This window comes from Chryseobacterium culicis (genome assembly GCF_002979755.1).
Classification (GTDB): Bacteria; Bacteroidota; Bacteroidia; order Flavobacteriales; family Weeksellaceae; genus Chryseobacterium; species Chryseobacterium culicis_A.
This window is the reverse complement of sequence record NZ_PCPP01000002.1, coordinates 1-230,686: the sequence shown is the minus strand read 5'-3', so window position 1 is coordinate 230,686 and position 230,686 is coordinate 1. Positions and strand designations below refer to the sequence as shown.

Here is a 230,686-nt window from a genome sequence, read left to right as displayed (position 1 = left end):
ATAAGGAGTATCAGGGCTAAGATTGGTGTAATCTTTTTGTAAAGGGTGATAATTATTACTATACACTAGTGTCCCTGTTGAATTATTACGTAGTCTAATATCATACCATAATCCTGTCCCAGAGGCTTGGTTCCATTCTAATCTCACCGAAGTATCTGTTAAATTTGAATATTTCAGCATAGTAGGTGGTGGTAAATTGCAATCATTAGAGCCTGAGCCTGAATTACCATCATAATACATTTCAACTTTATCTATATCCACATATTCTCTAAAATTTAGAGTTGTATTCAAATTGGATGTAATCCACAGATATTTATAAGACTTATTAGGAATTATTTGTCCTTGCTCTTTAGATTTTACTTGACAAGTATATGTATCCTGCAAAACCTCCCCATTATTAAAAGTAAGAATTTTCATCTTTTCTGATACACTCGGGAATGTTTCTTCATCACAATTATTATTGGATTTTTCAGTCATACCATTGGCAAGATATACATCAAAATTAATGGCTCTATTAGGGTTATTAGGTAAAGAATAACGATAGGAAACAATTATTTTATATTTTTTAGAAGTATCAATATTGATCCCTATATTATTTAAATCAATAAATACTCCCTCTGATTTTCTAGTTGTAATATTATCATTTTTACTATATAATCGAACCACTTTATTACCACAGCTTAAATCTATAACATTCGGACTTCCATGACTGGGTTTCCACTGATTATTATAGTTTCCCATTAAGTTATTGCATTGAGAAGAAGCAAATGGGATTGGCGTAAAAGCTGGAAGGGCTTGAGACTTGGCAAAATAAAAGAATAAAAAAAGTAGAATTACGAATAATTTTTGCAACTGCATTTAGGTTATGTTTTTTGCAAAATTAATGTTTTCTTCTTTCATAGATAATAAATGCAATGATCTCTTTATTGTAAAATGTCATATCCTTTTCTTAACTCTTTAGTCTTCAAATATTTTCTTAATTCCTCAATATTTTAATACATTTGTTTAAAACATATCTCAGATGAATTTCGAGCAGATCAACTTACACCTTGAGGCTTACAAAGAACACAACCAGATTCTGGATGCAGCAAAATATCTGCTTCATTCCTTTGATCTGGAACATGAAAACTTTGCGGGGTTCGGATTCAGGGAAGAGCTCTCTCCTACTTCGATGCTTCTTACAGCAGAAGGAGAGCTCGGAGGCCCTCAGACCGTAATGATCCCACGAAATTTATTTGATTTTGATCTGAACCTTGTCCTGAATATGGTTGCCCATGAAATGCTTCATGTAAGGCAGAAGGCTCCCGGACAGGTTATTGAAGACAAAAATGAAAGAGAATTTCAGGCCTATTATGAGATGCTTTTTCACAAAGTTTTTCCGCAGATCCCTGAAGTTTCGGATTTTCATAAAAAATTCTTCGGCGGGAAAGCGTTGGAATATTATAAAAGAATGGGTGAAGGCTCATTCTTACAGCAAAAATATGCAGAACAGAAAACAGAAGTAGAACATCTAATTAACAAATTACCATGACAGTAAAACCAGATATCACCTGGGCAGATTTTGAAAAAATAGACATCAGATGTGGAACCATCATCTCTGTGAATGATTTTGAAAAAGCAAGAAACCCATCTTATCAGCTGGAAATAGATTTCGGAGATTTAGGAATTAGAAAATCATCTGCACAAATTACCTCTCTTTACGAAAAAGAAGAACTTGTGGGAAAACAGATTTTAGCAGTGGTCAATTTTCCTAAAAAGCAGATTGCCAACTTCTTCAGTGAATGCCTTGTATTAGGATTATATGGTGAGGACAAAAAAGATGTCACTCTTTTAGCACCTTCATTACCCACAAAAAATGGAATGCAGGTAGGATAGACACCCAACAAAAACACATATGATACAGAACATACCCTTAGAAAGAGTTTTATTTCTTGATATTGAGACCGTTCCACAAGCCGGTTCCTGGAACGAATTATCCGAAACCGATCAATATCTGTGGGATAAAAAAACAAGATTTCAGAGAAAAGACGATGTCTCTGCAGAAGAATTCTATGACCGGGCCGGTATTATGGCCGAGTTTGGAAAAATCATCTGCATTACCATCGGGATGGTGGAAAAGAATGAAACGTTAAAAATAAAAAGTTTTTCCGGGCATGATGAAAAGAAAATGCTTCAGGAATTTGGAGAAATCTTCAACAGTCCAAGGCTTTACAATGTCATTCTTTGTGCGCATAACGGAAAGGAATTTGATTTTCCATGGATTGCCAGACGATATCTTATCAATGGAATTCTCCCTCCTGCTCCGTTTCAGATGTTTGGAAAGAAACCCTGGGAGGTTCCTCACATAGACACTATGGAACTGTGGAAGTTCGGGGATTATAAGAGTTTTGTATCGTTGGAATTGCTGGCGCATGTCTTTGGAATTCCCACTCCGAAAGATGATATTGACGGCTCAATGGTTTCATCAATTTACTACATAGAAAAAGACTTGCAGAGAATTGTTGACTATTGTGAAAAAGATGTCTTAACTTTGGCAAATATTTTCCGGCGTATGCGTCAGGAAGATTTGTTGAAAAGGAATATCAATCTAGATTAAAAAATGAAATTTACAGACGATCAAATTGCTGACATTGGTGAGGAAATCATTGGTGTGCTAAAAACCGTATATGACCCCGAAATTCCGGTAGATATTTACGAATTAGGACTGATTTATGATGTCCAGATCTCCGATGATGCTGACGTAAAAATTATAATGACACTTACTACTCCCAACTGTCCCGTGGCAGAAACACTTCCTCAGGAAGTAAAAGATAAAGTGGCTGAAGTAGAGAACGTAAAAAGTGTAGATTTAGAGCTTACTTTCGAACCAAGCTGGAATAAGGATATGATGAGCGAAGAGGCGAAGTTTGAGCTGGGAATGCTTTAAAAATTACCTTTAACAATATAAAACCCCGAAGAATTATTTTCGGGGTTTTTGTTTTTTTAGATATCTTTTGCAATTTCTTTTCCTTCTCTCCTGCTCCATTCGCTCCATGAACCTACATACAGATCCGGGATGGGAAATCCGGCATAATCCAGCGCTAAAATAGTATGACAGGCAGTCACTCCCGACCCACAGTGAATAATCAAATGATCAGGCTTATTTTGTAATAACTTACTGTATTTTTCTTTTAAGATTTCCGGACTTAGAAAGTTTCCGTTTTCATCCAGATTTTCAGAAAAAGGAATATTGATTGCTCCCGGAATATGCCCCGCAACCAGATCAATAGGTTCAGATTCACCTTTATAACGATAGGCATCTCTCACATCAACAACTGTAGAAGAATCGCTTTTCAATTCATTTTCAACCACTTCCAAACTCGAAACAGGAAAACCCCAGTTGTCTTTTTTAATTAAAGCAGCTTTATCAAATGTTTCTTCTCCTGAAGAAAACTCCAGTCCATTTTTCTCTGCAGCCTGCATTCCGCCATCAAGAACCTGAACATTTTCCAATCCAAAAGATCTTAACATCCACCAGGATCTTGCCGCAGCATTGGAAGCATTTTTATCGTCATATACAACGACGTGAGAATTTGCAGCAATTCCAAGATTTGAAAGGGTTTCCGCAAACTTTTCTACGGAAGGAAGCGGATGTCTTCCACCAAAAGCCGCATTTTCTCCTATCTCAGCCAGATCTTTATCAAGATCAATAAATCTTGCTCCGCGAATATGCTTTTCAAGGTAATTTTGCTTTACCTCTTTTCCAGTTCTTGCATCAAGAATGATGAGATTTTCTGTTGGAATATTCTTTAATTCGGAAGGGGAAATTATTGGAGACATTTTGTTGGTTTTGGGGTTAAATCTAAATTTATAGTGAATATAATCCATTATATTTGAACACATTAACAAAACAAATAGTTCAGTCGTATTTTGTCATTCTGTAGGAATCCAAATTATCTTTTCAATAACGAAAATGAGATTCCTACGGAATGACAAATTTAGGATCATACCATCCAAAGATCTATATAAATTGTTAGATCTGTGAAATTTATGATGTATTCTTTTTAAAAATGAAAAATATCCTTCGCTTTATTATAAGAACTTTCAAAGTTCAGGAGATTCAATTTATGTGGGGCTTTTTCAACACTCATAAAATTGATTACCTGCTCTGTAGGCATATTTCCTACAAGATCATCTTTTGCCATAGGACATCCTCCGATTCCTTTGATGGCGCTGTCAAATCTTCTGCAGCCTTGATCATAAGCAGCCTTTAATTTCGAATAAGAATCTTCATAACGGTTATGAAAATGTCCTCCGAAGTTGATTCCAGGATATTTTGAAGGTATTTTTTCAAACAAAAGGGCAATGGTTTCCGGAGTTGCTACCCCTGTAGTATCAGATAATAAGATATCTTTCACTCCGATATCAGAGAATCGCTGTGCCCACTGGTCAACATCTTCCCATTTCCACATTTCACCGTATGGATTTCCAAAAGCCATGGAGAAATAGATATTCAGCTGTTTTCCTTCACTTTTTACCAGATCAAGCATTTTAATAATTTCATCAAAAGCTTCTTCCTGACTTTTATTGGTATTTCTGTGCTGAAAAGTTTCGGAAATAGAAAAAGGGAAGCCCAGAATATCTACTGACTGGTGTTTCAATGCTTTTTCGGCACCTCTGTAATTACCGATGATTGCAGAAACTTTAGTCTTGGAACGTGATTTATCAATATTTTTTGCCACCTCATCAGAGTCAGCCATCTGTGGAATTGCTTTTGGAGAAACAAAACTCAGACAATCCAATACATCAAAGCCAACATCCATCAAGGAGTTGATATAATCTATTTTTTTATCGGTAGGGATAAATTCTCCCCATCCCTGCATGGCATCTCTAGGACATTCGGTAAGAAACATTTTTACTTTTTGATTTTCTCAAATATAATAAAACTAAACTACTTAGTATACTGTACATACAAAGCTAACATTATTTTGATTTTCAAAGATTTATATCTGATTTATAATTTCAATAACTGATATTAAATCGCAAATAACGTATTCTCAGCATCAAATTTGCTAACTTTGTTAAAATTTATGATATCTGATGAGTACAATAGAATTCAACCCATTGTGGAAAGAAAAATTACTGAACCGTTTTCTTAGCTATGTAAAAATATATTCAACCAGTGATGCAGAAAGTGAAACGACACCTTCTACTCCTCGCCAGTGGGATATTGCCAACTATATTACTGAAGAACTGAAGACCATCGGTCTGGAAGATGTTTCTATAGACGAGCATGGTTATATTATGGGCTATGTTCCTTCTAACCTTGAAAACGATGACAGACCTACCATCGGGTTTATTTCACATTATGATACTTCACCAGATTTCAGCGGAGAGAATGTAAAGCCTCAGGTTTGGGAAAACTATGACGGAAATGATCTTCTTTTGAACCAGGCTACAGGATTCACCCTATCTCCTTCAAGATTTGAAAGCTTAAAAAAATATATCGGTCAAACCTTAATTACTACGGACGGAACTACTCTTCTTGGAGCCGATGATAAAGCAGGTTGTGCAGAGATTGTAACAGCTGCAGAATATCTTATTGCTCATCCTGAGATTAAACATGGAAGAATTGCAGTAGGATTTACTCCTGATGAAGAAATCGGAAGAGGTGCTCATAAATTTGATGTGGCTAAATTCGGTGCAGAATGGGCTTACACAATGGATGGCGGAGAAGTGGGAGAACTTGAATATGAGAACTTTAACGCTGCCGGAGCAGTAGTAAAAATCCATGGATTAAGTGTTCACCCTGGTTATGCTTACGGAAAAATGATCAATGCTGCTCTTTTAGCCGCTGAATTTGCTCAAATGCTTCCTGCTAACGAAACTCCTTCAACCACAAAAGGGTTTGACGGATTTTACCATTTAATGGATATCACTGCTGATATTTCTGAAGCAAAACTTCAATACATCATCCGTGATCATGATGCTGATAAATTTGAAGCGAGAAAGAAATTCATGGAGGAAAAAGTAGCAGAATTCAATCAAAAACATGGTGAAGGAACTGCTGAAGTGGAAATCAAAGAGCAATACAGAAATATGAAGCAGCAGTTTGAAGGTAAAATGCACATTGTAGACCTTGCTGCCAAAGCAATGACCGAAGCGGGTATCGAACCTAAAATCAAAGCGATCAGAGGAGGTACAGACGGTGCACAGCTTTCTTATATGGGACTTCCATGCCCGAATATCTTTGCGGGAGGAATCAACTTCCACGGTCCATATGAGTATGTAGCTTTGGAAAGTATGGAAAAAGCAACCGGAGTAATTATTAATATTGTAAAAGCTTAATAAATCATGAAAAAGGTCTTAGCATCAGCTTTCATTTTCACTTTTATTTTAGGCAGTGCCCAGGTTTCTGAATTTGAAAGGGCAGATTCACGCTATGAAAGGAAGAAAACGGCTCTGTATAATAAATATCCTAAGCCTAATGATTTGAGAACCAAGAAAGAGTGGCTTTTGACAGAGGATAAAATAACCGCATACAAGACTGCTTTGGATAAAGCTTCCCTTGAGGATCAAAAAATGATCACTGCAGATCCTCCTACAAAAGCAAAAGTCAGTAAAGAAGCTGAATACGATAAAGGAAAAGCCGCTTTTCAAAAGCTTTTATATGAAGCCGTAGATCTTGTCTTTTTAAACTTTTCTTCAGATTCTTATAAAGCAACATTAAACTTTGTAGTAGATTCTAAAGGGAATGCCCTTAATCCTAATGTAAAAGGAAATAATGAGGATGTCAATGCTTTTATTGAAGCCGCTTTTTACCGGATTAAAGATAAAGGTAAATGGAAGCCGGCAGAAGATAAAGGAAAGCCCGTCTCCTCAAGTGTTTCTATTCCATTAGTATTGAGTTTTAAAAAATAATATACAAAAACCCGCTATTCTGATAGCGGGTTTTTATTTTTCATATAATAGAAACATAATCAAAAATCATTATGCTGTTGATGTTAATTTAACACAATTTTTTTGTACGTTTTAAATAATTCACCTAATTTTGATTAAACCTTAAAATCACTTTATATGAAAATGAAATCTAACCACTTCAAAATTGGCAGAAAATTTCACTTTACTTTTCTTTTATCTATTTTCTGTTTGTTTATTTTAACGTCTTGTTCTCAGGATGATCCGGCGGATCTTCCTGCGGAAAAAACTACAGAGCCTGCTCCTATGAAGACTTTGGGAAACCTTACTTTACAGAAGAATGTTATTATTCTTAATGATGAGTCAGTAAATGCAATTTCCACTCATAATAATGGAGAAATTACGTTTAGCCGCATGACTCCGCAAACTGACAGTATTTCTATAGGAACTGTTATTGTAGGGACTAAGATAGAAGGCGATCAGGTGAACACCATTCTTTCAAAAGTAAGCGCTGTTTCAAAATTGGATAACCAATTTAAAGTACAGACTTCCAGTGCGAAACTTGAAGAGTTCATCTACAGCGGAACATTAAGCGGAGTGTATGATCCATCAGGGAAAGCTCCTGTTAATATTGATGGCAGAATGGTAAATTACATTCCTGTAGAAGGTATGGTTTCTGAGCAAATCAACCAAAGAATACATTCTATCGAAGCGAAAAACCTTCAAAATCAGAAATTAATTACCTTCAACCGTTATAATTTCAATAAAACGTTTTCATTTCCTTTATCTTCAGCAGGAACATCCAGTGTGAATGTAAAAGGAGGATTTACGCCAAAGATTGATTACAATATCACATTCTCATGGGGGCATTTGTCCAACTTCTATGTTAACCTCATCATGGATGATATCAAACTTCAGAGCTCTGCTAGTATTGTAGGAAGCCTGGGCTACACCGCAAGCACTACAGACTATCTGAATATTCCTATCGTTCCTATCGTTCTGGGACCTACCGGACTGATCTTAAGCCCAACCCTTTCTGCGGGCCCATTCCTGGGAGTACAGGCTACAGGAAAAGTACAGGCTCAACTTTTGGATCTTGAGGGAAATGCTAACTTCTTAGTAAGCAAAAATCCAGAGATTAACATTAATCTTCAAAAGAAATCAGAACCTGCCATCACTGTTGCAGAGGGAAATTTATCTGCTGAAGGTGGTTTAGAAGCAAAAGGAGCTGTAGGGCTGATGTTTCTTACCATTCCTATTGCCAACTCAGGGGTGAAAGGAAGAGCTTCTGCCCTTTCCTCTTTAGGATTAACATTTGTTCCTGCAAGAAAAGGAGTGATTTCTGTAAAAGGTAAAATCCAGGCTGATATGTTCTATGGTTTTGGAATTGCTCCTTTAAGATATGAAGGAACCATTCCTCTTTTTACAAAAGAACGTATGCTGTATCAGAAGGAATTCAGTTTTTAAGACACACATTCTATCGATCATAAGGAAGCCACTCTTGCAGTGGCTTTTCTTCTTATAAAGCAGCTGCACATAATTCATTTACAATTAATTAAGACAATTTTATTATATTTACCAAGATGTACAATTTTAAACTATAACATTTAATACCTAATTAAATCATGAAAACAATGAAAAAACTTTTAAGAAAAGACTTATCTACAATTCTAGGCAGCGGAATAGATGGCTGTCATATGGGAGGCAACTCTTATAATTGTCAGGACGACTGCCAATGCGCATGGGGATATGCCTGTGAAATGTATGAAGACGGAAATCCGGGACAATGCATCGCCGTAGGAGGCGGTGGAAATCCTGGTGGCGGCGGATGTCTGCCTCCGAACGACTGTACAGAGCAACCTTATTAATTATTAAAATGAGATTATATAACCCACTACTGCAATGGTAATGGGTTATCTTTTTCACTCATTTACAATAGGTTATAACACAACCTATTTACTTTTTAATCATATTCTCTTTATTAAACCTTAAACTTTTAACACCTAATTACTCATGAAAAAAATGAAAAAACTTTTGAGAAAAGACTTATCTACAATTCTGGGCAGCGGCATCGGTGGCTGCCATATGGGAGGAGATTCCTATAATTGTCAGGATGACTGCCAGTGTGCCTGGGGAAATGTCTGCCAAATGTACGACGGAGGTGGTGAGGGCCAATGCGTCCGCGGAGGTAGCGGAAATCCAGGAGGCGGCTGTAATCCTCCTTCTAATTGTGAAGAACAGCCTTATTAGTAATAAAAAACCGGAAGTAGTAATGCTTCCGGTTTTATTTTTTTCATCTGGAAACAGATTTTTGTCAAAGCATCTCTGCCATTCATCAAATAAAATTTCATCTCCTACTTCATAATTGTTGTTTTGCAACAGATTATTAACAACACTTAATTTATGAAGCAGCAATTTTTAGCGCTGAGCTCCCTATTATTGTGCATCTCCTGCACCGTAGAAACTAAAGCACAGCAAACCCCAGCTTTTCACATCGGAGTAAAGGGAGGAGCAAATTTCACAAAAACGTCCACGGAATCTTCTTCTTTAGAAGGGAAATACGGATTCGGTTATCAGGCAGGAGTAATGACGAGAATGGACCTCGGAAAACTATATGTACAGGGAGAGGCTCTTTTCAACAAAAGAAAAACAACTTACGAATCCCAAGACGGAAGCTCTTCAAAACTTTCATGGAACGCTATTGATATTCCTGTAGTAGTGGGATATAAGTTTATTAAAAATGATGATTTTAATGTAAGGATATTTGCCGGAGGCGTATACAGCTATGCCTTCAACAATAATGTATCTACTTCCCAGGCTCTGCTGGAGGGCTTTAAAAAGTTTGACAAGTCCAATATTGGAGTCACAGGAGGTTTAGGATTAGATTATAAGAATTTCACAGTAGATTTGAGGTATGAGACCAGTCTTTCAAGTATCAGTAAAGAATTTAAGTCCAAACCCCACAGTTTTTCCCTGGGAATAGGTTATTTCTTATTCTAAAAACTTAAATTATCTTTACCGTTAGAAACTGTTTTCCCTGCAGTTTCTAATTTTGCATTTATTTACTTGATCTTCACCATGATACATTTCGTTGTTTTCAGAAAGCATATTTTCGTTATCCTATTCTGGCTCGTCTTTGCGGTTGCCATCTGGATTAATTTCCAGGCGACATCTGACAATATTACCGCTGTTTTTCAGACCATTGTATTAAGCATAACTTCATTTTTTTTCACTCATTTTCTAACAACAAAGCTCCTTCCAAAAGCGCTGCGTTCTAAAAAGATGAGCGTATTTCTGATTCAGGCAACGGTTATTATTTTTGCACTAAGTTTTATCTATTCTCTTATATTCACTTATATTGAAGGAAGTAACAAAACTGTTCTCCCTCCCAATTTCTCAGACCACGCTCCTCTTCTATGGAAAGGTTTTTATCTCGCGCTGCCTGCTTCTTTTCTGATTAACGGTGCTGCCTGTGGAGTCAAATTTTATCAGGAACACGGAAAAATAGAACGTGATCATATTCTTCTTCAGCAGGCTCATCTGGAAAACCAGCTCAAATTGCTTCAGGATCAGATTAATCCACATGTGGTCTTTAATATTCTGAATCACATTCATATTCTGATGAGAAATGACATCAAACTTGCTGATTATCTATTGCTTAAATTTTCTGATATTTTGCGTTATCAGCTATATCACTGTAATCAGAATCTGGTTCCTCTGGACAAAGATATTGAACATGTTCAGAACCTTGTAGAAGTGGAGAAATTAAGATGGGGCAACGAACTGGATGTCAATACCTCTTGGGAATTAAGCCATAAAAACTTGTTTATAGCACCTCTTCTTCTGGTTCCTTTTATTGAAAATGCTTTTAAATATGTCTGCAGGCTTCCCGGCCACAAAGGATACATTATGATTTCATGCAGGGAAAAAGACAATACGCTTTCTTTTTATATTGAAAACTCCTACTCAGAGATGATAAGCCATAAAAAGAAGGATGGTGTGGGAGGAATAGGTCTTGAAAATGTAAAAAAACGCCTGAAGCTGCAATATCCTGATGCTCATGATTTAAACATAGAATCAGATCATCATGTTTTCAAAATATCTTTAACCTTACAACTTTCTGACCGCCATGAGTAATACGATTCCCAAAATGAAATGTCTGATTATAGATGATGAGCCACTGGCAAGATTTCACCTCAAAGAACTGGCTGATCAGATTGATTTTTTATCGGTGGAAGGAACCTGTGCTACAGCTCTGGAAGCTGATACCAAAGTAAAGGAAACAGAAATTGATCTTCTATTCCTGGATATCAACATGCCTTACCTCACTGGTCTGGAATTTTTGGAACAGCTTGAAAACCCTCCTTTATGCATTCTTACTACAGCGTATTCTGAATATGCGCTGGAAGGATTCCGTCTGCAGGTAGTGGATTATCTTTTAAAACCCATTGCTTTCAACCGTTTTTATCAGGCAGTAAATAAGGCACAGCAACAGTTTATCATCAGTGAAAAGCTGAAAAAGAATACTCCTCTGGATGATCCTTTTCTGTATGTGAGGCAGTCTGATAGTTTCATTAAGGTTTCGTGGGTAGATATTCTGTACATTGAAAGTATGCAGAATTATACCAAGCTTCATTTTAAAAATAAATCACTGATTATCCATCAAACGATGAAAGCTATTGAAGAATCTCTCCCCTCAGACCATTTTTTCAGGATTCATAAATCCTACCTCATCAATATTACCCATATTGACATGATTTCAGGAGGACGCCTTTTCATTAATAAAATTGAGCTTCCTATATCCCGTACCCGAAAGGAAGAATTACTGAATCAGGTGGTTTATAAGAAATTAATAAGTAAATAGCTGGAAGCTGGGAGTTATCAAATTCCCCGCCTCCGGCATTTTTTTATGGAAGATTCCAGCGTAATGATACTGCAGCGTAAAATGTGCTTGAAAATCTCGGATCAGCTATTTTTTTGTCTCTGAAAATGCTGCTGATTTTCCGGTCATTTTCACTAAAGCTTCTCAATATCGCTGTTCCTCCCGTAAGACGTACAGTGAGCTTGTCATTAATTTTTAATTCCGGTCTGAGTCCTGCGGTGATCTGCTGGTAACCTAATAACATCGATTTTCCGTTTATACTTCTCTCTGCGGTCATTCCATTCAGTTCTACAACAGCTTTTAAAGCAAATTTATCGGAGAAAAGATATCCGGCTTCCATTCCTTCCGGGAAGTTAATCTTGAATTTAATCTTTCCGTTGGTTTTCCAGTCGAAATAGATCCATGGTAAAATCATAGGGACACCAAAAGCAGTGGTAAGCACCGGTCCGGCTCCTAACGAAAGGTTAGGATTAAAATGCCTGATAAATAAAACTCCTCCCTGTCCCAGCACATCATCGAAATCTATTTTTTCAAGGTCTGTATATACGCCTACAGATGCCGTCATCATCATACTCCATTTTTTGCCCAAAGGTCTCAGATGCTGTATTCCGACCTGTGCGTTCAGCATCTGATCCGGAAATAATGCAGTTTCGTAATTTTTATGGGCCATCTTTGCATAAGATCCACTGAGCAGCATAGACCATGCTCTTATTTTCCCATTGGAATCTTTTTTTACTGATAACGGAATACTGAGGTTCAGATCTACTCTTTTAAAATCACTTTTAGAATTGGTTTTTGCGCTGTCTTCCGGACGGATATAGCTGGAAGCAGGAATGTATTCGGTTTTAAGCTCTGCAGAGATGCCGGACTGTGCATTTACCCAATATCCCAATGGCAATATACAGCATAGAGCTGTCGAAAGGGTTCTTTTCATATTTTAAATTTTATGCAAAGAGAACCCTTTGACTATTTTTTACAAAAATTACTTGATTAAGTGTCTGAATTGTATGACAACAGGATCAAATAAGGGGATTAATTTTCGGATTGGGTAACTATTGGAACGGTCACTTTTTGAGTCTTAAAAATTCGATACCCGAACCATACAGCAATTAATGCCATTGCGGAACGTGTTACTACCATCGGAATGATAGAATCGGCCTCTAAAAACCCTATTAATCCTGATATTAAAAAGGTAACCATCAGCTGCATAAAACCCAATAATGCTGCCGCTGTTCCTCTTCCCTCTTTAAATGGAGATAAAGCATGAGCAGAAGTGATGGGAAACAGAATACCAATAGCTAATAATGACAGATACAACATTGCAATTTCCAGGGCCACAGAAAGGTTTTCTGCCGCAATGAGAATATGCAATGTACAAACTATCAGCAATACAATGGTAGCAGAAAATAAAAGGGTTGAATTGCTTATTCTTTTGATCAGCTTAGGTGTAATATAAGCTGCTGTTATCAATGCCAATGAATTAAAAGCGAATATAAAACTAAATGTACTGCTTGAAAAACCGTGTATCTCCATAAATAGAAACGGCGCATTTGAAATGTAAATAATCAAGGATGCAAAAGCAATACTTCCTACCATGGTACTGTTGATAAAATCTCTGTTTGAAATGATCATTTTCAACTGCTCTTTTAATCCTTTTTCATTCAACATTTCATCATCAGAAAGATGAATTCTGGTATTGGTTTCCGGCACATATTTGTACACCATGAAGAAGGTAATCAGCCCCATGATACATAAAAAGGCAAACGAACTGTTCCAGCCCCAGAATTTAAGGAATACACTTCCCAATAACGGGGCTACAATGGGTGCAATTCCGCTGATCTGCGACTGTTGTGAAAAGATAGTGACTGCTTTATTTTTATCATAGAGATCAATAATGATGGCTCTTCCGATCACAATCCCTGCGCTACCTCCGAATGCCTGCAGAAAACGCATGGCCCATAACACATAAATATCCGATGTAAAATAAATGGCTGTTGCTCCTATAATAAAAAGCAAAAGTCCGCAGTATAACATCGGTTTTCGTCCTTTTTTATCAGATAAAGGTCCCCATAGCAGCTGTCCGAAAGCAAATCCGGCAAAGAACACAGAAATGGATACCTGAATATGCCCAATATCGGTATTAAAAATCTTCGCCATACTTGGAAAAGCAGGAAGATAAAGATCTATACTTAGCGATTCTAACGTGTTGAGTAGTGCAAGAATAAACACTACAATATTCAAATTCTTCTTCATAAATAACAATAAGCCTTCGCAGGCGTTTTTTTCAGCTGCAAAATTGCTGTAAAAAGTATCGTTTCTCAATAAAAGAACTGAAGGAAGAATAGCACAAACTGAGGATTGCACTATGCATCAATGCATGAATTATTTATTTACAATAAAAAACAAAGGAACATTCTGAGGATTAGCCTTTTCCATCCCTGAACCCATCAGGATTCTGCCGGGTATGTTTTTTAAAAAAACGGGAAAAGTAAGAAGCATCACCAAAACCTAATTTAAAAGCAATCTCTTTTACCGTTAAAGCTCCAAAACTAAGCTCTCTTTTGGCTTCCAGAATAAGTCTTTGGGCAATCATTTTTTTTACCGTTGTTCCCCGGGAAATCCGGACAATATCATTAAGGTGATGGGCGCTTATTTTGAGCTGCTCAGCATAAAAATCAGTGTTTTTCTGAGTGATGTAGTGTTCTTCTATCAGTGCTACCAGTTGCTGAATCCTCGGTTTATCATCTTCCTCGGTATTCTGCATCGTAATCTGATCCGTAATAATGAGACAGAAAGCTCTCAGATAGGCTTTTAAAATTTCCACACGTCCGGAGCCAAGATACTCCTGTTTGATCATGGAAATCAGCATATTTCCGGTTTCACTGCTTTCTTCATCTAAAAAGAAAGGTCTGGCTCCGTTTGCCAGAACCACTTCAGTATCGCAGGCTTCTTTGAAAATTTCTTTGCTGATAGCCAAGACAGATCCTTTTTCCTTGCGGAGTTTCATATTAAAAACCTGTCCGGGAACAATAATACAGATCTGGTTGTTTTTCACAGGATAACTCTCAAAATCCAACTCAAGACTGCTGTCTGTATGAACTTCTTTAAACCAGATAATTTCAAAAAAATTATGCCGATGAATATCCTCGAAGTTTTCCGGATGTCCATTTTCTAAGGTGTTGACCTGAAATTCTTCAGACACCAGGTTATGAACAGGAATATTTTTTTCAGATGAATTCATTGCTAATGTATTTGATCAAATAAAGCAAAAACCGCAGCAAAAAGTACTACGGTTTTCTTACAATATTTAAAATTAAATATAATTTTTCGGTTTTGGTATGTTATTTAACTAAAAACAAAATAATAAATTACACTCCAGACTGTTACAAAAAACAAGACAAAAACGAAAGACTCTTTCAGGTTCTGATTTCTTTTTTTTATGTAGTGTTTGTACAGGGTAACTATTATGAATGTTATAATTACTAAACATGGTAATACGGTAAAGGTATACATCTTATTGGTTTAAAAAAGCATCCCATCCCTGAGCTGTAAGAGCCACAAGCTGGTTTGAACCTCTTGCTACCATAAAATTTCCTTCTTCTTTTTCTACTGCATGTCCTATAATGGTAAAATCCGGGTGATTTTTAATTTTATCAAAATCTCCTGAAGAAATTGTGAAAAGCAATTCATAATCTTCACCACCGCTTAAAGCAGTCATCACCGGATTCAAGTTCATTTCATCCGCCGTAGAGATGGTAAGACTGTCCATCGGAACTTTTTCCTCGTATAATCTGAACCCTACATTTGACTGATCTGAAAGGTGAAGGATTTCGGAAGCCAGACCGTCAGAAATATCAATCATAGAAGTTGGTTTAATATCCAGTTCTTCCAGAATCGTTTTAACGTCTGTTCTTGCTTCAGGCTTCAGCTGTCTTTCCAGGATATAGTCATAACCTTCCATTTCCGGCTGCATATTAGGATCTGCAAGGTAAACGGCATGTTCTCTTTCCAGAATCTGTAAGCCCATGTATGCTCCGCCCAAATCTCCTGTTACGACAAGAAGATCATTCGGTTTTGCACCGCTTCTCTTTACAATGTTTTCTTCATTTTCAATTCCTACTGCTGTAATGCTCATTACCAATCCGGAATTGGAACTTGTAGTATCTCCTCCGATAAGATCAACTTTGTATCTTGTACAAGCCGCCTGAATTCCGGCATAGATTTCTTCTAAAGCTTCTACCGGAAAACGGTTGGATACCGCAAGAGAAACCAATATCTGTGTAGGAGTTGCATTCATAGCAGCTATATCGCTAAGGTTCACCACCACAGCTTTATACCCTAAATGCTTTAAAGGAACATATCCTAAGTTGAAATGTACATCTTCTGCCAGCACATCTGTTGTAAGAACTACTCTTTTGTTATCAGGATTAATAACTGCTGCATCATCTCCTACCCCAAGCTCCGAAGATTCATTGGATAGCGGAAAATGCTCTGTCAAATGTTTAATAAGACCGAATTCTCCTAATTTTGAAATGGGCGTCAGCTCCTGTGATTTATCTTCAAACATAATTTCTGTTTATAAGTGATGATTGATAAATGATAAATGATAATTGATCTATCAAAAATACAATGCTTACATTGATATCATTGATCAACCATCATTCATCATTTATATATTAATTTCTGCCGGGTCAATATTATGTGGATGGAAAGGGAATTTTTTGAAATCTTCTTTCGATAGCACAATGGTCTCCGGGCTTTTATATTTATTCATTGCTTCCACTACATCATCCGGCGGAGTGGTCATTTTTCTAAGCATCATATCAATCCATACTCCTGTAGCTTCTGCAGTAGCACAGTGCATTCCGTCAGGTGTATAAAACTTGTGTACGAAACGGTAGATAGAAGAATCTTCTGCACATCCGTCTATTTCCACACTTACGATTACGATCTGATCTGCATAGATTTCTTTGAAGAAAGAATATCTTTCATGCAGGATTACCGGGCCGATTCCCCATCTGCTCAGTTGGGTAACTCCCATTTTCTCTTTAGTCATGAAAGCCATTCTGGCTTGTGCACAATATTGTACATATGATGAATTGGCTAAGTGCTTATTGGCATCAAGATCGCTCCATCTTACTTCAAATTTATGGTAGAAAATCATATGAAAATCGTTTTGGGTCTCATTAAAATTATAATCTTCAAAAATACTCAAATAAGATGGTTTATAAAAATTGTACTTTTGAAAAAATAATCTTCCGCATAGGATTACACATACATGAAACAGATCATTATTATCGGAGGCGGTGCTGCAGGCTTTTTCTGTGCATCTAATCTTGACGAAAAGAAATATACAATTACGATTTTAGAACAGAATTCGGATGTCCTTCAGAAAGTTAAAATTTCCGGAGGCGGACGCTGTAATGTAACCCACGCCTGTTTTGACCCGAGAGAACTGGTTCAGTTTTACCCCCGTGGAAATAAGGAATTGCTAAGTGTCTTTACTAAATTCCAGCCTGGCGACACGATGGAATGGTTTGACCAGCGTAATGTTCCGTTGAAAATTGAGAACGATAACAGAACTTTTCCTGAAAGCAATTCTTCCCAGACCATTATCAATACTTTTCTGAATGAAACGCAAAAGAAAAATGTATCGGTAAAAACAAAATGTACGGTAAAAGAGATTGAAAAACAGGATGAAAAGTATATTGTAAAAACCAATTCAGGGGATTTTGAAGCAGATTATATTGTATACGCTACAGGAAGTTCTCCAAAATCGTTGAAAATCATAGAAACGCTGGGCCATAAAATTATAGATCTTGTTCCTTCTCTTTTTACATTTAATATTAAAGATGAATTGCTGAAAGATCTTCCGGGAACAAGTTTTGAAAATGCCGGAATTTCAATTCCAAAGCTGAAAACTGAAGAGAGCGGGCCCTTGCTTATTACGCACTGGGGACTTTCAGGACCTGCAGTTTTGAAAATTTCAGCGTGGGAAGCCATAAGTCTTGCAAAACTTAAATATAACTTTGAAATTGAGGTCAATTTTATTTCCATAGAAATAGATGAAGCGGAAGAAATCTTCCATAATTTCAAACAAAGCAATCCTAAAAAAACCATTGGACAATCAAAGATCTTCGATATTACCAATCGATTCTGGCAGAAGATTTTAGAGATTTCAAAAGTTGACCTTAACAAACAGGTGGCTAATATTTCCGGAAAGGAAATGCAGAAAATTCTGGAAAATCTTTGCAGGAAAAAGTTTCAGGTAACTGGAAAATCAACATTTAAAGATGAATTTGTGACTGCCGGAGGTGTTGATTTAAAGGAAATTAACTTCAAAAACATGTCTTCAAAACTGCTTCCTAATTTTTATATTGCCGGTGAAGTTCTCAATATAGATGCAGTGACCGGAGGATTCAACTTCCAGGCTTGCTGGAGTGAGGGATGGCTTATCGCTCAGGATCTCAACAGCTTGTAAAAAAACATTATTTTTACTAAAAACTATACCCATGAAAAAAATTTTCGGTTTCGTTCTTCTGTTCTTCCTCTTTTTAGGATATAGTCAGGAAAAAACAATTGTTTCCGACTGGACTTCCTTCACGCAGGCCGTCAATGTAGAGAATAAACAAAACTGGAATTTCCGTGTCACGGCAAAAATCAGAAAAGAAAATCAGGATAATGGTTCCAATTGCGGACTATGGTGCAGAATTGACAATAAAGATCACTCGGTTGGCTTTTTTGAAAATCAATATTACGGAATCAAAGTAACCAATGAGTGGAAAACGTATGAAATAAAAGGGATGATCAATCCTTCTGCGCAGAGTATGAATATTGGGGCTTTTGCTCAAAACAATGGCGATTTTTATTTTGACGATTTTAAGTTGGAAATCAATGACGGAAAATCAAAAAAATGGATTGAAGTTCCGCTGGAAAACTCAGGTTTTGAAAAAGATATTACCGCATCTCATGGTTGGTTTGAAGGAATTCGTGCTCAAAAAGTAACGCATGTAAAGCATTTTACAATCGGAACCTCAGATTACAAACCCTTCAGTGGCAACAAGTCTTTGCTGATCAAAGGACATGATATTATCGGTACCATGCCTGATGGAAAATTTATGGATGTTAATGGCATCAAATTATACTATGAAGTCTATGGAGAAGGAGAACCTGTACTTATGCTTCATGGTAATGGGCAATCCATCAGCGCCTTTATGAACCAAAAAGATACGTTTGCTAAAAAATATAAGGTGATCATTGTAGATTGTCGCGAACGAGGAAGGTCTACTTATGACAAAACAAAAGAACTTACCTTTGATATTCAGACTGAGGATCTTAAGCAGTTTTTAGAGAAACTGAACATCAAAAAAACAAAGATTCTGGGCTGGAGTGATGGTGGGATTCTTGCTCTGTCCATGGCAATGAAATATCCTGAGATGGTAGATAAAATTGCCTGCTCGGGAGCGAATATTTTCCCGGAAGGAGTCAAAGATGATGAGTTAAAATCCATGAAAGAAATGCTTGCCAGCCTTACCAAAGAGAATAAAGACCATAAAAACGATGTCCTTATTGATCTTTTGAATCTGGATTTGAAGTATCCCAACTGGAAGTATGAAGATCTGAGTAAAATTCAGTGCCCATCATTGATTATTGCTGGTGATAAAGACTTGATAAAAACAGAACATACCGTGAAAATAGCGGAATCTATTCCGCACGGACAGCTGGCTATTGTCCCGAATGCAAGCCATTATGTTCCTGAAGAAAAACCGGAACTGTTCAATGAATTAGTCATTGATTTCTTTGAAAATAAATAACCTGAATACAAAACAAACCATGAAAAAAATATCAATACTGATTTTACTTTTAGGAGTTCAGTTTGCTTTTTCCCAAACGACACAAAAAGAAGAGCCAATAAGCCAACCTACAACTTCTGCTGAGAATAACAATATAGAAATACCAGCAGAATATCCGGGAGGAATGGATGCTCTTAGGAAATATATTCTCAATGAGTTCAATATCGCAAAAATAAAAAACTCCGGAGTGTTTACGTCAACCATTGAATTTGTTGTGAGTACTGATGGAAATATTGAATCTGTCTCATCATCCGGTAATGATAAGTACATGAATGAGGAAATGGAGCGTGTCATAAAATCCATAAAAACCAAATGGAAGCCTGCCCAGAATAAAGGAAAGACTGTAAGATCTTTTATTAAATTCCCTACCACCGTCAATATTCAGTAAAAGTTAAAACAGATAAAATGCTCTCTGCTAAAAGAAATAGTAATTCCTTCTTTAAAATCCTTCTCATCATAGGATTCGGGTATTTCTTTTGGCTGATGCTGAAAATCACCTTAGAATATATTCCTTTTAATCCTGAAGTCAGTTTTCTGATGATCAAACAGACGGAAGTTATAGAAAGACCGGAATATCTTGCATTTTTCTACACTCATGTGTATACAAGTATTTTTGTGCTTCTCTCAGGATTTCTGGCTATTCTCAGAAGGGATTTCGGAGTAAAAAATTTCCACCGGAATATGGGGAAAGTGTATATTTTTCTCATTCTGATGTTGGCGGCTCCTTCGGGAATTTATATGGGACTCTTTGCCAACGGAGGCTTTTTATCGAAGATTTCATTTGTTATTTTAGGCTTTTTATGGTGGTTTTCAACGTTGAGAGCCTATCAGCTGGCAAGACAAAAAAGGTTTAAAGAACACAAGCAATGGATGTGGCGGAGCTTTGCTTTTACATTATCTGCTATTACCCTGAGAATGTGGAAAGTAATTATTGTATATTTATTTCATCCCAATCCCATGGATGTCTATCAGGTCATTGCATGGCTGGGCTGGATTCCCAACATCCTTATTATTGAATATTTAATCACAAAAAAACTTATATGAAAATTGTAAATTATACCTTGATTGCTTTACTGGCAGTTTCTCTGGCAAGCTGTAAGAAAGAGGGAAAAACCACTGAATCAGGAAAAGATTCTCTGACCGCCAAAAAGGACTCTGCAGTAGTTCCTGAAGTACACAAAGAATATTACGGGATTTACACAGGTGAATTTGCCGGAATGGAAAAAGTTGTTGACCCAACAGACGGCTCAGAATATGATGTCAGTAACTACAAAAGAATTTCTTTAAAGATCAACAGAATCACCAAAGACAGCGTTTACGGACAAAGTATTGTTAATGGTAATCAGCGCCCGTTTAAAGGTGTTTTCAATGAAGCTACCACATCTTTTGTGCTGGATGAACCCGGCAACGACAAAACAGATGGAAGGTTTGAGGTAAAACTGAAGGGAGACAGCTTAACCGGAAAGTGGAACGCTTTTGATAAAACTTCCGTAAAAGCTCCTTTAAAAACACTTAAACTGATTAAAAAAGAGTTTGTTTACAATCCCAACTTTATGCTGGATAAGGATTCTGATCTGGTAGACTGGTCAAATTCTAAAGAGTTTACCGAAAAGTATACGGATGAAGAAACCGGGAAAACAGAAAGCTATAAAACCACTAAAAACCGCTTCGCTTCTGAAGCCATCTTCAAACTGAATGCATCCAAGCAGAAACTAACGGAAAAAGATCTTAAAAACTTAAGAAAACTGGATCTAGAGATCATCAAGAACTCTGTATTTGCAAGACACGGCTACTCTTTCAAAAAAGAAACCTACAGAAACTTCTTTGAACAAACGGATTGGTACATCCCAGTTGCAAGCAATGTAGATCATGATCTTTCCCCTCTGGAAAAAGAAAATGTGGCTTTACTAAACCGCTTTACCAAATATGCGGAGGATAAATATGACAGTTTTGGAAGATAGGTAGTAGGTTGCAGGAATTAGGGATTAGGGGTTGAGGTTAAGCCTTCATTGTTTGTAATCTTTACTAAAACATAGAGAATCAGACATCCTACAGTATAACACAGATTATCAATCCAGGAAAAAGAATTTCCGATAACAATATACATCAGGCTTCCAGGACGGAAGCCTAGTTTTTCTGCAATATTGAAATACTGGGCAAATTCTACCAGAAATGAAAAAATCAGAATTCCCAGAATCAGTTTCTGATCATTTATTTTCACAAAGCTTTTCACGAAAGTAAAAAGGAGCATCACCACAATAACATCTCCAAGATAAGCTCTTATAAAGAAAATATCACTGAGTTTGGTGGCAATCAATACCTCCACAAGAAAAATAAATACGGTCAGAAGAAGATACTTCAGGCTGAATTGGAATTTCATTTCAAATTAAATTTAAGGCATAAAAAATCGGTATTCCAGGAACACCGATCTTATGTATGTGAGCAAATATATTATTTCTTTACTTTAATGGTACACCCAATGGCAACAGTTTTTGTCATTTTTATTGGTTGTCCTTTTATCAGAGCATTTACGGCATCCTGAGCATAATATTCGGATACATCATTCGGGTTATCATAATTATTGTCGATAGCACCAATGTATTTTACAATATTCTTTCCGTTCTCTTTTTTCAGTACAAAAACATGGGGCGTTTTTGTAGCACCGTATTGCGGATAGATTTTCTGTCCTTCATCTACCAGATAAGGAAAAGTAAATCCTTTCTGCTTTGCTCTTTCAATCATCTGCTGATAACCGTCTTCCGGCTGTACATTTGGATCATTCGGATTGATCGCAATTACAGGATATCCCTGATCCTTGTACTTTTTATCCAATTCAATAATTCTGTCTTCGTATTTCTTTGCGTAGGGACAATGGTTGCAGGTAAACACCACAATAAATCCTTTGGCGTTTTTAAAATCGCTCAGGGAAACCATCTTTCCATCAATATTTTTAAGCTTAAAATCTGCAGCTTCATCCCCTACTTCATAGCCTTTTACAGAAATGGTCTCGTTCTGATTTTTATTTTTATCGTGATCTGTTGTTGTAAAGCTCAGTAATCCCATCCCAACGATGAATGCGGTCATTAAAATTTTCAGGTTTTTCATAGTAGATTATTTATTGTAGATTTTCTTTAATTGTTTTTTCAAGGTCTTCCTTGCTCATTTCCCCATCATTAAAATGAAATTTAGCTCCATTTTTATAGAACACGGTCACCGGAATATTCCCATCCCAGTCTTTTTCAAATCTAGGAATCCAGGTATTCATTCTTTTGATATCATCCAGAAGGAGTACCTCAGCCGTAAGGTTTTTATTTTTAATGAATTTCAAGACTCTTTCTTTATCAGCCAGCCTGTCCAGTGACACCAAAATCATTTTAAACTTCTGGTTATCTGCATATTTAGAATTGATTTCCATAAAGTGAGGAAGTTCTTTTACACAAGGTCCACAGGTGGTTGACCAGAAATTAACAACCAGCAATTTATCTTTTTCCTGCTGAATCCGCTTCTCCAGTTCTTCATATTTTATCACAGAAACTTCAGTCTGTTGGGCTTTAAAAACCGTACAGAAGATAAATACTGTAACGATCATGATTAAATTCTTCATATTCAAAATTAACAAATGCATTCTTTCTCAATGAAAATCAACCTGTTAAAATTTGTTAATAATTTCATTCATCCCATGAAATTTCTTCACCAATGATTGAATTAATAAAAATAAAATGTAAATTAGCTCAGAATCAAAACTAAATTATCATGAAAAAATCAAACATTCAGAAAAGAAAACTGACAAAAAATGAGTTAAAACAAATCAATGGAGGAAGAGGAACACTTTGCCCGGGAACTTGTTTTTGCAATATTGATGGTGAAATGACTATAGGTGCATGTGACACCAAGGGAAGATGCTGTTAATCCATTACAGCTTTTTATATAATATACATGAAGATTGAGGGGTTACCTCAATCTTTTTTAATGAAATAATTTTCCACCCATAAAAAAGTTAACAATTTGAATGACAATATTTTGAACGTAATAAAATAACTTGTAAATTAGCTTTTACCAAATTCAAATTATTATGAAAAATTCAAAAAATCAAAAAAGAAAGCTTAGCAAGAATGAGCTAAAAGAGATCAGTGGGGGTGCTAGCAGACCCATCTGCCCAAGAGTAATAAGCTGTACAGATCCTCATACAGGAGAAGAACAATACGGAGTTCCGGGTATGCAGGACGGATTTTGCTGTTAACTAAGTTTATCCTATTTAAACAAGGGAAGATGACAAATTCAACCGATCAAAAAAGAAGACTTTCCAAAGCAGAGCTAAAGGAAGTCAACGGAAGCGCAGGTGCCTGTGCAGAAGGACTATGTAAATTAAGAGGAGTAAACCACTTTCTGATCATTGGTCCAAGAGGAAAAGACGGCTATTGCTGCTAATTAAACTTTCACTTTATTTACAAAAAAATGATTGGATTACCCTCCAATCATTTTTTTTATGGCATTCAGCTTCATTAAAGCTTCAATGGGTGTCAAAGTATTGATATCTATTTTCGTAAGCTCCTCACGGATATTCTCCAGAACAGGATCATCCAGCTGGAAGAAAGAAAGCTGCATATTCTCTTCTGTCACCCTTTTGATGCTTTCGGAAGTATCTCCGCTACCCTGCGTTCTGCTTGCTTCAAGTGTTTTCAGTATTTCATTCGCTCTGTTTACCACTTTCGCAGGCATACCGGCCAGCTTTGCCACATGGATACCGAAACTGTGCTCACTTCCTCCCGGAACAAGCTTTCTCAGGAAAATGATGTTTCCTTTATTTTCCTGAATGGAAACGTGGAAGTTTTTTACCCTTTCAAAGTTAACAGTCATTTCATTCAACTCATGATAATGGGTAGCAAATAAAGTCTTCGCCTGCGTTGGATGCTGATGAAGATATTCAGCAATAGCCCATGCAATAGAAACCCCGTCATAAGTGGACGTTCCACGCCCGATTTCATCCAATAAAATCAGGCTTCGTTCTGAAATATTATTCAAAATATTGGCTGCTTCATTCATTTCTACCATGAAAGTAGATTCTCCGGCAGAAATATTATCTGTAGCTCCTACCCTTGTAAAGATCTTATCCAGCAATCCGATTTCAGCATGTTTTGCAGGGACAAAACTTCCAATCTGAGCCAAGAGACACACAATAGCTGTCTGGCGCAAAATTGCCGATTTACCGGCCATGTTCGGTCCTGTTACCATGATAATCTGCTGGGAATCTTTATCCAGAAAGATATCATTCGGGATATATTTTTCTCCTAACGGAAGAGCATTTTCAATGATTGGATGCCTGGCTTCTTTTAAATCAATCGCATAGCCGTCATTTAAAACAGGCTTTGTATAACTCTCAGAAACAGCCAGTTCAGATAATCCGGCAGCCACATCAAGCTGGGCAATTATATTGGAATTTCCTTGAATATGATCAATATAAACCATTGTTTCCGCACATACATTCCTGTATAGCGAAGTTTCCAGAACACCAATTTTCTCTTCGGCTCCCAGAATCTGGTTTTCGTATTCCTTTAATTCTTCGGTAATATATCTTTCGGCATTCACCAGGGTCTGCTTTCTTACCCAATCGTCCGGAACTTTATCTTTATGTGTATTTCGAACTTCAATATAGTATCCGAAAACGTTGTTAAAATCAATTTTAAGACTGGTAATACCCGTTCTTTCAATCTCTCTCTGGCACATATCATCCAGAAATCCGCGGCCTTTGCTTTGTAAATTTCTTAATCTGTCCAACTCTTCGGAAACACCTTCTTTAATGACATTTCCTTTGGCAATATTTACCGGAAGCTCTTCATTAAGGTAATTTTGCAGGAATTTAATAAGCTCCTCCAGATCAAATAAAGGTTCTAACCATGCCAGCACATCGGCATGAGGATGCAATAAAGCTTTGATTGTATGGATATTAATCAAACTTTGTCGCAGATATCCCAATTCTTTAGGAGAAATTTTCTCTGCAGCGAGTTTTCCCATTAATCGGTCAAGATCGGAAATTGATTTCAGAAGTTGGCAGATTTCGTATTTAAGAGGATCATTTTCGTTTAAAAAATCAATCAGAGAAAGCCTTCTCATGATCTCGTCCACTGATTTTAAAGGAAGGATGATTCTTCTTCTCAACAATCTTCCTCCCATCGGAGTAGATGTTTTATCAATGATATCCAGTAATGATTTTCCCTGTGGATTACTTGGATAAACAATTTCCAGGTTTCTCAGGGTAAAATTATCCATCATCAGATACTCTTCCTGAGGAATGACCTGCAGTTTTGTAATATGGGCAAGCAGGTTATGATGAGTATCTTCTACCAGATACGCGAAAATAGCACCTGCTGCTGTAATGGCTAATGGAAGACTTTCCACTCCAAATCCTTTTAAAGAACTGGTTTTAAAGTGATTTGTTAACTTCTCATAGGCAAAATTGTATTGAAAAGCCCAGTCTTCAAGCTTAAAGGCGTTTTTATTTTTTATCTGCTCCGGAATCTGTGTACTTCTCTGGAAGATAATCTCGCTGGGATCAAAAGTATTGATAATATGCAAAAGCTTTTCCAGGTTTCCTTCACTTACCAGAAACTCTCCTGTGGAGATATCTACCAGGGCAATTCCATATTTCTCTTTTTCTTTGTGCAATGAAAGAAGGAAATTATTTTTTTTGGAGTTTAATACCTGATCATTGAAAGTAACTCCGGGAGTAACCAACTCAGTTACCCCTCTTTTTACAATCCCTTTCACCATTTTAGGATCCTCCAGCTGATCACAGATTGCCACTCTCATTCCTGCTCTTACCAGTTTTGGAAGATAAGAATCTACAGAGTGATGCGGAAATCCGGCCAGCTCTATATGCCCATCGCCATTGGCTCTTTTGGTAAGGACAATTCCCAGAATCTGAGAAGTTCTGACAGCATCCTGCCCAAAAGTTTCATAAAAATCCCCAACCCTGAATAATAATAGCGCATCAGGATATTTACCCTTGATGGTATTGTACTGCGTCATTAACGGAGTTTCTTTCTTCGCTGCTTTTGCCATAGTAAAAAATGAGCCCCAAATTTAAAAAAATAAATTCAGGGTAAGAGAATTGTTTAGCGGTTAATCTTCCCTACTTTTCTTTATCAGTAATTAATCGTACTTTTCACCCATCAAATCACATTATTTATGGAATTTCCTGTCTTAGAGACTGAAAGACTTATTTTACGTCAGCTTACTTTTAATGATACCCAGGATCTGTTTGAGTATTTTTCTCTGGATGAAGTGATGGAATATTACGATCTGGAGACCTTCAAAACAGAAGAAGATTCCCGACGCATTATTCAGCATTTTAACGGTGAATTCGAAAAAGGAAAAGGGTTCAGATGGGCTTTGGAGCTGAAATCCAATGGAAAAGTTATTGGTACCTGCGGCTATCATAATTGGTACAGGGAACACTTTAGAGCGGAAATTGGTTATGAGCTTAATCCTAAATTCTGGCAGCAGTCTTATATGAAAGAGGCTATTCTCCCTATTCTGACTTTTGGATTTGAAACCATGAGGCTTCATCGGGTAGATGCTTTCATTGATCCTTCCAATATTTCTTCTGAGAAACTTTTAACATCAATCAATTTCAGCAAAGAAGGAACCTTGAAAGATTATTTTTTTGAAAAAGGAAAATTCGTAGACGCAACAATCTTCGGTCTGATTAATAAATAAGCGGGAAGCACGAAGATGGGAGATGGAAGTTTCTATGGGTCGTGGAATGGCTGGCTATCTTTTAATAAAAAGGTATTTAAGTTGTACTAAGCTGTAAAGAGTCTTCCAGCTTCCAGCCTCCCTCTTCCTTTCCTCTTTATTTTCCTGCTTTCAGGTGTTTTCCCAGTGCTTCCGAACTCTTTTTATAAGCCCATTTCTGTTTATAGCTCACCCATTTAGCCTTGAAAATTTTTCGCATAAGTTTATCTGTGTACCTCATAATGAAAACATGATACATCATATTGGCAAATACATTCGGCTTATTGGGAAGTGCCCGTAATGAAAGTGAAAAACCTGGCTCCAGATATCTGTTGAAATGCCAGAAAGCACCCGGAATAAAGAGGGCATCGCCATGTTCCATAAATATTTCGTATCCTTTTGCATATTTCAGCGCCGGAAACTTTTCATAATCCGGGTTTTCATAATCCACATCATAAATGGTATGAACGGATAAAGGAACTTTATATAAAAACGGAGACTGTTTCTGATCAAACAACAGGATTCTTTTCTTTCCTTCGAAATGGATATGCATAAAATCCCCCAGATCAACATCATAATGCATTAAAACATGGGCTTCACTTCCTCCGAAAAATAAAGTCGGAAGTCTTTTAAAAAACTTTATTCCAAGATCCGGATAGGTAAAGTTTTTCAGCAGCTCAGGAAGCCTGTCTGTGATGATATAGAAAAAGATCCGCAGATCTGAAGGTTTGCTTTTTATCGTATCAATATACTCCTTCATTTTCATATGGGTAACCGGAGCATCAGAGCTTTTCGCGGCATCAGCCGGTTTATTGTCATATAAAGGAACTTCCTGGTCTCCTGCCTTTTCTTTAATATACGCAAGGTTCCATTTGTCAAAAGCATCCCATCTGCTGGCAAAATTCTTGATCAAAAGAGGTTTCTGCTTTTTAAAATAATTCTTCTGAAAATCTTCTTTACTGATATCATTTACAATATCTACGTTTTCGAGGATCATGTACTTTGTATTTAATGCGAAATAAAAATAGTATTTTTTTGAAACCTGAGAAAATTAAGATTAAAAGAGCTGGAAGCTGGAAGAGGGATGCTGGAAGTTAAGACTTGTCTGCAAACGTCTATACATCATTCTATAAAAATCTTTTTATGGAAAACTTAGAACTCTTCTTCGGCTTCAATAACTTCCAGCTTCCAGCTTCAGACTTCCTTACTTTATTAGCAGAGCTCAGATGAAAAATTTATATTTGTGGTAATAAGCGAGTTTATGAGAGTCTACAATACCAAACATTTCATTAAAATCCTTTTCAGTTTACACAAAAGTGATACATTAAAAATCCTTTTTCCAAGTATGATTCTTGTAGGACTGTACTCCTGGGGAATTCAGTATTTAGAAGTTGAATATCTACACCTTACTACAAAATCCGGAGTCAGTAATGTAGGTATGATTCATTCTCTGCTAGGATTTGTTCTTTCTCTTTTACTGGTTTTCAGGACTAATACCGCTTATGACCGATGGTGGGAAGGGCGAAAACTTTGGGGAAAACTGGTCAATGACACCAGAAATCTTGCCATAAAAATCAATACTATTCTAGGTGATAACCGCCAGGATGCTGAGCAGATTGCAAGATATTTAAAATACTTTCCTCACTTTTTAGCCAAACATCTTTCTAAAGAATCTACGAGGCTGGCATTGGATGAAGATTATTCTGAAATTGAAAATTCTTTGAAAAATCATGGACCAAGCGAAATAGTGATTCTGCTTAGCCATAAACTGAACCAATTAAAAAAAGAAGGGAAAGTTTCAGAAGTTGAAATGCTGTACTTAGATACCCAACTTTCAGGGTTTCTGGATGTATGCGGAGGCTGCGAAAGAATCAAAAATACTCCGATTCCTTATTCATACTCTTCTTTTATCAAGAAATTCATCATTCTGTATGTTTTTGCTTTACCTATTGCATACGTTATTACAATAGGTCTTTTTATGATCCCTCTGACGGTTTTTGTATATTATGTTTTGATGAGCCTGGAGCTTATTGCCGAAGAGATTGAAGATCCTTTTAATAATGACGAAAATGATATTCCGATGGAGACTATAGCCCAGAATATTGAGAAGAATGTACATCAGATTATGAACAGAAAATAAAAAATCAAGCTTTTAAAGCTTGATTTCTTTCAGTTCGCCGTCCTGTTTTATTTCTACAAATTTGCTTTCCCTGTTGGCAGCAGAATATCCGTAAAAAAAGGTACTGTATATGGGAGTAGAATACAGATAAGCTCCATATCCGTTATAAGCATCTGAAGTTCCGGTCTGTTGCTGATAACTTGCCGATGCAGTAAAATTGACAATGGTTTCAAGATAATATTTACCGGGTTTCAGCTTTTCAAATTTAAACCTGCCGTGATCATCTGTTAAAGCTTCTACTCTGTATTTAAAAGCCTCTTCAGACATATATACTGTTGTTTTTTTATTTTCATATTTCTTTCTCATATCATAAAATTCCTCGAAATAAGGAGTTACAGGAAAAAGCATGACAACAGTTCCTTTGGGTGCATAATGTTTTTCTCCAAGCAATGGTTTGATCCCCCAATTGTTTTTTTGTTTTGTGGAAGCTACTCCTTCAATGGTAGAATTTCCGAATCCAAGCATTTCTCTGGCCAGTTTTTTATCAAAAAAAGCTTGAGGATAATAGGTATTCTGTGCTTCGAAGTACATAAATCCCCATAATAATATGAATAAGGTGAATAATTTTTTCATAGTATATTTTTGAGTCAAATATAAGTATTTTACTATTTTTGAAATAAAAATAGCTATGAAGTACATGTTTCTATTGTTTTTTTCCACTTCTGTCATGATCATGGCTCAGAAACCTTGTGGATATAAAGACGGATTGCAGGAAGGATCCTGTAAAGAATTCTATGAGAACGGACAGGTAAAAAATGTAGTGGAATGGAAAAAAGGGAAACTGGACGGCGATGCCATTTTTTATTATGATAATGGAAAAGTACAATCACAGGGAGAATATAAAAAAGGATTCAAAGTAAAAGAATGGTCATATTTTGACAAGAGCGGAGTTCTTACCTCCAAAGAGGCATTCAGAAATGGAGATAAGAATATTTATGATAACAGTCTTACGGCTACTTTTTATTCTCCTGCCGGTAAAATCATTGAAATCTCCAATTATAAATTTAATAAATTACAGGGGGAAAGCAAGACCTTCCATGAAGACGGAAAATCGATAAAAGATATTGGCCAGTACGATAACGGACTTGCTACCGGAAAATGGAAAGTATTTTATCCCTCAGGAAAATTACAGCGTGAAACAGAGCTTGCCAATGATAAAAGAAACGGCAACAGAGTTCATTACCGTGAAGACGGAAGCATAGAAAAAACAGAGGTCTATCAAGACGGAAAATTAATCTCAACAAAATAATACAATTGGTACAGAAACTAAAACTGGAAGAACTTAACAGAATAGATGTAGAAACATTTAAGAAGGTTGAAAAAATTCCGTTGGTCATCATTTTAGATAATATCAGAAGCATGCACAATGTAGGTGCAGCCTTCAGAACCGCAGATGCCTTTTTAATTGAAAAAATCATTCTTTGCGGAATTACTCCACAGCCACCCCACCGTGAGATTCATAAAGCGGCATTGGGAGCAACGGAGAGTGTGGACTGGTCTCATGAAGCAGAAACCAATACAGCCATTGCTGATTTGAAAAGTAAGGGTTACGAAATCATCGGAATTGAGCAAACAACCGACAGCCAGCTTATTACTGATTTCACCATTGACAGATCGAAAAAATATGCATTGATTTTAGGAAATGAAGTGGAAGGCATCAGTGATGAAGTTCTTCCTAATATTGATGTATTTTTAGAAATTCCACAGCTCGGAACCAAGCATTCTCTTAATGTAAGTGTATGCGCCGGAATTGTGATGTGGGAATTTGCAAAAGCATTAAAATAAAAAAACTGCATATGTCCTTAGTAGACAGTGCAGTTTGAAATAAATCTAATAAAAAGTAAAAATGAAAGGCGACAAAGGTACTTTATTTTTTTTTACAAACAAATTTTGACGGCATTTTTTTTGTTTCACCTTAAAAAAAGTCGGGGTTTCAGAAAAAGTTTCATTTAATTTTTTATAAATTAGCACAATGTTTATCAAGGACTATATCTCAAAAGACTTTCCGTGTTTTAGCCTGTCTGACTCCATAGAGTCGGCCAGAAATACGCTAGAAGATTTTGGATATTCCCATATTTTCATCAAAAAATCCCATCACTTCTACGGAGCTATTGCTATGGATTTTCTATATGAGGAAGATGGTGGAACATTGAAGGACCTGGAACATCAGATTGAGCGGTTTGCAATTCTGGAAGACAGTAATGTGATGGATAGTATCCGTCTGTTTTACACTTTCAGCTGCAATGTGATTCCGGTGATCAATAAAAATGAAAAATATCTGGGATATATCACTTCTGAAGATGTCTTTCAGGACTTTTCCCGTTATCCGCTGTTTTCAGAAACAGGAGCCATTCTCACCGTAGAAACTTCTGCCAGAAAATATTCAATGACGGAAATTGCCAATATCATAGAAAGTAACAATGCAAAATTTTATGGAGGATTTATAAGCTTTACTTCTGATGAAGTGATCCAAATAACCATAAAGATAAGCAATGAAAATCTGGCCTCGATAGACTCTACTTTTGATCGGTACGACTACAGAATTGTTGAAAAATATTATTCTGATGAGAAATCCGATCTGTTTAAAGACCGATTTGGTTTTTTACAAAAATTCATAGAAATATAACATGAAGGCAGCCATATATTCTCAGAAAAAAGATCTTGATACTTTTTTATATTTAAGCAAGTTTATCTCTGAACTTGAAGCCAGAGGTGTAAAATCTGTTCTGTATGATGAAATGGCGGAAGCACTCCAGTTTTCAAAAATATTCGAAACATTCAACTGTAAGCAGGATCTTTTGGATAAAGAGGTGGATCTCTTCTTCACTTTTGGAGGAGACGGAACCATCGTAAACTCTTTAACCTTCATTGAGGATCTTGAAATTCCCGTTGTAGGAGTCAATACAGGAAGACTTGGATTCTTAGCTTTCTTCACTAAAGAAGAAGCCTTTAAAGAATTGGATTCCATCTTAAAAGGAAATGTAAAAACAAGCCGCCGCTCAGTAATTGAGGTAGTTTCTCCAAAACTTGAGGGAGCTTTTCCTTATGCCCTGAACGACGTTACCGTTTCCCGAAAAGAAACGACATCCATGATTACCGTAGATTCTTATATCAACGATGAATTTCTGAATGTCTTCTGGGGTGATGGGGTGATCATTTCAACGCCTACAGGTTCTACCGCCTATTCTTTGAGCTGTGGTGGACCGATCATTTCTCCTAATAACGAAAATTTTGTCATTACACCCATCGCTCCTCACAATCTGAATGTGAGACCTTTAGTGGTGAATGATAAAGTGGAAATAAAATTCAGGGTGGAAAGCCGTGTACCTCAATACTCACTTTCCTTAGATTCCCGACTGATACACATAGAAACCGACAAGGAAATCATCATCAAAAAGGCAAAATTCCAGCTTCTTCTGGTACAGCCCAACAGTTTAAGTTTCTACGAAACCATCCGTCAGAAGCTCCTTTGGGGCAGAGATAAAAGAAACTAGTAATTTCTTAAAAATGATTACCTTTACACGAAATTAAAACACCTAATAAATTTATAATAAAAAGTAAAACATGAGCAGAATTTTTCCGGCAGGAGTTGCCACAGGTCAGTTAGTTACTGATATCTTTCAGTATGCTAAAGAAAACAAATTTGCATTGCCTGCAGTAAACGTAATTGGATCAAGCAACGTTAATGCTGTGATGGAAACTGCAGCGAAATTGAACTCTCCTGTAATTATTCAGTTTTCAAATGGTGGAGCTGCATTCAACGCAGGGAAAGGATTAAACAACGACGGACAAAAAGCTGCTATCTTAGGATCTATCGCTGGAGCAAAACATATCCACACTCTTGCTGAAGCTTATGGAGCAACGGTAATTCTACACACAGACCACTGTGCAAAGAAATTACTTCCTTGGATCGACGGATTAATGGATGCTAACGAAGATTTCTTCAAGCAGACAGGAAAATCTCTTTACTCTTCTCACATGCTGGATCTTTCTGAAGAATCTTTAGAAGAAAACCTTGAGATTTCAGCTCAATATTTCGAAAGAATGGCTAAACTTCAGATGACGCTTGAAGTAGAAATCGGAGTAACTGGTGGTGAAGAAGATGGTGTTGACAACTCAGACGTTGATAACTCTAAATTATATACTCAGCCTGAAGATATAGCGTATACTTATGAAAAATTAAAAGCTATTTCTGATAACTTCACAATCGCTGCTGCATTTGGTAACGTACACGGAGTTTACAAGCCAGGAAACGTAGTTCTTACTCCAAAAATCCTTGACAATTCTCAGAAATATGTTCAGGAGAAATTCGGAACAGCGGCTAAACCTATCAACTTTGTATTCCACGGAGGTTCAGGATCTACTTTAGAAGAGATCAGAGAAGCTATCGACTACGGAGTAATTAAAATGAATATCGACACTGACCTTCAGTTTGCATACACAGAAGGAGTGAGAGATTATATGGTGAACAATATTGACTATTTAAGAGCTCAAATCGGAAACCCTGAAGGAGAAGAAAAGCCTAACAAGAAATTCTATGACCCAAGAGTTTGGGTAAGAAAAGGTGAGGAAACATTCTCTACAAGATTGGTGAAAGCATTTGAAGATTTAAATAACGTAGATACTTTAAAATAAGAACTGTAAATTTGTACCAATGTAAAAAGTATTCATAAGAAATGCATTTACATTGGTACATTTTACATTTATACCTTAATACAAACAAAAATGGCATTCGACTGGTTTAAAAGAAAAGCAAAAAACATTACCACTTCTACTGATGAGAAAAAGGACGTTCCCAAAGGCCTTTGGCATCAGACTCCATCCGGAAAAGTAGTGGAACATGATGAACTAAAGAGAAATAACTATGTTTCTCCTGAAGACGGATTTCATGTAAGAATAGGAAGTGCAGAATTTTTTGACATCCTTTTTGACGGTGGTAAATTTACCGAACTGGATGCCAATGTTGAAAGTATTGATATCTTAAACTTCAAAGATACAAAGCCTTACAAAGACCGTTTGAAAGAAGTAAAAGCTAAAACCAAGCTTACAGATTCCATCAGAAATGCGGTAGGAACTGTAAAAGGAACTGAAATGGTAGTTTCTTGTATGGATTTTGCTTTCATCGGTGGATCTTTGGGTTCTGTAATGGGAGAAAAGATCAGAAGAGCAGTAGATTACTGTATCAAGCATAAACTTCCGTATATGATTATCTGTCAGTCCGGAGGAGCAAGAATGCAGGAAGCCACTTACTCTTTGATGCAGCTGGCAAAAGTTCAGGCTAAATTGGCTCAGCTTTCTGAAGCTGGACTTTTATACATCGCCTACCTTTGTGACCCTACATTCGGAGGAATTACCGCTTCTTTCGCAATGACTGCTGATATCATTATGGCAGAACCGGGAGCATTAATCGGTTTCGCCGGACCAAGAGTGATCCGTGAAACAATCGGTAGAGACTTACCGGAAGGATTCCAGACATCAGAATTCCTACAGGAAAAAGGATTTGTGGATTTCATCGTAAAAAGAACTGAAATTCAGGATACTGTTGCAAAAACAGTGAATTTATTAGCTGTAAAAGCATAGTATCTGTAACAAAAACAATACAATCTCTCTCTAATTAGGGAGAGATTTTTATTTATGAGGACTTTTAAGATATTTTTCAATACCATCAGAAGTATGAGTTTTAAAAAGATTATGCGTCTTTTATCACTGATCCTTCCCCATCCTCTTTTTGCCTTGCTAAGTTTCCATGCTACTGTGAAGGCTTTTACCATCGCACAGAAAAAGTTCCCTGAAACAGCCTCCAATAACGGAATTGGAAATGCTTTCAGACACGCACTGTGGTGCTGCTTCATTATGATGTACTGCTGCAAAATTTCTTCTCCTAAAAAGGCGCTTGATTTTTGCAAAAGAATAACAGATATGCATGAAGAATTATTCCCGAATGAGCCTTTGGAAACCAAAATGGATCTTCATAACAACAAAATCGGAATGGATTATTTCATGGAAATTCTTCCGGGTATTCACCGCCAGTTTTTTGAAAAGAGCTTTTTTGTAGACGCATTGGTCAAAAAAATGAATGATGCCAAAGTACTAAAGAAACTGGACGATCATTTTGAAGGACATCTTGTCTATTTGGAAGAGTAAATAATTCATTTCATTTTAAACGCTAGGGATCGCAAGGAAATATATAATTTTAATGTATATTTCGGTCGCAAGGGCATTTCATTCAGCAATGTCTCTGTTTCTCTGCTTAGTGCTAACGCCTTTGCGAACGAAAAAAATCAAACTTCATTATTAGAAACCTTAGCGTACCCTGCGTTAAAATAGGTTTAAGGTCTGAAACCATCATTAGCTCAATTTCACAGCAGAATAACAAAAGACTTTAGTTATTTTTGTGGTTTAAAGTATTTTCGATAAGTTTAAACAATTAAATCAATCAGATGGTTCTCAGCAGAATTTGGTCGGCTTTCATTATCATTGCCATTGCCATTGCCAGTATAAAATATATCTCGTCAGGAAACTACAAAACCATTTTCAATGATATGGTGGTAGGAAAAGGAGGTGATACGGTGAAGATTGCATCTCAGCCCATGAACAGCCTCTCTCCTATTGTCAGAGATAGCCTGATGAAAAAAAATGATTTTGCAGACAGCAGAATTCATTATAAAACAGATTCTTTAAAGCAAAATGTAAACGTTTATCGTGTTCAGGAAGCTGACGGAGTGATTGGAACATCAGAAACTGCAGTAAAGATCTGCCTGGGTCTTATCGGGATCATGACTTTATTTATGGGGTTCATGAGTATTGCTGAAAAGGCAGGTGGAATTAACCTTTTGAGCCGTCTGATTCAGCCATTTTTCTCAAAACTTTTTCCGGAGATTCCGAAAAACCACCCCGCATTTGGCCATATGCTGATGAACTTCAGTGCCAATCTTTTGGGATTGGATAATGCCGCGACTCCGTTTGGATTAAAAGCCATGGAAAGCCTCCAGACTTTAAATCCTAATAAAGAAACAGCAAGTAATTCGCAAATTATGTTTCTGTGTCTTCATGCGGGTGGAATGACTTTGATTCCCGTCTCGATTATCGCTATCAGGGCATCTATGGGATCAAAAACACCTACAGATATTTTCCTGCCATGCATGATTGCTACTTTTGCGGCAACTTTGGCAGCGATGATTATTGTATCCCTTTATCAGAAAATTAATCTGCTCCGTCCTGTAGTCATTGCTTATGTAGGAGGAATTTCAGCAGTGATTGCTCTATTGGTATTATATCTTGTACAATTGAGTAAAGATGAACTGGATGACTTCAGTAAAGTATTAAGCAATGGGTTAATTCTTTTTATTTTCCTTGCGATAGTCCTTGGTGCCGTTTACAAGAAAATCAACGTTTTTGATGCCTTTATTGAAGGAGCAAAAGAAGGATTCACCACCTGTGTTAAGATTATTCCTTATCTGGTTGGAATGCTGATTGCGATTTCTTTATTAAGAACTTCCGGTGTTTTCGATGTCATTATTGACGGAATGAAATGGGTAGCCAACGTTGCCCATATGGATCCAAGATTCGTGGATGGACTTCCAACCGCTTTAATCAAACCTTTATCCGGTTCCGGAGCCAGAGGAATGATGGTGGATACTATGGCCACATTTGGGGCGGATAGTTTCCAGGGAAAATTAGCTGCTGTACTTCAGGGAAGTTCAGATACGACATTTTACGTGATCGCAGTATATTTTGGTGCCGTAGCCGTTAAGAACACAAGATATACAGTAATTGCTATGCTTCTGGCCGATTTGGTGGGTGTTATCACAGCAATTGCATTAGCTTATCTATTCTTTGCTTAATAAAAATGTTGCTGGTTGGGTAGTTGCTAGTTTTTTACCGTTAAAAATGTATTAATGAGTTACGAAAAACTTGATATTTATAATATTGCTTTTGAGTTGTTTATTGAAACCCATAAGTTGTCGCTCAAACTACCTAACTATGAATTATACGAATTGGGTAGTCAATTGAGACGATCAGCTGATTCAATTGTTACAAATATTGCAGAGGGATATGGAAGAAACAGTTACAAAGGTGATTTCATTAGGTTTCTCACTTACTCTCAGGCAAGTTGTGACGAAACAATTTGTCATCTATCGAAAATAACCAGACTTTATCCGGAATTACAATCAGACTTTAAAGAAAAATCAGAACAATACAAACTCTTAGGAGGAAAAATCAATAACTTTATAAAATACGTACAGTTAAACTGGAGAACCTAACCCAAACTAGCAACTAGCAACTAGCAACTAGCAACAAAACTACCCATTATGATTACAGATAAAGAATTTACTCTAAGACTCATCCGTCAATTAACCCAGGCACTGGAAAAACTGATTCTGGATAAACCTGAAGAAAGTTTAATGCAGAAAGAACTGGATTTTGATACGCTGATGAGAGATATCTTCAAAATGAGCTTCACGGAAGTTTCTTCGAAAACAAAAGAAGAAATGATTGCTATCGTTAACGAAAGACAGGAAAGAGATCACAAAGATTATTATGAAATGCTGGGAAATCTTTTCTACTTTAACAGCAGATACGATCAGAATAAAGATTTTCAGGATAAAGCAAAGACATTCTATGAGCTGTATCTTCAGACCAGCGGTATTTTTGCCCTCCCGATTATCAACAGAATAAACGAATTAAAAAAAGCACTTGAATAAAGTGCTTTTGTATTTTTAGAATGTAATTTTATACGTTCCGGTAGAGGATGTACTGGCTTTCTCTGCTTTTACATATTTCTTCACCCAGGACACTGATGTAGATGCCACACAAGGATCTGAGACACCTCCTGATCTTCTGGCAGAGACCACATTTCCTGCTTTATCTACAGTATAAGCAATCGTAATTGATCCACTTGCTGTACAGCTGTGAGAGGGTTGTGCACCGCCTCTTCCCATGGTTCCCGGGATATAGCCTATCAGCTTTCTGTCTATTCCTACTTTACTATCCCCATTTCCATCGCCTCCCAAAGGATCTCCTGCATTTCCAATTCCGTCACCTGTTCCCTGGCTTCCTGCTTTTGTTCCTCTTCCTTTAATCAGGTTTCCAATCGCTGCATTTCCCTTTCCATCTCCATTCCCTGTTTTTGAATTGGCTGTGGCAGCACCTGCTTTTTTAGTATTTTTAGAAGCACTCGTACTGGTGGCTTCTTTTTTCTCAGCTTTTTTTGATTCTTCCTTCTTAGGAACTGTTGCTTTTGAATTATTTCCTGTAATAACCTTCTCCTTAACGTCTGCTTTCTTGGGCTCAGGAGTGGGCTCCGGCTTTACAACAGTCTTTGTTTCCGGCACAGGTGTTTCTGCAGGTTCCAGAGTTACTTCTTCTGTTGCTGCAGCAAGGCTTCCAGGTTGTTCTGCAGGCTCTTCAATTCCTTTTCCGTTTCTGTTGTCTCCAAAGTTGACCAACATAGTAGTAACCATTTCAGGCTCTTTGTCCAACTCAGGTTTTAATTTATACAAAAAAACAAAAAGCAAAATAGCAGCCCAGATAAGAATAGAAAGCAGGGCGCTTTTTACTCTATCTTTATTTTCTTCATTTCGGTTTGCTGTATAGCTTTTCATCTTAAAACGTAATTGTTTCCGGAAACCCGGATCTGTTATTTATCTTTAACGGTTGCAATTGCAATGTTAAATTTATGTTTTTCAGCAACTTCCATCACAAAAACAACATCTTTATGCAGCGTGTTTTCATCCGCTCTGATCGTAAACGATTTATTGGTCTGGTTGGCTAGCTTATCTACAATAATCTTCTCCAGTTCCCCTTTATTCACAGGATTATCATCTACAAAGAATGAACCATCCGGTTTAATACTTACCGTTAAAGGATTGGGTATATTGTCTTCAACAGCTCCGGCTTTCGGCAGATTGACATCAATTGCGCTTTGATTAGCCGCAGAAGAGGTAATCATAAAGAAAATCAACATCAACAGGATAACGTCTGTCATCGCTGCTAAACTGAATTCCGGATTCGCTTTATTTCTTCTCTGAATTTTCATCGTAAGAAAATTTATAAAGGTTTATTGATAAGGTCTAAGAATTCTCCTGACATATTCTGAGCTTTCAACACAAACTTATCAATTCTTGTTAAAAGGATATTATAACAGAAGTTAGCCGGAATAGCAACTGCCAAACCTACAGCCGTTTGTCCCAAAGCGGTATAAATACCTTCTGAAAGTGTTTTCGGTGAGAAAGATCCTGTTGCATGAGATAAGTTGAAGAAGGCAATAATCATCCCGATTACCGTACCTAATAGTCCCAACATGGGGGCAATACTCGGTACTACAGCCAAAAGGTTCAGGTTTTTCTCCATATTAGCCACCTCTACCTGAGCTTGTGCTTCCATAGCACTTACAATATCAGAAACAGGACGTCCCAATCTTGAAATTCCTTTTTCTAAAATTCTTCCTTCCGGAGAGTTTTGGGTTTTGCAGTAATCTGCAGCGGCCTCTATTTTTCCAGCTTTAATAAAGTCTTCAATATTGTTCATGAAGTTGGAATCTGTTTTTGAAGTTAACCTTTTAATAAAGAAAAATCTCTCAAAAAACAGGTATAGAGAAAATATTCCCAACAGTAATACAGTGACCATCACTATTTTAGCGAAAGCTCCTCCATGGAACATAATTTTCCAGAATGAGAACTCTAAGTTGTCTGCAGCAACTGCAGGAGTGGCGATTTGTGCAAATAAGATCTGAGAAAGTTCCGTTAACAGCATTAAATGTGAATTTATTAAATTTTCAACGACAAATGTAGGAGAATATTATGAATTGAACTCTTAAAAATTGCTTAAAAACAACTTAAATTTTGTTACAATTTTATAAACAGCAAATTTCTTTCCAAAAATAATTTTGAAAAGAAATTCGGTGTCAAAAAGTATAGAAGCTGTTGCTAGTCTTCGTCTACCTCAATATCGTCTTGGCTGAACTCGCATTTTAATCTAAATGGAATTGGAGTATCTGACCCGGTATAGAAATCATCAATGGTTCCTTTCCAGATGACCTGAAGCTCCCCTTCTTCATTTCTCTCAAAAAGAAGCTCATTATCATAGATATAGGCCTCTTCATCATCGAAAAGATCTACTTCTGTGTAGGTTTCCTCATCAGAGTCATTGATTTTGATTGTTTTCCCTTCGATCTCCGCCGATTCAATAGGAAAATCGAAAACTTCAAGTGAAAGCTGCGGAAAATTGTACTGTAGTGAATCATCATCCACGTGATCCAAACTATCATCTGTAATCACTTCAACCTCTAAAAAATGTTGCTGGTTGCTGTAAACGGCCTTACAATAAGTATTTCTGATATTGTATTTTAGCGTTTCCTCCGGATGGTAAATTTTTAAAATCCCTTTCATTTTTTCTTAAAAAAGAACTGTAATAATATGATTGTTAAACGTTTTAGACAAAGATAAAAAATTGATTCAAAGTTAAAAGGATTTTGAAAATAATTTTTTAAAATCAATACACACCATAAGTCTGCATATCCCAATAATACTTACTTTTGCTTTCATAAAGATTCTGAAAATGAAAAACATTTTATCAAAAAGTATTCTGGGATTAGGATTGATCATCGGTCTTGCTTCCTGCAAAAAATCGGACTCTCCTCTTACGAAAGTGACTCCCAGCAACCTGGATTCTATCGCTTCAAACTATTATGAGCAGTATCTTAAGCTATACCCTTTAGATGCTACAGCACAGGGAGATACAAGATATAATGACCAGCTTCCTATTAACATTGATAAAGATTTTATCTCAGGAGAAATAGCATTCTACAATTCTGTGCAGAAACAGCTGGAACATGTAGATTATAAAACTCTTTCTGATGAAGATAAAGTAGTGTATGATGTATTGGATTATACTTTAAAAGATAAAACAGAAGCTTATGCCTATCATCCGGAATATATTCCTTTTACTCAATTTGGAGGACTTCCGCTAACTTTCCCTCTGTATGGAAGCGGACAGGGTAACCAGCCTTTTAAAACAGAAAAGGACTACAGTGACTGGCTGAAAAGAATGGAAAAATTCCCGGAATGGATGAATGCCGCAACAGACAACTTCCGTGAGGGAATCAACAATAAGATTGTATTGCCTAAAAAACTGGTTGTCAAAATGATTCCTCAGATGAAGGCCGAAGAAATTATAACGTCTGATATGGAAAGGAATATTTTCTACGGACCTATTAAAAATTTCCCTAAAAGTTTCACCCAGGCTCAAAAAGATAAATTCTCAGCACTTTATAAAGATGCTATTTCGAAAAAAATTATTCCTGCTTATACTAAAATGGGAATCTTTTTAGAAAAAGAATATCTTCCAAAAGCAAGAGATACGGACGGTTACAACAGCCTTCCTAATGGAAATGAGATCTACAACTATTATGTAAAAAGCTGGACAACCACCAAAAAATCTCCCGAAGAGATCAATAAAATCGGACTTCAGCAGGTAGCAATGCTTCGTGCAGAAATGGAAAAAGTAAAGCAACAGGTAGGTTTCACCGGAACTCTGGAAGAATTTATCTCCTTTGTAAAAACGGATCCAAAGGCAATGACTTATAAAACATCTAAGGAAGTTTTACAGGCATTCAACGGAATCTTAACGAAAATCACTCCGAAATTGAAAACAATGTTTAATGTAACCCCTAAAACAAAGTTTGAGATCAGACAGACGGAGAAATTCAGAGAAGCAAGTGCGAGCGCAGAATATATGCCGGGAACTCCAGATGGAAAAAGGGCAGGAATTTTTTATGTTCCGCTTCCGGATCCTACTAAATTCAATGTTACTTCAGGAATGGAATCTCTTTTCCTTCACGAGGCTATTCCGGGACATCACTATCAGGTTTCTTTACAGCAAGAGAACACAAAGCTTCCTAAATTCATGAGATTTGGATGGTTTGGCGCTTATGGTGAAGGATGGGCACATTATTGTGAGACATTAGGCCCTGAGTTCGGTTTATACACAGATCCTTACCAGAAAATGGGATACCTGAGCGATCAGATGCTGAGAGCAGTACGACTGGTAGTAGATACAGGACTTCATACCGGAAAAATGTCACGTGAAGAGGCAATTAAATACTTCTTAAGCAACATTTCTTACGACGAGGGATCTGCTACAGCAGAAGTAGAAAGATATATGGCAATGCCCGGGCAGGCTTTAGGCTACAAAATAGGTTCTTTAAGAATCCGTGAGCTAAGAGAAAAGTATCAGAAAGACCTTGGAAAAAAATTCAATCTGGCGAGCTTCCATGATGAAGTATTAAGCCAGGGATGCCTTCCTCTGGATGTTCTGAATAGAAAAATGGAGCTTTGGGCTCAAAAACAAAAATAACATCTTTGCTCATAAAGATTGTAAGGGTGCTGCACAAAAACAGCACCCTTTTCGTTTTTAATCACTCTATTCAGTAAATTTGAATAAAAAAATAAAGCCTCAATGATCACAGAAAGCATCAGATCTCTTTTCAACAGAGATTTAAATAAATTAAAAACAGAGATAGAAGCCTATCAAAATGAAGAAAATCTTTGGAAGATTGATAAAAACATTTCCAATTCTGCGGGTAACCTAACCCTTCATTTGGTCGGAAATATTAATCATTTTATAGGAGCCCAGCTAGGAAATACGGGATATATAAGACACCGTGAGCTAGAATTCTCCTTAAAAGACATTCCAAAAGCTGAACTTATCGAAAAGATTGAAGCAACGATCACTATGATAGATACGGTTTTGCCTCAATTACCAGAAGAAGATCTAAAAAAAGAATACCCTCTTGTTGTTTTTGAAAGCGCCATGACCACAGATTACTTTCTTATTCATCTGGTCGCTCATCTGGATTATCATTTGGGGCAGATCAATTACCATAGAAGGTTATTGGACATTTAATCCATCAATAAAAATAACGCAACGATCACAAAGTAATTGTTGCGTTTTCTTTTTCGTTCGCAAGGACGTTTCACTCAGCTAGGGAAATATTGCCTTTGCTAAACGAAGTGCCTTTGCGAACTATTTCAATGTAATTTTTTATAAAACTCTTGCGAGCATAGCGCTAAAATCAATGAATTATTTCTCAAACATCATTTTCGTAATAAAATCCTTCTCTCCTTTTCCTCTTGCCGGAGAATATTCTCTTCCATAGAAAATGATCTGAAGATGAAGCTTATTCCACACGTCTTCAGGGAATAAATTTTTGGCATCACGCTCTGTTTCCACTACATTTTTTCCGGAGGTAAGCTTCCACTGGGTCATGAGACGATGAATGTGGGTATCTACAGGGAAGGCAGGAAATCCAAATCCCTGGCTCATTACCACTGAAGCAGTCTTATGTCCTACTCCCGGAAGTGCTTCCAGTTCTTCATAAGTTTGAGGAACAATACCGTTATGCCTTTCCAACAGAAGTTCTGCCATTTTTTTCAGATTTTTAGCCTTTGTATTGGACAATCCTATTTCTTTGATGAGTTCTTTGATTTCAAATTCTTCCAGCTTGGCCATTCTTTGAGGCGTTCCTGCAACGGCAAAAAGATCTGGTGTAACCTGGTTGACTTTTTTATCCGTAGTCTGTGCAGAAAGTGCTACAGCAACCATCAATGTATAGGGATCCGTGTGATCTAACGGAATAGGTGTGGTGGGATATAATTTATCCAGTTCTATCTGAACGAGCTCAGCTCTTTGTTTTTTTGTCATGTAAGCCTTAAATTTGAACAAAATTAAATCATTATGCTGAAAGTTGGAGATAAATTACCTGAATTTGAAGGATTCAATCAAGACGGAGAAACAGTAACCTCATCAAAATTAGTTGGAAAAAAACTGGTAGTTTTCTTCTATCCGCAAGCCAATACGCCGACCTGTACAGTGGAAGCCTGCAACCTGAGTGATAATTATACAAAGCTTGAAAAAGCTGGATTTCAACTATTGGGAATAAGTGGTGATACTGTAAAGAAGCAGAAGAATTTCCATAGTAAATTTGCTTTCCCTTATGATCTTATTGCTGATGAAAACCGTGATATCATCGAAAAATTTGGGGTATGGCAGGAGAAAAAAACGTTCGGAAAAACGTATATGGGAATTGTAAGAACCACTTTTATTTTTGATGAAAATGGGGTTTGTACAAGAGTGATTGAAAAAGTGACCTCAAAGACTGCTGCTGAGCAGATTCTGGAAGGATAATTCTTTTTTGAAACACAAATATCACAAATACTTTCACAAATAACACGATTTATATCACTGTGTTATTTGTGAAAGTATTTTTTTTTGCTTTTATTATTCCGTTTCGTAATAATTTAACTCTTCTGTTTCACCGGGAAGTGTAACGTGCTTTTTGAATTTTAATCCTAATTTTTCGATCAGTTTTTGGGAAGAAACATTATCTTTTGAAATGATTGCAGATATTTTCGTTAAGCCAAAATCATCCATCCCAATAGACTTTACCTTATGAGCGGCTTCAAAAGCATATCCTTTGCCTTCAAATTCTTCCAATAGAGAATATCCGATATCTACAATATCAAGTCCTTCTCTTTCAAAGATTCCTACTGCTCCTACTTTTTCATTTCCGTCTTTGGTTACTAAAAGATAGTTTCCGAATCCCAGTCTTTCAATCTGGGGAGCAAATCTGTTTAGGATATAGTTTTCGGCATCTTCAATGGAATTAACATTACGGTTGCCGATATGTTGAATAAATTTGGGTCTGTTATAAAGTTCAAAGACAAAATCTTTGTCTTCACGAGACATTGGGCGAAGGATTAATCGTTCAGTCTCATAGGTATTATTTGCGCTTGGGTGTTTTTTTGAGCTCATCTTTCTTTGGTTCTTCTTTTTTTTCGATTTTTAAAAGTCTCGGGTTATTAGCACATTTTTTATTATAAAGTTCAATATAAGTTCCATTGTCCTTTACATTGCTTACAGCTCCTGTGGATTTATTTACTGTTACCGTATAATGTGTTTTCTGATAAGGACATTCCTTTGAGGTCAGTTTTCCAAGATCAAGATAATAATTCGATTGATCTTCATGATAGTTGCCTGCAAGGTCCTTGAACTCTTCATCTACCATATATCCGTCAGCAGCTAATACCACTGCCGCTTCCTGAGCGTTATCAATTCTGTCTACAAACTTCTTAAGATCCTCAAGATTGGTCACATAATTTACTTTACCTCCTTCGGCATAAGCAATATAGTAAAAGCTGTCTTCACTAGGAAAAAGATTGAATCCTGAGAATTGAGGAGTATAATTTACCTTACCCGAAATCTTTATTTCCTCACCTTTCCCATAGCTGTTGTATATCAGCACCCATGAACCTACCTTATTACCTGGGTTGATCTGCTGTAAAACGGCAGGAATGCTTGAAAATTTTTTCTTCTCCTGAGAAAATCCTAAGACTCCCAAAAGTAAAAATGTAAGAATTGTAAATCGGGTTGCAGTTTTAATCATAATTTAAAAATCAGCAGAAAATATACCAAATATTACATAAATTTCTCGCCTTTCTTAAAGTTTTTTAAGTCAAGGACATAATCTTTAATAAGCTGATCATTATCTCGCGGGCAGATAAGAAGCGCTTTATCTGTATCTACAACAATGTAGTTTTCAAGGCCATCAATAATCACTGCCTTGTTATTATTCTTTAAACGGATGATATTTCCTTTTGAGTTGTAAGAAAGTAAATGCTTCAGTTTCACGGCATTTCCGTTCTTATCTTTTTCCGTATTTTCATATACAGAGGTCCACGTACCAAGATCACTCCATCCTAAATCTGAAGGAATTACGTAAACATTCTTTGCCTTTTCTAAAATCCCATTATCAATGGAGATCTTCTGAACCTTTGGATAAATGGTTTCAATACAGCTGTTTTCTTTTTCTGAATTGTATTCACAAGCCATAAAATGCTGCATCATCTCAGGCAGATAAAGATCAAAAGCGTGGTGAATACTTTTCACATTCCATACAAAAATCCCTGCATTCCAAAGGAAATCACCACTTTCCAAGAAGCTTTGGGCAATTTCAAGGATAGGTTTTTCTGTGAACGTTTTCACTTTGAAATATTCAGATCCCTTTTTTTCTACAAACTGAATATAGCCATAGCCGGTATCAGGCCTTGTGGGCGTAATACCTAATGTTACAAGATAATCATGCTTTGAAGCAACCTCAAATGCCAGTTCCACTTTTTCCAGAAAAACATCCTCTTTAAGAATCAGGTGGTCTGCCGGTAATACAATCATCGTTGCATCCGGATTGATCTCAGCAATCTTATTGGCCATATACAGATTACAGGCTGCTGTATTCTTCATAAGCGGCTCCCCCACAATATTCTCTTCAGGAATCTCCGGAAGCTGCTGATGAGAAACAGAAACATACTCTTTATTCGTAATTACGAATATCTGTTCTTTAGGAATTACCTTGCTGATTCGGTCATAGGTTTGCTGAATCATGGTGCGCCCTGTTCCTAAAATATCCTGAAACTGTTTTGGAAATTTCTGCGTACTCATAGGCCAGAACCGACTCCCGATTCCACCCGCCATTATAACACAGTATCTATCTGATTTTAACATTCTTAGCTACATTTTTCTACCCTCGCTAAAGGCTTGAAAGAATACTTCCTTCCGGTAGCCAGGTTCTTACAAAGATAGTTTTTTTTAACCAGACCTTCCAATAAATACTTTTCGTTGCGATAGATAAAAAATTCTCCCTTTTGAAGTTGTTCAATAAAATGAAGAGTATCATCCTGTTTCTCAGTATGGAAATATCTTACCAGATCAGGACTTGCCATAAAATTGGCTTTGGGTGATTTTGAAAATTTTATGATGATGGGTTTTAGTTCTTCATCATAAATTTCAAGGCTTTCCATAAGCATATTTCTGAAAGTTTCTTTCCATTCGTTACCATGTGGAGAAATTTTACGGCCATACTTTTCGAAAGCAATCAAATGTGCCAGCTCATGAGTCAGCACAAAGAAAAAAAGCTGTGGGGTAAGTGTAGAATTTACCGTAATTTCATGAGAATTATCCGGAAGTTTTCTGTAATCTCCCAGTTTTGAATTTCGGTTTCTCGTAACCTTTATATGTATATAATAATCTGAAAACCAGATTTTTAAATATTCAAGTGTATTTTGAGGTAAATATTTTTCTAATGATTGAATTGGCATTTTACAAACTTAATGGAATTCCTGCATAGAAATTCAATAGTTTAAGACTAAAAAGATAATTATATTTTGCCTGCGCTACTGATCCCTGTGCATTTGCATAATTATTTCTCGCCACATTTACATCATAAATGGTGGTTCTTCCTGCGGTATAACTTTTATCCGCAAAATCAAGTGCCAGTTTGGAACTTTTTTCTGCTTCTACTGCAGCCAGATAGGTTTCATAGTTGGCATCAGCATCAAACTGAGCCTTCTGTACATTCTGTCTTACCGTCTGTTTCTGCTGTTCTAAGGTATTCTTGGCTATACTTTCGTTTATTTTAGACTGTTCTACCTGTAATTTTGTTTTCCCTTTATTGAAGATAGGAATATTTAGTGACAATCCTACATTTTGTCCAAACTGATCTTTATATTGTTCAAAAAAATTCCCCTGCACAGTACCTGGCATAGGATCAAATTGTCTGTTATAGAAAGTGTTAAGACCAGCGCTCGCTGTTAATGTAGGCCAGAATGCTGTTTTGCTTACCTCAGTTTGTGCTTCGGCAGATCTTATTCTGCTTTCCGCTGCTTTTATCTGAGGTTGTATCTCATACGCGGTTGCCAATACCTCATCTACATTAGCAAGCTGTAAATCAAGCTTTTCTGAAATATTTACGTCTTCCACATCAAAACCTTTATAATCTGACAGTTGTAAAAGCTGAACGATAGCAAACAAAGCACGGCCAACATTCACTTCTGCTGTTTTAAGGTTTTGTTTTTCTCGTGCCAATGCTGCTTCTGCCTCTGCTAGAACTGTCTGTGCCGTTGTTCCAACCTGAGTTGTAATTTTAGCTCTGTCAAACTGTTTCTGAGCATTTCCCACAGCACTCTGAGAGATTTTAACAATCTCTTTATTCAACAATACAGTCAGATATTGTTGAGCGATCTGAAGAGAAATATCATTTTTAATGGTTTCAATATCAAATTGGCTTGCTTCAACATCAAACTGAGCTTTTCGGACATTCTTCTCTAATCTCCCATTATTATAGAGCAAAATATCGGCACCCAGACCAACACTGTTATTGAATCTATCGTTTCTAAAGCTTCCGGCTCCTAATGATCCTTGCCCGAAACTCACCCCAGTCGTCATACTCCCTGTTACTGAAGGTAAATATTCTTTTTGAGCTGCTTTAAGATTATATTCCTGGTTTTGTTTGTTATACTGATTTTGGATAACCTGAAGATTATGCTCCACTGCATAGCTTACACATTCTTTTAAGGACCATTTCTTCTGAGCGCTTAAACCCAGATAACCTAATCCAAAAACGATGATCCAAACTTTTTTCATATGTATATGTTTATTTGTTTTTAATGGTCATATGGAATCTTGTTATCTTCATCAGTCTTGTAACTGGTAAATCACAGCGATTTCATATTAAGATTTTTCAATATTAGACGAATTAAATATAAAAAAGTTACAGATTGAAAAATTATATTTTATTTTAAAAAAACTTTTGGGAATTTTGCACCATGACAAATGAACAATATCAGGAAGCTATCGACTGGCTTTTCGTACAGATGCCCAACTATCAGATAGATGGGCAGAAGGCTTATAAACCCGGATTAGACAACATTACAAAGCTGTGTGCTTTCTTTGGAAATCCCCAGGATAAGATCAAATGCATCCATATTGGAGGTACGAACGGAAAAGGTTCTTCAAGCAATATGCTTGCATCTGTACTTCAGGAAGCCGGTTATAAAACAGGATTATACAACTCTCCGCACCTCATAGACTTTACAGAGCGAATTAAAGTGAATGGAAAGAACTGTAATAAAGAATTTGTCTTTGAGTTTATTCAAAAGCTGAAAACACTACCGGAAGATATTCGTCCTTCATTTTTTGAGTTCACCACAATTATGGCTTTTGAATACTTTTATCAGCAGAAAGTAGATTTTGCAATTATTGAAGTCGGATTGGGCGGAAGACTGGATTCTACAAATATTATTAAGCCCTTGATTTCTGCGATCACGAATGTTCAGCTGGATCATCAGAATATTCTTGGAGACACCATTGAAGAAATTGCCATGGAGAAAGCCGGAATTATTAAAAACAATATTCCTGTTATTTCAGGTGATGAAAATGAGGCAGTGAAAAATATCATCAGAGAGAAAGCAGTGAAAGAAAACGCTCCATTTATAGATGCTACTCTTATTGGTACTACTCTGGAATCGGATTTAAAGGGAAATTATCAGCAAAAGAATATCAGAGTTGTCCTGGCTGCAGTAGAAGAATTAAGGAAACTTAATGTACATATATCAGAAGAATCTCTTGAAAACGGTCTGCTTCATGTCCATCAGAATACAGGATTTATTGGCCGCTGGTTTGAATTTTCAAAAAAACCGCTTACAATTTGTGATACGGGACACAATCAGGCAGGTTTGGAGTATGTTTTTTCACAATTAAATTCAATTAACAGACATAAGCATGTCATTTTGGGGTTTGTGAATGACAAAAAAATAGATGATGTGATGAAATTACTTCCTGAAAATTCTGAGTTCTATTTTGCAAAACCATCCATCAACAGAGGGAGACATCCGGAAGATTATGAAAATCTGCTTCAGGAGGCGAAAATTTTTTATAAAATTTTTGATTCCGTACAGGAAGCGTATCTGTCTGCAAAAGAACAATGTACAAATGAAGAAATGATTTTTATTGGCGGAAGTAACTTTGTAGTGGGAGATTTTTTAGAAAAAAATTTGGAGATTAAGGAATAAGTCGTATATTTGCACCACTCTAAACAAGAGAACAAGTCTAGAGGGTTCTTAGCTCAGTTGGTTCAGAGCATCTGGTTTACACCCAGAGGGTCGGGGGTTCGAATCCCTCAGGACCCACAGAAAAGGAAACGAAACCTTTCAAAAAAATTCGGGTTCTTAGCTCAGTTGGTTCAGAGCATCTGGTTTACACCCAGAGGGTCGGGGGTTCGAATCCCTCAGGACCCACAAAAAATCTCTCAGATTTCTGGGAGATTTTTTTATTTATACTTAAGCATCTCCTCCACTTTTCCTTATATTTATTTACCTTTGCCTGCATTTGAATTCCGCCTGACGTGAAGGAACTCCATATCATATCATTCAATTATCCCTACCCTCCTTCTTACGGTGGTATTATTGATGTATATTACAAGATCAGGGCTTTATCGGATTTAGGAATAAAAATCCACCTTCACTGTTTTGTAGATCAGATTCCTTTAAAGGTCGATACAGAAGTTAAAGAGATTACGGAACATGTATTTTTTTACAAAAAGAAAAAGAATCCGTTCCTTTATTTCTCTAGAATTCCTTTTGCAGCTTCCATAAGAGATTCTGAAGCTCTCTTTAAAAATCTTGAAAAGATCAAAGCTCCTATATTGTTTGAGGGCTTGCAGACCACTCATATTATAAGACAGCTAAAGGATAAAGAACATCAACTTTACCTTCGCCATCACAACAACGAAACAGAATATTATAAAGGGCTTTCTCTCTCTGAAAAAAACATCTTTAAAAAGATTATTTACAGCATTGAATCTTTGAAATATAAAGGATATCAGAAAAAGCTTTTAAAGAAATTTGAAACTGTATTCTGTCTGTCAGAAAAGGAATATAACGAGGTAAAAGCATATTCAGAAAATGCTCAGCTGATTCACCTATTCCACGGGAATCAATCGGTAAAGCAACTGGATAAAAGAGGGAAATATTTTCTTTTTCATGGAGATCTCACCACTTCGGATAACAAAAGAGCGCTGATAGAGACTATTGATCTGTTTAAAACGCTCCCACAATACAAATTAATGGTTGCCTCCGACCGTGCCAGTGAAGATATTAAAAAGAGAATTTCAGCAGTTGAGAACATCAGCCTCACTCCTATTCAAACGACAGAAAATCTTCATCAGCTTCTGGAAAACGCTCAGGCCAATATTCTGATTTCTTATCAGAATTCAGGAACAAAAGTGAAGCTGTTTAATACGCTTTACAACAGCCGTTTTGTCATTATTAACGGAAATATCACAGACGACCCTGTTTTGATGAATTTATGCCTGTTTGGAAGCAATATGAACGAAATTCGCCAACAAATTATCTCCTCTGCTGAAAAAGATTATCTTAACACGGAAAAGAGAAAGGAAATCTTGGAAGAAACCCACTCTGATAAAGCTAAAGCTGAAGAGATTATAAAGATTATTTTTAAAAATTAACCCGGTCTACCACTTTCTGGATATCAAACTCCTCAAGACAAGCCCAGTCGCCTCTGTAACATTCTTTATCTCCAAAAACGGAACATGGCCTGCAGCTAAGGTCTTTTACCTGAACAACATCTTCTTCACTTTGTCCGAACCCTAAAAATCCGGCATAAGGATGAGTAGCTCCCCAAATAGACACACATCTGGTTCCTACAAGGCTTGCAAGATGCATATTTGCAGAATCCATGGAAATCATTAATTCCAGCTGAGAAATTTGATTGAGTTCTTCCGTAAGATTTAATTTTCCGGAGAGGTTTTTGGTATTAGGAATCTCACGTTCCCATTTTTCCAGAGTTTCTGTCTCCTTTTTACCACCTCCAAAGAAATATATGGTGTGTTTCTGAGCAAGAATTCTGACCAGTTCATAGGACTTCTCCAACGGTAACATTTTCCCTTTATGCTGTGCAAAAGGAGCAAAGCCGATTCCTGACTTGTGTACAGAAAAAGGTCTTAATGTATGAGAAAGTTCAACTTTGAAACCCATTTCACGAAAAACATCAGCGTAGCGCTCCACTGTTTTTTTCAGTTGCACTTTTTCCAGGTTCCAGACATCTGTAAGATGCTCTTTCTCCTCTTTACCTTTGTTTATTTTAAAAACCTTAAGTCCTTTTCTTCTGTATATCCTGTCTAAAATCTTCGTTCGGATTACATCATGAAGGTTAGCAATACAATCCGGATTAAATTCACGGATCAGTTCATTGCTAAGTTTCCTCAATCCAAAAAGACCTTTGTAATCATCCAGATCAATTCCCTTAAAAGTTACATTAGGAACTCCTGCAAAAAGAGCCTCAAAATTTTTTCTGGAAACCATAATAATTTCCACACCGGGGTTCTGCTCCAAAAATTCTCTGAAAACAGGCACAGTCATCGCAACATCTCCAAATGCGGAAAAACGATATGCTAAAATTCTGGTCACGGCTATGATTTCAGTTGATAAGCAACTGCATAAAACTTGATCTGCTTGGTCATCGCCATCAGTCCGTTGGCTCTGGACGGCGAAAGAAACTCCTGCAGTCCTATTTCTGCAATAAAATCGAAATCAGAATCTAAAATTTCCTGAGTGGAATGCCCACTGTAAATACTTACCAAAAGAGAAACGATACCTTTGGGTAAAATACCATCAGAATCCGCATTAAAGAAAAGTTTTCCTTCTTTAAATTCAGCATCGATCCAAACTTTGCTCTGGCAGCCTTTAATCAGATTTTCTTCTGTTTTCCTATCTTCCGGTAAGCCTTTCAGTTCTTTTCCAAGATCGATGATATACTCATACTTCTGCTCCCAATCGTCAAGAAAAGCGAATTCGTCTATTATTTCCTGCTGTTTTTCTTTAATGGTCATTTTAAATCAAATTTCTTTTGCAAAGATAACCAATTTTGTAAAAATTATTTACTGGATGCTTTTTCAAAAAGTTGTAGAATTTTTGTTTCTTCATTTTCCCAGCAAAAAACATCTGCAGCCTTATTCAATTCATCCTGATAATACCGTCTTCCTCTTTGAAGAATAAGATTAATTGCTTTCTCAATGGTTTCAGGTTTGTGATCCGGAATAATCTCTCCCACATCAAATTGATTTTTTATCCTTTGCATCTCCGGGAAATTAATCATGACAAGCGGTACTCTCGACTGGATATAGTCACACACTTTATTAGGAAGTGAATAATAGTAGCTTACCCCATTGTTTTCCTCAAGGCTAAATCCCGCATCAGCAGTTTTGGTTATTTCCCTGAGATTTTCAGGTTTCAGTTTACCCAGAAAAAATACTTTATCCTGCAGCTTCTCCTGAATAACAAGCTCTTCGTATTCTTTTTTCTTCGGCCCGTCACCTGCAATTTTCAGAACAGCATCTTTAATATGATGCATGGCCACAATCATTTTTTCAATTCCTCTGGACTGATTGATGGCTCCCTGATATAAAATAATTTTAGGATGGTTGTCCGGAATTTCGGGAACAGAAAGGATTTTTCTGGGAATATTTCGGACTACTACCGGATTAACATTATATTGTTCATGAAACCATTCGGCGTAGCTTTCACTTTCTGTCATCATGAATTCCATGTGAGGAACCAGTTTTCTTTCAAGCACTCTCCAGAATTTCTGAGAAAATCGGTTTTGAACTGACGGCATTTCCGTGAAAATTTCATGACTGTCAAAGACGAGCGGAATGTTCAGTTTTTTGGCAATGAGATAATTTGGCAGAAGTGCATCTATATCATTGGCATGAAGGATGGTATCTTTGTCCGCTTTTTTTTTCAGTTCTTTATATAATTTCCAATTGAACTCAAAATAAGCGGTCTTCAGGCTTTTAGATTTCAGCTCAATTCTTGAAAAAGGATAAGGGCGCTCCATTTTTTCATTTCCACCCCAGTCATTACCGATCAGATCTATGGAATAACCTTTATCAAAAAGGGTTTTACACACTTTTTCTATCCGCTGGTCGGTATACAGATTACTAAAAGCCGACGTAATTATTTTTTTCCTCATCAACCTTTCTTTCCTAGTATTAAATGATAGATCTGAATGAAACAAATCAACCCGTTTGGAATGATAACCGGCCATAACGGCCCGCTAAAAAAGCCATAAATGACAAAACAAAAACAGCCAATCATGTTGACAATTCTAATTTTTCTTACATCTTTCAGTATGAAACTCAGCACGATAAAAACTGAAGCGGAATATCCGATGTAAGTAGTAATTTCAGGGGTCATGAGAGATTTTTAAGGATAACAAACTTAATCATTTTCAATAAGATAATAAAATTTTTTACTGCCATAAAGTCATTAATTGATTTTTGGTAAAATATTTGTAATTTAGATAATGAATAAAAGGTAATGTTGCCTTTGTTCTAATGAGATATATTATGGATTATAAGTTTTCACAAGGTTTGAGCCAGGTGTTCAAACAAAGCAAAAGCGAAGCTAAACGGCTGAAAAGTGAATTTCTTAATACAGAACATCTACTTTTAGGTATTATAAAAACGGAAAACTCTGCAAAAGAAATCCTTCAAAACCTTAATGCGGATTTAACACAAATCAGAAGAAAAATTGAAACTCTAAATACAGCAAGTCTTAATCCTATTTCTGAGGAGGTTACCAATATTTCTTTCACTAAGATGGCAGATCATGCTATTAAACGTGCAGAGTTAGAATGCCGACAATATAAAAGCAATGAAATTAATACCGTTCACCTGCTTTTAGGTATTCTTTATAAATATGAGGATCCTACTTCAAATATTCTGGGAGCTTATGACATCGACTACGAAGGAGTTTCAAGAGAATACCAGACTATGCTTAAAAATTCAGGGCAGTCACCACAAATGAGTGCTTACGATGATGATGATGAGAGAGAAGAATTTGAGCAAATGAGAAAGCCTACAGGAAATCTAGGTTCTGCAAAAAGTAAAACGCCTACATTGGATAACTTTGGTAGAGACCTTACTTCTTTGGCTAGAGATGGAAAACTGGACCCAGTGATCGGGCGTGAAAAAGAAATTGAGAGAGTTTCTCAGATCTTATCACGTAGAAAGAAAAACAACCCTCTTCTTATCGGGGAGCCGGGAGTTGGTAAATCGGCTATCGCTGAAGGTTTAGCCCTAAGAATTCAACAGAAAAAAGTGTCGAGAGTTCTTTACGGAAAACGTGTGATCACTTTAGACCTGGCAAGTTTAGTTGCCGGAACTAAATACCGTGGTCAGTTTGAAGAAAGAATGAAGGCCATCATGACGGAACTGGAGAAAAACAGAGATGTCATCCTATTTATTGATGAGCTTCATACCATTGTAGGAGCTGGAAGTTCTACGGGAAGTTTAGATGCTTCCAATATGTTCAAGCCGGCTTTAGCAAGAGGTGAAATTCAATGCATCGGGGCAACAACTCTGGATGAGTACCGTCAGTATATTGAAAAAGATGGAGCTTTAGAAAGAAGATTCCAGAAAGTAATGGTGGAGCCTACTTCTATTGATGAGACTGTTCAGATTTTGAATCAGATCAAAGATAAATATGAAGAACATCACAATGTAATCTATACTCCTGAAGCTATTTTGGCCTGTGTCAATTTGACCTCAAGATATATTACAGACCGTTTCTTACCAGATAAAGCTATTGATGCCATGGATGAAGCAGGATCTCGTGTTTATATCAAGAATATGAAAGTTCCTACTGAAATCATTGATTTTGAAAAGAAAATCGAAGACATCAAAGAACTGAAACAGAAAGCGGTAAAAGCACAGGATTACCTTGAAGCAAGAAAGCTGAAAGATGAAGAGGAACGTCTTCAAATGGAACTGAATGCTGCTCAGGAAAAATGGGATAAGGATGTAAAAGAGAAAAAAGAAACCGTAACGGAAGAAAATGTAGCGGAAGTAGTTTCTATGATGAGCGGTGTTCCGGTAACGAAAGTTGGTAAGAACGAGCTTGACAAACTTGCCCAAATGGATGAGAAACTGAACGGAAAAGTGATTGGTCAGGAAGATGCTGTGAAAAAAGTCGTGAAAGCTATTCAAAGAAACAGAGCTGGTCTTAAAGATCCTAACCGCCCAATCGGTACCTTTATTTTCCTTGGAACAACCGGAGTTGGTAAAACAGAGCTGGCTAAAGTAATGGCAAGAGAACTATTTGAATCAGATGAATCTCTGATCAGAATAGACATGAGTGAATACATGGAGAAATTTGCTGTTTCAAGATTGGTAGGTGCGCCTCCGGGATACGTAGGATATGAAGAAGGTGGCCAGCTGACAGAAGCAGTAAGAAGAAAACCTTATGCTGTGGTTCTTTTGGATGAGATTGAAAAAGCTCACCCTGATGTATTCAATATTCTGTTACAGATTTTGGATGAAGGACACGTTACTGACAGTTTAGGAAGAAAAATTGACTTTAGAAATACCATCATTATTCTTACCTCAAACATCGGAACCAGAGATCTTAAAGACTTTGGAGACGGTGTAGGATTTGGAACTTCTGCGAAGAAAACAACTTCAGATTCAAGAGCAAGAAGTACCATTGAAAGTGCCCTTAAAAAAGCATTTGCTCCAGAATTCTTAAACAGAATTGATGATATTGTAATCTTCAACTCCCTTGTACAGGATGATATCAAGAAAATTATTGATATTGAACTGAACAAACTGTATGGCAGACTTGAAAAATTAGGATATAAAGTTGATCTTACTGAAGAAGCGAAAGACTTTATTTCTGAAAAAGGATGGGATAAAGATTTTGGGGCAAGACCATTGAAACGTGCCATCCAGAAATATATTGAAGACTTATTGGCAGAAATGCTGGTAAACAAGCAATTGAATGAAGGAGAAACCGTAGTTCTTGACCTTAATGAAGCAAAAGACGGATTGATCGGAAAAACGCAGAAAGCTAAGAAATCCGCTGAAAAGTCTTCTCAATCTTAATTAAATAAGAAATTAAATTTCAATAAAAAATCCCAGGGAAATTTCCCTGGGATTTTTGTTTTTATAAGTTTTGGCTAAAGCCGAATGAATTTTGTTTTCTAATTAAACGGGCTAAAGTCCGTTTATATTGATAAATCGAACATTAAAGTCCCACCACAAAACCGATATTCGGGATCAGGCCACTGGAAAACACACTGGAATTCTGCTTCCAAAGCACATTATACATCAGCCCCAGCTGCATAAAGGAGTTGTTCCCGATTCTCTGCATATATCCTCCTCCAACATACAATGCATTTTCTTCTGTATTGTATTTATAATCATAGTACTTATCCTTGTAGTCAACAAAATAATGTTGATAGTTGGCTCCCACATAAAATGATCTGGCAAAATAATAATTGACAAAAGGACCTACTCCGAACATCGTTGATTTATAATAATCAGAAGTCTGCCACGAAACACTTCCAACAACTCCACCTTCAAGATCATTGGTAAGTCTGTAACCTACTCTGGGTGAAGCCGATAAATTAAAAGCACTATTGCTTCCGAAACCTACTCCAATTCCTCCTCCGAAAGTCCATTTACTGTTTTCCTGTACCGGTGCACCTACTGAAACCTGGGAAAATACTGATCCTGAACCTATCAGCATCATAGAAATAATAAACTTTTTCATATCTAGATATTTTTTATTTTGATGATTTTTTATCTTTCCATCACCTGTTATCAGTGAAGTAAGATGGTGATCACGATTAATATCGTTTTTATCAATGTTTAAAATTATGGTTTTTTTACGACTTTATTAATCGTATTTTTGCCGCATCAAACTAAGAACTCCCGTTAAGAGTTTCGTAAAATTGAAATACAATGAAAATAGTAGTAGGCCTCTCCGGAGGTGTAGATTCTAGTGTTACAGCTTATTTGCTGCAGCAGCAAGGCCATGAAGTAGTGGCTTTATTCATGAGAAACTGGAACGATGCTTCCGTAACATTAGAAGATGAATGTCCCTGGATTGAGGACAGTAATGATGCCCTTATGGTAGCCCAAAAGCTTGGAATTCCTTTCCAGGTGATAGATATGAGTGAACTGTACAAGGAGCGTATCGTTGACTATATGTTTGCCGAATACGAAAAAGGCAGAACTCCCAACCCTGATGTATTGTGTAACAGAGAAGTAAAATTCGATGTGTTTATGAAAACGGCAATGTCTTTGGGTGCAGATAAGGTTGCAACAGGACATTATGCCAGGGTAAATTCCACTTTTGATGAGAATGGCAAAGAAATCTTCCATCTTCTGGCTGGAAAAGATAATAATAAAGACCAGTCTTATTTCCTGTGTCAACTAAGTCAGGACCAGCTTTCAAAAGCGTTATTTCCTATTGGAGAACTTACAAAGCCTCAGGTAAGAGAAATTGCAAAAGAAATCGGGCTGGTAACAGCAGATAAAAAAGATTCTCAGGGACTATGTTTTATCGGAAAAGTAAGCCTTCCACAATTTTTGCAACAGCAATTAAAACCCAACGAAGGTGAAATTGTAGAAATTTTCAAAGATTCACCTCTTTTTTCTGAAGAAAAACCTGAATTCTTGTCTAAAGAAGAAGAACTTGAGTTTTTATCAAGAAAAATCAATTATAAAAAACCTGACGGAAAAGTAATCGGGAAACATCAGGGAGCCCAGTTTTTCACCATCGGACAAAGCCGTGGCCTTGGAATAGGCGGACACAAAGAAAGCTGTTTTATTATCTCCAGAGAGATGGAAAACAATATCATTTTCGTGGGAGAAGGAAGTCACTTCCCTGGTCTCCACAAAAAAGCACTGAAAATAGATAATTCTGAGCTGCACTGGGTTCGTGAAGATATGAAGCTTCAGAATGGAGAATCTATGGAAGTAATGGCCAGATTCCGATACAGACAGGCTTTACAGAAAGCAACGCTGTATCAGTTTGAAAATGCATTGTATATTGAGTTTGATGAACTTCAGTCTGCAATTGCTGAAGGACAGTTTGCTTCATGGTATATTGATGAGGAGCTTATCGGAAGTGGTGTGATTGCGTAGGGGATCCGAGGTTTGTGTTTTGGGATTATAGAATTATCGATTTGAAGGTTCTGGATTTTTTTTTAAATTTTTCTGTAACGTTTTCTAAGTTGTCTTACTTACTGAGTAAATAACAATAAAAAATATTACTATGAAAACATCTACAAAAAACCAGTATGCTTACGTAAACAATATCCTGATCGCTATTGTATCTGCAGTTTTTGGCTATAATTTCTATCAGGCAATTGTACATCCGGAAAACTCAAATATTGCGATCAGTCTTATTTTAGTAGTCCTGACTTCCGTTATGGTTCGAAAATATGGCTATCAGCCCGTGGAAAAAAAGAAAGATATTTAATATCAACAATACATAATAAAGCCCGGAACATTTTTGTTTCGGGTTTCTTTTTATACAGAAGCATTACTTCATCTTTTTATTGACATGATTCAACATAAAAATCAATGTAACAATAATTTCTGCTATTAAAATCATAACTAAAAATCCAATGGGTTTTTCCAACATCACTCCTCTTATCAGTTTGATGATTCCCAATAGGAAAATCAGTCCCGCAAAATAAAGGGTCGTTCTTGAAATCATTTCATTCAAAGAACGTAAACAGAAAACCGAAGCATAGAACCCAATAACCAGGATTAAATAGAAATTCAGAAAGTCTGGTCCTTTAAGAATAACCGGATTAAATGTCTGATGTACTCCTACAAGCCATACAACACTTATTACAACCGGAACCGTATGAATAATGATCTTTTTCATAATGATTAGTTTTTATCCTCCGCAGCCACCACATCCTCCACAACCCCCGCAGCCTCCGCCACAACCGCCACCTCCGCTGCAGCTTGAGCCACCGCAACTTCCTCCGTCATTGTTTGGTTTATCTTTTCTGTTAGGATCAGAGACTTCATTATTTCCTATGACAGATACGATTGTTCCCAGAATGAAAATAATTCCAAATACAACTCCTGTAACAAGAAATCCGGTAAATCCTTCTCCTTCCGTACAGGAGAATAAAAGCAGTAGAATAAAGATCGGAGCAAAAAAAGCCATCTTTTTTATCCAGGACCGCAGTCTGGATTTTTCTTTCAGTTCTTTCCAGATTTCTTCAGGGGCTTCCTGTTTAAATACTTCCCGGTAGTTTACCAATGTATCCTGAAACCAGTTCTGATGTTTTTCTTTCTCCCTGTTTCCTCCTCTGGAAGGATGATGATGAAGGGATCTTTTTAGAATATGGGGACAAAATTCCTCCCAATAATTCTGGGTGTAAATCAGATGCATATGCCATACTTTATCTACTATCTTGCTGGGAGAAGCTCCATGGGGAAGAATACAACAGAGATAAACAAACTTTTTATATTCTTCAATCGCCTTATGGGCAAAATCAAGGCTCCAGCGTTCTTCTTTTGCCAGTTTTTTTGAGAAGGGAAAATCAACGCCTCGAGCGTCCAGAGAAAACTCCTGTATCCGGTTCCAAAGGATTTCGTCTTTTAATACCATTTTTGTTTCCATTGTTTTGTTTTTTGTTTTCTATTCAAATATCAATGGATTTTAAAATATAAAAGTCTCTTAAAAGTCTTTTTTGGCTTGATAAAAATCTTAAATTAGTCTTATAAAATATATACCATGAAAAAGGAAGATATACTTCATCTTGAGAAACTTATGAATTTCTTAAGCCGACAGTTTTTAAAGAAAAACCATTGGGAAGATGTTACCAAAACGGAATGGTCTTATATAAGCGCAGAACTTAATGAACTGATTACCAATGATTATTCGGAAAAGAGCATTCAAAAAAAGCCTGATCTTCTGGGTACTAATTATCTCTATGAGCATCTGATTATCAATAAACTGAAGAAATTCAGACAGAATGAAAATGCGGTTCTGAGCAGACCCAATCTTGCTAAGCTCAGTCTTATTGTAAGGGTTCTTGGCTATTCGAACTATATAGATTTTATTAATTCCAATACAGAATCCTTCAATTTTAATGATCTGAAGATTGATATGAATAATGTTAATCTGAATACCGCTCTTTTAGACCGTTTGGTAGGCTGTTGGTATTCTTATAACAGAAATCTACCTGATAATCCTTTAATGGCAAAAGAAGACCGTATATGGCGCTCTGCGATGGAAATTTATAAGTCTGAAACCACCGGAGAATATTTTATTGAAAGAAGCGGTGGGGATCATCATAAGTATTTCGGTAAGGTAACGGCCTATTCGGATTATGTATTTATCATCATGAACAGCAATACCTTTATCCGCCAAAGGCATTTCATTTCAAGAATAAAGGATATTAAAGAAAAGCTTAAGAATCCGGACTATAAACTCCACGAAATCCACTTTATAAGCACCTGTATCAGTTTTAATCAGGAGCCGATTGCTTTGTTTGAAATCTTCAGAAAAGCCGACAGAAAAAACTTTATTTCGGATTCCATCAGTTTCCCTATTGATAGTGATGAGATTCCCGAATCTATTATTAAACAACTTGAAGACACAGAATCTAACAGAATTGATTACAGATAGTTACCCATTAAAAATTAATTGGGTTAATAGATCGAAAGAAAAAGATTATTTTTTTGAAAAAGCGTTGTAACGTTTTAAAAGTAGTCATACTTACTGGATAAATAACAATAAAAAATATCCTTATGAAAACAACAATTAAAAACCCATCTTCTTCTGCCAATAATGCCCTTATTTTCTTCGTATCAATGCTTGTAGGATATAACCTCTATCAGGAAATTTTTCATCCGGAAAAAGCAGATCTTATATTATGTATCCTTATGATAGCCCTCACCGCTGCTACCATAAAGCAATATGGAAATAAAGCCATGGGAAAAGAATAAGAGTAAACATCCTTATCAATCTATATATTACAATCCCGGAGCTGATTTGTTTCGGGTTTTATTTTATTTCTCCTATGCCCAGAATACATTTAACCACTAAAAACCAACAGATTACTGCAATAATTCTCTAACTTGATAGTTCTAATTACGAACCCCTCAATCGTCCCGCTATGGAATATTATGAATTGTATGAAGTTTTGAAGAGTCATTTTGATTCCGGAAAAGACATGATTGAACTCAAGGAACTGAATGTAACGATGGAATCAATTCATTTTGAATCTAAAGTTTCTGATCTGCTTTATGGCTCAGAAAACCAGCATTGCAGCAAACATCAACAGAAACTCAGTATTAATGAAAAAAACTACCTCTTATACGGCCATCCTGCTGTAGATATCAAGGATTTTGAGATTGAATGTAATAAAAAATTTGAGTATCATATTCTGAAAAGAGCCGACATTGAAATAACCGCCGGATGCATTTTTTTCTTCCATGGCCTGAACGAAAAGAAATGGGATAAATATCTGCCATGGGCTTATGAGCTTGCCCAAAGAACACAGAAAGCCATTATCCTGTTCCCGATTGCTTTTCATATGGATCGCGCAGAAGCGATCTGGAGTGAACGCCATCACATGATGGAAGTCGTTAATTTCAGGAAGAAAAAGTATCCTGAAAACATGAATTACTCTTATGTAAATGCAGCCATAAGTTCCCGGCTGGAAGCTCACCCTCAAAGAATTTTCTGGTCGGGACTTCAGACATATTCTGATATTACAGAGGTGGTAAAAGACATTAAAAGCGGTAAGATTAATAGCATTTCCCGAGAAGCAGATCTGGATTTATTCGGGTATTCTATAGGATCTTTTCTTTCGATGATTATCAAGATGGCAGATCCCCATCGCTATTTTACCCAATCTAAAGTTTTCTGTTTCTGTGGAGGAATGACCATCGACAGGATGTTTCCGATATCCAAATACATTATGGACACTCAGGCAACGGTTAAAATGCAATCGGTTTTCACAGAACTCCTGAGTTCGGATTTTAAGTCAGATTCCCGTCTGAAACATTATCAGACTGAAGCTTTACATCCACAGGAAAGCTGGTTCAAAAAAATGCTCCGTTACAATTATTTTCAAAAGGAAAGAGAGGAAAGAATTCAGGAAATTCAATCTCAGATCAAAGCATATGTATTGGAGAAAGACAGTGTTGCTCCGCCCATAGAAGCGTTAAATACGCTGCAGGGAGGTTACAGGAATATTAATGTTGATATTGAAATCCAGGATTTTCCGTTTGAATATTCCCATATGGTTCCTTTTCCTCTTGCCCATAAGCATAAAAAAGAGGTTACAGAAGCCTTTCATCAGTTTGTAAAATCTGCCAGCGATTTTTATAATAATTAGTTATTCCCTTCATTTTCAGGGATAAAAGATAGAAAGGAATAGTTTAAAGAATAATAATATAAGCTCCATGGTGTTTGTTTTTAAGTTAATCTTTAACTGACCAACCAGTCTTTAAAATCTTTCACACGGTCTCTGCTTACTGTAATTTCCTCTTCAGGCTGAAACTCCAGATCCACTTTATAGTAAGGTGAAGTATGAATGTTTTTGATATAATCTGAACTGATAATAAACTGTCGGTTCACACGGAAAAACTTCTTCTCATCCAGAACATCTTCCAGCTCATCAAGCGTAAAATCTGAGGGATAAGTACGATCCTCCGTCTGAAGATAAACGATTTTATTTTCACTGAAAAAACAGCTTATTTCATGAGTTTGTATAATTTTGAGGTTATATCCAATTTTAACCAAAACTCTCGATAGTGTAGATTTTTCTTTTCTGATCAGCTGCTTAATATCCTGAGAGCCATTGGTATCGTTAGCAGGAATGAACGACTTAAACTTTTCCACTGCACCTTCCAGATCTTCATCAAGAATAGGTTTTAAAAGATAATCAATACTGTTCAGCTTGAAGGCTTTCAGTGTGTACTGGTCAAAGGCTGTCGTATAAATAATGAAACCTTTGGTAGGTGCTTTTTCGAAGATATCAAAGGACAATCCGTCCCCTAAAACAATATCTGAAAAAATCAGCTGCGGATGCTCGTTTTCAGAAAACCAGGCCACTCCTTCTTCCACTGATTCTATTTTAGCAACTACTTCAATTTCAGGAAAAATACTCAGCATTCTCTCTAATTTCCTTGAAGCAGGTTTTTCATCTTCTATAATGACAGTTTTGATCATTGAGTTTTAATTTTGGTTTTCAGATTTTGGGAAATAAAGTTAGATAAAAGCAGACAGATTTTAATAGTTTATTGGCTTTTTCTCTTTTTTAAGCTCTTTTTCAATCATGTCTTTTTCCCATTCGGAATCAAAAAGAAACAGTTTTACCGCTTTTACAAGGATAATAAATCCCCAGATTGCAAGAATGGTATATCTGTCAAACAAATGAAATCTGATCATCTTTTCGCCAAAAATATCATCAGGAATGATAAGAACAGCAAATAGGGCAAATATAAAAATGCTTTTATAGAATTTTCTGATATTGTGGGTTCTGGTGTGGGCAGTTTCGTAATCCATGATGGTATAAGTTTTTTAGTTATTATTGTTTATAGTGTTTTTATTTTCTGCTTTTGATCCTTCTCCATCAGTTCTTTTATTTTTCGTTCTTCCCAGCTTTTACCAATTCCAAATACACTGATGGCATGAAATGCAATTCCTACTCCCCATCCCAGTGCAGGCCATAGAAACCATAAATATCCGGGTGCCGTTACAAGATTCAGTATGGCTAAAAAGGGAATAACAATACCATAAGAAGTAAGGTTTCCATAAAATTCTTTTAAGTCTTTTACTCTTCTTGATGCTTTTCTGTAAGCAATTGTTTCTTTGTCAGGTAAAATTTCCATAATGTTTGGTTTTAAAAGGTTGATTTTGTTTTTTCTTGATTCAAAGGTAGGTCAGGAAAAGGTCTCCAATCAATTTTATATTACCGAATGGTAGAATATGTTCTCCGAATGGTAAAATCCTGCCATTAATAGATAAACGGAATGAGTTTCTTAGTACTTTTTCGGTATTCTATGTATTCATCCCCGAACTGTTCTACGAGAGTCTGTTCTTCAATCTTTATCCTGTAAGCAAAGGCTAAAAAGGGAGGAACAAAAGCAAAAATCAATGAAAGCCAGTTATTTAAATACAGGCCAAGCCCAAGCGAGGTCAGCAGAGAAAAAGCATAGGAAGGATGTCTCAGGTATTTATAAAACCCTTCTTTTTTAATTTTATGATCCTGTCTTATGGTAACATCTACCGTAAAATATTTCCCCAATGATCTGATAATGATATATCTGACAAGAATCCCGATAAGAATGAGAAATTCGCCAACATACAGAATCCAGCTGCTTCCAACCATCGGAAAATGGGTGTTATAAGATATCATAATTGAGGTTACAATGGAAAAAGGAATAGCCAGCCATAGGATATTAAGAGTAGATTTATCTTTGTTCTTTTGATCTTCTTTGCCGGATTTGAGCATGTTTTTATAAAGGAATTCAGTGAGAAACCATGCAGCCATTAAAATATAGAAAAAAATTGATAAGATATTCATTTTTAGTAAGTTTTGTAAGGTTAAGCTTTTAGGCCAAAAGGCAAAGGATTATTTCTTGACGATTTTATTATTTTCCATTCTAATGATCTTTCTGTTTATCCATCAGTTCCTTAATCTTTTTGTCTTCCCATTTCCTGATAAAATTAACACGAGGAAGAAAAACGGTAACAGCATGCGCTGCAAGCCCTATTCCCCAGAAAGTAGCGGTAAAAAAGTTTTTAAACTGAAAATAACTTTCACCGGGTTTCAGATTCATACAATTGTACACAACAATCATTGCATTCACGGCAATATAAGCGAATAAATGCCCATAAAATCCTCTTAACCTTTCTACCTGTCTTCTGGCACGCTGGTATTCAATATCGTTTTCATCAAATGTTCCCATCTTTCTATTTTTTTTGTTTGTTCATAATTTCACGAATCTTTTTTTCCTGCCATGATTCTCCTACTCCAAACACCTGGAATGCGTGAGAAGCAACCCCTATTCCCCATCCCAGTACAGGAAACCAGAACCAATGATTTTTGCTGCTTGTAAAAAGATTAATAAAGATTAAAAACGAGCATACGGTGCAGTAAGAAATCAGATTCATATAAAAACTTTTAATCTCTTTCACTCTTTTTTGTGCCCGTTTGTAAGCAGCAGAATCATCTTCGGCTTTTGATGTGGAAACTTGTGGCTTAGCAATCAGCATTGGAAGTTTTACTTTAAAATGATCTTCAGATTTTTCTATGAAAACATTTCTCTCCGTAAGTAAGGAATAGCGCTGTACAATATTGGCAAGACCAATTCCTGAGCTCTCTTTGATCTGTTCTCTTATCTGCAGATTATTTTCAATACAAAGGGTCTTTCCGTCTGAAAAAATTCTGATGGTCAAAGGTTTTGATGATGTGGCAAAATTGTGCTTGATACAGTTTTCCAACAGTAACTGTAGCGCCAATGGAACTACATATTTCTGATAGTCTTCTTTGGGAACATCAAAAGTGAAATCTACACTGTCTTCAAACCTTGTTTTTAAAAGTTCACAATAGGTTTTGGCAAATTCTATTTCATCTTCTACTGTTACCAGCTCTTTATCTTTCTGTTCAAGTACATACCGGTAAATCTTTGACATAGAAGCAGTAAACTTTTGTGCCTGTCTTGGGTTTTCGTCAATCAGGGAGCTTAAAACATTCAAGGAATTAAAAAGAAAATGGGGATCCAGCTGGTTCTTTAAACTTTCAAACTGGGCATTTGCAGATTTGGCGATAAGCTTCTGTTCCACCACTTCTTTTCTGGAAGTCTTTTTCAGCTCTTCCATAAAACTTCTGGCATGAAGGAAAGCTGATATCAACAACGCAATATTGATGGTAAACCAATTAAGGAAATTATATTTTCCCAGGAAAAACTCTTCTGTAGTAGCCGTTTTTTGAATAAGTACAAAATTGACATAATTACAAAAATAGACCAGCACAAAATTGGCAACAATAATTGAAATAATACTGATAACCGCTCTTTTGGTTGTAGCCTCCGACCATGGGATTTTTTTATTCAGAAAGCTGTTCAGCATTCCGTTTCCTCCTCCCAATACAAAAGAATAAATAAAAGAGATAAGCAGGGTATATAAAAAGTTTTCAAGATTCTTTTCTTCTGTAAAGACAAAAAAGAAAAACATGGAGACTGCAAGTGATACCCAGAATAGTATGATAAAGTTTTTCCGTTTCATGATCTGTTTTCTTGACTTAAAATTAGTTTTTATTAAAGGTATCAAAAATTAATTGTTACCGAAGGGCTGATTTTCCTTTCCGAATGGTATAAAAAAACCTTCACGAATGAAGGTTAATGGATATAAATACAGTGAAAACTATTTTGCTTTTTCAACAGGTAAGCTTAAGAAATAATCTGCTTCTCCTTTTCCCCAGCTCGGATCTAAAGCCGTCTTTGGTTTGTATGCTTTAAATTTTGCCTGAGCATCTTTAAACATTTCCAATCCTTTGGTTTTGCTTCCTCCGTACTGTTCCGGTGTAAAATAGACATCTTCTGCCTTGATAAGAGCAATTCTCGGATTTGAAGGATCTAATTTCTCTGCAATGCTCATTTCCTCAGCAGCTCTGGCTCCATCGGTCATATAACGTTGTGCAGGATTCACCATCATTCTCAGGGAATAAGACATTTTTCTCAGTAAGTGTATTTCTGCATTATCAGTTCCGGCAAGATTCTGAGCCATAGAAAGGTGTTTTTCAGCCTGATCTGCGATACCATCCAATTCCTGCATTTTACCATCTCTCATCTGTGTTCTTCCTTTTTGGATATAAGAAAATGCGGCATAGTATGCCGGAAGCCATTTTGTGCTCTCTTTGCTTCCTATTCTCTGGAAATCATTGGCCAGGGTCTGGAAATCTTCAGAGGTTTTACAGGTCTCTATTCTTGCAATTTTTTCAGACATTATTTTGTCATAATCTGCCTGTGCAAAAGCTGTTAAGCTCACAAAAGCTAAAGCAAAACTTAAAAGGTATTTTTTCATGATATCAAATTTTAAAAGTGAGTTATGTTTGTGTGTCCTAAGATATGTTTTTATAAATTATTATTGATGGCATCATCTGTTTTGTCTACTCCAAAACTTATAAATGCTCCGATGAATACAAAAGTGTTGACTGGCGGAACGATAGCTGAGCTTCTGGATCCATTAGCAGAGAAATTGTAACCATATACATTTTTTGATCCTAAAATATTACTGATACTCAATACAAATACCGGAAATGCTTTTGCATCTTTTTTACCGATATTGGGAAGATAATTAATACTGAAATTCAAAGCATTGTAATCTTTTAATCTTCCTTCTGTTCGGGTATAATTAACGGTCTGTCCGTTTTCAAATTTGGAAGCGATATCGTAGTAAGGACGTCCTTTTGCATATGTATAAGATAAATTCACTCCCAGTTTCCATTCCGGAATAAATCTTTTAGCCACTGCCGAAAGGGTATGTTCAGCGGCAAAACTTGGCTGCAGGCTTACCGGATAATTAAGAAAATCTCTTTTTGAATCCAGGTATGAGTAACTGATCCAGTAATCAATATTTTCAAATGTTTTTTTATTATCTCTCCAGAAGAATTCCACTCCTTTTGCATATCCATATCCACTGTTGTTTAAAGCAGACTGAGTTTGCTGATTTTGCTCCTTATCCTGGTTAATATTAAATGTTTTGATCAACTGATCATATTTTTTGTAAAACGCTTCAAAACGTAGAGTTCTACCCTCTGAAGCTCTCTGAACCTGAAAAATATAATGTTGAGATTGCTGAAAGCCAAGATTTGCCGGACCATTTATGTACTTGCTTTCCGGGTTTTGGTAGAAAAGTCCGTACGCTAATGAGGTTGTCCAATCTTTTGCAAGGCGGTATGCGATCGCAAAACGAGGAGCAATATTGTTCTTTCCTAAAAATGAGGAATGCTCTGCTCTTACTCCTATCTTCGCTGACAATGCATTACTGAAACCAAGATCCGTTTCCACGAAGGCCGCAGAGATTAAATCTGTATAATGTTTCTGTACGGTTTCAAAATTCAGATTTTCATCGGTATTATTCAATTCAAATCCTCCTCTCACGGCACTGATTCTGTTGATTTTTCTTTCCAGAACAGCTTTGAAATTCAGATAATTTCCGTCAGTCAGAAGCTGGCTTCTGTTCGCTTCAATATCATTCGTTTCTGTAGAAAAATGAAGGTCAGATTTATTGTATGAATAAGAACCACCCACATTCAGAAGGTATTTTCCAAATTTCTGTTTAAATGACAGATTATGAAAAGTATTTTTCCCGTTCAGTTTTACCAGACTGAAATCGGATCCGGGCTCGAGGCTTTCTGACCTTACCCCCATTTTATTGGAATTAAACATTCCATAGTATTTAAAGAAACCTCCTGACTTTGTTTTAAACCTGAAATTCACATCTCCGTTAAGTCCTTGTGGTGCTTCAAAAAAATCTGTATTAAAATTAAATACCTTTTGCATCAGGCTTAAAAGAGAATATCCTGCCGTAGCCCCGTAGGAATAGTTTTTATTATTTCCCAGCTTTTGAAATCCGGCATTCAGGAAAATAGGTGAAACACCTAAACTGTAAGAACTCTCATCCGGAAGGTCAACACTTTCCAACATCAATGCTCCTGAAAGAGCCTGCCCATACAGTGCAGAATACCCACCACTTGAAAATATATTTCCTTTAAAAAGAGAAGTATTGAACTGATCTCTACCCGCGATCCCCGGAACAGAGTTCGAAAAATAATTGTTGATAAGACTACCTTCCATAAAAATTTTAGATTCCGTTCCTGTACCTCCACGGATAAACAGACCTTCCGTCCCTCCTACTTTCTGCACTCCCGGAAGATAGGTCAATGCTGAAGAAATCTGTCCGTCTGCTCCTGCCGTTGTATAAATATCAATGGGTGTAAGCAGCGCTGTTGCTCTTTTCTTATCGCTGGCTTCAATAGATCCGGCAGAAACCACTACTGCATCAATCTCACTGATCTGCTCTTTAAGATCAATATTCAACGAAACATCTTGGTTTTCAATAGAAATATCTCTTTCTACATTTTCATATTTCGGATGGGCAAACGTTATTTTGTGAGGTCCTTTTTCCGAAGTTTCAAAGGTAAAATTACCCTGAGCATCTGTGGTAGCACCGTCATAAGTATCTTTTAAAGTCACGTTTACTTCACTTACTCCTTTATTTTTGAAGGATACTTTTCCTGATATTTTCACCTGGGAATATCCCATAATGGAGGTGAGGAGGAGAATCAGAAACAGGATGTTTTGTCCTTGTGTTTTCATTTTTATTGTTTTCTGGATCAAAAATAGGATAAGAAATGCCCTTCTGTAAAAAAATTATTACTGAAAGGCATTCTTTTGCTTCCGAATGGTAATTAATGAACCGGGATGCAAAAATCCACGATCATCTTTCCTTCCGGATGTTCTTTAAAATTGGTGTGATAGATCTCATAGGGAAAGGTTCTTCGTGTAGAATAATTGTTCTCATTCATCCACAAAAACATAGAAACCCAGCATTGTTCAAAGTCATCCAAAGTAACTTCACCGCTTCCCACAATGTATTTTCCGCCATCTATCGTTTCGGGAAATACTTCGCCCTCCTGTTTTGAGAGTCTTTCATCCAAAAGCATACAGGCATGGATTCTGACTTTATCAAGAGGTGTTATTTTGCAGCTGTCATGATACACAGAAATCATTTTCACATTCTCCCGCGGAAAAAGGCTTTTCTTTTTTGCCCAGTCTATTAAGAGGTTGAAAGAAGGTTCTACATTGGCAATTCCAAGGCTCATCACGGATGCCAGATTCATTTCCGGCATTTCTTTTACTTCGATTTTTAAATTCATTTTAGTCCAGTTTAACAGGTTTTCAATGTTGCAAATGTATTGGCTGAAAACCGTATCCACTTGTCCGTTCTTGCTTTGTATTTGTAAAATCTTGTGAAACTTCTCCGGAGCTGATCTGCGAAATTCTGTGGGAGCCAGACCGTAATATTTTTTAAATGTCTTGCAAAAAACTGAATGATTAGAGAAACCCAGATCCCAATAGATATCTTTGATTTCCATATTTTTATGAACCGCCAGATGAAGGGCACTTTTTTCTATTTTCTTCCTGATAATGTAGCTCTGAAGGGTTTCCCCTGTAACCAGTTTAAATATCCTATGAAAATGAAACGGTGAATAGGCACTTACCTCTGAAACTTTTTCCAGAGACAGATCTGCATCAATATGGCTGTCAATATATTGAATTGTTTTTACAATCCGTATTTTATATTCTTCCACTTCAAAGTTGTTATTTCACAAAGATATTTTTCCATAGCGGAATTATGTTGTCTTTTATTGCTATTATCAGAACCCTGTTTCATTTTTTATAGTAAAATATCTTCTTCAATGTATTTAATAATTGGCATCACCTCTTTAATTTTCTGATCTGAGGAGGCAATACAGCTATGATACTCTTTATGAATGAAAATCTCTTTGGTAAAGAACTTTTCACCTACAATATGGCATTCATTATTTATTATTTCAAAAGAATCCAGAGGAAGAATCATTCCGGCTCCGTGGGCCTTTATTACGGCTTCTTTTCGCGTCCAATACATGAAAAATTGTTTCATCTTATCCTCAGAATTTTGGATTTCCTGAAGCTCTTTGTCGGTCATTTGAAATATAAAATCCTGATAGCTAATTTTCTGATCATTAAATTCAACATCTATTCCCAAGGAATATTCTGCAATAGCGCAGGTAACAAGATTTTTGGAATGGGATATATTAAAATGAAGATCATTTCCTTTTAAATAAGGTTTTTTATTCGTGAGAACATCTGTTTCAATATCAGAAATGTTATAATAAGTCTTTAATCCATATTCTAAAAGGACTTTTCCCAGTAAGGAAAGCTGAGCATCCTGCCATCTCCTGTATCTCAGAATATTCTGTTTACTTTCCTGAGAAAAAACAGGCAGATACCTGTCAAGAAGAGGCTGGTGATTTGCTTCACTAATGAATGTATACAGAATAATCATGCTCTATTTTTTCTTACCGCAGATACTGGATTAATAAGTTACTTTCTAAAGACTAAAAATAAGCTTTTTTTCGCCTCTTTTTAAAGAAGTTACCCTTCAGACAACCTTTCAGAATTTAAGGTTAAAACAAGCCGGATTGCAGTATCATTCAAACTAAGTTTTTCAAAAAAGAGTGAGATCATAAAGCCCTTTGGAAAATCTTTTTTAAATTTATCGTAAAATCACTATAAATCATTTAACAAATGAAAGTACAAACATTAGCATTATTGGCGGGATTTGCAGTTTTTGCCGTTTCGTGCGGAACAACAAAAACATACTCGGTAAATGCCAAAAGCGGAACACAGACAGGAGGAACAGCGAAGTTTACTCAAAATGGAAATGAAGTAACAATGAAGCTGGACATCACCAACCTTACTCCTGGAATCCATGCAGTACACATTCATGAAAAAGGAGACTGCTCTGCTGCAGACGGAACGTCTACCGGTGGCCACTGGAATCCTTCCAAGAATGATCATGGTAAATGGGGAGCTGAACACTTCCATATGGGAGATATAGGAAACCTGGTTGCTGATCAGAACGGAACTGCAACATTGACTTTCAAAACAGACAAATGGTGTCTGGGCTGTACAGATGAATCTAAAAACATCATCGGAAAAGGTCTTATTGTACACGCAGCAGCGGATGATTTCCATACTCAGCCTACCGGAAATGCCGGAGGAAGAGTGGGATGTGTAGAAATTAAGTAATCTACTGTACTCAATAAAAAAACCGCTAATTTTCATTAGCGGTTTTTTTATGTTTAGGATTTAGCTCCCATATCTGATACAATATTCATTGCTTCCTGCAGGTAAAGATCTTTTTTCAGATTCTTGATCCACATTTCAGATTTTTTCTTGAAAGCTTCATCTTTTTTCTCTCTTTCAATTTCACTTGGATACATCATGAACTGAAGTCCGTTTTCAAATTTTGTCAAAGCTTTGAACTTTTCAATCTGAGACTTTCTGTTCTTCATCAGCTCGTTGAACTTGGTGATATTCAAAGTGATATTTTCTTCTTTATCCAGTTTTTCTCTCCATTGAGCAGATTCTAATAACAACTGATAATTGCTGTTTTTAGCCATTCTGTCTGCACTTGCTTTTTCCAGCGCCTGAATATTGAAATAGTTCAGTTTCTCGAATTTTGTAGGTGGAATTTTATCCCATGCCAGCGCATAATCATCATATCGCTCTCCTACTTCTGCATAGGTAAAGAAGTCTTTCATCTGAATATCAGAAACAATTCCTTTTCTCTGTGTAGATTCTCCTGTAATTCTGTAGAATTTCTGAATCGTCAGCTTTAAAGATCCAAAATCATCTTCGGTATTCAGGAATCTGTTCAGATCAACAAAAGTCTGAACGGTACCTTTTCCGAAAGACTGCGGAGATCCTATGATCATTGCTCTTCCGTTATCCTGCATTACTCCTGCAAGGATTTCTGAAGCTGAAGCGGAAAGTTCATTTTGCATGATTACAAGCGGACCTGTCCAGATCGGAGTTTCATTTTTATTCTTAAGAGTCTGTATTTTCCCGTTTCCATCCTTCACCTGTACGTAAGGACCAGCTTCCATGAAAAGCCCCATAATATCCCCTACTTCAGTTAAAGAACCTCCACCATTATTTCTAAGGTCAAGAATGATTCCCTGAATGTTCTGTTCTTTAAGTTTAATGATTTCATTTTTGATGTCATCAGAAGCGTTTCTTCCTTTGGCATTTTCAAAATCAGCATTAAAACTTGGAAGGTTGATAAAACCATATTTTTTTCCATTTGGAGTATTCACTACGATACTTCTTGCGAAAGTATCTTCAATAGCTACTTCCTCACGGATCATGGTTACATCTTTAATCGTTCCGTCTTTCTTCTGAACCGTTAATGTTACGGGTGTTCCTTTCTCTCCTCTGATCAGTCTTACGGCTTCATCAGAAAGCATTCCTACAACATTTACAGCATCTTCTTTCGGTTTAGATTTTACTTTCAGGATTTTATCACCCTCAGAAAGCTGTTTAGATTTCCATGCCGGTGCTCCAATGGTAAGGGCTCCTAAATACAGGTTTCCTTTTTTCTCCTGAATCAGGGCTCCGATACCAATTACTTTTCCGGTAAACTGAGTATCAAAATCTTCTTTATCTTTTGGAGAATAATAGTTAGTGTGCGGATCGAATACCTCAGTATAAGCATTCATATACACCGTAAACCAATCCATTTTCTTTCTCTTTTTAAATCTTGTAAAGGTGTCTTTTACAAGGTCTTTTACTTCATCAGTCGCTTTTTTGATTTTTTCATCCTGAGTAAGAACTTTAAACTTGATAGTATCTTTCAGCTTGTACTTTTGAACAGAGTCTTTCTTTTCTTTCTGAGCTTCTTCTTTACTGTTCATCGACTCAACTTCCTGAAGGATGTTGTATTTGATGAATTTTTTCCACTCATTATACTGTTCCTGCTTATTGGCAGGTACTTTTTTTAGTTTTGGCTCAAGGGTAAGCGTTTCATCTTCCTGAAGATTAATAGGCTTACTGAAGATATCCTGTGTGATTTTATCAATCTCATCCACTCTTTGGTAGAGTCTGTCAATCGTAAGTTTGTAGAATGTCAGATCACCTTGCCCGATATAGTCATCAAGCTTTGTTTCATGCTTGCTGAATTCATCCATATCAGATTGCAGAAAATATCTTTTTGCTGGATCTACCAATTCGAAATAATGCTTATAAACGTCCTTCGAATAGGCATCATTGATAGACTTTGGACTATAATGCAGATAAGAAAGTGTGTTTTTTACGCTCACCATTATCGTCTGCATCTTTTCATCGTCATTCTTTGGCGAGTTGAAACAAAACATTAGACTGGTTAATGGAATAAGGAGTAAAAATTTATTCAGTTTGAAATTTTTCCACATAAACTGTCTTTATTTATTAATTTTTTTAAAATAAGTATAATAATTAGTAGCAGTAAGTTTGGTACTGTTACAAATGATCAAATTTAATACCTTATTTACAAATATCGTCAGTTTTGATCATTTTTATTTAAAGAGATTTGCAAATAATCAAAACAGTGTTAGCCATTTCCTATTATCAGGCTGTTTCATTCCCAAACGAAATAAAACATGTCTTTTTTTACAGGGTATTCCAAAATTTATTTTTTTTATCAAAAACAAAAAACAGATACCACAAAAATCAAATTTCAGCCATAAAGGCATAAAATATGCAGAGAATTAACCATACAAATTCAAAATATTAAGTCATGAAAAGTTTACTATGGTTAGTCGCAGTCATCTGCATCGTTGTTTGGCTACTGGGAATGTTAGGAATAGTTCCTGGAATGAGCACAGGTTATTTAATTCACGTTTTATTGGTTATTGCCATTATCGTTATTCTTTATAATATCATTTCTGGTAGAAAACCTCTCGACTAGTTTATTATTTTGTAAAACCACTTCAATTAAAACTGAAATGAAATTCATATTAAATTTACTTCATTTCAGTTTTATTTTTTGCGCTTTGTCCTTTTCCTTCTATGCTTAATTCTCTATTCTATAAGCCATAGTATGAGAATCTTACTTCTCTTTTTACAACAGCCAATCCCAATCTGGTATTTTATTGCGTCTGATTTTTACCTACATTTGATGTGTTGAAAATCTATCTGTTCAATTCTGAAAATGAACAGATTCACTCTATTTGAATAAAAAATTAAAGATAATTTATGGAAAGACCGCTTATTCTGGTTACTAATGATGATGGAATTACAGCTCCTGGTATCAGAAATCTTGTAAATTTTATGAATGAAATCGGAGAAGTAGTTGTTGTAGCCCCCAACTCTCCTCAAAGTGGAAAAGGCCACGCTATTACCATTAATTCTACCCTCAGCTACGAAGAAGTTACGCTGGAAGGCCCGCAGACAGATTTTTCCTGCAGCGGAACTCCGGTAGACTGTGTAAAAATGGCTCTTGATAAAATTCTAACGAGAAGACCTGACATTGTAGTTTCCGGAATCAATCACGGAGCAAATTCTTCTATCAATGTGATTTATTCGGGGACAATGTCTGCTGCTGTAGAAGCAGGTGTAGAAGGAATTCCTGCGATTGGATTTTCATTACTGGATTTCAGCTGGGAAGCTGATTTTAGCCAAGCTAAAGAATTTATTCAGAATATCGTAAGAAGAACCCTGGAAAATCCAATGCCAAAAGGAATTGTATTGAATGTCAATATTCCTAAGCTTTCGAAAGAAGAAATAAAAGGGGTAAAAGTATGTAAACAGGCTCATGCCAAATGGGAAGAAAGTTTTGATGAGAGAATCAATCCACATGGGAAAAAATATTACTGGCTAACAGGATATTTCAACAATATGGATGATTCTGAAGATGCTGATGAAACGGCATTGGCCAACGGATATATTTCTATTGTTCCGGTAAAGTTTGATCTTACAGCTTATGAATACATGAAAACATTAGAAGAAGTGATGACTTTTGAAGGGATAAAAGAAGCAAAATAATTCTGAGAATATCAGAGTCTTCTATTTAATCTACGCTAAAGCAAAGCTTTTAAATAATTAAAATACGGTTTGAAAAACTTATTTTCAAACCGTATTTTTTTTGTTTCATAAACTGGAAAATCCATCATCATAGAAACACTCTGTTCAAGATTATTTACTACCTTTATTCTGACAAATAATTACAAAATGCGTATAGAATATGACATAAAACTGGGTTTCAAGGATGTAATGTTCCGCCCTAAACGTTCTACTTTAAAATCCCGTTCAGAAGTTGATTTACAAAGAGAATTTACCTTTAAACATACGAAGAAAAAATGGACAGGAGTTCCTGTAATTGCAGCCAACATGGATACGGTAGGAACTTTTGAAATGGCCGTTGAGCTGGCAAAGGAAAAAATTATTACAGCGGTTCACAAGCATTATACTCCTGATGAATGGAGTCTGTTTCTGGAAAGCCAGCCTGAAAGTATTCATCAGTATATTGCTTTGAGTACAGGAACAGGAAAAGCAGATGAAGAAAAAATAAAACATATCCTCGAAAAGCATCCAAAAATTGAGTTTCTCTGCATAGATGTAGCCAATGGCTATTCCGAGCATTTCGTTGGATTTGTGAAGAAGGCAAGGGCTAATTTCCCGGATAAAATTATTATCGCAGGAAATGTGGTTACCGGAGAAATGGTGGAAGAACTTCTTTTAGTGGGTGCAGACATCATAAAAGTAGGTATTGGCCCTGGATCAGTGTGTACAACCAGAGTAAAAACAGGAGTAGGATATCCTCAGCTTTCGGCTATTATTGAGTGTTCTGATGCTGCTCATGGTTTGGGAGGTCATATCATTGCAGATGGAGGATGTAAAGTTCCTGGTGATGTAGCAAAGGCTTTCGGTGGCGGGGCAGATTTCGTAATGCTGGGCGGAATGTTTGCCGGTCACGACGAAAGCGGCGGAGAGATGATTGAAGAAAACGGTAAAAAATACCGTCTTTTCTATGGGATGAGTTCTAAAACCGCAATGGACAAGCATTCCGGAGGTGTAGCAGAATACCGTGCTTCTGAAGGGAAAACTGTAAAAGTGGCTTATAAAGGTCCGGTTTCAGAAACTGTAAAGGATATTTTAGGAGGAGTAAGATCCACGTGTACGTATGTAGGGGCTTCAAAGCTTAAAGAGCTTTCCAAGAGAACTACTTTTATCAGAGTTCAGGAACAGGAAAACCAGGTTTTTAAGGACTAGAAATAAAACAAAAGGCTTTAGAATATTATCTAAAGCCTTTATTTATTCTTTTGTTCGGATATATTTTTTATTGAAATATTTTTGAAGCTGGTCATTTACATAGGTTTCCTGCTCTTTTACAGAAGCCATTTCATCGATATATAAAATTCTCGGAACTTCTTTGATCTTATCTACCACCACAGAATCCTGTGAAGAATTTTTAATTATATCAACTCTTTCATTCATCTCTCTTTCATACTTCTTAAGATCTGTAGTAAAAAGCTCCATTATTATATTTTCACCATTAAAATCAATGTTAAAATAAGCATATTTCTCCGGGAAAATTTTAAGCTCAGGAAGAAACACAATACAGAGAGAAATCCACCAAACCTTTTTAATTTTTTCAAATCTAAAGAAGATAATCAGTGAAAAAGTAATTAAAAAATAGAAGAGAATGCTTTCAAACTGTCTTGCAATAGAAGTAAGAATATAGCTTGTAAATAATAAAGGAAGCAATGAAACCGACCAGAATAGACATGCTTTTTGAAATGTTATCTGAGTAGAGATTTTTTTAAGTTCTTCTTCAAAAACCTTTATAAATAATGGAAGTACCATCATCACTTTCAATCCTACATATATGGTATCAGCACCAAAAAGAGCAATCCTTTTCAGCCATATTACCATTCCTTTTTCCTCCTCTCCCATTCTGTTGAAATTTCCCGGGGCAAGAAAACATACAAGTAAAAATAAAGTTCCTAACAGCACCAAAAATAAATTTTCTCTATTGCGTTTCTGATAATAGGAGACTAGCAAAAGTCCTTCAAGAATTAATGCCAGGATTTCATTGGAACCCATCAGAATGATGATAAGAAAAACCGAAAGATAAAGCCATATTTTCCGTCCCGTATCTTCTCTTTTTTTAAAAATATAGAGTAAAATCCCTGATAAGATAACAGGAACGAAATATACATTGGATCCCGTGATCCAGAAATAGTGCTCCGGAAGACTTACCAGAAGCATTGTATAAAAGAAAAACAGAAGGAATCCTTTTTTAATGGACTCTTTCAAAGAATAGCCGAAATATTCTTTAAAGTTTAATGCTGAAACTCCAATAAAGGACAGCATTAAAAAAACAGGATATATTTTCGGAAGAATATTATTAGGGTCGTAAAAGACAGGGTTAAACATATTGATAGAATACCCGAAATACCTTCCGCCCCATTGTGTATAGGTATTTATAAAGCTTTTTAGCAGCCCAAATTTTCTGGTAGTATAGGACCAGAAATAATCATCGGTCTGATATACATTAAAAAAACTAATGTATGCCAGACCGACGCTTATTAAAACCGACAAGAATACTACTATATTCTGTACTTTTTTCATTTTCTAAGTTAACATTCCACCGTCAACATTTAATGTCTGTCCGGTAATGTATGCTGACATTTCGCTGCCTAAGAATACACATGCATTTGCGATATCTGCAGGCTGCCCTCCTCTCTTCATCGGAATTTCCTCTCTCCATCCCTGAACTGTTTTTTCATCCAGAACAGCAGTCATTTCCGTTTCAATAAATCCAGGAGCAATCGCATTACATCTGATATTTCTTGATCCTAATTCCAGTGCCACAGATTTTGTAAACCCGATTACCCCAGCTTTAGAAGCTGCATAGTTGGCTTGTCCGGCATTTCCTTTTACCCCTACTACAGAAGTCATATTGATGATAGATCCTGATCTAGCCTTCATCATCGGCTTGATTACCGCTTTTGTAAGGTTGAAAACTGAATCTAAGTTTACTTTGATTACTTTATCCCAATCTTCTTTGGACATTCTCAATAACAGGTTATCTTTTGTAATCCCTGCATTGTTTACCAAAATATCAATCTGCCCGAACTCCGCCATTACTTCTTCCACCAATTGCTGAGCAGCATCATAATCTGATGCGTCAGACTGATATCCCTTAATTTGGGTTACAGAACTTAAAGCTGCTTCTAATTCTTTTGCTTTGTCTACAGAGCCAGCGTAGGTAAATGCTACTTTTGCCCCTTGCTGAGCAAACATTTCAGCGATACCTTTACCGATTCCTCTTGTAGCTCCGGTAATTAGTGCTACTTTTCCTTCTAATATTTTCATATCTATTGACAATTATTTTCTTTTATAACTCGTTCAGCTTGTGACAGCTTCCTCTTCATGTTTCTACAATTCCTTTCTGGAATTAAACGGTTTGCAAAGATATTATAAAATGTTATTCAACCCATTTAAATTGTTAAAATACTGGATTTTTTTGAAGATTATTTGGATTTTCTTTAAAGCTGAACGGAATTATTTTTAAATCTGGTGAAATAAATAAAGTCCGTTTTTTTACTTTTATCCAATCTCAATACCTCTTTCTGCCAGAAATATTTATCATAAATAATTTCTTTCAGAGGCTCATTCTGAAAGTTTGAAACTCCGAATTTTCCTTCTTTTTTAACTACAATTTCATTTTCAGCGTTTCCAAATGTTATAATATCTTCGTAAACAAAAGGGACAATTTCGGCTCCTTTTCCATCCAGGATACCATAAAAATTTGCTGTATTTCTGCAAACCAAAGGTTTTGAATACTGATTAAGAGGATTAAAATATTCAAAATCCTCATTTTTTATCTGGCTGATATTTTTCAATTCCATCAAGGATTGTCCTGTCACAGAAAATTTATAATACTTTTCTTCCTTTCCAATAATAAGATTATCAGGATAAAAACCAAAAATCTGAACGCCATCTCCTACAATATTTTTAAGGTCTTTATCGAGAAATTTCTCTTCATTTCCTTTTTTAAGGTAGATAAAGTCTTTTCCGGAAATGGTAAAACTTCTGATAAAATCATATTCCTGAGGAAGAATAATATTTCCTTCCAGATCTATAATGCCGGATTTCCTGGTCTTATCATTGTAAACACTGAAATAATTGCTCAATAAAGGATTTAAATACTTAAAAGTCTGTGCATACAGTTTTTGGTCTTTCTTATTGAAAACTGTGGTTTTACCATTTTTTGTAAGATAGATATATTCCTTTTTTCCAAAATATTCCGGGGTGATATCATTATATATTTCTTCGGCAATTGTATTTCCATCAGTATCAATCAAACCATATTTTCCTGTAGCTTTATTTTGACTAATCAGATAAGGATAGGCATTGATATTGATGATCTGTTTAGAAAACTTATGCAAAGTCTGTCCATTAATTCCAATGATTTCGTTTTCATTGTCTTCATTAATGATCAGTGCTCTGCCCTCTTCAAAACTATAATCTTCTTTAAATTCACGGGTGCTGAGCTGCTTTCCTTTAAAGTCATACAGCAGCCATTTTTTATCTTTTGAAACCAAAAGTCTGTTCTTCCCTGAAAAACGGATCTTTTCAGAATAAGGAATGATTTCCTTTCCGTTAAAATCATAGACGGCTTCTCCATTCTTTTTTGATGAAATGATACAATCTTCACTCCACCAGGGTGTATTAAACTCCTGATCATTCAAAGGGATAAGTTCATTCCCTTTTTCATCAATAATAGCCGATTTTCTGCTGTTCCCTTCATCAAAATACCGAATAAACCGGTTTTTAAAAACATGCAAAATACCTCCTTTGTAAGGAGACTCAAATGTAATCGTTCCCAAAGAGTCTACAATTCCCTGCTTCTTATAACCGGTATCATAGAATATTCCATACCCTTCCGAATAGGAACTGACCTCTTTTTCCGTCTTTTTAGACAGGATCACTTTCATATACTGATTAGTCTGTGCTGTACAGACTACAGAACATAATACAAAAACTAGTTTTTTCAAAGAAAATTAAATAGAATTATTGACAATAAGAACGATCTCTCCTTTTAAAGTTTTACTCTTGGAAAATTCAATTAATTCATTGATTGTCCCTCGTTTAGTTTCTTCAAATTTCTTAGAAATTTCACGGCTTAAACTTACTTTGGTTTCTTCCCCGAAGAATTCCTTGATCTGTTCAAGAGTTGTATTGATTTTATGAGGACTTTCGTAAAGTACGATGGTCTTTTTTTCTTCAGCAAGCTGCTTCAGTTTTGTTTGTCTTCCTTTTTTCTGGGGTAAAAAACCTGCAAATAAAAATTCGTTATTAGGAAGTCCTGAAACCACTAATGCCGGAATCAGAGCTGTTGCTCCCGGAAGGCAGATCATATCAATATTGTTGTCTGCCCCTGCTTTTGCCAGTAAATATCCAGGATCTGAAATACCTGGCGTTCCTGCATCGGTAATAATAGCGATATTCTGGCCGTTTTTAAGATCTGCAATCACTTTCTCCGTTGCCTGATGCTCATTATGTAAATGATAAGACTTTAAAGGCTTAGAGATTTCAAAATGTTTTAAAAGTATACCGGAAGTTCTGGTATCTTCACATAAAATATAATCTACTTCTTTCAGAACATTGACTGCCCTGAATGTCATATCTTCAAGATTCCCAACAGGTGTGGGAACAAAATATAGGATTCCGCTCAAAATTATAAGAATTTATTTTCTACCAATATCCAAAGTCTCTGTGCATATTCATCCACCTTATTCCATTTTCTTTCGTAATACAGATCACTAAGATATTCTTTGGCTTCTTCCAGTGTTTTGAATTGATTCAGCTGATATACTGTATCATTCAGATCCGTCTGGCTTCCTTCAAAAAGCATCTTCGTGAAGGCAATTCTGTCATTCAGATCCAGCTTAAATTCAGGCTTCAGCTTGTCTGCTTCCATGAAATGCGTTGGAATATTGGATTTCAGAATGCTTCCCGTGTCTTCTTTTACAACCGGAATCGTTTTTTCTTCCTTAGGAAGTTCCAGGTGATCGTCATCAAAAAGTGACTGAACAGCTTTCATTCCTTTGATATTGGCGAGTTTTATTTTTTTCTCCCGATGGTATTCTTCTAAATTTTCGAAGCTCTCATCAGAAGGATGTTTGTCTGTTTCTTCGGGAACAGGTTTATCAATTTCCACAATCTTTCTTCGGTCATAGACTTCAGCAAGGATGCTTTCTTCTTTGATTTCTTCCACTGAATGGTCATTTTTTATCTCACTCAGAATATTTTCCACATTAGAAGTTTCTGTCGCCATTTCCCCCTGTTCTATCGAAACGTTGGAAGCCACAAACTGCTCTTCGTTTTCTTCGATCAGTATTTCATCTTCCAGTGTTTCACTATCAAAAATACTTGGAATAGTTTCTGTGACTGAAGGTTTAGCATCATTTACCACAGCGAAATCAGTTTCTTTTTTTGATTCCTGTTCTGAGATTTCTTCCTCTTCATCTTCTATTTCATTAAGCTGATTATTGAAAACCACTTCTTCTTCCGTTACCTCATTATAAAACAAATCTTCATTAAGATCTTCATCTGAATCAGGCGTGGAATCTGCAAGAATTTTGTCTTCATCTACAAAGCTAAGAACAGCTCTCTGTTCTTCTGAAATTTCATTTTCATCAATTTCGTTCAGCTGGTTATTGAAAACCGCTTCTTCTTCCAGCGTTTCATGATCAGAAGTTTGTTCCTGATTATTTTCAGATTCTCTTTCAAAATTGTTCTCTTCCACAAAATTTACCATATTTTCATGGAATTCGTTTTCGACAATTTCGTTCAGCTGATTATTGAAAGTAGCTTCTTCTTCTAATCCGTCAGAAAAAACTTCATTTTCATCAATTTCATTCAGTTCATTATTGAAAATCGCTTCCTCTTCCGTCACTTCATTTCCGGTATCATGATGTTCTGTCTCTCCTGAAGCAAAAGAGATATACTGATTATCCGAATTCTGCCCCGGATTTTCGGCTATAAAGTATTCAATATTTTTTTCCAGCAATTTCAAAAAAGAAATCCTGTTAGCAAGCTCATCTACAAGATCTTGCTTAGAAAGTAATTCGTCTATATTACCTATTTTGTCCAGATTATCAATGATATTCATGGATTCAAAAAAAATCTTTTCCTTTAAATCTTGGATATTCTGCATAATAAGATTCTTATTAAAATTGCTTACTTTTGATGTTAAAAATATACGGCTAATTTAACAAATGTTTTTAGAAAATACAATTAATCATTCCAAACAAAGTGGTTGGATGGAAGTGATTTGTGGCTCTATGTTTTCCGGTAAAACCGAGGAACTTATCCGCAGATTGCGAAGAGCGGAAATGGCAGGACAGAATGTGGAAATTTTTAAACCCAAAATGGATATACGATATTCTGAGGAGGATGTAGTATCCCATAATCAGAATAAAATTCGTAGTACCGCAGTAGAAAATCCTAATGAAATTCTTCTGTTGGCTTCCAATTGTGATGTAGTAGCCATTGATGAAGCTCAGTTTTTTGATGAAAGCATTGTTGATGTTGCCAATCAGCTTGCCAATAGCGGTATCAGAGTGGTAATTGCAGGGCTGGATATGGACTTTTTAGGTCGTCCGTTCGGACCAATGCCTAATTTGATGGCAACTGCAGAGTACGTTACAAAAGTGCATGCTATTTGCAAAAGAACAGGTAATCTTGCCAATTATTCCATGAGAACTTCCCAGGGAAATGATCTGGTAGAATTGGGAGAAACTGAAAGTTATGAGGCTGTAAGCCGCCGTGTTTTTATAGACGAAGTGCTTTCAAAAAAGAAAATAAATGGGTAAAAGGCAAAATAGCTACCTTATAAAATAGCTGTTTGCATCAAACCATAAATATATTCACTTAATATAAAATGAGAAGCGAAAAAGCTCTATTGTAAAATATTAAAAAGGGAATGTGATGATATAATGGTCTTTATTCCTTTTTGCAGTTTCGCTCAAAATAAAGCAGAAAGGGTACCAATGAATTATACAGTACAACACATTGCAGAGATCACCAATGCACAGATCATTGGGGACAAAAATTTATTGATCAAAAATATAGCCTACGACAGCAGGATTATTTATTCTACTAAAAACACAGCCTTTATCGCGATCAATACCCCTAAAAATTCCGGGGAAAAATTTATTGAATCTGCTATAGACAGAGGTATCAATATCATCATTTCTGAACATCAGTATCCGGAGTTTGAAAATATAACCTGGATCATTGTTGAAAATTCCGTTGAGTTTCTTCAAAAATTAGCCAAATATCATTTCGAAAATTCTCAACTTCAATCCATCGGAATTACGGGAAGTAATGGTAAAACTATTTTAAAAGAATGGTTGTATCAATGTTTATGGAATGAATTTCCTACTGTAAAAAGTCCAAAAAGCTTTAATTCTCAGATTGGTCTTCCGTTGTCTCTTCTCCAGATCAACAGCTCCCATCAGCTGGGAATTTTTGAAGTGGGAATTTCAAAACCCCATGAAATGGAAAAGCTTGAAAATATTTTCCATCCTCAGATCGGATTGCTTACCCACATCGGAACGGCCCATGCTGCTAACTTTTCTTCCGAAGAAGAATTGATTGATGAAAAAATCACTCTTTTTAAAAATTCTGAAGTTGTTATTTATAATGGTGATAATTCTTTGGTTGATCAAAAAATTAAAAAATCCTATTCTGATAAAAAATTAATTTCTTACGGTTTTAAAAAAGAGAATCAGGTTTTCATCAAAAACAATATTTCCAAAGATGAAAACATTATTGTTGACTATTTTGGAGAAGAAATCAGTTTTCCTGCTCATCAGAGAGACGAAGCGACATTAACCAATGCTCTGGCGCTTATCACAGTCCTTAAGGAACTGAATATCGAAAATAAAAAGATCGTCGAAAAAATCAACCTTTTAAAAGCCGTTGAAATGAGGCTTGAAGCGATAGAAGGAATTAAAGGCAATATTGTCATCAACGATTCTTTTAATCTTGACCTCGATTCTTTGAAGACTGCCCTTCAGTTTTTGAATGAATATAATAAATCTAAAAAATCTCTGGTCTTAACTGATATTGTAGGAGTAAATTCCAACGCACAAGAATTATATGAAGAAGTTTCTGAACTGGTGAATGAGCAGCATTTTGATTCTGTCTTCTTAATTGGTGATGAAATTTCAAAGTTCAGTGAATTATTTAAAACTAAAACATATACTTTCATTGATACTAAGGAGCTCATTGAAAGTAAACATCTTACTGAATTAGAAAATCAGATTATTCTGCTGAAAGGAGCCAGAAAATTTGAGATCGAAAAACTTAAAGATATTCTCGAACTCAGAAAGCATGATACCGTATTGGAAGTAAACCTTAATGCTATACTTCATAATATTAATTATCATAAATCACTGCTGAAACCGGGAACTAAAATGATGGCCATGGTAAAAGCCAATGCCTATGGTCTGGGAAGCTATGAAGTATCAGAGTTTCTTCAGCATCACCATATCGATTATCTCGGTGTAGCGTATGTCGATGAAGGAGTTGAACTTCGTAAAAAAGGGATCACCACTCCTATTATTGTGATGAATCCAGAACAGCACAGCTATCAGACGATCATAGAATACAACCTGGAACCTGAAATTTATAGTTTCAGAGTACTGGAATTATTTTATGAAGCAGTTCAGAAATCAGGATACGACAAGAAATATCCTATTCATATCAAACTCGAAACCGGAATGCACCGTCTTGGTTTCAAAGATTTTGAGCTGAATCAGTTAAGCGAAACTTTAAGCCAGAAAAACGTAAAGGTACAAAGTATGTTCAGCCATTTATCATCTTCTGATATGCCTGAAGAAAAAGAATTTACCTTGAAACAGCTGGAGGTTTTCGATAAAAATTCCAGCTATCTTACGGAAAAGTTAGGCTACACTCCTATCCGTCATATTCTGAACTCGGCAGGTATTACAAGCTATAAAGATCATCAGCATGATATGGTAAGAATCGGTATCGGAATGCTGGGAGAATCTGCGGATCCTGAAATTCAGAAGCAACTACAGTCTGTGGTAAGTTTTAAAACCGTAATTTCACAGATATCAACTGTTGAAAACGGTGAATCTGTAGGTTACAGCAGAAGATATAAAGCAGATCATCCTACAAGAATAGCAACAATTCCGGTAGGATATGCTGATGGAATACCAAGGCTGATTGGAAATCAGGTAGGAAATGTAGGCGTTAATAAAACGCTGGCACCCATTGTCGGAAATATCTGTATGGATATGATGATGATCAATGTAGACCATATTCCCAATGTAAAAGAAGGCGATATGGTAACTGTTTTCAATGCCAAACCAAGTTTAAAAGAATTCGCAGGCTACTGCAAAACGATAACCTATGAAGTATTAACCTCCATTTCGCCCCGGGTGAAACGGATTTATATAAAAGATTAATTATGAAAAAACTCCTGATTCTGCTTTTCATATTCCCACTGTTATTGATCCATTCTCAGGTAAAAAAAGATTTGGTGATTCCGAAAAATCCAAAGATAGGGCTGTCACTCGCCGGTGGTGGAGCCAAGGGTTTTTCACATGTCGGAGTTCTTAAAGTATTAGATTCATTGGGAGTGAAGGTGGACTATATCTCCGGAACAAGTATGGGAGCCATAGTGGGAGGATTATATGCCGCCGGATATTCCGGTAAAGAAATAGAAAAAATCGTCATGGATACAGATTTCTATTCTTTAATCATGGATCCCAAATCAAGACAGGAAGCCAGCTTTTTTAATAAGTCTGTAGACAAATACCTTTTATCCATTCCGCTCAAAAACGGAAAAATTACACTTCCCTCTTCTATCAGTACCGGACAAAGAAATGTTTATCTTCTGAAAGAACTCTTTAAGAACGTTTCCAATATTGAGGATTTTTCCAAAATGCCAATTCCATTCATGTGTGTTGCAACCAATCTTGAAAGCGGCAATATGCAGATTTTTGAAAAAGGAGATCTTGTACAGTCTATCATGGCAAGTTCAGCATTTCCTTCTTTAATGGATCCGGTAAAAATTGGTGACAGCATTTATATTGACGGAGCAATGACGGTAAACTATCCTTCAAAGCCTTTAAAGGATAAAGGAATCGATATCGTAATTGGGGTGGATCTTAATCAGGATCTCTCAAAAAGAGAAGATTTAAACAATATTATAGCCATTCTAAACCAGGTCATTGATTTCGGAATAAAAAAAGATACCCGAAGACAATATAAATATACAGACATCAATATCAAGCCCAATCTGAAAGGAATGTCTGCCACCAGCTATGACGATAAAAAGAAAATTCTTGACAGTGGATATGTAGAAGGATTAAAATATTCTCAGGTATTAGACCAACTGCCCAAGCGTCCGTTTGACCGTCTCAGACAGCGTATAAACCCTATCTATTCCAATGTATACAAAATAGACAGCATTTCTATTGAAGGAAGTAAAATCTATGGTAAAAACTACACGCTGGGGAAAATGGGACTTCGTCTTCCCTCTTTACAAACTTATGGAAGTATTAATAAAATGATTGATAAATTGGTTGCTACAAACAACTACAAATTTATCAATTATGATATCGTTCAGGAAAATGACGCCAATTACCTGAAGCTTTACGTGACAGAAGATGATACCCGTCATTTTTTAAAATTTGGCCTCCATTATGATGAAGTCTTCAAGACCGGACTTCTCTTGAACTATTCAGCAAAGCGGCTTTTATTTAAAAATTCAAACCTCTCACTGGATGTTGTTGTAGGAGATCGTATGAGATATTATCTGAACTATTTTATTGATAACGGATATATTCCAGGGTTTGGTCTCTATTCATCAGGAATGAGCTTTGATATAAAGAATGTAGATAACTATGTAGTAGACCGCTGGGAATGGATCAGAAATGAAGCTTATATACAATCTGTATGGAAGGATAAGTTTGCCATTGGTGGTGGTATCAGTCATGACTATTTTAAAGCGGAAAACAGCAATGGAGATAACAGACGTTACAGCCGTTTTTTAAACCCTTATATCTTCATAAAAACCGATACCCAGGATGATAAGGAATTCCCTTCAAAAGGGGTTTATTTTGCAGCTGAAGGAAAGGTAGTTGATCTTTTAAAATCTGAAGTTGACAAAAGAATTATTCAGATTAAAGCAGATCTTAGACTCAATATTCCACTTAGCAAACAATTCAGTTATCGTCTGAATCTATTTGGCGGGGTTACTATCGGTGAAAACCTTCCTGCCTATTACCAGTTCAGATTAGGCGGAATATTTGAGCAGAATCTCATGAATTTTAAAAGCTTTGGAGGATTTTATTTCGCCCAGCTTTATACAAATAATGTAATACTGGCATCTAATGATATCCAGTTTAAATTTAATAAAAACTATTTTATCAGTGGAAACTTTACCTTTGCAAACTTATCAAACGATATCAAGTTTGAAGATGCTGTTAAAGTAAATTATAGCTCACTGGGAATAACGGCTGGTTACAAATCACCTTTCGGGCAGATCAAAGTAAACTTCAGCCACTCACTTAAAAATAACCAAAAAGGGATATTCAGTGTTATTTTAGGACACTGGTTTTAAAAAAAATGATACAATTCTTTTATGAAAACTTACCAGAGTCGGTAAGTACAGATTACAAAAAATGGCTGGAAGATCTTATTCTTTCAGAAGGAAAAAAACTAGGAGAAATCAATTACATTTTCTGTGATGATGAATATCTTCTTAAGATCAATCAGGATTATTTACAGCATGATTATTATACAGATATCATCACTTTTGATTATGTAAAAGGCAAGACAATAAGCGCTGAGATTTTCGTATCTTTGCAGCGCATTTCTGATAACGCCTCTACCCTTTCCCGAGATTATGAAGAAGAATTAAGAAGGGTTTTAGCCCACGGAATTTTACATCTGGCAGGCTACAAAGACAAGACGGAAGAGGAAGAAAAAGAGATGCGGAGAATGGAAGATCTGTACCTTGATAAATACAGGGATTTAAAGTTTTAAATTTGAACAATCACTTAAAGTCCCATATCTAAAGTACTCTATTCTAGCAACAATATACATTTACCTAGAGTGCATTCTCCAAAAATGTTTCACGTGAAACATTGATTATAAAGATAAGGTTTAAAGCTTAAAACAAGCGAGATAAAAATGATTTCAGAAATATATGATGTAATAGTAGTAGGTGCCGGACACGCAGGTTGTGAAGCAGCAGCAGCAGCAGCCAACCTCGGTTCAAAAACACTACTTGTTACAATGAATATGCAGACCATCGGACAGATGAGTTGCAACCCGGCAATGGGCGGAATCGCAAAAGGACAGATCGTAAGAGAGATTGATGCAATGGGAGGATATTCCGGAATTGTAGCAGACAAATCTGCTATTCAATTCAAGATGCTGAATCTTTCAAAAGGTCCTGCGATGTGGTCTCCGAGAACCCAAAATGACAGAATGCTTTTTGCCGAAGAATGGCGCTTAGCATTAGAGAATACTCCCAATCTTGATTTCTTTCAGGATATGGTAAAACAACTGATTGTTGAAAATAATAAAGTAGCAGGAGTTGTTACTTCTTTAGGAATTGAGATCAGAGCAAAATCTGTAGTCCTTACTAACGGAACTTTTCTTAACGGATTAATTCACGTTGGAGATAAACAATTAGGAGGAGGAAGAATGGGTGAACCAAGAGCATTTGGAATTACAGAACAATTGGTCACTTTAGGTTTTGAAGCAGGAAGAATGAAAACCGGTACTCCACCAAGAGTAGACGGAAGAAGTTTGGATTATTCAAAAATGGAAGAACAGAAAGGAGATGAAAATCCTCAAAAATTCAGCTACCTTGATACTCCGAAATTAACAAAACAATTAAGCTGCCATATCGTCTATACTAACGAAACAGTACACGATATTTTGAGAGAAGGTTTTGATAGAAGCCCAATGTTCAATGGTACCATTCAAAGTTTAGGTCCAAGATACTGCCCAAGTATTGAAGATAAAATCAATCGTTTTGCAGAAAGAAACAGACACCAGCTTTTCGTAGAACCGGAAGGATGGAAAACGGTAGAAATCTATGTAAACGGATTCAGCTCTTCTCTTCCGGAGGATGTACAGATCAAAGCAATGAAACATATTCCAGGATTTGAAAATGTAAAAGTTTTCCGTCCAGGTTATGCTATTGAATATGACTACTTCCCTCCTACCCAGTTGAAGCATACGCTGGAAACAAAATTAATTGACAATTTATATTTTGCAGGACAGATCAATGGAACAACAGGATATGAAGAAGCAGCAGGACAAGGGTTAATTGCCGGTATCAACGCACACAATAAAGTTCATGATAAAGGTGATTTTATTCTTAACAGAGACGAAGCTTATATCGGAGTATTAATTGATGATTTGATCACAAAAGGAACTGAGGAACCCTACAGAATGTTTACTTCACGCGCGGAATACAGACTCCTTTTAAGACAGGATAATGCAGATATCAGATTGACTGAAAAAGCATACCAATTAGGATTAGCAAAAGAAGACAGATTAAGACGTGTAGAAACTAAAATATCTGAAAGTCAAGCACTTGAAGAGTTTCTTCGCGAAACTTCTTTAAAACCTGGCGTTATCAACCCTATTCTTGAATCTATTGAGAGTAATCCGGTTGATCAGGCTTACAGAGCAGCACAGTTTCTTACCAGGCCTAATATAACTTTAGAAAAGCTGGATGAAATTGATTCTATTAAAGAAGTTTCTTCTCAATACAATGATGAAGTAAGGGAACAAGCAGAGATCAATATTAAGTACAAAGGATATATTGAGAAAGAAAAAGAGAACGTTGCAAAGTTAAACCGTTTGGAAAATATCAAAATACCTGAAGATTTTGATTATACAAAACTTTCCAGCCTTTCTGCAGAAGCAAAACAGAAGATGTCTAACGTACGTCCGAAGACCATTGCACAAGCAGGAAGAATAAGCGGTGTCTCACCAGCCGATATAAACGTTTTACTAGTCTATTTAGGACGTTAAAAAAGAAATGTTTCACGTGAAACATTAAAAAATATAAAACAAAAATTAAGGTATTTATGAGGTTCTACCAGCCTCTGAATATCTTAATTTTTTTATCATATAAAAGATATTTACTTCAATGAAAATAAAAGATCATTTTCTTTCACAGGAAATATTTGAAATTAAAGAAACAGATACAAAAGGAGTTTTCAAAACCACTCCTATCCCATCCAATATTTCCAGATATTATGAAAGTGAAGATTACATTTCTCATCATCAGGATTCCGGAAGTTTGAAAGAAAAATTGTATAAATTCCTTCAGTCTTTTAATCTTCAGTACAAAAAAAATATACTGATTGACAGAATAAAAAAAGGATCAAAAGTTCTTGATTATGGATGCGGTGCCGGAGAGTTTGTAAAATACATAGAGAATGATTTTGAAGTTTTTGGTTTTGAACCAGATTCTGATGCAAGAAAAGCAGCACTCAGTAAAATAACAAAAACTACAATTTTAGACGACATTCATAAAATTGAAGATAAAAGCTTAGATGCTATTACACTCTGGCATGTATTTGAACATATCGAAAACCAGGATGAAATGCTTTCTATTTTTCACAGCAAATTAAAAGAAAAAGGAATTCTTGTTATCGCAGTTCCCAATCCTACTTCTTATGATGCTATCCATTATAAAGAATATTGGGCAGCCTATGATGTCCCAAGACATATTTATCATTTTTCAAAAAACGGGATGGAAAATCTGATTTCCAAAAATCCAGACTGGAAAATGAGAAAGATCAAACCTTTGGTACTAGATTCCTACTACATCTCCATGTTGAGCGAAAAATACAAAAAATCACCTCTATTTTGGGCAAAAGCTGTGGTCTACGGAACGATTTCGAACGTAAAAGCATTATTTTCGAACGAATTTTCAAGTTTGATATACATTATCGAAAAAAGATAGAAAATCGATTTTAGAGCCATTTATGGCGGTCGATTTTCAGCATTTTCACTCTTTAAAATAAAAAACTCAGGATTTATTTCTCCTGAGTTTTCTTTTTATTATAAATTTTGCAGTTTATATTCTTTTAACTATTATCCAAAAAAATTAAATTTAAAATCCTCTTTCTTAATTATTTGAAATACTCCCCTACTCCATTTCATAAATGAAGAGAAAAAACAATCAATTCTTATTCTCTTTTTTAATTATAGCTTTCCTTGAAATTATTGACCAATTTTTTCAAATATACTCTCCAAAATGGTAATTAAGCAAAAAATGAGCTTTTGAAAAGTAAATTCACACACAGGGACTATAAATGCCTCTTTAAAATAAAAATAGATATAAGTGCTCGGAAAAATATAGTTTCTGGATTTTAGAAGCAATTATAGAGGTCAATTTTTAAGGATTTATTTGAAAAAAAGAAAATTCTAAATTCTCATATAATATTTTTTGGGTATGTTCGAACGCAAAATAAGTTCAGTTCAAAAAATAAAATCAAAAGAAAAATTAAAACCAGGAATTTACAACTCCCCTGCTCCATTCCATCTATACTTGTAAAAAATATAAATTATAAATTTCTTTAATCAGCGTATAGTTCAAAAAAAAATATACTACTAAAAATTCAACTCATAAAAATTTTAAAATTTGATTTCTGTTTTGATTTCAGCGTTCATTTTACATCATTAAATAAATAATTTCTAATCTTCAGCAATAATATCAGATAAAAACAACTATGAAATTCATATAATAATAGTTTAATTACTATAAATCAATTGAATACAATACTATCACTAATATGTGAAATAAATAATCTATGAATTTACTCATAAAATTACTCTAAAACCTATAATGGTTAACAAAATTTGAAAATCAAAAAGCCAATATTTATACAAAAATTAAATTTCAAAAAAATTTGAAGATTCCAAAGTCGAACCATTCAGATTAAATTTAAAAATATTATAGGTTATTCCATCGGTTTTAAGACTACTACATAAAGTGCTCTCTTACGTCTCAGAAATATTCTTAATTATCATTTCATTTATTCAATTAATTTCTTCCAAAACAAATGGGTGAATAATGAAAAAAAACATGCAATCAGCTCCAGGAAAAATTAAAATCTCATGGCAAAATTATAATCATTTAACACAAAAATAACGGGATAAAAAGGAGAAATAAATCTGTAAAATTGATCAATTCAAAAGTAATATTCTGAGTATAGAATATTTGAAAAAGCTAAGTATCTGGAAAAGAATTCAACTTAATCTAATATAACTATAAGTTATATCTAAATACTTGTGAAAACTACGATCAATAAAGGATTTTTATAAAGTTCCATAAAGAAAAAAAGCCTGCTAATATAATTAGCAGGCTTCGAAATATTGTAATTTTATTTCTATTAATTGTTGATTGCAGCTACCCCTGGTAACTCAAGTCCTTCAAGACTTTCAAGCATTGCTCCACCTCCTGTAGAAACATAACTTACCTGATCCGCATATCCGAATTGCTTCACAAAAGCGACACTGTCTCCTCCTCCTACTAGAGAGAAAGCTCCAAGTCTTGTTGCTTCAGCAATACTTTCACCTAAAGCTACTGTTCCACCAGCAAAATGAGACATTTCAAAAACTCCGATCGGTCCATTCCAAAGAATAGTTCTTGAATTTAATAAAACATCATTGAACTGATCTCTTGACTTATGACCCGCGTCAAGTCCCATCCATCCTTCAGGGATTGCATAAATATCAGCTTCTTTTCTCTCCACATCATTACTAAAACTTTCAGCGATGATGGCATCAGAAGGAAGATATACTTTTACTTTATGTTCTTTTGCTTTACCTAAAATCTCAAGTGCTAAAGGAAGCTTGTCTTCTTCTACAAGAGAATTCCCAATTTTTCCTCCAAGAGCCTTAATAAATGTAAATGCCATACCTCCTCCAATGATCAGATTATCGATTGCAGGAAGAATATTTTCTATAATGGTAATTTTAGTTGAAACTTTAGAACCTCCCAGAATTGCCGTAATAGGTCTTTCTCCACTCTTTAATACTTTATCGATTGCCTGAAGCTCCTTAGTCATTAGTAAACCGAAATACTTAGTTGATGGAAAATACTGAGCAATTACCGCGGTGGAAGCATGAGCTCTGTGTGCTGTACCAAACGCATCATTTACATAAGCATCTCCCAGCTTAGAAAGTTTCTCTGCAAAGGCAGCATCTCCTTTTTCTTCCTCATTATGAAAACGTACATTCTCCAATAGCAAGATCTCCCCTGGCTTCAGTTCTGCAGCAGCCTGTTCTGCCTTCTCTCCTATACACTCATCTACAAATTTCACTTCTTGTCCTAAAACAGAAGAAACTTCGCCCACAATATGTTTAAGAGAAAACTCATCTTTCACTTCCCCCTTAGGTCTTCCCAGGTGAGTAATTAAGATGACAGAACCACCATCATTAAGGATCTTCTCCACTGTTGGTTTCACAGCAACAATTCTTGTATTGTCTGTCACCTTCAGCTGATCGTCCTGTGGAACATTGAAGTCCACTCTTACCAGAGCTTTCTTATCTTTAAAATTGAAATCATTGATTGTTTTCATAAGTAGATTTATTTTTTTCTAAGTTCTATGAAACCCTTTGGCCAGATTCCGGTTTACTTTTCCGTAAATCCCGCAAAGACAATTTCCTAAATCTCATTGAATTTTCGTTTCACAAATGTAAGGTTTTAAACTTTTTCAACACTTTGATTAAAATAAAAGTTTTCAAAAACTTTCCCCGAACCCAATCACCCATTAATCAACAATTTTATCTCTTTTAAAAAAAAGAATAATGTAGTTGTTGTTGAGTGTTGTTAGTTTCGGGGATAAGTTTTAGCGTAATAATTGATAACATTCAACTTGTATTGAATTCATATTTAACTCACAATATAAATCCTTGTAAACCCGCTATTTCACATACTTATTAACAAATGTTGATAACTTTGATATGAAACGATTATTAGTTATTTTATTATGGAAAAACCTGGGGATAGCTGAAGAAAACATCTGGAAAGTTGTGGTAAAAATTTGCGGAAAGAATTTCTATTACGAAATAAATTGGTCTTTAAAAATAGAAAGTTGAAAAAAGTTTTCCACAGTTATTCACATACCTTTTCACAATTAACTCAGGGTTTACTAACACGAATTGTTATTATTCTTACCTTTGTAAGGAAATAGAATCTAATAAAGCTTAATAAGAGTATTATGAAAAGAAAAATTGCTATCGCAGCGGACCATGCAGGCTATGAATATAAGGAGATTGTTAAGAACTACCTTTCAGAACGTTTTGAAGTTCAGGATTTTGGAACGTTTTCCACAAACAGTGTGGATTATCCGGACTTTGTACACCCTGCTGCAACCTCTGTGGAAAACGGAGAAAATGAGCTGGGAATTTTGATCTGTGGAAGCGGAAACGGGGTTCAGATCACTGCGAACAAACATCAGAAAATAAGATGTGCATTATGCTGGATGCCGGAGATTGCAACACTGGCAAGACTCCATAATGATGCCAACATGATTTCTATGCCGGCAAGATTTATATCAAAAGAACTGGCGATTGAAATTGTAGATAAATTTCTCTCAACAGACTTTGAAGGTGGAAGACACCAGAACAGAGTTGACAAAATTGCAGTTTGCTAAATATAATAAGGCTTGTAAATCACATTACAAGCCTTATTTATTTTTTATTCGTACATTTGCAGTGTCCAATAGAAATTACACTCTATTATTCTCCAAAGCCTTTCTTATATTTGAAATATATTTAATAGAAGGTTTTTCTCTTTTCTTCTCCAGAATTGTATTAAATTTATACAAAACTAAAGCTCCCGTTGTAAGCGAAATTAAAAATGATTTCTGATAATTTGCGGAAAGAATCTAATGATGAAATTGAATGACCTTATACGAAGGAATGAATAAGGAAGATTTAGAAAAAGGTTTTATGTAAGATAAAACCAAAACAATGTAAAAAGAAAATTAACATGCCAAAAAAAAGAAAATATATAAGTCATAAAAATGATTTAAAATTGATGGAGATCGGAAGACTGATCCTCCGATTTATGAATGCAAATTCATCCAAAATTTATAATTACAAGCAAATCGCTGACGGAATAGATTATAAAAATCCAAGACAAAGAGAACTTGTCATCCAGGCTCTGCATAAACTTCAGGGATCTGAAAAGATCAAAGAAGTGGAAAAAGGAAAATATATTGTGAACCTGAAAATTGCAGGAACGCTTACTGGAATTATTGACTTCAACCAAAGTGGAAATGCTTATGTAAGTGTAGAAGGATTGGAAGATGATGTCTTCGTTCATGCCAAAAATGTGAAGGATGCCTTGCAGGGAGATAAGGTTCTTATTATAACTTATCATTATAAAGGAAAGAAACTTGAAGGCTCTGTTCTTGAAGTTTTAGAACGTAACAGAACAGAATTTGTAGGAACATTTCAGAAGGTATTGCATAAAGATTTTGGGTTTGTGGTTTGTGATAAAAAATCAATCAACACGGATATCTTTATTCCAAAGGGAAAATTCAGCACTGCTGAAGATGGTGATAAGGTCATTGTAAAAATGACAGAATGGAGACCAGGGGATAAAAATCCGGAAGGGGAAATCATTCAGGTTTTGGGTGCTCCGGGAGAACATGAAACGGAGATCCACTCTATTCTTGCAGAATATGGTCTGCCTTATGAATTTCCATCGGAAGTAGAAGCTGATGCAGATAAAATCGACAGAAGTATTACTGATGAAGAAGCTGCAAAACGATGGGATATGCGTAATATCTGTACATTTACGATTGACCCTAAAGATGCGAAGGACTTTGATGATGCTTTATCCATAAGAAAACTGGAAAATGGAAATTGGGAAATCGGAGTTCATATTGCAGATGTCTCTCATTATGTAGTTCCGGGAACAATTCTGGATGATGAAGCGTATCAGAGAGCAACCTCAGTATATCTTGTTGACAGGGTTGTCCCGATGCTTCCGGAAGTATTGAGTAATGATGTTTGTTCCCTTCGTCCACATGAGGATAAATATACTTTTTCAGCTGTTTTTGAACTGAATGACAATGCAGAAATTCAGAAACAGTGGTTTGGAAGAACAGTTATCCACTCAGACAGAAGGTTTACCTATGAAGAAGCTCAGGAAAGAATTGAATCCGGACAGGGAGATCTGGCTGAAGAGATCAATACGCTTGACAAACTGGCCAAAATTTTGCGTCATGAACGTATCAGAAAAGGTGCCATTACATTTGACAGAAGTGAAGTAAGATTTAATCTTGATGAAAATAATGAGCCCATTGGTGTTTACTTTAAAATCAGTAAAGATTCCAATCACCTGATCGAAGAATTCATGCTTTTAGCCAATAAAAAAGTGTCAGAATATGTTTCTTTGTCAAGAAAAGGGGAAATCACTAACAATACATTTATTTACAGAGTTCACGATGATCCGGATCCGGCAAAACTGGAATCTTTGAGGGATTTTGTTGCTACTTTCGGATATAAAATGGATCTGGCCAATACCAAAAAGGTGGCTGCATCTTTGAATAAGCTTCTTCACGATGTAAAAGGAAAAGGCGAAGAGAATATGATTGAAACGCTTGCAATGCGAAGCATGAGTAAAGCAGTATACTCTACAGAGCCTATTGGCCACTATGGTTTAGGTTTTGAGTATTATTCCCACTTCACCTCTCCTATCCGTCGTTATCCGGATTTACTTGCACACCGTCTTCTTCAGCATTATCTGGACGGAGGAAAATCTCCAAACAGAGGTGATCTTGAAGAAAAAGCAAAACACTGTAGTGCAATGGAAAGACTGGCTGCAGATGCGGAAAGAGATTCTATCAAATTCATGCAGGTGAAATTCATGGAAAAACATTTGGGAGAAACTTTCAAAGGAGTTATTTCCGGAGTGGCAGAATTCGGTTTCTGGGTTGAAATTCCTGAAAACGGTGCTGAAGGTTTGATCAAACTAAGAGATCTTGTAGATGATTCATACATGTATGATGCAAAAACACATGCTGTATATGGAATAAGACACGGGAAAAAATATCAGTTGGGTGATGAAGTTCAGATCAAGGTGGTAAAAGCTAACCTGATTCAGAAACAACTTGACTTTAAGATTGTAGACAATGACCAAGATAGATAAATCTATTGTCTTTAGTATCTTAAATGTAATATTATTGATAACAGTCCTTTTTAATACTGTTATCAATTTTTATCTTTTTGTACTGGTTATTGTCGTTCTTGTTATATTATGTAATATTTTAATTAAAAGAAATATTATCGATATCAATAAACAAGGGAGAAAATATTTTTTTGGAGTCACTTTTCCACAGATAATTAATGGATTCTTTTTGATCAATTATGTTACAGGAATGAATCCTACCAAAGAAACATACTGTTTCAGATCTATGGTTTCAGAGGTTGGAAGTGTGCGCAGCCATCAGAAAGGAAAGACAACTTACGTTTATTTGAGTGGAAACGCCTATGAATATTCATATATGACAAGAAGTTTTTGGATTGATTATAAAAGAATGCTGTTTAAAAATCAGGTTATTTATACCTTTGAACGAGGCATTTTTGGTCTTAAAATCAGAAAAGATTTCGAATTCGTTTTTAATGAAAATTGTCAGGATAAATAAAAATAAGACTACTCAACATAATCAGTAAAAACATAACAAGAAAGAGGTTGTTCCTATGAGGAATGATCTCTTTCTTGTTTATAATCAATGAAAAACAAGTTTAGTGAGCTGTTCCTACTGCGAATACTTCCCTATTCCTTCTTATTTCCTTTAAAATTTTACATTAAACTCTGATTAAAATCAAGTGGATATATCACAACTTTATTGAATAATTAAATCATAAAGTCTAACTTTGTATAAAACGAAATGAATTTTTTTTCATTTTAAAACACCACTTAATGCTAGAACTTGTACTATCTGCCATCATATTAGGATTTATGCTGAGCCTGGTTTTCATAGGACCTATATTTTTCCTGTTAATTGAAACCAGCTTTTCCAGAGGCCCCAGACATGCCTTATCACTGGATCTTGGCGTTATTACGGCAGATTTATTATGCATTGTAGCGGCGTACTATGCCAGTACAGATATTGTCACTTTAATTGATAAACATCCGGGATTTTATAGGATCACTTCTATTCTTATTTTTATCTACGGGATTGTGATGCTGGTCACCAAAACCAAAATGCATATGCCTGGTGAGGAAAGGATCATTGGCCAGAATTATATTAAAACATTTTTCAATGGCTTTTTCTTTAATCTTCTCAATGTTGGGGTCATCCTTTTCTGGCTGGTAACGGTAATTTCCGTAAGGAATCAATATCCGGACACCAGCAGTTTTATTTTATACATAGGCATAGTACTGGCCACATACCTTTCAATAGATCTTGCCAAGATATTTCTTGCCAAGCAATTTCACGATAAATTAACACAAAAACTAGCCAACCAAATCAGAAGAGTTGTTGGCTGTATTCTTATTGTATTCAGTTTCTTTATCTTCCTGCAAAGTTTCAAGAAGTTCAATCAGTTTGAAAGACAGCTGGAAGAAGCAGAGAAGAAAGAAGTAAAATATCAAAAAACAAAATGAAAAAAATGATCTTTCCTAAGTCTCTTAAAAAAGGAGACAAAATAGCTGTTATTTCCCCTGCAGGATCGGTAGATGCCTCTCAACTGGAAAAGGGAATAGAAATGATTAAAAGTAGAGGTTTTGAACCCATTCTCGGGGAGCATCTTTACACCAAATTTTCAAACGGATACAATTATGCCGGAACAGAAAAGGAAAGAATAAAAGATATCAACTGGGCTTTAAATGATATAGAAGTTAAAGCTGTATGGGCTTCCAGAGGAGGTTATGGCTGCCAGCATCTGATTCAGCATCTGAAACTGAAAAATTTCACAGAAAACCCGAAATGGTACATCGGATATTCCGATAACACAGTTATACAAAGTTATCTGTTGAAAAAAGGTTTTGCCTCCATTCACGGACAAACGATTAAAACTTCGAGTTTTGGAGTTACGGAAGAAAGCTATGACCTGATTTTTGATATCTTAAAAGGGAAAAAGCCAAAATATAGCCTTGAATCTCATCAATTCAATAAAGAAGGGAATATTGAAGGAGAATTGGTTGGAGGGAATTTAGCCCTTGTTTATGCCCTTTTAGGCACCAAATATTCCTTTGATTTTAAAGATAAAGTATTGTTTATTGAAGATATCGGAGAAAACTTTTATGCGCTTGACCGTATGATTATGACTCTGGAGCTGGCTGGAGTATTCAATAAAATCAAAGGACTCATCGTTGGCGGTATGACCAATATGGGAGATGAAAAGGAGAATAAAAGCTATGAGGAAAGCTTTGATGAATTTGCTTACAAGCTAATTTCTGAGAGAATATCAAAATATAAATTTCCTGTAGTGTTTGCCTTCCCGAATGGGCATATTAAAGACAACCGACCGCTTTTAATCGGTGGAAATGTTAAAATGAAGGTTGGCACTAAGGTCAAAGTAGAGTTTTAAATATCACCACTCTCCTATCTCCAAACTCTTAAACATAAAATATGGCTCATCATAACGATTTTGGAAAAATAGCAGAGGATCTTGCTGCTGATTATCTTCAGAAAAAGGGGTACAAAATCCTGGTCAGAAACTTCCGTTTTCAGAAAGCGGAGATTGATATTATTGCTGAAAAAGATAATGAGATTATTATTATCGAAGTGAAGGCAAGATCTACAGATATCTTTATGCTGCCCCATGAAGCTGTAACCAAAACGAAGATAAAATCTATTGTCTCGGCTGCCAATCATTATCTGGAAGAATTTAATAAAAATAATGAGGTAAGATTTGATATTATCTCTGTTCTCCCCGATGAAAACAAAAATTTAGTTATTGATCATATCACAGATGCTTTTCAGGCATTTGATGCAAATTAGTAAATCAAAATAACAATGTATGAAGGTCATACGATCTTGCTATTGGTAAAGAATTCCATTCATACATTTAATAAACAATTTTATGAAGACAATATTCATCACCGGAGCTACTTCCGGTATAGGAAAAGCCACTGCAGAACTTTTTGCAAAACAAGGGAACCGAATTATTATCTGTGGAAGAAGAAGTGAGGTGCTGGAATCTGTAAAAACAGAGCTTTCACAATATACCGAAATATTTAGTTTAATGTTTGATGTAAGAAATCTTGAAGAAGTTGAAACCGCAATTAATTCCCTTCCTGAAAACTGGAAAGATATTGATGTTCTGATTAATAATGCAGGGAATGCTCATGGATTAGATCCTTTGTCCGCTGGTAAAACAGATGACTGGGATTCTATGATTGATGGCAATGTAAAGGGATTGCTCTATGTTTCTAAAATGATTATTCCAATCATGAAAACTAAAAATTTAGGTCATATTGTAAATATCAGTTCTGTAGCAGCGAGACAGACTTATGCGAATGGAGTAGTGTACTGTGCAACGAAGAAAGCAGTGGACGTTATTTCTGAGGGGATGAGATTAGAACTTACTGAATTTGGGATCAAAGTAACGAACATCCAGCCGGGTGCTGTAGAAACTGATTTCTCTCTGATAAGATTCAAAGGAGATAGTGAAAAAGCTTCAACTGTATATGCGGGCTATGATGCTCTGAAAGCTGAAGATATTGCTGATGCAATTGCCTATTGTGTGAACGCTCCGAAGCATGTTACGGTTTCAGATATGACCATCTATCCAAGTGCTCAGGCAGAACCGAGAACGATTTATAGAAAATAGTCCAAAATAATGGAGTAAATTTGCGGAATATTAAAAGCGATTTTGCTCTTGCAATGTTGCAGCTTAGCTTAAAATAAAAAAATGAAAATTCTATATCTGGAAACATCGTCCAAAAACTGTTCAGTAGCTGTATCAGACCATGAGAAGCTCTTATGTCTTTGCGAAGAGGTTTCTGAAAACTATAAACAGTCTGAAAGTCTTCATACCTATGTCGAGTGGGCATTGGAAGGAGCGGGGATTTCACTTAAAGATATTGAAGCTGTCTCTTTAGGTAAAGGTCCAGGATCTTATACCGGTTTAAGAATTGGTGCTGCTTCTGCAAAAGGATTTTGCTATGGGCTCAAGGTTCCTCTGGTAGCTGTAAATTCTCTTGAAAGCATGATAGAGCCATTTTTAGGCGATAACTACGATTTGGTTGTGCCTTTGGTCGATGCAAGGAGAATGGAGGTTTATACGGCCGTTTATGATGGTAATACAGGGGAAGAATTATCTGAGACCGAAGCTAAGATTTTAGATGAAACTTCTTTTGAAGAATTAAAAGATAAAAAAGTATTGTTTGTAGGGGATGGTGCTAAAAAAGCAAAAGAAATACTGAATCTTCCGAATGCTGTTTTTAAAGAAGATGTTTATCCTTCCGCACAATATCTCATCAGGAAAACACTGGGAAAGATCGATAACAAAGAATTTGAAGATATGGCTTATTTCGAGCCTTTTTATCTCAAAGACTTTCATGGAGTAAAGAAAAAGAAAAGCGAAGAATAAATCTTCGCTTTTTTATTTTATTGAGGTCTTGGTGGCACCTTTGATCCCGATTTTGTTTCCGTGGATTTTTTAGGATTTTGCTGCTGGCCTGGGGTTAATTGCTGTGGGGCTGTATTCAGGTTCTGAGCATTATCCAGTTTCTGTACTTTTCCGTTGTTCATTTGTGGAATACCGGTATTTTGGGTACTTGGTTGTACAGGAGCTCCTGAAGGTTGCTGAGGAATTGAATTTCCTTTATTATCCGTTGCCTGGAAGCTCAAATCACTTTTCAGATAATTCAGCATTTCTTTAGCTCTTATTCCTTCAGATGTTTTAGAATAATTCAGGGCAATCTGCTCAAGCTGCAGAATCATTACTTCCTTTCCACTGGATTTTCCTGCGTTGAATGCATTTAAAAGGTAAAGCTTAGGAACCAGGGCATCTTTCGGAAACTTCTGGAGCGTTTGATCAATTACATCTTTACTTTCCGCAAATTTTTCTGATTCAAACAGTGCATATGCCTTTTTATATTCGTTTTCAACTTCTTCTGTTGATTTTATAAATGATTTATTCTTAGGATTCCTCGCAAACTCAGCATAAGAAGTATAGGGATAATCTGCTAATAGAATTTGTTTTGCTCTTTCAGAAGCCTGTGGATTTTTTTCATAATTCATGGCAAAAATTTCATACAAGGCCTGTAACATTACCTTTTCTTCCGGTTTTACATCTACAAGATCATAAAGCGTTTTCGTAGCTAGGGGAGTGTTGGTAAAATAGTTTTGATACATAATCCCCAGACCTAATGAAGCCGTATCTCTGTCCTTTTTTAACTGAGATAATTTACCCTGATCCGAAGGAATCTGTTCAATATAATATGCAGGCTCAAAACGTCTTGGATTAGGCGCTAAAGTAACTCCCAATGCTTCATTCTTCATATCTTCAATAGAGGCCATTTTCTTGGAAGAACGCCAGTTGTCAGCAAGAGCACGGTCTCCCCAGATTTGCTTAAATGAAGATGTTCCTTTGCTTACAGTCCCTGAATTACTGAAGTAAAAACCTTTTGTAGTTATTCCAAAATCCTCAAAAGAATTGGAACTATTGGCAAAAATAGAATTGGCACTGTAATCTCCGGTATCAAATCCTTTTCTTCTTTCCGCACGTCTTCTTTCCTGTTCCTCCTTTTCTTCTTTAACCTTTAATTTTGCAATATATTTTGTGAAATAATCTGTTTTCTGAGCATCACTCATCTTTGCCAGAGAAAGAATACTGTCATTCTTTTTGATCAGATAGTAGTTTCTGGAAATCTTTTTAATATATGCAGACTGATCTTTTAAAAGGATTTTAGATGGTTCATAAGTCATTACAGCCAGTGCAGAATCATAATAGCTTCCGGCTCCGATATAATCATTCTTATCAAGGTAGCTTTTTCCTATTTCATAATAAGCCAAACCACGGATCTGAGGGTCAGAAACCTTTTCAAAAAGAGATTTTCTGAAGAATTGCTGAGCTTCGTCTTTTTTTCCTGCTTTATTGGCCATTAAACCCAAAGCATAGTAAAATTCATTCTTTCTGGAGCCATACATTCCTTTTTTACTGATTCCTTCCAGATAATTTTTGGCACCGGCATAGTCGCCTTTGCCGTTAAAAGTTTTGGCAATAGCAATCTGGGATTTTACTTCAAATTCAAAATCACTAGCGTATTTATAAGCCGCTGTATAGCTTTCTCTTGCTTTATCATTTTGGTTAAGATTTTCCAGAACCTGACCTCTCAGATAAGCAATTCTGCTTTTCAGCTTTCTGTTGCTATTCAGTTCAAAAGCATCATCAAGTTCCTTGGCCGACTCTTCTTTTTTACCGGCCTCAAGAAGAGATTCAGAATAGTAAATGCTCAGCAGTTTTGCATAGCTCTTACTGATATCTTCTCCTTTCAGTTTGGCAAAAGTTTCATGTGCCCTGTGATAATCTTTGATTTTATCATAAGCCAGACCCTGATAAATTCTTGCCAATGCAATCCTTTTATCATCTTTCATATGAGTGAAAACATAATTGAGAGCATCCAGAGCTTCCAGAGATTTACCTCGATAAATTCTTGCCTGAGCGAGGATCATATAGGCATCGAAAATCTGCTTATTTTTCTCTTCACCATTTCTGGTTACAGAATATTTATTGATTGCTTTTAAAGCTTTAGCTTCCGCAATTTCCAGCGTTGTAGCTCCTTTACTCTGTTCTCCGTCAGGTCTTGAAGGTCCGTTTCCTGAAGGTCCTCCAGGGATATTCGGAACTCCAGAATTACTTCTTCCCGAAGGTCTGTTGGCTACTTCAGCCATCTTCATGGAATTTTCTGCAAAAGCTTCCGTTTGCCCAAGATCACTTCCCAAAGGCTGTTCTTCATAAGTCAGAATGGGAATGTAAGGAGCATAGAAATTGTCTTTATGTCCTTTGTCTCTGGTCGTAAATTCACTGTTTAACGCATCTTTTGCATTAAACAGAGTGTTGTAATATGTGGAAAACCCTTTTAATACTCTTGAACGCTGCTCTGGCTTTTTTGTTTTGGTAGCACAGGAAGCAACAAGGCATATCACTAAAAGGAATAATATATTCTTTTTCATTATTCAATATAACTCGCTAATCTACTTTTTATTATCAGCATTTGATGATTTTGTAAAAATAATAAAATTTTATAATGAATAATATTTATATTTCTTGCGAAAATATTTTATTTCTTCTTTAACTGACATTTGGATTTTCAAAAATCTCTTACATCAGAGCAGTTTCTTTCAATATTTTATAAACGAGATGAGTAGGAAGCCCCATAATTGTATAATAACTTCCTGTAAGGCTTGTGATCTTTGCCATTCCCAGCCATTCCTGGACACCATAACTGCCGGCTTTATCAAAAGGCTTATACTTCTGAATATAATAGTTTATTTCTTCATCCGAAAGCTCAGCCAGTGTAACATCTGCTACATCAGTTTCTGTAAAAGATGTATTGGCTGTTTTGATGGTAATTCCCGTATATACCTGATGAGTTCTTCCCGAAAGGCTTTGAAGCATTGCAAAGGCATCATCTTCATCTTTAGGTTTTCCAAGAATTTGATGGTCAATAGCGACTACCGTATCAGCAGTCAGAAGTACTTCATCTGCCTCCAGACTTCTGAAAGCTTCTGCTTTTAAGTCCGAAAGGTAAGCTGCAGCTTCCTCTATTTTGATGTTTTCAGGGATAATTTCCTCACAGTCTATTTTTACGACTTCAAATTCAAAACCAAGGCTGGAAAGAAGTTCTTTTCTTCTTGGTGATTGGGATGCTAAAAGTAATTTCATGCGAGTAGTTATACAGATTGGGTATTATCATCATGCCAGTTCCCCTGAACTTTCATCACTTGTTCAATCACATCACGTACTGCGCCGGTTCCTCCTTTTTTCGGGGAAATATAATCGGAAATTCCCTTTACTTCAGGAACTGCATTTTCAGGGCATGCCGCAATCGCTGAATTTTCCATGATATGAATGTCCGGAAGATCATCACCCATGGTCAGAATCTCTTCATTTTTTAGATTGTATTTCTTCTTAAAATCTTCAAAATCCTCCATTTTATTGTGAGATTTCGGATAGTAATCCTGAATACCCAGATAATTGATCCTGTGTTTTACCATTTCATCATTTCCTCCTGTGATAACACCGATCAGATAATTATTTTTTAATGCTTTCACTACTGCATATCCATCCAGTACATTCATTACTCTGCACATATTTCCTCCGGGAAGCAAGTAAACACTTCCGTCGGTGAAAACTCCGTCAACATCAAATACAAATGCTTTAATATCTTTTAATTTCTCTTTATAACTCATACATTTTCTGAATAGAATGATTCATTGTTTTATAAATTTCAAGACTTTCGTCTTTTAATAACTGTTCATGCAGCTGTAAAATTCTTACATCATTTCTCACTGCAGGTCCGGTTTGTGCCTGCTTAGGTTCAATTTCATGAATTTTCTGAACTGTTTCATCAATCAGCGGCAGGAAATAATCAAACGGAATATCCTGGGAATCTGAAATTTCTTTAGCTCTAGAAAAGAGATGATTCACAAAATTGCAGGCAAAAACAGCAGTCAGATGAATATATTTTCTTTTTTCGTGATTGCTTTCCATTACCTTTTCTGAAATCTTTGAGGCAAGGTCAAACAATATTTTTTGATCTTCTTCATTTTCTGCTTCTATGAAAAAAGGAATTTTTTCATACTCCAGCTCTTTGGATTTTGAAAAGGTCTGCAAAGGGTAGAAGCTTGCTTTACGGTACTCACCAGCCAGAACTTCTTTAGGAAGCGATCCCGATGTATGGGTAACCAGACAATTTTTTTTGGTAATGATTTTCGAAACTTCTTCTACAGAATGATCACTTACACAGAGAATATAAAGATCTGCCTCCTCCAGATGATCTGTGGAATACGGAATGTGTAATTCTTCAGAAATTTTACTTAATTCTTTTTCGTTCCTGCCAAAAATCTGGGCAATGGGAATGCTTTTCAAAGTAAATGCCTTTGCCATATGGTAGGCAACATTTCCGGAACCGATGATTACAATTTGCATATAACAAATATAAGATTTTAAGCTGATTCGGAAAAGGAAGATGGCCTCAGAAATCCTGTGCTTCAATATAGGCACGTTTATTGTGTAAGTGTCTCATATTATTTTAAATATTTAATTGAAAATTGAAGAATTAATTTAACTTTCAGTTATTTTTGTAATCCAAAACAATGTAAGGCATCTTATGAAGATTAAGGACGCGGAAATTATTTCGTTGATGCAGAATCCACGGACCCAGGATAAAGGTGTCCGTGCCTTGATGGATGCCTATCAAAGCAGATTGTACTGGCACATAAGAAGAATTATTGTGGACGGAGATCTTGCACAGGATACTTTGCAGGAAACTTTTATTAAAGCTTATCAGAATTTTCATCAGTTCAAAAATGATAGCCAGTTGTATACCTGGTTGTACAGAATCGCTACCAACGAAGCACTACAGCAGGTTAACAAAATGAAGAAAATGCAGAAAACTGATGAGGATCCGGAGTATCACATGCAGAATCTCGTTGCAGATAATACGGAAGGAGATGCTGAAGAAATACAGATTTTACTGCAGAACGCTATACAGAGTCTGCCTGAAAAGCAGAAACTGGTATTTATGATGCGGTATTATGATGATTTGCCCTATGAAGAAATATCAAAAATTGTAGATATGTCGGTAGGGACTTTGAAAACAAATTATCATTATGCCAAACAGAAAATAGAAGATTATATTAAAGAAAATTACGAAAAATAATTTTTGACCCAACAAAGATGAAAGAGTTCGACATAGAAAAATTAGAGCGTAAAAACATTTACACAGTTCCTGATAATATGTTTGAAAATATTCAGGAGAGCGTTATGAATGATATAAAGACAAGTAAAAAAGCACCTGTCTTTAAGCTGAACTGGATGTATGCAGCAGCGGCATCACTGGCTTTGATTTTTGGAGCAACTTATGTTTTTAATTCAGATAATAATTCCACTGAACAAACACTGAACACTAAAACAGCGTATGTTGCCAATAACGGAGAGCCAAAAACAGAAAGTGAGCTGGCTTATGAAACTTTAAAATCGGATTTAACTTCTGTTGAAAATAATAATCAAACAGTTGGAAATCAAAAGGATAATACTATTTACGCTTCGGAAAGGGTAAATGAAACAAAAAAAATAACAGAAACACCAAAACCGGTGAAAACTGTAAAGAAAAAAGAAGAAACACGAATGAATGAATATCTGGACTCGTTTTCTAATTCTGAAATTGCAGAGTTAGCAAGTAATTCGACTCAGGACGTTTATTTGGATATTTATAATTAAAAGAAAATGAAAAAGATATTATTGACGTTTTTGATTATCTACGGCTTTGGATTAAATGCCCAAAGAACGGATTATGATTGGAAAAAGATGGATCCTAAACAAAGGAAAGAAGTCATCAATAATCTTTCTCCGGAAGAGAGAAAAGATCTCCTTAAGAAATTCAGGAACAATATGATCATGGATAATCTGAATGTTGATCCAGATGATAAAGCCGAATTTACCCAATTATATAACGAATATCTGGATAGTCAGAAGCAGATAAAAAGCCAGTTTAATTCAAACTTTGATCCTGAAACGTTAACGGATGAGGAAGCAAAAGCTAAATTGCAGCAAAGTTTTGAAGTAGGTCAGAAGTTATTGGATAACAGAAAGAAATACGCAGATAAAATGCAGCAGGTAATTCCCTGTCAGAAAGTTCTGAAGTTGTTTCAATCTGAAAAAATGATGAAGGATAAAATGGATGAAAGAAAACCTCACGGTAATAATAACAATGCTTCGGGACCTAAACAAAACCCATAATAGTTTATTTTTTTAATGTTGGACGGCTCTCACAGATCTTTTTGTGAGAGCCGTTTGATTTTACTCTAATTTCCTATTTTTACCGTAAAGTTTATTTATGAAAAAAACACTTTTCTTTTTATTATTTTCGATAGTATTATTTGGACAGAAAACAGAAACGATTGATCTTTCAAAATCTATTAAAGACAGCAAAAACTCTATTAAAAGTCTTACGGTGATAGATCAGAGAGCAGATCAGGAAGTAGGAATGATCATGTATCATAAGGACGAGGTGAAAATTATTTTCGAAAATAATGCCAGCAAAGACATACAAGACTGGTTTTATAAATACAATCCGGTAAGAGGGAATAATGACATGGTTTTTGTGCTTGAAAATTTGAAAATTTCAGAAGACAGAAAAGAAAAGTATTCTATCGGAAAGCTTGAATTAAGAGCAAGCACATTTATTAAGAAAGAAGATGGCTATCATTTTATTGACAGAAAAGATACCATAACAACAGTTTCATCACGTATAACGCCCTATTTAGCTCAAAACCTGGCAAGAAAAGCGACTTTAATTCTTACTGATCTGTTTAAAGAATCTTATAAAGGAATGCCATGGGAGTTTAGTATTCAAGAAAATGATCTTCCTAACTATGCTTCTTTATTAAAAGAAAAACTTAGTATTCTGAAAGCAAACGAATTGAAAGAAGGAGTGTACAAAGATTATTACAGCTTTTTTACTCATACTCCTGAACCGGGATTTACTTTGCAGACTAATGATAAAGGATTTGTTACCAAGGCAGTAAAAGGAGAGGATAAAACGGGAATAAGACATTTTTATGCTTTTGTGCATAATGGGATAGCATACAAAAATATCCCTGTCGGTTATACGGAGATTTTCAAAGATGAGAATGGTGTTTTTATTGAAGTAACTAAAGCAGAATTATTTCCTGAAACCACTACAAGTGCTGTCACCATTGGTGTTGGAGCAGGTGGTTTGGTTGGTGGTGTCATTGGAGCAGTTATAGATGTCAGTTTCTCAAATAAGAAGAAGAATACTTTAGGTCCTAAAGTTTATCTTGATCCTTTTACAGGAAATTATTTGTTACCGGAAGACTTTGGTAAAACGAAATAATATTTGAAATAAGGGAAAATTTTAACTTCTATTCTTATTGTTATCTGTGTTTCAGTGAAAAGAAAGAATTAAGAATGAAAAATTCTCTTGCATTTTCTTATCTTTGCAAATTACAAGATTCTTAAATGAAAAACATACGAAATTTTTGCATAATCGCTCATATCGACCATGGTAAAAGTACCCTGGCAGACCGTCTATTGGAGTACACGAATACGGTTACCCAAAGAGAATTACAGTCTCAGACGCTTGATGATATGGATTTGGAGAAAGAACGTGGGATTACAATCAAGTCGCACGCCATCCAGATGGATTATGAGTATAAAGGAGAAAAATATATTTTAAACCTTATTGATACACCGGGACACGTAGACTTCTCTTATGAAGTATCCCGTTCTATTGCTGCCTGTGAAGGAGCTCTTCTTATCGTAGATGCTGCACAAAGTATTCAGGCACAAACCATCAGTAATCTGTACCTGGCACTGGAAAACGATTTGACGATCATTCCGATTTTGAATAAAATTGACCTTCCATCTGCCAACCCTGAAGAAGTAACCGATGAAATCATGAATCTGATCGGATGCGATTATGAAGATGTATTAAGAGTTTCAGGTAAAACAGGAGAAGGTGTTCACCATCTTTTAGAGCAGATCGTAGAAAGAATTCCGGCACCGGTTGGAAATCCTGACGGTCCGCTTCAGGCCTTGATCTTTGACTCTGTTTACAACCCTTTCAGAGGAATTGAAGCGTATTTCAAAGTTGTGAACGGAAGTATTACTAAAAATGAAAAGATCAAGTTCTTCGCTACCGGAAAAGAATATGGAGCTGATGAAGTAGGAACGTTGAAATTGAAGCAGGTTCCAAAGAAAACCATTCAGTGTGGAGATGTAGGATATCTGGTTTCCGGGATTAAAGATGCCCGTGAGGTAAAAGTAGGAGATACAATCACTTCTTTTGAAAACCCTGCTGATGGTCCTATCGATGGATTTGAGGAAGTAAAACCAATGGTATTTGCCGGGATTTACCCAATTGATTCTGAGGATTTTGAAGAGCTGAGATTCTCTCTTGAAAAACTAAGACTGAATGATGCTTCCCTGGTTTTCGAACCGGAAAGTTCTGCGGCTCTTGGTTTTGGTTTCCGTTGCGGATTCTTAGGAATGCTTCACATGGAAATTGTTCAGGAACGTCTTGACAGAGAGTTCAATATGAACGTGATTACAACGGTACCGAACGTTTCTTATTTTGGATATACTAAAAAAGAACCTGAAGTTCCGATTTTGATCAACAACCCATCTGAAATGATGGATCCTTCTACAATGGATAGAGTAGAAGAGCCTTTCATCAAAGCTTCTATCATTACAAAATCCGATTTCGTGGGAGCTGTTATGACTTTATGTATCGAAAAGAGAGGAGAAATTGTTAACCAAAGTTACTTAACATCAGAAAGAGTTGAATTAATTTTCAATATGCCTCTTGCTGAGGTGGTATTCGACTTCTATGACAGACTAAAATCAATCTCTAAAGGATATGCATCATTTGATTATCACCCGATCGGATTCAGAGCTTCCAAGCTTGTAAAAATGGATATCCTGATCAATGGGGATATGGTAGATGCTTTATCTTCATTGATTCACGATTCTAACGCTTATTATATTGGTAAAAGAATGTGTGAAAAGCTTCGTGAGCTGATTCCTAGACAGCAGTTTGATATTGCTGTTCAGGCTGCATTAGGGACGAAAGTAATTGCCAGAGAAACGATTAAAGCTTTAAGAAAAGACGTTACTGCAAAATGTTACGGAGGAGATATCTCCAGAAAACGTAAACTATTGGAGAAACAGAAAGAAGGGAAAAAGAAAATGAAGCAGATTGGTAGAGTAGAAGTACCACAATCGGCATTCATGGCTGTATTAAAACTGAATGATTAATTAATTCATTATAAAAATAAAAAACCGCTTCACACGAAGCGGTTTTTTTATGGATTTATTTCTTACGGGTATATTTTATTTCCATGGTCTTGTACTCTTTTCCTGTCTTGGAATCAGGACCATACATTTCCAGTTTTTGAGTATTATCATCCACAAATGTAAATACTTCTCTGAAATCGCAATCCTTTCCGGGTCTTGAAGGATCAGTCATTTTCCCTTTGAATTCGACTGATTTTGTGGAAGGATTCCAATCTCCTTCGCTATGCATAATTCCGGTTCCCATATTGTCTATCCAGGTACTGACAAACTTCTTTTTGGAATTGTCATATCCTACAATGCTCATTCCCTCAAAAGGCATTCCCATAAAGTCACCTTTGTGATTAGTCATTTGATAACGCCCGCCATACATCATTTTATTGGTAGCCTCGGATTTACTTACCATAGGTTTTGCTCCGTTTTCCATCCACATAGTAGTTTCTCCGACCCAGTTCCCATCAGATTTTGCAAGCATTTTTTGCATTTCTCCGGGAGTGGCATATTCCGTCCAGTTTTTCATAGCCGTTGCGGAATCTACAGGTTTCCATTCAGCGTTTGCTGCAGTAGAATCTGTTTTATCAGTAGTATTCGAAGCTGTTGTTTTTCCTTTCTCACATGCTGTTAATAAAAAAGCGACAGAAAGAATTGTTAATACATTTTTCATAATAATTTAGTTTTAAGATGGTTAGAATAATAACTTAAAGATAGGAACTTTTATTATAACCGAAATTATTTTTTAATTTGAGCATAAATCGTAACTTTGTGTATTCGTAACGCAAATCAATTTTATGGAGTCCCCAAAAAAATTACAGGATATAAAAGTGGCTGTAGACGCCGTTATTTTCGGATATTTTGATAAAAAAGATCTTCAGATCCTTCTGATTAAAAGAAATATAGAACCCTTTAAAGGAGGCTGGGCTTTACCGGGAGGACTTGTTCTGGATGATGAAAGTGTAGATGATGCGGTAAAAAGAGAATTGTATGAAGAAGCAGGCATAAAACCTGATTTTTTAGAACAACTCTACACATTTGGTAATCTGGGTCGTGATCCAAGGAACAGAGTGGTTTCTGTGGCATATCTGGGGCTTGTAAACCCATCTTACCATGAACTGTTTGCAGATTCTGATGCGGAAGATGCACAATGGTTCAGTATTAATAAACTTCCTTCTGTGGCTTTTGACCATAAAACAATCATTGAGACTGCTTTAAAAAGACTGCGTACAAAAATTCAATATCAACCCATCGGTTTCAATCTTCTCAATGAAGAATTTCCCTTTTCAGATCTTGAAAATCTTTATAAAACGATCGTCGGACAGGAAATTGACAGAAGAAACTTCCGTAAGAAAATCATGAGCTATGGCTTGCTAAACGAAACCAACAACGTGAAAAAAGAAGGCAGCGGCAGACCCGGAAAACTTTTTACTTTCAATAAAGAAAAGTATAAAGAGCTTGAAGAGCAGGGCTTTTATTTTGAAATTAAATAGCTATATCTCAACACAAATTTCACTAATAATGTGTCATTAATGTTCACAAATATTTAGAACAAAAAGTATTATAATATATTCAATAGGAACGGGCTTTAGCCCGTTTTTTTTATCATTCAATTCAATTGGCTTTAGCCGAAACGCATCAAATTGGTGTCATTTGTGATTAAAATTTGTGCTATTCATATTTATCGAAATTAAATTTTTGTCACTGTAAATCAATTAATTATATTTATTAGCGTAAAATTAACACAAATAAATTTGGTGCAAAGACTGATAATATTTTAAATTTGTGTAGAAATAACGCAATCATGAAATACACCATACAAAATATTACAGAACGATTTCAGAAGAAGGAAAGGATAAAATTTCTTTTTTTCTGGGGACATTCAGCAAAAGATATTATTACCAAATCATGTTTCAGTCAATGGTTTCCGGGAAGATTTGAAGAAAACGGGATCATTTATAAGACTGCAGAACATTATATGATGGCTGGAAAAGCCAGATTGTTTAATGATCCTGAAACGGAAGCGGAAATTTTAAAGTCGGATACTCCTAACCAGGCAAAAGCTCTGGGAAGAAAAGTAAAAAACTTTGATCCGAAACGTTGGGATGAGCATAAATATGAAATGGTAACACAAGGAAACCTTTTGAAGTTCTCTCAGAATCAGAAATTTAAAGATTTTCTTTTGTCAACAGGAGATAAAATTCTGGTAGAAGCAAGTCCCTATGACAGAATCTGGGGCATCGGAATGCTGGAAACAGATAGCAGAGCTGAGAATCCTTTATTATGGAACGGAGAAAACCTTTTAGGATTTGCTTTGATGGAAGTAAGAGATCAGTTAAGAAGGTAAAAACACACCCAACACCAACACAAAATAGGAATTATGGAAAAAACAGAACTACACCCGCAGATATTTCTGATAGAAGATTTTCTTTCTGAAACCGAATGTGATCAGTACATCAGTCTTTCACAGGAAAAGGTTTTTGAAGAAGCAAAGATCAATGTATTTGGACGCCAGCAAATGAATAAAGGAATCAGAAATAATGACCGATTGATGATTTTTGATACTGCAATGGCTCAAGATCTTTTTGACAAAGCCAGCCAGTTCTTACCTCAGAAATGTGATGGATATCAGCTTTTTAACTTTAATGAGATGCTCAGAGTTTATAAATATGCTCCCGGACAGCAATTCAAAATGCACAGAGACGGAAGCTATATCCGAAATGAGAAAGAGAAAAGCTTTTATACCTTTATGATCTATCTGAATGATAATTTTGAAGGTGGAGAAACAGAGTTTGAGAACCTATTTACAGTAGCTCCCAAAAAAGGAACTGCTCTTATCTTTCATCACCCTTTAAGACATGAAGGAAAGACTTTAATCAGCGGACTAAAATATGTGTTGAGAACAGATATCATGTACTCAAAAGTATAAATTATTCGTAAAAAAGTAAGGCATTGCTATGTCCTGTTTAATTAGCGTATTATTAACACAAATAAAAATATTTGATCATGGAAGATGAGTTAAAACCAAGATTTATCGAATCATTACAAAGAAATAATGATCAGATCAGAGAAGACCGTGCAAAGATCATTGGAGCAGATTCCGAATTGATCTACAGACGTCGGGTGGAAGATATCGAATTAAAAATCAAAAGACTTGAACGCGAACAGGAAGGGATTATTGATATCAGTCCTCTAGACAGAAACAGTCTGACTTTTGCGGATTTCAATCCCGAAGCATTCGTTCAGAAAGACATGGAATTATCATTAACAATCAGAAATCTGAATATTCAGCTTGAAGTAACCCAGAAGAGATTTGAATATTTATTTGGAAAAAATTATAATCATGGGAAGTACAAGATATGATTTAGACGCTCGTTATGACAGAGCAAGCAAAGCAGGTTACGGAACAAAATCCGCAGGGGAAATTTTCACCCAAAATGCCAAAAGAATGGCCCATGAATCTATGAATCCTCACGGAATTTCTTTCAGAGAATCCAGAGATTCAGAAGTTCATCCTCACTCAGTTCCGATTATTTTAGGATTAGATGTTACCGGAAGTATGGGACATATTCCCCATGAATTGATTAGAGAGGGATTACCCAAACTAATGGGCGGAATTATCCAGGGAGGAGTTCCTGATCCGGCTCTGTTATTTTTGGGAATTGGAGATCATGAATGCGATGGTTATCCGCTTCAGGCTGGGCAGTTTGAGTCAGGTGATGAAGAACTGGATATGTGGCTGACAAGAACTTATATAGAATCCGGAGGTGGCGGAAATGCCGGAGAAAGCTATCTTTTAGCGTGGTATTTTGCAGCATTCCACACCAGAACAGATGCTTTTGAAAAAAGAGGACAAAAAGGATTACTATTTACCATAGGCGATGAACCTTGCTTGAAAACACTTCCTGCCTCAGCCATCAGGGAAATTATGGGGAATGGACAGCAAACATATACCCATATTGAATTATTGGAAGAAGCAAAGAAAAAATATGAAGTATACCATATCAGTGTTTTGCATTCTGATCAGGCACTCAGAGCAGACCGAGGATGGAGAGAATTGTTAGGACAAAACTGTATATCCATTGAAGATCACAGAGAAATCCCTAATGTTATCAAAGGAATTATCTGCGATAAGTTTAAAAATAAAACCTTAGGAACAGCAGGTTTAGATCAGTTTCAGATGCTTTAGAACAAGGCATTGACATTTAAAATAAAAGGATATGAAAAAGGCGCAAATCGTAATAGGACTAGGTTTTGGTGATGAAGGGAAAGGAATTACCACAGATTTTCTGGCTTCTCAGAATCCTGCGGCTGTTGTGATCAGATTCTCAGGAGGTCAGCAGGCAGCACATACCGTAATGATGGATGAAAGAAAGCATGTACATTCCAGTTTTGCAAGTGGAGCACTCAGAGGGCTACCTTCTTACTTCACCGAGCACTGTACGATACACCCTGTTTTTTTGTTCAATGAAAAAGAAGAATTAAAAGCAAAGAATGGAAATATTGAACTGCATATTCATCCATTGGTAAAAGTAACCACTCCTTTTGATGTATGGCAGAACAGAACCAATACCAGAAATCTGGAACACGGAACCTGCGGAAAAGGAATAGGAGCAACCATGAAAAGACACGAAAGTCCTTATAAACTTTTTGCGATAGATCTTATTGGACCAAGAGAAATGCTGATGGAAAAACTAAAAGGGATCGCCTATTATTATGGCTTTGTCGAAGAGAATGAGATCAGAGAACTCTTGAACCCTTTCTTAGAGGCTATTGATGGGATGGATTGGAAAATAAATGATTATACCTGGCTGTCTTCATTTGATCACCTTATTTTTGAAGGAAGCCAGGGTATTTTACTCGATATGGATCATGGCGTTTTTCCCAATGTGACCTATGCTCATACCACTTCAAAAAATGCATACGAAATCTGCAGGCTTTTAAAAATTGAAGACATTGAAATGTATTATGTCACCAGAAGCTATGCAACCCGTCACGGAAACGGCTGGATGAGCAATGAAAAACAAATGAATCTGAAAAATAATGAAGAAGAAACCTGTACATTTAATGAATATCAGAAGGAATTAAGAACAGGAGAAATAGATTACAGCCTCTTGAATTATGCTTTGAAGTTAGATGGAGCTTATGTATTTCCGACTAAAAAGAACCTTGTGATTACCTGTTTAGATCAGATGGATGAGCAATTTAAGCAGGAAAACCTGGATATAGAATTTGATGCTGTCTACGGATCTTATTCTCCGTATTCAAAAGATTTTAAACAGATTTTTTAATTTCTAAAGAAGTAAGAAACAGAAGGATAAAAGCATTAATTTTATAGGTAATGACAGAATAGAAGAACGATTTAATGATTGAAAAATAATGACCATGAAAACAATTACATTATACAGACCAGTAGGAGAAAAAGAGATGATCTTAATTATAGAAAGTGGATTTAAAAAATTTCCTCCAAGATTGGATTGGCAGCCCATTTTCTATCCTGTACTTAATGAAGAGTATGCTTCTGAGATTGCTGAAAAATGGAATACCAGAGATGAAGCCGGAAACTATCTTGGTTTTGTAACCCAGTTTGATGTATTAGAAGAAGTAGCAGATCAATATCCTGCACAGAATGTAGGGGCAAGAAACCATAATGAACTTTGGGTTCCTTCAGAAGAACTGGAGAACTTTAATAAAGCTATTGTAGGCAACATTAAAATAACCAAAGTATTTATAGGAGATGATTTTGAAAAGACAGAAAATGCTGAACTGGAAGAGCTGATGATTAACATTAAAAACTAACCATGACAAATAAAGGAATGGCAAAAGATACCTTAGATATCCTGGCCAAAAAATATTATATCAACGAACACAACGAAAAAATAACTATAGAAAACGAACTGGAAATCAGCAAAAAAGAAACCGTTCTTTTCACTCCGGAGCAACTTTCTCAAATGAAAGATTCCCCGATGCTAGCGACCGGTTTTGAAACTCAATTTGAAACCTGGAAATCCAGTTCTTTAAAAGCAATACTACAATTAGCCGAAGAAGAAAATCAGGAAAAACTTATGTGCCTGAATTTTGCATCAGCAAAAAATCCCGGAGGTGGATTTATCAATGGAGCGGAAGCACAGGAAGAAAGTCTGGCAAGAACTTCCGGATTGTATGAAAGTCTCCTTCAGGCGTGGGATTATTATACGACTCACCGCGCGATGGAATCCTGTTTTTATACTGATACAATGATTTACAGTCCCAAAGTTCCGGTTTTCCGGAAAGATAAAGGAGAATTGCTTCCTAAGCCTGTGCTGTGTAACTTCATTACCTCTCCGGCAGTTAATGCAGGCGTGGTAAAACGTCAGGAACCGGAAAGAGAACATGAAATCCTTGAGGCAATAGATCTAAGAATGGATAAAATGCTTTCGCTTGCTTTACAACAAGGAAATGAAGTCTTGATTTTAGGTGCCTGGGGATGTGGTGTTTTCAAAAATGATCCAAAAGAAATTGCAGGATTATTCAGGAAGCATCTTCAGGGAAAATATAAAAATAAATTTAAAAGAGTGGTTTTTGCAGTGCTTAGCAGGAAAGAAAAAATGCTGAAACCATTCGAGGAGATACAATGAATATCAAACTAAAAAAATATAAAGAACAACTAGAGGATTGGCCTCAAGAAGGACATCACATCATGGCTCAGTATGATGATGAGAAAATTATAGTGTATCAATCCTATAGAAAAGAAATAGGAGAATTTGCTGTTAAAAACCAATTCTTTGGTGAAGGGTTCAGCCTCGAAAGAATGACCTGGATAAAACCTAATTTTCTTTGGATGATGTACCGCAATGGATGGGGTAGAAAAGAAGATCAGGAATATGTTTTGGCTATTCATTTGAAAAAAGATGCTTTCAGAAAATATCTGGAAAATGCAGTATATTCATCTTATAATGAAAAGAATGGAGTCTCCAAAGAGGAATGGCAGAATCAGGTGAAAGAATCCTCAGTGAGATTGCAATGGGATCCTGATCATGATCCTTTTGGAAATAAACAAGAAAGAAGAGCAATACAGATCGGTTTGAGGAATGAATTTACCAGATCTTTTGCTAAAGATGATATTCTTCTCATTGAAAATATTTCAGATTTTGTGAAAGATCAGTATCAGTTTGTCCTCAATGATGATTTGGATAATTTGATCATTCCTGAAGAAAAACCATTAGTATTTGATGATGAGGTGTTAAACAAAAAACTTAATTTAAGATGAAAATTGAATTAATAAAAGGAGATATCACGAAGATCAAATCCGATGCAATTGTTAATGCAGCCAATTCATCCTTACTTGGCGGAGGCGGAGTAGATGGAGCTATTCACAGAGCGGGAGGTATAGATATATTGGATGAATGCAGAAGGATCAGAAACAGACAAGGTAAATGCAATATCGGAGAAGCTGTCGTAACAACAGCAGGAAATCTTTCTGCAAAATATGTTATTCATACAGTAGGTCCGGTTTGGAATGGTCATGAAGAAAAAGAATCAAAACTTCTGGCAAACTGTTATCATAATTCCTTAAAATTAGCAGAAAGCCTTGATGTGAAAACCATTGCTTTTCCTAATATCAGTACTGGTGTTTACCGATTTCCAAAAGAACTGGCAGGAAAAATTGCTGTCGATGAGGTCAGAAACTTTAAGTCAGAGGTCATTGAGAAAGTTATTTTTGTTTGCTTTGATGATGAAAATGAATTGATTTACAAAAAACTATTAGATTAAACCCATGAAAAAACTAACCATATTAAGCGGCGCAGGAATCAGTGCCGAAAGCGGAATAAAAACCTTCAGAGACGGAGACGGTCTTTGGGAAAATCATAATGTAACAGATGTGGCAAGTCCGGAAGGATGGCGAAAAGACAGAGCTTTGGTGCTGGAATTTTACAACCAGAGAAGACGCCAGCTTCACGAAGTACAGCCCAACGAAGCCCATCACTTACTGGCAGAACTGGAAAAACATTTTGATGTTCAGATCATTACCCAAAATATTGATGATCTTCACGAAAGGGCAGGATCTACCAACATCCTTCACATCCACGGAGAATTGTTCAAATCATGCTCATGCAACAATAAAAGTCTGATTTATGAACAAAAAGAAGATATCAAAATTGGGGACAAAGCTGAAGATGGAGCACAATTAAGACCATTTATCGTTTGGTTCGGAGAAGATGTTCCTTTGTATCAGAACGCAAGAGAAATCGTGAAAGATTCAGATATTTTACTGGTTATCGGGACATCTTTACAGGTATATCCTGCAGCCGGACTGATTCATGACATCAAGGATGACTGCCTTTTAATTGTTATCAATCCCAATGAAACAGGATTTGGATATGGACAGAGAGCGGTTGTAATGAAAGAAACAGCAACCCAGGGAATGAAATTATTATTTGACAAACTGGTCAATCTTGCCTAATGAAAAATAAAGTAAAAGCCGGAATCATGGGCGTTTGCATCGGAGATGCGCTTGGTGTTCCGGTAGAGTTTAAAAAGAGAGAAGATTTAAAACGTTTTCCGGTAACAAAAATGCTGGAATACATGTCCTGGAATCAACCCAAGGGAACCTGGAGTGATGACAGTTCTCTTACACTTTGTCTTGCTGAAGAACTTACCAAAAGGTATGATCTGGAAAAGATAGGACAAAGCTTTGTAAAATGGAATAAATATGGCCATTGGACCGCTCATGGAAGGCTTTTCGATATCGGAGGAACTACAAGGCACGCTTTGGCAAGATTAATCAAGGGAGAAAGTGCCAGATTTTCAGGAAATATTTTTGAAGAGGACAATGGGAACGGTTCTCTGATGAGAATTCTTCCTCTTGCTTTTTATCTTGAAAATGAAGATGACATACAGAAACTCTATCTTACGGTAAAAGAAGTCTCAGCAATAACTCATGGTCATTTTCGTTCGGTTTTTGCTTGTTTCATCTATGTACTTTTTGTGATCGAATTATTAAAAGGTAAGGACAAAACAGAAGCATATAGCTATACACAAAAGACAGCGTTAAAATATGCTGATGAACAGGGTTTTAACCCAAAAGAAATTGAACTTTTTAATAGAGTTTTAATAAATGATATTTCCGGATATCCTGAAGATGAAATCAAAAGTGGAGGCTATGTTCTTCACAGCCTGGAAGCCTCACTATGGTGTTTTCTCAACTCAGAAAGCTATTCAGAAGCTGTTTTGAAAGCGGTAAACCTAGGAGAAGATACCGATACCACCGGAGCAATCACAGGAGGTATTGCAGGTATTTATTATGGATTTGAAAATATTCCGCAGGAATGGATTTCAGAGCTGGTGAGAAAGGATGATATTGAAAAATTGAGTGAGAAATTAAACCAAAAATTAATGAATTAAAACACAAACCATGAACGAAATAGAAAAGAAAAAAATAAGTAAATTTTTAAGCCTGATCCTACGTCATCAGCCAGAAAGCATAGGCCTTACGCTGGACGAAAACGGTTGGGCAGACATAGAAGAGCTGAGAGGAAAATCAGCCAAAAGACGAGTGTATTTCACTCCCGAAGAACTGGATGAGGTGGTAGAAACCAATAACAAAAAGCGTTTTGCTTTTAATGAAGATAAAACCATGATCAGAGCAAGTCAGGGGCATTCTATTGATATAGACCTGGCTTTGGAAACAAAACAGCCCCCTGAATTTCTTTATCATGGAACTGCTGAAGCCAATATCTCTTCCATTTTGGAAAAAGGAATTGAAAAAAGAACCCGTCAGCATGTACACTTAAGTGCTGATAAAGAGACTGCTACAAAGGTCGGAATGAGACACGGTAAACCTGTGATTCTTACCATCAGAACCGGAACAATGCATCAGGATGGATTATCTTTCTACCAGTCTGCAAACGGAGTCTGGCTTACAGACTTTGTAGATGCAAAATACATTTCGAAGTAAAATGAAAAAAACACTAGTAATAGGAGACATTCACGGAGGATTTAAAGCTTTACAGCAGGTTCTTGAAAGAGCAGAAGTGACATCGGATGATCAACTGATCTTCCTCGGAGATTATGTAGACGGATGGAGTGAATCTGCTCAAATTATACAGTTTTTAATAGAACTTTCCGAAAAACAGGAATGTATTTTCATCAAAGGAAATCATGATGCCTGGTGTGAAGATTGGCTGGAATCTGGGCAAAAACCTGATGTATGGCTCTTTAATGGAGGAAAAAATACCATTGAAAGTTATAAAAATTATCTCCCGGAAAACCTGGAGCAGCATCTGGAATTTTTTCAAAGGATGAAAAATTATCACATTGATAATCAGAACCGCCTGTTTATTCATGCCGGATATGCTTCTATGCACGGCCCTGAAAAAGAAGTCTATTCCAGCAATTACCGTTGGGACAGAACCCTATGGGAAACCGCCGTGGCAATGGATAAAAAACTGCAGAGAAATTCAGAATTATATCCTAAGAGACTGCTTTTGTACAAAGAAATATTTATCGGACATACTCCCACTATTGATATTGGAATGACAACGCCTGCCAACAAAGCCAATATCTGGAATATGGATACCGGAGCAGCCTATACCGGATCTTTATCTATCATGGATATTGATTCCAAACAATTCTGGCAAAGTGATCTGCTTCCCTCCTTATATCCTGAAGAAAATGGCAGAAATTGATACTATCGGAAACAAACCTCACAGGTTTTCAAAACCTGTGAGGTTTCTATTTTTAAAACATTTTACCCATCAACATATTCTCATTTCTCCCAAAAGATAACTACTTTTAAAGTCTGAAAATACGACTTCAATGAAACTGAAATATCTTTTATTCACCCTGAGTTCTACTTTATTTTTTGCTCAAAAATCATTTCAGACTCCTTTTGAAAAAGGAAATGGTAACCAGACTGTTACCTATGACGAAATGAATAATTACTATCAGGATCTGGCTAAAAACTTCAATACCATTCAGTACCTTAAAAAAGGAGAAGATGACAACGGAAAGCCAATTTATGTGGTGGTTTACAATCCTTTTCCTGAAAAAGATCTTGAAAAATTAAGAAAAGATAAAGCCATTCTTTTCGTCAACAACGGCATTCACCCGGGAGAACCGGACGGAATAGATGCTACCATGATGCTCATGAGAGATCTTGCAACCCAAAAGATCAAAACACCTCAGAACTTTATCATAGCTGCTATTTCTGCTTATAATGTGAGCGGAATGTTCAACAGAGGATCCTATTCCAGAGCCAACCAAAATGGTCCGGAACAGTATGGTTTCAGAGGAAATGCGAGGAATTATGACCTGAACAGAGATTTTATTAAAGCAGATTCTAAAAATGCCAGAAGCTTTCAGGAAATCTATCAATGGTTAAAACCAGATGTTTTTATCGATAACCATGTCAGCAACGGAGCAGATTATCAATATACATTCACCTATATTTCAACCTTTAAAGAACGCCTGGGAAATACCCTTGGAGCTTATTTCTATAATGATTATCAGGCTAAAAATCTTGAGAACATGAAAAAGCTTGGCTATGAAAGTACGCCTTATGTAAACATTCATGGAGATGTTCCCGAAGTTGGATTCGCTTCATTTGAAGATTCTCCGAGATATTCTACAGGATATACTTCCCTTTTCAATTCTTTAGGAACGGTCCCTGAAACTCATATGTTAAAACCTTATGACAAAAGAGTGGATGCTACTTACAAATATATGTGGGTCAACCTTCAGAATTTAGATAAAGATTATCACAAAATAAAACAGCTCCGTATTGAAAACCTGAAACAATATCAGGCTGGGAAACAGTATGGCATCCGTTGGAAAATAGATTCCACCAAGTTTTCTACCATGGATTTTAAAGGCTATGAAGGAAGATACAAACCCAGTGAGGTTTCCGGGAAACCAAGACTGTATTATGACAGAAACAAGCCGTTTACAAAGAACATAAAACTCTTTACTACAGCTGTTCCAACGGGATATATTACTATTCCAAAATATTATGTAATTCCGCAGTCACAGTATCGAGTTATTGAAGAATTTAAAAGAAATAATATTCAGATGAAACCGATTCAGAAAGACAGTACTTTGGCGGTTGAGTCCTATAAAATTAAAGATTTTAAAACCGTTAAAAACCCTTATGAAGGACATTATCTGCATTTTGAAACGACTGTCGACAAGTCCAATAAAAGTATGATGTTTTCAGCCGGAGATTATCTGGTTTCTACCAATCAGTCTGGGGTAAAATATATCATAGAAACCCTCGAGCCTGAAGCACTGGATTCATTCTTCAACTGGAATTTCTTCGATGGGATTTTAGCACAGAAAGAATACTATTCCGCTTACATTTTCGAAGATACCGCTGCTGAATTGCTTAAAAAAGATAAAAAACTGAAAGAAGCCTTTGAATCGGCCAAAACATTGGATAAAAAACTATCTGAAGATGGAACCGCACAATTGGATTGGATTTACAGACATTCCCCTTATTTTGAAGAAAAAACATTTAGACAGTATCCTGTTTATAGAGTCTTGTAAAGTATTGATAATAAGTTGTTAAACTAAAAAAAAGACGTTTCAAACGAAACGTCTTTTTAATTATCTTGGTAAGCCTCTTTTCAAAGCCATTTCTGCTCTTTTAATTGCCATTTTCTCTTTCCAGTCCATGTAGCTCTTTTTGAAATTGGACTTCATAATGTCGTCAAACTTACGCTGTACTGTAAGATTCCATAAAGAATGAGCCTTTACTGCCCATGATTTGTCCCAAGCCCTTAAAGAAATAGAGAAACTTCCATCCAGATATTTCATCCAGTGCCACCATCCTGTAGGCATGAACAGTGTATCTCCATGTTCAAGGTAACATTCAATTCCTTCTACACCATCCAGTGCCGGGAATTTTGTAAAGTCTGGGTTTTCAATATCATAATCTTCAAGCGCATAGGTTGCATAAGGAATCTGATAAAGTCTTTCTCTCCATTTATAATCAAAAAGAAGAATATGCTTTCTTCCATTGAAGTGGGTATGGAAAATATGAGCCATATCAATATCAAAGTGAAGGAACGTTACAGATCCTTTACCACCAAAGAACATATTAGGATACTTATCAAGGAAACCTCCCATGAGTTCTTTAGGAGAAATATAATCTTCCAAAAGTTTAGGAGCAAATTTTATAGGATCAAAAAGGAATATTCTGAGATCAGTAGGCTCTCGCTGGATGAGATCTATATAATCTCCAAATTTCATTTTTGCGGCTGAAGAATTGATGGGAGCAGAAGGATCTGCCTTTGAGCTGTCATATAGCGGAACCTCTACATCTCCTACAACTTCCTTCATATATTCCATCGTCCATTTTTGATAAGCAGGCCATTTTTTTGCCATATTCTTGATGACAACGGGCCTTCTTGGCTTCAGATATTTTTCGTAGAATTCTTCTTTCGAAATGTCATCTACAACATCTATAGGCTTTAAAATTATTCCCATTTTGTAAATTTTATGTTACAAAATTATTAAATATATGTTGATGTACTAGTCTTTAATTTTTTTTTAATCTATGATTCAAATCAGATTTTCCTATGTAAAATAATAATCCCCGATAAAATTTTCACTTCTCGTAATAATTGTCCTTTTTCTATTAAATAAGCCCATAGGTATCAGGCTTTTGTTACTAATTTTTCAATAGTAAATAATCTGATTTTTTTATTGAATTTGTATACTCAATATTATTTTTCAAAAATATTTTAAGAGAGATACTATGAATTGTAAACTACATTAAAATTGATTCAAAAAGAACCTACTTTAAAAATATTTCAAAGGGTAAAAAAATATCACTATGTTTGTAGTGATAGGAATTTAACTTTTTCCTGTAAAATTCATCTTTATAAAAAGTGTAACAAAAAACTACAATGGTTAACTAATTGAGCAAATAATAAGTATGAAAAAAAATATTTCTTTATTTCTGATGCTTTTCTTTACTGTGCTTACGTTTGCACAGAAAACGGTTTCGGGAAAGATTACTGATGATGATGGGGTAGCCATACCAAGCGCCAGTGTGACCATAGAAGAACCCGGTAAAGATGCTATTCTGGCTTATGCCATTACCAATTCCAAAGGAGAATATAAAGTAATTTTCACTTCCGCTGAATCTAACGTGGATCTAAAAGTGAAAGCATTCAACCAAAAACCACTTACAAAGCAAATTAATAACAGCGATCAGACGCTGAATTTTAAAATGCAGTCTGAAGCCACAGAAATTAAAGAAGTACAGCTGAAAACAAAAATGATTACCGCAAGAGGTGATACCATTTCTTATGACCTTAAAGCTTTTAACAGCAAAAACGACAGAACCCTGGCGGATGTGATGAAAAAGATTCCGGGAATTGAGGTAAATAATGATGGTACGATTCTATATCAGGGTAATGCAATCAATAAATTCTATGTGAACGGAAAAGACCTTATGGAAGGTGGCTATGGAACCATCAACAATTCTCTTCCAAAAGATGCCGTACAAAAAGTAGAAGTTCTTGAAAACCACCAGCCGGTAAAAATTCTCCAGGATAAAGTGCCTTCAGATCAGGCAGCCATCAATATTAAGCTTAAAAACTCCGTAACCATGACAGGTAGAGGAGAAGTAGGAACCGGTTTCGGAGATCAATGGCTTTGGAATGTAAAACTGACTCCCATGTTTTTTGGACAGAAAAGCCAATGGGTTGTCAATTATAAAACCAATAATATGGGTGAGCAGGTAGAAAATGAAGGAAATATCCTTGCTTTCGGAAGCGCGTGGGAAGGAAGAAGAAGTAATATTTCACAAAACAATTGGTTAAATGTAGAAAATGCTACTGTACCGGATCTTCCGGTAAAGAGATATTTGATGAACAGTGTTCACTATCTTTCAGCCAACTACCTTACCAATATTGATAAAAAGAAAGAATGGGAGCTTAAAGCCAATGCCAATTATACTAATAATGCAGTGGAAAGAGAGTCTAACAGTATTACCAGAGACATTCAACAGGGAACACAATATAATACAAGGTTCCTGAATAACTTCTATACAGACAAATTAAAAGGGGAATTAATTTTTACTAAAAATGCTAAAAAGGGGTTCTTCAAAAACACAACGACATTCTCTCAATTCTGGAATGCTGACAGGGCATTGGCAGAAAGAAATGATAAACAAGGATACAGAATAGGAAACGAAGCTTTAGAATCACCTACAACATCTTTCCAGAACTCTTTAAGCACCATTATTCCTTGGAAAGAAAAGATGGTGAATTTCAAATCCTATATTAGTTATCAGAATGACAAGCAGATCTTAGAAATTTCTCCTGCAAACTATTTACAGTTCCCATACAAAGAACCGGGGAGTAATGATTTTACAACGATAAACTTTACCCCGGGAAGTACCGCTTTGCAGTATTTCAGAATCAAATCTTTAGATACCTCACATTCTGCCAATATCAGTTTTTCTACGAAAGGATGGACATTTACCCCACAAGTAGGATTTGACCTTTCAACGGATAAGCTGACAACAAATTTTGATGGAAGTACAGTCGGAAATAAACCGGATTTTGCAAGCTTAGCTTATGAAAATGATTTGAAATTTACGAGAATCAATCCATCTGCCTCAGTGGGAATTAATTATAAATCAGAAGCATGGAGCTTATTCTCAAGCTTCCCTGTTAATTTTAATAATATCAAAGCTGAAGATGCCTTTAGAAATGTTTCCAAATCTTTGAGTAAAGTAACATTTACACCCAATATTTTTGCTCAGTATTCATTCGCTTCGTTTTTCAAAGCAAGTTTGAATGGGGGAATCAGCAATAATTTCGGAGACATTCAGACTGCCTATGCGGGATATATTCTGACAAGTCCGGCAGGGTTTAATGTGATGAATCCTAACAACCCGATTCCTGAAACCAATACCAAAAATGTAGGGACAAGATTGGAATACAGAAATCCGTTAAATAACCTTTTCTTCAATGTAGGCTATAGAATAAGTGATGCTAAAAATAACCTTATTGCCTCAAGTATCGTTAATGAATCTGGATTCAGAGTAACAGAATACCTGGAAAGAGAAAATAAAAGAACCAGCAATACCTATTATGCGGAAATAGGCAAATATTTTCCTAAGTTTAAAACCAACGCATCATTAAGCTATAACAATACAATCTCTAAATCCCAATCCATTAGAAATACCGATGATATTGATAATAAAACGAACGGGAATACTTTTGGAATTAAATTTAACAATACCTATTTCTCATGGATGAGTGTAGACTTTAACGCCTCTAAAACCTGGAATAAGACCTCTAATATTTATCTTACAGGTAACAAAGGAAAATCTGAAGGATACAGTCACAACCTTAACGTATTTTTCTATCCGTTAGAAAACCATACCATTGGATTTTATTGGGACCAGATCAATTCAAAATCTGCAGATGTAAAATATAACAATGGTTTCTTTGATCTTTCATATCAGTTCTCATGGGCTAAAAAGAAAGTTGATTTTGAACTGAAATGGATGAATATCGCAAACAAAAAAGTATTTGAAAGAATAGATATTGATAATACAACGATTACTCAGACAACCATGCAGCTCCGTCCAAGCCAGGTCATGTTAAGTGTGAAATTCAATTTTAAATAAAATAAAAACCAATCCATCCGGATTGGTTTTTTGTTGAGATATACTATATATTAAAATTAAAAACTTTGCTGGTCTGCTGAAGGCCCATAGCTTCCCGGCAAAGGAATATTGTTCAGTCTGTAATATACACCCAGTTGCGCTCTGTGATGCGTAATCTGGTTTAATGCATGGCGGATTGCTCCGTACTTACTCCAGCTTGCCAGTTCATGACCGTCATTTTTAATCGTCCAGCTGGGATTCAGATCCTCTTCTGTACTGTTTTCTAATGCCTTTTTGCCTGCCTGATAATCTTCTTCCAGCTTTTTCAAAAGGTCTTCTTTTGTAGAAAGCACAGTAGGCTTGTAGTCTCCTTTACCAAAATCAAGTTCAGAAGTATTTAAAATGGTGTTCGGCCATTCAAAAACTTCTACAAGATGAGTGGCAAGCGGCATCATCTTCATGCTTTTTTCATGGGGAGCAAAGTCGTTTTTACCTTCAGGGAATCGTTCAATAAATTTTTTTGTGGTTTGGAATTCTCCCTCCAGTTCGGATTTTAATTGAGATAAGGTATCCATAATGTTTTGTTTTTTAGAAACTTAAAGGTAAGCGTTTTAAAAATGAAACTGTTTTAAGAGAATCATAATTTTTTAATCTGTAAAGACTTGAAAGCAAAGAATACTTTTACTGAAAATAAAATTTGAAAAAAACTGTAACAAAAGAAGAGATATCATTACTAATTATATAAACTTGCTACAATGAAAAAGTTATTCTCCGTATTTCTTATCGCTCTATTTGCTTTTGCAGGAGCTCAGGAGTCCAAGGAAACAGCGAATCGTTTCTTTTATGAACTGACTTTTAAACCGAAGAAAGATTCAGCAAAGCTGGATAAAGTGATTACCATTTTGGATATTACTCCTAAAAAATCTATCTACCAGGATTATACAATGCCTGCCCAGGATTCAATTATTAAAGTTCAGGTAGAAGAGATGGAAAAAACGAAGTCCTTTAAGGATATGAGTAAAATGATAAGATGGCCTAAGTTTTCATACAAGATTCTTAAAAACTATCCGGAAATGAAAGTGCAATATGTAGATAAGATCAGTAGAAACTTTTTCTCTTATGATGATGATGTGAAATTGCAGTGGAATATTTTACCAGAAAAACAAAAAATAGGAACTTATAATACACAAAAAGCCACCACTGAATTTGGAGGAAGAACATGGACGGCATGGTTCAGCTCCGATATTCCTTTTCAGGATGGACCTTATAAATTTTATGGACTGCCAGGTTTGATTGTAAAAATTGAAGACGCGGATAAAAATTACTCATGGTTATTAAGTGGAAATAAAAAAATAGAAAACTACGACGAAGTGTCTTATGCAGATAAGATTAATGCGAAGATGGGAATGTCTAGTAATACGGTAACTCCCACTACAAAAGAAAAATTCAAGAAGTCATTTGATGCCTTTAAAGCAGATCCATTTGCTGAATCTCGTCCCTATATGACTGCTGAGACGATGAGCAAACCAATGCCCGGAACAGATGGAACCATTGGTGATTTTATGAAAAGGATGGAAAAACAGGTGAAAGATTTCTTCGGATCCAATGACAACCCAATAGAAAAAGAACAGGCCTCTGACAAGAAGAAAAAATAAGCTTCATATCAACTAAATTATATTTTGAATCAACCCAGATACAGCAATGTATTTGGGTTGATTTCTTTTTGTTAGATAAATTCTACACTTGATTCGTAGAAATTTTTAAATTTTTTCAAAAAATATTTGATTTTGTTTTTTTATTCTCATATGTTTGTTAAAACTAATTTAAAAATTATACCATGAAAAAAGCTTTTGTCGCAGTTTTAGTGACAACATCTGCCCTATTGTTTGCAAAAACAGAATCTCCAAAAACTGAGAATCCCCAAAATGCAACAGAAACTGTTTTAGTCGCTAAGAAGACTATCGAAAATACAGATCAACTACAAAAACCTATTACATTATCCACCACCGCAAGAAAGAAGGAATTGACTACAGCAGAAAAATGTGCTATTGAACTTGCTGTAGGTCCTATAATTGCCGGTCCTCCTGTTCATTGCTTCCAGCTTGGTGCAGAAGGAATTTCTTAATAAGATTTACCATCAACCCAAATATATTGCGTGTCTGGGCTGATTTCTTTTTTGTTAAAAACTAATTTAAAATATTATACCATGAAAAAAATTATTATTGCATCATTATTGATGACATCAGCAGTTGCATTTGCAAAAACAGAATCTCCAAATAAAATTGAGGAGCCTAAAAATACAACAGAAACTGTTTTAGTTGCTAAGAAGACTATCGAAAGTACAGATCAACTACAAAAGCCTATTACATTATCTACAACTGCAAAAGAGAGGGAGTTAACTACAGAAGAAAAATGTATTATTGAACTTGCTTTAGGACCTATTTTCGTAGGGCCTGCTGTTCATTGCTTCCAGCTTGAGTCAGAAGGAGTTTCATAATAAGATTTACCATCAACCCAAATACATTGCGTGTCTGGGTTGATTTCTTTTTTGTTAAAAACTAATTTAAAATACCATACCATGAAAAAAATTATTATTGCATCACTATTGATGACATCAGCCGTTGTATTTGCAAAAACAGAAGAACCAAAAACAAATACAATCGAAACCCCAAAAACGGAAACTGTTCTTATAGCTAAAAAGAATTTTAAGGATGAAAAAGGGGTAATAAAAATTGCAAAAGCAAAAAGATTGAATCCTTTCCAACAATGTGTTTTGAACAATTCAATATCTATTTCTTTAATGTATATATCCATGGGAATACCTACTGAAGAAGGTTTTGTTGAGGCCGCAGCAACAGCCAGTTGTATAGCTAGTTTTGGAGGTCTATAACTAAATAGTAAAAAAAATTATAAGGTTCAGGAAGTTTTCTTTCTGAACCTTGTTATTTAGATTAAATTTAAATAGCGTATATTTGCAGGACTAAAAATTAGGCTTTGAAAGAGAAAGGATTACATAAATTAAGTGGATTCCCTAAAAACAAAATGGGGAAGATATTGGGGTATGATAACGACCATCTTAAAATGCCCAATAAAATTATTGAAATGGGGCTTCTTCCGGAAACCTCTTTCAGAATTTTGTATCAGGCACCATTCAATGGGCCTATGTATGTGGAGTTTGGAGCAGAAAAAAGCCGGATTGCTCTTCGTGAGGAAGAAGGAGATTACATCATTGTTGAAGAATTGAATTAATGCAGGAAAACAAGAAAAAACAGATACTTTTAGTCGGAAATCCTAATGTAGGAAAGTCAACGGTTTTTAATACGCTTTGCAACAAAAAGCAGAAAACCGGAAACTATGCCGGCGTTACCGTAGCCAGTCACTCGGGGAACTATACTTATAAAAACGAAGAAGTGGAAGTCATTGACCTTCCAGGTTCTTACAGTGTTTACCCAAGTTCAGAAGATGAAGCTATTTTTTCCAAATACCTTATCGACGAGCAGAAAAACTACGCAGGAGTTGTTTATATTCTTGAAGCATTAAGTTTAAAAAGAGGGTTGCTTCTCTTTCAGCAGATTCAGGATCTTGGCATTCCAATGATTCTGATTGTCAATCAGATTGACCAGGCAGAAAGAAGAGGAATCACCATCGATATTCAAAAATTTTCCGAAGCATTAGGGATTCGGATTATTCAGACCAACGCCAAAGAGCAGATTGGAATTGATACCGTGAGAGAAGCTGTTTACAACAATGAATTTGTAAAAACAAATGCAGCTTCTTTTGAAACCCCCAACGAACACAGAGATTTTATTCAGAAACTGGCAGCACATAAAGGTTTCGATAATGAATATAAAGCCTGGATGAGCCTTTCACTGGGAACAGATCTTGGAAGAATAGGCTCAGTAATGGAACAACTCAATGAATCTGACTCTAAAAGTCTGGTTCCGAAAAGATTACAGGTTCAGGAAACCGTGAGAAGATATCAGAATGTAGACAAAATATTGGCTGATGTCATTTCTAAAAAAGCTCAGTTCAAAGAATTACTGACCGAAAAACTGGATAAAGTTTTAGTACATAAATTCTGGGGTTATGTTGTTTTTTTACTCATCCTGCTGGTTATTTTCCAAAGCGTTTTCTTCCTTGCGGAATATCCTATGAACTGGATTGAAGAAACATTTTCCTGGCTGGCTGCATTTACCAACGAACATCTTCCGGAAGGACCAGTTAATTCGCTGATTTCTAACGGAATTGTTCCGGGAATTGGAGGGATTGTCGTTTTTGCTCCACAGATCGGAATCCTGTTGTATTTCCTTTACCTGTTGGAAGATTCAGGATATATGGCAAGAGTAGTATTCCTGATGGATAGATTACTTCGTCCGTTCGGGCTTAACGGGAAAAGTATAGTGCCGCTTGTATCAGGTACAGCCTGCGCTATTCCTGCTGTGATTTCTACAAGAAATATTGAAAACGTAAAAGAAAGATTGCTTACAATATTGGTAACCCCATTTATGACATGTTCTGCAAGACTTCCGGTATATAGTATTATCATCGGGCTGATTATTTCAGAAGGAACATTTTTAGGAATAAAATACAAGGCGCTGGTTTTGATGGGAATGTACCTTCTTGGCTTCTTAGTCGCTTTATTCTCAGCAGCAATCCTTAAAAGATTTATTAAAAGTAAGGGAAAAACGTATCTTGTAATGGATCTTCCCGCTTATAAAAAACCACTTTTCGGATATGACTTTAAAATGGTTCTGGGAAAAGTATGGGACTTCATTACCGGAGCAGGAAAAATAATTTTCATCGTAAGTATCATCATCTGGTTTCTGAGTTACTTTGGACCCAGCCAAAAAACGAATGAGTTTGTAGCTACAGATGTTCACCTTGACCATTCTTACCTTGCGAAAATGGGTAAAGGAATAGAACCTGTTATTGCTCCGCTTGGCTACGACTGGAAAATGGGAGTAGGAATTCTTACCAGCTTCGTGGCAAGAGAAGTTTTCGTAGGAACAATGTCTACCCTTTACAGTTTGGAAGATGATGCTCCCGAAGTAAAAGTAATTGATAAAATGAGAAGAGATGTAAAACCCAACGGAGAAAAAGTCTTCAGTTTTGCTACCGGAATCTCAGTTCTTCTTTTCTATGCATTTGCAATGCAGTGTGTTTCTACACTGGCAGTAGTCTACAGAGAAACCAAAAGCTGGAAATGGACCGGCTTTCAGGTAGTCATGATGACAGGTTTGGCATATTTTGTGTCGATGATAGCATATCAGATTTTAAAGTAATGGACTCATCATTAATTATTCAGTACGTACTTATTGCATTAATTGTAGCATTCGCCTGTTACTCTTTATTTAAAGTACTTAAAAAGAATTTTGCACCTAAAAAATTCAGTTCTAAGAGAACGAATTGTGATAAAGACTGCGGATGCTCTTAAACCAGGCGCAACCGGGGTATTAAAAAATAATTAGTATTTTCATCCTTTGAAAATATTAATTATTTTGAATCTAAAAAACACAAATTCAGTTCTCATGTTGTTCTCGTGCATTTTTTATGCGAAATGCCAGACAGATACAACCCTTGTTAAGTCTTACAGTGACCAGGTGATGATTCGCCTTAATCTGGATACTAACATTGAAAAGTACATCCTCTCTCAGGGAGGAAAACACATAGGCAATAATAAAATAGATTTGTCTATCAATAACAAAACAAGAACATCCATATCGGTGGACTATCGGGCGATCAGTGCCACCCTTTCTTTTTCACCCAAATTTATCCCCGGAAATAATGAGGATGATCTGAAAGGTAAAAGCTCTTATACAGATCTGAGCTTCAGGTTTTTTCCTAAAAGATTTATCCAGACACTTTACTATAAAAAAGTAAAGGGATTTTACGTGGAAAATATGAAAGATATTATCTCAGACTGGCAGGAGGCCAAAGATGGTTATTTACAGTTCCCGGACTTAAAAGTGCTGAGCTTTGGAGGAACAACATCGTATGTCCTCAATAAAAACTTCTCGGCCAAAAGTATCTACACTCAAAGTGAATGGCAGAAAAAAAGCAGCGGAAGCTGGGTTCCTTATCTGGATTATGATGTCAGCTTTTTCACCAATACAACCAACGAAGTGAAAAGCAGAGAGGTTCAGTATAAAATAGGGGGAAATATGGGATACTTTTACAATTGGATTATAAAGGATAAGGTGAATATTGCTCCTTACCTTTCTGTAGGGCTTGGAGGACAGTTTTCAAGCTCCCGGGAAGGAAATGAGCCAAAAGAAAATGAACAGTTTCTAACCCTGAGAATGGACGGAGGTCTTCATATTGGATATAACTCGGAACGCTTTCTTTTTGGTGGAAGAATGAACTTTAAGACTTATACCTATCAGAAAAATGGGGAAGCCGTAGAGAATAATAACCTTTATGGACTGTTGTATATAGGATATCGTTTTGCCCCACCGAAAGTTGTAAAAAATACTTATGATAAAATTCAAAAAAAGATTCCTCTTCTGTAAGTTGAAAAGTCTTTTAAGTATCTTTGCGCTGGAAAATTTAGAAAGAACAAAATAAAATTAAAAACATCATGTCATTAATAAAATCTATTTCCGGAATTCGCGGAACCATTGGTGGAAAAGTAAATGATAACTTAACACCGCTGGATGTGGTAAAATTCGCTTCTGCATTCGGAACTTGGCTTCAAAATAATAAAAATAAAAAAGATCTTACTCTTATCATCGGAAGAGATGCCAGAATTTCTGGTCAGATGGTTTCTTCTCTGGTAACGGCTACATTGCAGGGATTGGGGATTAATGTGGTAGATCTTGGTCTTTCTACAACACCTACAGTAGAAGTAATGGTTCCTGAGCTGAATGCAGACGGGGGAATCATCCTTACTGCTTCCCATAATCCAAAACAATGGAATGCCCTTAAATTATTAAACGAAAAAGGAGAATTCATCAGCGGTGAAAACGGTGCGGAAGTACTGGCTTTGGCAGAAAGTGAAGATTTCAACTTTGCAGAAGTTGATGATCTTGGAAAATACGAAACAAGAGATGATGCTTTTGATATCCATATTCAGCAGATCCTGGATTTGCCAATGGTAGATGTGGAAGCCATCAAAGCAAAAAACTTTAAGGTGGTTCTGGATGCGGTAAACTCTACAGGAGGAATTGCAATTCCTATGCTTTTGGATAAATTAGGCTGTGAAACCATCAAATTATACTGTGAGCCTACAGGACACTTCCCACACAATCCTGAGCCTTTGAAAGAACATTTAGGAGACATCTGCGAATTGGTGAAAAGAGAAAACGCTGATTTGGGAGTTGTCGTAGATCCGGATGTAGACAGACTGGCATTGATTGACGAAAAAGGAGAAATGTTCGGCGAAGAATATACACTGGTAGCCGTTGCAGATTACCTGTTGAAACACCAGAATGGGGTGGCAATTTCTAACCTCTCTTCAAGCCGTGCTTTGAGAGATGTAGCACATACCCACAACTCAGAATACTTTGCAAGTGCAGTAGGAGAAGTAAACGTAGTAACTTTGATGAAAGAGAAAGATGCTGTCATCGGAGGAGAAGGAAACGGAGGTATTATCTATCCTGAATTGCATTACGGAAGAGATTCTTTGGTAGGAGTTGCTTTATTCTTGACTCATTTGGCGAAAGAAAACAAAACGGTTTCTGAACTAAGAGCAGGATATCCAAGCTATTTCATGGGGAAAAAGAAAATAGAACTGACTCCGGAGATTGATGTAGACGCTATCTTAAGCAAAATGGAACAGGAATATCAGAATGAAGAAGTTTCCACTGTAGATGGGGTTAAAATAGACTTTGAAAACAATTGGGTTCACCTTAGAAAATCCAATACAGAACCCATCATCAGAATTTATACTGAAGCTCAGTCTCAGGAAGAAGCCGATCAGTTGGGCGATGATATTATTGCTAAAATTAAGAGTTTAATCTAAAAATATTTGAAGAACGGACAAAGAGTCCGTTCTTTTTTTATCAGGAATGTTTGAACATATCAAAAACAGATTTCCCTTTCCTAAAGAAAAATGGAGAAAATTTCTGGGCAGCTTTGAACGAATGGAAGTCCCGGCTAAAACTTTGCTTTTAAAAGAAGGTGAGGTTTCCTACAATGCCTATTACATTGAAAAAGGTATGGTAAGAGCCTGGTATAATAATGATGGAAAAGACGTAACATTTCAGTTTTTCCTTGAAAATACAATGTTCTCATCCCTTGAAAGTTTTAAAAAAGGCTTGCCAAGTATGGTTTCATTTGAGACGATAGAACCATGTATTTTATATAAAATCAATAAGCCCGATGTAGAAGCTTTCCTGGAAGAAGTGTATGAAAATCGTGAGCTCAGAAATCTTTTTATGGATGCCCTTTTTGAAAGAGTATTCGATTATATGAAGCATTTCTTTTCATTCATTAAAGATACCCCACAACAGCGATATCTGAATTTGGTGAAACAAAAACCTGAAATTATCAAAAGAGTTCCGCAACATTATATTGCCTCCTATCTTGGGATTACAACGGTGCATCTCAGCAGAATCAAAAGCAAAATATTGAAAGAGAAACTGTAAGAGGCTGGAAGATGGAAGGCAGAAGCAGGAAGTTTGATGGTAATAATATAATATATAACTTGGGATTTTTTTGCTACATCTTCACGCATTCTTTACTAAAAGAAGCCCCTTCTTATACAATGGACTTCGATAACTCCCCGCCTCCCTCTTCCTGCTTCCATTCCTAAACAAATCCCAAACTCATAACAAATGTTATCGCTATGTGGCATTCATCCTCTATAATTTTGCTTAAAAATTAAAAAGAATGAAAGCAGCAGTAGTATTTGAAAAAGGAAGCATTCCTCAATACGTAGATTTCCCGGCACCTGAAATTATGAATGAAAATGAAATTCTGGTTTCAGTAAAAGCCGCATCTATTAAAAACCTGGACAGAGCCAGAGCAGGAGGAAATCATTATTCCACAGAAAATCAGGGACATCAACCCACTATTATTGGGACAGATGGAGTAGGGTATCTGGAAAATGGAAATAAAGTTTATTTCTTCAGTAAAAAAGGGACGGTAGCTGAAAAAGCAGTAGCAGATAAAAAAATGATCATTCCAATTCCTGAAGAACTGGATTTTTCTGTAGCCGCCGCACTGCCAAATGCCGTTATGGGATCAGCAATGGCCTTAAAGTTTAAAGCCGGAATACAAAAAGGCAATACCGTTCTGATTAACGGAGCAACCGGAATCACAGGCAGAATTGCTGTTCAGATCGCCAAATTATATAATGCCGGTAAAGTCATTGTTACCGGAAGAAATGAAGAATCTCTACAGTCTTTACGTGAGCTGGGAGCTGATGAGGTTGTTTCACTCAAGTTAGCGGATCATGATTTTAAACAAAAAATAAAAGAAATTCATGAAGAAACCCCTATTGATATTGTTTTGGATTATATCTGGGGACATTCTATAGAAATGATATTGTCTGCTTTTAAAGGAGACGGAACCTTTTCCCATAAAACAAAACTGGTAACCATAGGAGGAATGAGCGGAGATACCATTCAGCTGTCTTCACAGATCCTCAGAGGAACAGATATTCAGATCTCAGGATCCGGATTGGGAAGCTGGACAAAAGAAGAATCAGCCCTTCTGTTTTCAGAAATTATTCCTGAAATGTTTCAGGCAGCCATAGACGGAAAGATTAAAATGGAAACACAGGACGTTGATATTAAAAATATCGAAACCATATGGAATGCTGAGATACAAAGCGGAAAACGTCTTGTGATAAGAATTTAACCCCAATTTCCGTTTTTTTATCCACAATGCTTTTATTGGTTTTCTTTTTTTACTATTTTTATAATAGAAATTTATGAAATGGAAAATTCAAAAAAAAGTTGCAACTTTGCATAAATATTTGAATATCAGTTTCAGATGTATTATTAACTAATCGTTTGCCGAGGTTTGTAAGCAAATTCAGACATCAGGCCGACAAAGAGGACACTATTGGAAGAGTATTTTGGAAATGAACTTGTAAAAAAGTTCGAGGAAATGATGGAAAACAATGACGAATTCTACTTCGATACAGAAGAGTTAGAAGACATTATTGTTTATTATTTGGAGCTTGGGGATTTTAATTACGCTGACATGGCTGTTAATTATGGACTAAAGCTTCACCCTAATTCGTTGGATATTAAGATCAAAAGACTTGAGATCCTTCTGGAGTGGGAAGAGTATAATACGGCGAAAGAACTTATCGATGAATTGAAAGGTGCCTCTATGGAAAGCACTGACTTTTTGGTTTGTTATGCCAAGTATTATTCGAACCTAGGAAATCCCAGAAAATCCATTGAAATCTGTAAAAAAGCTTTGACATTAGAGGAAGAAGAAAACTTTCTCCACAACTTTATTGCGGATGAATATGTGAATCTCGGAGATCCTTTTAACGCTCTTAAACATTACAGAAAAGCACTGAAAGAAGATCCGTTGGATGAATATTCACTGGAAAACTGTATGGTGTGTTTCAGTGATTTGAATAAGAGCGAGGAGGCTATTGCCTTTCTTAATGAATATTTAGATGAATTTTCTTATTCCGAAACCGCATGGTTTGAATACGGACAATTCTATTTCAACAGAAAAAATTATGATGAAGCGATAAGAGGTTATGATTATTTGTTGGCAATTAACTCAAACTCTGTAGGAGTATATGCCAATAAAGCAGCCTGTTATGAAGCTTTGGGACAATACCAAAAAGCAATTGAGACCTATGAAGAGATGCTGGAGCTGGAATACACAAAAGCATTTACTTTTTATAAAATCGGATTGTGTAATAAAGCATTAAAACAGCCTATTATAGCGTTAAATGCATTTCAAAAATCATTAAGAGAAGACCCTCAGTTTTATCTTGCAATGATGGAACAGTCTTATCTCTACGAAGAAATGGGTGGAATGTCTGAGGCATTGTATTATGCCAAAGAAGCTACCCAGCTGAATGAAAACAATCTTGATTATCAAAAAAGACTGGCTTTCCTGTTTATTGATTCAGGGAAGTTTGAAGAAAGTCTTACCTGTCTTAAAAAGCTTGTGGATGCAGAACCATCAAGATTCTACAACTGGTATGCCTATTCAGAAGTTTTGATGTTGGTAGGAGAATATGAAGATGCGGTAACCGTTCTGAATAAAGCGTTAAAAAATCACCACAGAGCAGAACTGTATTATCAGTTAAGCAATTGCTTTTTTAACCTGAAAGACCAGGATAAGGGAATGGAAGCTCTTCAGAAAGCATTAGATTTGGATCCGTCTTTAGTTAAGGATATGCAGAAAAAATATCCTTTCATTAAAGATGAGGTGAAAAAAGCTAAAGCAAGTAGAGTGAGAAAAAAGAATTAAATTAATTTAAAAACAATAAAACCTGCATTTTTGCAGGTTTTTTTATTGGAAGTTATATTCGTAGAAAAATTTATCCGGAGCATTGCCGTTTGCATTTCCATTCATATCAAGAGACTGCCTGCTTTCTTCAGACGGATAGCCTGCAGCGTTAAAAGTGGTTGTATACTTATGAGCGGTAGTTCCGGTTGTTGTTCCTCCTCCGGTATTGGTGAATTGCCCTTTATAGGTGCTTAAGCTGTTCTTTATATTCGAAAATAGCATGCTTACACCATCACTCTCATTTCCGTTAAATATAATTTTGTCGAAACCCTTTACATTTTTAAAAGGATAGTTTTTATCCGTATATGTGTAGGTTTCATTCTCTGTATAATTAACCGTATTGCCATTTACTGTTCCAGTTCCTGAACCTATATTGCTTACCATATTTCCATTGCTGTAAGTAAGTATACTGTTGATGGTGGATGAACCGGCAGTTCCCGAAGTTGTCTGTTTTTTTACGCTGATTTCTGTATTGCTTGTGTAGGTATAAGCAAATGCAACCGTATTCTGTACTGTACCTGTAGTAGAATATTCCTTCGTAACAGCAGACGCCATACGTCCGTTATTATAGCCGTATTCAGCCGTACTTTCAAGAATATTATTTTCGTAATGTTTAATACTGGTAACATAATCGTCAGTATAGGTGAATTCAATTCTTTGCCCATGATTAATATTGTTAATCATACTGATGATTTTAGTTCCGTTGTAATTGATTTTCATTACAATACCATCCATTGTCATTCTTGTAGGAAGAACCAGACTCTGATTGGATGGATCACTGTTGTCAAAAGGGGTGTCGTCAGAACTGTAGCATGAAATTGTAGATAAGGCCAATAAGCCAAAAAGTAGATTTTTTTTCATAGTTATAAATTAAATTAGCCAAATATAATTTAATTTATAATGTAATTTTATTTTTTTTGATTTGTTCTCAAAAAGATCAGTCCTCCAATGATAATTCCTGCTCCTATAAATTGTAAATACGTTAGTTTTTCGCCATCTAAAATCCCCCAGATAATAGCAACAATAGGCATTACTAAAGTAACTGTAGAGGCAAAAAGAGGAGAAGAAACTTTCAGCAAACGATAATTCATGGTCATTGCCAGACCTGTTCCGAAGATTGATAAGAGGCTGACAAACATAAGCCCCAGCAGATTATCCTTCGAAAAGCTAAATTCCGAAAAGAATCCAGTGGAGGTCAGAGCTATAATGGAGGGGAATAATAACACAAATGAGAACACAAAAGCCGATAAAACAGTAGAAGAAACTTCCATAAGCTTCGATTTTACCGTTGTAGTACTCAGTGCATAACATAAAGTGGCCAATAATAACAACAGAATGGGAATCATTTTCAAATCCCCGCTGTCACCACCTCCAAATGCAAGAATACAGACTCCGGTGAAGCTTATTAACGTTCCTATAATCTGCTTTTTTGTCGTTTCGAATTTCCATACCAGCGCGCCTACAATAATGACGAAAATAGGCATCATTGAATTGATAATCCCCGCAATACTGCTGCTTATTTCAGTTTCTGCAATTGGAAACAGGAACATAGGAATGAAGTTTCCGGTAAAGGCAGCCAGAATTAACCATTTCAAATGCTTTTTAGGGAAAAGTTTGTAATTGGAAATAGCAACAGGAAGCAAAATAATCCCTGCAATAAGAACCCTTAAAGATCCTACCTGATACGGATTAAAATGTTCCAGTGATTTTTTGATTAAAATAAAGGATGATCCCCAGATAATACTCAGGATAACCAGAAGAACCCATTTTTCTTTATCTGCGTTCATTATTTTCGTGTAAGATTTTTAGAAATTCTTTTTTAGGAATCATTTTTGCTCCTAAACTTTCAAGATGTTCTGTATGGGATTGACAGTCAATTAATTCTATTCTGTCTTTGTTGTTTTCTACGAAATGGATAAACCCAGCTTTGGATGCATTGCTTACTTTTGCAAACATGCTTTCACCACAAAAGACATTCCCAATCTGTAATCCGTAAAAGCCGCCTACAAGTTCTCCCTCCTGCCAGACTTCAAAGCTCTTGGCCAGGCCATATTCATGAAGCTTGATAAAAGAATTCATCAGTTCTTCGGAAAGCCATGTTCCTGACTGTCCTTTGCGGGTCGCCTGCTGACAGTTTCTGATCACTTCTCTGAAACTCTTATTCTCTGAGAAAGTAAAAATATTTCTGTTCAGGATCTTTCTCATTGATTTTGAAACCTTTAATTCTTCCGGAACCAGAACAAATCTCGGATCAGGGCACCACCAGAGGATTTCTTCTCCGGGATTGTACCAGGGAAAAATACCCAGTTGATAAGCAAACCAAATGCGTTCTACAGATAGGTCGCCTCCAAAAGCAACCACCCCTTCATGACCCTCATACAGCTCAGGGTCAGGAAATGAAATCTCATTTTCGTCTAATCGGACCATTTTTAGAAAAAAAATCCCACTTCAAAAAGCAGGATTTATATTTGATCTTTATTCTTTTAATTAAAAAGGTAAATCATCATCATCGTCTCCGGCAAAAGGATTCTCGTTAGAAACGGGAGATGCTGATTGTTGAGGCATTGCCTGAGTAGGTTCTGAAGCGTTTTCAAAAACTTTCTCTACTCTCCAACCTGTAATAGAGTTGAAGTATTTAGTTTCACCTTGAGGAGAAACCCATTCTCTCCCTCTGATGTTGATTCCTACTTTTACGTTTTCTCCTTCTTTAAGGTTATCTAATAAACTGATTTTATCAGATAAAAATTCTATGTTTATCGGCTGTGGATACTGTTCCTGGGTCAAAATAACCATTTCTCTTTTTTGAAACCCGCTCGCAAATGTTTGAGCATCAAAAAGTTTCTTTACCGTTCCTTGTAATTCCATATTGTAAATATTAACGATGTAAAAATAAGAAAATGAAATGTAATAAAAGGTGACGTGAAAAAAAAATATGGAAAATTTAATTTTTTTTCCTGAAAAGTTTGGTAGTAAAGGAAATTGTCCTATATTTGCACTCACAAAAACGAAGCAAGCTCTTTAAAACTTACAGTATAAAAAACCAGCGGATGTGGTGTAATTGGTAGCCACGCCAGACTTAGGATCTGGTGCCGTGAGGCGTGGGGGTTCGAGTCCCTTCATCCGCACTATGCGAAAATAGCTCAGCTGGTAGAGCACAACCTTGCCAAGGTTGGGGTCGCGGGTTCGAATCCCGTTTTTCGCTCCACACCATGCCCTGGTGGTGGAACTGGTAGACACGCAGGACTTAAAATCCTGTGTCCGCAAGGACGTACGGGTTCAAGTCCCGTCTGGGGTACAAGACCCTCTGTAATATCTTACGGAGGGTTTTTTGTTTTAATTAGAGAGTGTTCTTTAAATAAAATATTTTATATTTGTAAGAAATTAGGTTGAATCTGTGAATTCAGATCAGCAAAAATCAGCGGATGTGGTGTAATTGGTAGCCACGCCAGACTTAGGATCTGGTGCCGTGAGGCGTGGGGGTTCGAGTCCCTTCATCCGCACTATGCGAAAAGAGCTCAGCTGGTAGAGCACAACCTTGCCAAGGTTGGGGTCGCGGGTTCGAATCCCGTTTTTTGCCCACACCATGCCCTGGTGGTGGAACTGGTAGACACGCAGGACTTAAAATCCTGTGTCCGCAAGGACGTACGGGTTCAAGTCCCGTCTGGGGTACAAGTCCCTCTGTAATTTATTACGGAGGGATTTTTGTTTTTATTAGGTAAAAACTAAAATATCTTTAAAAATTAAAATGCCTTTTGGTAAATTTGCTTCAGAAAAATAAAACCATGAAATTATTGAATACCATTTTAGCGGTTACGATGATAGCTGCTTCTAATCCATTATTCTCACAGACATCCAACGAGAAAAAAGCTCAGGAAATTATTGAAAAAGCCATTCAGGCAGAAGGAGGGAAAAAGTTTTTAAGCAGTATAAAAACACTTTATTCCAAATCAGAAACAGTAATGGATGGCCGTAAGGTAAACTGGATCACAAAAGAAATGGTGCCGAACAAAGGAAGTTTTGAAATTGAGTATCAGGGAAGGATCGTATACAGGTCTTGGTTTGACGGGAAAACAGGATACGACCTGGTCAACGGTGAAAGAAAACTGGCTGATCCTGCTGTATTCAAGGATAAAGCTGACAGAAAATATATCATCAATGAATTGGCTTATATAGATCCTAAACTGTACAAGATTGAACTTATTGATGAGAATCCAGATAAGATGTATTATAAAATAAAGGCAACCTATATAACAGGAAAAGTGACTTATCTGTATTACGATGTGAAATCATTCTTTTTAAGTAAAGAAGAGACTGTTAAAAATGGAGAAAAGAATGCGTTTTCAACGGTTTTACAAAGTGATTACAAGAAATTCGGAGATCTTTGGTATGCTACCAAATTGACTTTTGTTTCTGAAGATGGAAATCAGGAAGCCAATCTTGTGGAATTGTACTATAATAAAAATATTGAAGAAAAAGATTTTAATTAAAATCTGATAGCTAATAAAAATCCCTATATAGCCAGCTGTATAGGGATTTTTTTTCCTGTTTAAATAAATTGTCCTTTACTTTCCAGCCTCTCCAACCTTTCAAAGATGCCTGTAAATATATTTTTTTCTGTCATTGAAATGTATCCAACAATATTATAATATTCCTGATTATTTCTGTTTAATGTTTGATTATCAATTGCATAATGAAGGTTTCCATTGGTGTGAACTAATAAGTTATTGAAGTGCTCTGTATGTATATCAGCCTTATTTAAAAATAAAACATCACCATATTGATAGTGGGCAAGCAGGTGTTTTTCAGGAGTGAATTCATATACGAGATCAACGGCTGCTAATATTTTTTGCAGTATTGAGGTGTTGGGATTATTTTTCTCTGTTTTTGTCTGTTCTTCTTTGTTATTCAGGATCTCTAATTCCGGAAACAACATAAGCTGATCCGTGTCAGAAACACTTACTAATTGCTCTGCCTGTAAAGATTCAGTCAGTAATTGATCAAGATTCAGGTTAAAATGATGGGCTACTTTTAATATCGTTTCAATCTTAGGTTCGGCACGGCCTTCTTCATAAGAGCTTATCACACCTCTGTTCAGATCAAGAAGGCCTGCAAATGCTTTTTGGCTAATTCCTTTTACCTGCCTTATTTTCTTAATATTCGTTCCAAAGAAGCTCATTTTGTCTAATGTTTTTTGCAAAGATAAGACAGAGAATATAATTTTAGCTAAATATATTTGCATATTGAGCCTGATCGTAAAAAATCTGTACCCGTAATATTGTTTAGTTCTGTATCTGTATCCAAAATTAAATACTCCATAATTTTGTTTAGCTAAAGAAGAAAATATGGAAACAATCATTCAACATCAGAAGCCGTTTCAATATGCTGAAGCTTATATCTCAGATATGTGGATGCTTAAAACTATTTTTCTGGAGACCCAGAATGTGAAGAAAGCAGATCAGAATTTCGGACTTCCTTTTCTTTTGGCTAAAAATGGAAATATAGTAGTTGCTTTTGCCAGTCTTATCATTAATGAAAACAATGAAATCTCCTTCAAAGTTTATGATAAAAATACAATGCCAGAAGTAGAGAAAAGAAACTTTTTTTCCCGTGCTGAAAGATATTTAAAAAATAATAATACACCGAATTTCAAAGATCCGGAACAGTTAAAAAGCAGTATCAGCAGTATGATTAGCTGGCTGAATCCTGAATAAAGCAGGATAAAATTGTACATTTACTTAAAACCCCTGATTCAATGCCTAAAGATGTTCTGTACCTTAAAATAGCCAATTCTGTCACAGAGCAGATCAAAAGTGAAACCCTGCAATTTGGAGACAGGCTGCCTTCACTGAGAAGTGCACAGAAATTATACAACGTGAGCCTGAATACGATAAAGCAAGCGTATATGGAGTTGGAAAGCCGTTCTCTTGTAGAATCGCGTCCGAAATACGGATATTATGTAAGCCAGACTTCCCAACGAAAACTGGCATTACCTTCTGTAGCACAGATGAAGGTTTCGGAAGGTAAAAATACTCCTCAGGATCTTATTGATAAAGTATTTGGGAGTATCGGAGGTACAGATGTTACGCAGTTCGCTCTGGGAATTCCGGGGAAGAGTCTTCTTCCGGTTGCCAAAATGAAGAAATGCATGATTGATGTGATGAAAAGGAAGAGTGACAGCGGAACCAATTATGAACCTGTGCAGGGAAGCGAAATTCTGCGTAGAGAAATCGCCAAATGGTCTATGGTAATGGAAGGGAAAATTACGGAAGACGATCTGGTTATTACTTCCGGAGCGATGAATGCTGTTTATAATTGTTTAATGGCCGTTACGCAACCAGGCGATTCTGTCGCAGTGGAAAGCCCTGTATATTTTGGAATTCTTCAGGCCATTCAGTTATTGGGATTGAAAGCTGTAGAAATTCCTACGCATCCTATTACAGGAGTGGATCTGGATGCTTTAAAAAAGGTCCTTCCGAAGCTCTCTGCATGCTGTTTTGTCGTGAATTATAATAATCCTTTAGGATTTCAGATGCCTGATGAGAACAAAAAAGAACTGGTGAAAATGCTTACCGAGTACAATGTTCCTTTGGTTGAAGATGATGTGTACGGAAACATCTATTTCGGAGCGGGAAGACCAAAGCCGTGTAAGTTTTACGATGAAGCAGGAATTGTGATGTGGGTAGGTTCGGTTTCCAAAACACTGGCTCCGGGTTTTAGAGTAGGATGGGTGGCTCCGGGAAAATTTAAGGAAAAAATTATCCGTCAGAAATTGGTTCAGACGGTGAGCGGACCTTCTTTGTTTTCAGATGTGATTGCGGATTTCCTGGCACACGGACGGTATGATCATCATTTGAGAATGTTCAGAAAAAAACTGTACGCGAACTACCTTCAGATCCAGAAGTCGGTGATTGAGTATTTTCCTGATAATACAAAGATTTCAGAACCCAAAGGAGGTTTTATGCTTTGGCTGGAACTTGATAAGAGAATTTGTACAGAAGATCTTTATGACATAGCTGTCAGCCAAAAAGTGAACTTTGCTCCGGGAAGAATGTTTTCACAATATAATCAGTATCAGAACTGTATGCGACTGAACTATGCCCTGGAATGGACTGATCGGGTGGAAAGCGATCTGGAGAAGTTGGGAAAAATGATAAAAAACAGAATTTAATAAACCTTATAGCGATGAATGATATCAATAATGAAGTAAAAATTATAGCGTATGACCCTCAGTATAAAGAAGCTTTCAAAGCTTTGAATGAAGAGTGGATCAAGACGTTCTTTGTAATGGAATCGGGAGATTATAAACTTCTGGATCATCCGGAAGAAGAGATTTTAAATAAAGGCGGACACATTGCTTTTGCTTTGCTGAATGGAGAAGTGGTAGGAACCTGTGCATTAGTAAAAACGGAGAACAATCCTCTTACTTTTGAACTGTCAAAGATGGCCGTAAGTCCCAAAGCACAAGGAAAAAAATTAGGATATCTGTTGGGAAATGCCTTGGTGGAAAAAGCGAAAGAATTGAATGCCGAAAAAGTCTTTTTAGTTACCAATTCTATTTTGGTTCCTGCTATTAAACTTTACGAAAAACTGGGCTTTATCCATACACCTATCGGTCATGCTGAGTACGACCGTGCAGATGTTAGAATGGAGTTGATTTTCAATAAATAAGCAAAAAAAAATATTAGAACTCGGATAGGAATATCCTTGTTCTAATATCAAAATTTAAATCTAATTGCTTTACTGTTTTATTTCTTGATGAACGTCTTGGTCAGTGATTTTTTACTTCCGTTAATTTTAATAAAATATACACCTGTCGGAAGATTCCCAATATTGATTTTTTCATCGTAATATCCTCTTGAAGACTGTAAATGTGACGTTGAAACCAATGCTCCTTTACTGTCGATGATTTCTGCTTTAATTTCCTTATCTTCAGATTGATACTGAACTCCAATGAATGTTGAAACAGGATTGGGATAAATTTTAAAATCATCAGCGATTACCTTAGAATCTTTTGCCGCTAATATTTCTTTAGAACATGCCGGAATTCTATTGATTCCATCAATTCCCCATGAAGACTGCACCGGAATACAAAGCCAGTTCAGTACGGTAGGAAAGTGATCTGTTTCTCTTGTCGTTGAGGTATAATCATACACCTTAAAATTGTTGACCGTATTGGCATTATAAGTCGGAGAACCTGTCACAGTCATGTTATTGGTGTTTGGACTTGAATCTGCCAACGTATTTCCGGAAGTTCCATTACATTTCCAATTGGCCACTAGCTGAGCATAATAAGGATGTGAAGGTGTAATATCCTGGTTGGCCCAATTCACGATGACATCATTGGGAAGCGCAGATTTCCAGATTCTTACATCTTTATAGGAAGCTGCCAGATTGATTCCATAAGCATTGGTTCCATCCTGATTTAAGGTTAAAGGAAGCCCGGAATCAATATTTCCGATGGTATTCATTTTTGCAAAAGTTACCGGAACACCATCTTCATACAGTGTTACAAGACCATCTCTGTCAAAGCTGACAGCGATATGTTTCCATTTATTCGTTTCCACTTTTCCTCCAACAAGATCAATTCTGTTGGCTCCATCGCCAATATTCATTTTAAAAGTCTGTCCGGAATACCCTGAAAAAACAAATCCTTTATTTTTTCCATTAGCCCAGTTTTTATTACTGATCATTACCGGATCACTGGAGTAGGCAGCATTAGGTTTTACCCAAAACTCAATCGTAAAATCCTGAGTTGCACCAAAATTGAAAGGAGCCTGGTTAGATGGTTTTGCATAGGTTCCTGCAGGGAAATTCAACTGATTGAATGTCTTATTGGATTCAAGGATTGTTTTGCTGATTTGCTGAGGAATAAATCCCGGATTGGAATATACCGTAAAAATGTTTCTTTCGGAAAGATTTCCACCACCATGAGAGCTTTCTATTGCTCCGTGGTCTGTAGTGAGTACTACCAGCCAGTCTTCATTGTTGTAAGAAGGTCTGTTCTTCATAGCAGTGACAATTTCTCCGATATAAGTATCTGTTGTTTTGATTGAAGATACATACTGAGGAATGCTTGATGAAAATCCATAAGAATGTCCTGCATGATCTACATCATCGAAATCTACAAAGAGAATATCAGGGTTGTCATTCTGCAAAGCGGTTATAGCTGCATTTTTCACGGCAAGATCTGTTGCCAGATTGGTTTTTACATCCGCATTCTGTATAATCTTATCGTTAATAGGTGACCAATGTGCCAGAGAAACAGTTCTCAGGCTGGGATTGTAAGTTTCTGCTCTGGTTAAAAAATCAGGATAATTGACGTAGTTCGGACTGGTGAAATTATTGTCCTGAACATTATGCTTGGTATGCCATACGCCGGTAAGCATCGTACTCCATCCGTTTCCGCTCCAGGTAGTGGCAGCGCAAAGCCCATCAACAGAATAAATCGACTGACTGATCAGGTTTTGAATGTTAGGAGTGGGAGTAGACATCATGACATCTGCACGGCATCCGTCAATACCGATAAAAAGAACTTTTTTGGTCTGAGCTCCAAGGAAACAGCTCATGACAACAGCCATTGAGAATAGTTTTGTTTTCATAGGGAAAAAGAGTTTTTAAATAGAAAAGTTTACAAATAGTAATTTATTTTTGACTATTGTAAAATTAGTTTACTATTTGTAAACATGTATGAACTGTAAATTAATTAATTGATAATTAAAAAGTTCTGAAAAAAGAAGGATGAAATGGTTAACCACAAAAGTCACAAAAGTGATTAACACTGCTCATTTTTAAGTGATAAGCTTTGAGAATATAAAGTTCCCAAAAGATTCCAAAAATCTATGTTTTCTACGAATATTCAATCAGACGTACTATATTCCCTTCCTCTGGAGGGGTGGCAAAAATTCAAAGAATTTTTGACGGGGTGGTTCAAAAAACACAAACATTTTCAATGGATTAGCATGAAAACATTTGTGTCAAGAAGTAGTAAAAAAGTTTTTGAAAAAGAAGTTTTTAAAGAATACCTTCTGCTTCAGAAATGGTGTTCAGAATATAATCGGGCGCTGCTTTTTCAAGCTCTGCTTTGCTTTGTGCTCCGGAGAGAACGGCTACTGTAAGTCCGCAGCCTGCATTTTTGCCTTCTTCAATATCAATAACAGAGTCACCTGCCTTTAAAACCTTATTGGCCTCAGTGATATTGAATTTCTTCATTGCAAGATGGATCATTTCTGGGCTTGGGCGGCTTTCTGAAACATCATCTGCCGTAATTAAGGCATCAAAATGAATACTTTCTTTCCAGTTGAGTTTATTCAGAAGCTGATGAGCAATTTCAGAAGTATATCCTGTATTCAACACGATCTTTTTGTTTTGAGACTTCATACGGAGCAGGAAGTTTTCCGTTCCGTTAATGGGTTTTACCTCAAGGTTTTGATAAGACTCTTTAAGCTGATCAGAGAAATTCTCAAAAATAGCAGGAGCATCTTCCTCATTGCCATTGATTTCCCTTAAAAGACTTGTGATGGCTTCCAGTTTTTCCATTCCGGCACAGCTGGATAATACTTTTTCAAGGCTTACCACATAGCCATAATCATTCACAGCGCTGGTAAGTGTTTTATAGACTACATTATCCTCGTCAATTGTTGTTCCGGCCATATCCAGAACTAATAATTCTATATTTTTCATTTCAATTTTATGCGTAAATTTTTTCAATAGTAAACTTCGAGAAACCACCGCTTCCCGTCATTCCTTTCCCTCCGATACCTGTTATAATGTGAATATTGGCAGATGGATTGTGTTCAAAAATATCTTTGGTTTTGCACTGAGAATAGATTCCGAACCATCTTCTCTGAATTTCATACGTAGGAAGATCAATAATTTTCTTAGCCTCATGGATCATAAATTCATCAATCTCCATATTAAGATCATAGCCAAGGTCATCAGCATTTTTAGCATCAGCATATTCATGAGAATCTCCTATGATGACAGAACCGTCCAGCGCCTGCTTGAATAAAATATGAACTCCGTATTTCTTTTCAAACGAGTTGGGATCTTCTAAAGCCTTGATTTTCTGAAAAGAAGGACACTCACTGAATGATTCGTATCTTCTGACCGAAAGACCAGTAAGAATATTTCCCTGAAGTGAATAAATTCCCTGGGGTTTGGTCTGAAGCATCTGAAGCTTACTGACTTCCAGATCGCTGTCATTGAATACATTAGGGTACAACGTTTTGAACTCATGACCACCACAGATAATGATTTTGGAAGCATTGAATTCTGTTCCCTCTGCGCTTACAGCTGTACATTTCTGATCATCTTCTCTGGTTTCTAAAACGGTTGTGTTGTAGAAAATCTGCAATCCCATTTTTTCCTGCAGCAGTTTGTGAAGCTTTACAATCATATCAGCAGAGTCTACAGACAGTTCCTGAGGGAAAAATAATCCTCCTTTACAATAATCAGAACGAAGACCGTCAAACTTTTTGATACAGTCGCCTTTTGATAATAATACAGATTCATAATCATTGTTTCTGTTGATTTCATAAAGCTCCTCAATCAGCTGAAGTTCTTCATCATTCGAAGCAATATAAACAGATCCGTTTTGTCTGATGGTAAGATCTGCCTGGGTATGAAGTTCGTTATATATTGCAAGACTTTCTCTTCCGAAATTCTGCCATTTAAGATCCATTCCGGAAGGCACTACCTGTCCGAAATTCCTTACTGTAGCCCCCAGAGGAATTGAATTTCTTTCCAGTAAAGCTACCTTAAGATTTTTCTTCAGCGCATGATAAGCGTGGAATGTTCCTAAAATTCCACCTCCTACAACGAGTAAATCAAATTTTGTTGTCATTGTACTATAATTTATAAAATTTTCGACGTATCGAAATTGATGAATTGATTAGAGTTTGAGTTTGATTTCGGCTTTGATTTGTTCCTGAAAGCCAGAAAAGCAACCACAGAAAGAATTAAAACCGTTATTGTTATAATGTAATTTAAATTGATATAAAAAGTAAGCCACGAGGTCTGAGCTGATCCGAAGTTTTTGTACAATAGAACCAGAACGCTTCCCAGATACCCGAAAGAATCCACAATATAGATCAGAAAACCTACATTTCCTTTGATCTCAAAAGCGGCAATCATCCGGTCAAAATAGATTCCATTGAAAGGAATATAGCAGATGTACATTCCAAAGCCGGAAATTGTCATCCATAAAAACGGAGATAATGAACCCTGCTGAAACAGATAAGTAGAAAGTCCTACCGTAAGAATTCCCGCAAAAAGAATATAGTGATAGTAAGAAAAGGCTTTTTTATTGTTTTTTACTTTTACCATAAAGCTTAAAATCAGCAGAACCATTACGGCGATAGGTATTTCCGTTAAGGTGAAAATAGAGCTGTCAAAACTAAAATGCAGTCCGTCCCAGATCTCACGGTTGAAATTATCTCTGAAATCCCTTAAAACGGTTAAACAGATGTACAAAAATATAATACATACAATGGGAACAAAGAATTGCTGGATGAGCGCTTTTCTTTCCTTACCATTCAACGGTTCTCTTTTGTTTTTAAGCAAAATATCTTCTTCTGTAGGTTGTGGAATCTTTTCAAGAAGCAATCCGAAAAGAATCAGAGGAATAACGAAAATAAGTCCGGCAGAAAATGGCATCCAGAATTCTGAAATGGAGAAAGTATCCATCAGAAATTTCCCTACAGATTTGGTAAATCCTGAAGAAACCACAAAGCTCGAGCATAAAAAAAGGCCGATGATTTCCGTGGTTTTACGTCCCTCAATGTAAGAGAAAACAATTCCCCAGATCATTCCCAACGGAATCCCATTGATGAACATAAATATAATATTGTATGGAGCAGGAACGGCAGCAAATCCCAGCAGGGCAAGCTCTGCAATAACAATAAAAACAAACAGATAAGTGAGTCTTTTCTGAGGTTTCAGTTCAGAAATAAATTTAATCCCGATAAACTTTGAGATAAAATACCCAACTGCCTGAGCAATGATAATCAGAATCTTATAGTCAACTCCCAAATAGGAAAGTCCTTCGAAAGAAGCTACAGTAAAAGGTTTTCGAAAACCGTACATGCAGAAGTAAACACCAAAAGCAGCAAAAGCGGCTTTCAGTGTTACTACTGTTTTTTTATTGATGGTTCTGGCCATGGTATTGATTTAGAAGTTCAGTTTTACTCCAAGGTTGAATCGTACTCCATAATATTCTACCTGCTCAGGGCGGTCTTCATTTTTACCAAAGTGATAGATCAGAGGTTTATTCAGAATATTGTTCACATCCGCATATAAAGTCAGGTATTTGGTAAATTGATAAGAACCTCCGAAATCAAGATTGCTGTATTTACCATAATAAGAATCATTGAGGTCTTCTTCAGCATATTCTACCGCGTACTTTCCTTTGTAGTTGTAAGCCAGTCTGGCATTGAATCCTTTTTTCTCAAAGAAAAGCTGTGCATTGTACAATTCCTTTGCCTGATAAGGAAGAGCTACTTTTCTTCCGCTTGGCTTTTCCATTTCAGAAGTCATAAATGTGGCGTTCAATTGTACTCCAAAGTATTGTAAGAATCCTGGAAGGAAGTCAAAGCGTTTGTTGATTCCCAGTTCAATTCCTCCTAACCATGCTGCTTTTCCGTTGTTGGGAGCTGTAAACTGTACGCCATTCATTCCGTTGTAGCTTCCGATAAAAGAATCCTGGAAAATAGGATCTGTAATTGATTTATAGAAAACGCCACCGCTCAGAATCCCTACATTGGAGAAATAATATTCTCCCATCAAATCAAAATTCAGAGAATAGGTAGGATTAAGATTTGGGTTTCCGCCTTTGAACTCGTTGTCTGCTTCAATATACGTTCCCCCAGGAGTCAAATCTCCAAAATTGGGTCTTGAGAATGTTCTTGTGGCAGCAAAACGAAGATTGGTTTTATCATTCAGCGTATATTTCAAATGAACCATTGGAAGAACAGCCAGATAGTTTTTGGTGTTTTCTACCGGAGTAAGTACATTATCATTCACGCTGTACCCTCTAACCTTAGTATTGGTATTGGATAATCTGATTCCTCCTAGAATGGTGATCTTGTCATTCAGTTTATACGTTGCCATTCCGTAAGCATCAGCATGTTTTTCAAACACATCAAAGTTTCTTCCTAATGCTTTGTTGTATTCCAATGCTTCGGAGTCAGCGGTATTGATCTTTAAATTTCCCTGATTCTGATACCAAAATTGATTCATTCCTGTTTTAGAAAGCACGGGACCAAAAGTATTGCCGATATGAGCATTCATTTCACTTAAATATTTCGGTCCATTGGGCTGTGTTGTGATATATTGTGAATACTCAGACAGAAGTGGGGCAGTACCATTGTTCCAGTTGTAGAAAATATCAGAGAACTTTGCATTACGTTCCTTGTCTCGGTATTTAAAACCATATTTTAAAATCAACTTATCAGAAGCATTAATCTCATGATTGAATGCGGCTACAATCTTATCTTTTTCCTCCACAAAAACCTTATAGAATTCAAGATCTGTAAATCTCATCTGAGAAGCATCCATTTTAAAGTTGGGATCGCTGTAGAAACCAAACAAAGCGTCAGGGTTTTTATAATCTAATTTTCCACCATCAGCTTTCCAGTAAGCTCTGGGTCCATTTCCATGATTGGAAATATAATCTGGATTGATGCCTACACCGGATTGTGTGTATTTGATGACATAATAAGAATTGTTTTGCTTGTCAGGAATATTTCCATACTTGAATTTATTGTCGTAGTAAGATAAATCCCAGTCGATTTTTCCTTTATTTAATTGATGAACGGCTCCCAAAGACACAGAAGTAAGTTCTGTGATCAGTAAGTTGTGGATATTCTGAAGTTCGACTCTTGCTGTATTATTGGTACTGCTGAACTTATCAAATCGGATTCTATGCTTGTAGTGGGTTTCGTCATCCGATAACGTACCATACATTCCTTTTAAATAGAAGGTTGTTTTTGGTGACAGCACATATTCAAAAGCTGTGTTGATTCCCGTTGTCTTTCTAACCCCATTATAATCACGAAGTTCCAGCCTGAAAACACCTTCGTCACCACTTCTTCTCGCTTCAAAATTATCGGTAGACCAGTTTCTGATGAAATGAGCAAAATTGAATAAATACCCGAATTTTTTATCCTTTGTTCTTCCTCCATATAAAAATCCAAGGTTGTAAACACCTTTGTCAGACTTTGCATTATAACCACTTCCTACAGTAGCTTTGAACTCTGTTTTCATCGGCGGAGTCTTGGTGATAAAATTCACACCACCACCTATTCCGTCAGCTTCCATATCTGGGGTAAATGATTTATTGACATGTACATAGGAGATCAGTTCCGTAGGAAAGAAATCGAAAGCTGTAGCTCTGGAAGTTGTTTCCTCTTCAGCGGTGGGAAGCCTGTTCCCGTTGATGGTGGTGGAAGCCCAGAATGGCGGAAGTCCTCTCAGAGAAACAAATCTTCCTTCTCCCTGATCTCTTTCAATAGAAACACCCTGTACACGCTGTACGGTCTCTGCAGCATTTCTGTCCGGTAGTTTTCCAATTCCGTCAGAGGCAATGACATTGGTGATATTGATTGCATTTTTCTGAAGGTTCAAGGCTCTTGCTTCCGTATTTTTTAATGTTCCGGTAACCACTACTTCGTCAATATTTTTTCGGGGTTGGGAAAGTTTGATGATTCCTACATCAACAGTTTGTTCTGATTTCAGATCAATAGTAATCTCCGAAGATTCATATCCTATATAGCTTATTTGTAAAGTGTATTGGCCTTCTTTGATATCATTGATGGTGAATTTTCCTTCAATATCAGTGGTTATATTTTTAGATAAGCCTTTTATTTTGACTGTTGCTCCGGGGAGAGCCTGGCTGTCGTCAAGAACAGTTCCTATAATTAACTGCTTTTGCGCTGAAACAAAGACAATGAAACAGACAAAAACAAGGGTAAGTAATTTCTCTAAATTTGTTTTCATTTTTACATATATTAAATTTTTTATGCAAATCACGCTAATAATTTTAATATATATAAATATTTTGTATTAAGTATTGATTAACAAATAAAGGCTGTTTGTTACAGCTATTTTACTTTAAAAAGTATAAAACCTATCCTTTGAAAATTTAATAAAATGGGATTTGAAGCACCTGTTTCAACGTTTTTTGTAAATATTCCAAGGAAATAATAGGAATAAAAACCCGCTGAAAATAGCCCTGTTTCTGTTCATATTTCGTTCATTTAAGAAGAAAATGGAAAAACAAAAGTTGCATATTTGTAAACTTTTGTGTGTGCCGGAATATCAAACATTGAGGAATGATATAAAAATTGGAATATGATTTAAGCGCAAAGTCTAATATTTATAACGCTAAATTATAAGTGTGCAAAGTTTGCGACATTGTCGCTGATGAAGCGTGATTATTATAGGTGTATTTATAGTGAATCTACACTACAATTGTCATTATGAATGAAATGAAATGTAATGAAATGTAATGAAGAATCTCAAGTTATTGAATGCAAATAAGAGATTCTTCCTTCGTCAGAATGACAAAAGCAAAACAGTAAAAAACTTTACGTTAAAAAAGAATATAATTATGCAGTATAAAAATAAAGAACAAGCATCACACAGCTTTCATTGCTGATGCTTACCGGAACGTGAGGAAACTTTCCATTGAAATATAAAGAATCTCCTTCTTTTAAAATGACTTCTTCATTATCAATCACATATTTCACTTCTCCTTTCAGAATATATTTGAATTCCCAGGCATCCGTAATTACCTTTTCTCTTTTAGAATTGGGTTCGAGAGTTAACAATACCGCTTCAAAACCCAAAGAATGAAGACTCTTGCTGAAAATATGCATATACTTGAATCCTTCAGCTTCTACTTCTTTTTCTATAACCTGCTGGCTCTCTTTCGGAACATAGATGAATTTGGCGTTGGATTTTTTCTCAACACCCTCAAAAAAATAACTGGCATCAATCTCAAGAGACTGGATCAGATCCAATAAAACCGGAAGGGATGGAATTGTTCTTCCGTTTTCAATCCTGGAAACAAGTCCGTTACTCACATTGGCTTTGAAAGCCAGATCATTAATGGTTAAATTATTCTTTTTTCTAATATCCTTTAATCTCTTGCCGATACCTATTAAAAAGTCATTCATACTGTGTGTAATTTAACCTGAATTATTTTATCATCATGATATAAAAACAAAGGTAGTATTATTCTATAGAGTTTAGATACGGGAGCGAATCAATTCATTGAAAATTATTATTTGCCTTCTCATCTTTCCCGGACTCTTTCGCCTTTTCTCCCCAGGAAAAATTCCCTATTTTTGTAAAACTCCTTATTTCATTTATGAAAAAAATTATTCTTATCGAAGACGAAACCAGTGTGGTATCCTTTATTAAAAAAGGACTTCAGGAAAATGGATATGAAATTTCTGTGGCTTTTGACGGGCGCACAGGAGTACAGCTGGTACAGGCTAACGATTTCGATCTTGTTATTTTAGATATCATGCTTCCGGAAATGAATGGTTTGGATGTGTGTAAAGAGATAAGAAAAACCAACCAGAGTGTTCCGATTTTATTTCTGACGGCTTTGGGAACTTCTGAAAATATTGTTCTGGGACTGGAAAGTGGCGGAGATGATTATCTGGTAAAACCTTTTAAATTCATTGAACTGGTTGCCCGTGTGAAATCTCTGCTAAGAAGAAGCAACAACAACGGTCCGCAGGAAGTCACAGAACCGGAGCCGGATAATGAACATGTATTTCAGTTTTCTGATCTGATGGTGAATGATTATACAAAGAAGGTAACCCGTTCGGGAGAAGATATTTCTCTTACTTCCACAGAATATAAACTCCTGTTGTATTTCCTGAATAACCCGGAAAAAGTAATTTCCAGAGCAGAAATTCTGGATGCAGTGTGGGGAGTAAACTACGAGCTGGGAACCAATGTAGTAGATGTATATGTAAACTATTTAAGAAAAAAACTGGATAGCCAGGATGATAATAAATTGATTCATACCGTGATAGGAATGGGGTATGTGTTGAAAAAAACATAATGAATGTTTAATAAAGTGATTACAAATCAAACCAAAACGATGGTGCTTTTAATGTTGGTTTTTACCGCCATTATTTTGCTGTTCAGTGGTTTGGTGTACTTTTCAATCGTTAATTTCTCACATCAGAGGTTTTATGAACTGCTGAAGATCAGAACCGCTACTATTGTTCAGATTGAAAAGAGCAAAGACCATCTTGACCTTCCGGAAAACTATGTTCTCAGCAGCCTGAATGATGAAGAACTTCCGATGGAAAAAGACTATGTTTTTGCGGTTCCTACCGACTCCAATTTCAAAAAAATATCCCAGGAAGTCCATATTCCTGCTTACTTTTTTAAAAATATCATTAAAGAAGGGGAATCTAATTATAATGATCAGGAATTCTATTATATAGGGCAGAGTTTCAGATACGATGATAAAGATTATATTGCGATAGCTTCTGCCAAAAACCATTATGTTGTTTACTATCTGGGGTTTTTAAAAAGAACACTGCTTACCTGTATCGTACTATCGCTGTTCTTTAGTATGATCTTTTCGTTTTATCTTTCAAAAACGTTATTCAGGCCAATATTAAAAATTACGGGAAAAGTAAAGGAGATCAGTTCAGAAAACCTTCACTTAAGATTGGAAGCACAGCCTGATAATAAGGAACTGAATGAGTTGGTGGATACTTTCAACGATATGCTCAACCGTATTGAAACGTCTTTCGAAACCCAGAATCACCTGATCGGAAATGTTTCCCACGAATTGAGAACTCCTTTGACTTCCATTATGGGAGAAGCGGATGTAGCACTTTCCATCAGCAGAACCGCAGATGAATATAAAGAAACGCTGGGGATTATTCTGGATGAAGCTGAAAAGCTGGATAAAAAGATCAAAGCACTCTTAATGATTGCCCAAACCGGATTCGACGGAAAGATCCAGAAGATGGATAAGGTGAGAATTGACCAGCTGCTTTGGGATGTCATTGAAACCCTCAGAAGGATCGATTCCAGAAATAATATTTATCTGGATATCAGCATGCTTCCCGATAATCCGAAAAAATTAAAAGTACAGGGGAATGAACAGCTATTGCATCTTGCAGTGGCCAATATCATCAGTAATGGATGTAAGTACTCTAATTTCCAACAGGTTAAAGTTTCATTAGGAGCTACCAATACAGACGTTTATATTATTGTAAAAGATAATGGAATCGGAATTCCGGAGGTAGAAATGAATAAAATCTACGATCCGTTCTTCAGAGCTTCCAATACCAATAATTACGAAGGCTACGGAATCGGGCTTCCATTGGCTAGAAATATCGTAAGAATGCACCACGGTGAACTGATTGTAAGCTCCCATGAGAATCAGGGAACCACTGTGCAGATGCGTTTTCCAAATTTCTATAGTATGATGCAGAAAGGAGAAGAGATCAACAAATAAATATCTTCATCCTGAACTTCATTGAGCTGCTTTTTCATCTTGCTTGTTTTGATAATCAGGGTGTTGTAAAGGTGTGTTCGCTCTTTTTCGATTTTGATTTTTCGTCATATTAACTCCCCTTAACAATTTTCTAATCTCATTTTAATCTCTTTAATCACATTTTAATTCTATTCCAAAGATCTTCTAATATGGTCGTTCTAGTTTTGTATCATCAAAAAAGATAAACACGATACAAAATAATACAGAACATGGCTAAAACAATTTTAATTGCAACAGATTACTCTCTTGAGTCATTGAACATATTGAAAAAAGTACTTAAAGAGAAAGATGCATCAGAAGATCAGAACCAATATAATATCCTTCTGACTACTGGGTATGATTCCGGAGATTCTATCAGAGATCTTTTGTTCAGTACCAAAACATCTATTTTCAATAAAATCAGGCCTTCGGAATTCTGTGATGCCTTTGGAATTATCAGTAATAAATATCCTCATCTGGTTAACAAAATCATCTGTGATGTCTTTACAGGAAGTTTCCAAAGAACATTTAACCAGTATGTAAAGGCAGAAAATATTGAGGAAGCTTATTATTCTCCATCTATTAAAAGTAAAGGAAAAGGCAAATTTGATCTGATTCCTTATATCAAAAAATGCAAAGAACTTCAATCTCACGAAATTACAGTTGAGGTAAGAGAAAGGCTTCCGGAAAGAGGAAGACTGGCGGAGATCTTTGTTGAGGTCTAAAAAGAATTAAACACTATTTAAAAAGATAAAAAATGTTAAGAAATTATAGTAACAGCAGGACACTGGGAGACAATATCAGGTTGGGGACGCTGACTGCCTTTACGGCAGGTACTATAAATATTGCTTCCCTATTGATATTTCTTTCTTTTACATCAAACGTAACGGGACACTACGCTATTTTGGCGGCAGAAATCAGTAAAGGAAACTGGACGCAGGTAGGAGTAGTAGGAGGATGGATCTTTTTGTTCTTCTTCGGAAGCTTTCTGTCCAACTTTATTGTTATCAATTTTAATAAAAAAAGTAAATATTTTGCCCATTCTATGCCTATTGCGCTGGAAATTTTATGTCTTCTTTTTGTAGGTATATACGGGCAGTTTTATTATCAAAAAACATTAGAAGAAACAGAATATTTAGTAGCATTGATGCTTTTCGCTACCGGATTGCAAAACGGATTAACGGCAAGTATCTCCAACTTCTCTGTGAAAACAACCCACCTTACCGGAACAACCACCGACCTGGGAATCCTGGTATCCATGTTTACACAGAAAAAGTACAGAAGAAATGGAGAGCTGATTGGCAGAGCAAAACTTCTGATGAGTATTATGCTTGCCTATGTTATGGGAGCAGTATTCTCAGGGTTAACTTACTACTATCTTGAATTCAGAGTCTTCTATGTAATCAGTATATGTCTGTTGATTGTTATTGGGTATGATGCTTATAAAATTCATATTCGTCACTTCAATACGAAGTACAGATACAGCAGGATCTACAGAAAGCCCAATATTTTTGCTTATCTGTATGAGAAAATCCATGGAATTCCTAAAAGAGAGAAGAAAAGAAAACTTGTCTTTGAGGATTAAAATGTAAAACACACTATTATTTTTTTGTATAAACTAGCTGTAAACGCCCTTATTTTATGATGGAATAGGGGCGTTTTTTTTGAAAAATTAACTTCATTATTGGAATTTTTATTGTTTTTGTCCTCTTTCCATGGTCATTGAAATGAAAGTTTCCGGATGAGACGGATCAACTTGCTAACGCCCTTCATTACAAACATTAAAAAAATCAGTTGGGGATAAATAGGCAAAAATGTTGATAATTAAATATTAAATCACGATTTTAGTATTTTAATTCCCGTTTCCATTGACTATTTTTGTAAGTTGATTTACGTTTTTATGTCAGATATTATTCAGCTTTTACCGGATCATGTAGCCAACCAAATTGCAGCAGGAGAGGTGGTGCAGAGGCCTGCATCCATCGTGAAAGAACTTTTGGAAAATGCTATAGATGCAGATGCAACGAAAATTGAATTGATCATCAGGGATGCCGGGAAAAACCTTATTCAGGTGGTAGACGACGGAAAAGGGATGTCTGAAACAGATGCCCGGATGGCCTTTGAAAGACACGCTACCTCCAAAATCAAAGGAACAGAAGATATCTTTAAGATTGCCACAAAAGGATTCCGAGGTGAAGCTTTGGCTTCCATTGCTGCGGTTTCTCAGGTGGAGCTCAGAACAAAACAGAAAGATACTTCCATCGGAACCAATATTTACATCGAAGGAGGGGTTTTCCAATTTCAGGACCCGATTCAGACAGCAGACGGATCAAACTTTTTAGTAAAAAATCTTTTTTATAACGTTCCTGCAAGAAGGAAGTTTTTGAAAAATAATAATGTTGAATTCAGACACGTAATTGATGAATTTCAGCGTGTTGCATTAGCTCATGAGAATCTGGAGTTTTCTCTGTTTCATGATGATGAAGCTGTTTTCAGACTAAGAAAAGGAAGCCAGATGCAGCGTATTGTAGATGTTTTCGGAAGAAAGCTTCAGCCGCTGTTGATACCCATTAAAGAAGATATTATCTGGTGTAAGCTTCACGGTTTTGTTGCTAAACCTGAAGGCGCTAAGAAAGCAAGAGGAGAGCAGTTCCTTTTTGTAAACGGCAGGTATTTCAGAAGTCCTTACTTCAATAAAGCCGTGCAGGAAGCTTTTGAAGGATTGCTTCAACCTGGATATGTACCTTCGTTTTTCCTTTTTCTGGAGCTTGATCCGGAGAAAATAGATGTTAATATCCATCCACAGAAAACAGAAGTAAAATTTGAAGATGAGCACCTTATTTTTGCTTTACTGCGTTCAACGATTAAAAGATCTTTAGGAATTTATAATGTGTCTCCAAGCCTTGATTTTGACAGAGATCCGGAACTGGATGAAATGATGAATAAGCCTATTCCAAGTAAAGGAAATGGTGGCGGAACAAGTGGTGGCATTATCAAAATGCCTGAAATCATTGTAGATAAAGACTATAATCCTTTCCTTGAAGAAAAAAATGTAGTGCATCCTGAAGAAATTCAGAACCTTACAGAAATGTATCATCAGAATATAACGGCAGAGCCTTCGAAGATCAATTTGTTTGAAGATGAAGATTTTGACGAAGACCTTATGAGACTTCCCAACGGTTACTGGCTTTTCAATAAAGGAGATGTTACTTTAATGCTGGATTTGGGAAGAATGCACAGGCTGTTGGTTTCTGAGGGAAATAAATCTACCAGAAAATCAAATACAAACAGCCATGCTCTTCTTTTCTCTCTGGAGTACCACATGAATGAAATCGAGAAGACAAAATACAATTCGATTAAAAAATATCTTCCGGAATTAGGGTTTGACATGAAAATTGCTCATGAAAGTGTACTCCGAATAGATTCACTTCCCGAAGGTCTGAAAGAAACCCAGGCTATGAAGTTCCTGGAAAACCTTTTTGAGATCCTGGAATACAAGACAGAAGAAGAATTCATGCAGTATTACCATAATCAATGGAACAAAATGCAGTCGAAGTCAAGATTTGACTTTATTTATAAAAAAGATGCGGAACAGCTTATCAAAGACTTTACAGCATTAGGCTTCCCGGAATTTTTACCGGACGGCAAAAGATGTTTTTATGAAGTTCCGTTTAATGACTTTAAAAACAAATTTTAGAAAATATGTTTAATAATATACCGCCAATTACCAGGAATATAATCATTATAAATGTTATAATATACCTCATATCTAATTTTATTTTTAAAGGATTGTATGATTCTTTGGTAGGTTATTATCCTTTTTCTCCACTCTTCAAATCATGGCAAGTAATTACACACATGTTTATGCATGCTCCTCTTGATGAACCTGGAGGGATAATGCATATTTTATTTAATATGTTTACTTTGTTTAGTTTTGGACCTATTCTGGAGCAGACACTTGGGGATAAAAAGTATCTGATATTATACTTTGCAAGTGGTCTTGGTTCATTTTTCTTGTTCAATCTGTGGAATTTTGTTGAAATTCAACAGATTGTTTCTGGTTTGGAAAGCTTAGGAGTAAATGCTTCTGAAATTTATTCAAGGGTGTCTCTTAACACTGCTGAATATTTAACATTCCATGCATCTAGCCAAGAAGCCCAGAATTTATCAGATCAACTTTATAGAGATTTAAGATCTCCAATGTTAGGTGCTTCCGGAGCAATTTTCGGAGTGGTAGCTGCTTTTGCAACTTTATATCCGGATTCTAAAATTGGTATTATGTTTATTCCGGTTCCGATTAAAGTAAAATACCTGTTGCCAATTATTGTGGTAATCTCTGTATATCTTGGGTTATCAGGAAATGGAGGCGGTATTGCTCACTTGGCTCACGTAGGAGGAGCTTTGGTGGGATGGCTGCTGGCAAGAATTTGGAAAAAACATTTGTACCGATTCAATTAAAATAATTTTGTGAAAATTTTCCGACTCATATTATTCATTCTACATCTTGGAATTCTATTTTTGCTACTAGGTACATTATTAAATGCCTATGTTCCCCCAAAGATTTTTCCGTGGTTTAATTTACTGTCGCTGGGTTTCCCGATTTTAATCATTTTATATATTGTACTAACCGTCTTCTGGGTATTCAGCTGGAAAAAGAGGGCTTTTGTGTTTATGTTTGCTGGGTTAGCATTTATAAATCCAGTAAAGCGATGGGTGAATTATTCTGATAAAAAAGGGAACTCTGAAATAAAAGTAGTTTCTTTCAATACCAGAGGCGGAGGAAATAAAGATATTGGGCCCTATCTTAGAACTCAGAATGCAGATGTTCTGCTTTTACAAGAGGATTCGGGTAGAAAATATCAATTTGAAGGGTATCAGAAAACAACCCCCGGAAAAGGTTTAATGCTTTTGACTAAGCATAAAATCATTAAACAACAGATCATAGATCCACAGGACGATAATGTAAGGGTTCCTGGTTTACAGGTTGATATAGAAATTCATGGAAGGATATATCGGTTTATTGATGTGTACCTTCATCCTTTCCGTTTCGAAAAAGATATGGTGAAGCTTAACACAAATACAGATACCAACGAAAAAAAAATAAAAGATGTTGTTAAAAGGCTGATTCCCACCTTTAAAAAACATCAGGAACAGGTTGATTTGATTCGTGAAGTAATTAAAAATTCACCTTATCCTGTTATTCTTGCCGGAGACTTCAATTCTGTACCCAATTCTTACGAATATTACCATTTATCAGAAGGACTTGAAGATGCATTTTTAACAGCCGGGAGAGGCAGTGCAACCAGTTTTCACGACTATAAATTTCCGATCAGGATAGACTATGTGTTTTCTTCAAAATCATTAAAGGCAATATCTTATCAAGTTGACCGTTCTGTAAGTATTTCAGATCATTATCCTGTCACAGTTAAGTTTTCCACGGAGGACAAATAATCATAAAAAGAGTTAAAATTGTCTGCTTGGTAGGATTTTTGTTGAAAGAAAACCGTACCAAGACCGTTTTTTTCATGAAGTCGAACCAGATATTACTATTTATACATATCGTTGTTGCTGTTTTGCTGTTATGCACATTGGGGAATGCATGGATTCCACCCAATATTTTAGGCAATCTGAATCTTCTGTCTCTTGGTTTTCCTTATCTGATTCTGGCACACGTGATTCTTACGCTGGTGTGGATCTTCAAAAAAGAAAAGATTGCTATTGCTTTTGCCTTAGGTACACTTATTTTCTACAACCCGATCAGACGATGGGTTAATTTTTCTCCTAAAACTGAAAATTTAAAAACAATACGGGATATTAAAGTACTGACTTTTAATGTGAAATACGGTGAATATGGCTGGGATAAAGTAAAAGATTATATCAAGGCACAGGATGCAGACATTATTCTTGTACAGGAAAAAGATACGAATCGTGTTATAAAACGTGATCTTATAAAATATCCGTCAGTTATTCTTAAAACTAAACATAAAATTGTAAGACAGGCAGAACTTATAGATGAAAAAGCACGTGGAAATTCATTCTATGCTGATATAGACATCAATGGAAAAGTAGTCAGAATTATTAATATTTATCTTGAACCTTTCAGGCTTAATAAATCTATGTTTACGAAACTTGATGGATTAGGTCTTGGAAACATTTCTACATTGCTTTCCCATATGACTCCAACATTCCAGGCTCATGAAGATCAGGTAAAAAGAATCAGAAAAATGGTTGATTTATCGCCTTACCCTGTGATTTTGGCCGGAGATTTTAATTCCGTTCCCAATTCATATGAATATTATAATCTTGGAAAGGATCTTCAGGATGCATTTTTAGTGGCCGGAAAGGGAAGTGCCAGCAGTTTTCATGATTATAAAGTTCCTTTGAGAATTGACTATATCTTTACTTCGAAATCAATCATCCCGCTAAGCTATAAAGTAGACCAATCTGTGAAATTATCGGATCACTATCCTGTAATTGCAGAATTTCGATTAAATTAGTTCCATGAAAAATTTACTGTCTGCGATTTTTATTTTTATTATCCTTTTTACTGCCTGTTCCAAGAAAGAATCTCCAGGTTTCGGAGCTGAACAGGAAGTGAAAGTTCGGTATGATACCACAGCTATTGATTCCTTTTCTACAGGAGCTGTTTCAGTGGATATCGCCCGAAAAATAAGAATGTCTTCTCCTCAGTATATTGATTCTGTAAAACAGGCTAAAAAGCTTCAGGAAGAAGAAAATAAGCTAAAAGCAGAGCTGGAAAAAGAAAACAAAGTAAAACAGGAAGAGGAAAAAAAGAAGGTTGAAGCAGAAAAGAAACAAAAAGCTTCAGAAGCACCTTCTGCTCAGGACACGAAGGCACAATAAACACAACAAACATCATTAAACAATATACAATATGAAAAAACAAATCCTGGCTGCAGTAGCAATCTCAGTATTCACTGTAGCATGTACAAAATCAACAACAAAAACAGAACAGGTAGAAAACCCTGACGGATCTGTTACCACTACTTCAACTACTGTTACAGAAACGCCAAACACACTTGATACGGCAAAGATCAACAATGCAAAAGAAGATGTGAAAGCAAAAGTAGATGAAGCGGGTAACAAAATTGACGATGCTGCTCAGAAAGCAAAAGATAAAATTGATGCGACAGCTGATAAAACGAAACAGGATCTTCACAAAGCGGGACAGGATATTAAAACTGAAGCGAATAAAGTAGGGAAAGATGCTAAGGAAGCGGCTAAAGCAGGAGCTTCAAAAGTAGAGGAAGCTGCCAAGAAAGTGAAAGAAGACTTAAGTAAATAGAATATAAAATAAAAGCCGTAATTCTCAGTGAATTACGGCTTTTTATTCTTTAACCAGAAGTGGTCTATATCTTCTATTTATTCATTTCCAGCAATGGATCAATGTATTCTCTGTCGTTGCTTAATCTAGGCACTTTATTTTGTCCGCCAAGTTTTCCTTTAGCTTCCAGCCAATGATAAAACAGATTATTTTTAGCGATATGTACAATAGGTCTTTTAAGCGTTATATTGTTGTATCTCTTTGCTTCATAGTCTGAATTGATGGTCTTTAAATGCTTGTCAAAAGCATCAATAAAGTTGTCCAGATCATCCGGATGCTGACTGAATTCAAAAATCCATTCATGAGCACCCCCTTCATTTCCGTTCATAAATACAGGAGCTCCTGTAAAATCGGTAATGTGTGCACCCGTTGCTTCACAAGCCTTTGAAAGCGCTGATTCTACGTTGGTAATCATCAGTTCTTCCCCAAAAGCATTGATATAATGTTTTGTTCTTCCTGTTATTTTTATTCTGAAAGGATTAACTGAAGTAAAAACAACAGTGTCTCCAATCAGGTATCTCCAAAGTCCTCCGTTGGTTGTGATGACCATTGCATAATTTTTCCCTACTTCCACATCTTCCAGGCTTACAACCTTAGGATTTGAAAAATGGAACTGATCCATTGGAATAAACTCATAAAATATCCCATAATCCAGCATCAGAAGCATCTCATCACTGTCCGGTCTGTCCTGAATACCGAAGAATCCTTCGGAAGCATTATAAATTTCGTAGTAATTGATGTTTTTTCCGATGATCTGCCTGAATTGTTCCCGATAGGGCTTAAAGCTTATTCCGCCGTGAAAAAAAACCTCTAAATTAGGCCACAGTTCAGAAATACTTTCTACATTGGTTTCTTTTAATACTCTTTGCAAAAGAACCATCATCCAGCTGGGTACTCCAAGGATACTTCCTACATCTTCGTTTTTTACTTCGGAAGTGATTGCTTTCAGTTTGCTTTCCCATTCACCCATCAAAGAAACTTTCTTACTTGGTGTGGTGGTAATTTCTACCCAAAACGGGAGGTTGTCAATCAAAATAGCTGATAAATCGCCGAATTTTGTATTAAAATCAGCATACAGTTCAGAGCTTCCTCCTAAACGTAAGTTTTTATAATTAAAAAGCTGGTTTTCAGGATGGTTGTTGGCATAAATGGAAACCATATCCTTTCCTGCTTTCATGTGGCAGTATTCAAGGCTTTCTGCAGAGATGGGAATAAATTTGCTTTTCGCATTGGTGGTTCCCGATGATTTGGCAAAATGTTTAATGAGACCAGGCCAGCTTACATCTTTATATCCCTGTCTTGCTTTCTCAATAAAAGGTTCCATTTCTTCATAGGTGACAATAGGAACTTTGTTTTTAAAATCCTGATAACTTGATATAGAATTGAATCCGTATAGTTTACCATATTCTGTATCCTCCGCATGAAACAATTGAGAAAAGAGTATACCTTTCTGGGTTTCAATGGGATGGTCCATGAAATTCTGTATCTGATCAATCCTTTGACGGATGAACCAGTTGACTACGGTATTGAAAAGTGCTTTGGTTGCCATTTCAACAAATATAATGATATTTGAATTTTCAGAAAATTTTTTACGTGATTAAATAAAAAAACCGTTACAAAATTTGTAACGGTTTGATATCTAGTTTATTGTTTATTAACAATACTCATCGTATGCAGCCTGAAGGTTTGCAGCAATAGCGCCTGCCGGGTTCCCTTCGATGTGGTGTCTTTCCAGCATGTGAACCAATTCACCATCTTTGAAAAGAGCTACACATGGAGAACTTGGAGGGAATGGAGCAAGGTGTTTTCTTGCTTCTACCACAGCCTCAGTATCAAATCCTGCAAATACAGTTGTTAAATGATCTGGTTTTTTGTCACCTGTTAAAGAGTATACTACTCCTGGTCTTGCAGCACCTGCAGCACAACCACATACGGAGTTGATTACCAATAGGGTAGTTCCGGATTGCTTTAAAGCATCTTCTACCTGAGTTGGAGTTGTTAAATCCTGAAAACCTTTATCTGTAAGCTCTGCCTTCATAGGCATTACTAAATCTGTTGGATACATATATTTTGTTTTTTATCGCTACAAAGTTAAGGAATTCTTTGCGTTTGTTCAATATATAAAAACTATCAATTGATTAGTCATATAAAATTAACCAAGTATTAATATTGTAATAATATTCTAAAAAATGTGAATTAAAATTAGGAATAATAAAATATTATTATTAAATTTGAAATGATTCTGAAAAACAAACGACCATGAAAAAAACATTTAAGGCTTTCCCTCAAGCAATCAATCACTTAAATACTCTCTGAAATATGGTAGTAGCTTAATTCTTTTTTCAGTTTAGAATCAAAACTGATTAACAAACTTTAATATCCAAAGAAATGAAGCCCGGAACTGAAGAGTTCCGGGCTTCTTTAATCAAATCGATATGCAAAGGTTGTATATCCTATAGTTATGGGTGAGACGTGTTTTCAGGCTTTTAAATTACGCTAAGTCTAAACACGGATCACATTAAGAAAGGAGCTTTTTAGCCATTTCGGAAATACTTTTTCCGTCAGATTTTCCGGCTAATGTTTTTGATGCAACTCCCATTACCTTCCCTAAATCTTTAATAGATTCAGCACCGGCTTCAGAAATAATATTTTTAATTTCTGTTTCTAATTCTTCAGCAGAAAGCTGTTTAGGTAAAAACTGCTCAATAATTTTCATCTGAGCGTCTTCTACTTCTGCAAGATCATTTCTTCCCTGTGCAGTAAACTGGTCGTAAGAATCCTTACGCTGTTTTACCATTCTCTGAAGAATAGCAATTTCCTGTTCTGCGGTTACTTCAGTTCCAATGGCTTCAGTTTTAATCAGTAATATCTGAGATTTTACAGCGCGTAGAGAATCCAAAGCCACTCTGTCTTTAGCTCTCATTGCTGTTTTTATAGCTTCGGTTATTATATTTTCTAAGCTCATGTTTATATATTTTAGGCTTTAGGCAATAAGCAGTAAGCTTTTTGATTGGGCTGGAATTGCCTATGGCTTACTGCATACTGCTTATAGCATTTAATCAACGTCTTTATTTAAAAATCTATTCTCTCTGATCTGCATAGATCCATTGTTATCAGACAAATAAGTGTTGATATTCTGGTCTGATGCATTGTTTCCGTCGATAGAAATATTTTTTCTTTTAAAAGCAGGAATAGATTCGAATTCACTGGTACTGTCAAAATTTTGGTAGCGTGAGTTGAATTCTTTTAATTTATTTCTTCTTTCAATGACTCTGTCCTGATCAATCGTTTTATTCACGAAAGTGAATTCTGATTCTTCAGTTTTTGGAGTTTCAATTTCTGTTTTGTTTTGAAAAGTTGATCTTGTTTCCGCTTTTGCTTCTTCCTGTTTCTGGTAGAATGTTTCAATCTTTTGAGCGGGTTCAGCTACAGCAGCATTGGTAGGTGTATTAAACTCTGCTTTTGGCTGTCCAAAATCTGTATTCGGTTCATTTCTGGTAGGCTCGTTTACAAAGAAGCTGAATTCAACGGGTTTTTCATTCGAAAACGAGTTGTTGAATTGAGTTCCGGATTGCGGCTCATCTTTTTTATTTTCAAAATCAAATGAGAAAGACTGGATTTCAAGATCGTTAGGATCTTCATTCTCCTCATCAATAGAGAGTAAGCTGTATTCCTCTTCTCCTTCTTCTTCATTTCTCCAGCTTTGTTCAGGTGTATTTATTGCATCTTCCTCTTTATCAAAGAATTTTATTTCAGTTCTTGGCTGCTCTTCTTCAATAATCATTTTTTTTTCGGTAGACGCTACATTGAACGGAGTGTCATGGTCTTCATCATCAAGTCTGAAAAGGTTTTTTCCCCCAAAATCATGTGTTGTTTCAGGAGCTACCTCTCTTTCCTCTCTTGTTTTGAAAGGAGAATTTTTGGGAGCTTCAAAACTGTCGTTAAGGCTGATTCTGATTTTCTCTGTAGGCCCTGCAAACTTCTTATTATCGTTAGAGAATCCCGTTGCGATAACAAGAACGCTTACTGCATCTCCTAATTCTTCATCAGCACCCACCCCGAAAATAATATCCGCAGTGTTTCCAGCTTCTTTCTGAATGTGGTCCATGATGATACCGATCTCGTCCATGGTAACTTCTTCAGCACCACTTCTGATCAACAGTAGAACGTTCTTAGCACCTGTAATCTTATTATCATTCAATAATGGGGAATCAAGGGCCTTTCTTACGGCTTCTTCTGCTTTATTTTCACCTGAAGCAGTTCCTGTAGACATCAACGCTGTACCAGAGTTCTGAAGCACAGATTTAGCATCTCTAAAGTCAATGTTTACATCAAAGTAACCCGTAATAACTTCTGCCATCCCTTTCGCAGCATTGGTTAAAACTTCATCGGCTTTTGAGAATCCCTGTTTGAATCCAAGGTTTCCGAATTGCTGTCTTAGTTTATCGTTGTTGATAACAATAAGTGAATCAACATTGTTTCTTAGTTTGTCCAGACCGTTTTCTGCCTGCTCCAATCTTCTTTTTCCTTCGAAACTGAAAGGAACGGTAACAATACCAACGGTTAGAATTCCCATGTCTTTTGCTACTTTAGCAATCACAGGAGCAGCTCCGGTACCTGTACCACCACCCATTCCGGCAGTGATAAACACCATTTTGGTGTTTTGGCCCATAGCCGCTTTGATGTCTTCAATACTTTCGATTGCCGATTTTTCTCCAACTTCCGGATCAGCACCGGCACCTAGACCTTCCGTGATTGTTGTTCCTAACTGAACTTTATTAGCAACAGGGTTATTATCTAGAGTTTGAGCATCCGTATTACAAATCACAAAGTCAACTCCGTGAATTCCTTTCTCATACATGTGCTTTAGAGCGTTGTTTCCACCGCCCCCTACACCGATTACTTTTATGATGGATGAATTTCCTTTTGGCAAATCAAATGAAAATCCTTGTGTACCTATATTTTCCATAACTATACTTTTAATAATTGATAAGCGATAGATGATAATTGATGAATGATATTCGTCTTTAATTTAATAAATATTAATCTATTTCAGGTATCATTGATCATTAATCTTTTATCATTTATATTTATTCTACTTCTTCAAAGAATTTTTTTACTTTTTCCATAAGCGACTGCCCGAAGGTTAATTTCGCTTTTCTGTTCTCTTGCCTTTCATTTTCGAAAAACTGCTGATCCTGAACTGGCGCTGCCTGCTGTACGGGTTGTATGGTTTCAGGCTGTGCTGCTGCAGTTTCCTGCTTTGGTTGTTCAGCAACAATTTCTATTATTTCATCAGCATTGTGTTTTTTGTCTCTGATTTTCAAACTCTCCATCAGTAACCCGATAGAGGTAGCAAATTCAGGGCCTTTCAGGTACTGATTTTTATCGTTGGCAATATATTCATTCGCAAAACCAATTCTGCTGTCAAAACCTGTAGTATAATTGGCCAGCTGACGAAGGTGTTTAAGGTTTGAACCTCCACCCGTAAGAACGATTCCGGCAATCAGTTTTTTCTTTTGTTCAAAAGCACCGTACGCTTTCAGCTCTGTATTCACCATTTCCAGAACTTCTTCTACTCTCGCATTGATGATCTGGGCTAACGTTTTTAAAGAGATTTCTTTGTCTGGTCTTCCGTGAAGTCCGGGAATAGTTACAAAAGTACTGTCTTTTTCTAATTCGGGAACAGCCGAACCAAACTTTACTTTCAGTTGTTCTGCGTGTTTTTCTATAATAGAGCACCCTTCTTTGATATCTTCGGTAATAATTCCTCCTCCGTATGGAATCACACAGGTATGACGTATGATATTATCTTTAAAGATGGCAATATCGGTTGTACCACCACCAATGTCAACAATGGCTACACCGGCTTCTTTTTCTTCTTTGGTAAGAACAGCTTCTGAAGATGCCAATGGCTCTAAAGTAAGGGCTTCCATTTCTAATCCGGCTTCACGAACGCATCTTGCAATGTTTCTGATGCTGCCCATTTGGCCTACTACAACGTGGAAGTTTGCTTCTAAACGCTTTCCATGCATTCCGACAGGTTCCTGAATTTCACCCTCGGAATCCACTTTATATTCTTGAGGAAGTACGTGGATAATTTCTTCTCCAGGAAGCATAACCAGTTTTTTAACCTGATCTTTTAATGCTTCGATGTCGTCGTCTGTAATAAATTTATCAGGATGTTCACGCATAATATAATCGGAGTGCTGCAGAGAACGAATGTGTTTTCCTGCAATACCTACCGTAACTTTGCGGATAGGAACTCCAGCACTGGATTGTGCTTCGGATACTGCAGCCTTGATTGAATTAATAGTTTGTGAAATATTATTCACAATACCTTTATGAACACCAAGACTTTTAGCTTTTCCTACACCGAGAACTTCTATTTTCCCGTGTGCATTCCTTCTTCCGACAATCGCGACTATCTTCGTTGTCCCGATGTCCAGACCTACTGAATACTCTTGATTTTCCATTTTTATATCGATTTGATTTTTTCTACTTTTTTCTTTGAAAGGATAATATCCTATTTGTGTATTAAATGCCCTGAAGGACTTATTCTATTTTTACTTTTGCCTTAGGCTTGGACTGCGCCTTGACGGGGGGCTTTTTCTCTGCTTTTTTCGTTTCTTTTGTATGTATTTTCGTCTTTGTATCCTCTTTCGGTTTGGCCGGAGTGGAATTTGCTTTTTTTACTTCTGCCGTCTTGGGCTTAGATTCCGTCTTTTTAGCTGCAGGAGAAGGTCCTTTTGCCAGTTCCATTTTCCCTGCTTTTAAAATACTGTCATTTTCTTTAAAGTAAGGGTTTAAAGTCGTGACAATCTGATTCTGATATTTCACAGAAACCATACTGTATTTTTGAGGGTCCTGATACACCAGATATTTTTCAACAAAAGTTTTAAATCCTTTTACTTTAAAATCAATATTATCAAGGTCTCCGATCTCTACTCTGTAGTTTCCTTCGCTCGTAAGAAGACTATAGCTTTCTTTGCTTTTGGAGATTCCGATAAAATATTTTTTACTGAAATCATCTTTATCGATCTTTTCTACCAGTTCTGCCAGCTTTTCGTATTCATCGGGCTGTACGTTTCCGGTTACCAGCATACATGGATGTGAGTAGGTTCTTGAAATTGGGAATTCAATTCCTTTTTCATCCACATAGAAATCTTTGCCGTCTTTATTTAATCTGAAAACAGGGACTCTTTGCTTGATATCCAGATTCAGCTTTCCATTCAGGTTCAAATAGACGTTGGCACTGTCTACCGCCGGAAGAGAATTTATTCTTTTTTCTAAAGAAGGGATATTAAGGTCTCCCACTTTTCCTGAGGGATTTTCTTTTTTTACAATCTCCCTTATATCTTTTTCATCTACAAAATAAACCGGAGTTTTCTCACTCATTTTTACAGAAATCTTATTGTCTGTAATCTGTTGGTGGCTGAATCTCTTCAATGAGAAACTCAGTAACAATCCAAGGATGATTACCGTGACAACAATTTTTAATATTCTGTATTTATTTTTCATATTTCCTGTACAATGTAAAAAGTACAATGTACTTATGTATTTTTAGATTAATTTCTTTTCAACTCTACATTGTACATCTTACATTGTACTTTGTACTGTGCTAATCCATTCACAGATAGGATCATACAGGGTATCTATATTTCCTGCTCCTACGGTAAGAAGGATGTCAAAATCTTTTTCTTTTATTTTTTCAAAAGCATCAGTTAATGTTGATACTTCTTTTTTATCCAATGTTACTTTTTCCAACAGCCAGCTTGAGGTAACCCCTTCAAAGTTCTCCTGAAGTTCTCTTGCAGGGTAAATATCAAGAAGGATCAGTTCATCAGCTTTGCTTAAACTTTCTGCAAAACCATCTGCGAAATCTCTTGTTCTGCTGAAAAGGTGGGGTTGGAAAGCTACCAATAGTTTTTTATCAGGGTAAAATGTTTTGATTGAGCCCATTACAGCATTAATTTCTGTAGGGTGGTGGGCATAGTCATCAATATAAATTTTACCATTCTGATAAATATGTTTCGTGTATCTTCTTTTAATTCCTTTAAAATTGGCAATTGCTTTTTTCAGCGTATCAAAATCTGCGCCTAAATTATGCAGAATAGCCAGTGCTACAGTGGCATTTTCCACATTGTGAATTCCTGGAATTTCCCAGACAAAATCTTTTATCGTTTCAGTAGGGGTATGAAAATCAAAATAGATTTTATCATGATCCATACGGAGATTATCCGAATAGTAGTCTGCGGGCTCATTGACGGCATAAGTCTGATGTCCTCTGCCGATTTCCAGTCCTTTTCTTACAAAAAGTTGTTTGTCCTGAGGTACTAAAGCTGCAAACTGTCTGAATCCTTCTTCAATATGGCTTTTATCTCCATAAATATCCAGGTGGTCAGCATCGGTAGAAGTTACTACTGCCCAGTCTGGCGACAGGTTCAGGAAGCTTCTGTCATATTCATCAGCTTCTACTACGGAATAAGTGGAGCCATTGTAAAGAAAGTTGGATTTAAAGTTTTCAGAAATTCCTCCTAAAAAGCATGAGAAAGGAAGATCTGCTTCTTTGCATAGGTGAGCCACAAGAGTAGACGTTGTTGTCTTCCCATGGGTTCCTGCAATAGCGATGCAGTCTGTATTTTCTGTAATTAATCCTAAGACTTTAGCTCTCTTTAAAACTTCAAACTGATTTTGATTGAAATAATCTAAAATTCCAAGCGTTTTGATAGCCGGGGTGTAGATTACCAATGTATTTTCTTTCTGAAGGGAAGTTATCCTTTCATCAATAAGGTCTTCAAAAACAATATCAATACCTTCATTCATCAGATTCTGAGTTAATTTTGTATTGGTTTTATCGTAGCCCAATACTTTTTTTCCGGATGCATTGAAATAACGTGCTAATGCACTCATTCCGATACCTCCGATTCCAACGAAGTAAAAAGTCTGATATGTTTGTAAATTATTCATTTTTTTGTCTTAATGTATTATGTACAAAGTATAATGTATTTTCTTACTCTTTACATTGTACCTTTTACTTTTTACAGTTTATTAAAAATTTCGTCTACGATCTCTTTTGCGGCATTTGGCTTGGCAAAATAGTTGAGATTGTCAGACATCTCTTTTCTTACATTTTCATTTTCGCAGATTTCTGATAATGTATTCCAGAATTTCTCCTGCATTTCAGAGTCTTTTACCATTCTTGCTGCATTTTTTTCCACCAGATTCATGGCATTTTTGGTTTGATGATCTTCCGCTGCAAAAGGGAAAGGAACCAAAAGAACCGGTTTTTGTGCTACAGCCAACTCTGAAATGGCAATTGCTCCAGCTCTTGAAACAATGACATCAGCAGCAGAATAAGCCAGTTCCATATCTTTGATGAATTCAAGGATCTGAACATTTCCAGTGTTTATATCTTTTGTTTCGTTTACAATATCTTTATAATCAAGCTTTCCTGTCTGCCAGATCAGCTGATAATCTTTATCTACAATTTCTTTTAAATGCGATTTCCAGGCATTATTCAATGTTCTGGAGCCTAAAGAACCGCCTACAGAAAGAATTGTAAGTTTGCCTTTATTTAATCCCATTTTTTCTTTTGCCTGAGCGGTATCCTGCATTCCTGAAATAATATTTTCACGAATAGGATTTCCCAGAAATTTTATTTTTTCTGCCGGAAAGCCTTCTACTTTTGGGTAAGCGGTGAAGACAGCTTTCGCTTTTTTGCTTAAAATTTTATTCGTTACTCCTGCATGGGCATTTTGTTCCTGTATGAAAATAGGAATTCCCATTTTGCTTGCTTCATAAAGAGCGGGTCCGCTGGCAAATCCTCCTGTTCCTACTGCGAAATCGGGAGCGAAGTTTTTAATAATCCTTTTGGATTTTGATAAGCTTTTCAGAATCTTGAAAGGCAGTCCCAGATTGGATAAAAGATTTCCTCTATCGATTCCGGCAATATCAATTCCTTCAATTTTATAGCCTGCCTGTGGAACTTTTTCCATTTCCATTTTCCCGTTGGCCCCAATGAACAAAAATTCTGCATCAGGAAATCTTTTTTTGATTTCATCAGCAATAGCGATGGCCGGGAAGATGTGTCCTCCTGTTCCTCCGCCTGATAATAGTATTTTCAATTTTTTGTCCATTTTAAGCGATATCGTTTATTTCTGCAATACTCTGTTTTTTGCCCATTCCTTCTTCATCATAAATCTGAATCCTTGAGCTTATATTTAAAATAATACCTAACTGCAAATAGGTTACCAGCATTGAGGTTCCTCCATAGCTGATCAAAGGCAGCGGTTGTCCTGTTACTGGGATCAGATTCACCGCAACGGCTATGTTTACCGAGAGCTGAATAAAGATCATTACCCCGAGGCTGAGCACGAGCAACGATCCGAAAAATGCCGGCATCTTGCTGGCAATCATTACGATCCTTATCATCATGATCAGATATAAACTGATCAGAAAAGCGGCTCCAATCACTCCGTATTCTTCTACAATCACTGCGAAGATAAAGTCGGAGGCAGACTGTGGCAGCATTTGTTTCAATGCACTTTTTCCTGGCCCCATTCCGGTAATCCCGCCATGTACAATAGCTGCTTTGGCCTGCATTACCTGATAGTTTTTGGCTTTTACGCTTTCGTCATCTGTATCTGCTGTTTTCGCCTTGCTTGAGGTAAAAGTTTCGATACGGCTCATCCATGTATGTACACGGTTTCCACCAATCATGTTGGTATTCAGTGCAATCAGCAGGAAGAATACAATGGCTACAAATGATGCAGAAATGAATCCTGCAATGTATTTCCAGTGTAGCTGTCCTATGATAAGTACCACTACGGATACCATTAAAATCATTAATGCCGTAGAACCGTTATCTTTGGCTACCAGTACAAAAACGAGAAGGATAGGCCCGAAAATATACATGATATTCTCTATCGGAAGCCTTTCTCTGGTAATCTTTTTGGTTAAATATCTACAGAGATAGATGATTAACATTAAGAAAGCAAATGATGAAGGCTGGAAAGAGATGGGTGTTCCCGGGATTTTCAACCATCGGGAAGCACTGGCTCCATCAATGGTTTGCCCGGTAAACATGGTAACGATCAATAAAACAATCATAAGGCCGAGCAGAATACTGCTGAGCTTTCCGATGTATTCATATTTTATTGTTCCTACCAGTCTCATAATGGCTAAACCTAAGACTACAAAGAACATATGCTTGATAACGTGACCTGTTGTAGTCCCGTTATTGACAATGTATTCAAGATTTGAACTTGCAGAGTATACGGGGAAAATAGAGAAAATGGAGATCACAAGGATGACCATCCAAAGTACTTTATCGCCCTTTAGAAATTCAAATCTGCTTTCTGTGTTCTGTTCGTCCATAATTTTGTATTGATGTATGATGTACAAAGTAAAATGTACTTTTTACATCTGACATTTTACATTTTTACTTTAATACCTGCTCTTTAAACTGGCGTCCTCTGTCTTCATAGCTTTTGAACAAGTCAAAGCTTGCACAACATGGAGATAATAGCACGGTATCACCTTTTTTAGCCAATGATTTTGAAATTCTCACAGCTTCTTCCATACTTGAAGTATCATAAATCACTTCTTTTTTGTCTTTAAAGAAATCTATGATCTTCCTATTATCTACCCCAAGGCAAACAATTGCCTTTACTTTTCTTTTGACTAAATCTTCAATTTCAGTATAGTCATTTCCTTTATCCAGTCCACCAACAATCCATACGGTTGGTGTTTTCATGCTTTCTAAGGCATAGTATGTAGCGTTCACATTGGTTGCTTTACTGTCGTTGATGTATTTTACACTATCAATTTCAGTAACAAATTCCAATCTGTGTTCTACTGCCTGGAATGTCATCAATGAATGTCTGATGCTTTCATTGTTGATTTGTAATATCTTACCGGCAATAGAAGCGGCTAAGCTGTTGGCAACGTTGTGATTTCCCAATAGAGACAATTCATCAACTTTCATTGCGAATTCGTCTTTCATTTTCACCACAATTTCATCTTCACTAACGAAACCTCCTTCAGGCAACTTCTCTTTGGTAGAGAAAGGAATCATTTTAGCTTTTATTTCAAGCTTTTCAAGAAGGCTTTTGCTCATTTCATCATCCTTATTGTAGATGAAGAAATTATCATTTTCCTGATTTTCAGTGATTCTGAATTTTGCCAACGCATATTCTTCATAATTGTAGTTGTACTGATCCAGGTGATCCTGAGACAGATTCAACAATAAAGAAATATAGGGTCTGAAGTTCTGAATATCATCTAACTGGAAAGAACTTACTTCCAGTACATAATATTCATGGTTTTCATCTGCAACCTGTTTGGCAAAGCTGTATCCTATGTTTCCTCCTAAACCTACATTCAATCCGTCATTTTTCAGGATGTAATAGATCAGGGAAGTAGTGGTTGTTTTTCCGTTGCTTCCAGTAATAGCAATGATCTTTGCATCTGTAAATTCAGAGGCAAATTCAATTTCAGAGGAAAGTCTGATTCCTTTGTCATGAATTTTGTTGATGATGTCTGCCTTTTTCGGAATTCCCGGGCTTTTTACGATCCAGTCAGCATTTAAAATCCTTTCTTCGTCGTGATTTCCTTCTTCAAATTCAATTTCATTATCGGTAAGAAACTGCTTATAGTTATCCTTAATAGCTCCTTTATCTGAAAGAAATACTTCCAGACCTTTCTTTTTAGCCAAATAAGCAGCGCCGCATCCGCTTTCTCCACCTCCTAAAACAACTATTTTCATATTATAAAAGCTTTGTGCTATAGGCTTTAAGCTTTACGCTTATTGCTTACAGCTTTTAATTTTTATCTCATTTTTAGTGTGATCAGACATACAATAGCCAATATTACTCCGATGATGATCATTCTGTTCACGATTTTACTTTCGTGGAATCCTTCTTTCTGATAATGATGGTGTAATGGTGACATTTTGAATAGTCTATTGTTTTGGGCATATTCCAGCCCATATTTTCTTTTTCTGTATTTGAAAACAACGACCTGAAGCATTACAGAAAGGTTTTCAATTAAGAAGATTCCGCATAATACAGGAATCAGCAATTCTTTTCTTAAAATAATAGCTAAAACAGCAATTACTCCTCCCAGCATCAGACTTCCGGTATCTCCCATGAAAACCTGTGCCGGATAGGTATTGTACCAGAAGAACCCAATCACGGCACCTACCATTGCCACCGCAAAAATGGTGGTTTCTCCCATATTGGGAAGGAACATGATATTGAGATAATCTGCAAAGATGATATTCCCTGAGAGGTAGGCGAAAAGAGCCAGTGTGAGCAGTATAATGGCGCTTGTTCCTGCTGCGAGACCATCAATTCCATCTGTGATATTGGCTCCATTTGAAACAGCGGTTACAATGAAGATCACAATGGGAATAAAGACAATCCATGCCCACTCATGGGCATCTTTATCATTCATCCAGAATAAAATTCCACTATAATCGAATTCGTTATTCTTTGCAAAAGGTACAGTGGAAACGGTGATTTTTTCTGTAGGCATAAAGTTTTGCTCTACATTGTTTCTGTTGACCACTTTAGCATCTGCATATTTTCTTTTAACCGTAATATCCGGATGGAAATACATTGTAATTCCGACGATTAGTCCTAAACCAACCTGGCCTACAATTTTGAATTTACCACTTAACCCGTCTTTATTTTTTTTGATTTTCTTTAAATAATCATCAAGGAAACCAATTGCACCCATCCAAAACATTGAAACCAGCAGCAGAACAATATACACATTGGTAATTCTTGTAAACAGCAATACCGGGATGATGGTTGCCAAAATAATGATAAGCCCTCCCATGGTAGGAGTACCTTCTTTTTGTTTCTGCCCATCCAATCCAAGATCACGTACCAATTCTCCCATTTGTTTTGTTCTCAGGTAATTGATTACTCTTTTTCCGTAGACAAGAGCAATAATAAGGGAGAATAATACAGCCATTCCGGCACGGAAGGAAATGTATTTCAACAATCCTAATCCTGGAACGTGAATTCCATGGTTGGTTAGATATTCGTATAGATAGTATAGCATGTTTCTATTTTTTTATTATTTAAAAATTTAATTTATTTAAAGATTTAAAGATTGGGTTTCTCAATATTTTCACTTAAATACTTAATAAAGTTTGAAATGTTTGAAGAAATCTCTTTTGAAAGGGTAATAATTTCTTCCGCTTTATTTTCGTTACCTAATTTTAATCTTCTACTTACAATCAGCATACTTCTTACTTCAGCACAGCTGCCTTTTGCAATTTTTAAATATCTAATAAATTGTCTGTTATTGTTATATTCTGAGCCTCTGCAATATTGTTGCTAATTGAAAAGCTCGCTCTTTTTATCTGGTTATTAAATTCAAATTCTTTTTCAAAACTTTGACTCTGAAGAAATGAATAAACTTTTTCAATAAGATCTAAACTTTTGATATATACTGGGAAATTTTCAAAATTCTTTGTCATTATCAAATTTTTAAATCTTTCAATGAATTCAATCTTTCAATTTATTTGGACATTAATTTCCAAAGGTCATTAATTACTTCTTTGTCATCAAAATGATGTTTCACACCATTGATATCCTGATAGGTCTCGTGGCCTTTTCCGGCAACTAAGATGATATCTTTAGGTTCTGCAAATTTTATAGCCATCTTTATGGCTTCTTTTCTGTCCGGAATTGAAGTGTATTTGCTGAAGTTTTGAGGTTCAACACCTGCTTCAATTTCTTTGATGATCTGTGCAGGATCTTCTGTTCTCGGATTATCCGAAGTGATGATTGCCAATGTTGATTTTTTGGTGGCAATATTCCCCATTTCAGGTCTTTTGGAGTGATCTCTGTCTCCTCCGCAGCCGAATACAGTGATTAATCTTTCGTTTTTGGTTCTGATATCGTTGATGCTGTCCAGAATGTTTTCCAAAGCATCCGGAGTGTGCGCATAGTCTACGATAAAGAAAATTCCCCCATCAGACTTGAAAGTTTCAAATCTTCCGGAAACTCTTTTTAATTTGCTGATGGCCTGAAGAATTTCATTCTGTTCAAAACCTAGTTCTTCAGCAATTCCGAATACAAGCAACAAGTTGTATACATTGAATTTCCCGGTCAGTGTCGTCCAGAATTCTTTTCCGTTGAAGTTCAACAGCATTCCGTTGAAGTCTACTTCTAAAAGTTTTCCGTGGTAGTCTGCCATAGTTTTCAAAGCATAAGACTTCTTTTTAGCCTTAGTATTCTGAAGCATGACATTCCCGTTCTTGTCATCCACATTGGTGATGGCAATGGCTGTATCTTCCAATTCGTCAAAGAATCTTTTCTTGGTTTTTAAATATTCTTCGAACGTTTTATGATAGTCTAAATGATCATGAGTAAGATTGGTGAACCCTGCAATTTTGAAGTGTAATCCTTCAATTCTGTTTTGGGCAATTCCGTGTGAGCTTACTTCCATGAAAGCAAATTCACATCCTTTTTCCACTGCTTCAGCTAAAATCCTGTTAATCGTAATCACATCAGGTGTAGTGTGGGTAGCAGGGATAATTTCTTCACCAATTCTGATTTCAACAGTGGAAAGTAAAGCTGCCGGATAGCCCAGGTTTTTGAAAACGTCAAAAAGTAGGGTTGAAACAGATGTTTTTCCATTAGTTCCTGTAACTCCTATCAGTTTCAGTTTATGAGAAGGGTTTCCGTAGAAATTAGAAGCAAGGTGACCTAAGGCTTTAGACGAATCTTTTACCTTCACATACGTTACATTATCCGCCAATGTTTCAGGGAATTCTTCGCAAACAATTGCGGAAGCCCCTTTTTCAATAGCAGATGCAATGAATGAATGCCCATCCACTACTGTTCCCCTCATCGCAATATAAAGAGAGCTTTCTGTAACTTTTCTGCTGTCGATCACCAACTCAGTAACCTCACGGTTGTTGTCACCATGGATTTCCAATACTGGGATTCTGTTTACTAATTCTGTTATAATCATCTTTATCAATAAGGCTTTGCCTTATTTTTGTTTTAAATCCTTATTTAATTCTGCAGAGACAAATAAATTCTCTGGTTCTTACTGATCGTTGTGCCTTCCAGAGGGAATTGTTCTTTAATTCTTCCTACTCCTTTATAATCGACACGGTAGCCTAAATTTTCCAATTGTGGGATAACGTTTTTACCAATTAATCCTACTACATTGGGCATTTGCTTATCATTTACTGCTACTTTGACATTAGGTTCAACCATTTTGTTTAGGTTTACCTTTTTGTCTACAAGCATTTCTTTTTCAATGTTTTGAGGTGTTTTAAGGAATGTTTTTCCTGCAATTTCCTTAAATACCGGTGCTGAAACGGAACCTCCATAAAAACCTTTTGCGGTGTTGGGCTCACTAATCATTACATAGCATGTATATTTCGGAGCATCTGCGGGATAGAATCCTGCAAATGAGGCACGGTACTTCATTGGGCCAGGCAGCCAGTATTCAAATCTTGCGGTACCTGTTTTTCCTGCCATTTTCAGGTTAGGGGTAAAAATGCTTCGTCCGGTTCCTTTTTCCACGGCTTTGGTTAAAGCACTGGTCATCATTTTAATTGCTTTTTCAGATGCCATTTTGTTTACCATGATTTCAGGCTTGGCATTGTACATTACCTTTCCGTCTTTCATGATTTTATCAATGAATAAAGGCTTAAGCATTTTTCCTCCGTTAGCTACTCCGTTGTAGAAGGTGGTCAGCTGCAGCAGGTTGATGTTAGAAGAATATCCGTAAGAAATAGAAGCCAGTGTAGCGGCATTCCATCTTTTATTTTGTGGAGTTACAATTTTCGGTTTTGTGATTCCCGGAAGTTCTATATCCATCTTGTCGAATAATTTCCAACGTTTCAGGTGGTCAAGGAAGATCTGTGGTTTTTCTGCATAATACTTTGTGATCAGTTTTGATGTTCCTACGTTACTGGACTTTGCCAATACATCACTGATATCGTAAGTTCCACCTCCATGACCATCAGAGATTCTCTGTTTTGCATATACCCAAACTCCGTTTCCTACGTTTACTGTTGTATTTTCATCGATGAATCCATCGTCCATTGCTGCCAAAAGGGAAATGGTTTTAAAAGTAGATCCCGGTTCAATATTATCTTTCAGAGCATAGTTGTAAGAGTCTTCGTATTCTCCTTCTTCTGTTCTTCTTAAATTAACAAGAGCACGTACTTTTCCGGTTTCTACCTCCATGACAATTACGGTACCGTGTTTGGCTTCGAAATTAATCAGTTGCTTCTCAAGAGCAGAGTGTGCAATATCCTGAATTCTAAGGTCTAAGGTAGTATATACGTCTTCTCCGTCTACCGGTTCCTGAACTTTCCAGAAGTCGATGGGTTTCCATTGGGAAGAATTGATTCTTTGCTCCAGTCTTTTACCATCTGTTCCGGTTAAATATTTTGAGAAAGCACCTTCTAATCCAGACTTAAGCTCACCGTTATCCATACCGATGGTTCCTGCTCCGATTTCTGAGGTGGCTAATTCTCTTTTATAGTTTCGGTCAACAATGAATCCTCCTTTATTTTTTCCTCTTTTGAAGATTGGGAATTTTCTAATTCTGTCGTATTGATCGAAATCCAGTCCTTTTACCAAAGTGTAGTACTGGTTTTTCTTTTTCTTCTGTTCGTCAAACTTCTGTCTGAATTCTCCTCTGGATTTTCCAAACATTTTGCTTAGAGAATCTGTCAGTGCACCAATGTTGTTGGAGTACACCGTATCTTTCATGGTTTTGAAATCAAGATAGATGTCATAACGCATTACTGTGGTTGCGAGAATAGAACCGTCAGATGCAAAAAGATTACCACGGGCAGCCTTTAAAGTGGCTTCACGATAGTTTTTATTAATGTAATCATCTTTAATTTCCTGGACATTGGTATTCTGAAGGATAACAATCCTTGCCAAGAACATTACAAACACGCACAAAGCTACCACTGCAAAGAGGTAGCCCCATCGTAACGTTTTCTTACGTTTATTGTCGTATTCATTTTGCTTTTGCATCTGTACTATCCAGTTTTATTAGCAATTTGTGAGGGTGGTTTTCCAGGGTCATTAATGAATCCCGGGCAACCTCTTTCCCCAGCTCTGATTCCATTTTCACTTTGATCAGCTTACTCTGGGCGTAAGCATTTCTCGATTTGTATTCCTCTGTTTCTTCCTTTAAGGCGTTTACAATTTTTATTTTTTTATTGACGAGATGGTTGGTATAAATCATGGCCATCATCAGAATAAACAACAGAAGAAAATACCTGTAATGTATTTTGATCTCATCACGATTCAAAAAGTTTCCTTTTATAATGTCTATAAAAGTGAGTCTTTTCTGGGGGCGATTTGTTGTTCTTTTTGCCAATTTATTATGTCAATTTGCTTCGCAGTGAATTTACTTCGTGTCAATGGTCAATTTTATTTTGTTAAATGATTCACTATTGACGATTCACTCATTCACATTTTATACTTTAATACCTGTTCTCATCTTAGCACTTCTTGCTCTTGAGTTTTCTTCAATTTCCTTGTCATCAGGAATGATTGCTTTACTCTTTATCAATTCGAATGCCTTTTTATAATTTCCGTAGATATCTCTTTCCGGTTCTCCTTCGAACATTCCGTTTTTCAGGAATCTCTTTACCAAACGGTCTTCCAGAGAGTGGTAAGAAATAACGACTAATCTTCCTTCTGGTTTTAAGACATTGAATGCCTGAACCAGCATTTCTTTTAATACCTCAAGTTCCTGGTTGACCTCAATTCTTATCGCCTGAAAAAGTTGAGCATAGAACTTATTAACCTTGTGAGGTGGAATATAGCTGAACATTTTTTTCAGATCTTCCGTAGTTTCTATACTTTTTGTTTTTCTGTGGTGAACAATTTCTCTCGCCAGCTTTCTTGCTTCTCTTAATTCTCCATAATGGTAGAAAAGGTCTGCAAGTTCTTCCTCTCCATATTCATTGATCACTCTCTTAGCGTCCAGATTCTGCATTACATTCATCCTCATATCCAAAGGAGCATTGCTTCTTGTGGAGAATCCTCTGTCTGCTTCGTCAAACTGATGAGATGACACTCCTAAGTCTGCCAAAACACCGTCTACCTGCGAAATTCCATACATCAGCAATGAGTTTTCCAGAAATCTGAAATTCTGATTAACCAATGTAAAACGTGGATCATCAATTGTATTTTTAAGTGCATCCAGGTCCTGATCAAAACTGAACAATCTCCCTTTATCGGAAAGTCTGCTCAAGATTTCTCTTGAATGGCCTCCGCCTCCAAAGGTGCAGTCCACATATATTCCGTCAGGATTCGTTACCAAATCATCAACACTCTGCTTCAACAAAACGGGGTTATGATACATGCTTAATTGTGTTTTTTATTTACTATATAATCAATTAATAAGCTACAGTTATTCTTCATCGAAAGAGCCCATCACATCTTCGGCAAGGCTTGCAAAATCAGCTTCATTAGTAGCAATTACCTTTTCATAAGCTTCTTTGTCCCAAATCTCGAAGAGTTCTCCTGCGCTGGTGATCACAATCTCTTTCTGGAGATTTGCGAAAACCGTCAGGTCTTTAGAGATCTGTAGTCTTCCTGCATTGTCCAATTCTACTGTTTTTACTCCTGCCGTAAACATTCGTATGAAATCAGCATTCTTTTTTATGAATCTGTTCAGTTTATTAATTTTACCCATCAGTTTGTCCCATGCATTCATAGGATAAACCTCCAGACAAGGTTGGAACACAGATCTTTTGACTACAAACGCCTTATCGTCGAAGTTTTCCATCTGTTTGATTAAAGATGAAGGAACTTTTAAGCGGCCTTTGTCGTCAATTTTACACTCATATGTCCCAATGAAATTTTTCATTTGGGACAAATTTATATAATAATTTCCAAAATTTCCCACTTTTTCCCACTTTTTGACTCAATGTTAATAAGTTTTATTAAAGATTGAATTTCAATAATGTAAAATACTGATATGAAGACACTTGTTGAAAGTGTTATTTGTGCCATAATAAAGCCGTTTTGAAAAAAAAAGTTAAAAAGGAGAATATTATATTATTTTTATCTTAAATTAGGATAATCAAAATTTTTTTGAGGTTTAATTTGTATTTTTGCAGGGCTTTATTAAGGCGTTTTATGATATTTAGTACAAAAAAAGAAAAGAAATATTCCTATGTAGAAGCGGGAGAAGGACATCCATTAGTGCTGTTGCACGGGTTAATGGGTGGTTTGAGTAATTTCGATAAAATGGTAGATTTTTTTTCGGATAGAGGCTTCAAAGTATATGTTCCTCAGTTGCCGATCTACGATCTGCCGGTACTCAATACGAATCTTACCACTATCGCAAAATATATTATCAAGTTTATAGAGAGCCATATTTCGGGTCCTGTTACTATTGTAGGAAACTCAATGGGAGGACATGTAGGGCTTATTCTGACTTTGGCAAGACCTGATCTGGTAAAAAATCTGGTTCTTACAGGAAGCTCCGGACTATATGAAAGAACTTTCGGGGACAGTTTTCCGAGAAAGAACGACCGTTCTTACATCAGAAAGAAGACGGAAGAAGTTTTCTATGATCCTAAGGTGGCAACAGAAGATCTTGTAGATGAAGTTTTTGCAGTAGTGAATGACAGAATGAAAGGAATCAAGACCGTAATGCTGGCAAGAAGTGCCATCAAACACAATATGTTGAACGATCTTCCGAAGATTGTGACACCTACCTGCCTGATCTGGGGTAAACAGGATAATGTAACCCCTCCGGAAGTGGCAGAAGATATGCACAAGTTTATTCCTAATTCTGATTTATTCTGGATTGATAAATGCGGGCATGCCGCCATGATGGAAAAACCAGAAGAGTTCAATGAAATCCTATACAACTGGGTAAAAGATAAAGTTTAAAACATATAAATAACCATTAAGAGCTTTTCTTAATGGTTTATTTTTCTAAAATACATTCAAAAATGATTATTAAAACAGCAGCGTTTGTAAAGAGTAGTGGAAAATGGCAGGAATGCCCTGAACCCAATATTCCTGAATATGCTTTTATCGGAAGGTCAAACGTGGGAAAATCATCACTCATCAATGCGATGATGAACCATAAAGATTTGGCTAAAACTTCGGGGACTCCGGGAAAAACTCAGCTGATCAATCATTTTTTGGTGAATGAGAACTGGTATCTTACGGATTTACCAGGATATGGGTATGCAAAGGTTTCAAAGGTTCAGCGAAAGGATTTTGAAAAGCTGATCACGAACTATATTCTCAACAGAAGAAATCTTGTCAATCTTTTTGTATTGGTAGATATAAGACACACTCCACAGAAAATAGACCTGGAATTTATCCAATGGTGTGGGGAAAGTGGGATCCCGTTTTCCATTGTATTTACAAAGGCTGATAAACTAAAGCCGAATGTTGCTGTTAAAAATGTTGAAGATTATAAAACTGAGCTTCATAAGAGCTGGGAAGATCTTCCTGAACTGTATATTACCTCAGCAGAAAAGAAAGAAGGAGGAGACAACATTCTTAATTTTATACAAAAGACCAATGAATTTCTAACGAATAATAATATAAGTTTCGATGAGTAATATGGTCTGGAAAATCAAAACGTTTGATGAGTTCACTGTTCCGGAATTGTATTCGGTACTGAAGGCACGTATTGATGTTTTCGTTATTGAGCAGAACTGTCCTTATCCTGATCTTGATAATTATGATCAGAAAGCAGTTCATATCTGGGCAGAAGAAGACGGACAGGTACTGGCATACTGCCGTGTCTTTGACAAAGGGATAAAGTATGATGAAACTTCTTTCGGCAGGGTGCTGACTACAGAGCAGGCGAGAGGAAAAAGCCTGGGAAAACAGTTAATACAATATGCTGTGGAAACCATAGAAAACCGTTTTCATACTTCTGAAATCAAAATATCTGCACAGGATTATCTGTTAAGATTTTATAGTGGATTCGGATTTGTAGATACAGGAAAAAAATATCTGGAAGATGATATTCCACATACGGAAATGATAAGAAAATAAATAAAAGCGAAGAATAAAATTCTTCGCTTTTTTTGATAGTTAAATATATATTGGATGTGCTTTTATTTTCCTGAAATTGTTTTTAAGATAATGGGTTCCAAGTTGGAAGGAAGGTCGGCAGATTTGATTTGGTATTTTTTGATTTTCATTTCTTTAAACATATTTTCCCAATATTCTTTAATAACGGCTTCTTCAAAAGGATTTCCTTTTTCGGGATTGATTCCTAAAATGATAACTTCAAGGTTACTTAGATTTTCATTTGCTTTTACAAAACCATAGCCTTTTTTTTCAATGGTATTTTTAAAGTCAGAGCTTGTTAGATTGTTGGCTTTTATGAGCTTGGTAGTTAGATAAGAGGTTTTGCTTCCTTCTGCAAATTTTGTGTTTTCATGATACATATATCCGTCTGTTAGAATGAACAGAATATTTCTTTTATCTTGTTTTATACAATAATCGTTGACCTTGTTTTTAAAGAATTCCCAAATATCTGAGCCTACAAATTTTCCGTCTTTTATAGCTGACTGATAAATGTTTAAAGGTAATTCAGCATATTTTTTATCTACAGAATCAAAATACCTTCGGGGAATATCTTTATTGAAAGAAACTTTCAGCTCTTTTGTGAAATCATTTATCTTAGGGTCAGAAGGTTCCGGATTGAAGAAAACCTGCATTTGATCATCGTATGTGATGATTTTCTTGGATTTAATATGATTGATGAATCCTTTTTCAATGGCTTTGATGTATTCCACATCTCGTAGGTAATATTCCATTGTTGGGTTCGGATTTGTTTTAGGATCAATTCTATCAGAAAGGTCAATTAAAATACTTAGATTGATGTTGTTTGAGTCAACAACAATAGAATCTTTCTTTTCTGTATTTGTTCCGTCATTCTTGCCTTTGCAACAAGAAACCAAAGAAATAATGAATAATACATAGAATATCTTTTTCATAATTTGTCAGTTATAAAGATGATAAATACACTAAATTCTGATTATCGGAATTAGCTCCCACGGTTTCCAAATTGGTATTGTAGGTGGCAATACAGTCATCAATCATTGTTTGTTTTTCTGTTCTTGATACTGCTATTTTTTCACCGATAAAAGTGATCCAGCCCTGAACATATTCTGATGCATACAATTTGTAATCTTTGGTAGGAATAATAACTCCGTCAATAATGTTCTGAAGCTCTTCGATTCTTCCCCGGGTTTTGATAACAGTTTCTTTTATTGTTCCGATACTGGCAAGGATTTCCTCGATTTCTTTTTTCAAAACATTGATCTTTTCCTGAAAGAATTCAACTCTTTTCTGTCTGATTTCCTGCTCGTTTTTGATCTTATCCTTTTCACGATTTTCTTTCATTACAAAATCGAAAACCAGTCCCCAGATAATGTAAACAATGAATCCAGCGAAAATAATTGCCCAAAATCTAATTTGAGTAAAAGCTATTTTAAGATTAAATGGTGGAGATCCAAATACTTTTTCAAAATTGTATATTCTAAATTCAATAAGATATGCTAAAATGACATCAAAAATAAAAGTAACGGCTAATAATACACCTACTTTTATGTAATTGGCTTTGGTTTTATTTTCCCAAAACATATGTATTAAATAACCCAAACCAAGAAATACAAATGGAATTAATGTTACAAATGCAACCTCAATAAAGCCATCATTCCAAGCTTTTTCCCAAGCTTTTGCATCTAAAACATTTTGTATTATAGTACTTTTAGCATCAAAGCTTTTAAAGAAAGCTGAATATGAAGTTGATATATAAAATGTTGTTAAATATAAAGTGATAGGAATCAAAAGAATCAGGCCGATCCAAAATTTCGCAGAAGCTCCTCTTGTCGCTTTTACATTGTATTTTTCTGGGTTTCTGGGAAGATCAAGGATCTCAGCTTTTAAAGCTTCAATTGTGTGTTGATGATTCTCAATTTCAGTAGTTTTGTTTTTTAATTGTTCGTCTTTGGTTTCCTGTGAAACAAACAAAGCTTTGATCTCGGTTTCCCTATTTTTCTGTTCATTTACATAGGATTCTTTTAGGTTTTTCTGTTTTTCAACCATTTCTTTTTCTTCATTCTGAAATTTTGAATAAACGGCATCCAGGCAGATAGATAGAGTAGAATGATTTCCGTTGGTTCGCGAGCTGTCTCTGTATCCCGATTCATGATAGGTTCTTTTCCGGGTTTCTTCCAGAGACTCATCGTAGTGATTGTCATTATTTTGTGGAAATGGTTCCGGTTGGGGTTCTAATGGAACGGATTTGAGTTTGAATAAATTTTTTATACTGATAGTGTCCATGATGGGTTAGTTTTTTAGTTCATATAAAATTTCACTTTTGTTCTTTCCGACCCTTACGGCTTCAATGAGATAGTCTACAATTGCCGTTACATTTTCTTCCAAAAAGCCAAACATAAGAACATATTTTTGCATTGCAACATATTCGTTTGGAGAAACAATACCGTCTGCCCAAATCATAACAGTGAGATCATATAAATAATCTATTTTTTCTTCAATAGTTTGGGGAACCAATGATTTTAAATTGATTGGATTTAAAAGAATTTCATCCAGATTTTTTGAGGGTATTCCCCGTTCTTCAGCACACCTATAGAGCATTTTGAGTTCTAATGCACTGAAATCATCGTCACAGATAGCCATTTGATACAGTCGTAAAAAATGAGCTTTAAGATTTTCTGTTATTTGATTGTTTTCCATGATGGTTATTCTTCTTTTGGGTTTTTAGGATTAATAATTCTGTCTCTTGAAACAGTTTTTTGGTGAATGGGTATTGAAGGTTCTGTGGTTTCTTCGGTAACTTCTTCATCCTTTTTTTGTTCTTTTCTTTCTATGAAATTGATCAATAAGAACAGAATCCCCGTTATAGTATCAATAGGAATCCAAATACTTTTTCGATACAGATAAATGGGGAAAACAGGGTTGAAAAGAATAAGAATGATCAGAAAAATTATACTAAAATAATGTTGTTTAAAGCTTAAAGTATGGTATAAAACCAATAAAGCTCCGATGGAAATAAGAATTCTGAGGAAAGTATAATATTCTATGGGAAGTCTAAAAATACCGATGAAACAACATAACGCACAGAAGGTGAGAAATGGTTTCATATTGCTGTTTAAAATCCTGTTTTGAAATTATATTTACAATTGAAACGGTTTTCAGACATAAAAATAAGTACGAAGAAATCAAAAAACGCAATTAATGCGGGAATGAATGTCCAACAAAATACCAGATAAAGTATTCCCATACCATTTTGACCTAAGTAAAATCTGTGAATGCCTAATCCTCCGAGGAGAAAAGCAAGTAATGCGGCGGTAGATTTTGATTTCATAATTTAAACTCTTGATAAAACTTCGTTCTTTTTTATTTCAAACTCTTCAGGAGAGATAATTCCGTTCTCTTTTAAGTCTTTTAATTTCTGCAATAAGGCAAAAGGGTCTTCATTTTCTATTAATAATGGTTTTTTTTCCTCCTGAAATTGTTGTGGTTGTGTGATAATAGGGGTAGCATTATTCACAGTAACCCCTCCTGCTGATGCTCTCAAAGTTTCAAGATTTTTTTCTCTTCTCAGACCGCGCATTCTTTCTTCTACTTCCTGTGCAAACTGGTATAGTTTTCTGGCTTGGTTTTTAGGAAGATAATCCATCATATTGGTGAAGTTTGTTGTTGTTCTCATAATAAAGGTAGCACCAACGATTCCTTCCTTGATGTGGCAATCAGCTATATCTACCCAGTTGTAATCCTGAAAATCCATTGATAAACCGAAGGTTTTTGGCCTACAGAAAATGATTCTTCTGTTGGTGAGAGCAATACAATCCGGAGATAAATTGATTACAGGTTTCTTCTGAACAGCTATGTATTCTACAGCTTCTTGTGAAGTAAGAAGACTGTTGATTCTTCCTAAAAGCTTTTCAACGGCTTGAGGATCCTGTTCCTCATTTAAAAAATTCTTTAAGTTCATATTATTTTGTTTTGATTATTTTACATCTTTATAATAAACATATCCTGTTTTTCCACTTGATTCAACTTGTACTTTGTACCACGAGCCTTCTTTGGAAAGTTGAATCAGTTTGGCTTTTTTAGGCACTGTTGTTATTATTTTAGATTTTAAGGATGGCTTCTCGTAAATATTTGTTACTTCTATTCCTGCAATATATCTGTTGTTGGAATTAATGTTGAGATTAACCTTATCAATAAACACCTTTGGCGGTTTATTGGATTTTGCTTTTGAGGATTTATATGAATCAGAAGGCTTGTATTTTTCAGACTTACTTTTTTTACTGGATCTACCTGATGATGAGCTTCTTCCGGAATATCCGCCTCCACAAACGCCACAAGTTCCACCGCCACTACAATGACCACATCTTGAGCAGTTGGAACAGGCTGTACAATAGGAAGAACCTGTACATCTTCCGCCGTGTCCCACATTGTCATTGGCTTTCAAACAAGAATTTAAAAGAAATAAGCTAAAGACGACTATGATGAAAGAAATTAGTGTTTTCATGGTTATTATTTTTTATGAATAATTTTCTAATGTCTGGTGAAGCTGATTCCTATAATTGTAGATTTCATCGAGAGTGTTTAACAAAACCTTTTCTCCTGCATCTTTTCCATTGTGAAAAGTTTCTAAATATTTATTTGTTGTATTAAAATGTAGTCTACAAATCGGTTTTCTATTGTTGTCATCCAACAAAATCCCGAAATATGAAAGCGTATCCCTGTAAGCAATTCTGGAAGATGGAATTTTCTCTCTCAGAATTGCTTTTACAATTTGAAATCCTTCCAATTCTTCTTCCGTTGTTATAATTTTAGAATCATTATTCTCATCTATTGGTTGTGACGTTTTTACATCATCTTCTCTCTTTTCTATCTGTTCATTGATGCTTAATGCAGATTTCAGCCGGAAGCTGATGGATTCATTAATAGAAGTAGTTAAGGCCTTTTTAGCATATTCTTTAAAAGAAACCATTCTGTTAGCCGTTAGAGGTTTTTCAAAAAAGCGATTTACTAAAAGTTTTACCAATTCATCAGATGGATTTTCGATTTCTTTTTCGAATTCTTTTCTGATAGCTTTGATGTATTTTAAAGCTTCCGCCGAATCAAGAATATTTTCTAAATTATAATCTTTCTTGGTGAAGCTTTCCAGAATTTTAATGGAACTATCTTTTAAATCTTCAATATTAATGGTGAAGAATGGTTTTTCATCCATAATATTAGGCTTTTCCAGATCTGTATAAAAGTTGTACACAATACCATTAGTCAAAACACCAAATCTCGTTTTCGAAACATGATAATATCTGTGAAGTTGCGAGTTGTGAGCATCTGCACTTTCTTTCCAATGTTTACATTCGATAATGAAGATGGGCTCATCGTTATTTTTGATAACATAATCTACTTTTTCACCTTTTTTCGTCCCAATGTCGCAAATGTATTCGGGGACAACTTCCGTGGGATTGAAAATATCATAACCCAGGATTTGTATAAAAGGCATTACAAAAGCATTTTTTGTAGCTTCTTCCGTTCCTATCTGTTCCTTCAGACCGATTACTTTCTGATGTAACTGATCAAGCTTAATTTTGAGATCCATAGTATTATTTTTTTAAAGTCTCATCAACGATTTCTGCCGTTGGAGCATTTGCTTTTACGGATGCAATACCATTTTCCAGTCCTGACTTTGAGCTGTACATTTGACTGTTCCCGATGATTTCTCCGTTTCTTGCTTTTAAAACGAAATAATCTTTTCTGTTTTTCGCCACCTTTTTGTCATATCTCGAAAGGTCCTGTGAATTTATTTTTACAGATTCAATTCCTTTTTGACAAGATGCTTTCTGGACATATCCTTCGCTCGTTAAAATAATTTCGCCATTTCCGGCCTTCAGATTAAACTGATACTCATTGTTGATTCTTTGTGTGATGATGAATTTTCCCATAATTATTATTTTAACTTATGTGACATTCGTTAGAACACGTTTTGCAGCCGTTCGATTTCAAATAATCTCTTTTTGCTTCTCTTACGGCGTCTTTACAAGACGAAAACTGACCTAAATATTTTCTGTTATCAATGCTCGGGAGATATATACAGTTTTCATGATGTACTTCATGGTCTCCATTTGTTTGAGCTTTTTTGTTTACATAGTACTTTTTCATAATAAAAATTGTTTATTGTTTTAACATTCCAAAAATATGAGCATTAAATCTTGATTCATTACGGAAAACCGTAAACGGAGATTACTTCATAAAAAAACCTTCCAGAAATGCTGAAAGGCTATTAGTTTTTTGAGAAAAAGAAAGTTATATAATGCCAATGTCTTTACATATGACAATTAATTCAATATTGTTTTTGGCACCCAGCTCAAAACGAAGATCGTTTAATCTTTTTTCTATGGCGCTTCTACTATCCGGGGTTATTTTATTTTCTTTAAAATAAGTTTCAATTTCACTTTGCTTCCACCCTTTAGAAAGAAGCTCAATAAGATTTTCATCATATTCTGTAAACTCAAAAGATGTATTTCTTATAGAATTTAAAATCTCTTGTGGAATAACCGTTTCGCCTGAGAAAACTTTTTTTATTGTATTTCGGAGGTCTTTTCCATCATTTCTCCCCTTGCTTACAAAACCATTAATATTCTGTATTTTAAAAAGATCATCAATAATTTTGGGTTTCTTTTCTATGGAAAAAGCAATGACTTTCAAATTTGGCTGAATTTTTTTAACTTCTTCAATTAATTTCTGGCCAGAATTGATTTTTTGTTCTATATGATCTTTATCGAAAGATAAATCTGTAATTAAAAGATCATAAGAAACATTGTCTGTAGCGGCTGTTTTTATTTTTTGAAAAGCATCATCACAATAGTTTACAAAATCAAAAGTCTGAATCTGTAATTCTGTAAGCGTATTTACAACACCTAAATTTCTGACTTCGTGATCTTCGGCTATAAGGACTTTTTTAAACATATTTTGATTGTATTGGAATGGTTATTTGAACAATTAATCCACCTGTTGGATTTTTTTCAAAAGTAATATCTCCTCCAACGCTTTCAATACGGTTTTCCGTATTGTGAATTCCTGTTCCTTTTTGTTGGTCTAAATTATTGATACCTATACCATTGTCTGTGTATTTTATTTTCAAATTGTTATTGTCTTTCTCAAATCTTACAGAAGCTAATTTCGCCTGACTGTGTTTTTTCATATTTACAAGTATCTCTCTGAGAGTATAATAAAGCTCAAGCTGTGTATTGTACGAGATACTTTCCCAAATATTCTCTTTGTATCCTAGCGGTAAAACCTTTTGTTCATCAGAAGAATAAGAAGTAATCATATTAATAAAACGTAATGCAAAATCTTTTTCTGCAATATTCTCATGGGAAATGTCTCTAGACTCTTCATACATTTTTTCAATATCATTAAGAATTTTTGTTTTGTCCATTTCAGGATTATTCTGAACATCAATCATCATGTGATAAAGCCCATTAGCTACTACATCATGCACTTTTTTAGACATTTTGAGCTGTGTGTTTTTTACTTCAATTTCTTTTTCTTGTTGAAGGCCTTTTTGTCTTTTTTTATACCACATTATAATAAGTGTTAGTACAACTAAAACTACTATCAGAATACCTATGGCAATATACTGAGTTAGGATATGATTTTTATTCTGGGCATTTTGCTTTTTTATTTGTTCAGTATCAAACTTTATAAGTGCAAACTGATTTTTAGAGTTGTTTCTTTCTGTTTGAAGACTATCTGCTAGTGTAGTATATCTATTGAAGAATTTTTTATAACTGTGTGGATCTAATGTAATAATTTTCTGTAGAGCCTCTAGCTGATCATCAGGACTCTTTATTTTTTTTGATATTTCATACATTTTGTTTGCATGAAATAAGGCTTTCTCAGAATTTTTATTCATGAAATAGTTACTTAGGTGAGAATGACTGGAATTCTGACCCCAAAGATCATTTTCATTTTCTCGTATTTTCAATGCCTTTAAAAGTTCTGGTTCTGGACTATAAGATGGATCTGATAGCCACTTTGATGTTGTAAGGTTAGTTAATGCAGTGGGATAGATTTGGTTATTTTGTGTTTTAGACCGACTTATTATATTTTTATAAATTTTAATAGCCTGAGTATATTGTTTATTTTCTTTGTAAATACGGCTAAGATTATTTAATGCAATTAACTTTGATGATTCATCAACTGCGAATTTTAATGCTAATTTGCTAAATTTAATGGCATTTTTATAATCTCTTAAATTATCACTTGAAATTCCAAGATTTATATAGTTGGAATAAATATCAGAAAATTGGTTTTTATCATTTTCATCAAAATTTTTGATAGCTCGTGTAGAAAGCGACTGCCCATTGTAGTAATCTCCTTTATTGGTTGATATTATTGCCATTTGAATAAGACATTTTCCTTCTTTGATTTTATTTTCATTTTTAAGAAAAACTTCTTTGGCCTTGTCAAAATATACATATGCACTATCTTCATTTTTTTTTTCCAGAAAAGTATATGCTTTTTCATAAAATTGATTAGTATCGTTTTGTGAATTTTCTTTTTTGCAGGAATATAGAAAACTTAATATGGTCAGTAAAAAGAAAAGTTTTTTCATGGAAAAAAGTTTACTGCAAATTAATAAAAAAAGACAGATTGTGTAGATCTGTCCTTTTTTATTTATTAAGTAGAATAATAAAACAGGAGAAAGTTAATATTTCTCCCGTTTCAGATTATTTTTTAGGTGGAACTTGTATTGTATCTCCTCCAGTGTCACTACCTCCCGTATCTGGATCTTCTCCCATACCTAACCCCTGAGTTGTTACTGTTGTTGGGTTGTTATCATTTATAGTTGTTGTATTGGCATTATTGTTTGAGAATGCTAAACCGAATAGCATCAATATCATCTCGATCATGGGTCAAAAAATTTATTGTTAAAGCATTCGTATTCTTCCCTGCGAAACAGATCACAGACAGTGTTATACGGTTAAAAAAAATGAAGCGCTTCTAAATTTTTTGGGAAGTGAACCTTCAAAAACGGAGGAGAAACATCTGCTTCCCAACCCGGAGTTTTCCTCCATTTTATCTGGTGATTTCAAAATCAGTTTTGTAAATTTGTTTTTGTATTTTGTTTTAATTATTTGTTTATCACTGATTTTGATATGACAAAGATGAGGAAGAAAGGGAGGCAAGTGTTAGACAAGGTATGGACATTAATGGACAAGAAATGAAGAGTATTTCGTTACGGAAAGCCGTAATGCGACACGGTTAAAAATCACCTATTTTGTAACTGCCTTTAAAAATTAATTATGTCCAAGAAAAAGCTACTAATTCATGAAGTATTTAGAAAAGCACAGAATGACTTTCCCAACAAGGGAACAAAAAGTGGTTGGTCAAATGAACTTTCTGACTATTTTGAGAAAACCTGGAACTTTATTATTCATGAAAGAACATTAACTAGGTATTATAATTCTTGTATAAGAGATAACAATGAGCCAGATATCATAGACAAAGAAATTCTGGATAAACTTAGTCAATATGTAGAGTTTAAGAATTTTGCTCATTTTTCTACATCATTTAGCAGGAAGGATGAAGACACAAGGTCTACTACAGTACGTATAGATGTGGGTGATTATAATGTATCACAATCAGAAAAAGAAAAAGGTATCAAGATTATAATTACTCAGCATTTTAATATTCCCGAGTTTGTAAAAAAAAATGGGGTAGGAATTGTAGGAATCATTTTGATAGCAAGTGCTTTTGCGGGAAATAAATATTTTCCAAGTGTTGAAAAAAGTGATTTATCAAATAATCCTTTAAGTGTTTTCTCTGGAACTAGCCTGGACATAGATAAAAAATATATGTATTGGAACGGGGAAAGATATATTGCTACTAATGATAATTATATTGGACCAATATATCGAATCATTGCAATGGATAAAGAGTTGTTTAGTCATTTTAAAAAGATCACCAGACCAGATACATTAACTCTTGTGAATTCCTTAGGAAAGGTATGGTGCTCTAAATATAATAATGAGGTTAGTTTTTTTACAATGGATGGTGTTGATCCAGACAATAACAAAGAATTAAAACTGGCAACTGATCATATGATCTTAACTTATGGCAAGGGAGAATAAATTTCTTTCACAATAATTTAAAATACAATTAAAACAAATCTTTATCTATTCCTGTAATTTCGTCTTATTTTAAGATGAATAAAATACTATTCTCCGTTTTACTTTTTATATCTGCACTTTTCTCAGCACAGAAACCTGTACAGGTTGCATTTCTTTCCGATGTGCATTTCCAGGATCTATATGGAAGCTTTTCGGATCATGAATTTAAAGGAATTATAAATCCTAAAACAGGAAAACCCACCATTTTGAGAACCATGGATTCTCAATTGCATTCCACAAGAATTTTTAATGAGAATTATTTAGCCTTTCTCAAAGCTCTGGATGATATTGCCGCAAAAGGAATTAAGATTGTAGCAATGCCGGGTGATTTCTCAGATGACGGACAGGCTTATAACCTTCGTGGTCTTCATAGAATATTACAAAAATATCATGAAACGTATGGGATTAATTTTTATTTAACTACAGGAAACCATGATCCGGTGGGACCATTTCGAAATGATGGAGGGAAAAGTGATTTTCTTGGAAAGGAGGGAAAAGCGCTGGGAATTTACAGCAAAGAAAATATTGGGACCTCAGCAGATAAGGTGATTACAAAAGATATTGCAGAATCCGGATATCTCGAAATTCTGAATGAGTTAAAAGATTTTGGCTTCTCCCCCAAAAAAGAAGATTTGTTTTGGAGTACTCCTTTTGATAATAATTCATTTAAAAATTACTCTTACAAAAAAGGATTACAGTCTGCGGCGTATTCCAAAAGAATGTATGAAGTGACTAAAGGTTTTTCTGTTCCGGATTTGAGTTATGTTGTTGAACCTGTGAAAGATGTGTGGTTGGTTGCTATTGATGGTAATACTTATATCCCGAAAAATATCAATGAAAGTTTTGAAAATCCTTCAAACTATAAAGGTGCAAGTATTGGCTATAATAATGTTCTGACCAACAAACAACATTTAATTCAATGGGTTAAAAAACTGGCCGCCGAAGCGAAGAAAAATAATAAAACCCTCATTGCATTTACGCATTATCCTATGATTGATTTCAATGATGGAGCAACCAGTGAACTTACAAATGTATTGGGTGAAAAAAAGTGGCAGCTGGAGCGTGTTCCTCAGGAAGAAGTGGCTAGAGTATTTGCTGAAGCAGGATTGCAGATTCATTTTGCAGGGCATATGCATATTAATGATACGGGAATAAGTAAAACAGGAGACCATATTTTAGTGAATGTTCAGGTGCCCTCATTGGCGGCTTATCTGCCTGCGTATAAAATTCTGACCATACAATCGCCTGATAAGATGGACGTTCAAACTCAGATTTTAAATGAGGTTCCGAATTTTGATGAGTTATTTCCTTTATATGAAAAAGAATACAATGCTTTACAACATGATACCACCAAAATACTTTGGAATAAAGACATTTTAAAAACAAAATCATATCACGACTTTATGCTTTTTCATTTAAAAGAACTAGTTCGTTTAAGAATGATTCCCGATGACTGGCCAAAAGATTTTATTGAGAAAACCAAGAACCTTACTGGTGAAGATCTTTTGTTGCTGATTCAAAATAAAGATCAGCTGAAAGAGAAAGCAATCAGGTCTGAAGACTTTAAAAAATGGTCTTTTGATGATTTGTTATTGGACGTGTATAAATTTCAATCAGCGGATGAACTGGCAAAAAAAGATATTCCGGAGGAAAGGCTGAAGCAGTATGAGATGTTGGAGAAACTATACAAAATGCATGATTCGGAAGGGGATTCATTGATTCAGCAATTAAAATCTGTTTTTACAATTCTTTCATTGCTTTCCCATGGAGATCCTGCAGACCATTTTGAAATAGATTTGAAAAGAAAAGAAATAATAAAGCTGTAATTATTATGCTTCCTCAATACTCAACTTATGTTCAATAAAATAGTTGTGCCTATTCGTGAAAAGCATTAGTGTTATTTGTGTTTAAACAAAAAGAAAGGCTGCCCCTTAAGACAGCCTCCTCAATTATAAATCTAATAGCAAAAACAGGACTATTTTCCTGTTACAGGATTCTTTCTTTCATAGGTGTTATTATCAAAACTTACCTTATAATTGGATTTGAATAGCTTGCTGGGATAATAATAGTCTGTTGTAATGATTTGAGCACCACTTTCTTTGGCTTTCTCAAACCTTGAATAGTCTTCATTTCGGGCTTCCATGGTATCAGCATCAGCTCGGGTGCGGATGATATATCCTTTTTTTACCAGATCTTTTATCATCGCATCATCCTTCTTGGGTTCATTCATAAACAAAACTGCCGCCTCAGGAGTTCCGGGAACAGAATTCGTAAAAATCATTCTTCCTTTCAACGAAGGATGATCTTTAGCATATAAGTCTCTGTTTTCTCCATTATTATCCAGTACGAAAAGGAATTTCCCTTTTACCTCTTTTACTTTTGGCCAGTTTTTGTTTAGAGCAGCTTCGTTCAATGTTGTATAAGAGCCACGAATATCATCCGGTGTAATTATCTTGTCTTTTCCCAGATATTTTTTCAGTTCATGATCCAGATCGTCAAAGAGTTTCGATGTGTAGTGTTCCGGTTCGGTTCCAAATTGATTGGCTTTTCCATCTTTGGGCTCAAGCGTTATAAAAACAGGATCGTGATCAGGATGTTGATCAGACCATTTTTTCAAATCCTTTAAACAGTCTTCTAAGGTATAATACCACGTCTGATAATCAATATCTGTCACATGAATCATCTTGTAACCTGGTTTTTTCATTTTGCCTTCCGGATCAAAAGGTTCAGAGGTTTTTACCAGATCCAGAATTTTCGGATGGGCATATTTTCCTCCCTGGCTGTCTGCATACACATCAATTTCCAGATTTCTAAGTCCCAGATCCAGTTGCTGGGGAATAGGAATATGCTCATACTGAATCCTTGGTAAAACGTTCAGCGTATCTTTTTGAGATAAATAATGATACACTTCGGGAAGAATGGCTTTTTTATAAGAATTATGAGAGCCAATAACCTGGATTTCATTGATTTTTAACTCATTGAGATGCTGTGATTGTGCCCAAAATAAGTTGAAAGAAGATAAACAGATACCAAGAAAAACAGCCTTTTTCATTTCGATACATTTTGAATACGAAATTACTCACTCTTTGCAGGAGATGATTTATATATTATGTTAAGTAATTTTTAAAATTCTGTGAATGTTGGAAAAATACACGTGTGTAAACGGTTGATATTTAGTTAATTTCTATTCTCTCAAATTGAGATATTTATATTTTGTTGACTTTAAGATAATATTATGTTAAAATAGATTTGTGGGAGATCCTTTTACTTTGTATGCCGAAATAAAAACTAACCGTTGCCTGAAAAGAAAACCACTGTTGCGGGAACAACAGCGGCTTTTTGATAAGCAATGTAACGTCTTGCAATTACTTTACTTATTGATATGTACCACAAAATTAATTTTTTTAAGTTTAAAAAGCTAATTCCGATTGCATTAATTTTTTTGGTGACAAGCCAAGCTGATGCCAAAGGATTTACTTCCAACTATCCTGTCTTTTCGCAGGTAAACGAAACCATTTCCGGAACGGTGACGGATCAGAAAGGAGCTGCTGTTGAAGGCGCAAAAATCACAGTTGTAGAAACCGGAGAAAATGCTTCTACTGATGCATCGGGAAACTTTACCATTTCAGCCAGCATCGGACAAACCTTGTCTGTTTCTTATGAAGGATATGGAATCCAGATGGTGAAAATCTCCAGTACTTCAGTTGCTGTACAATTAGAAACTAAAAAAGAATCAACATCCATCGAAGAAGTAACACTGGTAGGATATGGTTCCCAGAAGAAATCTGATTTAACAGGAGCCGTAAGCCAGCTAAAAGCTGAGAATTTCAAAGAAGGAATGAACATTTCCGTTGACAACCTGATGCAGGGGAAAATTGCGGGTGTCCGTATTGTCCAGTCGAGTGGAGAGCCGGGAGCCGGAGTAAATGTGTCCATCAGAGGGATCGGTTCTATCCGAAGCGGGAGTACTCCTTTATTTGTTGTAGATGGAGTTCCTTTGAGTAACGATGCCGTAAGTGCTACAGGCCCGAATATCGGGTTAGGAAATGCGCAGGCCAAGAACCCGTTAAACTTTTTAAATACCAGTGATATTGAATCTATTACGGTTTTGAAAGATGCTTCAGCTGCTGCAATCTACGGGGCAAGAGGTTCAAACGGTGTTGTTTTGGTAACAACGAAAAGAGGAAGAAAAGGAGAACCATTGTTTACCTATGATACGTATTTAGGTTTTTCTTCAGTGATTAAAAAATTAGACCTGATGACTGCTGATGAATATAGGTCTGCAGGAATCAACAAATTATACGACCATGGGGGAAATACAGACTGGCAGGATGAAATCTTCAGAAATGCAGTCTCTTCCAATCATTCAGTATCTTTTTCAAAATCTACGGAAACCGGAAATTATTTTGCGTCCATTTCTCACATGGATCAGGATGGTATCATTCTGAACAGTGGTTTTAAAAGAACAACGGCCCGTTTGAATGCAGAAGAATCATTTTTTGATAATAAAAGATTAAAAATTAAACTTAATCTTACGGCAAGTGACATCAAAGAAACGGGAATCCCGAACGGAGCCAATGCAGGTTCTGACGGTCAGGTGATTATCCATGCTTTGATGGCGAATCCTACGCGTTCCGTGTATGATCAAAACGGAAATTATACCAACTTTAATATGAATGCTCATTACAATCCTTTGTATCTGCTGAGTGTTTATAGCGATAAAACCAATACTTTCAGAGTATTAGGGAATACAGAAGCCACATTGAGAATCTTACCCGGATTGAATTATAAGTTCAATTTAGGAATTGATAAAACAATGTCTGAGAGAAATACAACGATGTACCCAAACATTACGGACAGAACTCCGAAAGGAATGTATGTTCAGGCAAATCTTGATTCTTATAATGTATTGTTGGAACATTACTTAACCTACGATCTTAGTTTAAATAAACATAATTTCAGCTTGTTAGGTGGTTTCTCCTATCAGAAATTCAAAACTACAGGAACTTATTTCGGGGTGAAAAATATTGCGAATCAGGGAGCTGGAATTCCACCGGAAATTAATCCCGGATATTCTGGTGAAGCTTTTATTCCGGCAGCAGGATATGCTCAGGAGAATGAATTACAATCTTATTTCGGAAGAGTAAACTATAATTTTGATAAAAAATACTTACTAACGGCTTCATTGAGAGCTGATGGTTCTACCCGTTTTGGTCAAAACAACAAATACGGGTATTTCCCTTCTGTTGCAGTAGGCTGGACGGTTTCTAATGAAAATTTCCTGAAAGATTCTCAGATCATCAATGAATTAAAATTAAGAGGAAGCTGGGGACAAACCGGTAACCAGGAAGTTCCGAATAAAATCACTCAGGCAAGCTCTTCACTGTCACCATCCGGAGGATATTATTTGTATGAGAATCTGAATCTGATTAATGGAGTTGTGATCAACAGAACCCCTAATCCTGATCTGAAATGGGAAGTGGTGGAGCAGACCAATATTGGAGCAGACTTTAGCTTATGGAGAAACAAGTTGTACGGATCATTGGAATATTACAACAAAATAACCAAAGACCCGATTCTGAATATTCCTTCCAGACCGTTAAGCCCTACAAGTACAGTATGGAAAAATGTAGATGCAAAGATTGTTAATAAAGGATTTGAATTCTCTTTAGGTTCAGAAATTATCAAAACACAAAACTTTACCTGGAACTTTGATGTCAACGGAGCAACAGTGAGTAACGTGGTAAAAGATCTTCCGGTTTCTGCTATCTATTCGGGAGAAGTATCAGGGCCTGGACTTTCAGGAGTTACTGCTAATATTTACAGAAACGGCTATGAAGCAGGATCTTTCTATATGTTGAATTATTTGGGAGTAGATGCCAACGGAAAATATATCTATGAAGATGTAAATGCTGATGGAAGAATTGATCAGAATGACAGAAAGATCTTTGAAGGAGCGATTCCGAATTTCACTTTCGGGATTAATTCTTATATGAAATACAAGAAGTTTGATTTCTCATTCTCTTTCATTGGGCAAACGGGTGGTTACCTGGTGAATAATACTGCGTTGGATTTAAATATCAACAACTTAGCGTCAGACAGAAACGTATTGAAAAACTTCTACGAATCCGGAGCCAACTTTACCAATCAGCCTCAATTATCATCCCTTTATCTTGAAAAATCAGATTTTATACGATTGAATAATGTAAGATTGGGATACACTTTCGATACCAGCCAGCTGAAGTTTTTGAGAAGTATCAATCTTTATGTAAGCGCACAAAACCTGTTGACCCTTACAAGCTATTCCGGTTATGATCCATTGGTGGATACGAACAAACAGGTGAGTGGAAATCAGTCTCTGGGAATCGACTATACAACCTATCCGTCTGCCAAGACTTTCATTTTGGGAGCTACTGTTAAATTTTAATTGAAAAGAAATCATGAAATCTAAATTTTTAAATATAAATACCCTTATTTTATCCTTTGCTGTACTGTCTTTAATGGGATGTACCAATCTGGATGAAAAAGTAATTGATGAGGTTTTGGGCTCTGAAACGGCAGACCCTGAAGCGGCTCTTGCTGCTGCATACGGGCAGCTGGGAGACGGAACTTTTGTAGATCACGGAAATGTTTTTGCTTTACAGGAATATTCTACTGATGAAGCTTTATTACCCACAAGAGGAAGTGACTGGGGTGATGGAGGAAAATGGAGAGCCATGCACGAATTCACATGGGATGCAAGCAATGATGTCGTAAAAACAACCTGGAATTCTCTGAACTTTGGGATTACAAAGTCCCTGACGGCCATCTCAAGTATTGAAAAAAGCAACAGTACCAACAGAGCCTTATTTTTAGCAGAAGCAAAAGGATTATTAGCCTATTATACTTATACCACAATTGATCTTTTCGGGCAGGCTCCTTACAGAGATCCGGGGAATATTAATGCTCCTATTCAGATCCGAAAAGCAGAAACTACCATTGATGCTTTGATTACTGAAGTGGAAGGACTTATTCCCAATCTGGCAGATATTAAAACCCAGAATACCCACGCCGGAAGATTTACCAAACAGGCAGCGTATGCATTTCTTGCAGATATGTACCTGAACAGGGCTGTTTTGAAGAATAAAACGGCAGGATCATTCAACTTTTTGGAGCAGGCGGTGAGTGGCTCCGGAACAGATATGGATAAAGTAATTGAATATTCCAATTTATTGATTAACAATCCGAATTTCAGTCTGGAATCCAATTATTTCCACAATTTTGATATCAATAATGATACAAGTAAGGAGATGATTTTCTCTATCGTTCAGAAGAAAAATACAGATAAAGCTTCAGATAATGACCTGGCATATATGTCTATGGAAAGAATTCAGAAGCCATCCCCTGATAACAGAGGAACCAATGCATCATGTATTACCCCGGAATTTTATTATTCATGGAACGGAAATCATGATGATCCACGTTTTCAGAGATCTTACCAGTATGCGGATGGGACATGGTTCAGAAATGACGGAACAGATGTAAGTGTACCTTCATCCAGTAAAGTAGAAGGTACAGGAAAACCATGGTTTCATTTCAACAGAGGGCTGCAGGTGGGACAGCAATATGGGCCTAAGATTCTTGCAGACGGAAACTTTGATATGACTTCAGACGGAAGGATTAAAGTGTATAAATTATTTACGGAAAAAAATACAACACTTGCCGCCGACTTCACTCCTGAGCTGAATTTTGATAACCCTTCTGAATCTGTATTTACTCAGGCTCAGATCAACAGAGGAGTAAGAAACTTTAAGTTTGAATTCGATCCGGGATATGGAAATAACGGAACAAGCGGAATGGATGTACCCTTGTATAGGTTAGGAACCATCTATATGATGAGAGCAGAAGCTTACTTAAGAAGTGGAAATATATCCGCTGCGTTGGCAGATGTGAATAAGCTGAGAACAAGCAGAACGAATGATGCTCTAAAGAACAATGCTCCGGGAGTTGCCATTGCTTCTTTGGATGAGAATACACTGTTTAAAGAATCAGGATATGAGCTGTATTGGGAAATGTACAGAAGAAAAGCCATGATCCGATTCAAGAAGTTTGATTTACCGGGAACAGCCAAATCTGCTTCTCTGCCATACAGAAGGATTTTTCCGATTCCTCAGGCAACCATTGATGCCTCAAAAGATTTTACCCAAAATCCAGGATATTAGTTTCTTTATATAAACAATTTTTGTGCAAACAAGAAGCGAAGAGATTCCCTCTTCGCTTCTGTTATTTTTATATGGGTTTGTAAATATCCTGCTAAAATTCTGATAATAATGTTAAACATCAATAGGAACGGGCTTTAGCCCGTTTAACAAAATATCTAACATTCATCTGGCTTTAGCCGAAACTTACAATATCACGTTTTACTCTGCATTCAACATTCCCAGTTCCCCGAAATGCTTTTTAAACTTCTGAATTTTAGGACCTACTACAGCACTGCAATAAGGTTGTGTAGGGTTCTCATTGTAATATCCCTGATGATATTGTTCTGCCGGCCAGAATTTGTCGAATGGGGTTAATTCTGTTACATACGTTCCAGCCCATCTTCCTGATTCCTGAGACACTTTAATAGCTTCCTCAGCCTTTGCTTTCTCAGCAGCATCTTTATAATAAATAACAGAACGGTATTGGGTTCCGATATCATTCCCCTGTCTGTTTAATTGGGTAGGATCATGAAGGAAGAAAAATACGTCCATCAACTGTTCATAAGAAATAATTGCCGGATCATACGTGATTTGTACCACTTCTGCATGTCCTGTTTCTCCTGTACAAACTTCCTGATAAGTAGGATTGTCTTTATGCCCTCCTGAATATCCTGAAATAGCAGACTGTACCCCTTTCAGCATATTGAAACAGCTTTCTACACACCAGAAACATCCGCCACCGAAAGTAATCTGGTCTAAATTATTGTTGTCCATTTTTGGTAATTATATTGTTTTATTATTTTTTCCAGATCCGGAAAAAGCTGATCAAAAGTATGAAAAACTTTTTCATTTGAACATGATTTTACCGCTTAAACTCAAATTACAATGATAGATGTGACAAATTACTTTTAAACACAAATAACACGAATGATTTCACAAATGAACACAAGAAAATGCAGCATAATCATCTGTGAAATATACGATGACAGAGATAATATCAACAGTCTTTTAAAGCATGTAGTATTAGCATTGTCATGCTGAGCTAAGTCGAAGCATCTCAATTAGGATGAATTATATTAACCCATTTTAATTTTAAACACAAATAACACCAATGTTTCACAAATGGCACAAGGAAAATATAACCCAATCCTCTGTGAAAATCTGCGAAATCTGTGGGAAAAAGAAAAGCACCCTACAAAAGGATGCTTTATATTATTAAAAAAGGTTTCAGTTATTTTTCCCAAACCAAAGCACTTGCGCCAAGAATAGCAGCGTCTGCTTCGTCAAGTTCACTGAATACCAGTTTTACTTTATTTCTGAAAATCGGAAGAAGGTTTCTTTCCATATGAAGTTTAGCTGGCTTTAAGATAAAGTCTCCCGCTTTGATCACTCCTCCAAATAGAAGAATAGCTTCAGGGGAAGAGAACATTACAAAATTGGCTATTGCCTCACCCAGCTTCTGACCTGTATATCTGAAAACCTCAATAGCAATCGGGTCTTCTTTGATCGCACATTCATATACTGTTTTAGAATTGATCTCGTCTTCAGGATATTGGTTCAGCATAGATTCCGGAAATTCGGCTCTCATTTTCTTTGCTGTAATGGTAATTCCTGTGGCAGATGCATAGGCTTCCAGACTTCCTTCAGAACCTGTGCTCCAGTGCTTTCTTCCGCCAGGTTTTACAATCGTATGTCCTAATTCTCCGGCAAACCCGTCATGTCCATAGATTAAGCTTCCATTAGCGATAATTCCACTGCCTACTCCTGTTCCCAGGGTAATCATGATAAAATCCTTCATTCCTCTTGCTGCTCCGAAAAGCATTTCTCCCAGCGCTGCAGCATTGGCATCATTGGTCACTGTACAAGGCAGATTGAATTTTGCCGTCATCAGCTCAGCGAAAGGAATTACGCCTTTCCATGGAAGGTTAGGGGCAAGTTCTATGGTTCCTTTGTAATAGTTTGCATTGGGAGCGCCTACTCCGATTCCGTCAAAGTGTGCTTCAGTACCATACTTCTCCATCATTGGACGAACATGTTCATATAAAGCATCGATGAAATCTTCTACTTTTTCATAGGCATCAGTTCTCAGATTTCCTTTATCCAGAACTTCCCCACGGTGGTTTACGATTCCGAATTTAGTATTGGTTCCGCCGATGTCAACTCCAAGGGCAACTTGTTTTGATAAATCTATTAATGACATTTCTATTATTAAATTCTAAGGGCTAAAATTATAAAAAAGATTGTATTAATGGATTATTAACTGGGTTTTATTTAATACTTTAAGCTGTTTTTATTGGTTTTTTCTTTTTTCTTCCCCACCAGATCATAAATCCGGTAACCGGAAGAGAGGCACAGATAATACTTACAATAAAAGCAATAATCTTGGTAGGAAGTCCTAAAATAGCTCCTACGTGGATATCATAATTGGCACTTACTACTTTTTCCCCAAAATTTTTGTCTTTTGGATCATGAGTATGAAGAAGCTCTCCTGAGTTTTCATCAAAGATCAAGCTGCTGCTTTTATGATAAGAATAAGAAAGATGTTTCACGTACACTTCAAAGTTAGGATGTTCGTGATCATCCATGTGTGGATGGCCTAAATCTATGGCAAAACCATAGGAGTCAGGGTATTTTTCCGTTACGGTATTAATGATTTTATCCAGTGTTCCTTCTGTTCTTAGCTCGATGGGAGCTTTTGTTTTAATGTGGGAAAAATCCGGATACTTTGTTTCCCCACCGGAAAATATCACATAGATCATAGCCTGCACTACAAAGAATGCATAAAATAACCCGGTAATAGAGAAGATTAAAGCGAATATGGAAGCATAAAAACCTAAGACATTATGAAGGTCATAATTCTTTCGTTTCCAGCTTTTGATATTTTTCCATTTGAAGGCAAAACGTTGTTTTCTTGCTGCTTTGTTCTTTGGCCACCATAGGATAATCCCGGAGATCAGCATAATGATAAAAATGATAACAGGAATTCCTACTACGTAGGTTCCCCAGTCCTGTTTCAAAAGGTAGCTCCAGTGGATCATTTTTACGATATTGAAGAATCCGTTTTTCTCATCATAAATTCTCAGTACTTTCCCTGTGTAGGGGTTTACATAAGCTTGTTTATAGATAGGGAACTCATCAAAATAATTCCAGGCATCAGTATTATGTTCATACCAGAAGAACATATAGGACATCTTTTTGTCAATAGGAACATTTACCCAGTGAATCGGATATTTTTCCTTCACCTGTTCTGCGACAGCTTTTTCCATCACTCTGATTGGAAGTACCTGTTTGTGCTCAATATTTTGTTCCTGATGGTAGATGACATCTTTTCGGGTGATGTTTTCCACTTCATCCTTAAAAACGTACAATGCTCCGGTAATAGAGATAATAAAGATCAGAAATCCTATTCCCAATCCGAACCAAAGATGCAGCTTGGCAGACCATTTTTTGATAAAGCCCGGTTTCTTTTTATGATGATGGTTTTTCTTCATATAGCAGTAAAAAGTAAAGCAAAGATATGCTTTACTTTTTATTTAGTTTAATTAAAATTTGTACTCAATCATGAATGTTCCTCTCAATCCAAGAGCATTTGTGAAGTCACTGTCTCTTGCGGTCCACCATGAAATGGCAGGCTGGTACACTTTGTTGAATAGGTTTTCAATACCTAATGACAGTCTCCAGTTGTTGCTAACTTCATAACTTGATTTGAAGTTGAAAACAGTATATTCAGGAACATATCCTTCACCATATGCAAACAATCCTGTTTTCGCATTAGGCTCGAATCTGTTTTGCTGGAAAGAGTGAAGCATATCAAGACCAATCGATAGAGTAGGGATAGGTCTCGCCTGAACATAGGCTAATACTTTAGGGGCAGAAATTCTGCTGTTGTTGATCTTTGCAGAGTAATCACCGTCATCTTTTATGGAAGTGATCCCTTCCATCCAGCTATAGCTTCCCCCAAACTGAATCCATTTTGTAGGGGTGAAGTGTAAAAATCCTTCAACACCGTATACAATTTCAGGAGATCTCTGAATCATCAATGCTCTGTCCGGACTTTGTACGAATGATGCTCCCAGTTTAGAGGTACTCACGTAAGAAGTTAATTCATAGTTAAGCCAGCTGGAAAGCTGTCCTGTAGCACCCAATTCGTAATTGTTTACAATAATTGGTTTTGTTTCCAGATTTTTAATCGTTTCGGAAGTTGAGGTTCTCAGAATTCTTCCTAATTCATTGATAGAGTAAGCCTGAGAGAAGCTTCCGAAAAGGTTGATATAAGGCTCAATATTATAACGGACACCAATATTTCCTACCAAAGCATTATAGCTCAGTTTTCCACCGGCTACAGGAATACTTTTGGTGAAAGTTCCGTCACTTTTAAGGGTAGAAAGGGTATTGAAATCATCTACATTTACTTTGATGTTTTCATAACGAAGTCCTCCTTTGATGGTTAATTTTTTGAAGAGATCAATTTTTGCCAATACGAAAGGAGCAATATTGGTCATATTCATATTGGGAGTCCAGAAACGTCCGTCTTCCAGTTTTTGTACCGTTTCATCATTCAGAATATCAGCTCCGTAGATAATTTCTCCCTGAGAGTTTGCTGAGTTCCAAAGTTGGGTATCCAAATTGAATCTGGCTCCTGCTTTTTTTGAAATCACATTAGACTGTCCGCCATTGAAAAAGGTATCGCTGTATCCGTAAACAGTTTTGAAATCCTGATAATAAAGATTGATATTTAACGAGGTTCCTGCAAACAGGTTTTTATTGTCATAGCTCACTCTGATGTTATGGTTTTTCGGAGTTCCCTGAGGCGTTGTTTCCAGTCCTTTTCCAATTCCTTCACCAATGGTAGGGGTGATGCCGTATTTTCCTGTTTTAAGTCCTACGTTCAGGTCTGATCTTGAAGAATAACCAATGTAAGAAGCTTCAATTCTTTGATTCTCATTGATATCATACCCTATTTTCAATAAGCCATTGTAATTGTCCATCTTGGCAATACTATAAGTAGGGCTTATCAAAACGCCGTCTCCGTCTTTTGTATATCCTGTTCTTTCGTAGGCTAATGAAAGGGTATAATCAAATTTCTTGATTTTCCCAGTTAAAAGCTGGCTGGCTCTTACTCCTAACGTACCACCGTAAGGCTGCCCGGTAAAGCCAATCTGTGAAATTCCTGAGATCTTTTTATCTGTTTTGTTTCTTTTTGTAATATAATTGATAATCCCACCATCTGCTCCGTTTCCATAGATGGAAGATGCTCCTTTGATGACTTCAATTCTTTCGATGGCCGAAGGATCAATAGTCCTTAAGTCTCTGGCTCCGTTACGAAGTGGAGTAGACTGTGGAATTCCATCAATCAAAACCAAAACCTGACGTCCTCTTAAGGTCTGTCCCGTGTTGGAAGTCTGTCCGGAATTCGTTCCTAAACTGGGAACCGTATACTGCAGGATGCTTGTAATATCTGAGTTAACAGTCAGCTGAGACTGAATCTGCTTTTCTCCCACTACGGTAATAGAGCTTGGAACCTCTTTTATGTTTTCCTTTTTTCGGGAGGCAGTCATAACAACCTCATCCACATTTTTGGTTTGTAAAGTATCTTTTACCTGGGCAAAAACGGTAGTAGTTCCTAAGCAGGCAGCTGATAAAAGCGCTTTTTTCATTATATTTTCTTTCCTTTTTTCTTTCTTTTTCCCCACCAAACCAGAAATCCGGTTACAGGGAGTGATGTACACGTAAGGCCGGCGATAAACCAAATGATCTTTCCAATGATTCCGAAGTAGGATCCGGTATGGATATCATAATTGGCGTTGGAATATTTCTCGGCGGTATTGAGTTTGTGATGAGGTTTGTTGGTCAGTAGTTTTCCTGAGTATTTGTCGAAGTTCAGGATGTTTCTTTCACTGTATCTTCCATCCAGTCCGTAAACTGTTACCGGAAGGTTTTTCAGTTCTTTTCCTTTTTTATTCTTTCCATTTAAAGTAATTCTGAAGCTGGATGATTTTGCATACAGTTTTTCAGTCTGTGCTGCAGCGAGATCAAAAACAGCTTCATTCTTTGCCATCAATGAGTCTGGAGATTTTCTTTCCTTTTCTTTTGGAAGTTCCCATGAGCCGGATAAGGCGAAAGTAAACGTATTTTTTACATAGGGATAGGCAAAATAAAGCCCCGTTACACTTAGAAGAAGAGCAATAAACGATGCATAGAATCCCAGAATATTATGAAGATCGTAGTTTTTACGTTTCCAGTTTTTTACATTTTCCCAATTGAACCAGAAACGTCCTTTTCTGGCGTTTTTATTTTTAGGCCACCATAAAATGATTCCTGTAATCAGCATAATGATAAAAAGGACGGTTGGAATTCCTACCGTATATGGTCCCCATTCTGAGTTGAGCAGAAGTCCCCAGTGGAGATATTTCAGAATACTGAATACATCATATTTCTCATTATATACTGCAAGGATTTCTCCGGTATACTGATTTACATAAACCAGTTTGTTGATGCGCACCTGCTGAAAATAGTTCCATCCCTTTTTGCTTTTGTCATAGTATTCAAACTGATAGGACTTGGCTTTGTCCAAAGGAATTTCTACAGCGCTTACAGGATATTTTTCATTAAGTTCTAAGGATACTTTTTCACGAAGCAGATTGATAGACAATGGTTTTTTCCCAATATCCTCTTTCTTCAGGTAAATAGCTTCTTTACGTAGGCTATTTTGTATTTCGTCCTTAAAAACATATAAAGTCCCTGAAAGAGAGACTATAAATACAATGATGCCAACAGACAGGCCAAACCACAGATGGAGTTTTGCGGACCACTTTTTTGAAGAAGCTTTCTTTGTATGGTGATGCTTTTTTTTCATAGCAAAAAGTTAACCCCATGAGGGGCTAACCTTTGATTTTTTTTAAAATTTATATCCTATTGATAATCTCCAGTTACGCGGAGCATTGTAGATCCAGGCATATTCGCCGGCATCTCCTCTGTAACCGCTGTAAAGCTTTTTGTTAAGGACATTATTCAACATTAGATTGACATCGAATTTTTTAGCAACATAGGAAACCCCGAAGTTGGTATCAAAATAATCCGGAAGACTTTGATCTTTCGCTGCATTTACTCCAAACCAGGATTGTCTTCCTCCCTGATACTGGTACCCTGCTGAAATTCCGAACCCTTTCATAAGACCATTTTCAAATCTGTAGTTTACCCAAGTATTTTGTACATTTTTTGCATTCCCCGGAGACTGAATTCCAATTCTTGTAGGATCTGTGTCTTTGATGGTCTTTGCATCTGTATAAGCATAGTTGATAATAATGTTCAACCCTTTGATGATTTCTCCTTTGATATCGGTTTCAAAACCTCTTGCTCTTTGCTCACCTGAAGCAACCTGAAAAGGAACCCCTCCATTTTGTTCTTTAAGTCCTGCTACAAGAATATTTTGCCTTCTGATTTCATATACTGAGAAAGTAGAGTTCCATTTTCCTCCGAACCAGTCTTTCTTTAAACCGAATTCGATATTCTGTCCTTTGAAAGGATCTGTAATCTGTGTATTATTAATTCCAGTTCCGGATTGTGGTGCGAAAGTTTTGTCATAAATTCCATAAACAGAGAAATCGTCCATGATTGAATAACTAATTCCTACTCTCGGTGTGAATTCTCCTGCTTTATTTCTTTGAACAACATTTCCAGGTGAGTAATACGGATATCCTGCGTAAGAAGTACCGCTTGTATATCTTCCTGCTAATGTTATTCTTAACTTATTGTTAAACATTTCAATCTGATCCTGAGCATAGTACGAAGTATATTTTACCCCTTCATCATCATAAAAAGGTGCAGATGGATTTAATGTATAAAAGTCAGAAGAAGGAAGTTTTGAAGGATCTACCCCATAGTTTACATTGTAAATATCAATTGGGAATGGTCCTCCTGCAAAAGATGAGAAATCTGCATTGTATTTTCTATCTCCGTAATCAAATCCTGCAATTATTTTATGAACAATATTCCCTGTATTAAGGGTTCCTCTCACATAGGTCTGGAAAATATGATTTTTTCCTTTGGCCTGCCAGTTGCTTAATGTTCTGTTTAAAATATTTTTATTGGCTGAATCAAAAGTTCCCCACCATGAGCCTCCGTCATAGTTCAGATCCATATAAGCATACTGCGTGCTCCAAACCCAGTCTTTGAAAAGCTTCTGATCTAAACTTAAGAATAAACTCTGATCTTTTACCTCTGTTTTTTTGAAATTAGGATCATTAAAGTTGGTATGTACATTCAATGAAGCATATCCGTCATTAGACATCAGATAAGCTCCCGGCTGATTGAATTTTAAATACTGATAGTTATATTGAGCGGTAAATGTCGTGGTCTTTGTAGGTCTGAAAGTAATGGAAGGAGCAACAATAATTTTGCTTGTTTTATCATTTTCAACCCATGAATTATTAGAGCTACCCATTAAATTAATACGGTAGTCTAAAACACCGTCTTTTACAAGTACTCCGTCCAGATCAGCTTCTCCTCTGAAAAGATTATAACTTCCCGTTGTGAAACGTACACTGTTGGCAAACTTTCCGGTAGGTTTTTTAGTTACCACATTATAAAATCCGGCTGGATCTCCCATAGAACCCATAAATCCGGCTGGTCCTTTTACAAACTCTATTCTGTCAATGATAGAGGCATCAGGATTGATTGGTCCCCAGGTTGAAGATACATTCATCCCATTCATAAAAGTAGCAATACTGGCTCCTCTCATGAAAACATTGGAGTATACATTATCCCAGTGTTCTACCTTTCTTGCTCCACTTACGTTACGGACAATTCCTTCCGACATGTTCAATGTAATCTGATCAGCAAGAACCTGAGAACTTACAGACTGTACATTTTGAGGAAGTTCAAGAATCGGAGTCTGGATTCTCAATGAACCTGAAACTTCATTCAGTTTGTATTTCTGATAATATCTTCCGTTAACAACTACTTCTTCAATATCGTTGGATTTGATGGTGTCTTTTTTTTCCTGTGCAAAACTTAACATGGTTGTTAATAATGCAGCTCCTATTGTTATTCTTTTCATTGTTTATAAGGGGAATAATTTATTCTAACAGTTTAAAATTTATAAGTAAAGCTTCCTAATACATTAGCAAGTGGCTGTGCATTAGCCGTTGTATATCCGTTCCAGTATTTTTCGTTCGTGAAATTGTCTACTTTTACACCGACTCTGAATTTTCTGGCATCATAAAATACGTTGGCATTCATGACTAAGTATTTTGGAAGGATGAAGGTTCCCATCGTCGTTGAGTTGACAATCTTGTTATCGCTGGCATAGTTTCCTCCAACCCCGAATCCAAGACCTTTTAAGTTTCCGTCAAGGAACTGGTAACTAGCATTGAAGTTAACTAACCACGGAGATGATGCAGTGGAAGGTCTTCTTCCCATTACGGTTTCATCAGCTTCCGTATATTTCATATCGTTGTAGCTTACTCCGGCGATTACGGAGAAACCTTTGATCAGATATGCATTTGCTTCTAATTCAACACCCTGGCTTGTTAATGAACCTGCCTGTCTTTGAATGGCTCTTCCTAATGATGTATATCCCACATTAAGAAGTGTATTTTTTACTTTGATATTGTAATAACTCAAAGTTGTGCTGATTCTTCCTTTGATAAGGCTGGCTTTAAACCCACCTTCAAATTGGTTTGCTCTTTCAGGATCTGATAAGGTTACATTAGAGTCTGCATCTGAAATATAGTATCCATTGCTTGTAAAGCTGTTTTGATAATTCCCGAAAACAGATACTTTGTCCTGAATAATCTGATAAACAATTCCCAATTTTGGAGACCATGCTCCCTGGGTATATGCTGCTGTTGCAATTTGTCCCGTTTGACCTCCTTTAAAATCTACGCTTTCATATCGTAAAGAGGTAAGGATATTAAGTCCTGCAACAGGTGTAATTACGTTGGAGATATAACCACTGTAAACATCTTTTTTACCTGTACTGATATAGGTGTTATCACGATCAAAGTTGGGGCTGCTTTGTAGAGTCTGGTACTTTGTTGCCAGTGTCTGGCCATTCATATTTGAATAATCTGCAGCGTTGAATGGTACCCAATCAAACTCAGTAAACATAAAGAACTGGTTATCATTCATTCTCATATAATCAAAACCCGCTACAGTTCTGTTCCTTACACTTCCGATTTTAAAATCTGAATTGAAGTTTTGCTGAAGTTGGAAATACGTTCTTTTGCCGTCTTTGGTTGACTGGTCTGCTCTTGCTACTCCAATTTCTGAGCTGTTGGCTGGATTGGGTGCAAAATAAAAATATGGATTGAAGCCATCAGAATATGAGTAGGAAGTACTTACGTTGGTCGATGATTTGATAAAATCATTGATTTTATAATTTACCTGCCCAAAAAAGTTTCTGGCTTTAGCTGTTGTTTTAAGATCATTCCCTGTATAGGTTTGTTTGTAGTCGTATCCCAGTTTCTCCATTTGGTCCATATTGTCGGCTCCAAGCTGTGATCCGGGGAAATAAAAGAAAAACGACGTTTCAGGATACGCATTGGTCTCAAGCATTTCCAATTCTGCATTGATCTCTAGTTTGTCTGTTGGGCGATATGTAAGAGAGGGAGTAAATGCATAAAAAGAATTTTTAGCATTCGTTCTTTGGAAAGTTCCCTGGTTGGTGTAAGCAGTGTTTAATCTGAATAGTAATTTTTTATCAGCAGTAAGCGGTGCATTTACGTCAGCCTGTACTCTATAGTAATTATAACTACCTCCTGCTAAAGAAACAGCTCCACCAAATGTTTCATAAGGTCTTTTGGTAATTCTGTTGACAACTCCTCCGTAAGAAGTTACATTACTTCCGAATAATGTTGCTGAAGGCCCTTTTAAAACTTCAATTCTTTCAATATTAATTGCATCCATTGAAGTTGTAATAGGAGCTACCATTCCATTTCTGATAGAGTTTCCGGCTACAAAACCTCTTAAGTTTAGATAAATTCCTCCATCTCCTGCTCTGTTGGTAGCACTCCACATTTTTTGTGCACCAGCCACATTTCTGAAGGCATCATCTACTGTAAAAATTAATTGGTTTTCTAAAATTCCTTTGCCAATGGATGAGTATACTTGTGGATCCTCTATGGCTTTAAGAGGCATTTTGTTAGAATAATCACTGTCTTTCTTAACATATGTATTGATAACTACTTCGTCAATGCTTTTAGTGGTTAATGAATCTTTTTTTTGGGCAGAAACCAGCATTGTTCCCAGTGCAGAAGCACAGATCAGTACATTTTTCATGAAAGTCAAATTTTCTGCAAATATATTATTTTTAACTGTTCTAAATAAATAATGAAGTTGATATTTATCATAAAATTATTATATACTGAATAATAAAAAACCGCTCTAGCCAATGCCAGAGCGGTTTTTGTATGATTTTATTAAATTTTTCTTACGCTGGAATTTCTCCTTTGTATAAGAAAGAAATAATTTCTTTGTTTAGTTTGTCAATCATTTCACTGAATAAGTGGAAAGATTCCTGCTTATAGATTACCAATGGATCTTTCTGCTCGTAAACAGCTCCTTGTGAAGATCTTCTCAAGTCGTCCATCTCACGAAGGTGAAGCTTCCAGTTTTCATCAATAATTGATAATGTGATGTTCTTTTCGAAATCGTTCACTAAACTTTCACACTGAGTATCGTAAGCTTCTTTAAGGTCAGCTACAATAGTCATTGTTTTGTGTCCGTCTGTGAAAGGAACCTGGATCATTTTGAACATTGAACCTTGATTTTGGTATACATTCTCAATGATTGGGAATGATTTTTCTTTCAATAAGTTCAGCTTCATTGCGTAATCTTCCTGAGCGGCCTTGAATAAGATATTGGTCAGATCCGGAATGGTTTTATTATTAAAATCATTTTGGGAAACCGGGGATTCCATGGTGAATGTTTTAATAATTTCATATTCAAAATCCTTATAACTTCCAGAAGCTTTTCCTTTCGCAACGATAGAATTAGCAACATCGAAAATCATATTCGTAATGTCATATTTCAAGTGGTCTCCGAATAGAGCGTTCTTTCTTCTCTTATAGATTACGTCACGTTGTTTATTCATTACGTCATCATACTCAAGAAGTCTCTTTCTTGTTCCGAAGTTATTTTCTTCTACTTTCTTCTGAGCTCTTTCAATAGACTTACTGATCATAGAGTGCTGAATAACTTCACCTTCTTTATGACCCATTCTGTCCATCATTTTAGCGATTCTTTCAGAACCGAACAAACGCATTAAGTTATCTTCAAGAGATACATAGAACTGCGAACTTCCCGGATCTCCCTGACGTCCCGCTCTACCTCTTAACTGTCTGTCAACACGTCTTGAATCATGTCTTTCAGTACCGATAATGGCTAAACCTCCGGCTTCTTTTACTTCTTTAGAAAGCTTAATATCCGTACCACGACCTGCCATGTTGGTTGCGATTGTTACAACTCCTGGCTGTCCTGCACCTGCTACAATTTCCGCTTCTTTCTTGTGAAGCTTCGCATTCAATACCTGGTGTGGAATTTTTCTTAATTGAAGTGCCTTTGATAATAATTGAGAAATCTCAACAGAAGTTGTACCTACCAAGACAGGTCTTCTTGCTGCTGTTAGTTTTTCAATTTCTTCAATTACGGCGTTATATTTTTCTCTGTTGGTTTTGAAAACCAAATCTTGTTTGTCATCTCTTAAAATAACACGGTTGGTAGGAATTACTACAACGTCTAATTTGTAGATCTCCCAAAGTTCTCCAGCTTCAGTTTCAGCAGTACCCGTCATCCCCGCAAGTTTGTTGTACATACGGAAATAATTCTGAAGGGTAACCGTTGCAAAAGTTTGAGTCGCTGCCTCAATTTTTACATTCTCTTTCGCTTCAATCGCCTGGTGAAGACCGTCTGAATAACGTCTTCCTTCCATGATACGACCTGTCTGCTCGTCAACGATTTTTACTTCACCATCAATCACTACATATTCATCATCTTTTTCAAATAACGTGTACGCTTTCAATAGCTGGCTCATCGTGTGAACTCGCTCAGATTTTTCAGCAAAATCAGAGAAAAGTTTTTCTTTAGCTTCAAACTCTTCTTCTTTAGATAAGTTTTTAGCTTCTACTTCAGCAATCTCAGTTCCGATATCCGGAAGTACGAAGAAATTGGAATCAGAGTTTCCTTGAGACATGTATTCAACACCTTTGTCTGTAAGGTCTACCTGATTGTTTTTCTCCTCTATAACGAAGTAAAGATCTTTATCTACGATCGGCATATCACGGTTGTTGTCCTGCATATATTGCGCTTCAACTTTCTGAAGCAATGCTCTGTTTCCGCTTTCCGATAAGAATTTGATTAATTGTCTGTTTTTTGGAAGACCTCTGTATGCCTGAAGTAATTTGAATCCTCCTTCTTTTGTATTTCCAGCAGCGATTAATTTTTTTGCTTCATTGAAAATAGCAGAAACCGTTTTCTTTTGTACTTCAACAATTCTGTCGATAGAAGGCTTAAGAATATCAAATTCTTGTCTGTCTCCCTGAGGAACCGGACCAGAAATGATCAATGGTGTTCTTGCATCATCTACCAATACAGAGTCAACTTCATCCACGATTGCAAAGTTCAGTTCTCTTTGTACCAGTTCTGAAGGTGATGTCACCATGTTATCTCTCAGGTAATCGAAACCGAATTCGTTATTCGTTCCGTAGGTAATATCTGAGTTATATGCTTTTCTTCTTCCGTCAGAGTTCGGTTGGTGGTTATCGATACAGTCGATAGACATACCATGGAACTGATAAAGAGGACCCATCCATGCAGAGTCTCTTTTTGCCAGGTAGTCGTTCACGGTTACAACGTGTACCCCTCTTTCAGGAAGTGAATTTAAATAAATAGGTAATGTTCCTACCAAAGTTTTACCTTCACCGGTTGCCATCTCGGCAATTTTACCGCTGTGAAGAATAACTCCTCCGATAAACTGAACATCATAGTGGACCATATCCCAAACTACAGGAGTTCCGGCAGCGTCCCATGAGTTTTTCCAAACAGCTGTGTCTCCCTGAATACTAACGAAATCTTTTCCTGCAGCAGCCAGTTCTCTATCCCAGTCACTAGCCGTTACACGGATTTCTCCATTCTGAGCCCATCTTCTTGCCGTTTCTTTGATCAATGCAAAAGCTTCGGGAAGAACCTGAACCAGAACTTTTTCTTCAATTTCGTATGATTCTTTCTTTAAAGACTCAATTTTTGAGAAAAGAGCTTCTTTTTCGTCAACGTTTGTTGAATTTTTTATCTGCTCTTTTATCTGTTCTATTTGAGCTGTAATCTTGCTGGTTGCAGATTTTATATTCTCTTTAAACTCAGCCGTTTTTTGTCTCAACCCATCATCTGACAATTGTTGAATGTTAGGTTCTACAGCTCTGATTTTTGTTACAACTTTTTTTACTTCTTTTAGGTCCTGCGCTTTTTTGTCTCCCAAAAACCCTTTAAGAACTTTGTTTAAAAAACTCATAAATTTTTTGCTTTATGCTTAATGCAAAATGCTTTAAGCGTTTTAAATAACACTTATCGTGTAAATTAATATATAAAAAAGGGCAAAAAAGCTCTAAGCACGCAGCCTAAAGCTCATCGCTTTATTAATATTCGTCCTCGTTCCAAAGGAAATCCTCGTCAGTAGGATAGTCACTCCATACTTCTTCGATAGATTCATAAATTTCTCCTTCGTCTTCGATTGCCTGAAGGTTTTCTACTACTTCCATAGGTGCACCAGTTCTGATTGCGTAGTCGATAAGCTCTGCTTTTGTCATTGGCCAAGGTGCGTCACTTAAATATGAAGCTAATTCTAATGTCCAGTACATAATTTTCTAATTTTTTGCAAAAGTATAAAAATAGGTTGTATAATAAACTTTTTTATACTTGATTTTCAATTCTTTTTATAATTTTTTCTTATAAATGGCTGTCACAAACTGGCAGGCAGCTGTGTCAGTAATTTACTTAATGTCGTTTTCTCAAAAACCATTCCACAAATTTTTTTATGCCATTTTGGAAGTCTGTGGCCGGTTTGTACCCTACTAAATCCTTTGCTTTTGTAATATCGGCATTCGTTTTTGTGACATCTCCCGGCTGCATTGGCAGAATTTTTTTGATGGCAGTTTTTCCCAGTGCCTTTTCTATAGTGGTCACCATTTCAGATAAAGATACCACCTGGTTTTCACCAAGATTAAGAATTTTATACACTCCGGAATGGTTTTCCAAATAGAGGATTGATTTGGTAATCCCATCAATGATGTCATCGATATAGGTGTAATCTCTGGCAGTATTTCCATCACCGTAAAAAGGGATTTCCTGATTTTCTGAAATAAGTTTTACAAACTTGTGTATGGCAAGATCTGGCCTTTGTCTCGGTCCATATACTGTAAAGAACCTAAGCTGGATCATATCTATATGGTATAGATTATGGTAAACATGACCTATAATTTCCCCACTTTTCTTTGTTGCGGCATAGGGTGAAATAGGATTGTCTACATTATCTGTTTCTGAAAAAGGAATTTTTTCATTATTTCCATACACGCTTGAAGAGGAGGCACAAATAAACTTTGTAATCGTAAACTCTTTACACAGCTCCCAAAGATTCATTGTACCCCGTACATTTACTTCTTCATATTCCAAAGGGCGCTCAATGGAAGGACGTACACCAGCAAGGGCTGCCAGATGAATCACCATGTCAATAGGATGAGTCTTAAAGATTTCTTCAAGACCTTTTTTATCACGGATGTCCTGCCAATAGAGGGAATATTGATCAGAATGGGTGAGGGAAATCAAACGCGGAATATCAACCTCTTTATCCGAGAATTCAAAATCCGAATTTTTACCGATTGACTCTAAAGTATTTTTAATTTTTACCTGATAGTCATAGAAATCATCAAAATTGTCAATGTTTATGACAGAATGTCCATTTCCTAATAATCGTTCAACTAAATGGGAACCGATGAACCCACTACCGCCTGTTACAAGATAAACCATTTGTATTTTTTATTAGCACAAAAATATAAATTTTACTTTTTGAAAAATATAATCATTAAATTTACTTAAAAAAGTAATATAAATATAATATGCAGTTTCAAGGGCAAATTTTAAAAATGACAAGCTATGATGCTAAGCCAATCCAATACTACCTCAATCTTTCAGGAGATCTGATCCATATGAATGAGCTGTTTGGGAAGGAGTTAAGCATAAAACATACAGGATTTCAATGTGTAAATTGTGGTGAAAATAAACCGATTTACAGAATGGGATTCTGCAAAAGCTGTTTTTTTGAGAGTCCATATGCCAGTGATACCATTATCCGACCGGAGCTTTCTACCGCACATTTAGGGGTTGCAGAACGTGATCTTGAGGTTGAAAAACAAATTCAGCTTCAGCCGCACACTGTTTATCTGGCATACACCGGAGATGTAAAAGTAGGGGTTACCAGAAATACACAGATTCCTACAAGATGGATTGATCAGGGTGCAACTTTTGCATTACCTATTGCGAGAACCGAGAACCGATATGAAGCGGGAATGATAGAAGTCGCTTTAAAAGAGCATTTAGCAGACAAAACCAATTGGAGGAAAATGCTTCAGGATGATTTTGAAGGGGAAGTGGATCTTGCAGACTTCAGACAGAAAATCAAGGAATATTTCCCTGAAGACTTTCAGAAATTTTATAGTGAAGGTGAAGAATTGTGGAGTTTTGATTACCCTTTTGAAAAGCCGGAAAAAGTTTCTTCGTTTACTTTAGATAAAAAACCGGAATTCACAGGAAGGCTTACCGGTATTAAAGGACAGTACCTTGGATTTGAAGGAGGAAACTTTATCAATGTAAGAGGACATGAAGGATATGTGATCGATCTGGAAATCAGGAACTGATCAATATAAAAATAAAATCAAATCACAAAATATGGGAAAATGGGTTAAAAGACTATTAATAAGTTTCGGAATCCTGGTAGGAATTCTTCTTGCTGCGAATTTCGGACTGAATGTATGGCTTAAAACCCAGCTTCCGGAATACATAAAAAAGAATACAAACTATAAAGTTTCCTATAAAACGCTGGATGTTGATCTGGGAACAGGAAATATTTTAACGACGGGAATTTCAGTTAACAGTAAAGATCCTCAAAACACAGACGTTATCGGTTTGCAGGGGACTATTGACACTTTGAAGATAAGCCGTTTCGGAATTTATGATGCTGTTTTTAATAAAAGAATAAGCTCTTCAGATTTGTTGCTGGCAAAACCTGTTTTAAATATCATTCTTGCAAAACCTATTGATCGCAAAAGCGGAAAGAAAAGAAATCCGGTTTTATTTGAAAATATCAGAATCCATGAAGGTAAAATTGCTGTTTTCCGACATACCAAACAAAAATTTCTATCAGTACAGCAATTGGATCTGTTTGTAGAAAATTTACAGATGACGGAAGAATCTGTAGAAAATAAACTACCCATCGTTTTTGATAAATACAGCATTAAAGGAGAAAAATTCTTTCTCCGTCCAGATGAAACATATGCTGTTACCATCAGTACTATAAATACAAGTAATGGGCAGATGGCTGTTGAGAATTTCAGGCTGACTCCGCTGCTTTCTTTTGCACAGTTTAAAAAGTTTTATCCTAAAAAAGCCCAATTATTTGAATTTGCAGTTCCTAAAATGGATTTTACAGATGTCACTTTAAACAAAAATAAAATTTCACTTACGAATGCAGGCTTCCAGAATCCAGTTCTGAAAGTCTATAATACAGGAGTAAAAAGTAAAAAAGCTGAGAAAAAATCAAATTTTGAGATAGATTTAAAAAATATAAAGCTGAATAATGCCATAGTAAACGTTAATAAACCGGATGGGAACAATCTTTTGTCTGTAGGAAGTCTGACAGTAAATATCAATCAGCTGATGTTTAATAAAGAAACTTCTGAACAGGTCATTCCTGTAGGGTACAAAGATTTTACTATTGCAGGGAGAAATATTGAATACTCCAATGCTCATAATATCACAGTAAGAAGCTTTGCGCTGAAGCCTGCCAATGGTGAGATCTGGGATCTTGTATTGACATCAGGTCATCCTACAACAGGAAAAGCCGCGGAAGATTTAAAAACAAATCATATTGCTTTTAATATCAATAAACTGGAATTTATTGATAAAAAACTCAATGTTGATCTTAAGGATCTTCTCGTAGAAAATGTAAATGGTACTTTTAGAGCAGGTGAAAAAACAAATAATAAATCTGCCGGGCCCGGTATTATTAATTCTGTTATCATAAGAAAAACATCCTTAAAAAACTCAAACATTACTTATGATAAAGGAAAACAGCCTTTGACTTTCCATGATCTTAATGCAACGGTAAATAATATTGAACTATCACCTAAGCCTAATCAAACCGGACTGTCCTTCAAAGTGAAAGACTATTATATTACCACCAGAAACCTGGCTTATAAAACACAGTTTTACAACATGAGCCTTGGGCTTCTTAAGCTGAATAAAAATAAAATACAGATTACCAATTTTGCCATGAAACCTCTTGTTTCGAGAGCACAATTTATCAAAATGATACCTGTTGAAAGAGACCTTTATGACCTGAAAGCCGGACAAATACTGGCGGAAGGAGAATGGGATCTTTTTTCTTCCCATAAAATGGTGAGGGCTTCCCACGTAGGCATTGAGTCTGCAAATGCCAATATTTTCAGAAGTAAAATCCCGAAAGATGATCCAAAAGTAAAAGCATTGTATTCAAAAATGCTGCGTTCCATCAAAATCCCTATGACGATTAATACTCTTGACCTGAAAAACTCAGTATTGGTATATGAAGAAGATACCCCGGAAAGTATGGGGCCGGGAAAACTGACATTCAGTAACTTTAATATGAATGTCAAAAACCTGAATTCAGCTAAAATAAAAGGGAAACCCACTAAAGTGGATATTAAGATCAATTGCTCTTTCATGAATCTTTCACCGCTTTCCGTAAACTGGAGCTTTGATGTGGCAGATCAGAAAGATGCCTTTGCTATCTCAGGAAAAACGACCAATCTTCCTGCCAGCGGAATCAATCCATTTATCAGGCCATATCTTCATGTGACAGCTACTGCGGGAACCATTCAGGAAATGCTCTTTAATTTTAAAGGAAATCCTGCCGGACTACACGGAACTTTTAATATGAAACATAAAGATTTGAAAATTGCAGTCCTGAATAAGAACAATCATGAGAAAAAAGGTTTCCTGACTGCGGTTGCCAACGTTTTTCTAAAATCAAATTCAGGAAGCTTTCCAGACGCTGTTACCGTAGAAAATGTAGAACGTGATCCTACAAAGTCTTTCTTTAATCTCTTCTGGAGAGGAATTGAGCAAGGGCTCAAGAAAACACTGATTGGTAAAAATGTAGAAAAAACAGAAAAGACCGTGAAAAATGCCGTTTCATCTGTAAAAGAAATGAAACAATCCGTAAAAGAAATAAAACAGGAAATTAAAAATAAAAAAGAAACACCCCAACCTGAAGAAGAAAAAAAGGAAAAGAAAGGTTTTCTGAACAATATATTCAGGAAAAAGGAGAAATCCGAAGAATAATTCATTAAACCATTAAGATAGAATTGTTGACTGTTAGTGAAGCTTTACAATCTTTTAATTAAAAACAACCTTAATGGTTTAAAAAATTAATATATGATAGAGTTGTTAAAAATTGAATTCGTCACTTTCCTGAATAGGGATGTCTCTTAAAAACTTATCAAATTCTTCACCCGGATAATTGCTGTCTGCTCCATAAGAATCTATAATCATTCCACGGTTTCCGGCATTATCTTTTACCACATACAGTACTGCATTATCATCAGGATTGCTGTCGCCTTCAAAACGATATGTTTTTAAAATCACCAACTCAGCAGGCTGATAAACTTTCTCAGAATTTTCAAACTTCATTTCGCACTTTTCATTCATTCTGAATTCTCTCTGAATTCCTCTCTCAGAAAGTGTTTTCATAACTTCACTTAAAGTTGTCATTCTATCAAAGTTCTCTGAATTTCCCATAATACTATTTTTGTTGTTAAGTACAATAATTAAACCATTGCAATCCCTAAATATAAGAAAAATAGCAAATTGTAATTTCCTTAAAAATAAAGTTTAATGTTAACAAAATTTATAATTTAAAAAAATAAAATGGGTATACTTTTTGCAATGGTATCAATAATAAATCAAAGAAAATATGAAAAAAGAAGTTGGAGTTTTACTGGCAGGGGGAGTTGGTCTTTTGGCAGTATTAAGTTTAATCAGCATAAAAAAAATATTGACAAAAAAAGATAAAAAATATAGTGATTCCTATTCGGATTATCACAGACACTTTGATGAAAAGAACCACGATGATGAAACTCACGGAGTGGAATTTTACGCAGTGAAGTAGTAAAAAAATATATTTAATTATGTTTAAATCCAACGCTTTTGAAAGTGTTGGATTTTTTTTGTGGAAAACTTTAATGTTAAAACTCATTATTTTATAAAAATTCCATTCTAATTTTACATCATAATGCAAAACGAAAATTTCATAAAAGGTCAGGGTGCTCAGCGGAACGTGGTCAATCGTTTCGACAGGTATACTTATGAGCCGGAAGATGAAGATTTCGAAACAGTAAAAACCTCTTTCACGGAAGTGTTTCCCAAAACCATTGTAAATCAGGTTAAAAGCGAAGACCTTCCGATGGAATATTCTATGAATCCTTATCAGGGATGTGAACATGGCTGCTCTTACTGCTTTGCAAGACCTACCCATGAATATTGGGGATATAGTGCCGGAATTGACTTTGAAAGAAAAATCATGGTGAAAAAAAATGCTCCCGAATTACTGGAAAAGTTTTTTCAGAAAAGAGGTTATAAAGCTGCCCCTATTTTGCTGTCCGGAAATACCGACTGTTACCAACCAGCCGAAAGACAGTTTGAAATTACCAGAAAATTACTGCAGGTTTGTCTTGATTACAGACATCCTGTCAATATTCTGACAAAAAATGCACTGGTACTGAGAGATCTAGATATTTTAAAACCCATGGCAGAACAGAATCTTGTTTCCGTTTCCCTAAGCATTCCCACAATCAATGAAGAACTGAGACGTAAAATGGAGCCAAGAACAAGTTCTGCGAAAAATAAATTAAAAGCCGTCGAAATTCTTTCCGAAAACAATATTCCTGTACATGTAATGGTGGCGCCTATCATTCCCGGACTCAATAGTGATGAGCCGCTGAATATATTAAAAGCAATTTCTGATGCCGGAGCTTCCGGGTTCGGATATACGCTGGTTAGATTAAATGATACCGTAGAACCGGTTTTTGTTAACTGGATTGAAGCCCATTTTCCAGACAGAGCACAAAAAGTCCTCAATCTCATCCGCTCCATGCGAGGTGGGAAGCTGGGAGATAAAAGATATTTTGAAAGACAAAGAGGAGAAGGGAATATTGCTGAAATGATTCACACTACCTTTAAGATTGGCAGAAAGAAGTTTTTTGACGGGAAAGAATTTCCAAAACTGTCCACCACCAACTTTACCGGAACCCGGGATCAGCAACTGAGATTGTTTGATTGATTATTACTTTTGAAAACATCCTCCTGTTATATAATATATAGGATAAATAGAGTTTCTTTCCGGTATTATTCCAGTAAATATTCTTTCGAAATCAGTTTGCTATCGATATATCATTATATATAGTATAGATATATAGTATAGCATTTGTTTTTTAGGAGCTATTTCCTGCTATCCATTTCTACTCCTCGCGCCTGCACGCTCCCACGCTCAGCCCCGGTGACTCTCCACTCCAAGCTGCGGGGTAACCATTCCTATCAGGGCTAGGGGAGAAGAGGGGAATGAATATAAATGATGAATGATGAATTATGAATTCGGGGCTTGGGTTTTGAGTTACGTGTTTCGAGTTTTGTGTTCTGTATTTTGATATTTGATTTCCGGATTTTCAGGCTTTGTGTTATTACTATCCATATTCTATATTATCATCATCAGTATTTATATACCATAAGAACATGCTTTATCCTGTTTTCATTACATGCGCTTTTTTGTATACTATATTATAATTATATCCATGATCCTCTGTGTGAATCTGTGCCATCTGTGGGAAAAAATCACAATGCATCCTAACCAGTACCCATTCCCATTATAACAATATTCAATAGAAACGGGCTTTAGCCCGTTTTATCAAAAATATTCCTTTCCTATGGCTTTAGCCAAAACTTACTCTTTATCTATTATATATAATATAGAAGACACCATACCTTCCATTACCCATTACCCATTACTCATTACTCATGATTCCCCTATGTATCCGTCTCTCCAAACAGATGTTTAAAATTTTTCTCACTTTGTTTCAGCGGCTTAGGACTTAAATATGAACAGAAGGTAACATTTATGTTAAATAAAGTTGTTTTGCGTTGTTATAAGTTGTTATCTTTGCCCCACTGAAAAACGAGAGTAG

Annotated in this window: 225 protein-coding genes, 8 tRNA genes and 1 pseudogene (1 of these 234 cut by a window edge); 126 read left to right on the top strand and 108 right to left on the bottom strand. The window is 36.1% G+C overall.

What is annotated here, in order from left to right; genetic code table 11:
* Positions 1-858, bottom strand: the 5' portion of a protein-coding gene (locus CQ022_RS14180) for a 3-coathanger stack domain-containing protein (RefSeq protein ID WP_105683004.1). The gene continues 627 nt to the left of window position 1, outside the view; only the first 858 of its 1,485 coding nucleotides appear in the window; it begins with the start codon at positions 856-858; the stop codon falls past the left edge of the window.
* Between the two features lie 163 nt (positions 859-1,021).
* On the opposite strand from CQ022_RS14180, the gene CQ022_RS14175 reads away from it, so the two are divergent.
* The 4 genes from CQ022_RS14175 to CQ022_RS14160 are packed head-to-tail and all read left to right on the top strand — an operon-like array spanning position 1,022 to position 2,926.
* Entirely contained in the window at positions 1,022-1,531 is a 510-nt protein-coding gene (locus tag CQ022_RS14175; RefSeq protein ID WP_105683003.1) for a hypothetical protein, read from the top strand.
* On the top strand, positions 1,528-1,875 hold the full coding sequence (locus CQ022_RS14170) for a tRNA-binding protein (RefSeq protein ID WP_034691975.1): 348 nt from the start codon (positions 1,528-1,530) through the stop codon (positions 1,873-1,875). The genes CQ022_RS14175 and CQ022_RS14170 overlap by 4 nt, the downstream gene beginning before the upstream one ends.
* Positions 1,876-1,894: 19 nt before the next feature.
* Complete coding sequence (locus tag CQ022_RS14165) at positions 1,895-2,596, top strand: 3'-5' exonuclease (protein ID WP_105683002.1); 702 nt, start codon at positions 1,895-1,897, stop codon at positions 2,594-2,596.
* A 3-nt stretch (positions 2,597-2,599) separates the two neighbouring features.
* A complete protein-coding gene (locus CQ022_RS14160) occupies positions 2,600-2,926 on the top strand; it encodes an SUF system Fe-S cluster assembly protein (RefSeq protein ID WP_034691980.1) in 327 nt (108 codons plus the stop codon).
* A gap of 56 nt (positions 2,927-2,982) precedes the next feature.
* Here the strand turns inward: CQ022_RS14160 and CQ022_RS14155 are convergent, their stop codons facing one another.
* Both CQ022_RS14155 and CQ022_RS14150 read right to left on the bottom strand, forming a co-directional pair.
* A complete protein-coding gene (locus tag CQ022_RS14155) occupies positions 2,983-3,819 on the bottom strand; it encodes a sulfurtransferase (RefSeq protein WP_105683400.1) in 837 nt (278 codons plus the stop codon).
* Between the two features lie 224 nt (positions 3,820-4,043).
* A complete protein-coding gene (locus CQ022_RS14150; RefSeq protein WP_105683001.1) occupies positions 4,044-4,892 on the bottom strand; it encodes a hydroxymethylglutaryl-CoA lyase in 849 nt (282 codons plus the stop codon).
* Positions 4,893-5,079: 187 nt separating this feature from the next.
* On the opposite strand from CQ022_RS14150, the gene pepT reads away from it, so the two are divergent.
* The 8 genes from pepT (at position 5,080) to CQ022_RS14110 (ending at position 11,761) form a co-directional block, all read left to right on the top strand.
* Positions 5,080-6,327 carry a peptidase T gene (gene pepT, locus CQ022_RS14145; RefSeq protein ID WP_105683000.1) on the top strand — a complete coding sequence of 416 codons (1,248 nt, stop codon included), beginning with the start codon at positions 5,080-5,082 and terminating at the stop codon, positions 6,325-6,327.
* Between the two features lie 6 nt (positions 6,328-6,333).
* Complete coding sequence (locus tag CQ022_RS14140) at positions 6,334-6,900, top strand: hypothetical protein (protein WP_105682999.1); 567 nt, start codon at positions 6,334-6,336, stop codon at positions 6,898-6,900.
* A 156-nt stretch (positions 6,901-7,056) separates the two neighbouring features.
* The gene (locus CQ022_RS14135; RefSeq protein WP_105682998.1) at positions 7,057-8,364 is read left to right on the top strand and encodes a hypothetical protein; all 1,308 of its coding nucleotides are present in this window, start codon (positions 7,057-7,059) and stop codon (positions 8,362-8,364) included.
* A 167-nt stretch (positions 8,365-8,531) separates the two neighbouring features.
* Complete coding sequence (locus CQ022_RS14130; RefSeq protein WP_123864441.1) at positions 8,532-8,765, top strand: hypothetical protein; 234 nt, start codon at positions 8,532-8,534, stop codon at positions 8,763-8,765.
* 145 nt (positions 8,766-8,910) lie between these two features.
* On the top strand, positions 8,911-9,147 hold the full coding sequence (locus CQ022_RS14125; protein WP_105682996.1) for a hypothetical protein: 237 nt from the start codon (positions 8,911-8,913) through the stop codon (positions 9,145-9,147).
* 153 nt (positions 9,148-9,300) lie between these two features.
* Entirely contained in the window at positions 9,301-9,897 is a 597-nt protein-coding gene (locus CQ022_RS14120) for a porin family protein (RefSeq protein ID WP_105682995.1), read from the top strand.
* 78 nt (positions 9,898-9,975) lie between these two features.
* Positions 9,976-11,034: a sensor histidine kinase gene (locus CQ022_RS14115; protein WP_105682994.1), complete on the top strand. Its 1,059-nt coding sequence runs from the start codon at positions 9,976-9,978 to the stop codon at positions 11,032-11,034.
* Positions 11,027-11,761, top strand: a complete 735-nt coding sequence (locus tag CQ022_RS14110) for a LytR/AlgR family response regulator transcription factor (RefSeq protein ID WP_105682993.1) — start codon at positions 11,027-11,029, stop codon at positions 11,759-11,761. The genes CQ022_RS14115 and CQ022_RS14110 overlap by 8 nt, the downstream gene beginning before the upstream one ends.
* Before the next feature lie 43 nt (positions 11,762-11,804).
* On the opposite strand, the gene CQ022_RS14105 is transcribed toward CQ022_RS14110, so the two are convergent.
* The 5 genes from CQ022_RS14105 to CQ022_RS14085 form a co-directional block, all read right to left on the bottom strand.
* Positions 11,805-12,713, bottom strand: a complete 909-nt coding sequence (locus CQ022_RS14105) for a DUF6268 family outer membrane beta-barrel protein (protein WP_105682992.1) — start codon at positions 12,711-12,713, stop codon at positions 11,805-11,807.
* Between the two features lie 98 nt (positions 12,714-12,811).
* On the bottom strand, positions 12,812-14,032 hold the full coding sequence (locus CQ022_RS14100) for a multidrug effflux MFS transporter (protein ID WP_123864439.1): 1,221 nt from the start codon (positions 14,030-14,032) through the stop codon (positions 12,812-12,814).
* 169 nt (positions 14,033-14,201) lie between these two features.
* Positions 14,202-15,020: a helix-turn-helix domain-containing protein gene (locus CQ022_RS14095; RefSeq protein WP_105682990.1), complete on the bottom strand. Its 819-nt coding sequence runs from the start codon at positions 15,018-15,020 to the stop codon at positions 14,202-14,204.
* 273 nt (positions 15,021-15,293) lie between these two features.
* Positions 15,294-16,346: a thiamine-phosphate kinase gene (gene thiL / locus CQ022_RS14090; RefSeq protein WP_105682989.1), complete on the bottom strand. Its 1,053-nt coding sequence runs from the start codon at positions 16,344-16,346 to the stop codon at positions 15,294-15,296.
* A gap of 102 nt (positions 16,347-16,448) precedes the next feature.
* Positions 16,449-16,943, bottom strand: a complete 495-nt coding sequence (locus CQ022_RS14085) for an acyl-CoA thioesterase (RefSeq protein ID WP_105683399.1) — start codon at positions 16,941-16,943, stop codon at positions 16,449-16,451.
* A 114-nt stretch (positions 16,944-17,057) separates the two neighbouring features.
* On the opposite strand from CQ022_RS14085, the gene CQ022_RS14080 reads away from it, so the two are divergent.
* From CQ022_RS14080 to CQ022_RS14060, 5 genes are read left to right on the top strand one after another with little or no spacing between them, the layout of a single operon-like run.
* A complete protein-coding gene (locus tag CQ022_RS14080; protein WP_105682988.1) occupies positions 17,058-18,260 on the top strand; it encodes an NAD(P)/FAD-dependent oxidoreductase in 1,203 nt (400 codons plus the stop codon).
* A gap of 31 nt (positions 18,261-18,291) precedes the next feature.
* A complete protein-coding gene (locus CQ022_RS14075) occupies positions 18,292-19,593 on the top strand; it encodes an alpha/beta fold hydrolase (RefSeq protein ID WP_105682987.1) in 1,302 nt (433 codons plus the stop codon).
* A 19-nt stretch (positions 19,594-19,612) separates the two neighbouring features.
* Positions 19,613-20,020 (top strand): energy transducer TonB, encoded by a 408-nt coding sequence (locus tag CQ022_RS14070; protein WP_123864438.1) that lies wholly within the window; start codon positions 19,613-19,615, stop codon positions 20,018-20,020.
* Between the two features lie 17 nt (positions 20,021-20,037).
* Entirely contained in the window at positions 20,038-20,676 is a 639-nt protein-coding gene (locus CQ022_RS14065) for a DUF2306 domain-containing protein (protein WP_105682985.1), read from the top strand.
* Positions 20,673-21,593, top strand: coding sequence for a YARHG domain-containing protein (locus tag CQ022_RS14060; protein ID WP_105682984.1), 921 nt, complete (start codon positions 20,673-20,675; stop codon positions 21,591-21,593). Before CQ022_RS14065 ends, CQ022_RS14060 begins: the two co-directional genes overlap by 4 nt.
* Positions 21,594-21,610: 17 nt before the next feature.
* Here CQ022_RS14060 and CQ022_RS14055 read toward each other — a convergent pair whose 3' ends face one another.
* The 3 genes from CQ022_RS14055 to CQ022_RS14045 all read right to left on the bottom strand — a co-directional run bounded on the left by CQ022_RS14055 (position 21,611) and on the right by CQ022_RS14045 (position 23,236).
* A complete protein-coding gene (locus CQ022_RS14055) occupies positions 21,611-22,012 on the bottom strand; it encodes a DUF2809 domain-containing protein (protein WP_105682983.1) in 402 nt (133 codons plus the stop codon).
* Between the two features lie 71 nt (positions 22,013-22,083).
* Positions 22,084-22,737 carry a thioredoxin family protein gene (locus CQ022_RS14050; protein ID WP_105682982.1) on the bottom strand — a complete coding sequence of 218 codons (654 nt, stop codon included), beginning with the start codon at positions 22,735-22,737 and terminating at the stop codon, positions 22,084-22,086.
* A 10-nt stretch (positions 22,738-22,747) separates the two neighbouring features.
* On the bottom strand, positions 22,748-23,236 hold the full coding sequence (locus CQ022_RS14045; protein WP_105682981.1) for a TlpA family protein disulfide reductase: 489 nt from the start codon (positions 23,234-23,236) through the stop codon (positions 22,748-22,750).
* A 149-nt stretch (positions 23,237-23,385) separates the two neighbouring features.
* On the opposite strand from CQ022_RS14045, the gene CQ022_RS22755 reads away from it, so the two are divergent.
* From CQ022_RS22755 to CQ022_RS22985, 3 genes are all read left to right on the top strand, one after another.
* Positions 23,386-23,541, top strand: a complete 156-nt coding sequence (locus CQ022_RS22755; RefSeq protein ID WP_123864437.1) for a bacteriocin — start codon at positions 23,386-23,388, stop codon at positions 23,539-23,541.
* 163 nt (positions 23,542-23,704) lie between these two features.
* Positions 23,705-23,872: a bacteriocin gene (locus CQ022_RS22750; RefSeq protein WP_123864436.1), complete on the top strand. Its 168-nt coding sequence runs from the start codon at positions 23,705-23,707 to the stop codon at positions 23,870-23,872.
* Between the two features lie 29 nt (positions 23,873-23,901).
* Positions 23,902-24,060: a hypothetical protein gene (locus tag CQ022_RS22985; protein WP_165791665.1), complete on the top strand. Its 159-nt coding sequence runs from the start codon at positions 23,902-23,904 to the stop codon at positions 24,058-24,060.
* Positions 24,061-24,096: 36 nt separating this feature from the next.
* Here CQ022_RS22985 and mutS read toward each other — a convergent pair whose 3' ends face one another.
* Positions 24,097-26,691: a DNA mismatch repair protein MutS gene (gene mutS, locus CQ022_RS14040; RefSeq protein ID WP_105682980.1), complete on the bottom strand. Its 2,595-nt coding sequence runs from the start codon at positions 26,689-26,691 to the stop codon at positions 24,097-24,099.
* 126 nt (positions 26,692-26,817) lie between these two features.
* On the opposite strand from mutS, the gene CQ022_RS14035 reads away from it, so the two are divergent.
* Positions 26,818-27,348: a GNAT family N-acetyltransferase gene (locus CQ022_RS14035; RefSeq protein ID WP_105682979.1), complete on the top strand. Its 531-nt coding sequence runs from the start codon at positions 26,818-26,820 to the stop codon at positions 27,346-27,348.
* Between the two features lie 136 nt (positions 27,349-27,484).
* Here CQ022_RS14035 and CQ022_RS14030 read toward each other — a convergent pair whose 3' ends face one another.
* Positions 27,485-28,363, bottom strand: coding sequence for a cupin-like domain-containing protein (locus CQ022_RS14030; protein WP_105682978.1), 879 nt, complete (start codon positions 28,361-28,363; stop codon positions 27,485-27,487).
* A gap of 264 nt (positions 28,364-28,627) precedes the next feature.
* Here CQ022_RS14030 and CQ022_RS14025 point away from each other — a divergent pair, with 264 nt between their 5' ends.
* A complete protein-coding gene (locus tag CQ022_RS14025) occupies positions 28,628-29,506 on the top strand; it encodes a bestrophin family protein (protein ID WP_105682977.1) in 879 nt (292 codons plus the stop codon).
* Between the two features lie 12 nt (positions 29,507-29,518).
* On the opposite strand, the gene CQ022_RS14020 is transcribed toward CQ022_RS14025, so the two are convergent.
* Positions 29,519-30,118 (bottom strand): hypothetical protein, encoded by a 600-nt coding sequence (locus CQ022_RS14020; RefSeq protein ID WP_228421714.1) that lies wholly within the window; start codon positions 30,116-30,118, stop codon positions 29,519-29,521.
* A 55-nt stretch (positions 30,119-30,173) separates the two neighbouring features.
* Here CQ022_RS14020 and CQ022_RS14015 point away from each other — a divergent pair, with 55 nt between their 5' ends.
* The 10 genes from CQ022_RS14015 to CQ022_RS13970 all read left to right on the top strand — a co-directional run bounded on the left by CQ022_RS14015 (position 30,174) and on the right by CQ022_RS13970 (position 38,250).
* Entirely contained in the window at positions 30,174-30,794 is a 621-nt protein-coding gene (locus tag CQ022_RS14015) for a toxin-antitoxin system YwqK family antitoxin (protein ID WP_228421712.1), read from the top strand.
* 5 nt (positions 30,795-30,799) lie between these two features.
* Complete coding sequence (locus CQ022_RS14010; protein WP_105682975.1) at positions 30,800-31,330, top strand: RNA methyltransferase; 531 nt, start codon at positions 30,800-30,802, stop codon at positions 31,328-31,330.
* Positions 31,331-31,517: 187 nt separating this feature from the next.
* Complete coding sequence (locus CQ022_RS14005; protein ID WP_105682974.1) at positions 31,518-32,171, top strand: CBS domain-containing protein; 654 nt, start codon at positions 31,518-31,520, stop codon at positions 32,169-32,171.
* A gap of 1 nt (position 32,172) precedes the next feature.
* Complete coding sequence (locus CQ022_RS14000; RefSeq protein ID WP_105682973.1) at positions 32,173-33,039, top strand: NAD kinase; 867 nt, start codon at positions 32,173-32,175, stop codon at positions 33,037-33,039.
* A 70-nt stretch (positions 33,040-33,109) separates the two neighbouring features.
* Entirely contained in the window at positions 33,110-34,180 is a 1,071-nt protein-coding gene (fbaA, locus tag CQ022_RS13995; RefSeq protein WP_105682972.1) for a class II fructose-bisphosphate aldolase, read from the top strand.
* A 90-nt stretch (positions 34,181-34,270) separates the two neighbouring features.
* Positions 34,271-35,125: an acetyl-CoA carboxylase, carboxyltransferase subunit beta gene (accD, locus tag CQ022_RS13990; RefSeq protein WP_047095043.1), complete on the top strand. Its 855-nt coding sequence runs from the start codon at positions 34,271-34,273 to the stop codon at positions 35,123-35,125.
* Positions 35,126-35,179: 54 nt separating this feature from the next.
* On the top strand, positions 35,180-35,689 hold the full coding sequence (locus tag CQ022_RS13985; protein WP_105682971.1) for a DUF6973 domain-containing protein: 510 nt from the start codon (positions 35,180-35,182) through the stop codon (positions 35,687-35,689).
* A gap of 296 nt (positions 35,690-35,985) precedes the next feature.
* A complete protein-coding gene (locus tag CQ022_RS13980; protein WP_105682970.1) occupies positions 35,986-37,389 on the top strand; it encodes a nucleoside recognition domain-containing protein in 1,404 nt (467 codons plus the stop codon).
* A 54-nt stretch (positions 37,390-37,443) separates the two neighbouring features.
* Positions 37,444-37,809, top strand: coding sequence for a four helix bundle protein (locus CQ022_RS13975; protein ID WP_105682969.1), 366 nt, complete (start codon positions 37,444-37,446; stop codon positions 37,807-37,809).
* Positions 37,810-37,857: 48 nt separating this feature from the next.
* Positions 37,858-38,250, top strand: a complete 393-nt coding sequence (locus tag CQ022_RS13970) for a hypothetical protein (RefSeq protein WP_105682968.1) — start codon at positions 37,858-37,860, stop codon at positions 38,248-38,250.
* A 15-nt stretch (positions 38,251-38,265) separates the two neighbouring features.
* Here the strand turns inward: CQ022_RS13970 and CQ022_RS13965 are convergent, their stop codons facing one another.
* The 4 genes from CQ022_RS13965 to CQ022_RS13950 all read right to left on the bottom strand — a co-directional run bounded on the left by CQ022_RS13965 (position 38,266) and on the right by CQ022_RS13950 (position 40,935).
* Entirely contained in the window at positions 38,266-39,150 is an 885-nt protein-coding gene (locus tag CQ022_RS13965; protein ID WP_105682967.1) for a ferric siderophore ABC transporter substrate-binding protein, read from the bottom strand.
* A gap of 35 nt (positions 39,151-39,185) precedes the next feature.
* Complete coding sequence (locus CQ022_RS13960) at positions 39,186-39,584, bottom strand: ExbD/TolR family protein (RefSeq protein ID WP_105682966.1); 399 nt, start codon at positions 39,582-39,584, stop codon at positions 39,186-39,188.
* A gap of 11 nt (positions 39,585-39,595) precedes the next feature.
* Entirely contained in the window at positions 39,596-40,300 is a 705-nt protein-coding gene (locus tag CQ022_RS13955; protein WP_077413278.1) for a MotA/TolQ/ExbB proton channel family protein, read from the bottom strand.
* Positions 40,301-40,473: 173 nt separating this feature from the next.
* A complete protein-coding gene (locus CQ022_RS13950) occupies positions 40,474-40,935 on the bottom strand; it encodes a hypothetical protein (RefSeq protein WP_105682965.1) in 462 nt (153 codons plus the stop codon).
* A gap of 169 nt (positions 40,936-41,104) precedes the next feature.
* Between CQ022_RS13950 and CQ022_RS13945 the strand changes: the two genes are divergently transcribed.
* Complete coding sequence (locus CQ022_RS13945) at positions 41,105-42,901, top strand: DUF885 domain-containing protein (RefSeq protein ID WP_105682964.1); 1,797 nt, start codon at positions 41,105-41,107, stop codon at positions 42,899-42,901.
* Between the two features lie 102 nt (positions 42,902-43,003).
* The gene (locus tag CQ022_RS13940; protein WP_105682963.1) at positions 43,004-43,450 is read left to right on the top strand and encodes a DinB family protein; all 447 of its coding nucleotides are present in this window, start codon (positions 43,004-43,006) and stop codon (positions 43,448-43,450) included.
* A gap of 177 nt (positions 43,451-43,627) precedes the next feature.
* On the opposite strand, the gene CQ022_RS13935 is transcribed toward CQ022_RS13940, so the two are convergent.
* Positions 43,628-44,248 (bottom strand): endonuclease III domain-containing protein, encoded by a 621-nt coding sequence (locus tag CQ022_RS13935; protein ID WP_105682962.1) that lies wholly within the window; start codon positions 44,246-44,248, stop codon positions 43,628-43,630.
* Positions 44,249-44,281: 33 nt separating this feature from the next.
* On the opposite strand from CQ022_RS13935, the gene bcp reads away from it, so the two are divergent.
* The gene (bcp, locus tag CQ022_RS13930) at positions 44,282-44,731 is read left to right on the top strand and encodes a thioredoxin-dependent thiol peroxidase (protein ID WP_105682961.1); all 450 of its coding nucleotides are present in this window, start codon (positions 44,282-44,284) and stop codon (positions 44,729-44,731) included.
* Between the two features lie 93 nt (positions 44,732-44,824).
* Here bcp and CQ022_RS13925 read toward each other — a convergent pair whose 3' ends face one another.
* Genes CQ022_RS13925 through CQ022_RS13905 form a run of 5 tightly spaced genes read right to left on the bottom strand, consistent with a single transcriptional unit; the run spans position 44,825 to position 49,021 of the window.
* Positions 44,825-45,358, bottom strand: a complete 534-nt coding sequence (locus CQ022_RS13925; protein ID WP_105682960.1) for a GNAT family N-acetyltransferase — start codon at positions 45,356-45,358, stop codon at positions 44,825-44,827.
* Positions 45,327-45,989: a hypothetical protein gene (locus CQ022_RS13920; RefSeq protein ID WP_105682959.1), complete on the bottom strand. Its 663-nt coding sequence runs from the start codon at positions 45,987-45,989 to the stop codon at positions 45,327-45,329. Before CQ022_RS13920 ends, CQ022_RS13925 begins: the two co-directional genes overlap by 32 nt.
* Positions 45,990-46,021: 32 nt before the next feature.
* Positions 46,022-47,104, bottom strand: a complete 1,083-nt coding sequence (locus CQ022_RS13915) for a mannose-1-phosphate guanylyltransferase (RefSeq protein ID WP_228421711.1) — start codon at positions 47,102-47,104, stop codon at positions 46,022-46,024.
* A 2-nt stretch (positions 47,105-47,106) separates the two neighbouring features.
* Complete coding sequence (locus CQ022_RS13910) at positions 47,107-47,697, bottom strand: SprT-like domain-containing protein (RefSeq protein ID WP_105682958.1); 591 nt, start codon at positions 47,695-47,697, stop codon at positions 47,107-47,109.
* Position 47,698: 1 nt separating this feature from the next.
* Entirely contained in the window at positions 47,699-49,021 is a 1,323-nt protein-coding gene (locus tag CQ022_RS13905; RefSeq protein ID WP_105682957.1) for a TolC family protein, read from the bottom strand.
* 182 nt (positions 49,022-49,203) lie between these two features.
* Between CQ022_RS13905 and CQ022_RS13900 the strand changes: the two genes are divergently transcribed.
* The 4 genes from CQ022_RS13900 (at position 49,204) to CQ022_RS13885 (ending at position 51,902) form a co-directional block, all read left to right on the top strand.
* The gene (locus CQ022_RS13900; protein WP_105682956.1) at positions 49,204-50,448 is read left to right on the top strand and encodes a bifunctional folylpolyglutamate synthase/dihydrofolate synthase; all 1,245 of its coding nucleotides are present in this window, start codon (positions 49,204-49,206) and stop codon (positions 50,446-50,448) included.
* Positions 50,449-50,490: 42 nt separating this feature from the next.
* A tRNA-Val gene (locus CQ022_RS13895) sits at positions 50,491-50,565 on the top strand.
* A 33-nt stretch (positions 50,566-50,598) separates the two neighbouring features.
* A tRNA-Val gene (locus CQ022_RS13890) sits at positions 50,599-50,673 on the top strand.
* Positions 50,674-50,780: 107 nt separating this feature from the next.
* Positions 50,781-51,902 carry a glycosyltransferase gene (locus CQ022_RS13885; RefSeq protein ID WP_105682955.1) on the top strand — a complete coding sequence of 374 codons (1,122 nt, stop codon included), beginning with the start codon at positions 50,781-50,783 and terminating at the stop codon, positions 51,900-51,902.
* Here the strand turns inward: CQ022_RS13885 and CQ022_RS13880 are convergent.
* From CQ022_RS13880 to CQ022_RS23190, 4 genes are read right to left on the bottom strand one after another with little or no spacing between them, the layout of a single operon-like run.
* Complete coding sequence (locus CQ022_RS13880) at positions 51,892-52,815, bottom strand: glycosyltransferase family 9 protein (RefSeq protein WP_105683396.1); 924 nt, start codon at positions 52,813-52,815, stop codon at positions 51,892-51,894. The two genes, CQ022_RS13885 and CQ022_RS13880, sit on opposite strands and share 11 nt — an antisense overlap.
* Positions 52,816-52,865: 50 nt before the next feature.
* Positions 52,866-53,285 (bottom strand): SufE family protein, encoded by a 420-nt coding sequence (locus CQ022_RS13875; RefSeq protein WP_105682954.1) that lies wholly within the window; start codon positions 53,283-53,285, stop codon positions 52,866-52,868.
* A gap of 44 nt (positions 53,286-53,329) precedes the next feature.
* Positions 53,330-54,427: a glycosyltransferase gene (locus CQ022_RS13870; protein WP_105682953.1), complete on the bottom strand. Its 1,098-nt coding sequence runs from the start codon at positions 54,425-54,427 to the stop codon at positions 53,330-53,332.
* Complete coding sequence (locus tag CQ022_RS23190) at positions 54,427-54,651, bottom strand: uroporphyrinogen decarboxylase (protein ID WP_105682952.1); 225 nt, start codon at positions 54,649-54,651, stop codon at positions 54,427-54,429. The genes CQ022_RS13870 and CQ022_RS23190 overlap by 1 nt, the downstream gene beginning before the upstream one ends.
* Positions 54,652-54,803: 152 nt before the next feature.
* Between CQ022_RS23190 and CQ022_RS13860 the strand changes: the two genes are divergently transcribed.
* Entirely contained in the window at positions 54,804-57,338 is a 2,535-nt protein-coding gene (locus CQ022_RS13860; protein ID WP_079244026.1) for an ATP-dependent Clp protease ATP-binding subunit, read from the top strand.
* Positions 57,339-57,480: 142 nt separating this feature from the next.
* Here CQ022_RS13860 and CQ022_RS13855 read toward each other — a convergent pair whose 3' ends face one another.
* On the bottom strand, positions 57,481-58,008 hold the full coding sequence (locus CQ022_RS13855) for a hypothetical protein (protein ID WP_105682951.1): 528 nt from the start codon (positions 58,006-58,008) through the stop codon (positions 57,481-57,483).
* Positions 58,009-58,199: 191 nt separating this feature from the next.
* Between CQ022_RS13855 and mnmA the strand changes: the two genes are divergently transcribed.
* Positions 58,200-59,387: a tRNA 2-thiouridine(34) synthase MnmA gene (mnmA, locus tag CQ022_RS13850; protein ID WP_105682950.1), complete on the top strand. Its 1,188-nt coding sequence runs from the start codon at positions 58,200-58,202 to the stop codon at positions 59,385-59,387.
* A gap of 130 nt (positions 59,388-59,517) precedes the next feature.
* Entirely contained in the window at positions 59,518-59,724 is a 207-nt protein-coding gene (locus CQ022_RS13845; RefSeq protein ID WP_105682949.1) for a hypothetical protein, read from the top strand.
* A gap of 63 nt (positions 59,725-59,787) precedes the next feature.
* On the opposite strand, the gene CQ022_RS13840 is transcribed toward CQ022_RS13845, so the two are convergent.
* A complete protein-coding gene (locus CQ022_RS13840) occupies positions 59,788-60,138 on the bottom strand; it encodes a hypothetical protein (protein ID WP_105682948.1) in 351 nt (116 codons plus the stop codon).
* Between the two features lie 12 nt (positions 60,139-60,150).
* A complete protein-coding gene (locus tag CQ022_RS22775; protein ID WP_133165656.1) occupies positions 60,151-60,888 on the bottom strand; it encodes a glycine-rich domain-containing protein in 738 nt (245 codons plus the stop codon).
* 114 nt (positions 60,889-61,002) lie between these two features.
* On the opposite strand from CQ022_RS22775, the gene CQ022_RS13825 reads away from it, so the two are divergent.
* The 3 genes from CQ022_RS13825 to CQ022_RS13815 all read left to right on the top strand — a co-directional run bounded on the left by CQ022_RS13825 (position 61,003) and on the right by CQ022_RS13815 (position 63,616).
* Positions 61,003-61,899, top strand: coding sequence for a hypothetical protein (locus tag CQ022_RS13825; RefSeq protein WP_105682946.1), 897 nt, complete (start codon positions 61,003-61,005; stop codon positions 61,897-61,899).
* A gap of 122 nt (positions 61,900-62,021) precedes the next feature.
* A complete protein-coding gene (locus CQ022_RS13820) occupies positions 62,022-62,219 on the top strand; it encodes a hypothetical protein (protein ID WP_105682945.1) in 198 nt (65 codons plus the stop codon).
* Between the two features lie 170 nt (positions 62,220-62,389).
* Entirely contained in the window at positions 62,390-63,616 is a 1,227-nt protein-coding gene (locus CQ022_RS13815) for a DUF6051 family protein (RefSeq protein WP_105682944.1), read from the top strand.
* A gap of 92 nt (positions 63,617-63,708) precedes the next feature.
* Here the strand turns inward: CQ022_RS13815 and CQ022_RS13810 are convergent, their stop codons facing one another.
* The 10 genes from CQ022_RS13810 to CQ022_RS13765 form a co-directional block, all read right to left on the bottom strand.
* Complete coding sequence (locus tag CQ022_RS13810; RefSeq protein WP_105682943.1) at positions 63,709-64,452, bottom strand: LytR/AlgR family response regulator transcription factor; 744 nt, start codon at positions 64,450-64,452, stop codon at positions 63,709-63,711.
* Between the two features lie 60 nt (positions 64,453-64,512).
* A complete protein-coding gene (locus CQ022_RS13805; RefSeq protein ID WP_105682942.1) occupies positions 64,513-64,788 on the bottom strand; it encodes a 2TM domain-containing protein in 276 nt (91 codons plus the stop codon).
* 29 nt (positions 64,789-64,817) lie between these two features.
* Positions 64,818-65,114 (bottom strand): 2TM domain-containing protein, encoded by a 297-nt coding sequence (locus CQ022_RS13800; RefSeq protein ID WP_105682941.1) that lies wholly within the window; start codon positions 65,112-65,114, stop codon positions 64,818-64,820.
* 125 nt (positions 65,115-65,239) lie between these two features.
* Entirely contained in the window at positions 65,240-65,809 is a 570-nt protein-coding gene (locus tag CQ022_RS13795) for a methyltransferase family protein (RefSeq protein WP_105682940.1), read from the bottom strand.
* Positions 65,810-65,888: 79 nt separating this feature from the next.
* On the bottom strand, positions 65,889-66,194 hold the full coding sequence (locus CQ022_RS13790; protein WP_105682939.1) for a 2TM domain-containing protein: 306 nt from the start codon (positions 66,192-66,194) through the stop codon (positions 65,889-65,891).
* Positions 66,195-66,198: 4 nt separating this feature from the next.
* Positions 66,199-67,512: a 2TM domain-containing protein gene (locus tag CQ022_RS13785; RefSeq protein WP_105682938.1), complete on the bottom strand. Its 1,314-nt coding sequence runs from the start codon at positions 67,510-67,512 to the stop codon at positions 66,199-66,201.
* A gap of 138 nt (positions 67,513-67,650) precedes the next feature.
* A complete protein-coding gene (locus tag CQ022_RS13780) occupies positions 67,651-68,310 on the bottom strand; it encodes a hypothetical protein (RefSeq protein ID WP_105682937.1) in 660 nt (219 codons plus the stop codon).
* A 50-nt stretch (positions 68,311-68,360) separates the two neighbouring features.
* On the bottom strand, positions 68,361-70,607 hold the full coding sequence (locus tag CQ022_RS13775; RefSeq protein ID WP_105682936.1) for a TonB-dependent receptor: 2,247 nt from the start codon (positions 70,605-70,607) through the stop codon (positions 68,361-68,363).
* Positions 70,608-70,699: 92 nt separating this feature from the next.
* Positions 70,700-71,602 (bottom strand): GyrI-like domain-containing protein, encoded by a 903-nt coding sequence (locus CQ022_RS13770; protein ID WP_105682935.1) that lies wholly within the window; start codon positions 71,600-71,602, stop codon positions 70,700-70,702.
* Between the two features lie 86 nt (positions 71,603-71,688).
* Positions 71,689-72,339 (bottom strand): 4'-phosphopantetheinyl transferase family protein, encoded by a 651-nt coding sequence (locus CQ022_RS13765; RefSeq protein WP_105682934.1) that lies wholly within the window; start codon positions 72,337-72,339, stop codon positions 71,689-71,691.
* A gap of 242 nt (positions 72,340-72,581) precedes the next feature.
* Here CQ022_RS13765 and CQ022_RS13760 point away from each other — a divergent pair, with 242 nt between their 5' ends.
* Entirely contained in the window at positions 72,582-73,085 is a 504-nt protein-coding gene (locus CQ022_RS13760; RefSeq protein ID WP_062672846.1) for a superoxide dismutase family protein, read from the top strand.
* A 53-nt stretch (positions 73,086-73,138) separates the two neighbouring features.
* Here CQ022_RS13760 and CQ022_RS13755 read toward each other — a convergent pair whose 3' ends face one another.
* Positions 73,139-75,268 (bottom strand): carboxy terminal-processing peptidase, encoded by a 2,130-nt coding sequence (locus tag CQ022_RS13755; protein ID WP_105682933.1) that lies wholly within the window; start codon positions 75,266-75,268, stop codon positions 73,139-73,141.
* A gap of 344 nt (positions 75,269-75,612) precedes the next feature.
* Between CQ022_RS13755 and CQ022_RS13750 the strand changes: the two genes are divergently transcribed.
* The 3 genes from CQ022_RS13750 to CQ022_RS13740 all read left to right on the top strand — a co-directional run bounded on the left by CQ022_RS13750 (position 75,613) and on the right by CQ022_RS13740 (position 78,086).
* On the top strand, positions 75,613-75,783 hold the full coding sequence (locus CQ022_RS13750; RefSeq protein ID WP_047426491.1) for a lmo0937 family membrane protein: 171 nt from the start codon (positions 75,613-75,615) through the stop codon (positions 75,781-75,783).
* A gap of 287 nt (positions 75,784-76,070) precedes the next feature.
* Entirely contained in the window at positions 76,071-76,859 is a 789-nt protein-coding gene (surE, locus tag CQ022_RS13745; RefSeq protein WP_105682932.1) for a 5'/3'-nucleotidase SurE, read from the top strand.
* Positions 76,860-77,045: 186 nt separating this feature from the next.
* Positions 77,046-78,086, top strand: coding sequence for a GMP reductase (locus CQ022_RS13740; protein ID WP_105682931.1), 1,041 nt, complete (start codon positions 77,046-77,048; stop codon positions 78,084-78,086).
* Positions 78,087-78,128: 42 nt separating this feature from the next.
* Here the strand turns inward: CQ022_RS13740 and CQ022_RS13735 are convergent, their stop codons facing one another.
* The 5 genes from CQ022_RS13735 to CQ022_RS13715 all read right to left on the bottom strand — a co-directional run bounded on the left by CQ022_RS13735 (position 78,129) and on the right by CQ022_RS13715 (position 84,045).
* Positions 78,129-79,448, bottom strand: coding sequence for a DUF6056 family protein (locus CQ022_RS13735; RefSeq protein WP_105682930.1), 1,320 nt, complete (start codon positions 79,446-79,448; stop codon positions 78,129-78,131).
* Between the two features lie 3 nt (positions 79,449-79,451).
* Entirely contained in the window at positions 79,452-80,195 is a 744-nt protein-coding gene (gene fabG / locus CQ022_RS13730) for a 3-oxoacyl-[acyl-carrier-protein] reductase (protein ID WP_105682929.1), read from the bottom strand.
* Positions 80,196-80,368: 173 nt separating this feature from the next.
* Positions 80,369-81,880 (bottom strand): WG repeat-containing protein, encoded by a 1,512-nt coding sequence (locus CQ022_RS13725; protein WP_123864435.1) that lies wholly within the window; start codon positions 81,878-81,880, stop codon positions 80,369-80,371.
* A 6-nt stretch (positions 81,881-81,886) separates the two neighbouring features.
* Complete coding sequence (gene rsmI, locus CQ022_RS13720; RefSeq protein ID WP_034694051.1) at positions 81,887-82,561, bottom strand: 16S rRNA (cytidine(1402)-2'-O)-methyltransferase; 675 nt, start codon at positions 82,559-82,561, stop codon at positions 81,887-81,889.
* A 2-nt stretch (positions 82,562-82,563) separates the two neighbouring features.
* On the bottom strand, positions 82,564-84,045 hold the full coding sequence (locus tag CQ022_RS13715; protein ID WP_105682927.1) for a hypothetical protein: 1,482 nt from the start codon (positions 84,043-84,045) through the stop codon (positions 82,564-82,566).
* A gap of 61 nt (positions 84,046-84,106) precedes the next feature.
* On the opposite strand from CQ022_RS13715, the gene CQ022_RS13710 reads away from it, so the two are divergent.
* The 6 genes from CQ022_RS13710 (at position 84,107) to CQ022_RS13685 (ending at position 92,865) form a co-directional block, all read left to right on the top strand.
* Entirely contained in the window at positions 84,107-84,703 is a 597-nt protein-coding gene (locus tag CQ022_RS13710) for a thymidine kinase (RefSeq protein WP_105682926.1), read from the top strand.
* Between the two features lie 177 nt (positions 84,704-84,880).
* Entirely contained in the window at positions 84,881-87,328 is a 2,448-nt protein-coding gene (locus tag CQ022_RS13705; RefSeq protein WP_105682925.1) for a bifunctional UDP-N-acetylmuramoyl-tripeptide:D-alanyl-D-alanine ligase/alanine racemase, read from the top strand.
* A 2-nt stretch (positions 87,329-87,330) separates the two neighbouring features.
* Complete coding sequence (locus CQ022_RS13700; RefSeq protein ID WP_105682924.1) at positions 87,331-89,490, top strand: patatin-like phospholipase family protein; 2,160 nt, start codon at positions 87,331-87,333, stop codon at positions 89,488-89,490.
* Between the two features lie 5 nt (positions 89,491-89,495).
* Positions 89,496-89,915 carry an rRNA maturation RNase YbeY gene (ybeY, locus tag CQ022_RS13695; protein WP_034694045.1) on the top strand — a complete coding sequence of 140 codons (420 nt, stop codon included), beginning with the start codon at positions 89,496-89,498 and terminating at the stop codon, positions 89,913-89,915.
* A 147-nt stretch (positions 89,916-90,062) separates the two neighbouring features.
* Complete coding sequence (mnmG, locus tag CQ022_RS13690) at positions 90,063-91,925, top strand: tRNA uridine-5-carboxymethylaminomethyl(34) synthesis enzyme MnmG (protein ID WP_105682923.1); 1,863 nt, start codon at positions 90,063-90,065, stop codon at positions 91,923-91,925.
* 118 nt (positions 91,926-92,043) lie between these two features.
* Positions 92,044-92,865, top strand: coding sequence for a class I SAM-dependent methyltransferase (locus tag CQ022_RS13685; RefSeq protein ID WP_105682922.1), 822 nt, complete (start codon positions 92,044-92,046; stop codon positions 92,863-92,865).
* 1,432 nt (positions 92,866-94,297) lie between these two features.
* On the opposite strand, the gene CQ022_RS13680 is transcribed toward CQ022_RS13685, so the two are convergent.
* Positions 94,298-95,488, bottom strand: coding sequence for a phosphoglycerate kinase (locus CQ022_RS13680; RefSeq protein WP_105682921.1), 1,191 nt, complete (start codon positions 95,486-95,488; stop codon positions 94,298-94,300).
* 642 nt (positions 95,489-96,130) lie between these two features.
* On the opposite strand from CQ022_RS13680, the gene rpiB reads away from it, so the two are divergent.
* From rpiB to tsaB, 8 genes are all read left to right on the top strand, one after another.
* A complete protein-coding gene (rpiB, locus tag CQ022_RS13675) occupies positions 96,131-96,565 on the top strand; it encodes a ribose 5-phosphate isomerase B (protein ID WP_105682920.1) in 435 nt (144 codons plus the stop codon).
* 338 nt (positions 96,566-96,903) lie between these two features.
* A complete protein-coding gene (rnr, locus tag CQ022_RS13670) occupies positions 96,904-99,072 on the top strand; it encodes a ribonuclease R (protein ID WP_105682919.1) in 2,169 nt (722 codons plus the stop codon).
* A complete protein-coding gene (locus CQ022_RS13665; RefSeq protein WP_105682918.1) occupies positions 99,056-99,568 on the top strand; it encodes a hypothetical protein in 513 nt (170 codons plus the stop codon). The genes rnr and CQ022_RS13665 overlap by 17 nt, the downstream gene beginning before the upstream one ends.
* Positions 99,569-99,846: 278 nt before the next feature.
* The gene (locus CQ022_RS13660; protein ID WP_105682917.1) at positions 99,847-100,533 is read left to right on the top strand and encodes a LysE family translocator; all 687 of its coding nucleotides are present in this window, start codon (positions 99,847-99,849) and stop codon (positions 100,531-100,533) included.
* Positions 100,530-101,459: an LD-carboxypeptidase gene (locus CQ022_RS13655; RefSeq protein ID WP_105682916.1), complete on the top strand. Its 930-nt coding sequence runs from the start codon at positions 100,530-100,532 to the stop codon at positions 101,457-101,459. The genes CQ022_RS13660 and CQ022_RS13655 overlap by 4 nt, the downstream gene beginning before the upstream one ends.
* 41 nt (positions 101,460-101,500) lie before the next feature.
* A complete protein-coding gene (locus CQ022_RS13650) occupies positions 101,501-101,872 on the top strand; it encodes a YraN family protein (RefSeq protein WP_105682915.1) in 372 nt (123 codons plus the stop codon).
* A gap of 82 nt (positions 101,873-101,954) precedes the next feature.
* Positions 101,955-102,704: an SDR family NAD(P)-dependent oxidoreductase gene (locus CQ022_RS13645; RefSeq protein WP_105682914.1), complete on the top strand. Its 750-nt coding sequence runs from the start codon at positions 101,955-101,957 to the stop codon at positions 102,702-102,704.
* Between the two features lie 81 nt (positions 102,705-102,785).
* The gene (gene tsaB, locus CQ022_RS13640; RefSeq protein WP_105682913.1) at positions 102,786-103,466 is read left to right on the top strand and encodes a tRNA (adenosine(37)-N6)-threonylcarbamoyltransferase complex dimerization subunit type 1 TsaB; all 681 of its coding nucleotides are present in this window, start codon (positions 102,786-102,788) and stop codon (positions 103,464-103,466) included.
* Positions 103,467-103,483: 17 nt separating this feature from the next.
* Here the strand turns inward: tsaB and CQ022_RS13635 are convergent, their stop codons facing one another.
* The 4 genes from CQ022_RS13635 to CQ022_RS13620 form a co-directional block, all read right to left on the bottom strand.
* Positions 103,484-106,054, bottom strand: a complete 2,571-nt coding sequence (locus tag CQ022_RS13635; RefSeq protein WP_105682912.1) for a tetratricopeptide repeat protein — start codon at positions 106,052-106,054, stop codon at positions 103,484-103,486.
* Between the two features lie 148 nt (positions 106,055-106,202).
* Positions 106,203-106,766, bottom strand: coding sequence for a Maf family protein (locus CQ022_RS13630; RefSeq protein WP_105682911.1), 564 nt, complete (start codon positions 106,764-106,766; stop codon positions 106,203-106,205).
* Positions 106,767-106,774: 8 nt separating this feature from the next.
* Positions 106,775-107,293, bottom strand: coding sequence for a KdsC family phosphatase (locus CQ022_RS13625; protein WP_105682910.1), 519 nt, complete (start codon positions 107,291-107,293; stop codon positions 106,775-106,777).
* A complete protein-coding gene (locus CQ022_RS13620; RefSeq protein WP_105682909.1) occupies positions 107,283-108,032 on the bottom strand; it encodes a Rossmann-like and DUF2520 domain-containing protein in 750 nt (249 codons plus the stop codon). Before CQ022_RS13620 ends, CQ022_RS13625 begins: the two co-directional genes overlap by 11 nt.
* 181 nt (positions 108,033-108,213) lie before the next feature.
* Between CQ022_RS13620 and CQ022_RS13615 the strand changes: the two genes are divergently transcribed.
* The 5 genes from CQ022_RS13615 to lepA all read left to right on the top strand — a co-directional run bounded on the left by CQ022_RS13615 (position 108,214) and on the right by lepA (position 112,883).
* Positions 108,214-108,765: an RNA polymerase sigma factor gene (locus CQ022_RS13615; RefSeq protein ID WP_034694015.1), complete on the top strand. Its 552-nt coding sequence runs from the start codon at positions 108,214-108,216 to the stop codon at positions 108,763-108,765.
* 17 nt (positions 108,766-108,782) lie between these two features.
* Complete coding sequence (locus CQ022_RS13610) at positions 108,783-109,325, top strand: hypothetical protein (protein ID WP_105682908.1); 543 nt, start codon at positions 108,783-108,785, stop codon at positions 109,323-109,325.
* A gap of 6 nt (positions 109,326-109,331) precedes the next feature.
* Positions 109,332-109,844 (top strand): hypothetical protein, encoded by a 513-nt coding sequence (locus CQ022_RS13605; RefSeq protein WP_105682907.1) that lies wholly within the window; start codon positions 109,332-109,334, stop codon positions 109,842-109,844.
* 97 nt (positions 109,845-109,941) lie between these two features.
* Positions 109,942-110,961 (top strand): hypothetical protein, encoded by a 1,020-nt coding sequence (locus CQ022_RS13600; RefSeq protein WP_105682906.1) that lies wholly within the window; start codon positions 109,942-109,944, stop codon positions 110,959-110,961.
* 125 nt (positions 110,962-111,086) lie between these two features.
* On the top strand, positions 111,087-112,883 hold the full coding sequence (gene lepA / locus CQ022_RS13595) for a translation elongation factor 4 (protein WP_105682905.1): 1,797 nt from the start codon (positions 111,087-111,089) through the stop codon (positions 112,881-112,883).
* Between the two features lie 55 nt (positions 112,884-112,938).
* On the opposite strand, the gene CQ022_RS13590 is transcribed toward lepA, so the two are convergent.
* Positions 112,939-113,583, bottom strand: coding sequence for a DUF1579 domain-containing protein (locus CQ022_RS13590; protein ID WP_105682904.1), 645 nt, complete (start codon positions 113,581-113,583; stop codon positions 112,939-112,941).
* Positions 113,584-113,707: 124 nt separating this feature from the next.
* On the opposite strand from CQ022_RS13590, the gene CQ022_RS13585 reads away from it, so the two are divergent.
* The 15 genes from CQ022_RS13585 to CQ022_RS13515 all read left to right on the top strand — a co-directional run bounded on the left by CQ022_RS13585 (position 113,708) and on the right by CQ022_RS13515 (position 125,432).
* A complete protein-coding gene (locus tag CQ022_RS13585; RefSeq protein ID WP_034694004.1) occupies positions 113,708-114,403 on the top strand; it encodes an NUDIX hydrolase in 696 nt (231 codons plus the stop codon).
* A gap of 311 nt (positions 114,404-114,714) precedes the next feature.
* The gene (locus tag CQ022_RS13580; RefSeq protein ID WP_105682903.1) at positions 114,715-115,257 is read left to right on the top strand and encodes an NADAR family protein; all 543 of its coding nucleotides are present in this window, start codon (positions 114,715-114,717) and stop codon (positions 115,255-115,257) included.
* Between the two features lie 33 nt (positions 115,258-115,290).
* Entirely contained in the window at positions 115,291-115,839 is a 549-nt protein-coding gene (locus CQ022_RS13575) for a 2OG-Fe(II) oxygenase (protein WP_105682902.1), read from the top strand.
* 77 nt (positions 115,840-115,916) lie between these two features.
* Positions 115,917-116,273 carry a hypothetical protein gene (locus CQ022_RS13570; RefSeq protein ID WP_105682901.1) on the top strand — a complete coding sequence of 119 codons (357 nt, stop codon included), beginning with the start codon at positions 115,917-115,919 and terminating at the stop codon, positions 116,271-116,273.
* Positions 116,254-117,099: a hypothetical protein gene (locus tag CQ022_RS13565; protein ID WP_105682900.1), complete on the top strand. Its 846-nt coding sequence runs from the start codon at positions 116,254-116,256 to the stop codon at positions 117,097-117,099. Before CQ022_RS13570 ends, CQ022_RS13565 begins: the two co-directional genes overlap by 20 nt.
* Positions 117,100-117,130: 31 nt before the next feature.
* On the top strand, positions 117,131-118,201 hold the full coding sequence (locus CQ022_RS13560; RefSeq protein ID WP_105682899.1) for an adenylosuccinate synthetase: 1,071 nt from the start codon (positions 117,131-117,133) through the stop codon (positions 118,199-118,201).
* Between the two features lie 94 nt (positions 118,202-118,295).
* A complete protein-coding gene (locus tag CQ022_RS13555; protein ID WP_105683395.1) occupies positions 118,296-118,709 on the top strand; it encodes an ADP-ribosylation/crystallin J1 in 414 nt (137 codons plus the stop codon).
* Between the two features lie 2 nt (positions 118,710-118,711).
* Positions 118,712-119,527, top strand: a complete 816-nt coding sequence (locus CQ022_RS13550; RefSeq protein ID WP_105682898.1) for a TIGR02452 family protein — start codon at positions 118,712-118,714, stop codon at positions 119,525-119,527.
* Positions 119,524-120,159 carry a DUF4291 domain-containing protein gene (locus CQ022_RS13545; RefSeq protein ID WP_105682897.1) on the top strand — a complete coding sequence of 212 codons (636 nt, stop codon included), beginning with the start codon at positions 119,524-119,526 and terminating at the stop codon, positions 120,157-120,159. The genes CQ022_RS13550 and CQ022_RS13545 overlap by 4 nt, the downstream gene beginning before the upstream one ends.
* Positions 120,156-120,662 (top strand): O-acetyl-ADP-ribose deacetylase, encoded by a 507-nt coding sequence (locus CQ022_RS13540; protein ID WP_105682896.1) that lies wholly within the window; start codon positions 120,156-120,158, stop codon positions 120,660-120,662. The genes CQ022_RS13545 and CQ022_RS13540 overlap by 4 nt, the downstream gene beginning before the upstream one ends.
* A gap of 4 nt (positions 120,663-120,666) precedes the next feature.
* Positions 120,667-121,353 (top strand): SIR2 family NAD-dependent protein deacylase, encoded by a 687-nt coding sequence (locus CQ022_RS13535; RefSeq protein WP_105682895.1) that lies wholly within the window; start codon positions 120,667-120,669, stop codon positions 121,351-121,353.
* Positions 121,353-122,294, top strand: coding sequence for an ADP-ribosylglycohydrolase family protein (locus CQ022_RS13530; protein ID WP_105682894.1), 942 nt, complete (start codon positions 121,353-121,355; stop codon positions 122,292-122,294). Before CQ022_RS13535 ends, CQ022_RS13530 begins: the two co-directional genes overlap by 1 nt.
* Before the next feature lie 10 nt (positions 122,295-122,304).
* Complete coding sequence (locus tag CQ022_RS13525) at positions 122,305-122,847, top strand: RNA 2'-phosphotransferase (RefSeq protein ID WP_105682893.1); 543 nt, start codon at positions 122,305-122,307, stop codon at positions 122,845-122,847.
* Between the two features lies 1 nt (position 122,848).
* Positions 122,849-123,577: a metallophosphoesterase family protein gene (locus tag CQ022_RS13520; RefSeq protein ID WP_105682892.1), complete on the top strand. Its 729-nt coding sequence runs from the start codon at positions 122,849-122,851 to the stop codon at positions 123,575-123,577.
* Between the two features lie 130 nt (positions 123,578-123,707).
* The gene (locus tag CQ022_RS13515) at positions 123,708-125,432 is read left to right on the top strand and encodes a hypothetical protein (protein ID WP_105682891.1); all 1,725 of its coding nucleotides are present in this window, start codon (positions 123,708-123,710) and stop codon (positions 125,430-125,432) included.
* A gap of 60 nt (positions 125,433-125,492) precedes the next feature.
* Here the strand turns inward: CQ022_RS13515 and CQ022_RS13510 are convergent, their stop codons facing one another.
* On the bottom strand, positions 125,493-126,374 hold the full coding sequence (locus CQ022_RS13510) for a cupin-like domain-containing protein (RefSeq protein WP_105682890.1): 882 nt from the start codon (positions 126,372-126,374) through the stop codon (positions 125,493-125,495).
* Positions 126,375-126,825: 451 nt separating this feature from the next.
* Here CQ022_RS13510 and CQ022_RS13505 point away from each other — a divergent pair, with 451 nt between their 5' ends.
* Positions 126,826-129,537 (top strand): Plug and carboxypeptidase regulatory-like domain-containing protein, encoded by a 2,712-nt coding sequence (locus CQ022_RS13505; protein WP_105682889.1) that lies wholly within the window; start codon positions 126,826-126,828, stop codon positions 129,535-129,537.
* Positions 129,538-129,593: 56 nt separating this feature from the next.
* Here the strand turns inward: CQ022_RS13505 and CQ022_RS13500 are convergent, their stop codons facing one another.
* Positions 129,594-130,091 (bottom strand): DinB family protein, encoded by a 498-nt coding sequence (locus CQ022_RS13500; protein ID WP_105682888.1) that lies wholly within the window; start codon positions 130,089-130,091, stop codon positions 129,594-129,596.
* 180 nt (positions 130,092-130,271) lie between these two features.
* On the opposite strand from CQ022_RS13500, the gene CQ022_RS13495 reads away from it, so the two are divergent.
* The 11 genes from CQ022_RS13495 to CQ022_RS13445 all read left to right on the top strand — a co-directional run bounded on the left by CQ022_RS13495 (position 130,272) and on the right by CQ022_RS13445 (position 140,907).
* A complete protein-coding gene (locus CQ022_RS13495; protein WP_105682887.1) occupies positions 130,272-131,171 on the top strand; it encodes a GLPGLI family protein in 900 nt (299 codons plus the stop codon).
* Between the two features lie 182 nt (positions 131,172-131,353).
* Complete coding sequence (locus CQ022_RS13490; protein WP_105682886.1) at positions 131,354-131,641, top strand: hypothetical protein; 288 nt, start codon at positions 131,354-131,356, stop codon at positions 131,639-131,641.
* Between the two features lie 81 nt (positions 131,642-131,722).
* Positions 131,723-132,013 (top strand): hypothetical protein, encoded by a 291-nt coding sequence (locus tag CQ022_RS13485; RefSeq protein ID WP_105682885.1) that lies wholly within the window; start codon positions 131,723-131,725, stop codon positions 132,011-132,013.
* An 81-nt stretch (positions 132,014-132,094) separates the two neighbouring features.
* On the top strand, positions 132,095-132,406 hold the full coding sequence (locus CQ022_RS13480) for a hypothetical protein (RefSeq protein ID WP_105682884.1): 312 nt from the start codon (positions 132,095-132,097) through the stop codon (positions 132,404-132,406).
* 104 nt (positions 132,407-132,510) lie between these two features.
* The gene (locus tag CQ022_RS13475) at positions 132,511-132,765 is read left to right on the top strand and encodes a ferrous iron transport protein A (RefSeq protein WP_105682883.1); all 255 of its coding nucleotides are present in this window, start codon (positions 132,511-132,513) and stop codon (positions 132,763-132,765) included.
* Complete coding sequence (feoB, locus tag CQ022_RS13470; protein ID WP_105682882.1) at positions 132,765-134,798, top strand: ferrous iron transport protein B; 2,034 nt, start codon at positions 132,765-132,767, stop codon at positions 134,796-134,798. The genes CQ022_RS13475 and feoB overlap by 1 nt, the downstream gene beginning before the upstream one ends.
* A 246-nt stretch (positions 134,799-135,044) precedes the next feature.
* A complete protein-coding gene (locus tag CQ022_RS13465) occupies positions 135,045-136,025 on the top strand; it encodes a DUF4421 family protein (RefSeq protein ID WP_105682881.1) in 981 nt (326 codons plus the stop codon).
* A 68-nt stretch (positions 136,026-136,093) separates the two neighbouring features.
* The gene (glmM, locus tag CQ022_RS13460; RefSeq protein ID WP_105682880.1) at positions 136,094-137,476 is read left to right on the top strand and encodes a phosphoglucosamine mutase; all 1,383 of its coding nucleotides are present in this window, start codon (positions 136,094-136,096) and stop codon (positions 137,474-137,476) included.
* A gap of 46 nt (positions 137,477-137,522) precedes the next feature.
* Positions 137,523-138,101 carry a Crp/Fnr family transcriptional regulator gene (locus CQ022_RS13455; protein WP_105682879.1) on the top strand — a complete coding sequence of 193 codons (579 nt, stop codon included), beginning with the start codon at positions 137,523-137,525 and terminating at the stop codon, positions 138,099-138,101.
* 244 nt (positions 138,102-138,345) lie between these two features.
* The gene (locus CQ022_RS13450; protein WP_105682878.1) at positions 138,346-139,317 is read left to right on the top strand and encodes a zinc-binding alcohol dehydrogenase family protein; all 972 of its coding nucleotides are present in this window, start codon (positions 138,346-138,348) and stop codon (positions 139,315-139,317) included.
* Between the two features lie 207 nt (positions 139,318-139,524).
* Positions 139,525-140,907 (top strand): tetratricopeptide repeat protein, encoded by a 1,383-nt coding sequence (locus CQ022_RS13445; RefSeq protein ID WP_105682877.1) that lies wholly within the window; start codon positions 139,525-139,527, stop codon positions 140,905-140,907.
* 42 nt (positions 140,908-140,949) lie between these two features.
* On the opposite strand, the gene CQ022_RS13440 is transcribed toward CQ022_RS13445, so the two are convergent.
* From CQ022_RS13440 to CQ022_RS13425, 4 genes are read right to left on the bottom strand one after another with little or no spacing between them, the layout of a single operon-like run.
* The gene (locus tag CQ022_RS13440; RefSeq protein ID WP_105682876.1) at positions 140,950-141,807 is read right to left on the bottom strand and encodes a hypothetical protein; all 858 of its coding nucleotides are present in this window, start codon (positions 141,805-141,807) and stop codon (positions 140,950-140,952) included.
* Between the two features lie 47 nt (positions 141,808-141,854).
* Complete coding sequence (locus CQ022_RS13435; protein ID WP_105682875.1) at positions 141,855-142,733, bottom strand: DMT family transporter; 879 nt, start codon at positions 142,731-142,733, stop codon at positions 141,855-141,857.
* Entirely contained in the window at positions 142,720-143,373 is a 654-nt protein-coding gene (aat, locus tag CQ022_RS13430; protein ID WP_105682874.1) for a leucyl/phenylalanyl-tRNA--protein transferase, read from the bottom strand. The genes CQ022_RS13435 and aat overlap by 14 nt, the downstream gene beginning before the upstream one ends.
* A gap of 60 nt (positions 143,374-143,433) precedes the next feature.
* Positions 143,434-143,811: a DUF3127 domain-containing protein gene (locus CQ022_RS13425; RefSeq protein WP_105682873.1), complete on the bottom strand. Its 378-nt coding sequence runs from the start codon at positions 143,809-143,811 to the stop codon at positions 143,434-143,436.
* A 178-nt stretch (positions 143,812-143,989) separates the two neighbouring features.
* Here CQ022_RS13425 and CQ022_RS13420 point away from each other — a divergent pair.
* The 7 genes from CQ022_RS13420 (at position 143,990) to CQ022_RS13390 (ending at position 145,433) form a co-directional block, all read left to right on the top strand.
* A tRNA-Leu gene (locus CQ022_RS13420) sits at positions 143,990-144,071 on the top strand.
* A 4-nt stretch (positions 144,072-144,075) separates the two neighbouring features.
* Positions 144,076-144,151 (top strand) — tRNA-Gly (locus CQ022_RS13415).
* 6 nt (positions 144,152-144,157) lie between these two features.
* Positions 144,158-144,241: transfer RNA gene (locus CQ022_RS13410), tRNA-Leu, on the top strand.
* Positions 144,242-144,364: 123 nt separating this feature from the next.
* A tRNA-Leu gene (locus tag CQ022_RS13405) sits at positions 144,365-144,446 on the top strand.
* Positions 144,447-144,450: 4 nt separating this feature from the next.
* Positions 144,451-144,523 (top strand) — tRNA-Gly (locus CQ022_RS13400).
* A gap of 8 nt (positions 144,524-144,531) precedes the next feature.
* Positions 144,532-144,615: transfer RNA gene (locus CQ022_RS13395), tRNA-Leu, on the top strand.
* Between the two features lie 113 nt (positions 144,616-144,728).
* Positions 144,729-145,433: a hypothetical protein gene (locus CQ022_RS13390; protein WP_105682872.1), complete on the top strand. Its 705-nt coding sequence runs from the start codon at positions 144,729-144,731 to the stop codon at positions 145,431-145,433.
* Between the two features lie 59 nt (positions 145,434-145,492).
* On the opposite strand, the gene CQ022_RS13385 is transcribed toward CQ022_RS13390, so the two are convergent.
* Positions 145,493-146,122 (bottom strand): helix-turn-helix domain-containing protein, encoded by a 630-nt coding sequence (locus CQ022_RS13385; RefSeq protein ID WP_105683394.1) that lies wholly within the window; start codon positions 146,120-146,122, stop codon positions 145,493-145,495.
* Between the two features lie 166 nt (positions 146,123-146,288).
* On the opposite strand from CQ022_RS13385, the gene CQ022_RS13380 reads away from it, so the two are divergent.
* Genes CQ022_RS13380 through CQ022_RS13370 form a run of 3 tightly spaced genes read left to right on the top strand, consistent with a single transcriptional unit; the run spans position 146,289 to position 148,614 of the window.
* Entirely contained in the window at positions 146,289-146,657 is a 369-nt protein-coding gene (locus CQ022_RS13380) for a hypothetical protein (protein WP_105682871.1), read from the top strand.
* A 41-nt stretch (positions 146,658-146,698) separates the two neighbouring features.
* Positions 146,699-148,114: a PLP-dependent aminotransferase family protein gene (locus CQ022_RS13375; protein WP_105682870.1), complete on the top strand. Its 1,416-nt coding sequence runs from the start codon at positions 146,699-146,701 to the stop codon at positions 148,112-148,114.
* Between the two features lie 14 nt (positions 148,115-148,128).
* On the top strand, positions 148,129-148,614 hold the full coding sequence (locus CQ022_RS13370; RefSeq protein ID WP_105682869.1) for a GNAT family N-acetyltransferase: 486 nt from the start codon (positions 148,129-148,131) through the stop codon (positions 148,612-148,614).
* 77 nt (positions 148,615-148,691) lie between these two features.
* Here the strand turns inward: CQ022_RS13370 and CQ022_RS13365 are convergent, their stop codons facing one another.
* From CQ022_RS13365 to CQ022_RS13340, 6 genes are all read right to left on the bottom strand, one after another.
* Positions 148,692-150,545 (bottom strand): LamG-like jellyroll fold domain-containing protein, encoded by a 1,854-nt coding sequence (locus CQ022_RS13365; RefSeq protein ID WP_105682868.1) that lies wholly within the window; start codon positions 150,543-150,545, stop codon positions 148,692-148,694.
* Between the two features lie 412 nt (positions 150,546-150,957).
* Positions 150,958-151,626: an HAD-IA family hydrolase gene (locus tag CQ022_RS13360; protein WP_105683393.1), complete on the bottom strand. Its 669-nt coding sequence runs from the start codon at positions 151,624-151,626 to the stop codon at positions 150,958-150,960.
* 7 nt (positions 151,627-151,633) lie between these two features.
* Positions 151,634-152,788 (bottom strand): TIGR03364 family FAD-dependent oxidoreductase, encoded by a 1,155-nt coding sequence (locus CQ022_RS13355; RefSeq protein ID WP_105682867.1) that lies wholly within the window; start codon positions 152,786-152,788, stop codon positions 151,634-151,636.
* Between the two features lie 11 nt (positions 152,789-152,799).
* Complete coding sequence (locus tag CQ022_RS13350; RefSeq protein ID WP_105682866.1) at positions 152,800-154,104, bottom strand: DUF5690 family protein; 1,305 nt, start codon at positions 154,102-154,104, stop codon at positions 152,800-152,802.
* Between the two features lie 9 nt (positions 154,105-154,113).
* Positions 154,114-156,939, bottom strand: a complete 2,826-nt coding sequence (locus CQ022_RS13345; protein WP_105682865.1) for a TonB-dependent receptor — start codon at positions 156,937-156,939, stop codon at positions 154,114-154,116.
* Positions 156,940-157,550: 611 nt separating this feature from the next.
* Positions 157,551-158,120, bottom strand: a complete 570-nt coding sequence (locus tag CQ022_RS13340; RefSeq protein WP_105682864.1) for a helix-turn-helix domain-containing protein — start codon at positions 158,118-158,120, stop codon at positions 157,551-157,553.
* Between the two features lie 194 nt (positions 158,121-158,314).
* Here CQ022_RS13340 and CQ022_RS13335 point away from each other — a divergent pair, with 194 nt between their 5' ends.
* The 10 genes from CQ022_RS13335 to CQ022_RS13290 all read left to right on the top strand — a co-directional run bounded on the left by CQ022_RS13335 (position 158,315) and on the right by CQ022_RS13290 (position 167,765).
* Positions 158,315-159,022 carry a response regulator transcription factor gene (locus CQ022_RS13335; RefSeq protein ID WP_105682863.1) on the top strand — a complete coding sequence of 236 codons (708 nt, stop codon included), beginning with the start codon at positions 158,315-158,317 and terminating at the stop codon, positions 159,020-159,022.
* A 3-nt stretch (positions 159,023-159,025) separates the two neighbouring features.
* The gene (locus CQ022_RS13330) at positions 159,026-160,441 is read left to right on the top strand and encodes a sensor histidine kinase (protein WP_105682862.1); all 1,416 of its coding nucleotides are present in this window, start codon (positions 159,026-159,028) and stop codon (positions 160,439-160,441) included.
* A 248-nt stretch (positions 160,442-160,689) separates the two neighbouring features.
* Positions 160,690-161,184: a hypothetical protein gene (locus CQ022_RS13325; protein WP_105682861.1), complete on the top strand. Its 495-nt coding sequence runs from the start codon at positions 160,690-160,692 to the stop codon at positions 161,182-161,184.
* A 32-nt stretch (positions 161,185-161,216) separates the two neighbouring features.
* Complete coding sequence (locus tag CQ022_RS13320) at positions 161,217-162,044, top strand: YoaK family protein (protein WP_105682860.1); 828 nt, start codon at positions 161,217-161,219, stop codon at positions 162,042-162,044.
* Positions 162,045-162,359: 315 nt separating this feature from the next.
* A complete protein-coding gene (gene mutL / locus CQ022_RS13315; RefSeq protein ID WP_105682859.1) occupies positions 162,360-164,156 on the top strand; it encodes a DNA mismatch repair endonuclease MutL in 1,797 nt (598 codons plus the stop codon).
* A 5-nt stretch (positions 164,157-164,161) separates the two neighbouring features.
* On the top strand, positions 164,162-164,917 hold the full coding sequence (locus CQ022_RS13310) for a rhomboid family intramembrane serine protease (protein ID WP_105682858.1): 756 nt from the start codon (positions 164,162-164,164) through the stop codon (positions 164,915-164,917).
* A gap of 213 nt (positions 164,918-165,130) precedes the next feature.
* Entirely contained in the window at positions 165,131-165,910 is a 780-nt protein-coding gene (locus CQ022_RS13305; protein ID WP_105682857.1) for an endonuclease/exonuclease/phosphatase family protein, read from the top strand.
* A gap of 74 nt (positions 165,911-165,984) precedes the next feature.
* Positions 165,985-166,956, top strand: coding sequence for an endonuclease/exonuclease/phosphatase family protein (locus CQ022_RS13300; RefSeq protein WP_105682856.1), 972 nt, complete (start codon positions 165,985-165,987; stop codon positions 166,954-166,956).
* A 4-nt stretch (positions 166,957-166,960) separates the two neighbouring features.
* On the top strand, positions 166,961-167,323 hold the full coding sequence (locus CQ022_RS13295) for a hypothetical protein (RefSeq protein ID WP_105682855.1): 363 nt from the start codon (positions 166,961-166,963) through the stop codon (positions 167,321-167,323).
* Between the two features lie 31 nt (positions 167,324-167,354).
* Positions 167,355-167,765 carry a hypothetical protein gene (locus CQ022_RS13290; RefSeq protein ID WP_105682854.1) on the top strand — a complete coding sequence of 137 codons (411 nt, stop codon included), beginning with the start codon at positions 167,355-167,357 and terminating at the stop codon, positions 167,763-167,765.
* Positions 167,766-167,838: 73 nt separating this feature from the next.
* Here the strand turns inward: CQ022_RS13290 and CQ022_RS13285 are convergent, their stop codons facing one another.
* The 17 genes and pseudogenes from CQ022_RS13285 to mraZ form a co-directional block, all read right to left on the bottom strand.
* Positions 167,839-169,353: a GH3 auxin-responsive promoter family protein gene (locus CQ022_RS13285; protein ID WP_105682853.1), complete on the bottom strand. Its 1,515-nt coding sequence runs from the start codon at positions 169,351-169,353 to the stop codon at positions 167,839-167,841.
* 105 nt (positions 169,354-169,458) lie between these two features.
* The gene (locus tag CQ022_RS13280) at positions 169,459-169,869 is read right to left on the bottom strand and encodes a BrxA/BrxB family bacilliredoxin (protein ID WP_079243608.1); all 411 of its coding nucleotides are present in this window, start codon (positions 169,867-169,869) and stop codon (positions 169,459-169,461) included.
* A gap of 453 nt (positions 169,870-170,322) precedes the next feature.
* Positions 170,323-170,769 (bottom strand): GatB/YqeY domain-containing protein, encoded by a 447-nt coding sequence (locus CQ022_RS13275; protein WP_105682852.1) that lies wholly within the window; start codon positions 170,767-170,769, stop codon positions 170,323-170,325.
* Positions 170,770-170,859: 90 nt separating this feature from the next.
* The gene (gene ftsZ / locus CQ022_RS13270) at positions 170,860-172,773 is read right to left on the bottom strand and encodes a cell division protein FtsZ (RefSeq protein WP_105682851.1); all 1,914 of its coding nucleotides are present in this window, start codon (positions 172,771-172,773) and stop codon (positions 170,860-170,862) included.
* Positions 172,774-172,894: 121 nt separating this feature from the next.
* The gene (ftsA, locus tag CQ022_RS13265; RefSeq protein ID WP_105682850.1) at positions 172,895-174,280 is read right to left on the bottom strand and encodes a cell division protein FtsA; all 1,386 of its coding nucleotides are present in this window, start codon (positions 174,278-174,280) and stop codon (positions 172,895-172,897) included.
* Between the two features lie 79 nt (positions 174,281-174,359).
* Entirely contained in the window at positions 174,360-175,325 is a 966-nt protein-coding gene (locus CQ022_RS13260) for a cell division protein FtsQ/DivIB (RefSeq protein WP_105682849.1), read from the bottom strand.
* 78 nt (positions 175,326-175,403) lie between these two features.
* The gene (murC, locus tag CQ022_RS13255) at positions 175,404-176,774 is read right to left on the bottom strand and encodes a UDP-N-acetylmuramate--L-alanine ligase (protein ID WP_105682848.1); all 1,371 of its coding nucleotides are present in this window, start codon (positions 176,772-176,774) and stop codon (positions 175,404-175,406) included.
* 71 nt (positions 176,775-176,845) lie between these two features.
* Positions 176,846-177,943 carry an undecaprenyldiphospho-muramoylpentapeptide beta-N-acetylglucosaminyltransferase gene (gene murG / locus CQ022_RS13250; RefSeq protein ID WP_105682847.1) on the bottom strand — a complete coding sequence of 366 codons (1,098 nt, stop codon included), beginning with the start codon at positions 177,941-177,943 and terminating at the stop codon, positions 176,846-176,848.
* 1 nt (position 177,944) lies between these two features.
* Positions 177,945-179,183, bottom strand: a complete 1,239-nt coding sequence (locus CQ022_RS13245; protein WP_105682846.1) for an FtsW/RodA/SpoVE family cell cycle protein — start codon at positions 179,181-179,183, stop codon at positions 177,945-177,947.
* Between the two features lie 64 nt (positions 179,184-179,247).
* Complete coding sequence (gene murD / locus CQ022_RS13240) at positions 179,248-180,573, bottom strand: UDP-N-acetylmuramoyl-L-alanine--D-glutamate ligase (protein ID WP_105682845.1); 1,326 nt, start codon at positions 180,571-180,573, stop codon at positions 179,248-179,250.
* Between the two features lie 62 nt (positions 180,574-180,635).
* The gene (mraY, locus tag CQ022_RS13235) at positions 180,636-181,877 is read right to left on the bottom strand and encodes a phospho-N-acetylmuramoyl-pentapeptide-transferase (RefSeq protein WP_034693896.1); all 1,242 of its coding nucleotides are present in this window, start codon (positions 181,875-181,877) and stop codon (positions 180,636-180,638) included.
* Positions 181,878-181,921: 44 nt separating this feature from the next.
* Positions 181,922-182,298: pseudogene (locus CQ022_RS13230) on the bottom strand (four helix bundle protein).
* Between the two features lie 41 nt (positions 182,299-182,339).
* Positions 182,340-183,800, bottom strand: coding sequence for a UDP-N-acetylmuramoyl-L-alanyl-D-glutamate--2,6-diaminopimelate ligase (locus CQ022_RS13225; RefSeq protein ID WP_105682844.1), 1,461 nt, complete (start codon positions 183,798-183,800; stop codon positions 182,340-182,342).
* Positions 183,801-183,844: 44 nt separating this feature from the next.
* Positions 183,845-185,836 carry a penicillin-binding transpeptidase domain-containing protein gene (locus tag CQ022_RS13220; RefSeq protein ID WP_105682843.1) on the bottom strand — a complete coding sequence of 664 codons (1,992 nt, stop codon included), beginning with the start codon at positions 185,834-185,836 and terminating at the stop codon, positions 183,845-183,847.
* Positions 185,820-186,185: an FtsL-like putative cell division protein gene (locus CQ022_RS13215; protein ID WP_105682842.1), complete on the bottom strand. Its 366-nt coding sequence runs from the start codon at positions 186,183-186,185 to the stop codon at positions 185,820-185,822. Before CQ022_RS13215 ends, CQ022_RS13220 begins: the two co-directional genes overlap by 17 nt.
* 99 nt (positions 186,186-186,284) lie before the next feature.
* The gene (gene rsmH, locus CQ022_RS13210; RefSeq protein WP_105682841.1) at positions 186,285-187,178 is read right to left on the bottom strand and encodes a 16S rRNA (cytosine(1402)-N(4))-methyltransferase RsmH; all 894 of its coding nucleotides are present in this window, start codon (positions 187,176-187,178) and stop codon (positions 186,285-186,287) included.
* A 48-nt stretch (positions 187,179-187,226) separates the two neighbouring features.
* Positions 187,227-187,685 (bottom strand): division/cell wall cluster transcriptional repressor MraZ, encoded by a 459-nt coding sequence (gene mraZ, locus CQ022_RS13205; protein ID WP_047426278.1) that lies wholly within the window; start codon positions 187,683-187,685, stop codon positions 187,227-187,229.
* Between the two features lie 272 nt (positions 187,686-187,957).
* Between mraZ and CQ022_RS13200 the strand changes: the two genes are divergently transcribed.
* The 3 genes from CQ022_RS13200 (at position 187,958) to CQ022_RS13190 (ending at position 189,847) form a co-directional block, all read left to right on the top strand.
* Positions 187,958-188,719 carry an alpha/beta fold hydrolase gene (locus CQ022_RS13200; protein ID WP_105682840.1) on the top strand — a complete coding sequence of 254 codons (762 nt, stop codon included), beginning with the start codon at positions 187,958-187,960 and terminating at the stop codon, positions 188,717-188,719.
* Positions 188,720-188,781: 62 nt separating this feature from the next.
* Positions 188,782-189,405 (top strand): ribosome biogenesis GTP-binding protein YihA/YsxC, encoded by a 624-nt coding sequence (gene yihA, locus CQ022_RS13195; RefSeq protein WP_105683392.1) that lies wholly within the window; start codon positions 188,782-188,784, stop codon positions 189,403-189,405.
* A complete protein-coding gene (locus CQ022_RS13190) occupies positions 189,398-189,847 on the top strand; it encodes a GNAT family N-acetyltransferase (RefSeq protein ID WP_105682839.1) in 450 nt (149 codons plus the stop codon). Before yihA ends, CQ022_RS13190 begins: the two co-directional genes overlap by 8 nt.
* 62 nt (positions 189,848-189,909) lie before the next feature.
* Here CQ022_RS13190 and CQ022_RS13185 read toward each other — a convergent pair whose 3' ends face one another.
* From CQ022_RS13185 to CQ022_RS22980, 13 genes are all read right to left on the bottom strand, one after another.
* Positions 189,910-190,797 (bottom strand): hypothetical protein, encoded by an 888-nt coding sequence (locus CQ022_RS13185; protein WP_105682838.1) that lies wholly within the window; start codon positions 190,795-190,797, stop codon positions 189,910-189,912.
* A gap of 10 nt (positions 190,798-190,807) precedes the next feature.
* Positions 190,808-192,148, bottom strand: a complete 1,341-nt coding sequence (locus tag CQ022_RS13180) for a beta-carotene 15,15'-monooxygenase (RefSeq protein ID WP_105682837.1) — start codon at positions 192,146-192,148, stop codon at positions 190,808-190,810.
* A gap of 6 nt (positions 192,149-192,154) precedes the next feature.
* Positions 192,155-192,562 (bottom strand): hypothetical protein, encoded by a 408-nt coding sequence (locus CQ022_RS13175; RefSeq protein WP_105682836.1) that lies wholly within the window; start codon positions 192,560-192,562, stop codon positions 192,155-192,157.
* Positions 192,563-192,567: 5 nt separating this feature from the next.
* Complete coding sequence (locus tag CQ022_RS13170) at positions 192,568-192,969, bottom strand: DUF6804 family protein (protein WP_105682835.1); 402 nt, start codon at positions 192,967-192,969, stop codon at positions 192,568-192,570.
* 8 nt (positions 192,970-192,977) lie between these two features.
* Complete coding sequence (locus CQ022_RS13165; protein WP_105682834.1) at positions 192,978-193,193, bottom strand: TM2 domain-containing protein; 216 nt, start codon at positions 193,191-193,193, stop codon at positions 192,978-192,980.
* A 3-nt stretch (positions 193,194-193,196) separates the two neighbouring features.
* Entirely contained in the window at positions 193,197-193,823 is a 627-nt protein-coding gene (locus CQ022_RS13160; RefSeq protein WP_105682833.1) for a PH domain-containing protein, read from the bottom strand.
* A 15-nt stretch (positions 193,824-193,838) separates the two neighbouring features.
* Positions 193,839-194,366 carry an SH3 domain-containing protein gene (locus CQ022_RS13155; protein ID WP_105682832.1) on the bottom strand — a complete coding sequence of 176 codons (528 nt, stop codon included), beginning with the start codon at positions 194,364-194,366 and terminating at the stop codon, positions 193,839-193,841.
* A gap of 12 nt (positions 194,367-194,378) precedes the next feature.
* Entirely contained in the window at positions 194,379-195,449 is a 1,071-nt protein-coding gene (locus tag CQ022_RS13150) for a type I restriction endonuclease (protein WP_105682831.1), read from the bottom strand.
* A gap of 4 nt (positions 195,450-195,453) precedes the next feature.
* On the bottom strand, positions 195,454-195,792 hold the full coding sequence (locus CQ022_RS13145; protein ID WP_105682830.1) for a YegP family protein: 339 nt from the start codon (positions 195,790-195,792) through the stop codon (positions 195,454-195,456).
* 10 nt (positions 195,793-195,802) lie between these two features.
* A complete protein-coding gene (locus tag CQ022_RS13140; protein WP_105682829.1) occupies positions 195,803-196,009 on the bottom strand; it encodes a hypothetical protein in 207 nt (68 codons plus the stop codon).
* 144 nt (positions 196,010-196,153) lie between these two features.
* Positions 196,154-196,816 (bottom strand): response regulator, encoded by a 663-nt coding sequence (locus CQ022_RS13135; protein ID WP_105682828.1) that lies wholly within the window; start codon positions 196,814-196,816, stop codon positions 196,154-196,156.
* Positions 196,809-198,467: an ATP-binding protein gene (locus CQ022_RS13130; RefSeq protein WP_105682827.1), complete on the bottom strand. Its 1,659-nt coding sequence runs from the start codon at positions 198,465-198,467 to the stop codon at positions 196,809-196,811. Before CQ022_RS13130 ends, CQ022_RS13135 begins: the two co-directional genes overlap by 8 nt.
* Positions 198,468-198,582: 115 nt before the next feature.
* On the bottom strand, positions 198,583-198,747 hold the full coding sequence (locus tag CQ022_RS22980; protein WP_165791664.1) for a hypothetical protein: 165 nt from the start codon (positions 198,745-198,747) through the stop codon (positions 198,583-198,585).
* Positions 198,748-199,158: 411 nt separating this feature from the next.
* Between CQ022_RS22980 and CQ022_RS13115 the strand changes: the two genes are divergently transcribed.
* Together CQ022_RS13115 and CQ022_RS13110 are read left to right on the top strand one after the other, a co-directional pair.
* Entirely contained in the window at positions 199,159-199,986 is an 828-nt protein-coding gene (locus CQ022_RS13115) for a hypothetical protein (RefSeq protein WP_105682824.1), read from the top strand.
* A 74-nt stretch (positions 199,987-200,060) separates the two neighbouring features.
* The gene (locus CQ022_RS13110; RefSeq protein WP_105682823.1) at positions 200,061-201,851 is read left to right on the top strand and encodes a metallophosphoesterase family protein; all 1,791 of its coding nucleotides are present in this window, start codon (positions 200,061-200,063) and stop codon (positions 201,849-201,851) included.
* Positions 201,852-202,000: 149 nt separating this feature from the next.
* On the opposite strand, the gene CQ022_RS13105 is transcribed toward CQ022_RS13110, so the two are convergent.
* A complete protein-coding gene (locus CQ022_RS13105) occupies positions 202,001-203,077 on the bottom strand; it encodes a phosphatidylinositol-specific phospholipase C1-like protein (RefSeq protein WP_105682822.1) in 1,077 nt (358 codons plus the stop codon).
* 330 nt (positions 203,078-203,407) lie between these two features.
* On the opposite strand from CQ022_RS13105, the gene CQ022_RS13100 reads away from it, so the two are divergent.
* Both CQ022_RS13100 and CQ022_RS13095 read left to right on the top strand, forming a co-directional pair.
* Positions 203,408-206,452: a SusC/RagA family TonB-linked outer membrane protein gene (locus tag CQ022_RS13100; RefSeq protein ID WP_105682821.1), complete on the top strand. Its 3,045-nt coding sequence runs from the start codon at positions 203,408-203,410 to the stop codon at positions 206,450-206,452.
* Between the two features lie 13 nt (positions 206,453-206,465).
* Positions 206,466-208,226 carry a RagB/SusD family nutrient uptake outer membrane protein gene (locus CQ022_RS13095; protein WP_105682820.1) on the top strand — a complete coding sequence of 587 codons (1,761 nt, stop codon included), beginning with the start codon at positions 206,466-206,468 and terminating at the stop codon, positions 208,224-208,226.
* 198 nt (positions 208,227-208,424) lie between these two features.
* Here the strand turns inward: CQ022_RS13095 and msrA are convergent, their stop codons facing one another.
* The 10 genes from msrA to CQ022_RS13045 form a co-directional block, all read right to left on the bottom strand.
* A complete protein-coding gene (gene msrA / locus CQ022_RS13090; RefSeq protein ID WP_105682819.1) occupies positions 208,425-208,979 on the bottom strand; it encodes a peptide-methionine (S)-S-oxide reductase MsrA in 555 nt (184 codons plus the stop codon).
* 457 nt (positions 208,980-209,436) lie between these two features.
* Complete coding sequence (locus CQ022_RS13085) at positions 209,437-210,405, bottom strand: ROK family protein (protein WP_105682818.1); 969 nt, start codon at positions 210,403-210,405, stop codon at positions 209,437-209,439.
* Positions 210,406-210,484: 79 nt separating this feature from the next.
* Complete coding sequence (locus CQ022_RS13080; protein WP_105682817.1) at positions 210,485-211,696, bottom strand: PepSY-associated TM helix domain-containing protein; 1,212 nt, start codon at positions 211,694-211,696, stop codon at positions 210,485-210,487.
* 51 nt (positions 211,697-211,747) lie between these two features.
* Positions 211,748-213,862, bottom strand: a complete 2,115-nt coding sequence (locus tag CQ022_RS13075; RefSeq protein WP_105682816.1) for a TonB-dependent receptor — start codon at positions 213,860-213,862, stop codon at positions 211,748-211,750.
* Positions 213,862-215,061 (bottom strand): PepSY-associated TM helix domain-containing protein, encoded by a 1,200-nt coding sequence (locus CQ022_RS13070; protein WP_105682815.1) that lies wholly within the window; start codon positions 215,059-215,061, stop codon positions 213,862-213,864. Before CQ022_RS13070 ends, CQ022_RS13075 begins: the two co-directional genes overlap by 1 nt.
* A 42-nt stretch (positions 215,062-215,103) precedes the next feature.
* Positions 215,104-217,263 (bottom strand): TonB-dependent siderophore receptor, encoded by a 2,160-nt coding sequence (locus tag CQ022_RS13065; protein ID WP_105682814.1) that lies wholly within the window; start codon positions 217,261-217,263, stop codon positions 215,104-215,106.
* Between the two features lie 32 nt (positions 217,264-217,295).
* Positions 217,296-219,485 carry a TonB-dependent siderophore receptor gene (locus tag CQ022_RS13060; RefSeq protein WP_105682813.1) on the bottom strand — a complete coding sequence of 730 codons (2,190 nt, stop codon included), beginning with the start codon at positions 219,483-219,485 and terminating at the stop codon, positions 217,296-217,298.
* A 151-nt stretch (positions 219,486-219,636) separates the two neighbouring features.
* A complete protein-coding gene (gene secA / locus CQ022_RS13055) occupies positions 219,637-222,711 on the bottom strand; it encodes a preprotein translocase subunit SecA (protein ID WP_105682812.1) in 3,075 nt (1,024 codons plus the stop codon).
* Positions 222,712-222,835: 124 nt separating this feature from the next.
* On the bottom strand, positions 222,836-223,057 hold the full coding sequence (locus CQ022_RS13050; RefSeq protein ID WP_002662059.1) for a DUF2795 domain-containing protein: 222 nt from the start codon (positions 223,055-223,057) through the stop codon (positions 222,836-222,838).
* 136 nt (positions 223,058-223,193) lie between these two features.
* Positions 223,194-224,222: a GDP-mannose 4,6-dehydratase gene (locus CQ022_RS13045; protein WP_105682811.1), complete on the bottom strand. Its 1,029-nt coding sequence runs from the start codon at positions 224,220-224,222 to the stop codon at positions 223,194-223,196.
* Positions 224,223-224,311: 89 nt separating this feature from the next.
* Here CQ022_RS13045 and CQ022_RS13040 point away from each other — a divergent pair, with 89 nt between their 5' ends.
* Both CQ022_RS13040 and CQ022_RS13035 read left to right on the top strand, forming a co-directional pair.
* Entirely contained in the window at positions 224,312-225,109 is a 798-nt protein-coding gene (locus tag CQ022_RS13040) for a DUF2797 domain-containing protein (protein ID WP_105682810.1), read from the top strand.
* 31 nt (positions 225,110-225,140) lie between these two features.
* Entirely contained in the window at positions 225,141-227,792 is a 2,652-nt protein-coding gene (locus CQ022_RS13035) for a hypothetical protein (RefSeq protein ID WP_105682809.1), read from the top strand.
* Between the two features lie 105 nt (positions 227,793-227,897).
* On the opposite strand, the gene CQ022_RS13030 is transcribed toward CQ022_RS13035, so the two are convergent.
* Positions 227,898-228,248 carry a hypothetical protein gene (locus CQ022_RS13030; protein WP_105682808.1) on the bottom strand — a complete coding sequence of 117 codons (351 nt, stop codon included), beginning with the start codon at positions 228,246-228,248 and terminating at the stop codon, positions 227,898-227,900.
* 175 nt (positions 228,249-228,423) lie between these two features.
* On the opposite strand from CQ022_RS13030, the gene CQ022_RS13025 reads away from it, so the two are divergent.
* A complete protein-coding gene (locus tag CQ022_RS13025; protein ID WP_034693837.1) occupies positions 228,424-228,618 on the top strand; it encodes a hypothetical protein in 195 nt (64 codons plus the stop codon).
* Positions 228,619-228,741: 123 nt separating this feature from the next.
* Positions 228,742-229,788, top strand: a complete 1,047-nt coding sequence (locus CQ022_RS13020; RefSeq protein WP_105682807.1) for a PA0069 family radical SAM protein — start codon at positions 228,742-228,744, stop codon at positions 229,786-229,788.
* Positions 229,789-230,686: the final 898 nt, after the last annotated feature.

Excerpts from the sequence above, each read along its gene's own strand:
- CQ022_RS13920 (WP_105682959.1), bottom strand. The coding sequence starts at position 45,989 with ATGATTAAAACTGCAACCCGATTTACAATTCTTACATTTTTACTTTTG.
- CQ022_RS13160 (WP_105682833.1), bottom strand. The coding sequence starts at position 193,823 with ATGAACTTAAAGAATTTTTTAAATGAGGAACAGGATCCTCAAGCCGTT.
- mraZ (WP_047426278.1), bottom strand. The coding sequence starts at position 187,685 with ATGAAAAATTTCATTGGGACATATGAGTGTAAAATTGACGACAAAGGC.
- CQ022_RS13750 (WP_047426491.1), top strand. The coding sequence starts at position 75,613 with ATGAAAAGTTTACTATGGTTAGTCGCAGTCATCTGCATCGTTGTTTGG.
- CQ022_RS13615 (WP_034694015.1), top strand. The coding sequence starts at position 108,214 with ATGAAGATTAAGGACGCGGAAATTATTTCGTTGATGCAGAATCCACGG.
- mraY (WP_034693896.1), bottom strand. The coding sequence starts at position 181,877 with ATGCTATACTATCTATACGAATATCTAACCAACCATGGAATTCACGTT.
- CQ022_RS13845 (WP_105682949.1), top strand. The coding sequence starts at position 59,518 with ATGAAAACATCTACAAAAAACCAGTATGCTTACGTAAACAATATCCTG.
- msrA (WP_105682819.1), bottom strand. The coding sequence starts at position 208,979 with ATGGACAACAATAATTTAGACCAGATTACTTTCGGTGGCGGATGTTTC.
- CQ022_RS13080 (WP_105682817.1), bottom strand. The coding sequence starts at position 211,696 with ATGAAGAAAAACCATCATCATAAAAAGAAACCGGGCTTTATCAAAAAA.
- CQ022_RS13305 (WP_105682857.1), top strand. The coding sequence starts at position 165,131 with ATGTTTGCTGGGTTAGCATTTATAAATCCAGTAAAGCGATGGGTGAAT.
- accD (WP_047095043.1), top strand. The coding sequence starts at position 34,271 with ATGGCATTCGACTGGTTTAAAAGAAAAGCAAAAAACATTACCACTTCT.
- CQ022_RS14015 (WP_228421712.1), top strand. The coding sequence starts at position 30,174 with ATGAAGTACATGTTTCTATTGTTTTTTTCCACTTCTGTCATGATCATG.
- CQ022_RS14060 (WP_105682984.1), top strand. The coding sequence starts at position 20,673 with ATGAAAATTGTAAATTATACCTTGATTGCTTTACTGGCAGTTTCTCTG.
- CQ022_RS13715 (WP_105682927.1), bottom strand. The coding sequence starts at position 84,045 with ATGCAGAATATCCAAGATTTAAAGGAAAAGATTTTTTTTGAATCCATG.
- feoB (WP_105682882.1), top strand. The coding sequence starts at position 132,765 with ATGCAGGAAAACAAGAAAAAACAGATACTTTTAGTCGGAAATCCTAAT.
- CQ022_RS13555 (WP_105683395.1), top strand. The coding sequence starts at position 118,296 with ATGAAAACAATTACATTATACAGACCAGTAGGAGAAAAAGAGATGATC.
- aat (WP_105682874.1), bottom strand. The coding sequence starts at position 143,373 with ATGGTCCGATTAGACGAAAATGAGATTTCATTTCCTGACCCTGAGCTG.
- CQ022_RS13700 (WP_105682924.1), top strand. The coding sequence starts at position 87,331 with ATGAAAAAACTCCTGATTCTGCTTTTCATATTCCCACTGTTATTGATC.
- CQ022_RS13755 (WP_105682933.1), bottom strand. The coding sequence starts at position 75,268 with ATGTGGAAAAATTTCAAACTGAATAAATTTTTACTCCTTATTCCATTA.
- CQ022_RS13355 (WP_105682867.1), bottom strand. The coding sequence starts at position 152,788 with ATGACAACAAAATTTGATTTACTCGTTGTAGGAGGTGGAATTTTAGGA.
- murD (WP_105682845.1), bottom strand. The coding sequence starts at position 180,573 with ATGAAAATAGTTGTTTTAGGAGGTGGAGAAAGCGGATGCGGCGCTGCT.
- CQ022_RS13685 (WP_105682922.1), top strand. The coding sequence starts at position 92,044 with ATGAAAATAAAAGATCATTTTCTTTCACAGGAAATATTTGAAATTAAA.
- CQ022_RS13560 (WP_105682899.1), top strand. The coding sequence starts at position 117,131 with ATGAAAAAGGCGCAAATCGTAATAGGACTAGGTTTTGGTGATGAAGGG.
- CQ022_RS13875 (WP_105682954.1), bottom strand. The coding sequence starts at position 53,285 with ATGACCATTAAAGAAAAACAGCAGGAAATAATAGACGAATTCGCTTTT.
- mnmG (WP_105682923.1), top strand. The coding sequence starts at position 90,063 with ATGATTTCAGAAATATATGATGTAATAGTAGTAGGTGCCGGACACGCA.
- CQ022_RS13955 (WP_077413278.1), bottom strand. The coding sequence starts at position 40,300 with ATGCTGTTAACGGAACTTTCTCAGATCTTATTTGCACAAATCGCCACT.
- CQ022_RS22750 (WP_123864436.1), top strand. The coding sequence starts at position 23,705 with ATGAAAAATTCAAAAAATCAAAAAAGAAAGCTTAGCAAGAATGAGCTA.
- CQ022_RS14150 (WP_105683001.1), bottom strand. The coding sequence starts at position 4,892 with ATGTTTCTTACCGAATGTCCTAGAGATGCCATGCAGGGATGGGGAGAA.
- CQ022_RS13520 (WP_105682892.1), top strand. The coding sequence starts at position 122,849 with ATGAAAAAAACACTAGTAATAGGAGACATTCACGGAGGATTTAAAGCT.
- mnmA (WP_105682950.1), top strand. The coding sequence starts at position 58,200 with ATGAAAATAGTAGTAGGCCTCTCCGGAGGTGTAGATTCTAGTGTTACA.
- CQ022_RS13310 (WP_105682858.1), top strand. The coding sequence starts at position 164,162 with ATGTTTAATAATATACCGCCAATTACCAGGAATATAATCATTATAAAT.
- CQ022_RS13450 (WP_105682878.1), top strand. The coding sequence starts at position 138,346 with ATGAAAGCAGCAGTAGTATTTGAAAAAGGAAGCATTCCTCAATACGTA.
- CQ022_RS14070 (WP_123864438.1), top strand. The coding sequence starts at position 19,613 with ATGAAAAAAATATCAATACTGATTTTACTTTTAGGAGTTCAGTTTGCT.
- CQ022_RS13200 (WP_105682840.1), top strand. The coding sequence starts at position 187,958 with ATGATATTTAGTACAAAAAAAGAAAAGAAATATTCCTATGTAGAAGCG.
- CQ022_RS13035 (WP_105682809.1), top strand. The coding sequence starts at position 225,141 with ATGGGAAAATGGGTTAAAAGACTATTAATAAGTTTCGGAATCCTGGTA.
- CQ022_RS22775 (WP_133165656.1), bottom strand. The coding sequence starts at position 60,888 with ATGGAAACAAAAATGGTATTAAAAGACGAAATCCTTTGGAACCGGATA.
- CQ022_RS13115 (WP_105682824.1), top strand. The coding sequence starts at position 199,159 with ATGTCCAAGAAAAAGCTACTAATTCATGAAGTATTTAGAAAAGCACAG.
- CQ022_RS14005 (WP_105682974.1), top strand. The coding sequence starts at position 31,518 with ATGTTTATCAAGGACTATATCTCAAAAGACTTTCCGTGTTTTAGCCTG.
- CQ022_RS13910 (WP_105682958.1), bottom strand. The coding sequence starts at position 47,697 with ATGCCAATTCAATCATTAGAAAAATATTTACCTCAAAATACACTTGAA.
- CQ022_RS13525 (WP_105682893.1), top strand. The coding sequence starts at position 122,305 with ATGAACGAAATAGAAAAGAAAAAAATAAGTAAATTTTTAAGCCTGATC.
- CQ022_RS13295 (WP_105682855.1), top strand. The coding sequence starts at position 166,961 with ATGAAAAATTTACTGTCTGCGATTTTTATTTTTATTATCCTTTTTACT.
- CQ022_RS13095 (WP_105682820.1), top strand. The coding sequence starts at position 206,466 with ATGAAATCTAAATTTTTAAATATAAATACCCTTATTTTATCCTTTGCT.
- CQ022_RS13935 (WP_105682962.1), bottom strand. The coding sequence starts at position 44,248 with ATGACAAAAAAACAAAGAGCTGAGCTCGTTCAGATAGAACTGGATAAA.
- CQ022_RS13915 (WP_228421711.1), bottom strand. The coding sequence starts at position 47,104 with ATGTTAAAATCAGATAGATACTGTGTTATAATGGCGGGTGGAATCGGG.
- CQ022_RS13775 (WP_105682936.1), bottom strand. The coding sequence starts at position 70,607 with ATGAAAACACAAGGACAAAACATCCTGTTTCTGATTCTCCTCCTCACC.
- CQ022_RS14020 (WP_228421714.1), bottom strand. The coding sequence starts at position 30,118 with ATGAAAAAATTATTCACCTTATTCATATTATTATGGGGATTTATGTAC.
- CQ022_RS13275 (WP_105682852.1), bottom strand. The coding sequence starts at position 170,769 with ATGAGCTTAGAAAATATAATAACCGAAGCTATAAAAACAGCAATGAGA.
- CQ022_RS13870 (WP_105682953.1), bottom strand. The coding sequence starts at position 54,427 with ATGAGGAAAAAAATAATTACGTCGGCTTTTAGTAATCTGTATACCGAC.
- CQ022_RS14080 (WP_105682988.1), top strand. The coding sequence starts at position 17,058 with ATGAAACAGATCATTATTATCGGAGGCGGTGCTGCAGGCTTTTTCTGT.
- glmM (WP_105682880.1), top strand. The coding sequence starts at position 136,094 with ATGTCATTAATAAAATCTATTTCCGGAATTCGCGGAACCATTGGTGGA.
- CQ022_RS13545 (WP_105682897.1), top strand. The coding sequence starts at position 119,524 with ATGAATATCAAACTAAAAAAATATAAAGAACAACTAGAGGATTGGCCT.
- murC (WP_105682848.1), bottom strand. The coding sequence starts at position 176,774 with ATGAATAATTTACAAACATATCAGACTTTTTACTTCGTTGGAATCGGA.
- pepT (WP_105683000.1), top strand. The coding sequence starts at position 5,080 with ATGAGTACAATAGAATTCAACCCATTGTGGAAAGAAAAATTACTGAAC.
- CQ022_RS23190 (WP_105682952.1), bottom strand. The coding sequence starts at position 54,651 with ATGACCCCTGAAATTACTACTTACATCGGATATTCCGCTTCAGTTTTT.
- CQ022_RS14165 (WP_105683002.1), top strand. The coding sequence starts at position 1,895 with ATGATACAGAACATACCCTTAGAAAGAGTTTTATTTCTTGATATTGAG.
- ftsZ (WP_105682851.1), bottom strand. The coding sequence starts at position 172,773 with ATGGAAAATATAGGTACACAAGGATTTTCATTTGATTTGCCAAAAGGA.
- CQ022_RS13500 (WP_105682888.1), bottom strand. The coding sequence starts at position 130,091 with ATGGATACCTTATCTCAATTAAAATCCGAACTGGAGGGAGAATTCCAA.
- CQ022_RS14100 (WP_123864439.1), bottom strand. The coding sequence starts at position 14,032 with ATGAAGAAGAATTTGAATATTGTAGTGTTTATTCTTGCACTACTCAAC.
- CQ022_RS14030 (WP_105682978.1), bottom strand. The coding sequence starts at position 28,363 with ATGATCCTCGAAAACGTAGATATTGTAAATGATATCAGTAAAGAAGAT.
- CQ022_RS14160 (WP_034691980.1), top strand. The coding sequence starts at position 2,600 with ATGAAATTTACAGACGATCAAATTGCTGACATTGGTGAGGAAATCATT.
- CQ022_RS13605 (WP_105682907.1), top strand. The coding sequence starts at position 109,332 with ATGAAAAAGATATTATTGACGTTTTTGATTATCTACGGCTTTGGATTA.
- CQ022_RS13780 (WP_105682937.1), bottom strand. The coding sequence starts at position 68,310 with ATGAAAAAATACCTTTTAAGTTTTGCTTTAGCTTTTGTGAGCTTAACA.
- CQ022_RS13945 (WP_105682964.1), top strand. The coding sequence starts at position 41,105 with ATGAAAAACATTTTATCAAAAAGTATTCTGGGATTAGGATTGATCATC.
- CQ022_RS13740 (WP_105682931.1), top strand. The coding sequence starts at position 77,046 with ATGCGTATAGAATATGACATAAAACTGGGTTTCAAGGATGTAATGTTC.
- CQ022_RS14120 (WP_105682995.1), top strand. The coding sequence starts at position 9,301 with ATGAAGCAGCAATTTTTAGCGCTGAGCTCCCTATTATTGTGCATCTCC.
- CQ022_RS13655 (WP_105682916.1), top strand. The coding sequence starts at position 100,530 with ATGAAAAAAATGATCTTTCCTAAGTCTCTTAAAAAAGGAGACAAAATA.
- CQ022_RS13575 (WP_105682902.1), top strand. The coding sequence starts at position 115,291 with ATGGAAAAAACAGAACTACACCCGCAGATATTTCTGATAGAAGATTTT.
- CQ022_RS13075 (WP_105682816.1), bottom strand. The coding sequence starts at position 213,862 with ATGAAAAAAGCGCTTTTATCAGCTGCCTGCTTAGGAACTACTACCGTT.
- CQ022_RS14075 (WP_105682987.1), top strand. The coding sequence starts at position 18,292 with ATGAAAAAAATTTTCGGTTTCGTTCTTCTGTTCTTCCTCTTTTTAGGA.
- CQ022_RS13840 (WP_105682948.1), bottom strand. The coding sequence starts at position 60,138 with ATGAAAAAGATCATTATTCATACGGTTCCGGTTGTAATAAGTGTTGTA.
- rnr (WP_105682919.1), top strand. The coding sequence starts at position 96,904 with ATGCCAAAAAAAAGAAAATATATAAGTCATAAAAATGATTTAAAATTG.
- CQ022_RS13375 (WP_105682870.1), top strand. The coding sequence starts at position 146,699 with ATGCCTAAAGATGTTCTGTACCTTAAAATAGCCAATTCTGTCACAGAG.
- lepA (WP_105682905.1), top strand. The coding sequence starts at position 111,087 with ATGAAAAACATACGAAATTTTTGCATAATCGCTCATATCGACCATGGT.
- CQ022_RS13540 (WP_105682896.1), top strand. The coding sequence starts at position 120,156 with ATGAAAATTGAATTAATAAAAGGAGATATCACGAAGATCAAATCCGAT.
- CQ022_RS13880 (WP_105683396.1), bottom strand. The coding sequence starts at position 52,815 with ATGACTGTGCCTGTTTTCAGAGAATTTTTGGAGCAGAACCCCGGTGTG.
- CQ022_RS14175 (WP_105683003.1), top strand. The coding sequence starts at position 1,022 with ATGAATTTCGAGCAGATCAACTTACACCTTGAGGCTTACAAAGAACAC.
- CQ022_RS13580 (WP_105682903.1), top strand. The coding sequence starts at position 114,715 with ATGAAATACACCATACAAAATATTACAGAACGATTTCAGAAGAAGGAA.
- CQ022_RS13380 (WP_105682871.1), top strand. The coding sequence starts at position 146,289 with ATGGAAACAATCATTCAACATCAGAAGCCGTTTCAATATGCTGAAGCT.
- CQ022_RS13905 (WP_105682957.1), bottom strand. The coding sequence starts at position 49,021 with ATGAAAAAAGTTTGGATCATCGTTTTTGGATTAGGTTATCTGGGTTTA.
- CQ022_RS13025 (WP_034693837.1), top strand. The coding sequence starts at position 228,424 with ATGAAAAAAGAAGTTGGAGTTTTACTGGCAGGGGGAGTTGGTCTTTTG.
- CQ022_RS13550 (WP_105682898.1), top strand. The coding sequence starts at position 118,712 with ATGACAAATAAAGGAATGGCAAAAGATACCTTAGATATCCTGGCCAAA.
- CQ022_RS13190 (WP_105682839.1), top strand. The coding sequence starts at position 189,398 with ATGAGTAATATGGTCTGGAAAATCAAAACGTTTGATGAGTTCACTGTT.
- CQ022_RS13585 (WP_034694004.1), top strand. The coding sequence starts at position 113,708 with ATGGAGTCCCCAAAAAAATTACAGGATATAAAAGTGGCTGTAGACGCC.
- CQ022_RS14105 (WP_105682992.1), bottom strand. The coding sequence starts at position 12,713 with ATGAAAAGAACCCTTTCGACAGCTCTATGCTGTATATTGCCATTGGGA.
- CQ022_RS13155 (WP_105682832.1), bottom strand. The coding sequence starts at position 194,366 with ATGAAAACACTAATTTCTTTCATCATAGTCGTCTTTAGCTTATTTCTT.
- CQ022_RS13735 (WP_105682930.1), bottom strand. The coding sequence starts at position 79,448 with ATGAAAAAAGTACAGAATATAGTAGTATTCTTGTCGGTTTTAATAAGC.
- CQ022_RS13085 (WP_105682818.1), bottom strand. The coding sequence starts at position 210,405 with ATGTCATTAATAGATTTATCAAAACAAGTTGCCCTTGGAGTTGACATC.
- CQ022_RS22985 (WP_165791665.1), top strand. The coding sequence starts at position 23,902 with ATGACAAATTCAACCGATCAAAAAAGAAGACTTTCCAAAGCAGAGCTA.
- CQ022_RS13975 (WP_105682969.1), top strand. The coding sequence starts at position 37,444 with ATGAGTTACGAAAAACTTGATATTTATAATATTGCTTTTGAGTTGTTT.
- CQ022_RS13630 (WP_105682911.1), bottom strand. The coding sequence starts at position 106,766 with ATGAAATTACTTTTAGCATCCCAATCACCAAGAAGAAAAGAACTTCTT.
- ftsA (WP_105682850.1), bottom strand. The coding sequence starts at position 174,280 with ATGGAAAATCAAGAGTATTCAGTAGGTCTGGACATCGGGACAACGAAG.
- CQ022_RS13165 (WP_105682834.1), bottom strand. The coding sequence starts at position 193,193 with ATGAAATCAAAATCTACCGCCGCATTACTTGCTTTTCTCCTCGGAGGA.
- CQ022_RS13660 (WP_105682917.1), top strand. The coding sequence starts at position 99,847 with ATGCTAGAACTTGTACTATCTGCCATCATATTAGGATTTATGCTGAGC.
- CQ022_RS14110 (WP_105682993.1), top strand. The coding sequence starts at position 11,027 with ATGAGTAATACGATTCCCAAAATGAAATGTCTGATTATAGATGATGAG.
- tsaB (WP_105682913.1), top strand. The coding sequence starts at position 102,786 with ATGAAAATTCTATATCTGGAAACATCGTCCAAAAACTGTTCAGTAGCT.
- CQ022_RS13390 (WP_105682872.1), top strand. The coding sequence starts at position 144,729 with ATGAAATTATTGAATACCATTTTAGCGGTTACGATGATAGCTGCTTCT.
- mutL (WP_105682859.1), top strand. The coding sequence starts at position 162,360 with ATGTCAGATATTATTCAGCTTTTACCGGATCATGTAGCCAACCAAATT.
- murG (WP_105682847.1), bottom strand. The coding sequence starts at position 177,943 with ATGGACAAAAAATTGAAAATACTATTATCAGGCGGAGGAACAGGAGGA.
- CQ022_RS14170 (WP_034691975.1), top strand. The coding sequence starts at position 1,528 with ATGACAGTAAAACCAGATATCACCTGGGCAGATTTTGAAAAAATAGAC.
- CQ022_RS13365 (WP_105682868.1), bottom strand. The coding sequence starts at position 150,545 with ATGAAAACAAAACTATTCTCAATGGCTGTTGTCATGAGCTGTTTCCTT.
- CQ022_RS14050 (WP_105682982.1), bottom strand. The coding sequence starts at position 22,737 with ATGAAAAACCTGAAAATTTTAATGACCGCATTCATCGTTGGGATGGGA.
- CQ022_RS13020 (WP_105682807.1), top strand. The coding sequence starts at position 228,742 with ATGCAAAACGAAAATTTCATAAAAGGTCAGGGTGCTCAGCGGAACGTG.
- CQ022_RS13505 (WP_105682889.1), top strand. The coding sequence starts at position 126,826 with ATGAAAAAAAATATTTCTTTATTTCTGATGCTTTTCTTTACTGTGCTT.
- CQ022_RS14155 (WP_105683400.1), bottom strand. The coding sequence starts at position 3,819 with ATGTCTCCAATAATTTCCCCTTCCGAATTAAAGAATATTCCAACAGAA.
- CQ022_RS13100 (WP_105682821.1), top strand. The coding sequence starts at position 203,408 with ATGTACCACAAAATTAATTTTTTTAAGTTTAAAAAGCTAATTCCGATT.
- fbaA (WP_105682972.1), top strand. The coding sequence starts at position 33,110 with ATGAGCAGAATTTTTCCGGCAGGAGTTGCCACAGGTCAGTTAGTTACT.
- CQ022_RS13535 (WP_105682895.1), top strand. The coding sequence starts at position 120,667 with ATGAAAAAACTAACCATATTAAGCGGCGCAGGAATCAGTGCCGAAAGC.
- CQ022_RS13825 (WP_105682946.1), top strand. The coding sequence starts at position 61,003 with ATGAAAAAGGAAGATATACTTCATCTTGAGAAACTTATGAATTTCTTA.
- CQ022_RS14115 (WP_105682994.1), top strand. The coding sequence starts at position 9,976 with ATGATACATTTCGTTGTTTTCAGAAAGCATATTTTCGTTATCCTATTC.
- CQ022_RS13425 (WP_105682873.1), bottom strand. The coding sequence starts at position 143,811 with ATGGAATTACAAGGAACGGTAAAGAAACTTTTTGATGCTCAAACATTT.
- CQ022_RS13530 (WP_105682894.1), top strand. The coding sequence starts at position 121,353 with ATGAAAAATAAAGTAAAAGCCGGAATCATGGGCGTTTGCATCGGAGAT.
- CQ022_RS13260 (WP_105682849.1), bottom strand. The coding sequence starts at position 175,325 with ATGAAAAATAAATACAGAATATTAAAAATTGTTGTCACGGTAATCATC.
- CQ022_RS13570 (WP_105682901.1), top strand. The coding sequence starts at position 115,917 with ATGGAAGATGAGTTAAAACCAAGATTTATCGAATCATTACAAAGAAAT.
- CQ022_RS13170 (WP_105682835.1), bottom strand. The coding sequence starts at position 192,969 with ATGAAACCATTTCTCACCTTCTGTGCGTTATGTTGTTTCATCGGTATT.
- CQ022_RS13220 (WP_105682843.1), bottom strand. The coding sequence starts at position 185,836 with ATGCAAAAGCAAAATGAATACGACAATAAACGTAAGAAAACGTTACGA.
- CQ022_RS13225 (WP_105682844.1), bottom strand. The coding sequence starts at position 183,800 with ATGATTATAACAGAATTAGTAAACAGAATCCCAGTATTGGAAATCCAT.
- CQ022_RS13135 (WP_105682828.1), bottom strand. The coding sequence starts at position 196,816 with ATGTTTAAAAAAGTCCTTATAGCCGAAGATCACGAAGTCAGAAATTTA.
- CQ022_RS13610 (WP_105682908.1), top strand. The coding sequence starts at position 108,783 with ATGAAAGAGTTCGACATAGAAAAATTAGAGCGTAAAAACATTTACACA.
- CQ022_RS13950 (WP_105682965.1), bottom strand. The coding sequence starts at position 40,935 with ATGAAAGGGATTTTAAAAATTTACCATCCGGAGGAAACGCTAAAATAC.
- CQ022_RS13290 (WP_105682854.1), top strand. The coding sequence starts at position 167,355 with ATGAAAAAACAAATCCTGGCTGCAGTAGCAATCTCAGTATTCACTGTA.
- CQ022_RS13435 (WP_105682875.1), bottom strand. The coding sequence starts at position 142,733 with ATGAACGCAGATAAAGAAAAATGGGTTCTTCTGGTTATCCTGAGTATT.
- CQ022_RS13350 (WP_105682866.1), bottom strand. The coding sequence starts at position 154,104 with ATGGCCAGAACCATCAATAAAAAAACAGTAGTAACACTGAAAGCCGCT.
- CQ022_RS14085 (WP_105683399.1), bottom strand. The coding sequence starts at position 16,943 with ATGATTTTCTACCATAAATTTGAAGTAAGATGGAGCGATCTTGATGCC.
- CQ022_RS13385 (WP_105683394.1), bottom strand. The coding sequence starts at position 146,122 with ATGAGCTTCTTTGGAACGAATATTAAGAAAATAAGGCAGGTAAAAGGA.
- CQ022_RS13515 (WP_105682891.1), top strand. The coding sequence starts at position 123,708 with ATGAAACTGAAATATCTTTTATTCACCCTGAGTTCTACTTTATTTTTT.
- secA (WP_105682812.1), bottom strand. The coding sequence starts at position 222,711 with ATGAGTTTTTTAAACAAAGTTCTTAAAGGGTTTTTGGGAGACAAAAAA.
- CQ022_RS13300 (WP_105682856.1), top strand. The coding sequence starts at position 165,985 with ATGAAGTCGAACCAGATATTACTATTTATACATATCGTTGTTGCTGTT.
- CQ022_RS13440 (WP_105682876.1), bottom strand. The coding sequence starts at position 141,807 with ATGAAAAAAAATCTACTTTTTGGCTTATTGGCCTTATCTACAATTTCA.
- CQ022_RS13335 (WP_105682863.1), top strand. The coding sequence starts at position 158,315 with ATGAAAAAAATTATTCTTATCGAAGACGAAACCAGTGTGGTATCCTTT.
- surE (WP_105682932.1), top strand. The coding sequence starts at position 76,071 with ATGGAAAGACCGCTTATTCTGGTTACTAATGATGATGGAATTACAGCT.
- CQ022_RS13590 (WP_105682904.1), bottom strand. The coding sequence starts at position 113,583 with ATGAAAAATGTATTAACAATTCTTTCTGTCGCTTTTTTATTAACAGCA.
- CQ022_RS13960 (WP_105682966.1), bottom strand. The coding sequence starts at position 39,584 with ATGAAAATTCAGAGAAGAAATAAAGCGAATCCGGAATTCAGTTTAGCA.
- CQ022_RS13900 (WP_105682956.1), top strand. The coding sequence starts at position 49,204 with ATGACAAATGAACAATATCAGGAAGCTATCGACTGGCTTTTCGTACAG.
- fabG (WP_105682929.1), bottom strand. The coding sequence starts at position 80,195 with ATGAAAATATTAGAAGGAAAAGTAGCACTAATTACCGGAGCTACAAGA.
- CQ022_RS13360 (WP_105683393.1), bottom strand. The coding sequence starts at position 151,626 with ATGAAAAATATAGAATTATTAGTTCTGGATATGGCCGGAACAACAATT.
- ybeY (WP_034694045.1), top strand. The coding sequence starts at position 89,496 with ATGATACAATTCTTTTATGAAAACTTACCAGAGTCGGTAAGTACAGAT.
- CQ022_RS13510 (WP_105682890.1), bottom strand. The coding sequence starts at position 126,374 with ATGGGAATAATTTTAAAGCCTATAGATGTTGTAGATGACATTTCGAAA.
- CQ022_RS22755 (WP_123864437.1), top strand. The coding sequence starts at position 23,386 with ATGAAAAAATCAAACATTCAGAAAAGAAAACTGACAAAAAATGAGTTA.
- CQ022_RS13785 (WP_105682938.1), bottom strand. The coding sequence starts at position 67,512 with ATGAAACGGAAAAACTTTATCATACTATTCTGGGTATCACTTGCAGTC.
- CQ022_RS13130 (WP_105682827.1), bottom strand. The coding sequence starts at position 198,467 with ATGAAAAAACTTTTCTTTTTACTGACCATATTAAGTTTTCTATATTCC.
- CQ022_RS13060 (WP_105682813.1), bottom strand. The coding sequence starts at position 219,485 with ATGAAAAATGTACTGATCTGTGCTTCTGCACTGGGAACAATGCTGGTT.
- CQ022_RS13105 (WP_105682822.1), bottom strand. The coding sequence starts at position 203,077 with ATGAAAAAGGCTGTTTTTCTTGGTATCTGTTTATCTTCTTTCAACTTA.
- yihA (WP_105683392.1), top strand. The coding sequence starts at position 188,782 with ATGATTATTAAAACAGCAGCGTTTGTAAAGAGTAGTGGAAAATGGCAG.
- CQ022_RS13320 (WP_105682860.1), top strand. The coding sequence starts at position 161,217 with ATGTTAAGAAATTATAGTAACAGCAGGACACTGGGAGACAATATCAGG.
- CQ022_RS13565 (WP_105682900.1), top strand. The coding sequence starts at position 116,254 with ATGGGAAGTACAAGATATGATTTAGACGCTCGTTATGACAGAGCAAGC.
- CQ022_RS13340 (WP_105682864.1), bottom strand. The coding sequence starts at position 158,120 with ATGAATGACTTTTTAATAGGTATCGGCAAGAGATTAAAGGATATTAGA.
- CQ022_RS13345 (WP_105682865.1), bottom strand. The coding sequence starts at position 156,939 with ATGAAAACAAATTTAGAGAAATTACTTACCCTTGTTTTTGTCTGTTTC.
- CQ022_RS14135 (WP_105682998.1), top strand. The coding sequence starts at position 7,057 with ATGAAAATGAAATCTAACCACTTCAAAATTGGCAGAAAATTTCACTTT.
- CQ022_RS13815 (WP_105682944.1), top strand. The coding sequence starts at position 62,390 with ATGGAATATTATGAATTGTATGAAGTTTTGAAGAGTCATTTTGATTCC.
- CQ022_RS13030 (WP_105682808.1), bottom strand. The coding sequence starts at position 228,248 with ATGGGAAATTCAGAGAACTTTGATAGAATGACAACTTTAAGTGAAGTT.
- CQ022_RS13625 (WP_105682910.1), bottom strand. The coding sequence starts at position 107,293 with ATGAGTTATAAAGAGAAATTAAAAGATATTAAAGCATTTGTATTTGAT.
- bcp (WP_105682961.1), top strand. The coding sequence starts at position 44,282 with ATGCTGAAAGTTGGAGATAAATTACCTGAATTTGAAGGATTCAATCAA.
- CQ022_RS13805 (WP_105682942.1), bottom strand. The coding sequence starts at position 64,788 with ATGGATTACGAAACTGCCCACACCAGAACCCACAATATCAGAAAATTC.
- CQ022_RS13760 (WP_062672846.1), top strand. The coding sequence starts at position 72,582 with ATGAAAGTACAAACATTAGCATTATTGGCGGGATTTGCAGTTTTTGCC.
- CQ022_RS14025 (WP_105682977.1), top strand. The coding sequence starts at position 28,628 with ATGAGAGTCTACAATACCAAACATTTCATTAAAATCCTTTTCAGTTTA.
- CQ022_RS13485 (WP_105682885.1), top strand. The coding sequence starts at position 131,723 with ATGAAAAAAATTATTATTGCATCATTATTGATGACATCAGCAGTTGCA.
- CQ022_RS13280 (WP_079243608.1), bottom strand. The coding sequence starts at position 169,869 with ATGTATCCAACAGATTTAGTAATGCCTATGAAGGCAGAGCTTACAGAT.
- CQ022_RS13705 (WP_105682925.1), top strand. The coding sequence starts at position 84,881 with ATGAATTATACAGTACAACACATTGCAGAGATCACCAATGCACAGATC.
- CQ022_RS14035 (WP_105682979.1), top strand. The coding sequence starts at position 26,818 with ATGGAATTTCCTGTCTTAGAGACTGAAAGACTTATTTTACGTCAGCTT.
- mutS (WP_105682980.1), bottom strand. The coding sequence starts at position 26,691 with ATGGCAAAAGCAGCGAAGAAAGAAACTCCGTTAATGACGCAGTACAAT.
- CQ022_RS13860 (WP_079244026.1), top strand. The coding sequence starts at position 54,804 with ATGGATTATAAGTTTTCACAAGGTTTGAGCCAGGTGTTCAAACAAAGC.
- CQ022_RS14000 (WP_105682973.1), top strand. The coding sequence starts at position 32,173 with ATGAAGGCAGCCATATATTCTCAGAAAAAAGATCTTGATACTTTTTTA.
- CQ022_RS14130 (WP_123864441.1), top strand. The coding sequence starts at position 8,532 with ATGAAAAAACTTTTAAGAAAAGACTTATCTACAATTCTAGGCAGCGGA.
- CQ022_RS13495 (WP_105682887.1), top strand. The coding sequence starts at position 130,272 with ATGAAAAAGTTATTCTCCGTATTTCTTATCGCTCTATTTGCTTTTGCA.
- CQ022_RS13150 (WP_105682831.1), bottom strand. The coding sequence starts at position 195,449 with ATGGATCTCAAAATTAAGCTTGATCAGTTACATCAGAAAGTAATCGGT.
- CQ022_RS13970 (WP_105682968.1), top strand. The coding sequence starts at position 37,858 with ATGATTACAGATAAAGAATTTACTCTAAGACTCATCCGTCAATTAACC.
- CQ022_RS13710 (WP_105682926.1), top strand. The coding sequence starts at position 84,107 with ATGTTTTTAGAAAATACAATTAATCATTCCAAACAAAGTGGTTGGATG.
- CQ022_RS13645 (WP_105682914.1), top strand. The coding sequence starts at position 101,955 with ATGAAGACAATATTCATCACCGGAGCTACTTCCGGTATAGGAAAAGCC.
- CQ022_RS13665 (WP_105682918.1), top strand. The coding sequence starts at position 99,056 with ATGACCAAGATAGATAAATCTATTGTCTTTAGTATCTTAAATGTAATA.
- CQ022_RS13070 (WP_105682815.1), bottom strand. The coding sequence starts at position 215,061 with ATGAAAAAAAAGCATCACCATACAAAGAAAGCTTCTTCAAAAAAGTGG.
- CQ022_RS13480 (WP_105682884.1), top strand. The coding sequence starts at position 132,095 with ATGAAAAAAATTATTATTGCATCACTATTGATGACATCAGCCGTTGTA.
- CQ022_RS13330 (WP_105682862.1), top strand. The coding sequence starts at position 159,026 with ATGTTTAATAAAGTGATTACAAATCAAACCAAAACGATGGTGCTTTTA.
- CQ022_RS14095 (WP_105682990.1), bottom strand. The coding sequence starts at position 15,020 with ATGAATTCATCTGAAAAAAATATTCCTGTTCATAACCTGGTGTCTGAA.
- CQ022_RS14140 (WP_105682999.1), top strand. The coding sequence starts at position 6,334 with ATGAAAAAGGTCTTAGCATCAGCTTTCATTTTCACTTTTATTTTAGGC.
- CQ022_RS13795 (WP_105682940.1), bottom strand. The coding sequence starts at position 65,809 with ATGAATATCTTATCAATTTTTTTCTATATTTTAATGGCTGCATGGTTT.
- rpiB (WP_105682920.1), top strand. The coding sequence starts at position 96,131 with ATGAAAAGAAAAATTGCTATCGCAGCGGACCATGCAGGCTATGAATAT.
- CQ022_RS13680 (WP_105682921.1), bottom strand. The coding sequence starts at position 95,488 with ATGAAAACAATCAATGATTTCAATTTTAAAGATAAGAAAGCTCTGGTA.
- CQ022_RS13145 (WP_105682830.1), bottom strand. The coding sequence starts at position 195,792 with ATGGGAAAATTCATCATCACACAAAGAATCAACAATGAGTATCAGTTT.
- CQ022_RS13050 (WP_002662059.1), bottom strand. The coding sequence starts at position 223,057 with ATGTACTGGACATTAGAATTAGCTTCATATTTAAGTGACGCACCTTGG.
- CQ022_RS14125 (WP_105682996.1), top strand. The coding sequence starts at position 8,911 with ATGAAAAAAATGAAAAAACTTTTGAGAAAAGACTTATCTACAATTCTG.
- thiL (WP_105682989.1), bottom strand. The coding sequence starts at position 16,346 with ATGTTTGAAGATAAATCACAGGAGCTGACGCCCATTTCAAAATTAGGA.
- CQ022_RS13925 (WP_105682960.1), bottom strand. The coding sequence starts at position 45,358 with ATGAGCTCAAAAAAACACCCAAGCGCAAATAATACCTATGAGACTGAA.
- CQ022_RS13800 (WP_105682941.1), bottom strand. The coding sequence starts at position 65,114 with ATGGAAATTTTACCTGACAAAGAAACAATTGCTTACAGAAAAGCATCA.
- CQ022_RS13175 (WP_105682836.1), bottom strand. The coding sequence starts at position 192,562 with ATGGAAAACAATCAAATAACAGAAAATCTTAAAGCTCATTTTTTACGA.
- CQ022_RS22980 (WP_165791664.1), bottom strand. The coding sequence starts at position 198,747 with ATGCTATTCGGTTTAGCATTCTCAAACAATAATGCCAATACAACAACT.
- CQ022_RS14055 (WP_105682983.1), bottom strand. The coding sequence starts at position 22,012 with ATGAAATTCCAATTCAGCCTGAAGTATCTTCTTCTGACCGTATTTATT.
- CQ022_RS13455 (WP_105682879.1), top strand. The coding sequence starts at position 137,523 with ATGTTTGAACATATCAAAAACAGATTTCCCTTTCCTAAAGAAAAATGG.
- CQ022_RS13765 (WP_105682934.1), bottom strand. The coding sequence starts at position 72,339 with ATGATTATTCTGTATACATTCATTAGTGAAGCAAATCACCAGCCTCTT.
- CQ022_RS13980 (WP_105682970.1), top strand. The coding sequence starts at position 35,986 with ATGGTTCTCAGCAGAATTTGGTCGGCTTTCATTATCATTGCCATTGCC.
- CQ022_RS14065 (WP_105682985.1), top strand. The coding sequence starts at position 20,038 with ATGCTCTCTGCTAAAAGAAATAGTAATTCCTTCTTTAAAATCCTTCTC.
- CQ022_RS13040 (WP_105682810.1), top strand. The coding sequence starts at position 224,312 with ATGCAGTTTCAAGGGCAAATTTTAAAAATGACAAGCTATGATGCTAAG.
- CQ022_RS13110 (WP_105682823.1), top strand. The coding sequence starts at position 200,061 with ATGAATAAAATACTATTCTCCGTTTTACTTTTTATATCTGCACTTTTC.
- CQ022_RS13140 (WP_105682829.1), bottom strand. The coding sequence starts at position 196,009 with ATGAAAAAGTACTATGTAAACAAAAAAGCTCAAACAAATGGAGACCAT.
- CQ022_RS13465 (WP_105682881.1), top strand. The coding sequence starts at position 135,045 with ATGTTGTTCTCGTGCATTTTTTATGCGAAATGCCAGACAGATACAACC.
- CQ022_RS13820 (WP_105682945.1), top strand. The coding sequence starts at position 62,022 with ATGAAAACAACAATTAAAAACCCATCTTCTTCTGCCAATAATGCCCTT.
- CQ022_RS13045 (WP_105682811.1), bottom strand. The coding sequence starts at position 224,222 with ATGGTTTATCTTGTAACAGGCGGTAGTGGGTTCATCGGTTCCCATTTA.
- CQ022_RS13965 (WP_105682967.1), bottom strand. The coding sequence starts at position 39,150 with ATGAAAAGCTATACAGCAAACCGAAATGAAGAAAATAAAGATAGAGTA.
- CQ022_RS13650 (WP_105682915.1), top strand. The coding sequence starts at position 101,501 with ATGGCTCATCATAACGATTTTGGAAAAATAGCAGAGGATCTTGCTGCT.
- CQ022_RS13985 (WP_105682971.1), top strand. The coding sequence starts at position 35,180 with ATGAGGACTTTTAAGATATTTTTCAATACCATCAGAAGTATGAGTTTT.
- CQ022_RS13185 (WP_105682838.1), bottom strand. The coding sequence starts at position 190,797 with ATGAAAAAGATATTCTATGTATTATTCATTATTTCTTTGGTTTCTTGT.
- CQ022_RS13635 (WP_105682912.1), bottom strand. The coding sequence starts at position 106,054 with ATGAAAAAGAATATATTATTCCTTTTAGTGATATGCCTTGTTGCTTCC.
- CQ022_RS13245 (WP_105682846.1), bottom strand. The coding sequence starts at position 179,183 with ATGGACGAACAGAACACAGAAAGCAGATTTGAATTTCTAAAGGGCGAT.
- rsmH (WP_105682841.1), bottom strand. The coding sequence starts at position 187,178 with ATGTATCATAACCCCGTTTTGTTGAAGCAGAGTGTTGATGATTTGGTA.
- CQ022_RS13855 (WP_105682951.1), bottom strand. The coding sequence starts at position 58,008 with ATGAAAAAGTTTATTATTTCTATGATGCTGATAGGTTCAGGATCAGTA.
- CQ022_RS13370 (WP_105682869.1), top strand. The coding sequence starts at position 148,129 with ATGAATGATATCAATAATGAAGTAAAAATTATAGCGTATGACCCTCAG.
- CQ022_RS13065 (WP_105682814.1), bottom strand. The coding sequence starts at position 217,263 with ATGAAAAGAATAACAATAGGAGCTGCATTATTAACAACCATGTTAAGT.
- CQ022_RS13490 (WP_105682886.1), top strand. The coding sequence starts at position 131,354 with ATGAAAAAAGCTTTTGTCGCAGTTTTAGTGACAACATCTGCCCTATTG.
- CQ022_RS13620 (WP_105682909.1), bottom strand. The coding sequence starts at position 108,032 with ATGCAAATTGTAATCATCGGTTCCGGAAATGTTGCCTACCATATGGCA.
- CQ022_RS14045 (WP_105682981.1), bottom strand. The coding sequence starts at position 23,236 with ATGAAGAATTTAATCATGATCGTTACAGTATTTATCTTCTGTACGGTT.
- CQ022_RS13790 (WP_105682939.1), bottom strand. The coding sequence starts at position 66,194 with ATGGGAACATTTGATGAAAACGATATTGAATACCAGCGTGCCAGAAGA.
- CQ022_RS13180 (WP_105682837.1), bottom strand. The coding sequence starts at position 192,148 with ATGGACACTATCAGTATAAAAAATTTATTCAAACTCAAATCCGTTCCA.
- CQ022_RS13325 (WP_105682861.1), top strand. The coding sequence starts at position 160,690 with ATGGCTAAAACAATTTTAATTGCAACAGATTACTCTCTTGAGTCATTG.
- CQ022_RS13285 (WP_105682853.1), bottom strand. The coding sequence starts at position 169,353 with ATGGCAACCAAAGCACTTTTCAATACCGTAGTCAACTGGTTCATCCGT.
- CQ022_RS13600 (WP_105682906.1), top strand. The coding sequence starts at position 109,942 with ATGAAAAAAACACTTTTCTTTTTATTATTTTCGATAGTATTATTTGGA.
- CQ022_RS13940 (WP_105682963.1), top strand. The coding sequence starts at position 43,004 with ATGATCACAGAAAGCATCAGATCTCTTTTCAACAGAGATTTAAATAAA.
- CQ022_RS13810 (WP_105682943.1), bottom strand. The coding sequence starts at position 64,452 with ATGATCAAAACTGTCATTATAGAAGATGAAAAACCTGCTTCAAGGAAA.